Here is a 230,686-nt window from a genome sequence, read left to right on the forward strand (position 1 = left end):
GAGTCTGGGCCGTGTCTCAGTCCCAGTGTGGCCGTTCACCCTCTCAGGTCGGCTACGCATCGTCGCCTTGGTGAGCCGTTACCCCACCAACTAGCTAATGCGCCGCAGGCCCATCTTTCAGTGACAGCTTGCGCCGTCTTTCCTCATCCTCTGATGCCAAAGAATGATGTATTCGGTATTAGCATCCGTTTCCGGAAGTTATCCCAAACTGAAAGGCAGGTTGCCTACGTGTTACTCACCCGTCCGCCGCTAAGTCTCAGAGAAGCAAGCTTCTCATCAACTCCGCTCGACTTGCATGTATTAGGCATGCCGCCAGCGTTCGTCCTGAGCCAGGATCAAACTCTCCATTAAAGTCGCGAATACTTTCGCGACCGCGACTCGATTGCCTAACCCCTTCGGGCAAGAGCAATCGACCAAGCGATCACTTCGGTCTTCGCTTTAAAAGAAAGCACCATGTGCTCGTTTAAAACGTGGCGATCATTGATTGCTCAATAATCTATTTATTCTCACGATCATCTGCATGATCGCGACTCACTTACTGTTCAGTTTTCAAGGAACAAACACTTGATTTTCGTTTCTGCCACTCAATGTTTCGCTCGCAGCAGCAACTCTTATATATTAGCACGTTCGTTTTCGTTTTGCAAGTCTTTTTTTAAAATCTTTTATTTCGCTTTTTCAAAGCGTAATATCGATCTCAATTAGACTGGCTCGAAAGTTCGAACGCCACGGTTGCTCTCGCAAGACCGTTCTTAGAATATATCACGCTGATATCGAGAAAGCAAGCATTTTATTTCTCATTTTTAATTTTAGATCTGTTATCCGTTTTTTCCTTCTATTATATATGTATAGATACAAAAGAAGCCGGAACCCGTCTTATCGACGAGCTCCGACTTCTTTTCAATTATAATTTAAATGAATTATTCGCCGCCCAAGAATACGTAACGCGCAAGCACCAGGATTGCCAGTACCCACATCAACCAGTGGATCTTTACTTTTCGACTTGTCAGCAAGCTACTTACGCCGCCCAATACGACATAAGACAAAATGCCGATCGAGATACCGTTCGCAATACCGTTTGTGAAAGGCATGAAGATGATCGTCAAGAAAGCCGGAATCGCCTGCATCATATCGTCCCATTCGATGTTGCGAACTTGCGAGATCATCAGAACGCCGACCATGATCAGTGCAGGAGCTGTTGCCGCCGAAGGCACAACCAATGCAAGTGGAGCGATAAACATTGCGAGTAAGAACAGAACGCCTGTCGTCACCGAAGTCAGACCTGTACGTCCGCCTTCCGCGATACCCGCTGTACTTTCTACATAAGAAGTAATCGTACTTGTACCCAACACGGCACCTGTGCTGACGCCGACTGCATCGACCATCATCGCTTTACCGATTTTCTTTTCGCCTTCTTCTTTGTTTTTCATCAATCCGGCGCGCTCGGCTGTACCGACCAACGTACCGAATGTGTCAAACAACTCAACGAAAGTAAATACAAATACGATCTCGAACAATCCAAGTTGCAGTGCGCCCATAATATCCAGTTGTCCAACTGCCAGATCGCCAAGCGAAGGCAACCAGCTTCCTGTAGACAAACCGCTCAAATTAGTAACGCCCATCGGAATACCGATCAACGTGATCAATACGATTCCGATCAATAATGCACCGCGAATTCTCATAACCATCAGAATACCGATAATGAAAATCCCGATCAAGGAAAGCAACGTATCTTTTTGGTGCATAAAGTCGCCTAGAGCCAATTGGAAGTTAGAGCCGACTACCGGCACCGGAGCTTGCAACTGAGCTACATCTGTAATACCCGTCACGGTTGCGGAGATCGAGATGATATTGCCAAGCTTCATCCCAATAATCGTAACGAACAAACCAATACCGACTGTAATCGCGGCTTTTATCGAAGACGGAACGGCTACAATGAGCATTTGTCTAACCTTCGTCACCGTCAAAATAATAAAGATGATACCGGAGATAAATACGGCACCGAGTGCAGCTTGCCATGTGATGGCACCGTTAGAGCTAAGTACGACGGTCATAAAGTACGCGTTAAGTCCCATACCCGGAGCGAGTGCGACCGGAATGTTTGCAACCAGACCCATCAAAATCGTAACGATACCTGCGCCTACCGCTGTAGCGAAGAATACGCCCGAAGCTGGGATACCCGCGCCATCTGGACCGAGGAACGAAATGTTGACGATCAGGATATAAGCCATGGTGATAAATGTCGTCAGACCCGCAATAATTTCCGTTCTGAATGTGGTTCCGTGTTCTTTGAGTTTAAAGAACTTTTCCATGTGAATCACTTGCCCCCTCTAAATATGAATAGCTAAAACATTGCGGAACGACAAAAGAGCCCGGATTCGACTGACTCGTCCCCGGTGCTCTTTAGAATTGGGAAAAACGCGGAACGTTGCGCCAGATGAATACACATTCTAGCCACAAGGCCGCTTTTACCCGTTTCGTAGAGAGATCAATTCGGTGATCGCGTAGAGACTTCCGAGCCTATCTCGGAATTATACGAACGCTATTTCAATTGTCGATTACCTTATCCGTCAACGACTTGTCGACTTCACAGATTACATTCTAGGACAGCTACAAATCGTTGTCAACACAAAAATACGAATGTTCGCAAAGGGGTTTTATTCAAACGTTCGTTAATTATCCAAAAATAAGGCAATATAAAAACGCTTTACTCTATATTTACGTCAATGTCTCTGTTTTCGTATACAGACCTGCTCATCAACGTAGTAAAGCGTTTGAAATCGTTATCGGCTTTAATCACATCAAGTCATTTTAGCAGGTTCCATAGGTTCACGGACATGCTCTTTGATTTCAAAACTGTGGAAGATCACTTCAAATCCTCCTTCTTTACCTGGGCTTGCCGCATATAAACCGACTTTAAGAGCTTGTCCTTCCGGGCAATATAGATGCGCGATTCGAAGTTGTTCCCATTCTTGGTCAATACTTCGAGCATAGATCAGAAAATCATTGCCTTCTCGCACGACTTTGAATTGGAGACGTTGTTTGAACAAATCGGCAGCGGCATTGCGAGTCGACCAATCCGAATAGCCATCGCGCGTCACGACTGCTCCCATATGCGAAGGTGCGTTTGGAATATATTCTACCGAAGTTTTAAGCCAATTATCTCTATTGACTTCGACAAACAATCCCGCTTGGTCAAACGTATACCGTGGGTCCATTTCAAGTTCCGTGACCGCTTCAAAATCGCCACTGATCTCGTCAAAAAGCACATGCCCGTTGTACCGTTCAAAGCCATAATGTGTTTTTAGCCAAAAGTCGGTGTCTGGCAACGTATGTACCTTCAAGCTCTGCTCGGTCGTTTCTAATTTGTCCGGTTGCGTCATGATTTGAAGTTTGTCGGTATGTTGGGGAATATACTGCATGTCGAACACCTCTTTAACAGTTTTTTGGAAAACCTATACTTTACTCATTTTAACCAATCTGTTTGCAAAAGCACACTGTGTTCTTGATTTGAGAAATAAAAAAGGACAGTTTCGCTTTAAGCGAGCGACTGTCCCTTTTTAAATCTATTTACGATTTTTCGGATTTTTTTACCAGTAAGAAGTAAGTGGCCAATGCAACAAGACTCGTAGCCATTAACGTAATACCGAGCGGAACCGCTGTATCTTCGCCTGCAACTCCAACAATCGGAGCAACCAATGCGCCCAATACAAAAGGAATAAGACCGAGTAACGCTGCGGCACTCCCTGCATTTTTGGCTTGGCTTTCCATCGCTAGCGGGAATGAAGCAGTCGAGGTGATACCGATCGAGCAGACGAATACGAACAAAGGAGCAACCAAAGCAAATAACGGCCCTTCGACGATCGCTACGCCAACTACGATGATACTGGAGATCAGAGCGATCCACAGACCGATCAACAACAGTTTTTGTTCGGGAACCCGGTGCGAGATACGTCCTACGATCTGGGAACCGATAATCAAGCTAACTCCGTTAGATGCGAATAACAGAGCGAAGACCGTAGGCGATACGCCGTAAATATTTTGGTAGATAAAAGGTGTACCCGAGACATACGCGAAAACGCCAGCTGTCATAATGCCTTGCGCCAGCATATATCCAACGAATTTCCGATCACGCAACAACTTGCCGTAATTTTGAAGTTGAAGCTTGAAGTTTGGAGATACGCGTTGTTCGGGAGGATTACTTTCTTTGAGACGGAACTGCGTCATGAGGTATAAAAATACACCTAAGATTGCTAAAGAAATAAATACACCCGGCCATGTCGTGAATTTTAGAACTCCACTTCCGGCAATCGGAGCGACCAGCGGTCCCAAGTTACCTACGAGCAGCAATAAAGAGAAGAACTTCGTCAATTCATGTCCACTATACATATCCCGTGCGATAGCGCGCGAGATCACGATTCCTGCCGAAGCCGCAAATCCTTGAGCAAAGCGGAATACGATTAACATCCCGATATTCGGCGCATAAGCACAGGCTACGGAAAACACCACATAACCGATCATCGCGATCAACAGCGGCTTGCGTCTACCATAAGCATCGCTTAAAGGTCCTACGACTAACTGCCCGATACCGAGACCTAGCAAACAAGCGGTCAGGCTGACTTGAATCAAAGAAGCGCTTGTATCAAAATCTTTGGCAATTTCGGGAAAAGCGGGCAAATACATATCGATCGTAAACGGCCCTAACGTCGAAAATACACCCAGCAACAAAGCGAGACCGATCACGCTCCATTGACGCGTTGTTTTTGTACTATTGTCCATAATGATGTAACTCTCCAGCCCCTTTTTGTACAGAGCGTATTCGCTCTAATCTGATTCCAGATTATACATGACCTCGGTGACTAAGTGAATATGATTTATGCTAACAAACTCACAAATTGCTTCGCGAGTGGCTTGATTGACAAAATACATGTACAAAAAGACTTACTCTCCATTATTTCGGATTCAATTCTTTTTCAGACTATAAAAAGATTGAGACCTACAAGCAGTCCCAACCTTTTTATAGGTATTTTTTAAATGTGATCGTGATATTCGGCTAAAAAGTCAGCAATAGGCTGCATGATTGCACGTGCCAGCAATACCGGAACCGCATTACCGATTTGTTTGTAGACTTTGTCAATTTGTGCGTTGCGATCGAGTGTCCTGCCCGATTTACCGACTGGGGAACCAAAGCTGAATTCGAACCAGTCCGGGAAAGTTTGAATTCTTTTGATTTCGCTAATGGATAGCCGGCGATTATGCTCTCCGCGAAATACCCATTCGTTTTCTCCTAATTTCTCCATCGGTTCTCCACCGGGATGTTGCGGAGCTTGTCTACCGCTTGCTTGAATGGTAAAGCTTTGTTCACTCCAAGACTTTTTGCGATTACGCGACTTGTAAATCGAACTATATGTTCCTTCGAAATATTCTCCGGGATCTGCTTCCAGATCTCCAATAGCTTCTTTCAAAGTGACCCATGGCAATTTGCCTTCAAACAAATCCGATTGGATCGGGTCGCCATGCGTCGGCAAAGGCAATTCGTAATGGTATCCGAATTTTTGTTCAATCTTTTCTTTGTGAACGCCTACCAAAAATACGCGCTCTCTTGATTGCGGAACTCCGTAATCTCGAGCATTGACCAGATGAGCCGTTACCGTATATCCCGCACTAGCAAAATCTTCTACGATTTGTTTCAATACTTCGCCTTTACCAAGAGTCATCATCCCTTTAACATTTTCGGCAACAAAAAATGCGGGCTGTGTCTGAATCAAGGCTCTAATAAAGTGCAAGTACAAAAAGTTTCGTTCATCGTCTATCAAGCGCGGACCGGCTTCGCTAAAGCCAGGGCAAGGAAAGCCGCCAATCATTAGCTCGTTATTAGGAAAATGCGCAACTTTTTTGATGTCTTTCTGATGTTGAAGAACGTCGGATTCGAAATTCAATCTGTAGGTTTCGTTCGCTTCTTGAAACATATCGTTTGTATAAACGGTGTGGAAAATACTTTGACCTCTTAGACCATCGTAAGTTTCCTTGTCACGATGAAAAGCTCTCATTGCCGGTTCGTAACCAACAGTAGCTACAAGCCCCGCTAATTCCGTACCTAAATCCAGTCCGCCCGCACCCGAAAATAAAGACACCGTATTGATTTTGTTTTCTTTATATAGAGCTTTCTCGATTAATTCTAAATCCTTTTTATCTTCAATGATTTTTTTGGATTCTTCATCTATTTTTTGCATCAAAACGGATTTGACTTCATCGATAGATAAATTTAAAGCTGGTTTAAATTTACCTCTAGATCTTCGCGTTTCGTCTTTGTATGTGACTTTCTGTATGTTATCGACAGTCATTGTTTCTCCTTCGTTGAAAATAATATTGGGATATGCCAACTATAGCAGAAATCATTTTAAAAGGCCAGAATGCCGAAGCTTAAATAAAGCGTTCTTTGCAAAGAGGATTCAATTGTTTCACTTGTTCTAATGTCAGTTGTGCAATCTTCTCGCCTGAATAACAAGGATCTAATGGATGTTCACAATTCAGTCGGTATTTCATTTTAGTATCGTCCAATTCATCGACTTGCCATAAAAGTTGAACGGCCAACGGTCGGTTGCCGTCAGATTTCTTTTTGAGAATTCTGAGATTGTTAGCCGTGAAAATAATATAATGCTGAACGATCGGATAATGATCAATCAGTACCATTTTTTCTAAAACATCTTTTCGCGACGCTAATTCCTCTACGGTGCAAACCAATATATATTCGGCTACGCCACTATCTGCAATCACTTCACCGTGGACTTTAGCGTGCTTTTTACTTTCGTCTAGAGTCAGCCCTTTATAAATAATATCTCGAACTTGTTGATCCTCAAATTCCAATGGATGCGATAATGCCCTGTATTTGTTAGTAATCTCTAATTTCCATCCGTTAGTGAGCATACTTTCTTTAGTTTTTCTAGCTCCTTCCGGAAAAAAAACTTGCGTATTCAAAAAGTTATTGGCATTATTTAAAGCGGCTTCTTTAATAGTTTCTCGCCAATCGCTACCCCATATTTCGAATGCGCGTTCAGCACGGATTTTATTTTCCTGAAATTCGTTCTCATTGGCTAACTTACAACTGATTTTAAAATTAATGATATTACTGGGTGTAATTACTTCTTGTATACTAATATAAGCATCCGTTTTGGGCTCACCTTTACTCGTTCTGGGTTTATCGCTTTTCAAAACTTTAAATGTCTTATTTTCATATTCGAAAGAAGTTCCTACTTCAAAAAGATCCAGCACTCTTTTCTCTAGCTTTCCATATTTCTGCGCCACAGAAAAACCCCTTATTTTATATTTTGATATCAAAAATGCCCCTATCAAAACTGATAGGGGCATTTAATCGTTTCACATTCACCCATAAAAATATAGAGATGGATATTATTCTATTCCCACTCGATCGTAGCTGGCGGTTTCGAAGTTACGTCGTACACGATACGGTTGACGTTATCGACTTCGTTGACGATCCGTACAGAGATTTTCTCAAGGACGTCCCACGGAATACGTGCCCAGTCGGCAGTCATGCCGTCGATCGAAGTTACCGCGCGGATCCCTACCGTATAAGAGTAAGTACGCGCATCGCCCATAACGCCTACGCTCTTCATGTTTGGAAGCGCCGTGAAGTACTGCCAGATTTCGCTTTCCAGACCCGCTTTTGCGATTTCTTCACGCAAGATCAAGTCGGAATCGCGAACGATCGTCAGTTTTTCTTCGGTTACTTCGCCCAGGACACGAATCGCAAGACCCGGACCCGGGAAAGGTTGACGCCATACGATCGCGTGCGGCAGACCCAGCTCTTCGCCGACTTTACGCACTTCGTCTTTGAACAATGTGTTCAAAGGCTCGATCAATTTGAACTTCATATCTTCAGGCAATCCGCCGACATTATGGTGAGACTTGATCGTCTGCGCAGTTGCTGTACCACTTTCAACGATATCGGTATACAGCGTACCTTGTGCCAAGAACGAGAAATCGCCAAGTTTAGCCGATTCTTCATCGAAGCAGTAGATAAATTCGTTACCGATGATTTTGCGTTTTTGCTCTGGATCATCGACGCCTGCAAGTTTGCTTAAGAAGCGTTCTTGAGCATCGATCTTGATTACGTTGATATCGAATTTGCCTACGAATGTTTCCATTACGCTCTCGGCTTCGCCTTTGCGTAACAGACCGTGGTCGATAAACATACAAGTCAGCTGATCGCCGATCGCTTTGTGAATCAGCATCGCGACAACCGAAGAATCTACGCCGCCGCTAAGCGCGCAGAGCACTTTTTTGTCGCCGACTTGGTTACGGATATCTTGAATCGATTGTTCGATAAACGATTCCATCGTCCATTCGCCGCTGCATTTGCACACTTCATACAAGAAGTTCTTGATCATTTCGTTTCCGTATACGGAGTGACGAACTTCCGGGTGGAACTGTACCGCATGCAGATTACGTTCCGCATGGCTCATCGCTGCGATCGGTGCCGATTCCGTACCTGCTTCCAGTACAAAACCTTCCGGCAAAGTAACGACGTGGTCGCCGTGGCTCATCCAGACCGTTTGCTTACTTTCCAGACCTTTGGTGAGTACGCTGTTATGCAGGAAATCGACGTCTGCTTTGCCGTATTCACGTTTGCCCGCGCGCTCAACTTTACCCCCAAGCTGCTGTGCCATTAACTGCATACCGTAGCAAATCCCGAAGATCGGTACGCCCAAATCATAGATCGCTGGATCTACGTGCGGAGCACCTTCTTCGTATACACTCAGCGGGCCGCCTGAAAAAACGATACCTGCCGGATTCAATTCACGGATACGTTCAACTGGAGTATTGTACGGCATTAGCTCACTAAACACACCCAGATCACGGATTCTTCGAGCAATCAGTTGGTTATATTGTCCTCCAAAATCGAGTACGACAATAAATTCGTTCGGTTTATTCATGTCACGCCTCCCTTAATTACTGTCGCTAATTATACCGATGCCCTTCGCATACCGCAAGCCAAAAAGGCGATCTTGTAAGCTGACTTCTGCAACTGAAAACGCTTTGATTTGCGAAGTTGGATTTTTCGACCCTAAATATCGTAAAATTGAGAAAATATTCGCCGCATTTATCTGTTAAAGGAGCTTGAATCTTATGGAACTTTTTAAAATGATTCAACAACTATTCGAACAGTACGGCTATCTCGTGATGTTCCTCGGTTTGTTTTTGGAATTTATCGCGTTACCTTTTCCGGGAGAAACGACGATGGCGTATGCCGGTTTTCTTTCCTATACCGGAACACTAAGATTCGATATTTTGCTGATTGTTGCTTTTTTGGGAACGACGATCGGGATGAGCATTACGTATTGGATTGGCAAAAAAGCGGGACTGCCTGTTCTGTTACGGTTCGGCGGATGGTTTTTCAAAGAAAGCAAACTTCTCAAAACGCAAAAGTTTTTCGATAAATACGGAGCAAGCCTAATTTTCTTTGGCTACTTTATTCCGGGGGTACGCCACTTTACAGGGTATTTTGCAGGCATCATGAATATTTCGTTCAAAAAGTTCGCGGCTTATGCGTTTAGCGGAGCGTTGTTCTGGACATTGTTGTTTCTGGGAATTGGCAAAATCTTCGGCCCGCAATGGTCGGTCGCTTTCCAGTTGGCTGAACGTTACGCGATTTGGATTGTATCGGTCATCGCTCTAGCTGTAGCGGGATTTGTGATCTTCCGTTTCCGTGCAATGACGGCATCTATTTGGGTTTCCTTTGTACAACGCTTCAAAAAAAACAAAAGAATATCGCCGTCCACTTATTCGCTGACCAAGCAACAACTGATTCAACGATTAGCGCAGTCGCAGCCGATCCAACTCCAACTTCGGTTAAAACAAGGTTCGATTTTACGGATTCAGCCGGGACGTTGCGCTCAAAAAATCGTATTAAAAAAGCGAGTCAAATCCTATTGATTTATAAAGCGAATAGCTAGCATAAAAAACTCCCAAGTCGCAAAGACCTGGGAGTTTTTCTGAAATGTATACTTTTATCGCGTCAAACACTAATTCCTGCCGCTTGAGGTTCATGATCCAAAGCTTCAGCAGCATGTTTTTGCTCCGGCGTCTCGATTCCGCGAATCTCCATGTCTGCAAGCAGATCCAGATACAAATGCTTAGCTTGCTCGCAAGCCGCTGTAATATCGTTTTCTCTGACGTTTTTGTAAATCCCCCGAAGTTTTGCGTTGTAAGAATTGTGATCCACTTTCACCCATGCTGGAATGATTTGCATAACAAGTTTCCCCTCTCCCAAAATCGTTAAGTTGGACAGTCGGTCCCCACCGACCATGTAACTGCTGACGACATATGCATACCAACACCGATGTTTGACGCTGATCGAACTCGCGTTTTTCGCTTTCAAAGCCAAAGCCGAAAATCCCCCCGCGATTCGAACCTATGTATCATTTCCCACCTTTCTTTTTTGATCTTTTAAAAACTTGATGAAATTTGCATTTCCTAACACAAATTTAAACGTTTTTCCGAATTTTCTCAAATAGTTTTTCGACTTTTACAGGCGAATTACGCTTAAAAAGCTAAAAATGATACTTTTGTAGCCCAAATGTTCAGTCTTTAAGCGCTTGCAGCACTTCATCTACATGTCCCGAGACTTTCACTTTTCGCCATTCACGAATCAGTACGCCTTCTTCATCCAGTAAAAACGTCGAGCGTACGATCCCTTCATACTCTTTTCCGAAGTTCTTTTTCAGCTGCCACACGCCAAATTGCTCACTAACGGTATGATCGGTATCCGAAAGAAGCGGAAATGGGAGTTCATATTTATTTTCGAATTTCTCGTGCGATTTTAGGTCGTCGGCACTAATTCCGATAACCGCTGCATTCTGCGATTTAAAATAACTGTCCGAATCGCGAAAATCGCAAGCTTGCTGCGTACAACCCGGGGTCATGTCTTTTGGATAAAAGTAAATGACGAGCTTTTTACCGCGATAATCGCTAAGACTTACTTCTTTGCCTCCCGCAGCGGGAAGAGTGAAATTCTCGACTTGCTCTCCGATTTTCAACATAAGTACATTCGCTCCTTCAAATGGTTGTGGTTGTGGTGGTGTTTTTGGGAGACGCTTCGGGGGAAGGGGCTTTCGGATCGCTGTTTCAGCTACGCTTCAAAGGCGAACGCTTCGCTTCCTACAGCTCCCTTCCCCCTCCGCTGCTCTAGGTGGTGGATGATACTTTTTTACACCCTTCTCTCCCCTCCAGTGAAAAGTAGAGGAAAACCGCGGAGCGTAGGAGAAAGGGGAGCCTGAAGATCGCCTTTGAAGCGTAGCTGAAACAGCGATCGCAAGGCTCCCCTTTCCCCGAAGCGGACTCAGGTCAGCGCTCTGTGCTCTGACTAGGACCCCGCTCCCCGATACTTTTTCACCCCAATATTCCAGCTCGTCAGCCCAATCGTCGCAAAGATAATCGCCATCACCGGAGTGAGCCACGCCATATGGAACATTTCGGTTCGACCGAGGAATAGTGACGCCGGATAAATGCCGACAAAAGCAAAAGGAATAATCCATGTCAGCAAAAATTGGATCGTGCGGTTATAGATCGTCACCGGGTAACGTCCGTAGTTTTGAATATTGTAGAGCAGCGGCAGAATCCCTGTCGGGGAATCGGAATAAAAGGACAGTGACGTCAGCGCGATATAAATCCCGGCATAGATCAGCGTAGCGCTAATCGCAAACAAAATCATGATCGGGAAATGCCACCAGACCAACTCCAAGCCGAGCTGACTGCCACTTGCGATCATAATGACAACACCGATCAACGAACCGATTAAGCCCGGAGGATCGATATTTTCCAAAAAGATCTGAAAAAGATTGTACGCCGGACGAGTCAGTATCCGGTCCATCTCGCCTTTGACAATATAACGGTCGCTGAAATTCCATAAGTTCACGAAGCACGTGAATAATCCAAAAGGAATCATGAAAAATCCGTAAACGAAAATGACTTCCGCTTCACTCCACCCGCCGAGCGAATTGGTATGTCCAAACACGACGAAAATAAAGATCAGGTTGCTCGCTTGCATCAATAGATCGGAAATCACTTCGACCCAGAAATCCGCGCGGTACGTCAGCCTTGTTTTAAGATAATTTTTGAGATATTCAATCACTAATCCGATATAGTACATGTGCTTAACCCCCTTGCACGAACAGCCGCTTACGCGCCGCACGCCACATAAAGAAGATCGGAATTAGCAAAATTACAAACCATGCGACTTGAATCGCGAACACGTCCAAAATCCCGGTTCCTGTCGTACGACCTGTAAATACCGAACCCGGCAAGTACGTAATCGCTTGAAAAGGCAGCCACTGCATAATCGAACTCAGCCAACCCGGGAACAAACTGATCGGAATGACAAGACCCGAAAACAGGTCGACGATAACCCGCTTCATGCGCATAATGCCGTCGTTATTTTCCACGAAAAACGCCATCAGCCCGGTCAAAATATTCAACTGCGAGTTAATCAAAAAGCTGAAAAACAACATGACCAAAAAGCCAATCCAAGCAATCGGATCGCTAGGCAGCCGAACAGGGAACAAGATCAAAGCAAGCAGCATCCCCGGAATCATAAATAACGTAAACCGGAACAATCCTTCGCCAAAGCCTTGCATCATTTTGACCAGCACGTAGTTATACGGACGTATAAATTGAACCGCAATCGATCCGTCCCGTATATCCGTCGCAATCTCGCGATCCAAGTTGTTGAAGTAAAAAGCTCGCGCCATCCACGATACGGCGATATACGTCGTCATCTGCGAAGCGGTAAAACCGCCGATCTCGCCGCGATCCCCGTAAATCGCTTGCCAAGTGAAGTAATACACGCCGATATTCAGCATATAGATCAGAATGCCCGAGTAATAATTGACCCGGTACGCGAGCATCGTCAAAAATCGGATTCGAATAAAATCGGTATACGCGCTAAGCATTAGACAACCTGCCCATCTGACGCATTGTTTTGTGCCGAACCGGTCTGATAAATCTGGCGCACGATCTCGTCGGTCGTCGTCTCTGTAATTTTGATATCGGTAATGGTGATTTCGGGTTGACCTACGACTTTGGCGAGTACGTCCGATACGTTCAGATCCGACGATACCAACACTTCGGCATGCAGATCGTTATCGGCTGTCCAGCTTACCGCAAGATCAGACGTCAGAGCTTGAAGTTTAGGAAGCGGACAAGCCGTACCGAATTGGAAAGTAATCCGTGTGCCTTGTCCCCAGCGTGTTTTGAGCGTATCCAGACCGCCATCGTAAATGATGCGACCTTCGTCCAGCATAATGACGCGCGAGCACAGTGCTTCGATATCTTGCAAATCGTGCGTAGTCAGCAAAATCGTTGTGCCGTACTGCCGATTCATATCTTTTAAAAATTCTCGGATTTCGGTTTTGACGATAATATCGAGCCCGATTGTCGGTTCATCCAAAAAGACGATCGACGGGTTATGCAGCAGAGCCGCAACAAGTTCGCAACGCATGCGTTGACCGAGACTGAGTTTGCGCACGGGACGACTAAGCAGATCACCTAGATCCAGACGTTGCACCAGTTCGTCCAGCCGTCTTTTATAATCTTGCTCCGGTACGCCGTATACTTTGCGCAGAAGCCCGAACGATTCGATAACGCCGATGTCCCACCACAATTGACTCCGTTGACCGAACACGACGCCGATATTACGGACAAACTTTTCGCGTTCTTCATGCGGCACATAACCGCCTACATTCAATTTTCCGGAAGTCGGCACCAAAATACCCGTTAGCATTTTGATCGTGGTCGATTTGCCAGCTCCGTTCTCTCCGATATACCCGCATATTTCGCCTGACGGAATAGAAAACGAAATATCGTTGACCGCAGGGACTTCATTATACTGACGTGAAAATAAGTCTTGCAGCGCTCCTTTGAGACCTGCACGACTTTTTTGGACTTTGAAAATTTTACTTAAATGCTCAACTTCGATGGCGTTCATAGGTATTCCTTTCTGATCGGTTCCTTTGCAAAGGATGCCCGTATTCTAGCTTCAAACTTCTTACTTTCGGTTCAGGTTGAAAATAAGAGGGTATTAGCGAGTTAAGTATGCCAGATTGCGACGAAAATACAAAATTTCCTGAATGAAAGGAAGAAGAAAAATGTCGAGTAGTCAAAAAAAGACGCTGATTTGGACCGTTTGCTTGATTTTCGCGGCGGCAGCAGGTTATGCCATTTTTTATTTTACAAGTCTATATAACCAAGTGTCCGGTCTGCAAAAAGTAGGTGAAAACTCGCCTTTTCGCAATATCCCGGTGACCGAGACGACTCAAGTCCCTGAACCTCCAAAATGGGAAGGCAGCGAACCCGTCAATATTTTGCTGATGGGCGTAGATGCACGCGGTGTGGAAGAAGGCGAAATCCCTCGTTCCGATTCCATGATTGTCGCTTCGATTGATCCAACCCAAAAAACGATCCATCTCTTCTCCATCATGCGTGATACGTACGCAAGTATTCCAGAGCACGGCAAACAGCGTATCAATGCCGCAATCACCCACGGGCCTAATACGGCGATGCAAGCCGTCTCCGATCTTCTCGGAATTCCGATCCAGTATTATGTCTATACCGATTTTCAAGGCTTTATCAAACTTGTAGATGCAGTAGGCGGCGTGGATTTTTATGTCGAAAAAGATATGAAATACTTAAGCAACGCCGATCAGCATCTGTACGATATCGATCTCAAAGAAGGTCAGCAACATTTGGACGGCAAAACAGCCCTTCAATATGTGCGTTTCCGCCACGATAAGCTGTCGGATTTCAGCCGCACCGGACGTCAACGCGAGTTTTTGCAAGCTGTAGCGAATAAGCTCAAATCCAGTACTTCGATTATGAATCTACCGAATATTTTGGAACAGGTCAGCCCTTATATCGATACAAACTTAAGCGTCAGCGATATGTGGAAACTTGCGACCGTTGCCTATGACAGTAAAATGGGCGGTAGCGAACAGATTCCTCCAAGCTCTCTGCTACGCGAGGAAAAGGTTGGCGGCGCAGCGGTATTGACGGTTAGCAGCGAAGACAAACTTAAAGAGTTTATTCAAGAAACGCTGCAAGGTAAAGAAGAGACTCCAGAGTCGCCTGCAAGTCCGAACGAACCGGGAAATGCTAACCCAAAACCAAATTCGTCTAACGACTTGAATAAAGCTCCTCTTTCTTCGCTTCCGATATCTTCGACCACCAATACGGAAGCGTTAGGCACCGATACAAAATCGAATGAATAATAGGATCAAACTTATTGTCACGAAAACTTAACCAAATCTTCTCTGTACGTTATACTCAAAATTCGTTACGCTTAAAAGGCGCCTTGATTGAACGAAGGGCGCTTTTTACTGTGAACGACTTACGTTATTATCATTTTATCTTCTTTATCCCGAAAGGATCGTGCATAATGAATCGTCCAAATTCCGAAAAACTTTACGCTGAAGCGCTGGAACATATCGTCGGCGGCGTCAACAGCCCTTCCCGTTCGTTCAAAGCTGTAGGCGGCGGCGCTCCCGTCTTTATGAAAAAAGGCAACGGCTCTCACTTTTGGGACGTCGATGGTCACGAATATATCGATTACCTCGCGGCATACGGCCCGATCATCACCGGTCATGCTCACCCGCATATTACCGAAGCTATCGTCCGCGCCGCGCAAAACGGGACATTATACGGCACACCAACCGAACTTGAAATCAAGCTTGCCAAAATGCTTAAAGACGCGATTCCTTCGATGGACAAAGTTCGCTTCGTAAACTCCGGTACAGAAGCGGTGATGTCTACGATTCGCGTAGCGCGTGCGTATACCAACCGCTCGAAAATTATTAAATTCGCTGGCTGCTACCACGGTCACTCCGATCTGGTACTGGTCGCGGCAGGTTCCGGCCCTTCTACACTCGGTACACCGGATAGTGCAGGCGTACCGGCAAGTATCGCGCAAGAAGTCATTACTGTACCGTTCAATGACCTTGCAAGTCTGGAACAAGCCTTAAATCATTGGGAAGGTCAAATCGCTGCTGTCATGGTCGAGCCAATCGTCGGCAACTTCGGTATGGTTATGCCGGAAAAAGGCTTCCTTGAAGGGCTTTGCAAACTTACGCACGATCACGGCGCACTGGTCATTTATGACGAAGTGATCACGGCTTTCCGTTTCCATTACGGTTCGGCGCAGACTTTTGCGGGACTAGACAACCATGAAGACATTACGCCGGATTTGACGGCGCTCGGCAAAATCCTCGGCGGCGGCTTGCCGATCGGTGCTTATGGCGGACGCAAGCACGTCATGGAGCAAGTCGCTCCGCTCGGCCCTGCGTATCAAGCGGGTACAATGGCGGGCAATCCGATCTCGGTATCGGCGGGAATCGCGTGCCTGGAAGTGCTGCAAGGTAGCGGCGTGTACGAGGAAATGAATCGTCTGGCGATTCGTCTGACAGACGGGATCGCAGAGTCGGCAAACCGTCACGGTATTCCGCTTACGATCAATCGGATTCGCGGGTCGTTCTCGACGCATTTTTGCGATCATCCGGTTACGAACTACGAGCAAGCTCAAGATACAGACGGCGAAGCTTTTGCAGCCTTTTTCCGTGGATTGCTTAATCGCGGCATCTGCCTCGCTCCATCCAAATACGAAGCTTGGTTCTTAACGACCGCGCATACGGATGCTGATATCGATCGCACGCTAACCGCAGCGGACGAAGCTTTGAAAGATATGCGCTAACTTTGCTCAAGCGGCAGTTTAATTTGTTCAAAGCAAAAGGCAGAAGCGAAAGCTTCTGCCTTTTTATTTTCAAAAGCTAGATCACTTGACGACTGCTCAAAAAATCGCGCAATTTATGCTCGGGATCTAAGATCACGCGGCGAATATCACTTTCAGAGATCGGCTTCGCGATATAATCTTGCATCCCGCTATGCAGACATTGTTTTTGGAACCCGGGTTGAACAAATGCCGTCACCGCTACCATGTACGGAATCGAGTCTTCGCGCAGCATCTGATGAACCAAGCGCGACGCCGTCATTCCATCCATCTCTGGCATCTGCACATCCATAAATACAAGATCATAATCTTTTTTCACAATCGCTTCAAAAGCTTCGATTCCGTTCTGCACGACATCCGCTGTATAACCAAATTTCAGCAAAAGCTCTCGTAGCAAACGTTGATTGACCGGATGATCTTCAGCAATCAAAATACGCAAGTTACCTAATTTAGAAAGGTGAGGTTGAGATTCGATCAATTCGACCGGATCAACCAGATTCGAGTCGCCGTACGGCAAGGTAAATCGAAACGTAGTACCTTCTCCTTCAAGCGTCTCTGCACGGATCGTTCCGCCCATCAATTCGACCAGTCGTTTGCAGATCGATAAGCCTAAGCCCGTCCCTCCGTATTTTCGATTGAGTTCAGGATGAAGCTGCGAAAAAGATTGGAATAACCGTCCCAACTGATGTTGCGGAATTCCCACGCCCGTATCTTCGACTCGAAACTCCAATACAGGAGCGGTCAAATCCATAACGCGCTGTACCGATACTTTTACCGAACCTGTTTCCGTAAACTTAATTGCATTTCCGATCAAATTGGTCAAAATCTGCCGCAATCGAACCGGATCCGTCACAATTTCTTCCGGAACACCGACGCCGATCTCCCAATCTAACGAAAGATTACGTTCAGCAGCGCGGGTTGCAAATAAATCGGTAGCTCCCGCGATCAAAGGCATAAGCAGCGTGCTTTCCGGCTCAAGTTCCAGACTTCCGGCATCGATTTTGCTGAAATCCAGTACATCGTTCAAGATGCGCATCAGCGATTGGCTGCTATCGCTCACGATTTGTACAAAATCGCGCTGTTCTTCATTCAGATCGGTTCCTAACAGCAGATCCGTCATGCCGAGCACGCCGTTCATCGGTGTTCGAATTTCATGACTCATCATCGCCAGAAAATCAGCTTTTGCCGTAGCCGCTTGTTCTGCCAATTCTTTTTGCCGCATGACTTCTCGTTCATTCGTGATATCACGGAATACGACTACGGTTCCTTGAACGATCCCTTTATCGCTAATCGGGTTAACGGTGTATTCGACCAGACAGCTTGATCCGTCCTTTTTCCAAAATACGCCTTCAATAGCCGAACGAGATACGCCTTCTCGCGCTGTTGTACAAATCGGACAACTATCGATCGAATACGGTCTTCCTCCACTCGCCGAGTGAGCGAGAAGCGTATGATTATCTTGACCGATAAATTCCTCTTCCGTATAGCCCAGCAATTGAAGCGCCCGTGGATTGGCGAACATCGCACGACCATCTTGATCAATCCCGAAAATCCCTTCCGATACGGCATTCAAAATTAACGTATGCTCGTAGCTGAGACGCTCAATATGGCGTACATAACGTCTGCGCTCTGTAACGTCGCTTGCGATTCCATAGACACCGACCACTTTTCCATCCACAAAAATCGGAACGTTTACAATATTCAGTTCGACTTGTTCGCCATTTGCGCGAATCACCGAAGCTTCGTAATTTTGCGGCACCCCTTGGGTTGCCAGCGCAAAGTGGAAATTCGTGCGATCTAAGTTCTCGTCTTCAATGACCGTGCGATACGATTTGCCCAGCAAATCTTCACGGCGACAACCGAGTAACGTCGCCATACTATCGTTACACGACATATAGACGCCTTCCAAACTCAGCGAATATACACCAGACGGATTGTAGTCAAATAGAGACTTATAGCGTTCTTCGCTCTCAGCTAAACGGCGCTGCGCCATTTTCCGTTCTGTTTTATCGCGCATCACCACATAGACGCCTAGTAGTTCGTCTTCGTGGCGAAGCGGAATAAACTCCAAATTAAGCTGAAGTTCTCGTCCGTTTTTGTGACGCATCCCGAATTCAAGCTGCGTCGCTTGCCCATTGTAGGCTTGTACAAATATATGGGCAATCTCTCCGAAAGCACCGTCGGGATTGCCTTTGGCAACGCTTGCCATCTGCGCTAATTCATCCGCACTGTATCCTGTAATGCCCGGAACAGCCGCGTTGGTATCCACAATCGCTCCGTTCTCATCCAGTACGACGATCCCGTCGGGATGGTTAGCGAGTAGGGAATGATAGATCCCGCTTTGAGACACCAAATTTTTAAGTTTTTCTGTTCGCTTCTGTTCCAAGGCTAAATTCCCCTTATTTCAAATATATTTCAACAAAATGATTATGACTTCAGATCCGATTAATTGCTAATTTCTATTACCCGTTCGGCAAAAGAAAAAAACGATTCGAAAATATACTGACATATAAAAAAACCAAAGACAACTTTGGCTGTCTTTGGTTTCTGTTTGGGCAATTTCAAAAGCTCCGCGAAGCTCGAATGTTATGTTAAGGGTTTACAAATACGGTACGCAGACGCGACGTATATTGGACATCAAAGCCTAATCCGTCCGCCAATACAGCCAACGGTACATACGTTTTCATTTGTCCATTCACTTTTTCGGTGAACGCCGGAATTTGAACCGCTGTGTTTTTACCGTTTACCGTGATCGTTTTTTTGTCGACCGGAATCGCGACATTACGACCGTCTACATTGATACTAGCGGTAGCTGTTTTGTTATTCCATTTCAGATCCGCGCCTAACGCATCCGTAATATCGCGCAGTACAACGAATGTCGTGCCTTTTTTCAAAATCGGCTTAAAGTTTGTGTTCAATTCTTTACCTGCTACGACAACAGCAACCGTAGTGGATGCCGGAATTTGGCTTAGCGTACGGTATTCATTCCAAATTTGCTGAGAAAAAGCTTTGGCAATCGCTTCGTAACCCACTTGGTTCGGGTGAATATCTTTGCGTGCGATATGCGTCAGCTGCATTTCGCGTCCGATAAACAGCGGTGCGACATTGACTGCTTCAACATGACCGCCCGCTGCATTTTGAGTCGCAATCACGCCATTCAACGTTGTCGTATACGCAGCCGCTGCTTGATTCAGTGCCGCATACAAAGACTTCGCGGCAATCGCAGGTACCGGCTGGTATTGATCGGCAACGACGATTCGAGCATTCGGATTAATGTCACGTAGATCCGTTAACACTTCGTTCAGATTCGTCGCATAATTTTCGAGCAGCGCTTGAACTTTCGGCGCTAACTCTTCAGCCGTAGGCAAAGAAGCCCCTGTGATCAGCGGCAACAGGTCGTTACCGCCAATCGTGATCGTGATCACATCGGCGTCTGCAACATCCGCACGCGCTGCCGCGACATTGGAAGCAAATACAGCAGCGTTTGGATCACGAAGCCCGCTTTGAATATTTGCCGCCGTTGTATGGGTTCCTGCATGTACGGCTTCGATATATTGCTCAAGCCCTGTCGAAGTCAAACCGGAAATACCGTAGTTATCGACTTCGGTACGTCCGTGGAAACGTCCTTGCTCACCAAGACGCGGCACAAAGCCGTAATATTGAGAAGCTTCTTTTTCTGGCTCATAACCCGCAGTCAACGAATCGCCGAAAGTCACGATCTTGTACGTATCTCCTGCTGCAAAAGTATCGTTCGCTCCTGCCAGCCCAAATGCCGGAATAACCAGTGCCGCACTCATGAGCACCTTCCAGCTTGTTTTCCATGTTTTCAATCCCATTGTGGTCTCCTTCTGATCCTGACGGATCTGTTCGAATAAAGGCTAAAGACAAGTCTTACATCTGCGAGCTTGCAGCTATGCCATTCAAAAATTGCCGCCTATTCTCGGAAACGACCCAGAACGGCGGCGAATTTTTCGTTTGCGCTTGCTAATTTTTCGCTTCTTTTAGTTTAATCCTTTTTCATTCGTTTTGCCCGGTTTTTTTTCGGGTATATCCGAGCGTGTTTTTTGCAAATATTCATCGTAACGATCATCGATTTCTTCTGCCATAAGACGATACAATTTCGTTTCTTCCACGATTGGATCTAGCGTCGTTTGAATCCGAATCTCGTACTTGGGTGAAATCTGCTCACGCTCTTTACGTTTCTGATCTTCTTTTTTCAATTCTCCTTCGGTTAGCAGTTCGCTCAGTTCTTCTTCCAAACGCTGCATTTCAAGGTCGCGGTCTGGGTGGTCGCTCATGAGGACTCCTCCTTAAAAGAATTTACGATGCTGAAAAACTTGCGCTTTTACGATTAGACGCCTGTTGCTTCGGCTTTTTTCAACACTTCCAAAAGTTCCGTGTGCAAATTCCCGTTCGTCGCGACGATGTTGCGTACGCCCAAATGGTAATCCGTACCGACTGTATCCGTCACTTGACCGCCTGATTCAGATACGAGCAAAGCTCCGGCTGCAATATCCCAAGCGTTCAAGCCGGCTTCCCAGTATCCGCTCAACCGACCCGCTGCGACATTCGCAAGATGAAGCGCCGCCGAGCCGCCAGCACGCAAGCTGCGTACAGACGGTGCAAGGGCTTCGATACCGCGTAGATTGATTGGAAGCTTGACGACCGGATCAGCCGGGAACCCGACTGCAATCAAACCGTCGGACAATGCTTTTTCCCGAGATACAGCCATCCGAACGCCGTGCACATAAGCGCCTTTGCCTTTTTCCGCAACGAACATTTCATCCCTTGACGGATCGTAAATCACGCCCAAGATCACTTGTCCCAGGTGCGCAAGCGCAATCGATACCGAGTAGAACGGAAATCCGTGTACGAAGTTGGTGGTTCCGTCGATCGGATCGATGATCCACAAATATTCTTCGTTTTGCGTCTCGGACAAAGCTTGAATCGATGCGGCTTCGCCCGGTTCTACGCTTTCTTCGCCCAAGATCGCATGATCGGGAAAATGGGTGAGGATCAGACGACGAATCATCTGCTCTGCGCCTTTGTCGATCTCGGTCACCAAGTCTTGTTCCGACGTCTTGGTAGACAATTGACCATGCGTGCCTTGCTTACTGCGAATCCATTGCCCTGCTTTTGCCGCCGCATTGATCGCGACCGCTGTGAAGCCTTTGCTTGATACTACGTATTTATCGGTTGATTCCACGATTGTACCGCCTTTCTTGGTGAGAGTGACTTCTCTAATGATCGTATATGATAGCGAGTTTGAGTTAACCCATGTGGTTGAAATAGAGACACTGGAACGGCTTCTGTTCCGGCTCCAGCACATGTATACGTGTAAATACATGTCTACAAATCTATTATGCGCAATTTCGGGAGACGGCACAAGCACGCACGTATGTGTCGATAGATGGATCTGTGTCAGTGAAGTGAATATATAGGCGATCTCAATCTGACTATCCATATTACTTCGTTGTAACCGCTCTTTGTTTGCACGGAATACACTCTTCTTTTTTTAATCTAACAACTTACTTTTTTGACATATAAAAACCCCCTCCGATATCCAGTGCAGACCTCATTTACTATGAAGTCTATTTTCACTGAACATCTTGAGGGGGTGATCAAAGAGTATCTGTTAAAGCCTTAGCTTTGTTTCGATTCTTGTTCGCCGAAATACATCTCATGCGCCAAAGCCGTAAGAACCCGCGATTCTTCGTCCGTCAATTTACGGATTAGGTCAAGTTCAACCTGCGTAATTTCTTGACCTTGAAAATTGATCTCCGCGATCGAAGCTGTAACCAATACAATCGCAACGGCTTTGTTCTCCGGTGTGTACGCAATTGCTTTTTGCCCGGTAGGAAAAATCCGAAATCCGTCTTTGCGTAACTTGCCGCGTCCGTATTCCAAAATCTCATAAAGTTCTTGTTCGTTTTTGAATTTGCAGATCGAGGTGAACTCCGCTTCGAATCCCATAGGTTTCTCTCCTTTTTAACGTTCTCTTTATCTTTAACCCCTGCGGGCAAGAAGATAAAGAACACGCGCGCTAAGCGATATTTTTTTGATTTTTTAAAGCTTATCTCCCGTACTGCAATTGCGTCCGCGCTTCGTGTCTTTCCAAAGCCAGTTCAATCAAGCGATCCAGCAGCTCTTGATACGAGACTCCTGTCTCGCGCCACAGCAGCGGATACATACTAAACGGCGTAAAGCCCGGCATCGTATTCACTTCATTAATAAGAATCTTGTTATCCGAACGGCGCACGAAGAAGTCGGCGCGGCATAACCCGCTACCTTCCACGGCTTTGAACGCTTGAATCGCAAGTGTACGCAGCGACTCCGCAAGATCGGCATCTACAGGAGCCGGAATCATCATTTCGGATTTTCCGTCAATGTACTTCGCATTGTAATCGTAGTAATCGCCCGAAGACACAATCTCTCCCGGGATCGAAGCTTCCGGTTCGTCGTTACCGAGAACGCCGATCTCTAGCTCGCGACCGTCGATAAACGATTCCACCAACACTTTGCGGTCATAACGCAGTGCAAATTCAACCGCTTCGATCAAAGCCGCCTGATCCGCTGCTTTGGAAATGCCGACGCTTGAACCTAAGTTCGCCGGTTTTACGAAGCACGGATAACCGAGCTTGCTTTCCGCTTGTTGCACTAGCTCGCTTTGATTCACTTTCCAATCATGTACGCCAAAAGCGATGTACTCGCCTTGCTCCAAGCCTGCGGCAGCGAACAACTTTTTCATGACGTCTTTGTCCATGCCTGCCGACGACGACAACACGCCTGCTCCCACATAAGGAAGCCCCGCCATTTCGAACAGCCCTTGCACCGTGCCGTCTTCGCCGAAAGTACCGTGCAGAAGCGGGAACATCACATCGATGCCGCTATCTTTTCCGCTCAGCGCGGCAAACATCGCTCCTGCCGCTTCAGCCGTACCGCCGGATGCTTGCTCCAGCTTCATTTCATCAACCGAACCCATCGGCGCTGTCAGCGCCTCGCCCATTCTCCATTCGCCGCGAAGCGTAATATAAAAAGGAACAATGGCGTATTTCTCGTAATCGAATGCGTTCATTACCGCAAAACCGGTCTGCAACGAAATGTCGTGTTCTCCCGATTTCCCGCCGTATACCAGCCCTACCGTTACTTTGTTTGCTGTCATGTCTGTGCCCCTCAATTCATCAAAATTTCTTTTTTTAGTATAGTAGATAGACCGCTCGCCTGCAAAGAAAACACGCATACCGCAAGCCTTCGAAATTGTAGAGTGTGCGGCAATTTTGGAGCAAAAAGGGCTTTACGCGCCGGATTGTAAACGTTATAATTAAAATAGATATTTTTGAAATTTGGTTTCATCAAGTGAAACAAGCTTTTTTATCGGCTATTGTTTCCCAATCGTTAGTTGCGTTTTTTTATCTCAATGCCAAGATGCTATATCCCCTATTCCTAAGGAGGTTCACCCTATGGCTTTGTCTGATCAATTTTCTGTTGCCAGTACGCTTGAATCCGGCGGCAAGTCTTACCGTTATTACAGCTTGAAATCCCTTGAAGAACAAGGGCATGGCAGCATTTCCAAACTTCCGTTCTCGATTCGCGTTCTGCTTGAAGCTGCGGTTCGTCAATTCGACGGTCGCGCAATTACGGAAGAACATGTCAAGCAAATCGCACGTTGGAACGAAGACCGTGATGTGAACAAAGAAATCCCTTTCATCCCGGCACGTATCGTCCTTCAAGACTTTACAGGCGTTCCGGTTGTCGTGGATCTTGCGGCAATGCGCGATACGGTAAAACTTGCAGGCGGAGATCCAAAACAAATCAATCCACTCGTTCCTGTAGACCTGGTTATCGACCACTCGGTTATGGTAGACGCTTTCGGTACTGCGGACGCATTGGACTACAATATCAATATTGAATTCGAGCGTAACGAAGAACGTTACCGTTTCCTTCGTTGGGCACAAACAGCGTTCGATAACTTCCGCGCCGTACCGCCTTCCACAGGTATCGTGCACCAAGTTAACTTGGAGTACTTGGCTTCTGTAGCGGCAACGAAAGAAATCGACGGACAGACTTACGTCTTCCCGGATTCCCTTGTCGGTACTGACTCCCACACAACCATGATCAACGGTCTTGGCGTTGTAGGTTGGGGCGTAGGCGGTATCGAAGCGGAAGCGGGCATGCTGGGTCAACCGCTTTACTTCGTTACTCCTGACGTAGTCGGTTTCAAACTGACAGGTAGTTTGGCTGAAGGCGCAACTGCGACTGACCTTGCCCTAACAGTTACCGAAATACTGCGTAAAAAAGGCGTAGTCGGCAAATTCGTCGAGTTCTACGGTCCGGGTCTGAGCAACATCAGCTTGGCTGACCGTGCAACGGTTGCGAACATGGCTCCTGAATACGGCGCAACTGTAGGCTTCTTCCCTGTCGATAGCGAGACGATCAACTACTTGCGCAGCACAGGACGCGAAGACGATCAAATCGAACTCGTAGAAAACTACTACCGTGCTCAAGGCATGTTCCGTACCGACGACATGGAAGATCCGGAATTCAGCGAAGTGCTGGAGCTTGATCTGGGTTCTGTCGTACCGAGCCTTGCGGGACCAAAACGTCCTCAAGACCGCATCGAGCTGACGAATATGAAAAGCAACTTTGAAGACATCGTGCGTACACCTGTCGACAAAGGCGGCTACGGCTTAAGCGACGAGAAAATTCAGCAAAAAGTAACCGTGAACCACAAAAACGGTAAAACGAGCGAAATGGGTGCGGGCGCTGTCGTAATCGCTGCGATCACAAGCTGCACAAACACTTCGAACCCAAGCGTTATGCTGGGTGCGGGTCTGCTTGCGAAAAAAGCGGTTGAACGCGGTCTGGTGCGTCCAGAATACGTAAAAACAAGCTTGACTCCAGGTTCCCTGATCGTAACGGACTACCTGTTCAAAGCAGGGCTGCTTGAGCCGCTTGAAAAACTTGGCTTCTACGTAGCAGGTTACGGCTGCGCAACTTGCATCGGCAACTCCGGTCCATTACCGGACGAAGTGGCACAAGCTGTAGCGGACAACGATTTGACCGTTGCTGGCGTTCTGTCCGGTAACCGTAACTTCGAAGGTCGCGTACACGCTCAAGTCAAAATGAACTATCTGGCTTCCCCTCCACTCGTTGTTGCATACGCATTGGCGGGTACAGTGAATATCGATATGGCAACAGAACCGCTGGGTTACGATCAACAAGGCGAGCCTGTCTTCCTGCGCGATATCTGGCCGACTTCGCAAGAAATCCGCGATGCAATCGCAATGGCGATTACGCCGGAAATGTTCCGTCTCAAATACGCGAACGTGTTCACAGCGAACGAGCGTTGGAACGAAATCGAAGTTCCAGAAGGCGAACTGTACGAGTGGGATGCAAAATCGACGTATATCCAAAACCCGCCGTTCTTCCGCCAGTTGAACGATGGTCTGAAAGATATTTCCGAAATCAGACAAGCTCGCGTTCTTGCACTGATGGGCGATTCGGTCACCACCGACCATATCTCTCCAGCAGGCAACATCGCTCCAAACAGCCCAGGCGGACGTTACCTGTCTGAAAATGGCGTTGAGCGCAAAGACTTCAACTCGTACGGTTCCCGTCGCGGTAACCACGAAGTGATGATGCGCGGTACATTCGCCAACATTCGGATTCGTAACCAAGTCGCTCCGGGTACAGAAGGCGGCGTAACGAAGTACCTGCCAACTGACGAAGTAATGTCGATCTACGATGCTTCCATGAAGTATCAAGACGAAGGTCAAAACCTCGTCGTGATCGCAGGTAAAGAATACGGAACAGGCAGCTCGCGTGACTGGGCGGCAAAAGGCACGATGTTGCTTGGCGTCAAAGCCGTTATCGCGGAAAGCTTCGAGCGGATTCACCGCAGTAATCTTGTCGGAATGGGCGTTCTGCCGCTTCAATTCGAAGAAGGTTCGAGCTGGAAATCGCTGGCGCTTGACGGCCGCGAGACATTCGATATTCTCGGTCTGAACAACGACGTGAAACCGGGGCAAAAATTGACTGTAGCGGTAACACGCGAAGACGGAACGAAATTCGAATTCAACGCGATTGCGCGTCTCGACAGCATGGTTGATATCGATTACTACTACAACGGCGGTATCCTGCAAACGGTACTTCGTCAAATGATGAAAGTATCTAAAGGCTAATCCCGATTGAAAAAGCCCGCTATATTCGCGAATTGCGAATGTAGCGGGCTTTTTGTGCATGAAAGTATAAGTTGAATTTGAAGACATGGAGATTCGTAAAAAAGCAGGTACATTTCCCTTCTGGAGGAGATGTACCTGCTTTTTTTGTTTTTGATTCGATAGTGCTGCACGGTGTGAAAACTAAATCTTATTACATCATACCGCCCATGATGTAATTCTCAATTCATGCTTCCGCGCGGGGAGCGACCACGTCAATACACCGCACACTAACCCCAAAGGCGTGTTTCAATCCACGCTCCCGCACGGGGAGCGACCACGTCAATCCGCGAGAACGCGAAGCCATGGGTAAGTTTCAATCCACGCTCCCGCACGGGGAGCGACGGGCAACACTCTTTCTGGATTTTCCGCAACTGGTCGTTTCAATCCACGCTCCCGCACGGGGAGCGACACTGCCTGTGGTTGTCAGCTTGTAGTCAGTACCCTGTTTCAATCCACGCTCCCGCACGGGGAGCGACTGTACCTGCTGGATGTCGATACGGAAGACGAACAAGTTTCAATCCACGCTCCCGCACGGGGAGCGACTGCACCCACTTCCCCCCCCTTGCGCTGCAAGGCTTTGAAGGGTCAAAAGTGCGAACCTCAAAATTAGCGTAACCAAAATGCGTCAAAAACACAAGAAAAAGCGCCCAAAGCCTTACTGGGCGCGGGGTGCGAACCTACCGGGGTTTTCATGGGAGCTTGGGGTTCGCACTTTTCCTATTGTCTCTAAAGCACTTCCGGTATCGAAGTGCGATTGACTTCCGAACCGCCAAGCTGCAACACTTGGCGACGAAGATCAAGGTATAGTTGCTCTGGCGAAGTGGAGCATGAATACGAAATGCTATTCGTCAGATCGAGCAACGTCAGACGTACGCGATGCTTGGCTCCGGTATCAATGCCCAGCTTGCCGGGCTGTATCCACGGCTGACCGAGCGGTGCGCCGAGCTTGAACGTGGGCGTATGACCAAAGACGATCGTTCTCCCCGCTATGTTCTCGTCTTCTTGGAAAGCTTGTCCATCCGAATTCCAAAAAGCTTCGCGAATTTCAATCATATCGCGCATCGTCTGTTGTTCCAACAAAACACCCGGACGAAATCCGGCATGAACGAATATGAAATCACCTACCGCAAAATAAAGAGGTAAATGATTCAGCCAATCCAGATGATGTTGGATGTTCTGCCGAGCTACGCCTTCTAGCGCCAATAATTTCAGTTCGTGATTACCGGGCAGTGCAATCGCTCCTTCGGTAGTCAGTTGAATAATCCGATCTAAAATACGCCAAGTCGCAGGATCGGTGTCGATATAGTCACCGCCTAAAATCAATAGGTCGTAGCTCGGATCGTACCCGGCTTCTGCAAGCAACAAATCTAGCCCTTGTTCATGCCCATGAATATCGGAAATTGCCAAGATTCGTTGAAAAGGCGTCGCAAGCGGCGTCGTTGAAAAAGAAAAGGTCATTTTACTACTGCCTTTCTAATGGTGGTGGCGAGCGGTATTCCATCGGCGCTTGGGGTTGTTTTCCTACGGAAAGCCAAAAGTCGCTTCGATGGAATACCGCTCGCTGGGTAGGTGGGTGAATGAAGATTACCACACTCAAACTCTATAAAACAAAGCGGCATGGCGAGGAAGGATTAGAGTGACTTCTTCGCCGGGAATGACGGGTGCGGAATGAAGAAGATACGCGCGGTCGCCGCTAGTCGTCTCGGCAAGAGAGCGCCAGCGAGTGCCTTCGAACGTACCGTGTACGATGCGGAAATGAAGCGTTCCGCCTTCAACGGACTCGGACTGTGTTTTGAGTTCTTCCGGGCGAAAACGCAGTTCGCCCCGCTCGCCGGCTTGCGGTGCTTCGCCCGCGCCGCAATAGATCCCCGGCACCAGCCCTGCGGGTGTGCGGAGTGCCAGTTCGCCGCCCGGCGTATACGCAAATTCGCCTTCTAGGCGATTGATTGCGCCGAGTAGCGAAGCGGCTTCGCGGCTTGCCGGGCGGCTAAAGCACTGCTCTGGCGTGGCGAATTGATCCACTTCGCCTTCGCGCATAATCAGCAAGCGATCTGCCATCGCGAATGCTTCTTCGGGATCATGCGTGACGTGGAATACACTGATTCCAAGTCTGCGGAACAGCACCGCCATCTCGGTGCGCATCTCGATGCGTAGACGCATATCGAGATTGGATAGCGGCTCATCGAGCAGCATGAGCCGCGGCTCGGTTACGATGGCGCGCGCGATTGCCACGCGCTGTTGTTGCCCGCCGGATAATTGCGGCGGCAGTCGGTCTTCCAGACCGTTCAGACGTAGTAAGTCCACTGCCTCGCCTACCTTATCTCTGATCGCTCCACGGTTCATCTTTTTCTGTTTGAGCCCATAAGCAATATTGTCGAACACACTCATATGAGGCCACAGCGCATAGTCTTGGAACACCATATTCACGCCGCGCTTTTCAGGTGGAACCATGCTCGAAGCCGAAGCGATCCGCTGACCGGACAATACAATCTCGCCGCCGTCCGGTTTCGCCAATCCCGCGACCAGTTGCAACAACGTCGATTTCCCGCAACCGGAAGGGCCTAGCACGCTGATGATTTCGCCTTCTCGCAGATCGAGCGATACGCCTTTGAGAGCTTGGAATTTGCCGTAATGCTTTTGCACATTTTTAATATCCAATAGAAGCGGAGCTGCGGGAGTCGCACTCGGCTGTTCTTTTTTGACACTCTGAGAATCTATTGGTGAAGACTTCGTATTCTTATCCAAAGTAGCGTTTACCGCACTCATGCACGCACCTCTTTTCTGCGAAGTAATCGTTCGATAACCATCATGATACAGACGACAATCCCGCCGCCCGCTACAGTCGCTGCCGAAGCATAGCCAAAGCGCAAGTCTTCAAACGCATCGTCGATCGCAATCGGCAACGTCTCGAAATTCGGCGGAAACAAGATCGAGTTGACCGCAAGATCGAATACGCAAGCGCCAAACGCGGCAAGCCCCGCAGAAATCAACGCACCGCGCACTAGCGGAGCCAAAATATACCGAATCCGACTAATTAGCGAACCGCCTTGAATCTGCGCGGCGTTGAGCAGACTTTCCGGTACTTTTGCCATCGCACCCGTCATAACGCGCGTAATGACTGGAATCGCTCCCGCAATTGCCGCCAGGACGAGGATGCCCGGTTTGCCGTACAAACTAATCCCCAGACGCTCCATCCACGGCTGATTCCATACGAAAATATATCCGATGCCGAGCACAACGCCCGGTACGGCGAATGAGATTAATGATGCGGTCTCGATCCCTCTTTTGAAGCGGAATCTCGAATAAGACAATACAAAACTTGCTCCAAGCCCTACGACCAGACCGATCACGGCAGCCGAGCCTGCGATCATGAGCGAACGCCCAAGGCCCGGAAGTAACGAACTGCCTTCGGACAACAATTTGGTATAGTTTTCAAAAGTCAGATTGGACATCATCAAGCCATTCGTTTGAATTTTGAGCAAAGACGTCACGACACTCGAACCAATCGGAATCCCGATCACGATCAGCAGCAGCAAAACATTGCCGCCAGCCAGCGCCCAAGTCGTATAACGTCCTGCCGGCTTCGGCACCGCCGGTACAGCGCGTCCACCCAAAATATCGTAGCGCGAGCGGCGAAGAATCCAGAATTGCAAAATCATCGCGACCGCGATCAATGCCACCAAGTACAGCGACAACACCCCCGCCATATCAAAACGGATCGGCGACGTGTAGATCGCGGAATAAATCGAATACGGCAGTGTCGGGAAACGATATACCGCCGCGACCGCGGAAGGCAGACCGAAATCGCCAATCGTATCCATAAATACAAGCGCCATCCCCGACAAGATTGCCGGAAGTAACAGAGGAGCTTGTACGCTGCGCCATACTTTAAAAGGGCTTGCTCCGCACAATCTCGCTGCATCCGACAACATATCGACTTTCCATTCCATCGCGGCTTTGACACTCAGATACGCAAGCGGGAATTTACTGAACGTCATAATCAGGATCAGCCCTGCCGGTTGAAAGACCGCTGCCGATACCCAGTGCCAACCGAATACCGAAGCCGCCAACCCATTTCCGGTCGAGAACATGATCCAACCTTGAGCCAAAATAAACGACGGCATGATAAAAAGAATCCAGACCGAGGCATCCAGCGCGCGAGCTCCGGGAAACTTCCACTGCATCCGCACCATCGCGAGTACCGCACCGAGCATTGTGCCAAGTACCGCTGTCCCTAGCCCAAGTACCAACGAGTTTTCGAGTGACTTTCTCCATAGCGGACGTTCGAACAAATCAAGTAGCAGTCCCAGATCGCCAATATTTAACGAGCCAAAAAAGATCCCGGGCAACAGTACTTGAATGACGACGGCAGCCAGTGGAAAAAGAACAAGCACGGCTAGAACGATCGTGACGATCCAGCCAAGCTTATTAGCGTTCAGACGAAACATCGATTATGCCTTATTGAATCGCCTGATCGGCGAACCATTGTTTGATTTCGGCTTCATGCTCGCTTGCCCAAGCTGCGTCTGCAATATTGATTTTGGCATCTTGTTTACGGTCTTCTTTGGTCTTCACGCCTTCCGCGGAAGGTTCGAAGTAACTCTCGTCGCCGGTTTCGATCAGTTCTTGTTGCACTTGCGGGTCAAGCAAGAAGTTGATGAATTCTTTGGCAACCGCTGCGTGCTTCGTCTCTTTTTGAATCGCTGCGACACGTACCGATCCCGGTGCGCCTTCTTCCGGCCATACGATTTCGATTGGCTCACCGTTGTTCACGAGTGAATACGCGTTCGTTTCTTGCAACATCGCGACATCGACTTCACCTGCGGTCAACGCTTGAGCAACTTGAGGGTTTTTCGGATACACGCGCATTCCGTTTTTCATCAAAGTGCTGAAGAATTCTTCTCCGCCGTCCATCCCTTTATCTTCAAAGAACCAGGATACAAACGGATATGCCGGAGCGGCAATCGCGGGGTCAGCTGTACCGATCCGGTCTTTGTATGTATCTTTTTTCAAATCTTCCCATGAAGTTGGTGCTTCTGCCGCGGAAATTTCGTTTTTGTTATAGACCAGTACGCCTGCCGCATGAGCGCCTGTCGGATAATACGATTTGTCGTCTGGGACTTGGTCTTCAAAAGTTTCTTTGAGATTGCTTGCGTTCTCCGGTTCCCATCCTTGCAGCAATTGACCTTTTTGATCCAATCCGTATACCGAAGGCATCGAGTCGATCCACAGGACATCCCATTGCGGGTTGCCTTTTTCCGCTTCGACTCTCGACATGATTTCTGCGCCGTTACCGACCACAACGTTCACTTTGTAGCCTGTCTTTTTTTCGAACATATCCCCGATTACTGCATCGAAGTCATTCAGATACACAGTGATTTCTTCGCCTGCTGCCGGTTTTGCATCGGTTTGAGCGGCTACAGGTGTAGCCGTGTTCGTCGTTGCTGCTTTTGCCGGAGTGTCTGCCGTAGCTTGCGCCGTCGATTGTGTAGCTCCGTTGCCGCATGCCGTTGTAAAAGTGAGAAGAAGGAGTCCAAGCGTTGCCGCTGATTTCGTTTTCCAAAGTTTCATGAAGTAAGCCCCCGATTTGTTTGAAGTGGATTTCTTACTTCCAACTTTATCAGCGCTTTGTTAAAGCGTCGTAAAGCGTAATATGGACTTTTATTAAATTTATCTATACATATTGTTTTTAACCCATATAAAATCTATACTTCGTCGATAGAAGGCGTATGAGGGAGGAAAAAGGCGTATGAACGTGCATCAGCTAAAAGTATTTTTGGAGATTTGCAAAGTCGGCACGTTAAGTTCGGCAGCGGATAGGCTCGAACTCAAGCAACCGACCGTTAGTTTTCATTTACGGAACTTGGAAGAAGAACTGGATGTCGAATTGTTTCGCAAACAAGGACGCACTCTGCAACCGACCGTAGCGGCGGAAGAATTGCTTCCTTATGCGCGGCGAATCGTGGCTTTAATGGACGATGCAAGGCGGCAGATGCGTTCTCGTTCAGGGCATGAGCGTGTTCGGCTACGTCTGGGTGCGAGCTATACGCCTGCGACTTATTTTATGCCGCCTTACCTCGCCGAATTTCGCCAAAGTAACCCGGATATCGAACTGCAACTCACGGTCAAACAAGCCGGCGGTACGCTCGCAATGTTACGTGGATATGAAATCGACGCCGCGATCGTTTCGTTACCGGATCATGAGGAAAAAGGGCTGATCGTCGTTCCTTTGGTCGAAGACGAGTTGCAGTTGGTCATGAACCCGGCGCATCCACTGAGCCAAATGAGCGAATGGTCGGTCGATCTGTTGAAAGATCAGATTTTCTTGCTGCACGAACCCGGATCGACGTCTCGGCGTCTGACCGAACAATGGGCGCAAGATATTGGGTTGAGCTTTTCTTCCACGATGGAACTCGGCGCGATTGAGACGATCAAAGAAACGCTGCGTTGCAACGATAGCTTAGCCGTACTGCCGCTACGTAGTATTTTGCGCGAAACGCAAAGCGGCGAATTGGTAAGCCGTCCTCTCCCCGGCTACATCAACCGCCGCCGGATTTGCCTCGCCTACCGCGACGAACCTCTCTATTCCGCTCCGGTACGAGAATTTATTCGGTACGTCGAAGAAGTCGCGGATACGCTTAAGCCCAAAACTCTTGTAAAAAGTGCGAACCCCAAGCTCCCATGAAAACCCCGGGAGGTTCGCACCCCGCGCCCCGTAAGGATTTGGGCGCTTTTTCTTGTGTTTTCGCCGCGTTTTGGTTACGCTGATTTTGAGGTTCGCACTTTTGACCTCTGAATCCCTTGCGGGGCAAGGGGTAGAAGTGGGTGCAGTGTCGCTCCCCGTGCGGGAGCGTGGATTGAAACGGAAATCGTCGATAATCAGTACGCGGTCATTCGGGTGTCGCTCCCCGTGCGGGAGCGTGGATTGAAACTATTGCGCGCCCGTAAAAATCGATAACTTCTCCATGTCGCTCCCCGTGCGGGAGCGTGGATTGAAACTTCCTCAGGATCGAAGCAATAATTAGTCCGAATGGGTCGCTCCCCGTGCGGGAGCGTGGATTGAAACTTGTAGCCAGATGTTAACTTCTTCTTTATGTTCCGGGTCGCTCCCCGCGTGGGAGCGTGGATTGAAACAAAGTAATTGCGCTCCTTATTGATCCTTCCGTTAGTCGCTCCCCGCGTGGGAGCGTGGATTGAAACTGAGCGATCCAAAGCCCTTGACCTGACCGCCATTCGTCGCTCCCCGCGTCGGAGCGTGGATTGAAACCAAGTGGGTTTCGAACACGTGTGCGAAGTGTGTCAGTCGCTCCCTGCGTGAGAGCATGGATTGAAACATCGTTCAGGGGCTTTTTTGCTTGCAGAAAGGGGGTCGCTCCCCGTATGGGAGCATGGATTGAAACAGTGGCGTCAATACCTACGTTATACGTAATACCGGAAAAACATATTTAAAAACTACACTAGACAAAGAGTTAATTGATTTAACATTTTGCGTTATACTGTGAATTAAGAATAGGAGGCGATTCCTAATGAGCTTAGAACAAAAATTGATTAACGACTTTTTATCTTTACCCCAAGAAAAACAAATGGAAGTCATTGATTTTGTAGAGTTTCTAAAAACAAAAAATGTATCTCAAACAGAATCTATGATGGACGACATCATTAACGAGAATTTAGCAGCGCTTAAAGAACTCGCTAAATGAAATCGATTACGATTGACCCATTGTTGATCTATCATCAAAAGATCATGAAGGTAACGGGTGGAGCGGATGGAGTCAGAGATCAAGGATTGCTAGAAAGCGCATTGGGTAAAGCTGAACAGACCTTTGATGGTGAAGAGTTGTACCCAGGGCTAACAAGGAAAGTTTCTGTCGTGACATTCTCTTTAATCAAAAATCATCGATTAGTGGATGGAAATAAACGTATTGGAGTAGCGGTTATGCTACTTTTACTTCGATTAAATGGATATTTTATTCGATATAGTCAAGATGAACTCGTTCAATTAGCATTGGGAATAGCAGAAGGAAAATTAAATGAACAAGATATTGGGGAATGGATAATAAGGCATCGAGAATGAAGCTCGGTGTCTTATTCTATATCTTCTTGAATATTAAAAAAGGACCGGTGCTACGTATAACATCATATTCACGCTGCTGGCATACGCCCTTGGTCCAGCATTCGCCGGACACCCGACATACGTCGGGTCGTGAATACAGGAACGATCCATTGTCGATTGAGTCGCTCCCCACGCAGGAGCGCATATCAATCCCAAACACAAAAAAGCAGGCACATTTCCCCGTAGAGGAACTGTACCTGCTTTACGTATCACAAAACCCAACGTAACTAGAAGCGAAAAAGCGTAGGAAGAAATTCAGTGAAGCCAAATCTTTTCGAAGAAAAGAGACTTCGGAAGTATATGCCAGTAGTGTTTGCCTTTGTGGTGCATCTTTTCCCAATTTCAACAAGCGACCTAAAGGCTTTCGAAGAAAGGCACATCGCAAGCATACTCTAACGAATTTCTTTCGGAGCTTTTTCGCTTCCTCACATCATCGAATCATCAATCCCATCTCCCGCGCCCGCTCCATAAGCAGCGGCGCATAGCTCCGAAGCTGATCCACCGGCAATCGCGCCAAAGGTCCCGACACCGACAACGCCGCTGCCAGATTCCCTTTCAGATCGAAGATCGGCGCAGCCACCGATGTCACGCCTTGCTCCCGTTCTTCGACGCTGATCGCATACCCTTCCGCTCGGATCGTACGAAGCTGATCGCGAAACGCTGTGCGATTCGCCGAATCCGGCCAGATCGGATCGCTGATAATATACTCCTGCTCTCGCTCGCTAGAGAACGCGACCAGCACTTTGCTCGAAGCACCGACATATAGCGGCAACCGCGCTCCGACAGGCGCGACCCGGCGAATCGCCTGATTGCTTTGTACTGCTTGAATCCGAAGCCGCTCGCGTCCATCACGAACGTATAAGCTCACCGTCTCGTCCAACTCGTCTCGCAACTTTTCCATCGAAGGAAGCAGTAACAGCGCCGGATCATCCGTGTTCGACAAATGCGCCGACAACTCCCAAATTTTGATGCCCAGCCGATATTTCTCGGTCGACGCATCGCGGCTGACAAAGCCTTTTTCCTCAAGAGTCGTCATTAGACGGTGCACCGTGCTTTTATGCAGACCGACTTCCGCCGCGATCTCGGTCAGACTCAGACTTCCCGTGCGTGTAAAACACATCAATATATCAAGCGCACGCTCTACCGCGCGAACCGTTAATTTGCCGTCTTCCATACAAGGATACCTTCTCTCCCGATTGTTGTTCTCGTTTTGAGTTTCACTCATTCTGTTCACGTTTCATATAAAAGATATAGTGCCGTCCGCGGGTGGCAAAAGACTTTGACTTCCCGCTTGCGCAATCTTTCGTTTGTTACTAATATACCATACTTTTGTTTCATTGGATGAAACAAATACTTTTTTTATGAAACTGTTGGAATCAAAAAATGTTCACCCTTCGCGGATTCTCTACAGCTCAAGTCCTACCTGTCCGATAAAAGAGTTAGGTTTGACTTCGAAGGCATAGGAGCATACCATAAATACAAAGCTTTATTTGACTCACAAAGTCATTCTGTTGAAAAAAATCAAACTTCAAATAAGGAGAGACTGCGATGAATCCCGTTTCCGAAACGCTCGCTCCGTCCAAGCAGCAGAAGGCTGCACACGCGGAGGACCATGTTAAGGAGATTTCGCCGGGTCGTCGTCGGTTGCGTAACATAGCAGTGGCTCTATTCCTATCGATTCTTTTCTTTTTGATTTTCTGCTTCGTCGCACTGCATGCTTATATTGCTTGGGTCTTGTCCAATCCGACCGTCGCGCCGCTATATTCGAATCCGAAGCAAGCGGTCGGCATGGATTATCAGGACATTAGTTTCCCTGCATCCGATGGAAGCCGCATTATGCAAGGCTGGTACATTCCGGCTGGCAGCGCAGACTCGAAGAAAACGATCGTACTCAGCCACGGCTACGGTGCCAACCGCGAAGAAACCTGGATTCCGATGTATGATATCGCGCATTACGCGCATAGACTGAATTTTAACGTCATTATGTTCGATTACGGCTTTGCTTCGCAAGGCAGTAAAGAAGTGGCGACCGGAGGCAAAAAAGAAACGCAGCAACTCCTCGGAGCCGTTCAATATGCCAAGCAAAAAGGAGCCGAGCAAGTCGTCGTATGGGGCTTCTCGATGGGCGGCGGGACTGCGCTTCAAGCCTCTCTTGTCAGCGATGATATCGATGCGATGATCTTGGATAGTGCGTTCTTGCTTCAACCGGATACGCTTTACCATAATATTCGCCAAAATATCGCGTTGCCGCGTCACCCGTCGCTGGAGATTTTGCAGATGTTGTTCCCGGTGCTGAACGGTACGAGTCTCAATCAGATTCCGTACAAACAAGTCGAGCAAGAAGATTATCCGATCCCGATCTTCTTTATCCACGGAACCGAAGATTCCAAAGCACCGTACGAGATTGCCGAGCAACTGGCTGCGAATCAGACCAATCCAAACTCCAGATCGTGGATTGTGCAAGGTTCGCATCACGAATTGATTTTCCGCGAGCATCCTCGCGAATATCTACGCCGCGTCTCAAATTTCCTTGGGGATATTCGTTTGGCAGCTCAAGAAGATATCAAAAACGGGGAAACGGTAAGTCCGTAACTAAACCCTAACTTCATATCCTTTTCAAAAAAAGCCGTGCTACCGACCTTCAATAAGGTAAGTAGCACGGCTTTTCCTATCCCCGATCGTATCGCTGCTTGAGTTCTGCCGACAACCGATCCAGTTCATCCAGCGGCAAATTCGGAGCTTCAGTCAGCACCGTCGCACCTGCATGTTCGATCATCCAATCCATTAGCGACGAGATATAGGCTTCGGACGAAGGCACACCTGCTAATTCATCCAGACTACCCATCGATCCTTCGCGAACATCTGGATAAGCGTCCCCTGGCGTTAAATCCCCGGAAGCTTCGTCGTAAAATTCGCGAGCCAATCTACGGCGTTCTTCGCCGTTGCCTTCTACGATTACGAAACCGGTCAAAATATACGCTTTCGTCTGCCGACGCTGCGCAATTCCGCAAAACTTACGTCCATTGACACTCACATCGTAATCCCCAGGGCAAAAAGCACCTTCGATCTCCCCGGCTTTGGAATCGGTTGTCCACGGCGACGCGGCTCCTGCAATCAGCGACACCATACGTGCAAAATCACCATGTAGTTCGATTTTCCGGTCCGGGTTCGGCAAAATAATCGACACATTGATCACGCCTTCGTCGAGCGGCACCGCAGCTCCGCCGGATACCCGTACCGCGACCGAGCAACCTTCATCGCGTAGTTTGTCCATCGCTTGAGCCGCGCGCGGCAACCGTCGATCCCGCATTCCAATCGTTAGCGCGTAAGGATGTCGCCAGATGTGCATGATCGGTGCTTCCCCTTCTCCGACGCGGCGACACATCATCTCTTCCCAAGCGAGCGGGTACATAATATCTTCCGGCATACTTTCTAGCGGCGGGTTCCAGATACGGATATCGGGATGCCATACTGCGTTCGATTGCTGATTGTCCATACCGATCGCCTCCTGATTGTTGATGTCTAGGTTGCTTTTTTTAAAAAATGATTAGGAATTGCCGTCTTCGACGATTCGCAAACTTTTCGCCATATCCATCAATAGCGGAAGGGCTTTAGCTTTATCCAAATACGTGAACGAGACGATATACGTTTCTCCGCCTTGCTCTACTTGGAAAAAGTCCGCGATTCGTCCGTCGTTAATCGAACCTCGGTATTCTTTGTAGCCCATCAGTTCTTCGGTACGATCGCGCATCAGCGAAGGTTCGATCAACGAATTTTTCGTAACGGTCATAAAAATTTGCTGGCTTTGAAATCCCCAAGCCGTGTCGTTGCCCATCTGAAAAGCTGTTGCGCCTTCCGGTAAATAGACGCCGATCGGGAACTTCGGATGACGCTCGAATGTTCCTGCGATTTGCTCGTTCGGATCATAAGGTTTGAGGTCAAAAAGCGACTGCGTACCTTCCAGCGGCGCTGCTTCCTGATGCCCGATCCAAGCCGGTTTCCCGCAAGCCGTTAGCATAATCAAAACTAAAAGCATCGGCACGATTATTATTTTTTTCATGATTCTTCGCTCCTTTTAAGTTCCACCTTGAATCCCGCTTCCAATCATTTTTTGCTATAAAAAAGAACCTACCGACTTGCCGCACGTTTTTCCAATCCCTTCTTTGATCAAAAAGAGATCGAAACCGCGCCCGGCGCCGGACAGGTTCTTTTCATTCCACTTTAGTTCTTGATCAGGCTCAGACATTCCGCGCGCTGCGCTGCATCGTTACGAAGCACGCCGCGAACCGCCGTTGTCACCGTTTTGCTGCCTGGTTTTTTGACACCACGTGCACACATGCACAAATGTTCGCCTTCGACTACGACCATCACGCCTTTCGGCTGAAGCACCTCGACCAAAATATCGGCGATTTGTGTAGTGATGCGTTCTTGCACTTGCAAACGACGCGTAACCGCTTCGGCTAACCGAGCGAACTTGCTCAGCCCCGCGATCCGTCCGTTCGGAATATAACCTACATGAATTTTACCGAAAAAAGGCGCCATATGATGTTCACACTGGCTATAGTAGACAATATCCTTGACGATAACCAACTCTTCGTGATGCTCGTCGAATGTCACGCCCAAAGCTTCTCTCGGGTCTACATCGTATCCGGCAAAAATTTCTTCGTACATCCGGGTTACGCGTGCAGGTGTATCGAGCAGCCCTTCTCGCTCAGGATCTTCTCCGATAAGCGATAAAATCTGGGAGATATGATGTTCGATCTGTTCACGGTTGTCGCCAACCTTCTTGTTTGTATAATCGTTCACGCCCGCCATGCGTCGCTCCTCCTTACCTCATGCACAGACCGGGCGATATAAGTTCCACCCGATCTATGCAATTCCGATCAACCTTTTCGATTGATCGGAATTTGCGCTTATTTTCTCCGCTTGTTGCTAGGAGGAAACGCGTTACCTTTAGGTGCTTTGCCACCAGGCATACCGCCCGGCATTGCTCCGCCGTTTTTCTTCATCATCTGCTGTGCTTGCTGCATTTGCTTACCGCTCATGTTATAGCCCATTTGCTTAGCCATTTTTTGCAACATTTGCGGATCGTTCTGCATGTTGGTCAGCTGACGACGCAGATAATACACACCAATAAAGAACCCGCCCACCAAACCGACGATCAATGTGACAATCGGTATCACATAATTCCACCACATCGCTGATGTCACCCCACGTTTTTTGACTGTCTGGTGCGTATAGACGCACGAGTTAAGTGTAGCACGAGGCGGCGGTTGCCGCAATTTAATTTACCGATCCAGTCGGCGATTACGCTCGATTTGAAGAAGCTTTTCTTTGATGTCCAGACCGCCTGCATAACCGACCAATTTGCCGCTTGAACCCACAACCCGGTGACACGGGAAAACAAGAGGAAGCGGATTGCGATTGTTCGCGCCGCCGACCGCCCGCACCGCTTTCGGTTTTCCGACGGCTTCGGCGATCCATTTGTAAGAAACCGTCTCTCCGTAACCGATCTGCGCAAGCGCTCGCCAGACTTCGATCTGGAACGGCGTTCCTTGCAGATCGAGCTTCATATCGAATGTTTCCCGTTTGCCTTTGAGATATTCGAAAAGCTGCTTTTTGTAGGGCTTTAATTCTTCCGGTTGGCGAATGAATTCCGCTGCGCCGAACCAGCGCTTGCCCCAGACTTTGATCTTGTCTTCGACAGCTTCGAAATGACCGAAATCGATGCGACATAATCCGTTGTCGCTAGCGGTCAGTACGAGAGGCCCGATCGACGATTGCATCTCGTCGTAGAACAGCGTAGACGCCTTGGCTGCGCTAGGCTTGACGCTATTCGCGCTTGCGCCGCTGTCGCCTGCAACCTTTGGCGTTTGCGGCTCTGGCGAAGCCGGCTGGATGTCCGCCGGCTTGTCGCCTTTGACCTCCGCGCTGCCTAGCCGCGCGTCCGGTTCTGTTCCTTGCGCGCGGCGCGACGGGTCGCCTTTCGCGGGGCGCGGCTTACGCCCTTCGCGCGCTTCGCTGAGCGCAAGACCGATGCGCTCCAGCACTTCCGCGTCTTGCTCCAGCGGCTTCGCGGCGAGCAAGGCTTCTTCGGCTGCCGCGCCGCCGATCCGCCCGATCGACCAAGCGGCAGTGCCGCGCATAATCGGGCGCGGATCGCCCGTCAGCACTTCGGCGAGCTTCGGCATCGCCGCCTCGTCTTTGAAGTTCCCCAGCGCAATTACGGCATTGCGCTGGATCGGCCCTCTGCCGCGCCAAGCAGCGGCAGTGTCGCCGAACTGCTCTTTGAACTGCCGATTGCTCAAATCGAGCAAAGGCAGAAGAAGCGGCTTCGCTTTTTCGGGGTCAGGCTGAAGCTGCGCATGATGCTGCCAATGTTTGCCCTTGTTTTTCGGGCAAACGATCTGGCATGTGTCGCAACCGTATAATCGGTTGCCGATCTTCATCATGAATTCTTCGCTCAGCAGCCCTTTCGTTTGTGTCAGGAACGACACGCAGCGCTGGGCGTTCAGCTCGCCGGGACCGACCAAAGCTCCGGTCGGGCAAGCATCGATGCAGCGCGTACACTCGCCGCAATCGTCTTGCACTTCTTCGTCCGCGCTAAACGGAATATTCGTAATCAGCTCGCCCAGATAGATCCAAGAGCCGTACTTAGGCGAAATAATCATACAGTTTTTGCCTTGAAAACCGATCCCGGCGCGGTGAGCGACCGCTCGGTCGGACAGCACTCCGGTGTCTACCATGTTGACGACGCTTGCCCACGGTACTTTTTCTTTGATAAACTCGACCAACCGCTCCATCGCTTCGCGCAAAACGACATGGTAATCGCGTCCCCAAGCCGAACGTGCCATCATGCCGCGCGTTTTGCCCGGTTCTGATTTCGGCGCGTTTTCAAGTTTCGAAGGATACGCGACCGCAATCGCAATCAGCGATTGCGGATCTTCGTGACTCAGCGCCGGATACGTTCGTTTATCCAAATCCGGTTCTTCGAAGCCGGACTCAAATCCTTTGGCGCGATGTTGTTCCAATCGAACGCGCAGCGATAAGAAAGGATCGGCGGAAGCAAATCCGATATCGTCGATTCCTAAAGACGGCGCCGCTTCGATAATTTCGCGTTTTAACGTTTCCCAAGAAACAGGTTTTGTTTGTACCGCATTGCTTTGCTGGTCGCTCATAACTATCGCTCCTTTCTATGCAGCCTTTGTGCAACCTTTCTTTATCCGCAAAAAAAGACGCTTGATCCGGATGATGCAGCAATTCCGGCAGCGCTTTTGAATGTACTTTTTATCCAACGATCCGTCAGTGAAGCCTTCTCTATTTTACCGCGAATAGTTACAGAAATCGAGTTTAAAAAATAAAAGCATCCCCGTACTCTCCAGCGTCCGTACCGACGTATTCGTCGCACAGGCGCCCGAGGGAACGGGCATGCTTATGTCAGTTCAAGCGGTTCCTTTCCGGGGACACCGCATATATGTGTATGTTCGGCTGATTTGCCACATTCCAAGGCTCCCCGCGCTCGGAATGTTAAGTAAAGTACTCCATTTGGTACAGGCCTAAACTTAATGAACCGCCAAAATGCTCAGCTTCTGGAACGCGTTCAAAATGCGATTCGCTCCGTAACCCATCGCTTCATAAAGCGGCAGTGCAGGCGAATTGTGTTCATCTCCCGATACAAAAATGCTTTTGACTTTACGTTGTTGGAAACGACCTTCCAGCTTCGCAACCAGTGCTTTGCCAATTCCTTGACGACGATAATCCGGATGCACCGCAACTCGGTAATAGCAACCCATCTCGCGTTCGATCGTACCGATCATTACGCCGACAAGCTGATCTCCGTCTTCGGCTACAAGGATCAGTTCCGAATCCCATGACAACTGTCTGGAAAAAGGTCCAATCGTCTTTTCATAACATTCTTCGGATAAAGCGATTTGGAGAAGTTCCGTAATACGGCTAGAATCACTCAATTGAAAAGAACGAACGTTCATATCCTAAATCCCCTTCTTCTTTGGAAATGGCAGCTATGCAAGGTACACTCCATGAAAATATTCATTCATTTCTTGCAAACGCTTACTTGAATCAGGTTTTTACAGAAAAAATAACTTCACTTTACAAAAAAGACAGAAAAAATACGAGGCTACCTGTGGATTTACTTTCCTCACTCGATTATTAAACCATAACTGACATGAAAAAACATCACTTTTATTTCAATAATGACGTATTTCGAGTAATTTCGCTGTTGGCTCTGGTTCTTTTTACACTTTTTTTGCAGATTTCGCTCCTTTTTTCGATCTTTTCACTGTTTACATCCAGCTAATCTTTTTAACAATTCTTTTTGGAAAAATAGGGGCTTTTTATCGGATCATAAGGTTACGGAGAAAAAATGACCTATTGATTTAAAGAAAGTGTTCCTGTTTAATAAAGTGTAAGGACGACCCTGTGTACATCTTATGTGAGCTACATCTTTGCAGCAGGTAGCGTCGTTAAATCCAACTTAAGCAGGAGGTAATCTTATCATGGCTTTTGAACTACCAGCACTGCCGTATTCGAATGACGCGCTTGAACCTCATATCGACGCACAAACGATGGAAATCCACCACGATCGCCATCACAACACATACGTAACAAACCTGAACAACGCTCTGGAAAGCGCTCCGGAACTGCAAGGTAAATCTCTGGAAGACCTGATCGCTAACATCGACAGCGTACCGGAAAGCATTCGCACAGCAGTTCGCAACAACGGCGGCGGACACCATAACCACAGCCTGTTCTGGACAGTTATCGGACCAAACGGCGGCGGCGCTCCTTCGGGCGACCTCGCAGCAGCAATCGATAGCGACCTCGGTGGTTTCGATAAATTCAAAGAAGATTTCGCAAAAGCAGCTACAACTCGTTTCGGTAGCGGCTGGGCTTGGCTCGTTGTCGGCAAAGACGGCAAACTGGCAGTAACAAGCACGCCTAACCAAGACAGCCCGATCATGGAAGGTCAAACGCCGATCCTCGGTCTGGACGTATGGGAGCACGCTTACTACCTGAAATTCCAAAACAAACGCCCTGACTACATCTCCACTTTCTGGAACGTAGTAAACTGGGATGAAGTATCCAAACGTTTCGCAGCAGCGAAATAATTGAGACTCATCGATTTCATTCGGACGATGCGCTAACCCGCATCCCGGATAACCAGATAAAAAAGCCGCTCCTCAGGAGCGGCTTTTTTGTTGCTCATTTCTTTCGTATTTATCTTTATCTTAAAAAAGCACACCGTACACTGTAAAAAAAATGGCGCATGACATTTTTCCGTAATCTCGAAGTTATCAATTCGAAACTCATATTCAAGAGTACTGAAAAGTACTTCTTTTTGCAGTTGCGCAGAGATTCAAGAATCGAAGCGCACTACTCCCTTCGCTCGCCGCCCCACACATCGCATGAAGTAGCGGAGAGAGAAATTCAGTGAAGGAATGGAATGTTCGCCTTTGAAATCGGGAAAATTCCTAACTCAAATTCCAATCAAATTTTCCCGATTTCAACACGCGACCTAAAGACTTTCGAAGAAAGGCATATCGTAAGCATACGCTAACGAATTTCTCTCGCAGCGCCTCACCTCGATGCAAAATACTCATTTAATATATTCAAAAACAAATTCGGAAAAGCAATCTCTTTCATCCCGTCCGGCGAAATCCAGCGCCACTCTTCCCCATCTTCCGCATCGTCAAAGTCAGCCGCCGACTCCGGCACAGCCACTTCATACGGCACGCCGCTTTCCGCAACCAATTTCTCCAACACTTCCGGTTCTTCGTGGGCGATCAACACATTCATCGTCCAATGAATATGACTGAACGTATGCTCGGCAGTCATATAAGGCGTCATCGGCGACCAAGACAATCCGCGATCCTCCAGTAATTCTTCAAGCTGCGCGATATCAATACCGAGATCTTCGCCGGATGCCGCGACGTGCGGCACTTCCCACATCCCTGCCAACAACCCCGTTTTCGGGCGGCGCCGAATCAAGACTTGCCCTTCATGCTCGCCTGTACCTTCCAACAAGATCGCTAGGCGCTGTTCAGGACGCGGCTTTTTGGCTTTGGTTTTAACCGGCAAGTCCCGTTCCATGCCTTCGATCCGTCCTCGGCAATGCTCCATCACCGGGCAAATCAAGCAATGCGGCGATTTTGGCGTGCAGATCAAAGCTCCCAATTCCATCAATGCCTGATTGAAGTCCGAAGCTCGACCTTCTGGAATTAGACCCGGAATGATTTTCTCCATCCCGATTCTGGTTTTTGGCTTTGCAATGTCGTCTTCGATCAAAAAATATCGGGACAACACGCGCATCACATTGCCGTCTACCGCAGGTTCCGGCTGATTGAACGCGATACTCAAGATCGCTCCCGCTGTATAAGGCCCGACCCCTTTTAACGCAAATACATCTTCACGCCGCGAAGGCATTTTGCCTTCATGACGTTCTACGATCTGCTGCGCGGCGGCTTGCAGATTACGTGCCCGGGAATAGTAGCCTAATCCTTCCCACATCTTTACCACATCTTCTTGCGGCGCTTCCGCGAGATCGACAATCGTCGGGAACCGCTCAATAAACCGATGGAAATACGGAATCACCGTATCGACGCGTGTTTGTTGCAACATAATTTCCGATACCCAAATAAAATACGGATCGCGGTGTCTGCGCCATGGCAAATCACGTTTGCTCCGATCGTACCAAATCAACAATTCGCGGCTAAAATAAGCCCGACTTTCCTCCGCTTCAATACTAACGATTCGCTCCCATACACTCACTTCATTTTCTGTTCCTGTCTCTTTATTCGATTCGTTACTCATCCCGATGTCGTCCTTTCCACTACCGCAAACGCCGAAGCCATCCCCGGCTGATGCGTAATACTTAAATGAACCGTATATTCTTTCTGCCCGGGCAGATCGAGCCTTTGCCAAGCTCCGTCTGATAACTTCACCACAGGTTTCCCTAGATGATCTGGAACAATCTCAATATCTTCAAATCCGACCTGATGCCCGATTCCGCAACCCAAAGCTTTGACAATCGCTTCTTTTGCCGCAAAACGCCCCGACACAAATTCCGCTAATCTCGCTCCACGCTTTTCCGCGATCTCAAGCTCTGCCGGCGTCAATACACGCTGCATGAACCTTTCCTTTTGCCGCCCATCTAACACCTTAACGACCCGCCCGATCTCCAATAAATCATGACCGATTCCGTAGATCATCCCCGACTCCCCCATCAAAAGCTCGCCATCTATTTTCTTTCTTAATCTTCAATATATTCTCTTTATTTTTGACTCTTACTCTCTATCCCGGTGTACGCTCTCCATTAAGATTCCACCCCATATTGTATCAAGATAAACAATCGAACTCCAGTTCCTCTTTCTATTTTGTCTTTTCCTTGCTTTTTCTAGATACAAGAAAGACCTGCCCCTAATCAGGCAGGTCTTTCTTGTATCTATTCTCTTCTCTTACCCTCACCCTACAAAAAAACCGAGCGTACCTGGAAGCGAAAAGGCAGAGAGAGAAAGTTTGTGAAGGAGGTGAAGCATTTCGAAGAAATGCACTTCGGAAGCATATGCTAGTTCGCCTTTGTGGTGCAGATTTTCCGGTAATATACCGTTAAATTTGCACCGCTAATCGGGAAAATTCCTAACTAAAATTCCAATCATCTTTTCCCGATTTCAACACGCGACCTAAAGGCTTTCGAAGAAAGGCACATCGTAAGCATACGCTAACGAATTTCTCTCGTAGCCTTTTCGCTTCCCGCACCACAGTAAAGCCGAAGTTTTTAAATCCCCGGAATCGGATTCCGCTTATGCACCGTTTTTTTATAAAAACTCTCCAACAGATTCTGCACTTTCGGCGAGACTTCTTTGCCTTCCAAGTAATCGCTGTTCTCGTCATACGTAATCCCAAGTTCCGTCTCGTCCGTTTGCCCAACCCATAGTCCAGCCGTTGGCGCTTTCGTCACGATCTCAGCAGGAACACCGAGTGCCGAAGCCACTTGGCGCACTTGACGTTTGTTCAGCGTGGACAATGGCGTAATATCGACCGCGCCGTCGCCCCACTTCGTATAGAATCCGGTTACGGCTTCCGAAGCGTGATCGGTACCGACTACGATCAGATTCATCTCGAACGACAGCGCATATTGCACGACCATACGCGTTCTCGCTTTGATGTTGCCTTTGCCTTTGTCCGTCATTTTGCGCGGGTTCTCGATATCGAGTTTTTCGAAGCTTTTCTCGACCGTCTGCGAGACATGATCGACCGCATCTTGGATATTCGTTTCTACCGTATGAGTCAGACCGAAAGCTTTTGCCGTTGCGTAACTGTGCTCGATATCCGATTGGTCGCCATAAGGTTGGAATACACCGAGCGTGATGTACTCTTTGCCATTTTCTTGCGTCAACTCGTCTGTCGCACGTTTGCAAAGCCCGGTTGCCACTGCGCTATCTACGCCGCCGCTAATGGCGATCAATAGACCGTTAGCACCTGCTGCAAGCACATACTGCTTCAAAAAATCGACCCGTTTACGAATCTCTGCTTCAGGATCGATCGTCGGTTGTACACCAAGTTCAGCGATAATCTGTTGCTGTAAATTCATCGTGACACTCTCCTTTATCTCATCCGAAATAATAAAGCTTTCTTCACCATTATACCCATAGCAGCCTGACATCGCACTTCCACAGACGAAAAAAAGCCTCGACGAACCGCAAAGGTTCGAACGAGACTTTTCAAAAAATTATACGCAATATTCGTCGAAAGCACGTGACAGATCGTCCGCGATATCGCCGGCAGAACGGTCTTCAATCGAATGGCGCTCGATGAAATGTACCAATTCGCCGTCTTTGAACAATGCGATCGAAGGCGAAGACGGTGGGTACGGCGCGAAATATTCGCGAGCTTGCGCCGTCGCTTCTTTGTCTTGTCCAGCAAATACAGTGAACAAATTAGTCGGTACTTTCTCGTTTTTCAGCGCTTCGGCAACGCCCGGACGGCATTGACCTGCTGCGCATCCGCATACCGAATTGATTACGACAAGGGTCGTTCCTGTAGCATTTGGAAGATTTTCTTCCACTTCTTCGGGTGTACGCAATTCGCGAATTCCGAGTGTAGTCAGTTCATCGCGCATCGGTTGAATCATATCGCGCATATATTGATCGAAAGACATAGCCATATTCGATTCACTCCTCCAAGTCATTGATGTGCTTTTATTATACCGTGAGCCCTAACCAAAGGAAAGCTGTTTCCCAATCATATGTCCCACTTTGCCAATCTTGCCACAAAAGATCCTTTTTCGCAAATAGCTTAAGCTAAGATTCGACAACGACTTGCTCTTTTTCATACGCCTGAACTTTAGCAAAATCGATCTGAACTTCCGTGCCGACGCCAACCGTTGATTGAATCGATAATTTGCCGCCGTGCCGTTCCGCGATTCCCGAGCACAATGCCAGACCCAGACCCGTTCCGGTTTTTTTCGTGGTAAAAAAAGGTTGCCGGATCTGCTTGAGCGTCTCATCCGAAATGCCGGGACCATTGTCTTTGACCCGCAGACGCCAATGTTCGTTACAATCTTCGATTGCAATCACCAACTCGCCTTTATCACCCATTGCCTCTAGTGCATTTCGCGCCAAATTCAGAATCAATTGCTTGATTTCTCCGGGATGCATCGGCATTTCTTCTCCTTGCGTTCCTTCTTCGATCCGGATCGTCTGACTGCGAAGATTAGCATCGGCTTGAAGCAAAGGCCACAAGTCATCGACAACCGAACGCAGCGTCCTTCGCTCGTTCATTTTTTGCTTGGTGCGCGCCAATGCTAAAAAGTCGTCGATAATCCCTCCGGCACGGTCCAGCTCGGACAACACGATTTTGTAATAATGGTCGTATTCTTCTGGCGTTTTGCGTTGCAGAATTTGCAAATATCCACGGACTACCGCCATAGGATTACGAACTTCGTGGGTGACGCCAGCCGCCATTTGACCGATCAGATTCAAGCGATTCATATCTTCAAGCTCTGCTCGCATTCGCTCAATTTCAGTCACATCGTAGATACTGCATACCGCGCCGAATGCTTCATGATGATCGGTATAGGTCGGTGAAAAATACATATTGAATGTTCGCCCATCAAGAGCCATCGTATGTTCTACGTTTCGATTTTCTTGGATCGTTCTTTCGAGCGCTTGCAAAAAAGCAGGTTCTGCTCTCATTCCCATCGACTCCATAAGTTTCGAAAAATTTTGACCAATGATCATCTCGCGAGTAATCGTAGGAATCCGACTACTGACCGCACCAAAAGCTCGATCGTTAATATTCGTAATCCGAGCTTCGCGGTCAAGCATAAGTGCAATACCCGGTAAGGTTTCCATAAAAGCCTTTAACTTGACTTCTTCTTCAATTACGCGCTCGCGCATGACTCCTGCTTCTTCCGTAAGTAAATACCGATCTTGCGCATCGCGCCTTGAATACAGCAACAATAACCCCGCTGTGATTCCAGCAAGCAGTTCAATGATTACTCTTGGAATCGCGACCCAGTGATTACTAACCAGCGCATATTCTTGGATATGAAAAAAAGCATGCGGCGCGTAGGTCAATAGTAGCCAACTAATCAGTACGATTCTTCGGCGTGTGCGAGACAGCGTAAGCAGATAAGGCCTAGACAATGCTAAGATCAGCAGTGCAACTGTTTCTACCCAGACATAAGGAGCTTCGCCGATCTGCGCAAATATGGAGCCGATAATCCCATACAAAGCGACAAGAGGAAATACACCTTTTTTGATCCCATACAAAATACCCATACCGGTTGGTAATAACGATAAGTGCCCATCAATTCGCGTACTGCCTGCATCCAAAAACCAACACATCAACAAAGAAGCAGCGCTCGCGAAAGTAAAAGCAATTCCCACAGAATCTCCATCATTTTTCAGCATTAATCTAGGTAAACGGGTACGGATAAAAGTTTCAAAAGAAGGTACAAGCAAAACGGGGAGCGAAGCGAATAAGATTTGGATGATGAATACTTTTAACAGTTCCACTGTGCCTATACCTCCTCTGGGTATGCGTACATTTCACTGCATCATGGAGAGCGGTTTTTTCCATAATAAAGAAAAAAGACTATGCTTTGATTAAAACATAATCGTCTTTCCGATACAATATACCCAGTGCATAGCTTTGAATAACAGGAATAAAGGTTGCTATTGCGTCAAAAGAACGAATGCAGCCGAACAGACCTCAACGCCAGCAATGGGTTTGTGCTATTATAGATGAAGAAATCAATCAGAAAAGGAAGATGTATTTTGGATTATGACGTAATCGTCGTAGGCGGCGGTTCGGCGGGCTTGATGGCGGCAGTTGCGGCGGGAGAAAAAGGAGCACGTGTGCTCTTGCTCGATAAAGGCGATAAGCTGGGGCGCAAGCTCGGCATTTCAGGTGGCGGACGCTGTAACGTAACGAATAACAAAGAGTTTGACGATTTAATCAAATGGATTCCCGGCAATGGTCGGTTTTTGTATAGTGCTTTGTCTCAATTTGGCAGTCGCGATATCATCGCCTTTTTCGAAGGGCTGGGTATTGCATTGAAAGAAGAAGATAACGGACGGATGTTCCCGGTTAGCGATCGCGCCAAAACGGTTGTCGATGCGCTTGTCGGTCAAGTCCGTTCTCTTGGCGTTGAAGTCCGAATCAATACGCCTGTCGAGCGGATTTTGTACGCAGATGGACAAGTCTCCGGCGTATTGTTGAAAAACGGAACCAAATATTCGGCGGCTTGCGTGATCGCGGCAGTCGGCGGAAAATCCGTGCCGAAAACAGGTTCGACCGGCGACGGTTATCCGTGGGCGGAAGATGCCGGGCATACGATTACGAAGCTTTTCCCGACAGAAGTTCCGATCACTTCGGGTGCGGCTTTTATTCAAAGCAAAGAACTGCAAGGCTTGTCGCTGCGCGAGATCGAACTTACCGTCTGGAATGCCAAAGGCAAAAAGCTGGTGACGCACACCGGCGATATGCTGTTTACCCACTTCGGATTATCCGGCCCAGCGGCGCTGCGATGCAGTCAATACGTTGTCAAAGAATTGGATAAACAAGCCGGCGGTACGGTGCGAGTCACGGTGGATCTGATGCCGAACAGCAGCGCAGACGATGTATACCGCGAGACATTCAATCTAACCGCAGCCGATCCGAAAAAAGCGATCAAAAACGTGCTCAAAACGGTAATTCCCGAGAAGTTGATTCCTCTACTATTGATTCGCGCGGAACTGGATGAAATGCTGACGCATGACAATATTCCAAAAGCGAAATGGATCGAACTCTCGAAGTTGATCAAAGCGTTCCCAATTCCGGTCAACGGCACGTTGTCGATCGAAGATGCGTTTGTGACCGGCGGCGGTGTGCATCTGAAAGAAATCGATCCGTATTCGATGGAATCGAAATTGACGAGCGGATTATACTTTTGCGGAGAATTGCTGGATATCCACGGGTATACCGGAGGCTACAATATTACAGCGGCGTTCTCGACCGGTCATGCAGCCGGAAGCAACGCGGCGATCAAAGCTTCGGAACTTCGTGCGACTTTATCCTAATTGAAGAAAAAGATAGAATTGAAAAAAGCTAGATTGGAGATCAAACTCCGGTCTAGCTTTTTTTGTTTGGGCAGGATTTGAGATCAAAAAGCCGTTCAAATTTGAACCTTTCGTGAAATTGTACAAATTTTAATCAATTCATTACGAAAAGTGTGATAAATGACACATTTTGTAGGCAATGGGGTGGATTAAGATAAATTTAAATCTTTTATCTGATTTCGAAAGGCGGGAATAATATGATTTCGATCCAAAACCGAGATACCGAGTTATCCCTTCATTTGTATAAGGTGTTCGCCAAATCATTCAAAAGCGTCAGTGAACATACGGTCAGCAGCGGTAAAATTCCGGGCTTTAACTCGACAGCTTTTGCTGTCCTTGAATTGCTTTATTTGAAAGGGCAACAGCCGATTCAACAGATCGGAGCCAATCTTCTGCTGCAAAGCGGAAACGTTACGTATGTCATCGATAAATTAGAAAGTCACGGTCTACTCATTCGCCGCCCTTGCCCCAATGATCGCCGCGTCAGTTATGCGGATTTGACTGAAACGGGACGTGTGCTGATGGACGAAGCCCATCCTCCTTACGCGCAGCAACTCACAAGTGCATTCAGCGGGCTGGATGAACAAGAAAAATTGCAACTGATTACGTTATTAAAAAAGATGGGCAAAGAAGCTCAGCGGCTCTCACCCGCAACGCGTAAATCTTAAACAAAAAGACGATTGCCCGCTTGATCCAGGGCAATCGTCTTTTTTTAACAACGACTCCATTATTCGCGCGGTTCCGGAGGACGCTTGCTAAGCGGAATTACCGCAATCAATCCCAAGACCGTCAAGATCAACATCACGATAAACAATTGGTGAAGGCCGCCTTCGAGTATACCGGACAAGCTGGCAAGTTTATCCGCCGGCATCTCGGAACGTCCGTGTTCGGATAACAACAAGTTGATATCCGCTTCGCTTGCTCCGGAAGTTCCTTGATCCGATAACAATACCGCATTCAAAAACGTACCGAAAAAAGCAACGCCAAGGGTCTGACCGAGCGTACGCAAAAACGTGTTCAATGCGGTCGAAGCTCCGCGTAGCGAATAGCCAACCGAGGACTGCGCCACGATCGTAAAGACAGTGAGCGACATCCCGAAACCCAAGCCGAGTACTAACATCAATAGAGGCAAAACATAGATTGGCGCATCGCCGCCAAGCAGCGTAACGCCTGCGATGCCAAGCACCAAAGCCGTTAACCCGATAACGGCTGAATTGCGTGCGCCGCTTTTGGCAATCATTTTACCGCTAATGAACGATCCGGCTATCCAAGTGAAAGACATCGGCGCAAGCAGCATACCGGACAATACCGCACTTCCTAATTGAACCCCTTGTACCCACAGCGGAATATACGTGGTTAGACCGATCAATAGCGTACTGACGAAGATTGCAGCGATACTCGAAAAGGTAATATCGCGTATGCGGAACAACTTGAGTGGAACCATCGGCTCAGCCGCACGGCTTTCGATCCACACGAACAAGACCAGCATAATGATTGCGCCTGCCAATAACGCGATTAATAACGGCGAATCCCATGCAGCCGATTGCCCGCCTGAAGTGAGAGCGAGTAACAATGCGGTCATGCCGATCGAGAACGTAGCCGCTCCCGCCCAGTCGATCTGAGCTTTTTTGCGTACCCGTTCTTCTTTCAAAAACACCATAATAAACGCTACAGCAAGTAACCCGAACGGGACGTTAATCCCGAAAATCCAGCGCCAGGAAAAAGTATCGACCAGATAACCGCCAAGCAGCGGTCCCACGAGCGACGCGATGCCCCAGACCGAACTGACCATGCCTTGAATCTTGCCGCGTTCTTCCATCTTATACAGATCGCCAATGATCGTATAGGTCACGGGAATAACAGCACCTGCACCAATACCTTGCAACGCGCGAAAAGCGATCAATTGCTCCATGCCTTGCGCGAATCCGCATAACGCAGATCCTACGATAAACAAAATACAGCCGAGCAAAAAGATTGGCTTGCGTCCGAACAGATCGCTAAGCTTGCCAAAGATCGGCGTGGTGACTGCCATCGTGAGCAAATAAGCGGCAAATACCCAACTCATCAGCGAAGCGGCTTCAAATTCTCCGACGATCGAAGGCGTAGCGGGGCTGATCACCGTTCCTTCGATTGCCGCTAGAAACGTCGAGAGCATAAGACCCGCGACTACGTATTTACGTCTGTCTTGCAGTTGTGTCACGGCTGTACAATCCTCTCGTATTCAATTCTCGATCGCTGCGACTTGGGCAATATATCTCCCTCAGACAGCGACACATCTGTCTATTTTATCATGGAAATGCTCAGTTGGTTCAGCTTTGTCAGAGATTTCATAAGCTATAAAAATCCCCGAATGTTCTCTTTGACGATCAGAGAACACTCGGGGATTCAGACATCTGAGACAGGGTTTACTCTCAGAAGTCGTTTGATCTGTGTACATGAAGCGAAAACTTATACGCCCGCCATTTTCGCGTTGCCACTTTCGCTGAGCACTTCCGAGCACATATTGCCAAGTGCGCTGCGGATTTTGCGAAGCTCGGTGATGCCGGCGCCAGTCAGTGTGTACTCTTCGCCGTGTGCAGTCAGTAGATTTTCAGTCGCTAGATTTTCTAGCTCTTGCTTAACCTCCCGATCTGCGACCCGGTAACCGACACGCTCCAATTTCGGTAGCGCTTCGCGGATCGAAATGTCTTGTTCTTCCGCGTAATGCAGTAAATGAATCCGTATAAATAAATTCTGCGTTGCCGCTTGCATAGCCTGTTCCTCCATTCAATCAACGTTATTTTGTAGGTATAGGATTTGAGTTATCCACTACTTACCCTCACGCCGAATTCGGGAAACACTCGGCAACCTCAGACATTCAACTGCCGCATTGACATTTTTCGGCGAACAGTCCTTAATTAAGAATACCGGGTTGCTGCAAGGTCAGCTCATTTCGGTAAAGATCTGATTCTGTGAAACTGTATGCGAATAGGAGGCTCACGCTCATGTTTGAAACTAAACTTTACGCAGGTACGCGCGAAGAAAATTACGCGACTGCGCTGAATCAATTGAAAGCTCTGATCGACGGTGAACCGGATCGGATCGCCAATCTTGCCAACGCTTCGGCGCTACTGGCTCAATGCTTGGACGACACGAACTGGTCGGGCTTCTATCTGTACGACGGCAAAGAACTCGTACTCGGTCCATTCCAAGGCTTACCGGCATGTATCCGTATTCCGATGGGCAAAGGCGTCTGCGGCACAGCGGCACAAACCCGCGAAACGCAGCTCGTCGAAGACGTACATGCTTTCCCGGGGCATATCGCTTGCGATTCGGCAACGAACAGCGAGATTGTCGTGCCGTTGGTTAAAGACAACGGCGAACTGATCGGCGTCCTCGATATTGACAGCCCGGAACACGCTCGATTCGACGAAAGCGACCGCGAGTTCGTTGAGGAGTTCGCGAAAATCCTAGTTGCTCAGCTTTAAGTTACGTAGGTTGGGGCAGCGAAAAGGCTTCGAGAGAAATTCGTTAGCGTATGCTTACGATGTGTCTTTCTTCGAAAGTCTTTAGGTCGCGTGTTGAAATCGAGAAAAGTTGATTAAACTTGGAATGGATTTTCTCGATTTCAAAGGCGAACGCTAACAGCGTATGCTTCCGAAGTGCGTTTCTTCGAAATGCTTCACCTGCACTGAATTTCTCTCTCCGCCTTTTCGCTGCCCAAGCTACATCGGAGTGTTTTTGAAGATTTAAAGAAGAAGCCCACGTCTCCTTAATGGAGGACGCGGGCTTTTTGTATAATACTAGATTAATTTTATAGCGAATTAAATCCCGTCGCCCCGCAGACTTTCTTGGCGTTCGGCTTCGGTGCGGCCGCCGAGGCGGCTTTGTTTACGGTGACGCCAGTATTCAAACACGCCGATCGTCAGTGCGAGCCAAGCGCCGCTTGCGACGTAGCCGCCGATCACATCGCTCGGATAATGGACGCCGAGGTAGATTCGGCTGAGCCCGATCGTGAGCGTCAGCAAGATGCAGAGAATCAGTGAAATAATTCGAATCGACATCGGGCGAATCATTCGCCAAAGCAAGTATGCCAAAATCCCGTAAAGGGCGAACGCGCCCATCGAGTGGCCGCTCGGGAAGCTGTACGAATATTCTTGCGCGAGACGGTTGATGTCTGGACGTTCGCGTTGGAACAGATTTTTGAGCAAAATATTAATCAGCGCGCTGCCGCCTGTCGCGCATAGGACAAGCAGCGGTTCCCAGCGAAGGCGTGGGATATACAGTAAAAACAGTAGCAAAATCAAAATTAATGCGATAACGACTTTGGTTGAGCCGATCCAAGATAAAGTCTCGGCAACCATTGTCCAGCCCGGTGCTTCTTGCCCTTGAATTCGTCCGATCCATTTATGGTCGAAATCGATAACGCGCTGATTATCTGAGCCTACCATCATCGCAATAATGACGAAGACCACAGCCAATACGCCAAATCCGACCAAACACAAAGTCGTATGCCTCATCGAAGCTTTCGTTTTCCACTTTTCTTTTTCCATTACCATTCAGGACCCTCCGAATTTCTTTTCAAAATCGTGATTAGGATTCATTTTACTGCAACGCTTAAACGCATCGAATTCTCATCATACCACCAAGCCAGCTTTACATTCAATTTACGTATATCTACATGTCGTTAAACACTTCTATCCCGTTTGTAACCAACAAGCTTGGAATTCAAAAAATCCTTCCCCGCCGAAGCGAGAAAGGATTCGTATGAAACGCTAACCGAAACTGGGATGGTCATCAGAAACTTTCGACAACCAAGAAAATATTGAGCGCAATGACCAGAGCCGCAATCGCCCAACCCAACACTTTCGTAATCGGTCGGTTGACTAACCCACCCATCAATTTGCGATCGCCGGTGAACATCATCAGCGGCACTAACGCAAACGCGATCCCGAACGACAATACGACTTGGCTGCTCACCAGCGCTTGAGTCGCGTCAATCCCCGAAATAATCAGCGCGAGCGGCGGTACCATCGTGATTGCACGTCTCAGATACAAGTTGATCCGCTTGTTGATAAATCCTTGCATCACGACATCGCCCGATAACGTACCGACCGACGAACTCGACAATCCCGCGATCAATAGACCTAGACCGAAAGAGATCGCGGTCGCAGGACCGGCAAGTTCACGGAAATGGATAAACGCTTGATCGAGCTCTTCGACCACCAATCCATTTTTGAAAAACAAAGCGGCGGCAATAATCAGCATCGCCATATTCACTGCACCCGCGACGATCATCGCGAATACAATATCGAAAAATTCCAACCGAAAAATCTTTTTCTTTTCTTCTTCGTTGCGTCCTACAATCCGGCTTTGCGTAAGCGAAGAATGCAGATAAATCGCGTGCGGCATCACGGTTGCGCCCAAAATCCCGGCTGCTAGCATAATGCTTTGTGTACCCTCAAATTTTGGTGTGAACATTCCCATAGCGACCGCGCCCATATCCGGTTTTGCCATAAATACTTGAAAAGCAAAAGCCAATACGACCGCGACGACCATCCCTGCAATACCCGTCTCCAAAGCTCGAAATCCTCGGCGTTGAAGTTCTAATATAGCAAACGAAGCGACTGCGGTAATCAATGCGGCTGGAAGCATCGGAATCCCGAAGATCAGATATAGACCGAGCGCAGCGCCGATAAATTCGGCTAAATCGGTCGCGATAATGACCAATTCGCTTTGAATCCACAAAAAGATCGAGACGCCTTTGGGAAAACGATCTCTGGCGATCTCCGGCAAGTTCCGCCCTGTCGCGATGCCGAGTTTTGCAGATAGCGATTGAATCAATACCGCCATTAGATTCGAGCCGAAGATCACCCACAGCAGCATATAACCGTATTGCGAACCGGCTGTAATATTGGTAGCAAAGTTACCGGGATCGATATACGCAACGGCTGCGATAAACGCTGGGCCTAGAAACGGCAATAGCCGTTTGAGCCCTTTCGTTTCTCCGCTTAGTACCGCTTGCGCCGCGATTTCAGTTCGTGTTCGCGATGCGTTTTTTCGTTCTTCGAAACTTTTCGTTCCTTTTTCTTTAGTCCGTGCAGCTTTTGTATCGATATCTTTTTCCATTCTTGCTTCACCTCTTCATTCCCGTTCCATTTATCGACATGCTTATATATTTCCTCGAACTATATTTGTTACTCATGCACACTTTTGTTTCCCTTGTGCAACTTTTGAGTCGATTGTACTCCTTTTCTCTCTATATGTAAACACTGCTATACGCAAACTTAAACATTGGCAATAAAAAAAGCGAAGCTATACTTCCCGCTCCGCTGCTTGATTCGCTATATGGTGAATGATTGGATCTAAACTTCCGTCAAAAGGAAATTGGTGCTGGGCAATCCGTTGTTGTAAGTCTTCCAAAGCTTGTCTAGCGTATACGATCAATTCGGGTGGGTAATTCAATCGCACTTGATTATCCGCAAATTCGTCTTCGTCTACGACATGCCAGCCTTGTGCTTCGTTCCATAATAAATCCAGGTCCAGATCGACAAAAGAAACATGGGATTCATGCTGGATACAAGGCTGCGTAATATTGCAATAGATTGAAATCAATTTGCCGTTTTGGATATCAAAACTAACGGTGAATCCTTCTTGCAGCGCATACACTTCAAGCGAAGCATGAGGAATCGTGAAGGTCTGACCTTTGGTATGGTGCTTGAGCTTCCGACCGGCTTTGCCTTCGGCAATCACAAAATCTTCGCGCTGTTCAAGCAACGTCATCTCCCAATCATAATGCGCAATATTTCCGTATTTCGTCGCATGAACCTGTATATTCACTCCAGATCGTCCTTTCGATATGGGCGAGTCCCACCGTTTTTGACAAATTCCCAGTCCGGCTCGACATTCACTCTTACTTTTTGCAAAAGTTCCATGAGTTGCTGTTGGTCTTGTTCGCTCAGACCTTTGACCGCCGACGCATCGGAGTACCGTTCTTCTTTTTGCAAAAACCGATACATCTCCAGCCCTTTTTCGGTTGGATATAACGTTTTGTTTTTCAGGTTGCCCTGCTGTTGCTTTTTATGAATCAACAGATCGCGTTCCAACTTCTCAATGGCACGCGAAGCGGTCGAACGATCGACTTTCACTTGGGTTAAGATTTCTTCTTGAATAATACCCGGTTGCTCGCAAATACGCACTAAATAAATATATTGATTTTTGGATAACCCGTACGGCTTAAACTCAATATTGGACATCGATTCAAAGCATCTTGCGATCGCACCGATTTCTCGTAAGATTGAACTCATAACGTCCTCCTTTTATTGCAAATGCAATAAAATCATTGTATGCTACATTCATTGCTTTGGCAATACGAGTAAATTAGGAGGTCAACATCATGCAGTGGCATTTGAAATCTTTCGAACAACTAACCGGGGACGAAATATACCGAATTTTAGAGCAGCGCGTGGCGGTATTTATGTTGGAACAAAACTGCTTGTATCCCGAAATCGACGGCAAAGATAACCAGTGTTATCACCTTTTTGCCGAGGAAAACGGACAAATCGCCGCTTACTGCCGCCTGATTCCACCGGGCGTTACGTACACCCAAGCTTCGATTGGACGCGTGCTGGTCAACGATGCTTTTCGCGGACAAGGATTGGCTCAACAGATGATGACGCAAGCGATCACTTTTTTGACCGAAGAACTGGGGCAATCCCAGATCAAAATTCAAGCGCAGCATTATTTGGAGAAGTTTTACGGTTCGTTCGGGTTTACGCCGATCTCCGATGTGTATCCTGAAGACGGAATCCCTCATGTGGATATGCTGCGCGGATAAAGCTATCATTTATCAACGTGCAGAGGTTCAGAGCCGGATCAAAACCATATATAAGATCGTACCGACGGCTATCGAAAGAAACATATTCTTTTTCCACACATGTAACCCGGCGACCACGGCAACCGAAATCAATTCGGGAATTCCGTGAGCGCCGGACATCAGATTGATATTTTTCAAACTATAGATCACTAACAAACCGATGGTCGCAGCAGGTAACACTTTCCCGAGATATTGGATATATTTTGGCGTTGGACGTCCCGGTGGAAAGATCAAAAATGGCAAAAAGCGCGTCGCCATCGTTGCCAATACGACAATCGCGATGATCCAAATCTGTTGGCTCACACTCATCATAACGGTTCTCCTTTTTCGGCTGCGATCGTTTCACGCTCCAACTTTTTGCGCGCCAAAGTCAGAATCGCCAAAATCACAAGCATCGCCGGAATGATAAAACGGTCTGCACCGAATACAATCAAGCACACGACGGACACGCCAATGCCGATCATCGCACTATCGTGTACTTTTTCTTTCATCCATTGTTCAATGAAAATCACGACAAATAATGCCGTCATCACAAACTCCAGACCTTCTAAATCAAAATGTACAAATGACCCGAGAAGCCCTCCAATCGTCGCACCCGCGACCCAATACACATGATTCAGCAGCGTCACGAAAAACATAAACCAACCTCGGTCGACTTCACGCGGAATAGTTGCCGACTGATTCAGGGAAAACGATTCGTCGCACATCCCGAATATCAGATACGGCTTTTTCCAACCGGTGCCTTTGTATTTCTCCAACATCGATAGCCCATAAAATAAATGCCTTGCATTCACCATCAACGTCAAAAGTAACGCTCCTAACGGATTAAAAGCGCCTAACAACAAACTCACCGCTACAAATTCCATCGATCCTGCAAAAATCAATAAACTCATAAAAAAAGCCCATCCTGCACCGAAGCCGGATAGGTTCATGAAGACGCCATAAGCGATCCCCAAAAACATAAATCCAGCCAAAATCGGTACAGTGATTGGGAAAGCAGCTCGAAATGCGGCGAATACAGTCGCTTGTTTGTTCATTTTCCGAATATCGTTCCTTTCCGCCTGCTACTTTACTTCATACTGATTTCTTTTTGTTTAATATGTTGTTTGACTAGCGCGGTAAAAGCTTCTGCTCCGTCTTGCGTTAGATGCACGCCGTCTTCCGAGAAATAATCGCTCCGTCCCGAACTCGCATCATGCCAATCGATAATAGAGACGTTCGGATAAGCTTCTGCCGCTTCGCTGAGCGCTCGATTCACGGTGCGTTCCCAAGCACGCGGCACTCTGACGGTGACGAGATATACTTGCTTTTTGGACTTCAACTGCTCCAACACTTCGTTCAACTTTTTCGAATTAAACGAACCGTTGGTACCGAGTTCGATGACTACGCGGTCGCCAAGCTGATTTTGACTGTCTAGTTGAGATAACAAATCCGGTGCTTCCCACATCTGGCGACCCACTTTGCCATCTACATGGATGTGATCGAATTGCTCTTCCAGATCAGGCTTGGCATCTAAAATAACCGAATCGCCGATTACCGTATAATCTACTTTTTCGACAGGCGATATCGACTTTGAAGGTTGCGGCGAATTTAATGCGTTGGGATTGTTTTTTGTCGAAGCGCCCAACGATTGCGGTTTCGCACCTACTGCATGTGGCTGACTCACGGTGCGATGCACCGCTTGCGAAGCTTGCGTCTGAACCGACACTTTCGAACTTGCGGTCACTGGTGATGCCGAATCATCGGCAAGACGCCACGCCGCAAGACCGATTAACGCAATCCCAACCAGCGCGATTGTCCGCGAACACAAAATATGATGCGTGCGCCGACGCTTGCTTTGCCAGATTCCCGATCCAAAAGCGCGAAATCCGCGTTGACGAATCGGATCTTCGATGTACTTGAACGACAATGCCGCTAACACAAACACAGTTAACACTTGCAGCGTAACCCGCAGCGGGCTCACACCATCTGTGTTGATATTCGGCGTCGTCAATACGATCACGGGATAATGCCATAGATATAGCCCGTACGAATGACGTCCGATCCAGCGCAGCGGCGCTATTCCAAATAAACGTCCCAGCACCGAAGAAGGATGCGCAAGCGCCGCAATCAGAAGCATCGTCGCCAACGCCTGAAGCGCCATCCCGCCTGTATACAGCGCCGAATCGTATTCGCTGCCCGTGAGCATTTGCGTAATCAAAAAGACCAAAGCGGCTATGCCGATCAGTTCCAGCCCGATCTTTTTGCCAATCGAAAGGCTTGAAGACAACTTATGACTAGGCAGGATTACCGCAAGCGCCGCTCCGGCAAGCAAAGCAAAAGCTCTTGTATCCGTCCCGTAATAAACCCGGCTCGGGTCAAGATCAGGATTGTAGAGCAGTGCCATCATTTCTACCGATAACAACGCAAGCCCCAGGATAAACATAAATAACGGAAGTTTTTTCCGCATCAAAGGCGCCAATAGAAGCAACAGGATCGGCCATAGGATATAAAATTGTTCTTCGACCGCAAGCGACCAGAAATGCCCTAGCGGCGAAGGCGCACTAAAGCTCTCAAAGTAAGACACATGATGAAAAATGTACCACCAGTTGCTTATGTATAACGCGCCCGCCGCAATATCTCCGCGCAGTTCAGATAATCGACTTGGATCGGCGAAAAATAACCAGATCATGATCGCGCCGATCACCGTGAACATACCCGGAAGCAATCGTCTTGCGCGTCGTATATAAAAAGTACCTAAAGCGATCGAACCTTGTTCTTGCCACTGACTCCATAATAGATCCGTAATCAGATAGCCGGATAATACAAAAAATATTCCGACTCCAAATAATCCTCCCGGCACGAAATCCAGATTGAGATGGTACGCCATAACAGCAAGTACCGCTAAAGCCCGAAGACCATCCAATCCGTACATATATCGCCGAGGTTGCTGCGTTGCCGACTGTTGACCGGCTTTGCCAAAACGATGAATACTAGAAGAACTTTGTTTGATTTCATCGCTTATTTTTTTATTTTGACTAGCATGTATTCGCATATAAGCTACACCTTTCTTGCTTGTTCACCCTCAAGCTGTAACGCGTCGCTGTATGAATTTTTGAAAAACGACAGCTTCTATTGTACGCCCATTCTCCAAAAAATCTCAAGTTCTTCTCTTTTTTCCCCGGAGCGACGCACTTAGGCTTAAGGTTCAAGCGGCTCGGTAATCGAGCCTTCAGGTGCTTTTCCTTGCTGAAGCTGACGAAGACTGTAACCAAATTTCATCTGAAAATGCGGATAGTCGCGGAAGTTCTCCCAATCCCCGCCCCACTCGAATCCGAGAGTTTTGGCAAGATCAACAACTTCCAGCCAATCCGAGCGTCCGTTATCGTTCAAATCTTGCTCCATATCCCAGACGATCTTGCCGCTCTTGTCCAGCAGAGCAAAATCGATCGCCAGTCCGTAATTGTGATACGATTGACCGCCGCGCGCATTCGTCACGATATTCCCGGGGTCTTCGCGTCCTTGCCGGTATAACCGATCTTGTTCGGCGGAACTGCGAAAATCGGATGTGATCACTACGTCGATTCCTCGGTCTTTGGCTTGACGAATCAACGTATTCATTTTGCTTTGGACTTCGGGATGCAGCGCAATGACTTTTACTTTAGGCTGGGATAATTCCGGCACAAGATCGAAATTCGTGACAATCTTCCAACCGGCTATTCCTGCGACCAACACACAGATCAGTAGCAGTAACAATGAACGCAGGCTGGAAGCCGCTTTTTTTCGATTTCGCTTGTTCGTACGTGTGGCTCTGGATGTCGTCGGCTTATTTGTAGGTTCCGGCATCATTTGCGTGATACGGTGTAGCCTTTATTTTGCAGCAATTTCAATACACCGTCTTCGCCTAGATAATGAGCCGCTCCGACCACGATCAGATAGGTCTGATTTTTACCGCTACGCAAATAGCCGTCGATCTTCTCTGCCATTCCGATATTCCGGTCAATCAGCAAGGCTTTACCGTACTCGGGATCTGCCGAAATTGAGTCGGTCAGAGCCAGCAGCGAAGCTTCGTCTCCGTTTTTCCACATAGTGGCGAGTTGGTCTGTTCCGTCTACGACCGTATCGAAATTGGTGATTGCGGCTTGTAGATTTCGTTGTTGTAGTTGTTCTGACATGCCGCTGAACACGCTAAACTGCGAACGGTACGATTCCAGTGCCAAAATCGGTAACTTGCGTTCATTGGCTTGCTCGATAAAATGCTGATCGATTCCTTGACTGGCTTCGTATCCAGAATCGCTTGTTTTCAAATTATTCAGCATCGTTTCGGCTAACCACGGCTTAAATTGATCGAACGCATTGGCTTGTAAGCCGTTCTTTTTTAACAGATTACCTAATTGCTTGTATGTGGTCGCCGGAATATGATCTTGCAACGTCGTGCCAGCGGGATACATCCCAAGTTCCGATAATAGCGGCTGAACTTCTGCGGTCTTGCTCAGATCGATCTCAACCCCTAAATAATCGGCGGCATCGAAAGCTTGTTGAAATTCTTTGCGCAGCGGATAAAAGCTATCGTCGGCAACATGGATCGATCCCACCAGATAGACTGTCGCACCTTCGTTCTTCACTTCCCATAAAAAACCGCGTGCGGCTTGCCCCGTGGATTTGGAGATCAGTTGTACGGTGCGGGTTTTCTGATCCCACTTCACGCTGTACCCCGTAGCTTCGGCAAGTTCGCGGATCGGAACGAAGCTCACGCCACTGATGACTTTGGCTTTTGTCGGTAGCTTTATCGCTTTTCCATTCACTGTGATGGTGACGATCGAGTTACGAACACTGCTTAATTTGGCGCCAAGCGCTTGGGTAGTAGAGCGAAGCGGAACTAACGTGACGCCTTTTTGGATCATCGATTCACCTTCAAGATCAGCGATCCTTTTGCCATTGATGCTGACTTGTGTATCGGAACTTGGTGTAGATCCCGAAGGCGCTGCCGCGAATATTGGCGAAGAAGAACTCAGCAATCCCACAGCTACCGTCAGCGCGAGCGCTCTTTTTTTCCATAATTTCATAAGTAGGTCTCCTTTAAAGTCAGATGCGATGTCTATATCCCCGTAAAAGGGTCAGCGTTGTTCTTGTCTTGAGATTTGCTACATAGGTTGGTATAATCGTCCCTAATCTATCGTCATGGTTACGTGCTTATCTATTATTGTACCTGATCTAGGTCGGCTACGGATTACGTGTAAAAAGGAGTCTTTTCTATGTCTACGAACGCTTCTCAGTTAACGAAACGAATACAAGTTGCCGCTCGGCGTCTTCCTGCCGATCTGGTCGTCAAAAATGCAAAGATCGTCAATGTGTTTACCGGCGAGATGATTAGCGGCGATATCGCGGTCGTGGACGGAATTATTGCAGGGATCGGGAATTACGAAGGGCTAGAAACTTTGGATGCTCAAGGGCGCACCGTCGTGCCGGGCTTTATTGATGGGCATGTACATATTGAAAGCTCAATGTTATTACCCTCGGAATTTGCTAAAGTTGTGCTCAAACACGGCGTGACCGCGGTCGTCACGGATCCGCACGAAATCGCGAATGTTGCTGGAGAAACCGGCATTCAATATATGCTCGACGATGCGGAGGGTACGCTGCTCGATGTATTCGTCATGCTGCCTTCCTGCGTTCCGGCTACGCCTGCGGAAAGCAACGGCGCGACGCTGGATGCGGCAAAATTGGCTCCGTTTTTGTCGAATCCGCAAGTGCTGGGTCTAGCGGAAGTGATGGACTTTCCTTCGGTCGCGAATACCCGTTCATCCATGCTGGATAAACTTGTGATGACGACAAACGGCGGCGGGTTAATCGACGGTCATGCCGCGGGGATCGGAAGCGAAGACCTGAATATCTACGCGGCGGCGAATATCCGTACCGATCACGAAGCGGTCAATGCGCAAGAAGCGGTAGATCGGCTAAACCTCGGCATGTATCTCATGATCCGCGAAGGTACGGTCGCCAAAGATCTGGATGCGCTGCTTCCTGCGGTGACGCCGCGCAACTCGCGCCGTTGCCTGTTCGTGACGGACGACAAATTGCTCGACGATCTGATCGAAGAAGGCAGTATCGACCATATTGTTCGGCGCGCGATTGCGCAAGGGCTAGATCCGATCACAGCCGTGCAGATGGCATCGCTGAACGCGGCTGAATGTTTTGGGCTGCGCGGAATCGGGGCTGTGGCGCCGGGTTATCAAGCAGATTTTCTGCTGCTGGATGATCTGGAGCAAGTCGAGATTGCGAGCGTGTATAAAAAAGGGCTTTGCGTGTTTAGTAAAGACGCGGAGCAAGAGGTTGCAGAGAGCGATGTAGGGACGGAGTCGGTCGAGGGGAATGGATCGACGGCGTCGGTTGGAGATGAAGGGCTTGAGGACTCCGTGAAATTCGGAGAATCCGCAAAGTCCGTATCCGTTGACGGCGAAGATGTTGCGCGCGCGACTTCGACGGCGTCGCTACCTAATTTGAATGTAAAGCCGGTTACGGTGAGCGATATTTCGATTCCGCTTTCCTCCGATCATGCTCATGTGATCGGAGTCGTGCCGGGAAGTCTGATCACGAAGACGCTGATCGAACAGGTTGAACCGGAACACGGCGAGTTTCCGATTTCCGTGGAACGCGATCTATTGAAGCTCGTCGTCGCCGAGCGCCATCAAGCAACCGGGCAAGTCGGCGCAGCGATTGTCAAAGGTTTTGAACTGAAGCGCGGCGCGATCGCCGGAACGGTCGCGCACGATTCGCACAATATCGTCGCGGTTGGAGCGTCGGATGCAGAGATTTTATACGCGATTGAGCAAGTGACGCAGCTCAACGGCGGACTGGTTATTGTCGAAGGCGGAAAAGTATTGGCATCGCTGCCGCTTCCGGTCGCCGGGCTAATGTCTGCGGAACGCTACGAAGACGTGTACGAGAACATGAAAGTGTTGAACGAGACGTTGGGTATGCTCGGCGCTACGCAAGCGTTCAACCCGTTTTTGATGCTATCGTTCTTGACGTTATCCGTCATTCCAGAGCTAAAGCTGACGGATAAAGGACTATTCCAATTCTCGTCGAACTCGCATATCGATGTGTCGGTTCGAGCGAAGTAAGTCGCTCGGCTCGGCTAACGGATTGTATATCCGTTAGCACAACTTTTCGCCGCTTTTCTCGCCAAAAACCAAGCAAATCTTGCTCTAAGCGTCCTATGAATCCGTTGAGATTCTCTGAACCTCCAAAAGCCGCTCTAAGAGTCACGTGGTTCCGTTAAATTTATGCGCACGCAGATAAAGCTTGCTTTCCGCACATGTTCTACACTTTTCGCCGTACTCTACCTTATATTCGCAACAAAAAAGTCGACTGCCAAAAGCAGTCGACTTTTCATATCCGTAATATTCTTTTAGTGAATATCTTTCTTTTTGAAGCTACCGCCCCGCACTTCCGCTACATCGTAAACGACTACGAAAGCCTCCGGGTCGATCTCATGAATGATTTCTTTGATTTTGCTTTCTTCCAGACGGTTGATGACGCAAGTGATTTCTTTGAACTGTTCGTTGCTATAACCGCCGTAAGCATCCGAATATGTCGCTCCGCGTCCCAAACGATCTCGAATCGTCTCCACCATAATTTCCGGTTGATTCGTAATGATCTTGAATGTTTTCGAACCGCTCAGACCTTCTTCGACGATATGAATGACTTTGGATGCAATGAAGTACGCAAGTGCCGACAGGATTGCACCTTGTAGACCGAATACGAACGATACGACGATAAAAACAAATGTATTTAAAAACAAAATCAAGTCACTCGTACCAAACGGTAATTTTCGTGACAAAAGAACCGCGAGCATATCGATTCCGTCTAATGCCCCGCCGTTACGAAGGGCAAGACCCATACCCATACCGATAATAATACCGCCGACCACTGTAACGAGCAGCGTATCGCCTTCGATAATCGTATGAACATGGTGCATCAAGCTTGCGCTAATGGCAAGTGCAGCGATCCCAAGAATCGAATAAAGCGCAAAACTTTTACCGATCTGCTTATATCCCAAAAAAACGAACGGAATATTAATGATCGCAATCAGAAGGCCGAGAGGCAGGCCGAACAACTGGGAACCCACGATGCTCAAGCCGGTCACTCCGCCATCCGACACTTGGTTTGGAATCAATACAGCTTCAAGACCATATGCCGTGAGAACAGCACCGATCACGATCAACAACGCTTTGGAAAAAATCTTCAACATCTTGTTCTTTTTGGACATTTTCTCTTTCCCCATACGGTTTCCCCTTTCGAAAAAAAGCACTAAGATCTATTTTATACCAATTGGGATCACTTGGGCAAACGAAAACGGGACATCTTGTACATTTCACAAGCTGCCCCGCCTCCTTTTCTTATTAATAAAAGCGTTCCATCACTACGTACTCTTGACCGCCTTTTTTGAACACCACTTGAGTTGTAGCCAGCCCGAATTTTTCGTAAAACGGAACTTTATTCGTGCGAGCGTTACAGCAAATATGCTTGACGCCTTTACGCTTCGCTTCATTAAGAACATGATTGAGTAATTTACTGCCGCACCCTTCGCCTTGACGATCTTCCAATGTCGCAAGCTTGCGGAACTGTGCATCTTTACCTTGTACAAACAACGACACGACCGACACCACTTCTTTGCCATCCATCAGCCCGTAGTGAATCCCTTCATCGTCATCCGGCAACTTAATATAATCGAACTCTTCCTGCGGCCACATCACCTGATGACGCAACTGCCAGACTTGTTCTTTGGTAATAACTTTAACTCCCACTTTCGATCAAACCTCTCATTCGCAAAAAATAGTCATATTCCGTATAAAATCGGCGCGATCCGCCTACCCTTATGTTTACGGATCAAGTAGCGCCCGGTTTCATTTCGCATTGTACCACTTTTGTAGAAAATGTGAGAGGGGGATAGTGAATTTATATAAAAAAGACGGTTAAGATCATTGATCTTAATTTTCTTTTTACAGTTTTTAAAGCACTTCGTATTTTCTCGGAGTCAGTTCTTCTTTTTTCATATTCCACCAAAATGTATCCTTACAATAGATTTGATATGCCCAAAAATCCGGTCCTTCATGATACATAATATTATCGTCATCAGTTAGATCATTTCGTCTCCAAAAAGAATTGATACGATCCACAGCTTCTTTCTTTGAGATTCCAAATTCAGACTGCATTACTTCTGCAATCCACAAACAGTAATCCTTAGCTTTTTCATTAGCTGGAAATACTAATCGGATAGTCATGTTGGTCCTCCTACTTATTCCAATCCTTAATACGCAATCCCTACCCGGGCTCCCACATACTGCCGCTCCCCAATCTCCCGGTAAGCAAACTCCGCTGTATCGCCCACCGATATCCGATCGCCGCCTTCGGGCAGTCTATCGGCTTCCGTGCGATAATTCCCAACCGCTTCCCCGTCCGGCAAATAGGTCGGGCATACAATCGTCCAATCCAGCGCCGATGCTTGAAGTTGCTGATACACAATTTCATGTTCCTCCGCCGCACGCGTCAATTTTCGCTTCGATTCGCTAGATTGATAGCGAAGCAAGTGCGGCTCGGCTCGGCTTTGCAAAATTCCGGCGGTGCCGATCGTAACAACGCGGCGAATACCGCTGTTCTCCATCGCTTCGATAATCAGCGGGATACTGTCGCTCAGCGTCGTCGCTCCGCCTGTATTCAATGCGCTCACGACCACATCGTTCCTCGTTACGGCACGCTGAATATCTTCGGCGCGGCAAGCATCGCCTTGCAAGATCGTCAGATTCTCATGCTCCGAAACTTTGCTTGGATCGCGCACAAGAACAGTCACGTCGTGCCCATCTTCTATAGCTAACTTCGTCATGACACTCCCCACTCGTCCGGTTGCGCCTAATATGAGCATTCGCATTTTTTCGCTCCTTCTACTTTTTTTATTTGTATAAATTTTTTATCGATTCGATACAACAGATATCTCACTAGCTCTAATTAAATGATCATTTGGATATTCATAGATCATATCAATCGTTTGATCCGGCTGTAATTGATCTAGCGTGATTTTTTCTTTATGATCATTATTCACTTGATAAATATTTGTATGTTCATCCAAAACGACTGTATCTGGATTATCTTCTGTAGAGCTTTTCACAGATAGAAGGTACTTTATCTTATACCCGTCTACAATTACAGCTGTTTCTTTCTTCTCTACATGTTCGATAACAGCTTTCGATTTATATTGGGCAAGAGGCGTTTTTGCAGATTCAACAGATATCGCTATGCCTGCTACCATAATAACCGCTACCCCAACAACGCTTAGCCATCCAAGACTTTTTTTATCCATGTCCAAACCTCAATTCGAATAAAATGAATAGGTGCAATATACAGTAAACGATAAGTACAAGAAAAAAGTTTCAAAAGGGTACTGTCAAAAGATCTGTATTTAACCCGGCAATTGATACCCAGCCCAATGTTAGCTATGATAAGACCAAACATGCAGGTGGTGATGGATCGATGACTGCGACCAATAACAAAGCAAAAGCACTAGGGCTGTTCCTCAAATCACGCAGAGGGCGATTGTCGCCGCAGGATGTGAAATTGAAGTTCACTCAAGGACAACGAAAAACGCCTGGTTTAAGGCGCGAGGAAGTCGCCGTATTGTCCGGTGTGAGTCTGACTTATTACACTTGGCTCGAACAAGGACGGGACTTGAATCCTTCCAAAGACGTGATCGACAGCATCGCCCAAGCCCTTCAACTATCTTCAGCGGAGAAAAGTCACTTACATCAATTATGGAATCCTCATCTATCCGAGACACCTCCAGCTACGCAAGCTGTTGTTGATCCACAAATGCAAGCGATTATCGATCAGCTTACTTATCCTTGCCATATCACCAATGAAAAAAGCGAAGTGCTCGCTTGGAACAAAGCCGCGCAAGAAGCTTTTATCGACTTTTCTTCTATACCGGTTCAGGAACGTTATTTTATTCGCCTATTATTTAAAAATCAGGAACTGCGCGAACGTATCGTCAATCTAGAAGAGTTCTCGAATTATTCGGTCGGCGTGTTCCGAACGTACTACGATAAGTACAAAAACGATCCTTGGTTTGAACAGACCGTCGAACATCTGATCCAACATAGCGCGGAATTCGAACAAATTTGGAGACAGTACGAGGTTCAAGTCAAAAAGGATCAACAAGTGATTTTACGCTCCCCAGGCTCCTCGGATACCCAACAATCTGTACACTATCATATTCGTTCGCTACTGTATTTCTCTGAAAGCACGGATATGCACACTTGTATCTACACACCGCTGACCGAAGATCCCGACACTGCCTAGTACTATTTTTACTAGTAAAAACGTTGTGTGGTCGCCTGATTGTAGATCAATTAGACTCACCTTAGGTTCACAAAAATCCTAAACGTGAAATGAGGGCATCCTGTGCTGCAACGAAGAAAACTAGGGAATCAAGGGCTGGAAGTTTCTGCAATCAATCTCGGAACGATGATGATGCCAGATAACGACGAATCGGTACATACCATTCATGGCGCATTGGATCTAGGCGTGACGATGTTGGATACAGCCGACTTGTATGGAGAAGAATTCATGCTGGGTCGTTTCGGAGGGAATGAGAAGCTTGTCGGACGCGCGCTCAAAGATCGCCGCCATCAGGCTATTGTTGCTACCAAGTTCGGAGTCACGCACGCTCAAGGACCAAAAGGCGACCCCGCTTATATTAAAAAATCTGTGGATGCCAGCCTTTATAACTTAGGGCTTGATTACATCGATCTGTATTACCAGCACCGTCCCGATCCAAATACGCCGATCGAAGAAACGATTGGCACGATGGCGGATCTCGTGAAGCAAGGCAAGATTCGATACATCGGCTTGTCCGAAGCACCTGCCGATCTGATCAGACGCGCCCATGCCGTACATCCGCTGACCGCAGTTCAGACCGAATATTCGTTGTGGAGTCGAGAAGTTGAAGATGAAGTCCTTCCCGTCCTCAATGAACTGGGTATCGGTCTAGTGCCTTATAGCCCACTGGGCAGAGGATTTTTGACAGGTCAGATCAAGACCTACGAAGATCTGCCGGAAGACGATTATCGTCGTTATTATCCACGTTTCCAAGGAGAAAACTTTACGAAGAACATCGAGATTGTTTCTCTGATCGAACAAATGGCAATGCAAAAAGGTTGCACCCCTGCCCAACTTAGCCTCGCTTGGCTACTGGCACAAGGTGAACAAATTACGCCTATCCCGGGAACCAAACGATTAGACCGTGTGCAAGAAAACTTAGGTGCGCTGCAAGTGACATTGACTGCCGACGATCTGGCAGAGATTGAACGCATATCTCCTAAAGGTGTAGCCGCAGGCAGCCGTTTTGGTGCTTTCTGATTTAGATAATGAATCGTTAAAAAGAGCAGCCGACCATTTGGGTCGGCTGCTCTTTACTTTCTATCTTTTTCTATTAGATTAATCCTGCCTATCCCTGACAACCAACTAAATCTTATACGCCTTCATCGCTTTACGCAGTTCTTTAAATGAAGGACGTTTGCCGTACATCAGTACGCCGGTGCGGTAGATTTTCGCTGACAGCCATCCGAAGAAGAAGATCGCGGCTAACAGCAACACTAACGACACAACGATTTCCCAGAAGGCGATCTCGCCAAGCCCGATTCGTGCGATCATCGTCGTTGGCGACGTGAACGGAACGAACGACGAGATTTTCATGAGCAAGGAGTTTGTACTGTTGAGGCTGAAAATCCCGATATAAAACGCGGCAAGCGATAACATCGTAAGCGGCGTTACCGCTTGACCCAAGTCTTCGGTACGGCTGACGATCGATCCGACTGCCGCGTACAGCAGCGCGTACAAGAAGTATCCGAGTATATAGAAGATCAGCCCATACACTAAGACATCGACTGGCAATTGCGAAAAGTCCAGATCGAATCCCGCCAATACATTGCGGTTATGCGGCAACATCAGATTGACTGCAATCGTCACGCCGAATACGACGATTTGCAGCAATCCGACAAGGAATACGCCCATGACTTTGCCGAACATCTGAGTGAGCGGCGATACGCTCGTGATCAGAATTTCCATGACACGCGAACTTTTTTCCGAAGTGACTTCGGATGCAATCATATTCCCTGTTAACATCGCGGAGAAGAAGAACAAGGTCATAAGTACATAGACCGTGATAAAGTTCATAGGGCTGAACTTTTCTTCATTATTACCGCTGCCTGACGATGAAGTATCGACTCCTGCGGCACGGTCATAACTGCTGAATTGAAGTTGAACCGGCGTCGTAAGCTGCGCAATCTGTGCATCGCTCAGCGCTCCAGCCGTGATAAAGCGCGTTTTGGCATTTTCCAGCGCAGGTTGCAGTGCCGCTTGAATATCGTTCGGCACTACGCCGTCATCCGAGATATATTTAACAGCCGGGAACGTACCGCTCTCGCCTGGCGTAATCTCCAGATATCCGCCGAGTTTTTGCGTCTTCGCTTGTTCATTCAAAGCTGCCGCATCTTGCCCATTAAGCGGTACGAACTCTAGCTCATTATTCGGCAATGCCGAGACGTAATTTTCGATTTGCTGCGCGATTTCCGTTTGCCCGCCGTCTGCGATCCCGATCTTATTCGTGGAAGCTGCATCATCGCCTCCCGTGAACAATTGGATCAAGAACGGGACGTGAATCCCGATTGTCATCACTAATGCAAGCAATAACGTTGTAATCAGAAACGATTTGGTGCGAACTTTGTTCTTGAACGTAAAACCAACCACGGTTCCAAGTCTATTCATGTCGTTCACCCACCGATCGAATAAAGATTTGGTTAAGCGTAGGTTCTTTAACTTCAAAATGTCGCACGTCGCTTTGTCTAATCGCTTCCGTTAATACCAGTGGCGCCGCCGCCTCGTCCGAAATTTTCAGCAGATACTGGTCAGGAGTTCCTTCTACCGAAGTCACGCCTTGAATCTGATCCAATCCTTCGACGGGCGAAGACGTTTTGAGCAAAATCTGCTCGCGTGGGAACCGATTTTTAATTTCGCGAATATCGCCTTGCAGCACGGTTTTGGAACGATCCAATATCGTAATATTACGGCATAATTCTTCGACATGCTCCATCCGGTGCGTCGAGAACAAGATGCTCGCGCCTTGGTCGCGCAGTTCTTTGACCGCCAATTTGAGTAGCTCTACGTTAACCGGATCAAGCCCGCTGAATGCTTCATCGAGAATCAAAATTTCCGGGCGATGCACGACTGCCGCGATAAAGCCCATCTTCTGTTGATTGCCTTTGGACAGTTCTTCGATCCGCTTATCGTAATACTCTTCGGCTTCGAACTTTTTCATCCAATAGCGCAAATTTTTATCCGCTTCCGCTCCGTTCATTCCGCGTAGTTTCGCCAAATAAATGATCTGTTCGCTGACTTTCACCTTCGGATACAATCCGCGTTCTTCGGGCAAATAGCCGACCAACCGCTGCACATCGGCTCCGTAAGCTTTGCCGCCATATGTAATGCTTCCATCGTCGGGATAAATGAGTCCCAGTACCATCCGCATCGTCGTCGTTTTGCCTGCACCGTTGGCGCCGAGGAGCCCGTAAATCTCTCCTTCTTGCACGCCTAACGAGATCCGATCGACCGCCATCTTATCTCCGTACTTTTTGACCACTTGCTTTAAAATCAGTCTTTCCGTCATGTTCATCATCCCCTTCGACTCTAGTGGGCTTCCAGAACTGCTCCGTTCATCCAATGTTCCATCATTTCGTCGAGTTCCAATGCACGGACTTGAATCGGCTTTACTCCGGCTTCTTCCAATAGCGCCGCAGCTCCCGGGTAATCCATCGTGATAAATCTTACCATGCCTTGCGACTCGATCGCCGATTCGACTACAGCAGGCATTTCGCCTAGCAATTCGTCATCGCGCGTGATCCAAATTTCTCGTCCGCGTTCCAGCAAAAAGTCTTTTTCAACCATACCAAGCGAATGCCCTTTGTCGATCAAGACCAGATAATCTGCCATTCGGCGTACTTCTTCTACGATATGCGTCGACAACAATACCGTCGTTCCGTCTTCATCGACGCAGCGGCGAATTTCGTTCATCATCGTTTTCCAAGCAAAAGGATCAAGCCCCGAAGAAGGTTCGTCCAGCAGAAGTAGCTTCGGTCTAATCGCCAGTGCCGCTGCAATTTCGAATTTCCGCCGTTGACCTTTGGAGAGCTTATTGAGCTTCTTGCCGCTTGGAATATCAAAACGATGAATCAGTTCTTCATACCGTTGCCAGTCCCATTTGGGATACCACGATGCACGAAACTCCGCGACCTCATCCATTTTGAGACCGTCTTCTTCGACGATAAAGTTTTCAGGAACATACGAGATTTGCGCACGAACATCGACAGGCAAGCTTTCTGCCGAATACGTCTGCCCGAACCATGCCACTTCACCCGAATCTGGATGAATCAATTGCACAGCGAGCTTCATCAATGTAGATTTTCCTGAACCGTTGCGTCCGATCAAAGCTGTTACCAGATTTTCATGTAACTTCAGATCAATCGGCCCGAGAGTCATCCGATCGCGCTTTTTCACTACTTGTCGCCATTCCAATGCCACATTGTCCACCTTGATTCACTCCTTCATCCTTGACCTTTTATCCTTAGCGGAATCGGGAAGCTCCTCTACACTCTTGATTCGCATATGCGAAAAGGGGCTTTTTGGCAGCGTTCCCGTCTCTTTACGTTACTCTTTCGAAAGCGTTTCATCGATGACTTGTCGAAGTTCGTCTACGGTATATCCGACAGACTTCGCGGTATCAACCAGCTCCCGAACCGCATCAAGCACGATTTGTTTCTTATAAGCTTCTCGGTCGTCGGTATCGACTTTCGTAACGAATGTTCCGGTACCTTGACGCGTCCGCAGCAATCCTTCGTTCTCCAAATCTTGATACACCCGCCGGATCGTAATCACACTACATTTTAGATCGGCAGAAAATTCTCGAATCGAGGGCAGCAGCGTTCCTTCGACGATCTGCCCGGTCACGATCAGCGAGCGCAATTGCGTTTCGATCTGATGATACAAAGGCTCTGCGCTGCTTTCGTTAATTTGAACGGGTATTCGCATATCTTCACTCCTTTATATCCCGTTACTTTGATGAGGATTAGGCTACATTTCGGCGCGGCAATTTCTGCACAATGATGCGGTAAGCCGCAATCATCGATAGTATGCCAAGTGCGAGCATGATCCAGGTTATAGGCAACGCCATTTCCGAATAGACAGTGGCTCTCACATTTTCTTCCACGATATGAAAACCGGATAGATGCAAAATGACGATGATCGCAACCACAATGCCCATAAACGCGATGCTGTACCAGCAATAGGCTTTTCCGCGAAGCAGCAATTCCAATACGATATAGATACTGTTGCTGATCAGACCAAATCCTGCCCAAAAAATCGCAAGCGATATCCAAGCTCCTACGCTGAATTGTTCACGGATACTGCCATGAAACGCATACATTAGTCCAAATAACAGCACTCCGTTGACTACCGTCGCGAGGATCAATTGCTGACAACGAGCCAACGCGATCACTTTAGGCGAAATCGGTAAAGATCGGTAATAAGCGAGCATGTGCGTGTACGAGTCTTCGGTAATGTACTTCATGATTCTTCTGGAAAAATAAAATCCAATCATCGTCGTGATCGCCCAAAAAATAATATCCATAGCCAAAGATAAACTAGGTTCTGTTTTAACAGCTGCGATCAATAGCCCTCCGAAAAAAGCCATATACCCAATAAACAAAATCGAAGCCGACAAATAATATCGATCAATCTTCAGTTCTCGGCGCACAATCAGCCAAGCTTGACTCCAATCTCCGCTCACAATGTACCTCCATCCCTATTCAACCTACAAAATAAGAAGCTTTTCAGATCTTACGTCTTACTGTATATATTAATAAGCACACTATAAAGAAGTTTATCCGGTTCGTCAAGGTATAGAAGCTCCAAAAAAGTCTATACACGCAAAAAAACCGCCCTTCCGAATATAGCCAAAAGGACGGTCGAACATATTCGATTCTAAGTAAAAAGGTATTTCGCATGAATGACGATCGTTATCATTTTGCTAACGTTGGGTCGCTAGCAAAGGCATCTTCACGATCCATCTGATTTGCTTCGATTACGAAGCGGACGAGTTGATTTTTCCCATCTCGTTTTCTACCACTAACGTTAATTCTTCCTCGTAACCGCCCATAATATGATACTTCCGAACATATTCCTTTACAAACTTTTTCGGATCACTTGGACGGAAAATACGCGTCATTTCCCGCAGACTTTCCTTGACTTCGTTATGACCTTTGGTCGCCATCATAATTCCCTCCCGGAACGTATTTCGTTATCGAGAATGTCAAAAAAATCTGCTGCCGACAGACACCCCTCAAGGTTATCGTCTTGTCTGCTGCGCTTCGTTGCCTACTGTTACGGCTAACGCCGATGTCGCCGCGAAGCTAAACATCCATCTAATTTGTTACATACCCGACGAAATGCTTGCTGAATCACTTCCGGTTTGCCTTTCTTCTCTTTTTGGCCGGATGCGACTTCCTCCAAACGAAAACTAAAGCGAATGAACAGATTTTAAGAAGATGCTTACTTATGAGTATAACATTTATTGAGTTTGATGGGTAGATGTTGGTGGTGGGGCTGGAGGTAGTCTGTTTCGACCTTCGCTTTGTTCGTTTTCCTCCCCTTTGATTGGAATAAGATCGGAGGAAGGGGAGGAAAGCCAAGGCGCTACGGTTCGAAACAGACTCGCTCCCCGGGGTAGGGTGGGGTAAGGGCACAAGAAATAAAAGCCCTGAGTGCATTAAGAAATTAAGATATACATAGGCTAGAAGCTATTTATAAAACTACGATAAGCTTTTAGAGATTAGGGTCATGGAACAAAAAGTAGGGTAGATGTGAAAAAAGGGTTAAGAGTTGGTAAGATAAGATTATCGCAATTTAGGGAGGACATTATGCACGGGCAGGAACCGAACGTTCTAATCTTATACGCAAGTTACGGAGACGGGCATTATCAAGCAACAAAGGCATTGCAGAAAAGTCTCCATGAACGTGGGATCCATCAAGTTAAAATGCTGGATCTGATGGCTGAAGCGCATCCGAAGCTCAATACATTGACTCGATTTGTATATATGCAAAGTTACCGCACCATTCCGGGGCTATACGGGTTGGTCTACAATATGACCAAAGATATGAAGTCCGATAAGCCTTTTGCACATATTTTACATGCTTTTGGTACGCGCAGACTAGAAGAATATTTGAAAACGGAACGACCGGACGTCGTCGTTCATACGTTTCCGCAGATGGTTATGCCTAAGCTGCGCCGCAAGATCGGGTTAGATATTCCGATCGTCAACGTCGTGACGGACTTTGATCTGCATGGACGCTGGCTGCACCCTGACGTCGATCGCTTCTATGTCGCGACCGAAGAAATGCGCCAAGAAGCATCCGTGATCGGAATAGATCCGAAGCGGATTACGGTGAGCGGAATACCGATCAAAGAAGGCTTCGACGGGACTTCGATCTCCCGAGAAGCTCAAGACCGATCGATTTCAATTCGACCGGTCGATTCGATCGCCTCCGAGTCGGCGAACGTGAAGGCTACGCATGAATTCGCCGCAGCGCGTGCTCTACGGACAGGCGAAGCGTCCGTGTCCGGCATCGCGCTAAATCCCGCGCGCAAGACCGTGCTGCTCATGGCAGGAGCCTACGGCGTTATGCTCGGCCTACGCCGCGTCTGCGACTTGCTGCTAGCGCAAGGCGACGTTCAGGTGATCGTCGTATGCGGTCACAACGAAGAAATGCGCGCGGGGCTCGCGCAGCAGTACGCAAGTTCCGAGCAGATTCAAGTGCTCGGCTTCACCAACCAAGTCGCGTCGCTTATGCGAATGAGCGATTGCATCGTGACCAAACCGGGTGGCATCACGCTCGCCGAATCGCTCGCTTGCCGCCTTCCGATCTTTTTGTTCCGCCCCGTTCCGGGACAAGAACGTAATAACGCCGTCTATTTAGAAAAACAAGGCGCCGCCTTCATCTCCCGCAACGCCGAAGAGTTGGCAACGCAGATCTCCTCGCTGCTCAGCGATCCCGCCAAACTCCGCGCCGCCCAAGACCGCGCCGGTCAACTGGGTCGCCCCGACGCTTCTTCCTTCATCGCCGACGACCTCATCTCCCTCTACCTAACTCCTCAATCCCAAGAATCAGCCGACATCCCCGGCTGATTCTTTTTTTCGCTCTTCTCTTCTCTCTTTTTCTCTTTTCTCTACCCTCCCTCTCAAATAAATTGAGCGCCCACACTTAGATATTGCTCGTACCTAAATTTTCTTTTTTGTTTGCGAGCCGCCTAGCCCAGCGGAGGGAGAAATTCAGTGCAGGAGCGTCAGCGTTCGCCTTTGAAATCGGGAAAACCCAATAAAATTCTAATCAAATTTTCCCGATTTCAACAAGCGACCGAAACGAATTTCTCCCGCAGCGTCTCTAACACAACGCAACAAAAAAGCCCCTCACAAACTCAGGGGCTCCCAACCAAACTGTCAGCTCAATTTATACACCCGCGTCTCATATGGACGCAAATTCAGCTCATACAAATCCTCGCCTTCAATCGGCTCATAATTCGCAATCAATAATTCTTCCTTCATCCCTTGCAGCTCTTCCGGCCATTCAAACGTAGGCGCACCGCTGAAGAAATTCAAAATAACGAGCAATTTTTCATTTTCCCAAGTCCGCACAAACGCATAAATCTCTTCATGCAACGGCAATACCAGACGGTAATCGCCGTATACAATGACTTCATGCTTTTTGCGCAGTTCGATCAGCTTCCGATAATGATGGAAGATCGAATCGGGATCACGACGCGCCGCTTCGACGTTAATCTTTGCGTAATTCGGATTTACGTCCATCCACGGTTGACCGTCCGTGAAGCCGGCATGTTCGTCGTAGTTCCACTGCATCGGCGTGCGAGCGTTATCGCGGCTTTTTTTCCAAATCCGCTGCATGACTTCTTTTTCATCGATCCCTTGCTTGATACATTGTTTGTAATAGTTCAATGTCTCGACGTCGCGATACTGATCGATCGACGGGAATTTCACATTCGTCATACCGATTTCTTCGCCCTGATAAATATAAGGCGTACCTTGAAGGGTATACAGGAAAGTTGCCAGCATCTTCGCCGAACGTACCCGGTAATCGCCGTCGTTGCCAAAGCGCGACACCTGACGCGGTTGGTCGTGATTGCTCATATAGTTGGCGTTCCAACCCTTTTTGTGAAGCACCGTTTGCCAGCGGCTCATGATCTTTTTGAGATCGATCAAAGTCCACGGCTTAATATCCCATTTGCCGGTTCCGCCGGACTTGGCATCCAAAAACATATGCTCGAACTGAAAGATCATATCGAGTTCGTTGCGACCTTCCCCGACATAATCCAGTGCTTGCTCCGGTCCAAGACCCGATACTTCGCCGACATTCATAATATCGTAAAAGTCGAGCACGTCTTCGTTCAGTGTGCGCAGGAAATAATGTACTTTGTCCAAATTGGAGAAAAAGTGATACGCCTGCACGACCGGAAGGTTTTGCGGATTGTCCGCATCGGGTAGACCTTCGGCTTTGACGATATGCGAGATCGCATCAAAACGGAAGCCGTCAACGCCTTTTTCAAGCCACCATTTCACCATATCGTGAAGTTCGCGAACGACCTGCGGATTTTCCCAGTTCAGATCGGGCTGCTCTTTGGCATACAAGTGCATATAATACTCTTGCGTGCGTTCGTCGAATTCCCATACCGAGCCGCTAAAATACGATTCCCAGTTGTTCGGATAACCGCCGTTTTCTTTCGGTTCGCGCCAGATGTAATAATCTCGCTTCGGGTTGTCTTTGGAAGAAGAAGCTTCGATAAACCACTCATGCTCATGCGAACTGTGATTTAACACCAGATCCATAATGATACGGATATTGCGGGCGTGCGCTTTTTGCAACAATTCGTCAAAGTCGTCCATCGTGCCGTATTTGCGATCGATGCCGTAATAATCGCTGATGTCGTACCCGTTGTCGTAACCCGGCGATGCGTAAATCGGACAAATCCAGATCCCGTCGACGCCAAGCTCTTGCAAATAATCCAACTTTTCGATGATGCCGCGCAGATCGCCTTGACCGTCGCCTGTCGTATCTTTGAAGCTGACTGGATAGATCTGATAAATGACGCTTTCTTTCCACCATTTTTTATTCATGAATTCACCCCGGAGCGAAGATTCTTGTCGCACGTCTCAATTTTTCTTTGTTCTCTATCTTTATTGTAACCATCTTGAGGCAGCTTCTTTCAAAAATTCAGGAAGTGAGCAGAAAATAAAAATACTCTTGAATTAAATGATGTTGGTAAAGTGGCAGTTTTATTTATTGAAAATACAATGCACGATCCCGATTCTACTTGGAACGACCAGACTAGAATAAGTAGCATTGTTCCCTTATACGGAATTGATGATTCTGTAGACGCCTATTCGTTTGAACTAGAACAAAATGGAGTAAATAATGGCTATATTGTGGTTTCTACGAACCCTAAGCAAAAACTAATACAGGAGTTCGCTTACACTGCTGAACCTGTCTATTCTGAAGTACTAAATTTAGAAAGCACGACGTCAGAGTACGGGTTGCAAAAATTTGAGCAAGAGCGTTCTTCTGACTCCCAAAAAATTTATTATACAGGCGGCTTACATTATTATACTTCAGAAGATGATTCCTTCTCTCCTCTTTTCGAAGTCGAAAATAGCCAAAAAATCACAAGTTATGATGAATTCCAAACTCAAGAAATTTCAAATAAAACAGAAGAAGAGATTGATAATAGCGAATTACTTAACATGCTAGATATGATAAAAAACTTTAATTTAGAGGAATGGCTGGTAGGTTATAGTGGACAACATGGAGATAGTGGTTATGGTAATATTTACGACCCAATAACTTACGTACAAAGTAAATACGGCGCTGGTTACACGATGAACCGTCAAGGAACAATTTCACATGCAAGTATCAAACCACATATACAACAAAATTTTGAACCCAATTTCCCTGGTGTAAATAACTGTTCTATGTCTGTAATTACAACTATTTTTGAATATTACCGTAATATAGGTTATACAAATATCAATTCTTCTTTAAGTGGATTATATTCAGATGTTCGTACAATAGGTGTAAAATACGGGTACACCCCACTTGATGGAACTAGTCCCACCAAGATGAATAATATTGTAAATGATGTGTGGAAAAAGTATGGGTATTCTGGTACAGGTAGCAATCAATATTTATATAGCTTTGATACATTCACAGCAGAAATTGATAATCGTCGTCCTGCTATGTTCAACTTAGCATATGGATATTATTCAAATCATTCAATAACTGTAGTAGGCTATAGAGAGTTTAAAAAAACAGAGGCAAATAAGGCTCGTTTTTTGAAGGAGTTTGATAACTGGACAACTAATGATCGTTACGTAGATTATAATTCTCTTACTGAAAGTACAGTAGGAAGCGTAACTTTGATTCGTCCTTAAAATTCAAAATAAGAGAAGAAATACTTAAGTATTTCTTCTCTTATTTTCAAAGGAAGAGTACAAATGAAAAAAAGAATACTGATTTTAGTAACAACAGGCATATTACTTATAGCATGTCTAACTTTATTTATGATTAAAAAATATCAAACTAATCCCGTTGATGTCACCTTGTATCATATAGATCAGGCTACACCCCAAAATCTGGACGCTCCTTTTTTACAAACAGACGGTGAGCAGATCTTTTTTATTGATCAGCAACAAAAAGGTAGAATTTATAGTATGTCTGTACATGGAGATCAACCTAAACAGTTAACTACAGATTCTGCTGTACAATTATTACTTGATGAAAATATGATTTACTACACGGTCTTAGATCGAGATAACGGGATTTACCGTATGGATAAAAAAGGGAAACAGCTAAAAAAACTAGTAGATTCATCTTTCTCAGATCTGATTGGAATCCAAAATAATCAACTGTATTATGTAGATAGCGATGAAAACTATGCCCTTAAGAAATTAGATCTCCGACAACTTAAAATAGAAACTCTAAGTACAAATTGGATCGGTCCAGCTAAACTTCATAACAACAAGCTCTATTATGTGGATCACACAGACCAATGGGGATTGTATGAAATGGACTTAGATGGCGGGAGTCCAAAAAAGATTGTGAACGAAGATGTGTTTGATTTCTTTTTCTCTTCGCAAGGTATTGTGACTCAAAATGAAAAAGGAAATGTCTTTTTACAAAAAAAATCATCAAACTCTTCTTCCGTACTCCTAGCTGAACGAGTGGTACGTCTTCATGTCTTTGAAGATCAACTTATATATAACCGCGATGATGGAAAACTCTATAGGCAGAGTATAAGGAATGGGCAAGGTGAAAATTCGCAACCTCTAATTGATCCGGATCCACCTATTTTTGGAGATTTTTTCATTGTTTCTAACTGGCTTTATTACTATGACTCGATGAATATGAAAAATGCGCGATTACACCGTGTTGCTTTACCGGAAACCTCTAATTAATATGGAAACTATGCATGACCTCGAAAAAAGAAAAGAATCAGTCTCTTATGAAAATATTAAGAGCTGATTCTTTTTTTATAATGATTCAAGGTAGGTTTTATTCATCTACCGTAACTTTCAGATGCGCGTTTTTCTCGCCCAATCCGTTAAACAACAAATTCATGATGATCGCCGTGAAGCTACCCGCAATAATGCCGTTATCGACCAGAATGCGAAGTTGTTCCGGCAAGCCTGCAAATAATCCCGGGACGACCGATACGCCGAGTCCCATACCGACCGAACACGCGATAATAAATAGATTTTCATGACGGGACAGATCGACTTGGTCGCCAAGCACGCGTACGCCGGACGAAAGCACAAGCCCGAACAAAGCGACCATCGCACCGCCGAGTACCGAAGCCGGAATCAATTGCGCAGTCGCCGCGATCTTCGGAATAAATCCGACAAGCACCAGCAAAATACCGGCTACGGCGACGACATCGCGCGTTTTCACACGGCTCATTTGAACAAGCCCGACATTTTGCGAATACGTCGTATACGGGAACGAGTTGAAGATCCCGCCCAGGATGATCGCCAGACCTTCCGCACGATACCCGCGAGCCAATTCTTTCGAACCGATATCGCGTCCTACGATTTTCCCGAGCACCATAAATACTCCCGTTGATTCTACGACGCTTACGATCGCAACCAAAATCATCGTCAAGATCGCGCTCAGATGGAACGTTGGAGCAGCGAAATGAAACGGCGTGATCGCATGGAACCAACCCGCGTTTGCCACAGGCGAGAAATCGACTTTCCCCATGAACGCCGCTACAGCCGTGCCCACTACAAGACCGATCAAGATCGAGATCGAACGAATAAATCCGGTCGAAACCCGGTTTAGCAACACGATAAAAATCAACACGCCGAAGCCGAGACAAATATTCGATAAACTCCCGAAGTCTGCTGCCCCTTGGCCCCCGCCGAGATTGGTCATCGCGGTCGGAATCAAAGTTACGCCGATGATCGTTACGACCGAACCCGTCACAATCGGTGGGAATAGGCGAATGAGTTGCCCAAATAATCCCGAGAACAAAAAGATAAATAATCCAGACGCGATAATCGCCCCGTAGATCGCTCCGATCCCAAGCCCCGGCGCATTACCGATCATAATCATTGGGGATACGGCTTGGAAGGCGCAACCGAGTACGACCGGAAGCTTGATTCCGAAAAAGCGATTGCCCCATACTTGCATCAACGTCGCGACGCCGCACGCCAGCAAGTCGATTGCAATCAGATACGTTAATTGCTCTTGTGTCATTCCGATCTCACGACCGACAATCATCGGAACGACAATCGCTCCTGCATACATCGCAAGGACATGCTGCAATCCGAGCGAGAAAGTTTTCGCCGGATGGCGATGTTTTTGAAAAATACGATCCGAACTCATACCGCGATAGACCTCCTAATTAATGAACCGTTTCTTCTGTCATAAATGTGACTTTGCCGCCCGCAAGCGAAGCAATCCGTACCAGCGATTCTACGCGGTAACCCGCGTCTTGAATCCGTTTGGCGCCGCTTTGGAACGACTTTTCGATCACAATGCCGATTCCCGCTACCGATGCACCGGCTTGCTCCGCGATACGTGCCAGACCTAGAGCTGCTTCGCCATGAGCGAGGAAATCGTCGATAATCAGTACGCGGTCATTCGGGAACAAGAATTTTTTCGATACGGTCACATCGTTGCTTTGTTCTTTTGTGAACGAATAGACTTTTTCCACGTAAATATCTTCGCGCAATGTCAGCGATTTTTGTTTGCGGGCGAAGATCATCGGTACTTCGAGTTCCAAAGATGCCATAATCGCCGGAGCGATACCGGATGACTCAATCGTTAAGACTTTGGTGATGCCTTCAGCTTGGAACAGACGCGCGAACTCTTTGCCGACTTCTTTCATCAGTACAGGGTCCATCTGGTGATTCAAAAACGAATCGACTTTCAATACTTGTTCGCTCAGCACAATACCTTCGCTTAACACTTTATCTTGTAACAATTTCATTTTGAGTCCTCCCGAATGTGTAAGATCAAAAACGCAAAAAAGCCCGCCTCTCTCCCTTTGCGGAAAAGATACGGGCTACTGAATAAACGACTGCAATTCCCTGAAAAGATCGGAGGCGGCACCGGCGATGATGCGATACGCTTTGACGCGGCGGCATAACTTTGCAACCTACCGGGATCAAATCCATATCGACCATATTCGCAAAATGACGAGTAATCGAACCAACATGCTTTAGGGCAGCCGTTTTCCGTAGTCCGATCGTTCCGGCGATCAGGTAGAGACATGCGGGCCTATTCCCGCACCTATACGAAAAACAGAATAATGGTTGAAGTATACTCCGAATCTGAAAAAATGAAAAGTGAAAATTACATGAAACGTGAGTTTTCATTTTCGAAATTTGGTGTACAATGAGAAAAAAGCCTTAATGAATCCAATAAAATGGCAACTCAGATTTAATACATAAAGGAGGATTTTGAATGGGAATCGTTAAAGAGTTTAAAGAATTCGCGATGCGCGGCAATGTGATTGATTTGGCAGTCGGTGTGATCATCGGTGCGGCATTCGGCAAAATCGTGACTTCTCTCGTCAACGACATCATCATGCCACCGCTGGGCAAAGCAATGGGCGGGATTGATTTCGGAAGTCGCTTCTGGAATTTGGACCCGGACATTACGTTGGCGGATGGTTCGCCGGTGCGGACGCTTGCGCAAGCCCAAGAAGTAGGCGCTTCGGTTGTGGCGTACGGACAGTTTATCAACAATGTGATCGACTTTCTGATCGTCGCGTTCTGTATTTTTATCTTGGTCAAAGGCATCAATATGCTCAAAAGAAAAGAGCATGATAAGCCGGAACCGGAAAAGACAACACGCGAATGCCCGTATTGCTTGACGGAAGTGTCGGCGAAAGCGAGCCGTTGCCCGCAATGTACGTCGGAGCTTGAACCGGAGAAGGTTGGGGCTTGAGCGTAAAATCGATAATAAAAAAGAAGTCTTTGGGTTCTCCGGATGGAGAAGGTCGAAGGCTTCTTTTTTCATTGTGGATATGGGGTGGTCTGGAGCAGAGCTATTAAAGCAAAAAAACTTGCCTCACGGCTGGGGATACCTTCTTGGGGCGTGAAGGTATCCCGTTTGTTTGGTCTCCTTTTCTGGGGAAAGGAGATCAAACAAACTAAATCGGTCTGTTCCTATTGGGGAGAAGATTGGCTACGATCGAATTCAATTCATGATCGTCTTGCTTCTTCTCGTCCCCGCGATCCAGTTCGCGAATCCGAAGGTAACGGTAATCGGCAGCCGGATCGACGGGCGTGAAGATCCATTGATCGGGATCAGTCAAGCGAACTTTGTATCCCATCCGAGCGAACATTTGTACAAATTGTTCTTCTCCCGGTTCCTCGTTTTTGCCGATCATAATCAATCCTCGAAGTACCTTCGGTTCTTTTCCATGCATCACTTCAAAATGTACGATACATTCCATCTTGTCTCATCCTTTCTGTATTCGTTATCCATCTACTCTAGCATTCAATGTGAACTTTGAACTTTTTTTCACATTCACACTTTATTATACGCTTCTTTTAATCAAACGTTGCAAAAATCTCAAGATTTTATAAAAAAACATAAACCTCTGCCTACACAGACAGAGGTTTAAAAGACTGCCAATCACTAATAAGCGGCAATCCGATTTAGCTTTGTTAGATTTGTTCCGATGCACAGTGTGGGCACCATTTCGAACCTTTTGGAAGCCCGCTTCCGCAAACCTGACAACGCACGACTTCGCCCACAGGGCGACGAATCACGATATCATCGTCTTCGGTGCGATCCACATCGCGACCCCAAGAAGCAATCAGACGATCCAACTCGTCTTGGCGTTCTTTTTCACGTTCGATCCGCTCTCGCTGACGACGCTCATGTTCAGGATCGACAACCGGAGTCACAGGTTCTTCTTCTAGCGTAATTTCCGATGATGACTCAGGCTGTATAGGACGTTCCAAAATTCGCTTCGCTTCGTTCATTTTGCGGCGTTCTTCCTGACGAATTTCTCGAAGTTCTCGGCGCTGACGTTCTTCCCGCTGCTCCGCCGTCTCTTCGGCTTCAGCGTACACGTCTGACGAAGCTAACGCACCCTGCTTATCAGGGTCAGCAGAACTTTCCGCACCCAGATCAAATCTTTTCGTCTCGAACTGTTCGTCTTCAGCGTATACAGGTGCCTCTACAGAAGACGGCTTAACCGCACGCTTCGGCTCATATTCTCGAACATCTGACTCTTCAGGTTCCGGTGAATAAGCTTCCGCTTTTTCTTGTATACGTTCTTCTTCCGCAAGAAATTCAGGATCATCGACCAGATCATGCACAGCTTCGACTTCAACCGTCGGCTGCATATCCGATTCTTTGCGAAGTTCGACAGGGTTGTTCGTGCTTTGCGGCTGTGGTTGCTCAGCTTTAGCTTCTGGTGCTTCGGCTTCTTCTCCCCATTGACGTCCGCAGTGAGGGCAAGAAACCGCATTTTCGTCCAAGCGCGCTCCACATTCGCATAATTGTTCATTCCGCAAATGAGCGATTCGCAAACGTAACTCCGCGATCTCAGCCGTTAACAAATCACATACGGTACAAAGTTCGATGATTTCTTCTTCGCCCGATGCAGTATGCCCTTGACTATAATTTTCATAAAAAATCTGCCCCATACGAGCATAATGAACTTCAATCTCACGTTGAATATCCGAAATGTGGCTATTTAGTTTGCCGATCTCTACCGCGCTTTGTGCACGCTCCGATGCTCGCCCGGCTCCGTCCTTGATCCGCTGCAAAAAATTCAAAATTTTCTCCTCCTCTATCCTGACTTTTCACGACCGATTGAATCGAAAAGCCAGACCTACACGTTACTCGCCGCTTTGCCTCAATGTCATATTTGGATTCGTACCCCCGTCTATCCGGTTACAAGAATAAGGCAGGGTTTTGCGGCGCGTAATCTTATCTATTTGAATGATGAAGATCGAAAAGTTTTGCGAAGTTCGATCTTACATGAGATCATTAAAGTTCCCTATGTTTGTCAGTTTACAATAGATGCGCCGTTCCTACAATCCAACGTCAGTTCAGGAGAAGATTATATTGACTACACACCCTACATCCCGTACATCTACCGACTCTGGCGCCGCCTCATCGGCAGATTCGCGGCGTTCCGGTTCCGAAGACACGTCGATCCAAGTCGATGCCCCGGAAGAAGCCGAACGAGAAGCTTTTATCCAAGCCGCTTGTTTAGAAAACGAAAATGATCTATTTCCAAATGGAGATTGGGTTCATCCGCCTTCTTTGCATCGACATGCTTTGGATCAACTTCGAGCAGAAATCGAAAGCATCCGCCGCGAATGGAAAAGCGCTGAAGGATTTAGCCCGATCGAACATATTAAGACTCGAATCAAAGAACCGGCGAGTATTTTAGATAAATTGGATCGGCTGGAACTTGAACATACGGCGTCGAATGTAGCCGAACATGTTCATGACCTTGCCGGGATGCGTATCGTTTTTGCGTTTGTCACCGATATTTATCTGCTGCTCGAACGGATCGGACGAAGTTCGGATCTAAAAATTTTATGGATACGCGATTATATTATGCAGCCGAAGCCGAATGGTTACCGCAGTCTGCATGTCTTATTGTCCGTTCCGGTGCAGATCGAAGAAGCCACGTGCCGCGTGCGAATCGAAGTGCAGATGCGTACGCTCGCGATGGATTTCTGGGCGAGTCTCGAACATATTCTGCTGTACAAATACGACCGCCGCGTTCCCGAACATCTGGAGCAGGAACTTGCTTCCGCGGCTGGAGCAGCCGGGGAATTGGATCATAAAATGCTGGCGCTACGCAGTGAAGTGTTGTCGCTAAGCGAAGAAGACGAACCGGATCAGAAATAAAAATAAAGACGACCTCAATATCCGTTGATTACGGAGACTGAGGTCGTTTTTATATGGTGAGCCAAGTCACTTAACTTTTTAACATATTCGACTACTTCTTGAGATTGCTTTCGTCCAGATATTCTTCCAGCGACAGCCCGCTGTCATACACAGCTTGCGCCAAGTCTGTACCGACATAACGAATATGCCACGGTTCGTAGGAATATCCGGTCTGTTCTTCTTTGCCTTTGAGATAATGAATGATGAAGCCGTACTCATGAGCATGCTGCGCTAACCAGCGGCCTTCTTCGGTATCGCCGAAGGTCTGCTCCAGATCGTTGTTGACGCTGAGCGCGGACACGTCCATCGCAAGCCCGGTCTGATGTTCGCTTGTTCCGGGAAAAGCACTGACTTTAGCGGTTTCTTCTTCGCCTTTTGTCGAGACGTTGTAATCGTAGATATTTTTTTGACGCGCATACGAGCGATAGCCCGATACGGCATACAGTTCAATATTCGCGGATTTGGCTCCGGCAAATAATTGCTCTAACGCGCCCGCGGCTTCTTTGCGCAAATGACTTTTTTCTTGCGACTGTGCATCGCCAAACGAGAAAGGTACATCCGGTACAACTAAGTCAGGCGGCTCATAGCCGTCTGGCAAAAAACGATGTTTATTGACGACGACTTTCATCGAAGTCTCATTCGTCACGACGTCTTTACCGTCTTTTGACTCAATCGTCGCTTGCAAAGAATCTTCCATAAATGGGCTAGTCGTATTGGTTGCTTCTTCGTTTCCGGTCGGATCAGTCGGTTGCTGATTTTGTTGATTCGGTTTGTCGCTTGCTCCTGCTCCGTTACAAGCACTCAGTAGCCCTGCGGTTAACACTGTGCCTAATGCAAGTGCTCCCCATTTCCATCTTTTTTGTGCGGTCATGCTTGTTCCTCCTTGCTGCCTTGGCTACATCACGTTTACACCGTTTGATTGAACGCGGATCTTATCCGCTGATCCGGCTGCGCATCGCTTTGCGCAGCTCGGCAAGTGCCGCTTGTGCCGGTGCTGCGTCCGGCAGCAGCGACAGATCGCAAGGCTGCGGCTCTGCGCCTTGCGGATTTCCTGCCGGAGCTTCCGGCAGTCTACCGTGCTCGTGGAGCACGCCTTTCTCGGCTGCCGAGGCGATCCACTCGGCAATTTCTTTGCCGCCCCCTTCGGAGGCGGCGCGAGGCGCCGCTTTGAGCGCCTCGTCCGGGGCGACCGTCCAGCCGTCGCCCCACGCGGCAAGCGCCGCGTTTGCCAGCTCGCCGGGATTCATGCCGGCGAGGGTCAGCCCGAACGCCAGATGCGTTCGGATCTGTTTCGCCGCCGCTTCGAGGGCGGCGTTGACGTCTTCGCCGCTAGCTTCCAGCGCGGCGAGTTCCCAAGCGGCGTCGCCGCTATCGAACGGAAGCTCCGTTCGGACGAATGACATCCCTTCGTCATTCGTCTCTACGGCGACGTCAAAATCGCTGTCGTCGTCGGCATCGTCGAAGCCGATCGATAGCGGCGCATCGCTCGGCTCAGCGGCGCCGCTGCTTTCTGCGGCGCTATGTCGCTTCGCTTTTGTCGCTCCTGTGCGCAAAACAATCGACTCGCCGCTTTGCTCAAGCAAATGATACAGATCAATAGCCGAGCGCCCGGCAAGGCGCTGCCACTCGGCTTGCTGCGTATCGCTCGCGATACGCAGCGGAACTTCTACGAGGCGGGAAGCGCGACCTTCTTTGATCGAAGCGATCAACAATCCAGGCTTCGCTTCCAATTGTACTACGTCTAGACGGTTCATCTCTATCTCACCTTTCCGGTCGTACCTTTCTGCCTAACTATTCAACCTTAAAGTTGCTCGCCTTGCAGCGATACAAGGGTACGCAGTTCTTCGTTCGACATCTCGGTCAGCCAACGCTCCCCGGTTCCCGTAACGCGCTCCGCGAGTGTCTTTTTATTTTCGATCATTTCGTCGATCCGTTCTTCAAGCGTTCCCTGACAAATCAGCTTATGCACTTGCACGCCGCGTTGTTGCCCGATCCGGAATACCCGATCCGTCGCTTGGTTTTCGACAGCCGGATTCCACCAACGGTCGAAATGCACGACATGGTTCGCACGCGTCAGATTCAGCCCGAGACCGCCCGCTTTCAGCGATAGAATAAACGTGTTCGCGCCTTCGCCTTCTTGGAAACTGCTGATCATCCGATCGCGTTCTTCTTTTTTCACGGCGCCATGCAAAAACATCGGTTCTTCGCCGTAGCGCCGATGCAATTCTTCGGCTAGCAGTTTGCCCATACGTACATATTGCGTGAAGATCAGTACCGATTCGCCATTGTCCCGAATCCGATCCAATAGCTCGATCAATTGCATCAACTTGCCGGATTTTTCCGCTTTGAAAGCACCGGTATGATCACGCACCAACGCGGGGTGATCGCAAATCTGCTTCAAACGGGTGAGCGCCGACAATACGATGCCTTGACGCACGGTGCGACTGGAAGCTTCGGTACTTTCGACTTTTTGCATCAGTTCGCCGACCACCGATTGATACATGCCCGCTTGTTCCACGGTCAGTTCGCAGTACGATTTAAGCTCGATTTTTTCCGGTAAATCTTTGCGTATATCGGGATCGCTTTTAAGTCGTCTGAGCATAAACGGAGCCACCATCGTACGCAGCTTATCGCTTTCTTCCGGGATCTGAGCGGCATTCGCGCCAAACCGTCTACGGAAAGCGGCTGCCGAACCGAGATAACCCGGATTCATGAATTGGAAGATCGACCATAACTCGGCAAGCCGATTTTCGACCGGCGTTCCCGTTACGGCGATCCGATGCGGCGAATTTAATTTCATGACATTCTGCGCTTGCTTCGTGCCGTAGTTTTTGATCGATTGGGCTTCATCCAACACCACGGATGTCCAAACGATCCCGCGGAATTCTTCGACGTCGCGTCCGATTAACGGATACGTCGTCAAAATCACGTCGTGCTCGCGCACGCATTGCTCGAAAGCTTCGCCGCGAAGGCGCTGCGTACCGTGATGCACATGTACGGTAAACTCAGGCGCAAAACGTTGAATTTCGCGTTGCCAGTTCCCTAATAGCGAAGTCGGGCAGACGATCAATTTCGGTCCCGGCGACGGATGATCCAGCAGACACGCGATGACTTGTACCGTTTTGCCCAGACCCATATCATCGGCGAGACACGCGCCGAAGCCCATCTCGCGCATGGAAGAAAGCCAGCGGTAGCCGCGTTCTTGATAAGGACGCAGCGTTCCGTTCAGCGCATCGGGCACTTCGTGTTTGGATGACGTTCGACCTCCGCCTCTGAGCAGATCATACAGCAGCCCATACGTTTCGATTCCCGACACGCCTACACCGTTCCACATCGTATCGTCTTCGGATGCCGACAATTTGAGCAGGTCTCCGAATGTCATTTCATGCACGGTTTGTTTTTTGAGCAAGCGAAGCACTTGACGCACTTCTTTCACATCGACTTCGATCCATTCCCCATTCAAAAAGACCAGCGGAACGCCGTCTTCGGCAATTCGGCGCAATTCGTCCAGACTGATCGCCGTATCGCCAATCGTCGCTTCCAGATCAAATTCCACCAACTGCTTAATCCCGAGCGACGTCTCGCCTTGCATGCTGCGGCTGGGTTCAAGCCGTGCTTTGAGCTTGACGCCTGCCGAGCGTCTTCCTCGCTTCGTAAAGCGCGAAGGCATCTCGATCCGCACGCCGGAAGCGCGCAGCGCCGAAACGCTGGACATCAGAAAATCGAACATCTCTTGCGCATCTAACCAAGCTTCTTCGGGATGCGGACGACTGAGTGCCGCTTGAAGCTGCGGCGCTTGCTGCGCGGCACGTCCAAGCAACATCAATAGTTGCCGCTTCGGATCGGCATAATGACGACCGCGCAAAATCAGCTCGTCGCTTTGCAGACGCCAAACGTCAGAAGCCGGGATCGAAGCCCCTGCTTCCACTTCGTCTTCCGCGCGGAAAGCCAGACGCCAGCGATCTTCTTGTATGCTGTCTGGGTCAAGCACTCGCGGCTCCAAGCGCAGCCCGAGCCTTAGCTGCGAGCTTGCCGATTCGCCGGGATCGGCACTGTCGGGCACTGCTCCGCCTAACACCGCAATCTGCTCTTCCAACGCTTCGATATCTTCGGAACCGCCTTGCACTTTCGTTTCGCGCATCGGATCGATCAAACTATTCCACCATAGCGAAGCCAGCGGCGAATAACCGCGGCGATACGGAAGCCGCATTTGCGGCAAAGCGCTGCGCATACTGCCGAGCATCGTTCGCATCTGCCCGTCGATCATCGCCGACAGGAACGAATGAAGCACCAGCTCGCGCGCCCGACCTAGCGGCGGCGATTCTTCTTCCGCGCCAACAGCGCCCGGCGCCGTTAAGCCCACTGGCGGCATTGCCGCCGCCAAAGCCGAAAACCGCTCGCGATGTTCCGCGCTTTCCAGTAACGGCTTCCATGTGCCGGTGAACGTTAGTTCCGACGCTCTACGCGCGCTTACTCTCGCCGCCGGATCAGCTCCCGGCGCAAAACATCCCGCCGCTAATAATTCGCGGGCGAAACTCACAGCCGCGCTCCAGTAACGCAATTCCGCGCCCGGAGCGAAACCTTGCGCCGAAAACTGAGCTTCGTCCAGATCAGCCAACAACGTAAAAGCTTCGGAAGCCGGCAAAGCCAGCCCTTCTAATGTACGGCCACCGAAGCCTCTTCCGCGTCCGCGACGCGAAGAAGCTCCCGGCCAACGCAGTTCGGCAAGTCGCAATGCCGCCTGCTTAAGCGGTAAATTACCGCGAATATTTAGTTTTCTCACTTGCCGGGTCCAAGCGTCTACTTTCGGCTCCGACGTTTCGCCGGAAAAGCAGAAAAAGACATCGCCCAGCCATATGCCATAAAGCGGTTGATTCATGATTGTCCCCCGTTTTGTCCGCTTTTTTCGAGTCGTTATTGAAAACAGTTAAAATTGCCCTTCTCTCCATTCTAAACGATATTCGGCATTTTTTCGACTGATTACGCAATCCTCGTTAGAAAAGTGGACATCTCTACCTGAACGAACATCATCCATTTCGCTTTTTTGAGTTTGGAATGATCCGTGTATACTAACCATTAAGGAGGTGCTGGACATTGACTGAACCGCATCCACGCAAAATAGAATTCGAAGAAGATCTTTTCGAGTTTGAAGCTGCTAACGACCGTGAACTGCTTCGTAGCGCTTTGGAGAAGTATAGGTTTTCGTACGAAACGTTAGAACGCTTGACCGGGATTAGCGGCGATGATCTGGAAGCTTATTTGGAAGGGATGACTGAGCTTGAGCATCTCGATCAGAAGCAACGTGCCGATGGGCTGAATCTTATCGCTTTTTTGGGCATGGGTATCAATACGAATCAAGTGCCGCCCGAAGAACGGGTTCTCGCTCTGATCCGAAATCTAAATCAAGAGTATGGAATTTCTGCCGAAAGTATTGCGCTTCAAAGCGGCGTCGAACCTTCAGACGTCGAACGTTTCCTTGCCGGAAGAAAAGTAGCCGCCGAAAAACGCTTCAAAATCAGTGTGGGGACTTTATTCCTGCATTTCTTGATCCACGTCAAATCTTGAGCTCGTATACAGGCAAGAAAACCAGATAGCACGACCTGATTGTTCAGGCGTGCTTTTTTTGCATAATATTTAATCATTTTTCGTTTTGATTTCAATTTCAACAATTAGGATACTATCTTGATAAAGAGAGGTCTTACTATTGAGAATAATATTTCGAACACTTGTGATCGTCGGATGTATTCTTGTTTTTACTGGATGTTATGATCGGAATTCTGAAGAAGCACCTCTTGTGAGCGCTGATCCTGAACTGACTCTTGAACAAATTGTTGAAGAAATACAAAAGCAACAAATAACTGAAATCAATATTTTTAAGTCAGAGAGGCACGGATTCATAGGTAGTACGTTACTAAAAAAACTATCCAATGAAGAAGAATTTTCTGTTATCGTTCAATCTTTGTCGACAGCAAGCCAGCAGCAGGGAATGGCGGATACAAGAACTCCCGATTATGATTGTGTTATTTCTCTGAACAATAATACATCTGTTTCATTTCATTACTGGATCAATGCTGAGGATAAGCAAGGTATGTTAGCGAACGTAAACGATACAGGGATTACTTATACAGTGGCGTCAAATTCTGTTCAGGATCTGTTTCAACTTATGGAATGAGTCTAAAACTAGCAACCAGCGATACAATATGACAAATGGTGTCATCACCTCAAGGCAGAAAATAAAAAAAATTATCGAATGCTTTAAGTAACCCAGAAGATCGGAGTTGCAAAAACTAAAGAAGATCGCTTTAGCAAAATACAATTTAAATGGATTAGTTAAAACCTATATCTGTTGAAGGATCCGTTAATGACGGTTTCCTTTTTATTTAAGCAGGGCGTGTACGCCAACCTTGCTTTTATGAACAGTGATCGTTTCTATGGATTAAAGGATGCTTGCTTCTGTCTACCCTAAATCAATCTATTGGATCTTCCGTGCTTCTCCGACTTTTTCCATACGTAAAAACTCCGTGAAATAATTATTCAGCTTGATTAGTTTATAACTAACCTTGTAGTAAATGTTTCCGTATGCATCCGGTTCTTGATTAAACCGTTGTATCGAGTAAAGCTCACCAATTCGCTAAAACCTGTCAGAAAAAGCATGAATTATGGGAACAATCTATGTTCACACTAGTGCTTTTAAATAAGGTGATAGATTTTTTAAAAATTAAACTTGTTTTTTCGTTTAGAATAGCTGCTATTTCTTTTAAAAACTATCCATTTACGAAAAAAATCATTGAGTATGTTCAATCGTGGTTAAGTTAATTTAATAAACGAAAAATTGAATTTTGAAATATCAGATCCGCTAGACTTTTTATTGGAATGTGTGTATAATTTAATTACTGATCGTGGCGCGAATGGTAGCCCACCCTAAAAAAATAAAGCCAAATGAAAGATCGTGGTGCGAATGGTAGCCCACCCTAAAAAAATAAAGCCAAACGAATGAATTTTAATGTCGTTAATGACGCTGTAAAGGCGTCATTTTCGCGTTCTAGGAGAAGTTTATGACCTATTTAGTGAATAATGATTTTGGATACGTACATTTGAATACTCAATTTTACGCAGATTATGCTCACTGTAGAGAAATAATGACAGATGCTGATAGACAATATCTTCATTTAATTGTTCAACATCGAGATAATACTTTTCTGATTCCATTTCGAACCGATTTGCGGCACTATATAGGTTTTCGATTTAGTGAAAGGGATAGAAAAGGTTTAGATTATACTAAGGCCGTAGTGATAAACGACCTAAGTAAATACGCTTTGCCATCTTTAAAACCAATTCCACAGTATCAGCATGACTTGATTGTGAGAAACTTCCCTCAAATTAGACGTAAGTTTTGTAAGTATGTTGATCAGTATTGTCATGCAGTACAGGCTAATGATTCCCGTGTACTTGAACGTATGAATAGTAAGTATTCCGCACTTCAGTATTTTCATAAAGAATTCGAATTATGAGAGAAGCCCTAGTTACCATATAGGGCTTCTTTTTATTTCGCTAAGTCAATATCATAACTCGTCATAATTATAGGGAATATTAAGATTAGGTATTTTGCAGATTTTGTCACATCAGCTGTACTTAAAAGCATACTTTTAAAAACAGTAAAATTTCACCAATCATGTTGTCTGTGTAAAATATAACGAGTTACAATTGCAAAATAAAAGCGATCATATCTTTAATGATCGCTTTTTCAATAACTATCGTTGTATTTAAATTTTAAAAAATTTCGCCTTTGCTATTGCTTACGGTTATATTTTCTTCGTTAATTTTCAAATCGGTTGACTCCTGATTCACTACGTCGACTATTTGTTTTTTAACTTGATCAATCTGTTTCTTTTCAATGTTGACATCTGTATTCAGAACCATAGCACATCCAATTTCTGAATCCGAAACGGATGCTAAAAGAAGGTTCACATCATTTTTACTTACCGACAGAGTGTTTGCAATGGTTTCTTGTAAATCAGACTGCTTTTGACGGAACCATTCTTCTCTTTCTTTATTAACGGAAGGTGCCTTAACGGGTTCTGTTTTTCCATTTGGCAGGACTTTTTCCATCGAATCCGAAGCTATTGTTTGAAGGGACGGAGTCGCAGTTTGAGTATGAGCATTACTTATCGAACTACAACCAGAAATCAGAAAAACGGCAGATAAGGCGAAACCTAAACATTGTTTAGAATTCAGGTTCTTCATTATATTTCCTCCACCTCTACAGATCATTTGCATGATTTTTGTTAAATCGTTCTCCCCCGGCTATCGACCAAGTTGGCAATCCAATCGTCGAAAGCTCCAAATTCACATTCTTCGATCCATTGATCGGCAGGAATTTCCGGGTAAAATACGCCAAAACGTTCATCGCGGTCATAATTCGGTCTAAATCCGCCGTAATGCCCAAGCTTGGCTATTGAAATTCCAAGTAATAGATCGGGATACAAATCTTTGCCTTGGTCTTTGAACACTTCACGCGAAAATTCTTCGATTTCGTCAGGTCCGATCACTTTAATCCCTGCGGTCAAAGGCCCTACAAACAACTCTACTCCGCCGACCCCGATCAAAAAACGCTTGTATTCGGCAGGCAGCTCTATCCCCGAACGTTGTTCAAACGATTCCAACTCTTGCGCCGTAAAAATCCGTTTGCGCATAAATCGATACGATTCTCCATTGTCCAATTCGATAAATTGTCCTTCACTGGCTCTGATCCAGGCATTGATCTGATCGTAAGCCTCGATAATTCTCCACATTCGCCGATAAACCTCCACTATGTATGTATATATATCTTATATCGTATAGGATGGAGCAAAAAACAAGCCGAGTTGTGTTCGACTTGTTTTTCGCTAACCGATTAGCCTTTAAGGAAGTACGTTGCGCCTTCACTTCGATCTTGTACTTGAAGCGTAAATCCGCCTGTCTGTTCGTCAAAATACCAACCTTCTTGACCTTCTTCCGCTTCTTCAATCGTCAGTTCATTTAGCCCTTCAATCTGAGCAAGCTTAAATGAGGTACAAACGAGTGTAAAACGTAGAAATTCCCGGTTCGCTTGATAACCTTGACGTTCGTAACGATACTGCAACTGCAATCCGTGATCTTCACCGATTAGCTCAAATTGTAATAACGACGAAGCGCCTTGTTCGTAAGCAAAGCTGGAACTATCGTCTTCGTACAGACTATAGCTGGCTTTGAATCCTTTTTTGGCTTGAGCGCCATAAATCCGTAATGTAATGGTCTCATCCGTACGGTCGTCCGCATATAAAGTCGGTACGCCTTCTGCGATGACGGCTCCCGATTTGATATACAGCGGCATAATGCGTAGCGGTGCATGAGCCAAAATATGACGATTCCCCGCGATCACTTCGCCTGTCCAGTAATCAATCCATTCGCCTTCCGGCAAATACACCGCGCGATGTTCGGTATCCGGTCGATAGATTGGAGCAGCAAGCACATCTCGACCTACAAGAAACTGATCGCATAAATTCGTCACATTCGGATCGTCTTGATATTCCAGCAAAAGCGGACGCATCGGCGGAAGCCCGGTTTCCGACGCTTCTTGGAACAGATTATAGAGATGCGGCATCCAGCGATAACGCAGCCCAATATATTCACGCAAAATGCTTTCGATCTCGGGTCCAAACGACCACGGTTCTTGTCTTAATGTAGCAATTGCCGAGTGATTCCGACAATACGGAAACAATACGCCCATTTGCGTCCACCGCACCAACAATTCTGCCGACGTATGATGGGCAAATCCGCCGATATCCGGTCCCGCGAAAGCTAACCCGGACAATCCCATATTTAAGACCATCGGCATCGCTAGCGCCATATGCTCCCAGAAGCTACGGTTGTCACCCGTCCATACCGCCGCATAACGTTGAATTCCCGAGTACCCTGCGCGTGTGAGTACAAAAGGTCGTTCTCCGTCCAGATTGTTTTTTAGCCCTTCATAAGTGGCTTTGGACATCAACATCCCGTACAAATTATGCAGTTCTTCATGCGTTTTGGGATTGCCGTTGTTGCTGTGCATGACGTCCAAATCCATCGTTTTCGAAGCATTGAATACCGCAGGTTCGTTCATATCGTTCCAGATCCCGGCAATGCCGAGTTCCGTATAATATTTATGCAGATTGCCCCACCATTCCGATGCCGAATCGTCCGTAAAGTCAGGGAAAGCGCTGATTCCCGGCCAGACGTCACCGAAAAACAGATCCCCTTCGAGCTTACGACTGAAATGATTGTTTGCGATACCTTGACGGTACACTTCGTATTTCGGATCTTTTTTCACGCCGGGGTCAACGATCGGAACGATCCGAATCCCTAACGATTTGAGTTCTGCCATCATACCTTCCGGATCGGGAAACCGTACAGGATCGAAGGTGAACACTCGGTATTCGTCCATATAATGGATATCGAGATAAATGACGTCGCACGGAATTTCTTTTTCCCGGAATGTTCGCGCCAAATTCAGCACTTCGTTTTGATCCATATAGCTATAACGCGATTGGTGATAACCAAGTGCCCATTTAGGCGGCAATGCGATCCGTCCGGTTAATTTCGTATATTCGCGCACCACGTCTTTAAGCTGAGGGCCATAAACAAAATAAATATCGTAATCGCCTGTTGAACATCCAATCGTGTACGCGATGCCGTGGGAGCGCATATCAAAATCGGTACGCCCCGGATTATCGAGAAAAATTCCGTAAGACGATCTGCCGTGCATATGAATCAATAGCGGAATCGATTGGTATAAGGCTTCAATCTCCGGCACGTGCGGCGCATACACATCGGTATTCCACATCGTATAATGTTCGCCTTTTTTATCAAGGAAGCTCGCTTTTTCTCCAAGCCCATAAAAGTGTGAATCTCCCGGCATATCGTAAACCGCCTGAATCGCTCCGCGTGGGTTCCAACTGATCTGATCTTGCCGAGCGACCAATCGTTCGTTCACGTCAAATATAGATAACGCCGACGTTTTCTTTTCGATCTCGAGCACGAGTTGCCCAGAACTAAGCGTCCACGCCGATTCGCTTTCTTGCAGTGTAGCTTCAAGCTTCGATTGTTCGCGCGGAAGTACAGCAATCGTCGATGATAAATCAACGTCTTTGCCCATAAATAACTTCATTCGAAACATCGTATCGCTCAAAAAAACAAAAGCTAATGAAGCCCGTTCTCCTCGGCATATGTATACCCCATCTATACAGGTTAACGACAAGGCTTTGCCGATCTGCCCCCATGCTTGCCGCACTACTTCAGCGCCTATCCGATCCGGGTGTATCGCTTCGCTTGTATCCATCTTGATATCCACTCCTTCGTAATCGCTTCGTTCCACATGAATTGTAATTCACCTTTATTGCTGTCTATGAATAAAAAATAAAAGAGAACTCACGATCTGCGCGTGATGTCTGAGCTTTCGAAGATGGCTAACTTGCGCTGGCTTGTTCCGATTATCCCATCGCAATATCAATCGGGCAATCGAAAAGTTTTCAAATTCCGGTACACTTGCGATCAATCCGGGTAAGAAAGAACAAAGCGTAAATGACCTGCTGGTCATTTTGGAAGATTGGATACTTTTTTATCCAAATTTCTATTCGTAAACTATTGAAGTGGGAAAGGGGCTGTTCCAATGTCATCGATATCGAAAAATCCGTACAAATGGCTAAATGTCGTCTTGTTCATCGCCACATTAGTCGTCAACGCACTCTCCACGTTGTTACCGCTAGGAGGTCGCGATACGCGCGAAATCTCAGATATGTACAAAAACTTGCTGACTCCAGCAGGCTTCGCCTTTTCGATCTGGTCGGTCATTTATTTACTGCTGATCGGCTTTGTGATCTACGCGTTCGTCGCTGAGCGCAAAGGACGTACAACCGCCGCTGCGCCGGGGCCGCTATTCGCGATCTCTTGCGTACTCAATATGGCTTGGTTGTTCTGCTGGCAATACTTATTGCTCGAACTATCTGTTGTCGTCATGATCCTTTTCTTGATTACCCTTATTCTGATCTATGTACGTACCCGTCTTAACGGTCAACGTACTGAAGTCGCTGATATTCTTTTCGTCAAAGTGCCTTTCAGTATCTATCTCGGTTGGGTCAGCGTCGCAACGATCGTCAATATCTCTGCTTTATTAACCAAATATGATTTTAACGGATTTGGTCTTGGCACTGCCTTCTGGGCGATTGTCATGATTGTGGTAGCCAGCCTATTGGCATTTACGATCGGCTTCCGTTTCCGAGATGGCTTATATCCACTCGTTTTCGCTTGGGCGCTATATGCGATTTCCGTCGAACAATCCGATGCTTCGCAAGTCGTGAGCACGACCGCGCTTGTCGCTTCGATTGTCGTTGCGGTCTTCTCGGTCTGGATGTTTATCCGTTCGATTATGGATCGGGATTAGGAGGAAGAGAAAAGGCTACGAGAGGGATTCGTTTCGGTCGCGTGTTGAACTCGGGAAAAGGGATTAAAATTTTATTGGAATTTTCCCGAGTTCAAAGGCGAACGCTAAAGCTCCTGCACTGAATCCCTCTCTCCGCCTTTTCTCTTCGAGTTACGGTGGAGTATTTTTAAAAATTAAAGCCGACTGCATTAGCAGTCGGCTTTTTGTTGTGAAGAGCGTTTGCTTAACTTACTCGGCAAGAGCAATGACTTCAACTTCAACCAGAGCGTCTTTCGGAAGACGAGCGACTTCGATCGTGCTGCGTGCCGGGAAAGGCTCGCTGAAGAATGTACCGTATACGGCATTGGCTGCCGCAAAATCGTTCATGTCTTTGAGGAACATGGTTGCTTTAACAACGCGATCCAGACCGCTACCTGCGGATTCAAGCAACGCACGTACGTTTTCAAGAGATTGCTTCGCTTGTTCTTCAACGCCGCCGGCAGGGAATTCTCCTGTAGCCGGGTCGATGCCCAGTTGGCCGGAAGCGAAAATAAATCCGTTTGCCGATACCGCTTGCGAGTAAGGTCCGATTGCGCCTGGCGCTTTATCGGTAACGATCGTTTTTTTGTTGCTTGTCATGTAATCCCATCCTTTTCGACTGATGATATCTGTGCTGATCTAACTGATTATCTAGGCTTAATTCTAAGCGCAGATTTCAGTTCCCGCAAGCCGTCCACAGACGAAGGACGCTGCATAGAACTTTACGTTTGCGGCAAAAACAAAGCGAATGTACTGCCTTTACCTTCTGTACTTTCCACGCGAATAAATCCGCCTAACAAATGTGCCAAGTCGCGGCTGATCGATAGACCCAGACCGGTTCCGCCGTATTTTCGACCAATCGTCGGGTCCGCTTGTTGAAAAGCTTCGAAAATCGTAAATTGCTTATCCGGCGAAATGCCGATTCCCGTATCTCGAACCGCAAATACGATCCAGTTTCCTTTTAATTGCGGTTCTTGCGCTTGATGAATATGTAATTCGACTGTACCGCTCTCTGTGAATTTAAAAGCATTGGATAGTAAGTTCCGCAAAATTTGCTGAATCCGCTGTGGATCGGAGCAGATTGTATCCGGTATTCCTTCTTCGACAACCGTATTGAAAGTCAATTGTTTACGGCTTGCCGTTAATTCAAAATACGGACCGACCCAAGAAGGAATCTCCATCACGCTAATATCTTCATTCATAATTTCTAGCTTGCCAGCCTCAACTTTTGCCAAATCGAGAATATCGTTAATGATTTTCAGCAAATCTTCTCCAGAATGAGAAATCAATTGCCCATAACGCTTCATCTGGTCACTGGACGTATCGTCTGCCGAATCGGAAATAAATTGCGACAGATTGATAATACTGTTCAGCGGAGTACGAAGTTCATGCGACATATTTGCCAAAAATTCTGATTTGTACTGCGACGCAAGTTGAAGTTGCTTCGCGCGGTCTTCCAAGACAAGCTTGTTTTTCTCAAGTTCTAACGTCTGCTGCTGAAGCAATCTATTGACTTCATTGAGTTCTTCGATACGCTGCTGGTCTTTTTGAAAATCCCGTAAAATAAACGCGAAAAAGGCGCATAACAAGATACTAACGGGCAGCGTATACGGAACCATATGAAGCAGGTATTCCCGCATCGGAATTACGCCTAAAACCGCAATATCCAATGTATTCAATACATTCATAAGAATCAGCGTGACAAGCGCCTGTCTATAAAAGTTCCATTCCACGCGCCGAAGCCATACGTTTAAAGCTGCACCGACGGCTCCCAGAATCGTCATATTGATAAATCCGGCTAACGCAGCGTCACTCCATCCAAAAGAAAAACGGGCTAAGCCAATACTAAACCCGATCAGCAGCACAATAGAAGGTCGTTTGTATACAAAAATCGCAATCAAGACCGCAATGATTCGCATATCAAATAATACATCTTCTCGAAGTTCGAACCCGAACAGCATGGCGCCCCAGCCACCTGCAATTAACAACAAAATCGATCCTATGTATTTAATCCGGTCCGAGACATGACGTAGAGCGTATTTATAGATCAGGTTGGCGATATAGGCGAGCATGACCAATACCGCCATATTTTGTACGAACATTTTGGAGTATTCCATTTTTTCGCCTCTGTTTCCTAAGTCTACCGCTCCGGCAGTGTTGCCTATTCTATCATGAAGTTTCGGTAGCGGATCTATCACAATCGTCGAACGTATGATCTTTCATTTTTATACACGATACATTTTTTGTCAAGAATAAAATAAGCGCATACATGAGCTATCCTTTTATCGACCGGCCGCAATTTGCTATGATAAAGTCATCTTAAGTCCAAGGAGGCTTTTTACGTTATGAAAATGCGCGCAGCCGCTGTGCAATATCATTTGCATTCGATCGCATCGTTTGACGAATTTGCCGCACAAGCCGAACATTATGTCAAAACCGCTCATGAATTCGAAACTGAATTTTTATTGTTCCCTGAATTTTTCACTACGCAACTTTTATCGATTCCAGATGAGCAAGGACATGCACAAGGAATTGAAAGCCTGCCTGATTATACGCAAGATTACCTGGATTTGTTCCGCCGCCTTGCCGCAGATTATGGAATGCACATCATTGCAGGGACGCATGTCGTTCGCCGCGAAGGCAAGTTATATAATACGGCACATCTTTTTTATCCAAATGGAGAGATCGAAACCCAAGAAAAAATTCATATTACCCCAACCGAAGTTCACGAATGGAACATGGCAAAAGGTGATGAACTGATGGTATTCGAGACGGAAAAAGGCACCATTGCGATGCTGACCTGCTACGATATCGAGTTCCCCGAAATCGTCCGCATGGCTCGCGCCAAAGGTGCGGATGTGATCTTCTGCCCTTCTTGCACCGATGACCGGCATGGGTTCCACCGCGTTCGGTATTGCTGCCATGCGCGTACCATCGAGAACCAGATTTATATCGTCACGACCGGTACAGTAGGTTCGCTTCCGACTGTCGACTTTATGCGCGGTAACTTCGGGCAAGCCGCTGTGATTTCGCCTAACGATGTCCCGTTCCCTCCAAAAGGAATCGTTGCCGAAGGCGAAATTAACGATGATATGATTATTGTCGCTGATCTGGATTTAGGCTTGCTGGATCAAGTTCGCGAAAAAGGTTCGGTTACGACTTGGCGCGATCGCCGCACCGATCTGTATACGGATTGGTCGTAAAAGGTGCCGATGAACAAGATCGAGACGTACAACAAAAGTGTTTATGTATTTCGAGACGGTCAACCTAAACTTTTGCATATCCGTAACTATACATCGTCCGATATTGAACAATTGATTAATCTTCAGCGAGAATGTTTCCCGCCTCCGTATCCTGCCGATTTGCTTTGGAACCGCGAGCAATTGTTGCTGCATATTGAGCGATTCCCGACCGGAGCGCTATGCGCCGAAATCGACGGGCAGATTGTAGGCTCATTGACCGCCATGATGACGACGTTTGACCCGAATCATATGTCGCATAGCTGGGCGGAGATGACGGACGACGGAAATATCGGCACGCACGAGAAGAACGGAGATACGCTGTACGTCGTCGATATTAGCGTATCTCCTTCTGCACGCGGTTTGGGGTTGGGCAAGCAAATGCTGCAAGCCACTTACGAACTGGTTGTCGCTCTAAAATTGCAGCGATTGCTCGGCGGTGGACGTATGCCCGGATATGGGGCTGTTCAACACGAAGTGTCGCCCGAGCACTATGTAGACGACGTGCTGCATGGAAAAAGACGTGATCCGGTGATCGGCTTTTTGCTGCACTGCGGACGAACGCCGGTTGCCGTGTTACCGGATTATCTGGACGACGAAGAATCAGGAAATTATGCGTTATTGATGGAATGGCGTAATCCGTTTCTACAAACTTCGGGAACTTAATCCCACACAGGAGGGTTAACTTATGGAATATACACGCGTAAATGATATTGCTGATCCGCTTTTTGCAGGGCTGCATCAATTGATGAGCGACATTTTCCCGCGCGAAGAAGTGCTTGCTTTCGATCTCTGGAAAGAACCGTTGGAAGATCCGGGTATTCGCGTATTCGTAGCCGTGCACGAAGGCAAAGTCGTAGGCGCGACAGAATATCGGTATTACCCGCAAGACGATATCGCGATGACCGACTTTACGATCATCGGGCAACCCGGTCTTGGAATCGGGCCGTTTCTTGCGAATCACCGCGAAGCCGATCTGAGAAAACTCGCTGCCGAAGCTGGCGGAAGTCTCAAAGGCATGTTCGCAGAAATTTACGATCCTTATCAATCCAATGACCATGAGTTCGGCGGCGTCAAACCGATGGATCCTTTCGTTCGGCGCGAAGTGCTTGCTCATTTGGGCTATCGACGCCTGAACTTCAGTTACGTTCATCCTTCTTGGCAAGGAGACGGCGAAGCCGTCGATGGGCTTGATCTGTGCTTCTTACCGTACCAAGAGATTTCCACGCTCGAAGGAGCTTTTATCGCTAAATTTTTGCTGACGTACTACAGCGTACTTGAACCGAAGCCTGCGCAATGGATCGAGATGGTAGAGAATCTTCAAGCCCGCCCGGCCGTTGAACTGCTTCCTTTATAAATAGGTAAACAAAAAAAGAGTGCAGACCGCGATTACGCGCGGTTTGCACTCTTTTGGTCGTTTGAAGGATTTGGTGAAAACGCCCGGCGTCTCCATTTCGAAAGCAATACAGGAGAAGAAGCATTCACTTCTTCGCTTGCGCTTTCTTCCAAGCCTTCTATGTCCGGAAGCTTATAATAACGAAGATCGTAAGAGCTTATCACTCCACCTTGAACGGTAATGACGACATGGCCGCGCTGCTCGATAATCTTACCCGATACGACAAAATTCTCTACCATGCTACATTCCTCTCTTCCGCTTCCGGATTTTAAACTTAACTGTTAGCTATCGCTACCGTTCGTGAGCGCAGAAGCCCAAGACTTATACTCCAGCTCCGCTGCTTTCTCATCATGTCCGTAACGTTCACGAACCTTTTCAATCAATTTATCTTTATCGCCGTCAATGTACATGAGATCGTCTTCCGTTAACTTGCTCCACTGCTTTTTCGCTTCGTGCTGTGTCACGCTCCATCTACCTTTGATCACTTTCGTTTCGATTGGATTCATCATGATGTCAGCTCCTAACCAATTAGAAATGGATTTAGTGAGAATTACCCTAGCCCTTCACCCCTGAATCCAAAACCCTTCGTTTCTCCGCCCTCCATGCCCCGCTTTCTTCGTCCCATATCTCTTTTGATTTTTTAGAAAACCGACGATCCGAGTCGTTCCGCTTTTCAGAAGCAATGTTCGCAGAACGAGCGCATTCGACTTTAATCTTTAAGCCTTGATCCCTTAAGCCTTTATCTTTTAATTTAAGCCTTATCTCTTAAGTTTTAACTATTTCAAGCTTTTAAGCTTTGATCCTTTAAGCTCTTAATTCTTTACAGCTTTTGCCCTTAACCTTGCGCCACCTCCGTAATTGCACCTGGGCGAGTGATTTCCTTTTGAGCGACTTTTGGCTTTCCGTAGGAAAACAACCCGGAGCGATAAAAGGAAATCACTCGCCCCACGTCGAATTACCTCCCCTCACCCATCTAAAAAGGAGCTAAACATACACCATGCTACCCACCCAACAACAACTCACCCAAATGCAACGCGAAGAAGAAGAACTGCGTTTTCGCACATTCGACGCCGAAACTGCATTATCCCTCGGCTTGGTTTTAATCGAAGAAGCCCGTCAAACTCATAAAAAAGTAACCGTCGATATTACACGCAACGGGCATCGTCTGTTCCTCCATGCGATGGAAGGAACGTCGCCGGAAAACGAAGACTGGATTCGCCGTAAAAACAATACGGTAGCTCGGTTCAACCAAAGTTCTTGGCATACCGCGCTACAACTTCGTAGCGAAAACAAATCGCTGGTATCTGATTTCGACTTGAGCGAAAACGAATTCGTTTTGGCAGGCGGAGCTTTTCCTCTGCATGTATCCGGAGAAGGTCTGATCGGAACGATCACCGTTTCTGGATTGCCGGATCAAGAAGACCACGACCTTGTTACGGCAGGAATCCGTCGTTTTTTGAATGAACAGAACGCCAAATAAAGATCGCTGACTGTATTCAATACAAAAATAGCTGACACCAAAAGATTTTCTCTTCGTATTCAAACGAAGGTGGAAGTCTTTTTTGTCTGGATGATCGTCGTATGAGCACGATAAGCGATAGAAGACGAAATCTGTTAAAATGAGGAAGCACCTATAGACCGCCATTTAAACTCACACGAAAAACTTGGACTTCCGTCCTTTTGATCGGAGGAAGATATAGATGAAGATCTCGAAATTTGGGCGCGTAGCTGGCGCGCTGTTAGGCTCGGCGGCTTTGCTGGCTTTCGTGAGCGCCTGCTCGGGAGGCGATTCAAGCCCCTTGGTAAGTGGCGGAAGCTCGTCCGCCGAACACCAACGTCCCGACCCCAATAGTGGGACGCTTGCCGCAGAGAACGCGCGGCAAGAACCTGACCCGGCGCAATCTGCCGGGTCGGAGTCGCCAAGCGGCTCCAACGCTTCTGGCGAGCGCGATCGCCCGAGCGACGCCACGCAAGAGCCGCAGTCCAGCGGCTCTAACGCTTCCGGCGAGCGCGACCGCCCCAGCGACGCTACGAAGGAGCCGCAATCCAGCGGCTCTAACGCTTCCGGCGAGCGCGATCGCCCCAGCGACGCTCAGCAAGAGCCGCAATCCAGCGGCTCCAACGCTTCCGGCGAGCGCGATCGCCCCAGCGACGCCACGCAGGAGCCGCAATCCAGCGGCTCTAACGCTTCCGGCGAGCGCGATCGCCCAAGCGACGACACGCAAGAGCCGCAGCCTAGCGGCTCTAACGCTTCCGGCGAGCGCGATCGCCCAAGCGACGCCACGCAAGAGCCGCAATCCAGCGGCTCCAACGCTTCCGGCGAGCGCGACCGCCCAAGCGACGACGACACGCAAGAGCCGCAGTCCAGCGGCTCCAACGCTTCCGGCGAGCGCGACCGCCCCGCTGCCAATCAGACTACGACTTCTACGCCGAATCAATCGGCGGCTTCAAACGAAAAAAATCGCCCTGTACAACAGAGCGATTCCAAATCGATCGAGAGTACGAAAGAAAAATCTCGTACTTCCACGACTTCTTCAAATGGACAATAACTTGCAGCGGAATAATGGGCTTCCCCCGTTATTCCGCTATTTCTTCTTCACCTTCATCGACAGCCGCATCGCTTGCCGAAGTTTCGTCTACCGAACCTCCACTTTGCCGAGCCAGCTCGATATAACCGCATATTCGAAAAAACAATCCACTGAATGTTTCTGTTTTTTCTACTTCGCGACTTGAAGTGGAAAAGCGGCTTTTTTCGCCAGCTTGCGCTAAATCGCGAAGCAGCTTTTCCAGTAGTTCCATCCCTAAATGCCCAGCTTCGTCGGCATAAGCTTCCAGCCGCCGCGCATCTTCGGAAACAAACTGACGGCTTCCGCGCAGCAACAAATCTTCGGTCCAATCTCCGATATGCGCAAGAAAGCGACTGACTTCGGACGGAGTATTTTCGTTGCCTTTCATCTCTGTTCCTCCGATCTTGCTTTTATCCATCCAGCTTAATATTCAACTGCCAATCTTTTTGAAAAAAGCTGATCGGATAGACGCCTTTTTCTTCGATAGAAGCAAATACATAACATTCACCGGATCGCGGCATATTCCGGCCGGATTCTAGGCGCTGGATCGCATTGCTCCAGTCGGCATGGTACGGAACAATCAGCTCCAAAAGATAACCTGCCGAATCGCATACGTTGATCGTTAAGGATTGCCTTTGCTGATCGTATACGGTACTTTGAATCGACGAAACTTTGAGCAACTTGAACCGCCTCGGCACGCTGCCAAACAATCGTAGCGACTTCGGCTCCGAAGTTAACGCTGCAAAAGAAGAAACGCATAGATCGCCAAAGTCGAACGATTCGATTATGGGTCGCTCAACTACGGTCAACAGCGGCGAACCGCCGGCGGACAGACGTCTTTCGCTGCTTACTTTGACCGATCGAAAAGACAACATCGAAGTACTTATCGATTGCATGATCAGATCCTTTTTCCACGGAGAACGTTCGCGATAATACCGAGCATACTCGAATTTTTCATCTTCGTAGTAGTTCGGTCTTGCCTGCGTGTACGTATAAATCTCTGCGTCTTCTCCGCAGTAGAAATAATACGTAATGCCTTGATAACCGGAACTGGTCTCCCACGGCTCTGCGCCTAGCGCATATAAATCCAACCTCGGCACCGTATAATATTTGCTACGGAATTGCCCGATCAACTGCGCTTTTCGAGCTTCGCCGAGATCTTGCTTCAACGCATCGATTAGCAACATAGTACGAGTTAATCGGCTTAAAAGAGCTTTCGACGAAAAGCGTACATGACGCGCAAAAAACAGTTCCAGGTCACCGTGAATCCCTCTTGCTTCGCGTTCTAAGTTCGGCAATCCTTCGCTTCGAGCCGCAATCGCCAGCATTTCAAAACGATCTGCGAAGCGGCGCGGCAATCGTGCTAACCCGTTCGCCAATAGTTCTCCGATATAATCGCGGAATTGCTGCAAGACTTCGGGTGAAAATTTCGCCGCAGTCAGCTTACCCGCCAACAAGTCGCGGTCGTCCAAACCTTGACTTTTCCGGTATCGAAACCATGCTTCAAGCTTATACATCTCGCCTTCCGCACCCGGCACGCTGCACAGAGCGCGATTAAGATCCGGCATTTCTGTAAAAGACACTTCAACGCCCGAACGTTTCATTTTGACAACAAATAACGAACCTTCTTGAATCTCCAGCTCCTCCGTATACCGCAAACGAAAAACGGCTTCTTCGATCCGTACTGTAGAAAAAGGCGACAGCAGAGGATCGATATTTTTATCCAATAACCAGCTGAAATCTAATTTGGGTAGCTCTACTTCTACTGAATCCAATGAATCCAGCGAATCCACATCAGCAGAAGTAGAAGAACCAGAATCCGTGTCCGAATAATCCAAGATCCCGATCAATACATGTTTGCATATTTTTTCGGACGGACAGCTACATGAGAAAGACTCTATCGATTCCGTCAATTTGCAGACCGTCCCGTCGCTAAGCTGGCAAACGACTTCTTCATCGGTAAATTCATATTCGACGAAAATCCCGTTCTCGATATCTTTCAGCGCTCGTTTATATAATCCTTTATTGCTATACCGGACCAAATAGTCTTCGGTACTCCGCGTGACCAACTGCGCAAATTTCGTCTGCATATCGTTTACGCTCATTCGCATTCACCTACGGTTCCGTCGTTTTCTTTTCCTCTACGTACTGCCTTAGATAGTGTTGAAGCGCAGGATCGTCTTGCAGATCGACAGATGTCTCCATGATCCAATCCACCAATAAAAAAGGTGCCATTTCTCCAAGTTTACGCAGTAGTTTCAAGCTCCATGCATACCGCTTCGGATCGTTGAACTCGAATATGAGCCAAGCTTTATACAACATGCCGCCCCGATGTTCGCAAAAAAGTACCGTTTCTTCATCGGGACCGAATGCCTGCATATCCGGATATTCTACGCGATAAGTCGACCCATAGCCGGTTATTACTTTATCGTAAGGCGGCGCAAAATCGGCAATCGCCTGGTGAATATCCGTCATCTTGATTCCAAGCGAGGATAGCCCTTCTGGATTGGATTTGCGTACATATATATCGGTATACCCTTGATCGGTACGATGTGTTTCCGCAAATCCGGAAAGTTCGTTCAATTCTTGCTGAATGAAATCTCGCTGTTCAGGCAGAACCAACTCGATCATACCTTCGTCGTCTTCATGGACAAAAAGTTCCCTTTTAGCCTCACTCATGGGTTCGTTTCACACCTTCCTCCGATCACTGCCCCGTAGCACGCAAAATATCGTATACCGTCTCGCTAAATACGCGGCTTGGCACGTTTTTGATCAGATGCCCGGTCATCGATGTGTAATAATAACCGTCGCCTTTGTTATCGAAAAATTGAAGTTCTTCCAGCGTCACGTCGTCCATGCCTTCGTAATACGAAATACTGGTACCGCTGAAATTCAACAACGCGATAAGATCGCCGTAAGGTTTGAACAATTCGGTATAAAATCCTCCGTCTTGCGCGCGTCCTTTGACCCAGCCGTATTTCTCCAAAGCTTTCGGGAACGCAGTCGGGGAATAATCGCCTTGCGGCAGACGGCTGTACGTCCGGCGATCTTGATCGTCTTCTTCCGGCGCGTATACAGGCCGATCCAACTGAACGAAAGGCTGTACAATCTCGTAGTCTTTCAATTGCGTTTTCCAAGCAGCCAGCGTGTCGGCATCCAATTCAAGCGGATGAACCAGACCGATCTGCGCATCTTCCGGCAGCTCGTATTCGTCTTCGTCTACCGTGTTAAAAGTCCCGTCTTCCATATAGCGGAATGTCGTATCTATCGCCGTTTCTTCGCCGCTCCCTGCATATACGCCCCAGATCAGACCGACCGCAAACTGGCGCATCACGATATTTCGTACAAACAACTCTGTCCATTCCGATGTACTCCACAGACGACGTTTGGACAACGATTCTTCCAAACGCTGAGATTGAATCCCCACCATGACTTTCAAGTCTTTTTTGAGCTGCGTAAACCGGGATTTGGACGCCGCCGCAAGCTCTGAGTCATCTTTTTGTCCAGGTGCCGGAAGACTTTTGACGACTTTGCCGTTTTCTTCGTTGATGGCGGTCAATTGCAGATCGGCGCTGACTTTGATCGTAAAGCTCCGTTCGCCGTAACTCAGATTGAGTTCGCCTTTTTCGTCGAAACCAAGCGTCGTGATCAGCTTATCCGCCAGTTGTTCTTTCGTTAATCCTTGATTTGCCGCCGCTAGTTGCAAAGCTTCTTCCGCCGCTCCTTTGACCTGACGGTTTTTGATACTGCGACCTAACCGATCGATCGTCATTAATGCGGATGTATCGTCCATGTAAGCCAAAGCACGCACGGCATCGGCTGCGATCGCTCCGCGGCTATTGTCAGCCCAGTCTTTGATCTGACGTCCCAGCAGATCGATCACGTCGCGTCCGCCAAAACGAGCCGCTAGCGGCAATATCCATTTTTCTTTTGCCGGAGCTTGTGCGTTAATCCACATATTTAAAGCTTCCGTCGTAAATGCCGCAAGCGACGAAGCATCGGCATATTCAGCGACTTCGTCCAGCCGCGGATTTGGCTCTGTCGTAAAATCGATCGATTCCGTCAGGATATACGACTTGATTGCATCATCTAATTTGTGCCCGTCTTTGCTGAGCAGTTCCGGCAACAAGTCGACGGAAAACCCGCTTAGACGACTTAACTTTTTGGGATCGGCGTGAGCGGCAAGCGCTGCATGCGCATACTCTGCGGGCTTGCCGAGCGTATCGGACAAAGCTTGCAACCGCGCTTTGAGCGGCACCGATTTTTCTTTTTGAATAAGCTGGTTGTACGCATCGCCTTCCCCTTCGATTCCTCGTAAAAGATCGATGACCACTTCACGCACGCTTGCTTTTTTGTCGGACAAATATAACCGGATATACAATTCTTTGTATGGACGGCGGATCAATTCGGCACGTGCCATTTCACGGGAGCGCTTGGACGAATCGCCTAATCCCAGACGCAGAGCTTGTATAAGTTCTTCTTCATTTTCTGTCGATAACGCGGTCTCCAAAATCACTTGGCGTACTTCGCCTTGCAGCTCGTTATACAGATCCAGACTGGCTTGCAGACGAGGACGTACCACATTTCGGATTTCGGTCTCGGAGATGCGAGCATAATAATACCGGTTGTATCCGTTAAGCAGCAAAATTTGCAGCAGCAGCATATCGCCGTCAGCATCGGGATCGGCTTCGACTTTGGATAGCAAGGCTTCGCCGCTGAATGTCGGAGACTGATACAGATAGGATAAAAATGCTGGAGTCACCACTTCTTTTTGACCCGCGATTTTGACGAATCTGGCGTACATCTCTGATTCTTTCGGTAAAAAAGTGACCGCAATCAGAAGGTTACGACGACGCGTATCGTTACCTTGGGTCTCGTCCCACGCATGAGAAGGCTTATGTTTGACATACGTTTCCAATGACACTTCACCTGTTAAATATTTGGCAAGGCTATGACCCAGAATATTGCCGTGCAATTTATCTGCGAGTGTGTCTAATACGAACTGCTCGATACCGCCTTCGATCTGCGGAGCCGTACCTTGATCTGATAATACGCGATACACATAAGCTCGAAGCATCGGACGGCGTAATATAGAGAACAGATGTTGGGTACGCTTGATATCTTTGGTCAATTCAGTACGCAGCATGTTCCAAGCCGGCATATAGCTATCGATTTCGCGTGCCAATGTAGAGATCAGCGCAAACGGCTCATCGACGCGAACCACGCCTTGCAGTACCGCGTCCGGGTCTTTGCCCGTATTTTCCATCATCAACAATTCGTTTCGCATCTCCAGCGGCAAAATTTCATGCACATCGCGCACCAAATCCAGCACCGTAATATCTAACTCTGAAGACGATGCCAGTAAACTTTCTTTGCCGCCATGAAGCAAAAGCACATAATAAAAAGCTATCCGTAACTGCGTTAATACCGCATTTTGTTGTTCTCTACGAAGTTGTTCATTTGGATCCAGCTCAGAATTAGGGAATAATCTGGCTTTCAGTGTACTTCGTCTGGCTTCGACAAATTCCGGCGTTAGATCAAGCTGGGTCAATGTATCTTTGAGCGGAAGTTGACGGATTACCAGCGGTTCGATCGCTTTGAGCAAATATTTGCGCATCCGATCTGCATCTTCTTCCAAAAGCGCCTGGATCGAATGAGGAAGCTTTTCTTTCATTTCTTGAACAAATTCTGCATCGATCTGCGCGTATAACTTCAGCAGCACTAGCGTATCTGCGCTTGTCTCAAGCGGCGCCGAATCACTGCCTTTTCGCATCGAACTAATTCGAGAACGGAAAAAGGCGTGGACTTGCTCGGCTCCGGCATATTTTTGCATCAGTTGAAGACGTTCCAGCGACTGCTCCATTCTTTTTTCTATATCATTCATCTGCTTCGTTCCTAGATTGATTCCTGCAAGCAAATCTCCTGTACATGCCCGGTATAGCGCATTTTCTTGATAGCCGTATCCGTTTTTGCTTTTGGTACGAAGCAGAACGGATGCCGCCCGGAAAAAGATTTCGCCTTGATCGCTACGTCCGAGCTTTTCTAACGCTTCGATGGTGCGATACAGATAATGATTCGAACTGCTCATCATATCGGGGAATCGGTCTGTTGTTCCATTCACATAATCGATAATGGAGTCTTTGCGATCGACCGCAAGCGAATAATCATCCGAACAAGCTTTTGCGAATCTTTCGATCAACATCTCTAAGGTCTGGTTTTGTAACGTCATATGTATTCCTCCTCGTTTTTGAGTCGAACTTAATTCACGATTTTACCGATCCATTCAGCTAGCGCATTCGGCGTAATCGCCGCAACTTCGGCACCCAAATCAGCAAAAGTACGCGCGGCGCGTTCGTCATGCACGGTATGACCTTCGAAGTCCAGAGCAGTTAGAATAAGCAGGCGTCCTCCCGCATCCAAAATACTTTTCCCTGCTTGATACATCGGCGTTGCCACATACCCTTCTACCAAATCGCTGACCAGAATAAACAAAGTACGCCCCGGATTTTCGATCAATGTTTCTCCGTAACGCAAAGCTTTGGCAATATGAGTTCCGCCTCCAAGTTGTACGCTCATCAGCACATCGACCGGATCTTCGAGTCGTCCGCTTAAATCGACGACTTGCGTATCGAATACAAAAAGACTCGTTTTAAGCGTATTCAATCGGTAAAAGATACTCGCCATGACCGAACTGTAAATGACCGAATCCAACATACTCCCGCTCTGATCGACCGCGATAATGACATGCCATTTGTTATACGCTTGAATCCGTCCGTCAAAATACAACCGATCTACGACAAAGCGGCGACGTTCGCGATCGTAATTTTTGAGATTGCGGGCAATCGTTTTTCTCATATTCAAATTTCGCAATGAACGTACATTTCCCGATGCGTACCGATTGCGCTTGCCCGAAATGTTGGCGACGGTGTCGGACTCCAGCTTGCGCCGGACTTCTTCGACGACTTGCCGCACAATATCTTTGGCACTCGCGATCACTTCGCCTTTCATGCGACCTTTGAATTGCAAAATGTTTTTGAGCAGATTCATATTGGGCTGCATCGATTCCAAGACGGTTTTGTCCGTCAAAAGTTCATTTAATCCGTAACGATCTAACGCTTGTTTTTCTAAAATTTCGACGGTTTCTTTGGGGAATAATTTACGCACTTCGCTTAGCCAAGTCGGCACCGTTAACTGAGAGTCACCTCTTCCGCCTTGCTTATCGCGGTAGCCTTGCTCGGCGCCGTATTCGCGGTCATACAAATACCCGAGCAATCCGTCCAATTCTTGGTACTCAAAATGTTGCGGATCGTAGTTGCCTGTCTCGCTAAGCGCTTCGTCGGCTGAAGCTCCAAGCAAAAGTCGCCAACGATTGAGTGTCTCGGCGCTTAATCCAGTTTCCATGCGGCAAACTCCTCCCGTATCGCTTGATCTAGCTGCTTGGCTGCAAGCAGCGAGCGTTCGCTCACCGCTTGTTGTTGCACGCTGGAAGCAGATAACCCGTGCAGCTTCGCGACTTGCGCGGCAATTCGCGAAGTCTCCGGCGGCGTGAAGAACGTGAATGCCAAGCGAAGCTCTGGCAGCAACCGCAAAAAATCTTCATGCGGCAATCGCGCAAGCAGTTGACTGAGATCGGCAAGCATGACATCGCTTTGCATCAGAATATCGCGCGCCACGGCGAATACGCCTTGCAAGTATTCGGCGCTTCGGCTCACCTGATCCGGTGAGCCATGCAGATATGCCCGCGCGCGATCCGTAATCTCGCGCGGCTTGTGATCCGCGATACGCACAAGAATCGCAATCGCCGCTCCTTCAAGCCGAGGAGCCAGATTCGCTACCGCCAGCAATTCGCTGAGGCGATCGCGGAAATTTTCGTCGGCATCAGATGCCGCCGACGTCGTTCTTTGCTCTGCCGCACGTCCTGCCGCGTGCATTTCGAGCAGCTTCAACCCTTCTACCGCGCGCGGCTGCTCGTCGGTATTCAGCCCGTTCAAGCTCGGTATCCGCGAGATACACGCGGCATAAGCTTCGTCTGCGAGATGACGCAGACGGTTCTCGTCGGCGACGCCAAGCAGTCGCCGCTGCGAAATCATCTGCTCAACGATATCGAGAGTATCGCATAAAGACAAAAAGCTTCCGTCTTGGCGCAACGCATTCTGCACATTGTCGAATAGGCTTGCCGCCAGCTGTTCCAGTCCCATCGTCAGCGATCGCAGCAACCACGCTGCCATATCGCCGCTATGATGAATCGGAATTTTGCTCACTTCTTCTTCGATTCGAGCTTCTGCCGCTTCGGCAATCGTACCGCCATAGATTGAATTTTCAATCAGACGCGCTTCGGTACGCGACGAATACGAATACGTCCAGATCTCCCGCATCCGGTTAAGGTCTTGTCGCTGCGCCCAATCCGGCCCTGATTCGCGCTTGGCAAATTCGGAGCCGAGAAAGGCTGCGCAATGCAGCAATCGGCTAGCTTCTCGGTGCACAGGCTTAGTGTAGATCTCCAATACTTTGCGATGCTGACCGGTCGCTTTGAGGTTCAAGCGGCTTGCTGCCGCTCGCTTTTTGAAATCTTCGACAATCGGAACAGCGAATGAATTCGGCGCAACTTGACCGATCTGATTCCCTGTCATCAATTGATGCAGCTTTTCTAACGGATGATCGGATGCTAAAGTTCGTTCCCCTTTGATAAAAGATACGGTCACGCCATCGATTAGCTCGTAAGCGCCGCTTTGGCTTTTGCTCCGCAGCGCAGCCAAGCCTTGCATCATGCCGTAAGCTTCGATTCCATCCGCAGTCGATGCCGCTTCGGCTTCTGTCCGTAACGTTTTGCTAAGCGTCGTAAGCATCTCTAATCCTGTGCGCTCATAGGGCTTTGCTTCGCCTTTGAGCATAGATGCCCAGACTTTGTCGTAATACCCGACATAAGGCATACCGCTCGCGTAGCCGTTCAATCGATCGGCTTCTTCGAAAGTAAATACCATCGGATACATCTGCTTACGAATCTCTTCGCCGCCTGCTTCCTGCTGACGCAAATGACCTTTGTCGCCAGTAGGATCTGTAATCAATCCGTACGTATGAAAACCTCCGGTGACCACTAATATCCGCTTATATGCTGCACGCGCTTCTTCAATATGCGTCCGCATCCGAGCTTCGCGCTCCAAGTCGCCTTCTTGCTTGAGTCGCTCTGCGGAATACGTCATCCGCGACAAGGTACAATAGGTAAAAACGCCGCGTGCAAATTCACGCGTATCTTGACTCAGTCCGCCCACTTCAAAAGACTTTTCCCACCATTCGTCGAAATGGCGCGTCTTCGTCGCTTGGCATAATCTACGGATAAAATCCGAACCGGCAAGCAGCGCTTCGTCTTGCGCGGAAGATTTGCCGTTCTCGCTCGCTTCGCGTTGCCGCCCCCGATAATCCAGGTCGATAAAACGCGCCGGGATCTGGCGCTTCGCCGCTTCGCGGATTCCGATATACTCGGGCGAATAATCCAGCATCGGAAAATAGCAAGACCCGCGTCCGCTCTCGTCTTCGTACCCGTAATACAGACTCACCGGCGCCTGCGTTGCCGGATCGGCAAGCACGGGAATCAGCGGGTTCCCGCTCTCCGGCCCTTCAATCAAAATCAGATCCGGTGCATACTCTTCAATCGTTCGCAGTAGATGATACGAACAAGCCGGGCTATGATGCCGAATCGGGAAATGCACGACAGGACCTCTTAAATCGAACACTTTTTCCTCGAACCATGTATGAAGCTTGCTGAATTGTTGCTTTAAATCTGATAGTTCGATCTCTGGCGACGACGTTTCCTCATCTACAGCTACTACCGGATTCAGCCGATCCATTTTTTCTCCTTGTAATACGCATCCCAGAGGCTTTCCGTCTGCGCGCGTTCTTTCACTACTTTTGAGAAATAAGCTTTGAGGACGCTAAGATCTTTGGTGTTTTCTTTTGCCACGGTACCTAGCATATTTTGCACCAGACGCTCCATCGATAATCCGCCTTCTTCGTAGTAGTAAGAAGTCATCGCGCTCTGCACGTATACGGACACCGCTTCGGCTGTACTCATTACGGCTTGAGGAATCTCTATCTTGTATCCTTCACGCGTTCGTCCGGTACGTAATTCAATAAAAGTCGTCGCAAGAAGTTCCACTACATCCGAATCGATCGGAACTTCAATGCCGCTATGTATCAATAAATTCGATGCTTGAGACTCGATAATTTTCGCTTCCATCTTCACATTCTCGATCGGGCGGATCGTCTCGAAGTTAAACCGACGCTTCAGCGCACTACTCATTTCGTTAACGCCTTTGTCCCGAATATTGGCGGTTCCGATCACGTTGAATCCCGGCTTGGCAAACAGCACTCCGTCTGCAAGTTCGGGAATATTCATCACTTTGTCGCTCATGATGCTAATAAGGCTGTCTTGTGCTTCGGATGGGCAACGCGTAATTTCTTCGAACCGCGTAATCAAACCGTCTTTCATCCCTCGATACAATGGAGAAGGAACCAGAGCGGCTTCGGAAGGGCCTTTGTCGAGTAACATCGCGTAGTTCCAAGAATATTTAATCGTATCTTCGGTCGTTCCGGCTGTGCCTTGAATCGTATTCGTGCTGCTTCCCGAGATCGCGGCAGACAACAACTCGCTGAGCATCGTTTTGGCTGTACCGGGTTCGCCAACCAGCATCAATCCTCGGTTGCCCGCAAGAGTCACGACAGCCCGTTCGATCAAGACGTCGTTTCCGTAAAATTTGCGTGTGATAGGTACGCTCTCGCCATCGTGCGCAATCGGCTTTTCTCGTCCTATCAAAAAGTCGCGTACTGCCGCCGGAGACAACCTCCAGTTTGGCGGTCTTTTCCCCGAATCTTCGGCGGCAAGCGCCGCTAATTCCCGCTCATGCAATACTTCAGCAGGCGGCTTAATCATTTCGATGGTCATGATGGTGCTCCTCCTCGAAAACAGATCATATGTTCTTGTTTTATATTGCCATTATTTTATCACACTCTACAAGCAAATCGCGAGACGGCATCAAGTAAATAGGCATTTACTCCTTCTTCGTACCATCAGATTAAGGACTTCTTCGTTTTGTATACTTCTTTTTTTCAGGACAAAAGTCGCTTTTTTTCAAAAAAGCCCAACGTTTTGTTTACTGGACGCGTATATGTAAGAAGGAACACACATTAACAGTTCCTAATCTATTTTTACCCATTTTTGAGGAGGTTTTATAATGATTATTTTTTGGGCGCTTATCATTATCGTTCCTGTACTGATCTTACAAGCTTGGATCAAATCGAAAAGCCCTAGAAACTACTCCAATGAAACGAAATACCGCCATCGTTACGGTACGATGCACGATGCGAACCACAGCGTTCCGTTTGCCGGTTTTAGCGCTTCGAACCACCATCACAATCATTCGCACTCGAACAACGATTGCGGACCTGTATCGTCTTACGATGGAGGAAGCTGTGATTCAGGCGGCGGAGACAGCGGCGGCGGTGGCGGAGAATGAATGTCACTAAAGCGAAATATGCAAAAAGAACGCGTTGATCCTAAAGAAGTAGGATAACGCGTTCTTTTTGTTGGTCATTTTATAATAAAATAAATGTTTCGATTTAACGTACTGTGTTGAATTCTTCAAAAACTTGCTTTGCCCAATATTCTGCACGACGATGACCGACGAATTCTGGATCTTCTAACAACATTTCATTAAAGACAGAATCTTCAACCATTTTATCAGCTCTTATACTACTTATATTGTACGTTTGACTTAGAACAGATTTTACAGTCTCACGAGTACTTTCGATTCTTTCTTGTTTTGTCATACAAAATACCTCCCATCCTGGAGTAACTTCAAACCTGTTTTTGCCGCATCCGTATGAATAGAAATTTGAGATCCGATATTCGTGACTGTTCTCAAAAAGTCTTCTACTCCTAATTCACCAGCTTCGACCCTTGTTAAATCAGCCATTTGACCGTCAGCAAGTGGACCGTATACGATATCGTATTGCGGTGGACTATACTGATTATGTGTCTCTGTAGAAAAACGCATATTCTCTTGACTGATACGATTATTATAAACAAATTCTCGCCAACTGTCAGTAGACCTTTCAAAACGACGCCCGTTTAATAAATTCCAAGCATTAATATCTATTTCGTAAGTAAGAACGATTCCTCGAACTTGTCTCATTACATAATTTCGATTTCTAGTCTTGCGTTTGGCTTCTACTCTACAACACCACCGTATTCCGTCCTCTTTCCTTCGCCCGATAAAGCGCTCGATCCGCCAATTTCAATAACTCGTCGACCTGTGTCGATTGCATTGGGCTAACCGCTCCGCCGATGGATAAGGTCACCGGAATCCCCAGTTCGTTTTCATGAGCAGCAACGGCTACACGCAGACGTTCTGCGACTTGATACGTCTCCTGCAAACTGAGATCTGGCAAAATCACGACGAATTCCTCGCCTCCATAACGACCGCAGAGATCGCGGCTGCTTATCGTATGCTCCAAAATATGAGCGACTTCGCGTAATACCGTATCTCCCGCCGCATGACCATAACGATCATTGACCGATTTAAAGTAATCGATATCGATCAACAGCAATGCGAAATGCCGATTGTCGCCTTCAAGCTTTTGCAACGTCTCGTCTATCGCTCGTCGATTAAGCAATCCCGTTAGCGAATCTTTCCAAGCAAAATCACTCAGATCCCGATTCTGGCGTTTCATTTCTTGCACAGTTCGCATCACTGCTCCACTTAGCAAATCGACTTCGCGATTCCAATGACGGCGAACCGTCGGTATAGCCGCATCTTGAGGCCGCTCAGCTGCACGTGCCACAAAATTCGTCAAGGATACGAACGGAGCCGCAATCCGATCCGCTAGCCACAATGTTGTAATCACCAAAATGAAGAACGGTACCAATACCACAAAAAGGGTTCTGCGTAACTGTTCATTTTGCTGCTCCGAGATCCAACGATTAGGCGTCTGTACAAGGATGCCCCAATTTGTGGTATGCGAATACGTGTAAGCAACCAGATAACGTTGATCGGTCTCACTTGTCCATTTTTGCTTTCCGCTACGACCTTGACTTAAATCGCTGATAACCTGATTGCTGTTAATATCTTCGGATTGCCGCGCCGGATCTGTATGATATATAAGGGTAGCTTGTTCATTGACAATATAAGCGAACGAATTTTGCTCGTCGATGGTACGGTTCCCAAACAAACCGTCCCGGATTATATCCGATTCCATATGCAAAATACCGCCGACCACTCCTTGATACGTTCCATCTTCTGCATAGATCGCATCGGTCGACAAAATCGCCATTCCTGACTGAGCATCCCGGTAAGGCAAAGATTGGAACGAACCTCGCACGCGCATCGCTTGCTTCAATAAAGAAGCTTCAATATTATTAATCCGACTGTCGCTTGGTTCTCCCGAGTACGCCGCAACTACCTTTCCATCCGGGTTAGCGACAAATACTTCCGCATAGTAATCTGTACTTTCGTATAATAACCGCAAAGTTCTTGAAGCTTCGGCAGAAGATTTTAGCTTTTGATCGTGGATAAACTCTCCTGCAAAAGTTCGAAGACTACGATCAATCGAGTCAAACAGCAAATCTACCGATTCGGCGATCCGCTGCGCTTCGCGGCTATTTGTTTCTAGCGTCCGCGCTTCGAGCAGCTGCTGTTCTGAGCGGTACGAAGCAAACAATGTGATGATCAGCGTCATCGAAAAGGTAAAGATCATCAACCCCGCAAACAACGCACGTAGAGTGATTCTTCCTTTCGTTCTGCCGCTTTTTCCGTTACGAACTGCGCTTCCATCGCCTTCTGATTTCCTCACGATACCGCTCACCTTCTTTATCGATCAAAATGTCCGTGCCGCGTTGTTTTTCTTTACTTATTATTACGGCACATTTTGTCGATTTTTTAGCGATTTCATCGAAAGGATACAAAGAAAAAGGATTACATGGCTAAAAGGCTGAGATGTACGAAAGAGCTCAGCGCTGGTTTCCCGTCTGAGCCCCTTCCGTTCCTCAACCTAGGGTGTGGTTAACACTGTGGCGCCGCCACATTTAGAAATTACCCGTAATGAAAAAAAATATTACATTGCATGCGCAAATTTTAGCGAAAAAAAGAATCAATCCCCAGCCTTCTCATTCAACTTCGCTTGCACCGAGGCAAGTTTCTGCGCCGACGAGCCGAATTTATCCCGGCGGTCATCAATCTTGACCGAAGTCGATACGCGCTGAGCGCCAGATTCGAAAGTATGTTCATGCAGCGTTTGGACAGCGGCTAGAATATGGTCTAGCGGCCCTTCGATAATCGTGCTCATCGAAGTCAATTCATACGTAATTCCTTCAATCGTCGCAAGCTTCCGCTGCATCTCCGCGACATAACCGCTCAGACTGGTCGTTCCTGTTCCGATCGGGATGATCGTTACCTCTGCAATTGCCATTTCAATCTCCTCCTTGTGATGAAATTCATAGGCATCATGCGCCGTTTGTGCGTCTTTTTATTGTACCGCGACCTTATTCAAAAATCGAATCCTTCTCTATCCCTTACGCCAATTGAGCTGCCGCCAAACATCTTGTTGAACCATGAAGATTTTCTAACATTTTGCGTCTTATAATTTTGTATATTGTGTGGAAGATAGCAATCACCCCTTCCGAAAACACCAGATCTAGGTGTAAATTGAGAATCCTAAGACTATCACAACTACATATAGAAAGGACAACATACATAATGACGATGAGCTCCTTTTCTTTTTCAAAATCCAAGACCGATCACGAAAGTTTAGAAGAAATCACCATGCTTGGACGCAATATCGCGGAAAGTCTGGATACCGAGACCCTACGGGAAAACGCGAACCTGAACGGAGAAAGCTTTTCCGGCAAAATGAGCAAATTCGGCAGCGAATACGCGAAGTGGTACACCCAACGTTATGTACTGCCGCTCGAATTGGAGCAAGCGATCTCGGAAAATCTAATTTACGTCCATGATCTGGATCATTATGCAGTCGGCGCAACCAATTGTATCTTTATCCCGTTCGATAAACTGCTCGCCAACGGATTCAGTACCGGTAGCGGCACATTGCGTACCCCGCGCACGATCATGACCGCGATGGCACTGGTTGCGATCATTTTCCAATGCCAACAAAATGCTCAATACGGAGGCGTCTCGGCAAACAAAATCGATCATGATCTCGCCCCTTACGTCAAACGTTCTTTCATTAAACACTTTCGCAAAGGGCTAACATACTTCGAGAACTTTGACAGCGATCCGTCTGCAACTCACCTTACTGCCGCAATGCTTTTCTCGGAAGAAGATATTTGTATGGATAACAGCGACTTAAAAAATCTCTATCCTCATGCGTACCACTATGCGTATGAAGAAACACGCCAAGAAACGTTCCAAGCTGCCGAAAGCCTGATCCACAACCTGAATACGATGTCCAGCCGAGGCGGCGGTCAGATTCCTTTTACCAGTATCAATTACGGCACTTGTACTTCCAACGAAGGTCGCCTGGTGATCGAAAGCCTGCTGGAAGCAACCGTACGCGGGCTTGGGCAAGGTCAGACGCCGATCTTTCCGATCCAAATTTTCAAATGTAAAAAAGGAGTTAATCAAGCCGCAGGTGAACGTAATCATGATCTGTTTTTAAAAGCGATCCAATGTTCCACTAAGCGACTTTATCCGAATTTTGCGAATCTGGATGCTCCGATGAACCTGGAACATTATGTTTCCGGCGATCCCGATACTGAATTTGCTACGATGGGCTGCCGAACGCGAGTGATCGGAGACCGTTTCGGACGGAATCATTTATCGGGTAAAGGGAACTTGTCGTTCAATACGATCAATCTGGTGAAGATCGGGATCGAAAACGGGATTGTGCTGGGGAAACGAGAATACGCAGATATAGAAGGCTTCAATCGGATGCTTCGCGAAGCGCTAGACCTTGCATTAACCGGGCTGCTGCATCGTTATGATATCCAAGTGCGACAGCCGGCAAAAGCGTCGGATTTTATGATGCGCGAAGGGGTATGGGAAGGCGGCGATTCTCTACATCCCGATGAACCTGTCGAATCGGTACTCAAGCATGGCAGTCTGTCGATTGGGTTTATCGGAATTGCCGAGTCTATGAAAGCGATGTATGGTCAGCATCATGCGGAAAATGGCGAAGTGTATGCAAAAGCAATCGACGTGGTGCGTCGGATGCGAACCTTTTGCGACGAAATGAGCGACATCTATAATCTGAATATTACGTTGTTCGCAACGCCTGCCGAAGGCTTGTCGGGCAAGTTCACAACCGGAGATGTTAAGCAGTACGGCGTTATCCCGGGCGTAACTGATCGAGCTTATTATACAAATTCATTTCATGTGCCAGTCTACTATCCAATCACAGCAGCACGCAAAATCTCGCTCGAAGCTCCTTTTCATCATTACTGTAATGCCGGAGCAATCTCGTATATTGAGCTGAACGGAAATATGCGGAATAACCCCGAAGCTTTTCGGAAAATCGTCGATTATGCGCTAGAGCAAAATATTAGTTATTTCAGTATGAATCATCCGATTGATCGTTGTACGTCTTGCGGTTACGAAGGCATCATCGGAGACACTTGCCCTTCTTGTATGAAAAAAGAATCCGAAATCCATATCTCAAGATTGCGCCGAGTCACCGGGTATTTGACAGGCGATTACCAGACACGCTTTAACGCCGCCAAACAAGCCGAAGTCCGTGATCGGCTCCCGCATACGCCAAGCGATTGACGATAGACTGGATTACTTCTTCTCAAGGAGGCTGCTTCAATGAATATTTGCGGATACATCCCCGAGTCTATCAATGAAGGAGAAGGTCTGCGCGCAGCGATTTTTATCAGCGGATGCCGACATGGCTGCCCCGGTTGCTTCAGCCCGCAGACTTGGAATTTTAAATACGGAACACCTTTTGATCTAGCGCGCCAGAAACAGATTATTCAGCAGATCGCGGACAATCCGTTACTCGACGGACTTACGATTCTCGGCGGCGATCCCTTTTTTTCAGCGGCAGAAGTTGGTGATTTTATCGATCTTGCGCGCGAGCAAATCCCAAACTTAAATATCTGGTTGTATACGGGATACACATTCGAAAAAATCGCCGCCGATCCGTCGTCTACTCGATATGATTTGCTGATTCGAGGTCAGGTGTTGGTTGACGGAAGATTTGAACAAGACTTACGCGATCTATCTCTGCCTCATCGAGGGAGTTCCAATCAACGTCTGATCGATATTCCGCAAAGTTTGAAGCAAGGCGAAGCGGTATTGTGGAACGAAACATTATTCACTTTTTAAATCTATGTAAACATTGTCCTATATAAATACAGTTTATACTTTAATTGTTGACAACCTGCTTCATATTCAGTAAGATTGGGTTAAATTTATGGAAGACCCCACAACCGCATACTACATCTTTCCTTAACCGGGTAAGAGGGAGTAGCTTTTACTTCAAAGTCGTCAATACGGGATCGCATCCCCGGCTTTGTTGGCAACCATCGTTGTTAGCGAGACTTTTACCGCTTTAGGTTACGTTTGTTTATTCGTGTACACGCGTTTATTCATTCGTATTCTGAAGCGGTAAAAGTCTCTTTTGTTTTATTGGGGTCTTTTCGTAAGAAAAAGGGAACTCATCCCACATCAAAAGGAGAGAAGCAGATGGAATTATCGTTGTTGCTTGAATACGGATGGGTACTGCTCGTACTGATCGCGCTGGAGGGTTTGCTTGCTGCGGATAACGCACTGGTGTTGGCAATCATGGTTAAGCCTCTTCCGGAAGAACAGCGCAAAAAAGCTTTGTTTTATGGTTTGGTCGGTGCTTTTGTACTCCGGTTTGGTTCGTTGTTCGTCATCTCGTTTCTTGTCGATGTTTGGTGGATTCAAGCAATCGGAGCCGCCTACCTGCTGTTCATTTCGTTAAGTCATATTATTAAAACCATTCGTAGCAAAAAGACCGAAACCGACGAAGCGGAAGAATCCGCAGAAGGCAAAGGCGTTGGCAAAAAGAAAGTCAGCTTCTGGGGCGTTGTATTTAAGGTCGAGCTTGCCGACCTTGCATTCGCCGTCGATTCGATCTTAGCCGCTGTCGCACTTGCGGTCGCTCTCCCTCCTACAAACTTGGGAACGATCGGGGGCCTGGATGCGGGACAATTCGCAGTCATTTTCGCAGGTGGATTTATCGGTCTCGTCATTATGCGTTTTGCGGCAAACTTGTTTGTCGGTCTGCTTCATTCGCGTCCGGGACTTGAAACTGCGGCATTCGTTATCGTGGGCTGGGTCGGTGTAAAGCTTGGTATGCACACACTAGGTCATGAAGCGATTGGTCTGGTTCCTCACGATTTTGTCGAAGGTACGATCTGGAAAACGACATTCTACATCGTTCTTGTCGCAATCGCTCTGATCGGCTGGTTTACTTCCAAAAAAATCGAAGTCAAAACGCACGAAGATCCGATTCGCGAAGTCGAAGAACAAGCGAAAAAATTGCCTAAGATCGATAAGTAAAAATAAAGATACCATCTTCTTAGTACCGGAGCAGTCCTATAGGACTCTTCGGTGCTTTTTTGCGTTTCGACAAAAAAAGCATATCGGAAGAAGTTCCTATTAATCTTTTACGAGTAGATTTTGTAAAATCTTTTTTCAAAACCCTATAAACTTTCGTTTTTCGGCACCGATAAATAAAACATCAACCAAAAACAACAACAAAAATCGACAAAAAATTTAACTAACCGACAAATAAATCAGAGAGAGGTGCAGCAGTCATGATTACGCTGAATACACAAGGAATCAAGGAAGTTCTTAACAAACAAATTACGAAGTTTTTCGAAGCCGAACCGATTATGCTTGAACTGACTCAAGACATCCAAAATAATGATGCGGAAGCTGGACAGACGCTGCACTTCTCCAATGCTCACTACTGGGTCAAAGTCATGGATTGCTCGTTCGAAAGTTACGTAAGACCTGTAATCTTGTGCGAAGTGATCTATTTCCTGAAAAAAGAATACATGGACGCTGAAGTTGAAGTGAACGTCGATATCGACCTCGCGGCTCCAGCTGATCAACGCCTGTCGATATCGGCAACAATTAGCTTCAACGACCAAGTCGAGCTTGAGCGTACCGAACTGAACAACCTGATCGATTTGGCTTTGCAGCTCAAAGACAAAGAATGGTTCGAAGAACTGTCGATGCGTTACAACGCGATCAGCGCGTAATCGGCTCCTCGATCCCAATCTTCCCGACATTCGGATTTACACAACCAAACTTATGCGTTTTTGAAAAGTTTGTACCGTTTTTTCACCTTAGGGTGCTACGCGGCTTCTCCGCTGGCGACTTTCTTCCAGACTCTGCATCCGATGCTGAGACCCGCTTCATCATAGCTTTTTTTTCTCCTTCCCTTAATCGTGTATCGATTTCGATGCACCTGAAGGCACCGGATTCCTCCAGATCCGGTGCCTCTTTTTATATAGATCTATAGCTTGACGCTCCTATTCTAGCTCGTTATACTGAACCTTATATTTATTAATATGCCGATGACGAGCATCCAACTCCGAGGCGTTTTCGTCAAGAGTCTGCTCAGCCTTTGAACATGAAGGGCTTGGCTAAAGCTCCTAAGTTAACCGGTATTCGTCCGTTATCGCGAAATCCAGAGCGGATCGTTCTTTCGGGAACGATCAAATTGGGTGGCACCGCGAGCGTAGATCAAACGCCCCTCGTCCCAAACGAGAGGGCGTTTTTTGCGTTTTTTTACCCACCTAATTACTCTGAGGAGCGTGTACGAACATGATGGACATTAAGCAAATCCGAGCACAAGCCGATGAATTTCAAACGGTAACAGACCGGAAAAAAATCAACATTTCGATTAAAGAATTACTGGATCTGGATACGCAAAAAAGACAACTCAGCAACCAAGCGGAGCACTTGCGAATGCAGCGAAATCGTCGAAGCGCTGAGATCGGCGCCAAAATCGCCGCAGGTCAGCATGAAGAAGCGCAGTTAGATAAACAAGAAATGGCTGTCGAACGAAAACAATTGGCAGAAATCGAAAAAATTCTTGAACCGATCCAGATTCGCTATAACGAATTGATGGCAAAAGTCCCGAATTTAGTATCGCCGGATACGCCGATGGGTCAAAGTGATCAAGACAATGTCGTACTGAGCGAACACGGACAAATTCCACAGTTTGCTTTTCCGATGCGTGATCATATGGAACTAAGCGATCTGCATGGGTTATTCGATATAGAGCGCGGAGTCAAAGTCGCGGGCAGCCGTAATTATTTTCTAAAAGGTGACGGGCTTAGGCTCCAGCGGGCGGTGCAGCAGCTAGCCCTTGATGTATTGGAAGAACGCGGATTTACCGCGATGGATGTGCCGCTTATGGTGCGTACCCGCGCGATGGAAGACACCGGATTTTTCCCGACAGGGCAGGATCAGGCGTACCGCATCGAAGGGCAAGATACTTGGCTGGTTGGCACATCGGAAGTTCCGCTTATCGCTTACTTTTCGGGAGAAATTCTGGATATGGCGAAGCCGATCAAAGTCGCCGGGATTTCGACTTGTTTCCGCAGCGAAGTCGGTTCGGCGGGGCGCGATGTGCGAGGATTGTATCGCGTCCATCAATTTGCCAAAGTCGAACAAGTCATCATCTGCCGTGGCGACGAACGGGAATCGGAGAAATATTTGCAAGAACTGACGCAAAACGCGGAAGACTTATTGCAGATGTTGGAACTTCCTTACCGGAAAGTTGCCGTATGTATCGGAGATATGTCGCAAAAAAACTACAAGCAATACGATCTGGAGACGTGGATGCCTAGCCGCGAAGCTTACGGGGAAACGCATTCGGCATCGAATGTCGGAGACTTTCAAGCGCGGCGCGCAGGGCTTCGTTATCGGGATGTGGATGGTCAACTTCGGTTTTGCCATACGCTCAACAATACGGCGGTCGCGGTTCCTCGCCTGCTCATTCCACTGCTTGAAAATCATCAACAAGAAGATGGATCGATCTATCTGCCACCTGCTCTTCGTCCTTATATAGGTGGGCGCGAATTTTTACGTATTTAATTAAATGTTCGAATCTTAGCCTCTCTACTTTTTGGTAGAGCGGCTTTTTTCTGCATTTCATTTGGAATTTTATTTACATTAAATATATTTTTTTGAAATCATAACGTTTACTATCAAAAAAATTAGTGCCTGTGACGAAAATACCTATATCGTCTCATAAGAAGCACCGATCATTGGTATCGTTTGTCCTATTGCCGTACAACAAATACTTATTCAATCCTTTAACCAATAGAGCACTTACACACTACTCAACGTTTTAGCGGAGATCGGATAAACGAGTACTAAGATCGAAAATACATCAAGAAAACGGAGTGATAAAAATGCAATGGTTCAAAAATCGAAAAATTTTCACCAAGCTTATGTTTGTTGTTGTCGTTCTAACCGCGATTACCGCAACAGTCGGTCTTTACGGTCTGTATAACATCAACATGATGAAAGGCAGCCTCAACGAAATATATAGTCAAAATCTACTGCCTATGCGGAAACTTGCGAATACGGAAACCACTTTACTTAAACTTAGAATCACTTCCCGCGATATGGCAATCGCTGGAACACAAGCACAAAAAGAAGAAATTGCCACGCAAGTTGCGCCTTTAAGCGATGCCGTCAACAAAAACATTACCGATTATCGCAATACCTCGCTCAGCCCGGAAGAAGTAACATTGATGCGAGATTTCGATAAGTATTGGGCAGAATACCAGCAGTTATACGCGAAAGCGATTGAACTTGCCAGCGGTTCGAACGATGCGATTTTCCAAGCTTACTTAACGGACGAAATCGGCCCGACAAGCGCATCGCTTTTTGAAACGGTCGAAAAACTGGGCGCAATCAATGAAAAGCTGGCAGCGGCAGCCGACAAACAATCGCAAGCCGATGTGGCTAAGGCATCGCTTTGGACCATGATTCTGATTGGTGCTTCGATCGTATTCGGTTTACTCTTTGTTATTTTAGTTACCGCTATGATTAGTTCGCCAGTCAAAAAAATCGTAAGTGTCGTAAGAAATATCGCGGAAGGCGATCTACGCGAAAAATCCGAATACAACGCCAAAGACGAAATCGGCGATTTGTCGACTTCGATCAACAAAATGGCAGATACGCTGGCTACACTCATCGGCGGTATCCAAGATTCTGCGCAAAATGTTGCCGCTTCTTCGCAGGAAATCTCAGCGAGCACGCAACAAATTGCGAGCGGAACTTCGATACAAATGCAGTCGGCTCGCTCAATCAATGAGTTGTTTAAAGACATGGCAGTCGCGATCGAAGAAGTCGCAAAAAGCGCGGAAGGCGCAGCCGAATTGTCGAACGAAACCGTCAAAATGGCCCATTCTGGCGGCGAAACGATTCAGCTTTCGTTAACCAGCATGCAAGATGTTACGCAGCAAGTAAATAAGCTTGAAGAACATTCCGGCAAAATCGGCGATATTATCAGCGTGATCGACGATATTTCGGCACAAACGAATCTGCTTGCTCTTAATGCCGCTATTGAAGCTGCTCGCGCCGGAGAATCCGGTCTTGGCTTTGCTGTGGTTGCCGACGAAGTCCGCAAACTTGCCGAACGCAGCGGCGCGGCGACAAAAGAAATCACGACGATTATTCGTTCGATGCAGCTCAATATTGAAAAAAGCGTGACGGCTGTCAATGTCAACTTGGAACATGCCAATGAATCGGGACGTGCGTTCAACGAAATTATCGACCGTCTAGGCAATGCTTCGCTCAAAGTGAACAGCATCGCCGCGGCTAGCGAAGAACAAGCCGCGCAAACCAACGAAGTGATGCAGACCTTGACCGGCATTACGATCGCCAGCGAAGAATCGGCGGCGGCTAGTGAGCAGACAGCGTCTTCTTCGCAGGCTTTGGCTCAATTAGCGGATCAGTTGCATTTGTCTGTCGCGACTTTCCGTGTGTGAAAATTGAATAAAACGCAATAAAACAAGACGAAAAAGCAGCCTATTTTCCTTTAAGAAGGAAAACGGGCTGCTTTTTTCACCTTATTTAATCAAGAAAAGAAGTTATAACGATTCAATCACATCGCCGGCTAACAAAGACGCGGGATGTTCCCTTTTTTCAGCGGCACGTTCTCCGGCTTTTCCATGTAGATTCACGCCAAAAGCCGCTGCTTGGATCGGGCTTAACTTTTGAGACAATAACCCTGAGATTACGCCGGTGAGCACATCGCCCGTTCCGCCCGTCGACATCCCCGGATGACCTGTCGTATTGATAAACACCGCTCCGTCTGGCGAAGCAACGACCGTTCGTGCGCCTTTGAGCACGAGAGTAACGCCGTTCTTCATCGCATAATGACGCGCCGAATCGATTCGATCTTGTTGAAGCTCGGCTGTAGGAATTCCAAGTAAACGTCCCATTTCACCGGGATGGGGAGTCAACACGACGTGTTCGCGACGCCCCCATTTTGCAGCAAAGTCTCCGGCATCCGCAAGAATATTCAGACCGTCCGCATCGATCACAAGCGGCATATCGGTATTTTTCCATATCTTTTCGAGCCATGATTGATCTTCTTCAAATCGCCCAAGCCCCGGACCGATCGCAAGTACGCTCATCTTATCCGCTAGTTCCAGTATCGTATCTGCGGAATTCAGATTCCAACTATCTCCTTCCGAGGCTTCGGCAACCATAAGCTCCGGTACATGCCCGGCGATATTCGGGATTAGATCGGATGGCAAGCCCCAAGTGACCAGACCCGCTCCGATCCGAAGTGCCGCGCGTGAAGCCATTAGCCCCGCCCCGCTCATTAAGCGACTGCCACCAATAATCAGCGCATGACCGTAAGTGCCTTTATGGCTGTCTTCGGCTCGGGTACGCGAGGTGTCGAGCTCAAGCACTTGCTGCAAAGAGCGATCTGTAATGAGGTACGTATTCGGCACATCGTCGATCCGATCCGCGGCAAGCTGAGGAATCCCGACAGCCCGAACGCGCACTTCGCCAGCGGCTTGAGCGCCCGGGTATTGTGCCAAGCCACTTTTCAAAAAAGCGATGCAGACCGTACGTTTGGCTTGGATACAAGTCTTGGCGGTCTGACCCGTATCAGCGTCCAGACCACTCGGAATATCCGCGGCAACAATCGGCAATCGGCTATCGTTTGCCGCTTCAATTAAACGGCGATAAGGATCGCGGGGTTCGCCGCTTGACCCCACTCCAAGCAGAGCATCGACAATTCCGGTATATCCGCTGAAATCAAGCTCTTTCAGTTCCGAAGCTTCTTGTACCGTAATGCCTGAACGTCGCAGCGCTTCGAGTTGGACGGTCGCTTCTTCCGAGAAATTCGAAGGCGATTCAGCGCACAATACCGTTACCTGCATCCCTGCGTCTTGCAAATAACGAGCAGTAACCAATCCGTCGCCGCCGTTATTGCCTTTTCCGGTCAAAATCAACCAGTGTTGATGCTGTATGCCCTCAAAAGGCGAGATCACCGTATCTTCAAAGATCGGAGACGTCGAAGTGACGCCGCGTTTGGATGAACCGTCAGGGCGCGCTCCTGCTTGCAGATGCGCAGTCTGGCTTCCTTGTTCCCGTGGACGGCAAAATTCCAATACTTCTTCTGCGATCGCTCGTCCGGCAGACTCCATCAGAGCAAGCGACGGGATACCTAACGTTTCAATCGTATATCGGTCGATCTTTTTCATCTGCTGGGGCGTAACGATCCGCATAATCTATTCAGTCTCCTTTGTACAGATTCAATTAGTACGCAACGGTGAAGCGCGAGCGAATAAAGTTGGGATCGTCCAATTCGTCGATGATCGCCGCAGCGAAATCTTCGACGCTGATCCGGCTATGCCCGTCTTCGTCCGTTACCAACATCGACATGCCGACGCGGAAATTGCCTGTACGTTTGCCAGGTTCGATCCAAGCCGCCGGGCTTACATAGGTCCATTCCAATTCACTTGCGGCAAAAATTTCGTACGCTTCCGCATGAGCTTGCGCAACCGGAAGCAATTCTTCCGGATAGTCCGGCGCGTCCATGACGCGAACGCCCGGAGCGGTCAGCAACGTGCCTGATCCGCCTGCGATAATCACCCGATCTACGCCTGCACTTTCTGCGCCTTCCAAAATCAAACGTGCGGCTTCGGGAAGCAGCGCGCCTTCGCCCGGCTGTGTGCCGAACGCACTCAAAATCGCTTCGCATCCTTTTGCGGCAGCAGCAATCGCACCCGGTGCCAGCATATCTCCGGTGCGTACATGCAGCGCCGCATGTTCTTCTTTCAGCAGCGAAGGATCTTGAAGCAGCACCGTGACCTCGCATTTTCGTTTTAACGCTTCTGCGACTAACGAAGCGCCGATCGCGCCTTCCGCACCTAGAATCAAAATTTTCATCATATCCATTTTTCATCCGTCCTTTCGTTTCTAGCTTACACAGTGTTAGATCAAAACTTCTTTTCCCTATGATTCCTATACCCGTTTTCGGAGAAGAGTTGGCTTCCCCTGCGAAGCGAATTGTACGCGTAGCGAACCTTTTTGTCTATGGAAGAACAAAAGGAAGCTTGAAGGTACCGCACGCTTGTGTAATAGTGGGTAAGACAGGTTTGAAGCGATGTGCGAGAGGAAGGCGAATCAATATGGAAATGTACATATGGCTGGCGATAGCTGCCTTTACGATATGGATTTATGAACAAGCGCGCCGTTCGCTGGAGCGGCGCGCCACAAACCGCGAGCGAAGACTGCGCGCTGCGCTCGAAGCGCTGAGTTCGGCGGCGGCTGCGCTGGACGAAGTGATCGCTCCGGCGGCAACCCCGTCGCCGGAGCTTGAGAGCAGACTGCGCGAGCGTCTGCTGCGTTGCCACGGGATGCAAGGTTTTGCATCCGATGTGGACGGGCAATTGGCGCTCTACTTGCACGGCGAAGACGCCGATCGGTTGCCGCTGCTGCATGCGGCGCTGCACCGCGAACTGGACCGCACGCGCCACGAGCTGGCTCTGCTGCTCGAGCATGAAGAACGCCCGTCTTGGGGCAGCGGATTTCTCCGCTTGCTCAAGCCGGCGCTGATTCCGGCGCTGCTTGCCGCGGCAAGCGCCGCCGGATGGCAGTTCGCCCAGGAGCCGGAGTTCGGCGGCTCCCAGACCTTGCCGCTGCTACGCCTGACTTCGTGGCTGCTTGCGGCTTTGCTCGCCGCACGGCTGCTGGAGCCGGGCTACCGCGCCGAACGTCCGATCATGCGGCGCGTTTTGCCGCTGCTTGCCGCGGCTCCGGCGCTACTGAACCCGGCGCTCGGGCTTGAAGCCGCGCCGTGGCTGCTCGCGGCGCAGCTCATTCTCGCGGCGGCAGGCTTCGCCGCCCTGCGCCCCGCCGCTTCCAAGCGGCGCGAACGCCCGTACGCCGGGCATTCGCCGCAGCTTAGCCCAGCATCGGCACAACCCGCCGATGCCAACACCCAAGTTTCGGCGCACAGCTCCGAAACCCAAGACCTGCAAGCTGCGCCTTCTACTCCGCGCAGTTCCCGCACCGCCGATTCCCTAGCCTCTCACCCCGAGGCTAAAACAGCGCTATCCCCGCGATGATTACATCCATCGCGGCTTTTCATTTCTTGCACTTTATCTCTAATCCCTTGCCTTGCATCTTTGATCTTCTACCTACCTTCTTCACACAAAAAAGGCGGAGCATCCTACACCGATGCCCCGCCTTATGTTTAAATAAACCCACTTCACGTTCGACTGTAAGGAAGCAGTGGGTGGGATTCAGTGTAGGAACGATAGTGTTCGCCTTTGAAATCGGGAAAATACAAATTAAATTTCCAATCAAATTTTCCTGCTTTCAACAAGCGACCTAAAGACTTTCGAAGAAAGGCACATCGTAAGCATACGCTAACGAATCCCATCCACAGCGCCCGCCGCCAAAACGCACACTCCCCCCAGTTTATTCAACCCTCCTCGTACCGCGCCCGATGCTCCTCCTTCATCCTCAAATAATCTTCGTCCGTCTTCGCCTTCTCCAATACCTTCTTAAAAATCTCCGCCGACTTCGCTTTTTCCGGATCGCCTTTATTAATCGAAAGCGTCCCGTTTTCTTTATATTTGCGTCCGCCTTTATAATTCGTATACCGACGCGCCCGCGTATAACCCATCTGGATAAATTTCCGCGCCATATCCATGCCGATAAAATCATTTTGTTTTTTGTATTCCAAAAACATGTCGTAGATCTTTTCCGAAGACTCGGTCGCGATCTCCGGGGTTTTGAAGCGCCAATGCGGCAAAATTTCGCCTTTGTACGGCTCGACCAGCAATACGCCTTGCTCGCCGCGTCCAATTCGATACAACTCGGGATGTTTTCGGAGATCCAAATTTTTATAATCCAGATCGTAGTCGAATGCTTTCATTACGAATCCCTCCTTGAAATCAAAAAATCGACAGACTTAATCCAAATAAGGCTGAACACACACCGGATTCGGAACTTCCAAAGAAAAACCGGTCGGCGTCAATTTGCCGTCTGCCTCATTCACTTTAAACGAGGTCACGTTTCCACTTTCTTGGTTAGCAACGAGCAGCATGTCGCCTACCCATGCAAAATGTCTTGGGACATGACCGCCGGATGAAACTTTTTCGACAAAGAATAGCTCGCCCGTACTTGAATCCATTTTAAATAGAGCGATACTGTCGTCTCCTCGACTCGATACATACACATAACGCCCGCAAGGCGACACCGCGACATGAGCTGAGGTATTTGCCGGGTTTTTGGCGTCCTCATAAGGAAGCACAAAGCTGCGTTGCAGCACTTTGAGCCGCCCGCTTAGACGGTCATACGCCAACGTTGTAACGGTGTTGTCGAGTTCTCCAGAAACGTAAGCAACATTCAGAGTCGGATGGAACACAAGCGTTCTAGGCCCGGTACCTGCCGGAAGTTCCGTATCGTCTTGTTTGAATAAGCGTCCTTCTTCATACGTATATCGAACGATCCGATCGGTTCCCAAATCTGTCGCGAAATAAAATCGACTATCTGGCGAAGGCACGAACGCATGGGGATGTGCACGATCTTGCCTTTGCGGATGCGGTCCCGATCCGCTATGTTTAACACGGCTAGCTTGATCCAAGGTTCCATGTTCGCAAATCGCAAAAGATACGACGCAACCTCCGTAATTGGCAACTAGCAGCACTTTGCCATCGGATGTCGCGTGCACATAACAAGGCGAAGAACCTTCCGACGATTGACGGTCGTTAAGATGCAGTTGTTTCGTATCGGCGTTGATTACGTACGCAAACACTTCTCCATCTTCTTTTTCGCTTACGGCATACAAGTTTTTACCGTCTGGCGCAATCGTCAGATAAGAAGGATTTTCAATGCCGGCTACTCCCGCAATCATTCGCATTTCGCCGCTACTGCTATCAAGTACACCGTGGAACAAGCTATCTTCTTGATCCGAAGCATAGGTGCCTACATAAAAGTGGTGCTCGTGCTGTGCCGTCATTTTTCATTCTCCTTTATCTTCTAGCTGTTTAATTGCCACAGTTGGTATATGTTTCTTATTAACAAGAACGATTAGATGTGAAACGAACGCTTACAAATTCATTTGGAATTTATCGCAGTAATGCTTTTGCTAGCTAGGCATTATATACTGATGAGAAGAAGCATGAAAAACAGTGGAACGGGGAGGAAGCTATGGAACTCGACATTACCGAACAATCGCTGCCGGTGTACGAAGCGCTTGCCAGCAAAGTCCGTCTGAACTTGCTATCGCTACTTGCCGATCGTCCGATGAACGTACGCGAGTTGGCAGAAGCTTCGAATTTGAGCAGTGCAATCATGACGATGCACGTCCGCAAGCTGGAAGTCGCCGGTCTGATTCGGACGGAACGGATTTCCGGGCGCGGCGGCGCACGCAAAGTCTGTTCGCTAGCAGAAGACCGGATCGAAATCATCTTGCCAAAAGCGGGAAGCGATCCTCGGCGTGTGCATCCGATCAATCTGCCGATTGGACATTTTACCGATTGGGAAGTGCATCCGACCTGCGGGCTTGCTACCACAGACAAAATGATCGGACAATTCGATGATCCCCGGTTCTTTTTGTCGCCGGAACGGGTGAACGCTGCAATATTGTGGTTCGGGCAAGGCTTTGTCGAATATCGGGCGCCTAATTTTTTGTTGTCGACGCAAACGCCGGATGAACTTGAGATTTCGATGGAAATCTCGTCCGAGGCTCCTGGCGTCAACGAAGAATGGCCGTCCGATATTACGTTTCATTTGAACGGGATCGAATTGGGGACATGGACAAGCCCCGGCGATTACGGCAAAAGACGCGGCAATCTGACCCCTGGTTGGTGGCCTAACGATATTAACCAATACGGCTTGCTGAAACGACTAAAGATCAATCGCAGCGGTACCTTTATGGACGGTACGCCGCTATCTTCCGTTACGCTCGATCAAATTTCGCCTTCCAGCAAAGAATGGAAACTGCGAATAGGCGTACGCAGCGACGCTAGGCATGTCGGCGGCATGACCTTATTCGGAAGCGGATTCGGCAACTACAATCAAGATATTTTGTTTCGATTATATTATCGGGATGCCGTAAAGCCGGATGTAGAATAAGAGAGATATTTAGCAAAAAAGGAGCTTGCCGCGTCAGTCTTCATACGCGGCAAGCTCGTTTTCTACATTCGACAGTTCGATTTTCACTTCGTGAAGTTCCGCCTGAAGCTCGGTCAATCGTTCTCCCGAAACTTCCGTCTCGGATTCGATTTCTGCTAACAACAGACCGGCACGTTCCGTCAATTCTTCGATCCGGTGCTCCAAATAGGCAATACTCGACGAAGTTCCGGCTCCCGCATTTCCTCGCTGCGAATAAGTCATCGTTCCCCTCCGATTTATAATTTTCCCTACTATAGCACAGCGAAGTTACGGCTTCCATTCGATTTCGGCATATTCTTTATAAACCTTGCCGTAATTATTGATCGTCAAGGTAATCGGTTGCGCGATGTCTCCGTCACTCAAACTCAACGTTCTTTTCACGATCAAGCGGTTATTCTTAGTTATCGTTTCTATACGTTCGAACCCTTTCCACTGATGCGATATTCCTTTGGCGTCAACGAATGTATCTTCGAACATCATCGGAGACGTGTTCAAAGGGTCTCCTTCCGCATACTCGCCTACATCTTGTTCCAGCGTGAACGTTTTTTGCGAAGCATCTACCGATATATTTACGCTTCCATCTCCACCAGATAAAATTTCGCCCTTCTCTGTATCAACGACCATATTCAGCTTTTCTTTGTCTAATGTTGCGATTCCATCGATCGAAAAAATAATCGAATCCGGCTTTGATCGTTCGGCAAGCGCATCGAAAATCAAACTCCGTTGTCCGTCACTTGATTCGTCTTTTTGCAAAAACACAGGAATATGGGTTTGAGCGGATCTAGGAATTTTCGTTTGACCTGACCCGTTCACTTTCAGCTCCGGTGTATCCAAATCAAAAATCCGCTGGCTATTCTGATCGGCGTATCGATAATCGACATACGTACCGAGCGGCGAAAGTTGAACTTGCTGCACTTCAATCCGCTGACCGTCTATCACCAGTTCCTTATCCACTTTCAACGTTTCCACTTGATTCAGCAGGTCTTGCGAATTAAATTGAACCGGAATTTCAAATTCAGTCTGAGGCAGATTAACTCCGCTAAATGGATCTTCATGAAGTTCGACATTGGCGCTGAACACCGCTTGATTCGGGTAATTCACGTCCGATTGCAGTTTGTTTTCGATAAAGAAATATTTTTGCTCGCCGGGACGTACGACGTCTGCATTGCTACTCACCCAAGACGTTGGAGCTTGCTTTCCAAAATCGATCCACGGGTTTTTCAATCGCACCTCTTGATCGCTATCGTTACGTAATTCAGCAACTAGATAAAGTTTGCGATTATCCATCGCCGCTCCTTTTAAAGTAAGGGTGTAACTGTCTTTTTCTTGCTTGGCATCGATAGATTGGAAATAACCTTTTTTGATTCCTTCGAAAAAATGAATGTCCATGCCTACAGAACGATAATCGTCGATTGATAAATAGCCCGGTTTTGCCGGCGTAGGTGATGGTTTTATCGGAAGGTTCGACTTTATCCCAGCAGTAATCGGATTTGAAATCGGTGCATCTTGCGCTCCCGGCATAAGCGAAGCGGACAACGCAATCACGGTCGCGGCTGCCGCTGTCACAATGCCTGCTTGATAGAAGGTTCGGCGTTGCTTCGCACGCTTTTTGCCTTTGGTCATTCCTTGGCGCACCGCTTCGTTGAGCTTAGTTTGATCGATATGACGCGCAGCTTGCTCCGTTTGTTCAGCGTCACTTAGCAATTGGCGCTCTTGATGATCGGTCATCTTGGATTCCTCCTCAAAACTGACTTATACAAAATTTTTAAGTTGCTTCAGCCCTTCGCGTAGCCATGTCTTGATCGTACCTTCTGGCTTGCGTAAAATTTGAGCGATCTCGCTAGCGGTTATGCCTTGATAATATTTCAACATGATAGCGTGGCGATATTTCGGCTTCATTTTGTCAAAAGCTCGCTCCAAATCTATCCGATTATGACTTTGCATCTCGCCTATACCGATGCTGCGTTCTGGAAATTCGGAAGTTGGAAAAGAGCGCTTGCGACGCCTTAACTCATCCATGCAGCAGTTGATTACAATACGGATCAGCCAACTTTCGAATACGTCTGAATACGTCTGAATTCTTCAATTTTTTGCGCTTGATCCAAGCGCGGCAAGTTGCTTCTTGCACAGTTTCGAGCGCGTCGGCTTCACTGCGCAAATAACTGAACGCGATCGCATATAATTTTTGATGTTTGGACGTAATGATCTGAAAAAAGTGTTCTTCTTCGGTCGTCGTATGTTCTTTGTCTGTGTGTTTGATATAGGACGCCATCTTTTCCATAATCCCCTCCTGCTGTGGCTGCTTGAGCCGATGTGTATAAGACGCGGTATCTTACAGAAACGATTGATTTTTTTGAAAAAAGTTAGAAACCAAAAAAAAAAAAGACGACCCTTTCCATCAATGAAGATGAAAAAAAACCGTCTTTATGATACATTTTGCAACTCTATTGTTTATTTTAGCTTCAACTCTTGATGATCAAGCACTTCTTTGTTGTACGACAAAATTTTGAACGTCAGCGGCTGCGCGTAATCCATTTTTTTGTATTCATAAGTCGAAATCGTGGACTTACTGGATGGGAATATTTTTGTTTCAGAACCTCCATTTTCATCCATAAACATGGAAGTCGGGTACTCGGTACCCTTTGCATCTGTAAATGTACGTCCCAAGAACAAAGTAGAAGGCCAGTCGCTATTTTCGATATATCTGCTTGCATCGATCGGATAATGGAATTGTGCGACTTCATACCCTTCCGAGCTTGGACTTACATTGACCGTTATGTCGTCATCCGGTGCTTGCAGCACTTTTGACGTTTCCGTGTTTACGATCAGCTTCTGTTCTTCGCGATCCAATGCTTCGATTCCGTCTACGCTGAATACAACAGAATCAGGGTTTCTTGGTAGCGACGTATTGAAGGTGAATTTGAAACGTACTGAATCTTCCGTCAGATGTTCAATCACGCCTCCGGCAGCGCCGAGACCGCTTTTGAATTCAACGGTTTCGCCGTCTTTGGTTATCATCAGCTTAGGTGCAACTAATCTCGAGATGTTTTTGGTGTTTTTTTCGTCAGGAACCAATACGATATATCCTCGGTTCGGAGTAATCAGCGCTTGTTCGACATGCAGCATTTGTCCGTCTACGGTCAACGTCTGCCCGGCAGCCAGATTCAACTCGCCTTTTGAACCATTCGGGTCGACTTTCACGTCAGCTTCTAGAACGGCAAGCTCTTTACTACCTTTATCATAACCGGGATTTAGCGTGCGGCTGTACAAGGGTGCCTCTAATTTGAAAGATTCCAGATTTTTCGTCTCGCTTGAATCCAATTCGAATGTCGCGTAACCGTATAGACTGCCATCGATAAAGTAGTCTTTGCGATATTCTTGAGACCCGATCTGCTTGCCCGATTCGTTTTTGAGTACGCCTATACTGATTGCAGTGGAACGAACGTCTTCTCCGCTGATTTCATACAGCAGCGTGAGTTTCTGGCTGTCTCGCACGACGCCGTACAAATCCAACGTAAATCCGTCTTGTTCGACTCTAACGTCAAGCGGTTCCACTTCTTTTTTGTCCAGCGCATGTCTCAATACCTGGTCGCCTGTCACGCTAGGACGAAAAATTTCGTATTCGCCCCATTTGCCAGTTACGCGAGGCTGGGTTTGTGGCGTAGGTGCCGCCACGATTGCCGCGCGAACTAGATTTTGACCGCCATCTGTCGCGATAAATACGCCTGTCGCGAGCGCAAGACTTGCTACTCCCGCACCGCCGTAACGATAAATTCGTTTGCGAGATACGGATTGTCCCTGATTCACGCCTACGCGAATCGCGCGCATCAATGCCGCATCGCTTACTGATGTCCGAGTTTTCTCTTCACGAGTGGCTTCTTTTTGGAAAAGTTGTTGAATATGACGGTCTTCCATATTTGATTCCTCCTGTGCCTGTGATTGATATGGATTTTCGTTACAACCATTGCCGCATCTGCTTAAGTGCTTTGTGCAGCCACGTTTTGACAGTGCCTTCCGGTTTATTCATGACTTTGGCAATATCCGCTATCGTCAGATCATGGTAATATTTCAAAATCACGACGTGACGATACTTCGCGCTCAGCTTTGCGATCGTCCTCTCCAGATCGATCCGATGCGAGCTGACCATCTCCACTTGCTGATCTTCTCCGGCTTTGTCTGACGGTACGACCCTTTTGCGTCTTCGAAGTTCGTCCATGCAGCAGTTAATCAGAATCCGAATCATCCAGGGTAAAAATGCCGCATCCTCTTTTAACGATTTTCTTTTGACCCAAGCTTTGCATGATGCTTCTTGAATGACTTCCAGCGCATCCGCTTCGTTATGAAGATAACTGAATGCGATTCCGTATAATTTTTGCCGATGCTGCGCGATCTTTTCGATAAATAGTTCTTCGCTTCCAGCTGCTGCATGTGCGCCTTCTTGCTTGAATTCCATAGGTGTGTCCACCTGCAACCCCTCCTACTTCCACGCGTGTCTGTTGATCTAATCGATTATGTACTATAGACGGCACTTCAGTAGCAAACGGTTTTCGTTTTTGGAAAAATAAACAAAAAAAGCTGGAGCCCTAGGCTCCAGCGATTTGTAATCAAGGCTTTAAAGTGATTTCTTGTTCGTCTTTGACGCCTTGCACATAATCTTCGATTTCAAAAGATAGAGGCTGAGGGTAATCACCTTTTTGAATATAAAAGGTAAGTTTATTTTCTTTTCCTTCGCCCCTCGTCTCTTGTACCGTGCCGTTAAGATCGGTTGTGGTATAAGGCTTACCTTCGTTATCGGTAAAGGTCTGAAGCAAACTGAGCGAACTGGATTCGCCGAAATCGTCTTGTTTACTTGGATAATACAGTTCAATTTGCTGAATACCGGACTTTATCGATTTAACGTCTACTTTGAAGTTTTCGTTAGGAGCTTCAACAATCTTATTTGCATCCGTATCGATCACAATATGCGCGCTTTCTTTGGGCACATATTGAACACCTTCGACTCCTAATACAATCTGATCGGGATCGATGATTCCTTTTTCGTTTGTAAATCTCATATTCCAATCCGCGGACTGCGTCAGATCCAGTTCTTGGAGCTTCAAGGCTCGGTCGCTATGATTCAACTGTAAATAAGGAAAGGCTAGACTGGATATTTTCCCGGTGTTGCTAGCGTCTTCGTCCAAATTTACATAAACGGATAACGGAGTAAACAATAGCTTATGAATCTGCACCGTCTGCCCAGATACGGTCAACTTTTTAGGTTGTTGGAATACGACTTCATGCTCCCCCGTATCTGTATCGATTGGATTTGCGCGAAACGAGATTTGGGAGTATTTACGCAAGTCTTCGCTATCCGATAGTTCTCTATGACCTTCTATCGCTTTCAAGTCGAAATTTTGCAATTTACTGCTTGTTTCGCCCTTAAAATAGAACGTAGCATACCCGTATGTTTCACGGCTGTCGTCTAGATTGAGTTCAGTGACCCCGGTACTGGACGCAAGAATCTGACCATTTTCTTGATCCAATAATTGCATTTCCGTAAAACGAGCGTCTTCGCGCGTATACAATACCGTTAAACTCTGACTATCGCGAATCACGCCTTTGATTTGAATCGAAGAATTTTTTTGCTGCGCCGGCGTATCTACTTGTTCGATTAAACCGCGCTGCATCGCACTATTCAGTACACCTTCTTGACTCAGTAATTGGCTAAAAGGCGCCCAAGGTTTCGCTACCGCTACATTCGACTCTGCCGCTTGATTCCCTTTGCCGTGATCGACTACCCCCTGCAACTGATCGCTTCCAAGCCAAAACAACGTGACAACGGCGACCATAGCCGCTACCGCCCCTCCGTACATCCAGCCTTTACGGATTCTTCGTTCTCCGCTTGCCCGCTGTATCCCTCGTCTGATTGCTGCGCTACGCTGCGCCGCAGAAGGCATAGCTTGTTGCTTTCGAAGGCTTTCCGCTTCTTGCCGCATCAGGCGTTCCATCCGATCATTCATTTCCGTGTACCCCCTTTACCGTTCTGGTCGGCTTCGAGTTTGATTCGCATTTGTTTCAGACTTCGGTACAGTCGGCTTTTTACCGTACTCTCGGACTTTCCTAGAATTTCTGCAATCTCGGCAAGCGTCATATCGTGATAAAAACGCAAGATCAAAATATGTTTATATTTTTTCGGCATCCGTTCCAGCGCGGCTTGCAGATCCAAATGGTCGTTACTTTGCATTTGCGAGATTGAAGAACCGATCTGATCTTCGCGAATATGCTCCACCGGAATCACTCTTTTGCGTCTTCGAAGTTCGTCCATGCAACAATTAATCAAAATACGGATGATCCATGAATCAAATAATTTCTCGTCTTTGAGCGATGCCCGTTTACGCCAAGCGCGATACGAAACTTCTTGCAAGATTTCTAGCGCATCCGCGTTACTTCGTAAATAACTGTAGGCGATTCGATACAGCTTGCCGCTTTGCCGGTCAATCCGTTCGAAAAACAGTTCTTCTTCGCCTTCACAGACCCGCTGCTCTGTCTTTTCCCAATCCAACGTTTCTGCCACCTGCTTCCCCCCTTAATAACCTTCGTGGCTATGACGGGCAATTTGCTATATAAAGTTTCATTTTAGTTGTAAAAAAACAAAAAAGCCGCAACATGCTCCTCTATAGGATACATGTTGCGGCTAAATTTGATCGAATGCGTATTATCCTTTAAGCTCGCGCTTTGGGAACTCTTCCATCCATTCCCGTAGCAATGCCGGGTTTAAATCCGCAGGTGACGATACATGGTGATCGGCATCCGGCAACGTTTCTTCGGTGCCAATTCCGACTGCCGGCATTCCGGCGCGGTGAATCGAAATGACGCCCGCTTCGGCGTCTTCAATCCCGATACAACGCAGTGGATGTACGCCGACGCCTTCGGCAGCGTTCAAGAAAATCTCGGCATCCGGCTTTTGCAGATCGACAGCACCTGCATCTGCGACGTAATCGAACAGATCCGTCACGCCAAGACGATCCAAGACGGTCGGCGCATTGCGACTTGCCGAAGCCAAAGCGGTCAAAATCCCGTCGCGGCGTAGCGACTTAAGCAGCTTACGCACGCCCGGCAACAACGCGTCTGGTGTGAGCGTCTGAAGCAATTCTTTGTACCGCTCGTTTTTTTGATCGGCAAGCTTCATCAGTTCGTCTTGAGTGAATTGACGATCCCCGTTTTGCAAAATGAGCTTCAACGAAGCCATACGATCGACGCCTTTGAGCTTTTCATTATATTCGCGGTCGAATGGGATATTCAGCTCGTCCGCAAGTTCTTTCCACGCTTGATAATGAAGTTCGGCAGTATCGGTAATTACGCCGTCCAGATCGAACAAGACCGCGCCCAATACTCGGTTCGGCAATGTCAGTTCGGTTTCCAAATCCGCAACAACGCCGAAGTGTTCGATTTTGACTGGATCGCCTTCAAGAATCCGGTACGTCGTCGATTCTGCCGACATACTAATATATAGCCGTCGTCCTTGCCATTTCAGCGAAAATCCGCAGCGTTCCCATTGACTCGGCAATACAGGGCGGAAGCTGAGCTTGTCCGGGTCTTGCTTCATTCCGGCAAAGCCATGCACGATTGCCAGACGGCTACCCGCCATTGCAGCGGCATGAATCCCGTCTTTGACGTTGCCATGCGTGTCGTCCAAGTCCAGACGCGCCGTTTCCATAAAGAATTCGTAAGCTTGATCCATATAACCAAGTTCCGATGCGACCATCGAATGTACGCAAGCGGACAACGAAGAATCATGCGTCGTTAATCCTTCGTAATAGAGATACGCACGTGCTTTCTCCGCTCGTTTGAATCGATCCGGTTGCACGTGGAACGCTAACACCAGATCGGCTTGCTTCAATACTTGATGGCGATAGATATCCATTGGATGATAATGCAGCAGCAGCGGGTATTTATCTTTTGGCGTATTGGCAAAATCCCAAGGTGCTTTGTGCAAGAAACTATCATCTTGCCCGATCATGCCTTGCTCGCGGTAGATAAACATTTCTTCTGCCATTTTGCGCCATGATCCGATCTCCGCGTCGCTCACTTGCAGACGGTCGCATAACTCCTCGCAGCGACCTTCGTGCATTTCTTTCATTTCTTCCATCAATTTGACGGTGTATTCGAACTGATCTTGTACCATGACGTTCGTATACGCATTGTTGTTCACAAGAGCGGTATACTCGTCAGGGCCTGTTACGCCGTTGATGCAGAAGCCGCGCCCCGGGATAAAGCTTCCGTAACCTGCGAAGAATCGGCTTGTTTCAATTAGAATCTCAAGCCCTTCGCCGTATTTATAATCCACATCGTTAACAGCTTCGTTATAAATTTTGATGGCATGAGCAATATCGGCATTGATATGAATTTGCGCTGTTCCGGCAGGGAAATACGCAGAAGTTTCTTCGCCGCTGATCGTACGCCACGGGAATAGTGCGCCTTTGAAGTTCAATTCTTCGGCACGTTTACGCGCTTCCGGCAAAATATAATACCGGTAATCCAGCAATTTGCGCGCAATTTCCGGTTCGGTATATAAGAAGAAAGGCAATACATACATTTCGGTATCCCAGAAATAATGCCCTTCGTACCCTTCGCCGGTTAGTCCTTTTGCCGCCATATTGGTACGTCCGTCTCGACCAACCGATTGGAACATGTGGTATGCGCTAAAACGCAAACCTTGCTGAAGGGCATCATCGCCTTCGACGATAATGTCCGCAGACAGCCAAAATTCGTCAAGAATCCCTTCCTGCACGACCGCATAGCTGTCAAAGCCACGTTCCCAAGCTTCGTCCAACTGACGAATTCCTTCTCTCCAGAGATCGCCTGTTTTCGGTTCTTCCGAAGCGTTATAGACGACATACTTTTCCAATACCACTTCTTCGCCGGATTGTGCCGATACGGTAAACCGCTTTTCGACTCGACCGCTTGAAGAATCGGTTTCCAGCTCATAATCAGCGCCTGTTAATTTATGTTCGGCTGCACAAGACACATGGAATCCTGTCACCCGCGTGCGCTGCATAATGCCCATATACGTTTTATCTTCGCGCATCTCAAGTGTCGATAATACCGGACCGGAGAATGACGAACCGGAACGCGGATCTCCTGACGACGATTGGTTAACTACATTACCGTCGATCTCGGATTCAAACCGAATTTTGCCGTCAAAATTCATTGGCTTAACCGTACAACGGAACAGCAGCAGATGCGGATCATCTAGCGATGCCATCCGTTCGAATGTAATTTCAACTTCCCGACCTTCAAGCGAACGCCACTGAATCGTACGCGTCACAATTCCTTTTCGCATATCCAGTTGACGCCAATACCCGAATAACGTTCCTTGGAACATATGCACCGGTTCATCTTCTAGCCAAATACGGATAATTTGGGCGTCCGCTACATTCAGCATCGTTTCGCGATCTCGCGCAGAACCATACGTTTCTTCGCCATATACGATTGGAGCGGATTCGTAAAATCCATTGATATAGGTTCCTCGAAGTGACGTTCCAAGAGGGCCATAATACCCTTCTTCAAAATTCGCACGAATACCGATATACCCGTTGGCTACAGCGAATATCGTTTCGTCTCGTAAATTTTGCTCCGTATCCAGCGTATGCTCGGTCACCGTCCACGGTTCATAGGCATAGATCGGCCCATCGGATAAATGCTTCATCTCGTATCCTCCTATTGCTTGGTCTATGACTTTTTTTCCTCTGCAACACATCTTAACTTATTACCCACCTCGGTTCGGGTAAATAACTTTGTTGAGCGTAAAAGACGGCAAGAATCACAAAGTTTTTTAATGGTAACGGATACATTTTAAAAATTTGCAAAAAAAGGGAGCCTACGCCGAAGCGAAGACTCCAAGTCAGGGTTTGTTGAAAGGGCTTACAATTGCATTATAAGCTCCCTTGCTCCTTTTGTGAATCCCTAATTTTTCAAATTAGAGAAGATTTTTTTTGGATTTCTTGTTCTAATTTCTTATGAGCACGGATCGTTCAAATTTATATTTAAGATTTGAACTCCATAGCGTCTGCTTCTTCTAATACTTTTTTCATCATCGGTACATAGACGTCCCAGTAGAAGGCATCTTCGCTACCCGGTCGATCCCAAGTGAACCAACTTTTGAAAGTCGGCCAACCTGCATATCTGCGCCAAAATGGATATTCGTCGTGATCTGCATAGTCGCCAGCAAAATAATAACTGACTTGCCCGACTGCCGGAGCTACGGTCGCGCCAAACGGCAAGGTAGCGTTGGAACTGCTACTTGTAACTTCCCGTCGAATCACAGCAGGGAAACTTTCCGCTACACCATGCTCGGCGAGTAGTGCACGTCCATTCCCTGTTAACCGTAGATCGTAATTCGCAAGGACTTGGCTGTCAGAAGAAGCCGTTACAATATCAAACCAATAGTTATACCGGTTTTTCGGGTTCATCCCGAGCAATTCTTGACCGTCTTCCGTAAAGGCAATGCATGCTCCGCCTTCGGTTTCTTCGCCTTCGCGTAGTACGAATAGATCCCCATCATCTTGCACGAACAAAAATCCCGGACCTTCGTAATTCCATGTATTACCCGTCATTTCTTTGTAGCGGTTGGGAACCCATGCCGGAACTTCAACGCCTGCTGCTAGATCCGGGAAGTAACGAGCTGTCCAGCCTGTCCACTTCATCCCAAATAGCGCGCTGGCACGGTCTCGCACTGCATCCTCGGTAGGTGCGGCAACCGAATTGAATTCCGCAATTAACATCGCACCGCGCGAAGCTGCCGCTTCAAGAACGTTCACATCTACCGTTTTCATACCGCCTTCTTGCGAATCCGGCGTTTGTCCACCGGCATTCGCTGGCACTCCCGCTTCGTTACCTGTATCGGCATCTTCTTGATTTTGCGATTCCGCCAAGCCATACGTATCCGCAACATAAATCAGCTGCGGCGTTTCTTTGAGCTCACTTAACATGCGTTCGGCTGGGCGTTGACCATTCTGGATCGGGAAATTGCCGTAATAATCGCGATTATATAGATACTTTTCTCCATCCGGCATCCGGTATTTTTGTTGATTCAATACCCAAAACAATCCTTTGTGTTCGCGATAACTATCGTCATTAACGGTTTTGTCCAGTACGGCGATCGACAAACTTTTTGCCGGCTTTACTTCCCAAATGATCCACGGCAACAGCACAAGCAGCATTAATGCAGCAAGACCGAACCAAAATCGAGGAAATGTTTTTTTTGTTTTCAACTTCGGTTCACTCCTTTTTCTCTGTTGCCGCTGGAGGAGGTTCGGTGATGATCCCTGGCTTTTTATTAGCGCCCAGTACGTTGACTCGCGTCATCTCGCCCCAACCATGCTTTTTGCCTCGGATCGCTTGGAATAAACCGTGTGCTCGCCAGAGCGTCAACACCGGACGGTACCAGAACGACTCGGACAATGCGTACCCAAACATTTTCATTACATCTCGAATCCGATTGTAGTTATGGAAACGCCATTCTTCGAATAAAACAGCGCCTGCCGAGACAAGCGAACCGAAAAGCAACATCATAAGGGCAAGCGATAACGAAACTTGGATATTGATTCGATCCAGGAAAAAACCAAACAAAACGGTGATATACCCGAAGATTTCCACTAAAGGCCCTAATAATTCGATAAATAAAAACATCGGCATCGATAACATTCCGACACGTCCGTAACGCGGATTGAGTACCATATTTTTGTGTTTCCAGATACTTTCGAACAAACCACGTTGCCAGCGCGTGCGTTGACGACGCAAAATCGTAAAGCTTTCCGGTGCTTCCGTCCAACATACCGGCTCCGGCACATAAACGATGCGGGCTTTACTTTTTCTTCGGCGCATTTCGGCGTGCAGACGTACGGTCAGCTCCATATCTTCGCCGATCGTGCCTGTTTCATATCCGCCTACGTCAACGACCCATTTTTTATTGAATACCCCGAAAGCACCGGAGATCAGCAGCAACATATTGTAGCGGCTAAGCCCGATTCGTCCCATCAAAAATCCTCGCAGATATTCGATTACTTGCATCACGACAATCGGATTCTTCGACAATCTTACATTATCGCTACTGAGATAGCCGCTATCGACCATGCTTCCGTTCGCGATGCCGACGCTACCGCCGGTCGCAATGATTTCTTCGCCGGGACGCGCATCCATGATCGGCTTCACGACTTTGATAAAAGCATCCGCATCCAGTACGGTATCGCCATCAAGCGAGACGAAATACGGATAACGCGATACGTTGATCCCGACATTCAGCGCATCGGCTTTGCCGCCGTTTTCTTTGTCGACCAGCACCAAGTTCGGATGACGTAATGAACGATACACGCCCCGAATCGGCTTCGTTTCACGCTTGAGCCCCGCAAATGGCACGCGACCTTTAACTTCCGACATATCGAATTCTTCGATCATAATCTGAGCTGTCCGGTCTTTTGATCCGTCGTTTACGACAACGATCTCAAATTGCTTGTAGTTGATTCCCAGAAGCGAGCGAACGCTGCCGACAATATTCACTTCTTCGTTGTATGCCGGAACGACGATACTCAGCGGAGGTACCAATTCGGTTTCTAGCACCGTGCTGTATTGGATCGGGCTAAGATCGCGGTCACGCCAAAGACTTTTCGCTGCGGCTGCATACATAAAAATATATACGGCTGCGGATAATCCGACGTAAACCATGATCGTATAACCTAAAATTTGATGCCCCAGCGTAAACCATTCAAACCACTTGTCGTTCATACGCCCTCCTTTCCAGAATCTCAATCGCCATGTCTTTGGCAAAACGATCTGGGTGATTTTCGGCAACTTGGCGAATTCGTTCAAGCCCGCCTCGATAATTCGATAACGATGCCGCCGCTTCTCTACGGACTTCATACGAACGGTCTGCCATCATCTGCTCCAAATAGGGAGCAAAACGTTCTTCGCGTACGGCTCCCGCCAAGCGAGCATACATCATCCGTTCCGGCCAGATCACAGCATCGCCTTCTGCCATACGTGATTCTAACCGATCTGCCGCTGCTTCGTTCATATAACCGAAATTCGCCAAAGCTTTAATAGCCCGGATACGCGTCTCGGTGTCCTCGGAATTCATGCACCGTTCTAACAAATCCAATACTTCTGTCGTTCGAACATTGCCAAGCCGGAGTGTATCCAGTTCACAACGTTGAATCCGCACGGGAAGCTGATCGAATTCACGAATCAACCGCTGAGCAAGTTCGCCTTTGATCGGACGAAGCACTTGCATCAATTGCAATTCCGAAAAGCGCTCGGCTGCCAGTTCCAAATAATCAAACGTTTCTTCGATTTGCAAAGACGATAAAGTACGAATAAGCAAAAAGCGTTCGTCGTCATTTTTTTGATCAGGATCCAGTTTTTCCAGACGCGCAATCAGCTGATCTTTGAGCGAGACGATATGAAACTTCTCAATATGCAGCAGCACGTTCATTCGGTCGCTCCAACGTCTGCGGTTGAGCAAATATTTGTACTCTTCAGCAAAATAACTTCCAGCAAAATCGAAAATCCGCTGCTTTTCTGTCTCGGATGCGCCTACGTTCAAGCGATCCAACAGCGCTTCTTCCAAAGCTTCCCGGCGAAGCCCTTCGCCGCTACCGGGCGCGTTCAGTTTTCGCGTGCGATCGCCGCTACGCAAATAATCGTCTAACGCCGAAGACTTCGCGGAAAATAATTCGACGGCTTCTTTCACTTGTTGCCGATGCCGCATCCGGCGTACTTTCCGCTCGACCAAATAAAATAAAACCAACAATATCGCAAATACGATGACGGCAATTCCGATCCATAACACGCGTAAAAGTTGAGAATCGCTCATCGTCATAGCATTGCCTCGACTTTGCCAAGCAATCTGCGTACGCGTGCTTCAAGTTCGATCATGCTGAACGGCTTCGTCATATAATCGTCCGTTCCTGCCCGAATCGCTTCTGCGATCCCTAATTCATCGCCAACGCCAGTCAGCATAAGTACCGTATACACAGAGTCATAATTTCCGCTACGCAATCGGCTGAGCACTTCCATTCCGTTCATTCTTGGCATCATCCGATCTAAGATCAGCAAATAACGAGCATGCTCTCGATGCCAAGGATCGCTCAAAAATTCTTCGCCATCGGAAAACGAACGGAATTCCGCGCCGAACTCTTCTTGGATATTTTCAAGCTGTCTTTCCAAAATGGTACGAATCAAAGGATCATCGTCGATGATTGCCAAGCGTAGTTGCCGCGGTGCTCCTTCAGAAGAAGAACCTTCATTCCCGTTGGAAGAATGTCTTCCCGCGTTTTGTTCCAGTGCTTGCAAAGCTCCTGCCAATGCTTGTTGACGATTTTTTCCGTATTCCACATCGATAACACCATACACAGGGCTCACATCGTTAGGTTGGACTACGCTTTTGATCCGTTCACTTGCAAGGATCGTCTGTAAAAATTCAGTGCTTTGCTCGCTGCCCAGACCCGGTTGCAATAGGTAAAAGCGATTGGCACGGTCACGCGCCCAGATATCTTGCGGTCGCAATCTGTTACGTACCTTATCGGAAAAGGCTCGAAGCACCCGGTCGCCTTCACGGTATCCGGTTCGTTCATTCAATTGACGCAGACCGTCCAATTCAACGGCTGCTAAAGCAAAAGGCTCTCGCGATTCATTGTCCGAATCGATCTGACGCGTCAATTCACGCTCCAAAAACGACATTCCGTAAGCTCCGGTCGTCTGATCCAGCAGCAATTGCCCTGTCAAACGACTACGGCGACGCGTCAGGCGACGGATACGCACCACAAATTCTTCAGGATCGATCGGCTTGGTCAAAAAGTCGTCGGCGCCATTCTCATAAGCATGAAGCCTCGTCGCTTTGTCGGTCTTGCCTGTAATCAGCACGACCGGAATCATATACGTATCGCATAACTCGCGCAGTTGCTCCATGAGTTCAAAGCCGGATTGTTCGGGAAGCAGCACATCCAATACCGCACAATCCGGTCGCATTTCGTAGAACCACTCTACTGCTTTGTCAAAGCGCGGCGTAGCAAACACAGTGAACCCTTGTTCTTCCAGCACGTCTTTGAGTAGCGCCAGCAAACTCAGATCGTCGTCAAGCAATAGCACGGTTCCTTCCGAAGATTCTGACTTTGCAGGCGGTTCCGCCAGAGCTTGAGACGAAGAAGACTCATCCTGCGCTTTCGATGCTTCAGATGCAGAAGACTCTTTGGAGTCCATAATTTCGGTGCTACTGATTTCGGCTTCTTCATCGGCAAAACGTTGTTTCTCTTCTGCAAGCAGCTGCGATAATTGCGATAACTGACCTGCCAATTCTTCTCCGGTAAAGACTCGGTCGCCATGTTCGCTAAATTCCGTAATTAATCTCAGCGAAGCGTTATACCAAGTTTGAAGACCGATCGTGCCCGAAGTGCCTTTGATCGAATGCAGCATCCGGTACACGGAACGCTCATCGCTTCGCGCAGTCGGGCTTAATAGCTTGTCCAAATTGCTGCCGGTCTGATCGATAAATAACTTCTGATATTTATTCATGTCTATTCTCCTTCATCTTCGGTTGCAATCTCCGCAATCGCAAAGTGGGTATCTACTTCGATTTGCAACACATCCAGACCGTTTGTTTGTAAAGAAGCTCTAGCCAGCGGCTCGCTCGGCAGCGGCAATACCAATTCTGCTTTGGATGAAGTCGAAGACATCATCCGTTGACCCAATGCCGATAGCTCATGAATCGTAAAAGGCTTACGCAAATAACTCTCGGTTTCCGATTCGCTATGCCCTTCAGGTGGATCAAGTGCCGAAGAAACAATGATCGGAACATTGCGGAATTGTGCATCGTTCGTCAAATAGCGGATAAAGTCCCAACCGCTAAGTTCGCCCCCAAGCGACAAATCGACGATACATAATTTAGGCGAAGCTTGACCTTGCCGCTGAGCTTCTTGCAAAGCGAAGATCGCCGTCTCTGCTTCCGAAAACAGACGAACTTGATTCGATTCGCTGCGGAATGCTTCTTCGATCAATACGCTCAGGCTTTCATCGTCTTCAAGCACTAACACCGTATTTTCTGTCGCGGAAAGCTCTACAGCAGGCAATGCAAAACGGAATGTACTGCCTACGCCAAGCGTCGAATCGAACGAAATTTCGCCGCCTAATCCTTCAATCATTTCTTTTACGATCGCAAGCCCAAGCCCCGTACCGCCAATCTGACGGCGATCCGAATTATCGACTCGGTAAAACTTACTGAACAATTGGGATTTGGATTCTTCCGGAATCCCGAGTCCGTAATCGCGAACTTCTACGATCCAATTGGCTGCGGAATTTGAGGAATCCAACCGGATTTCGCAATCAACGAAAAGTTGGTTAGGCGAATATTTGACCGCGTTGCTCATCAGATTATGAAGCACTTGCTTCAACCGATCCGCGTCGCTTTTGACAATACAAGCTTGCTCCGGCATGGTCAGCCGCACTTGATGTCCTGCGCGTCCGTCCCATTGCGCCGCAATATCAGAAGTCAGAACTTTAAGATCAATCGGTAACAATCGATACGATTGTTTGCCTGCTTCAATACGTTGTAAATCAAGGAAATCACCGATCAAACCGGATAATCGCGTTGCTTCGCCATGAATCGTGCTCAAATACTTTTGAGCTTTCTCAGGTTTGACGCTACGATTCAACATGATCTCGGCAAAGCCTAGAATACTTGCAAGCGGGGTACGAAGTTCATGCGATACCACGCTAACGAACTCGTCTCGCAATCGATTGGCTTCTTCTTCTTCGGTTCGATCGCGGAATACGAATAAATGTACCGTTCCCCAAAACACGTCTTCCACTTTCTGAACATACACTTCGAAGTAGCGTGCCGCTTTCCCTTTAGGTTCAAACGCGTACCGCGATCTTGTACCGTTCAATCCAGATGCCAAGGCTTCGCGAATCCGCTCTCCGCCGCCGTCTTCAATGCCGTATTTTCGGTTCATTTCATCGACGGAGTCCGCAAAATTCCTGCCGGAGCAGAAGATCGGATCTAGCATCTCACCCGTGATTTCGTTACACATCAAAATTTCGCCTTCAGGCGAGCAGACAATCAACGCTTCGTGAATCGAGTCGATCACTTGCTGCGTCGAGTCTCGTTGATTCAGCAAATTACGTTTTTCCGTCTCTAAATCAAGATTCAGACGTTCCATTTCTTCGCTTTGCTGCTGTCTTTCGGCTTGGGTAAGCTGCGCAACCAATGCACCAATAAATTGACGAATCAATCCGAGCGTCAATTCTTCTTCCCCTTCGATAACAGGTCGATCTCCATAGATCGTTAGCAACAAAAATCCAGCCGGAGTCTCCTGATTTCCCCCATCGTATACCGGATAATAGGTATCGACTGCCGTTTCATAAGCACTATGAGCGCCAGCTTCGGCTCCCGACACCGGACGTCTTCGAGTAACCGGACGATTCGCCAAAATCGCTTGCATCGCGGGCCCCGCCGGTTCGCCTGTGAATATCGCTTCCGATGAAGACGGGTATCCACTGCTATACAACAGTTCATAAGCGTCTTCGCCAAAGCGTGCTCGGAATAGATCTTCTGTCGATAGATCGGGATGTTCACTTCCGAATGAATCGGTATTCCATCTGTCGTCCGACTGCTTGTTTCGATCTCCACTACGCATCACCAGCATTGCAGCATCGCGTCCCGTCACGAAAATCAATTGCCCGATCGCTTGATCCAAAAAGTCGCTAAATTCGGTAAGCCCCACTAACGAGCGCTGATACGTATTGATCGCTTCTAATTGTTCTTCGCGGCGAGTCAGACGTTCAAGCGCGCGTTCCAATTGACTGCGTTGCTCCGTGATCTGTTCATTTTGCGCTTCAAGTTCATCGTTCTGCGCTTCGAGTTCTTCGCGTTGCTCTTCCATTTGGAGCAGATTGTCTTGTAGCTCAGCTTGTCTGCTGCGAATTCCTTCTGCCATTCGTCCAATGCCTTCGAACAAACTTCCGATCTCATTGCAATGAACCGAAGCATCAAGTTCAGCACTTTCGCCATGTTCAATTCTGCGAACCGCAGATTCAGCTTGAATGACAGGTTCGATGAACGATTTTTTCAAATATCGAATCAATAACAACGCCGTTAACAATGCCGCAACCAGCGCGACAATCGGTACGATCAACACTAGACGCGCAAGCATTCGACTACGATCCGTTTGTTCTACGATCAACCCTCGTTGTTGCTCGACCAATTCAGCGAATTCCGCTTCCATCTGGCGCACGAGCGCGCTGCCTTCTGTTTGAGACAATGAAGCGAGAGCTTGCTCGTCTCCGGCTACGATTAAGCGTAAAGCTTCTGTGTAATAAGATTCGAATCGATTATTTAACCCTATCAAAGCATCCATGTTCGAGATTTGCTGATCTCCTGCGTTTAATTCGCCTAGCAACCCTTCGTACTGCGCTCTCGATGCCGAAGCTTGCTCTTGCAAATCTTCTCTTCCATATGCCGCGTATGCACGTAAATAAGAAACAGATTCCAAAAAAGCACGTTCTGTATCTTGAAGCACATTCAGATGGTCGATTCGATTTTCGAGTTGCTCCGACATATCCGCATATTGCCGATGGATCACTAGCTCCGCTGCTGCGAGCAAAACACCCAGAACTAGAAATAAAGCAAGCGTCCCATAAGCAATCCGTCGATACAAACTTCCTTTGACGGTGCGGATCATGAAGCAGATTCTCCGGTCAGCTCATGCACGATGTTCACCAATTCGACAGGGCTGAACGGTTTGGATACGAATCTTGAAGCACCCGCTTGCAGCGCAAGTTGGCGATCTTTTTCTTCGGCTTTTGCCGTTAACAAAATGACCGGTTTATCCGCGTTAATTCCGCCTTCGGCGCGTAACCAGCGACAGACTTCGATTCCGGTAGCTTCCGGCATCATGTAATCAAGAATGATCAAATCGTATTCGCCATAACGCAGACTATCCATCGCGAGTTTGCCATCTTCGGCTTCGTCGATATCGAACCCTTCTTCTTCCAACGTCTCTGTGAGTAAAAAGCGCAGCACCATTTCATCTTCAGCGATCAATATTTTTTTGTTTGCCAATTAGGCTCCCCCGTTCAGTTCGGTCTTCCGGGTATTTGGAAACCGATGGAATTTGCATAACTATTCTAATCTTACCCCAAATTGAGGGGGATCAATTCTATAGTCTTCTATCCATTATGTTATAATAAAAGTGACGTCTATAGGGCGCATTTTATACTTTTGTTCATTAATTCTTTTATAGAGAAGAGGCTTGGATATGATCGATTGGATCAACTCTATCTTTCATCAATTTTTTGCTTTGAATCCGATCTTGTTAAGCGTGCTGTTCACGTTGTTTTTTGCCGGCATGGCTTTTATGGCGCTTTTTTTACGAATGAAGGCGAGCAAAAGACCGCTGAACGCGCGTAAAATCATGATGCCGCCAATCGGTATGGCAACGGGATTCTTTATGTTTATTATTCGGGATATTCAGATTCCTTGGTTAGGGGCTTTGGCGGCTTTTCTGGTCGGCTGGTTTTTGTTCGCGTATCCGCTTATTTTGGGGACGAAGTTCGAACAGATCGGCAATGATCTTTTTGTAAAAAGATCCAAAGCGTTTCTGATCATTCTTGTCGTGTTGATCGTGATTCGCTTGGCGCTACACGGTTACGTCGAGCAATTCGTGACGCTTCCGCAGACAGGCGGGGTGTTCTTTATTCTTGCATTCGGGATGATCTTGCATTGGCGCGTGAATATGTTGATGCGGTTCAGACGGATGACGCGTGGGATGCAGGCGGGTGCTGTAGAGGTTTGAGCGTGAGAGGCGCTGCGCTGCGGGAGAAATTCGTTCAATCCGCTGTTTCGCCCAGAAATTTGAATTGGATTTTTGTAAAGGATATTTCTGGGCTCAAAGGCGTATTTCACTGAATTTCTCCCTCCGCTAGTACGTTCACAGTCTGATTCTTGAGTTGAATAGAAAAAGACGTCTCCTTGAAGGAGACGTCTTTTTTACTGCGATTTTAAATTAACGCTTCAAGCTTTTACCGTTTGTCGCGATGACTTCTTTGTACCAGTTGAACGATTTTTTCTTGTAGCGTTCAAGGGTACCGCTGCCGTCGTCATGACGATCGACGTAGATAAAGCCGTAACGTTTTTTGAGTTGAGCCGTCGAAGCGCTGACAAGGTCGATACAGCCCCAAGTCGTATAACCCATGACTTCTACGCCGTCTTCGATCGCTTCGCCGACTTGAACGAGGTGATCGTTCAGGTAGTTGATCCGGTAGTCGTCTTCGACCGTTTTTTCGCCGTTTGCGTTGGTTGTCAGTTCATCGACTGCGCCCAGACCGTTTTCAACGATGAAGAGTGGTTTTTGGTAACGATCCCAGAAGCTGTTCAGCACGTAACGCAGACCTTTCGGGTCGATCTGCCAGCCCCACTCGCTTGCTTTGAGGTGCGGGTTCGGTACGCCGCCGAGCAGGTTGCCTTCGCCGCGAGCTTTGAGTGCCGGATCAGCCGTCTCGCAAATACTCATGTAGTAGCTGAACGAGATGAAGTCGACGGTGTGTTTCAGTGCTTCTTCGTCGCCGTCTTCGAATTTGATCGTGATATTATTTTCGCGCAGGTAACGTTTCATATAACCTGGGTATGTGCCGCGTACATGAATGTCCGCGAACGCCATGTTTTTGTGATCGGATTCCATCGCTTGAATCACGTCATCCGGGTTCGGGCTAAGCGGGTAGATCGGCATACTCAGAACCATACATCCGATTTGGAAATCCGGGTTAATTTCGTGACCGACTTTGACCGTCTTCGCGCTGGCTACCAATTCGTGATGGATCGCTTGGTACAGATCTTGTTGGCTCAGTTCCTTTTTCGGAGTCGAGATGCCGCCGCTCATGAACGGAGCTTCCAGAATCGAGTTGATTTCGTTGAACGTCAACCAATATTTAACTTTGTCTTTGTAGCGCTTGAAGACGGTTGTCGCATAGTTCACGTAGAAATCAACGAGCTTGCGGTTCACCCAGCCGTCGTATTCACGCGACAGATGCAGAGGCGTCTCATAGTGAGAGATCGTTACGAGCGGCTCGATGCCGTATTTGCGGCACTCGTCGAACAGATCGTCGTAGAATTTCAGACCTGCTTCGTTTGGCTCGGACTCGTCGCCTTTCGGGAAAATACGCGACCATGCGATCGAAGTACGGAACACTTTGAAGCCCATTTCCGCAAACATTTTCACATCGTCTTTATAACGGTTATAAAAATCGATGCCGATCAGTTTCATATTGTCATCGGTTGGCTCTTCTGTAATCAGCGGGTCGCTACCGTGTCCACTTGTGCCGATACCGCCTTTTGGCGTAACGTCTTGGATCGAAAGACCTTTACCGTCAGCGTTGTATCCGCCTTCGAGTTGGTTCGCCGCTACTGCGCCGCCCCACAAAAAGTTTTCAGGAAACTGTGTACTCATTATCGATTCACTCCTGTGTGGTAGAATAGTAATTAAGGTTCTACATGTAGCATAAATCGTGAAACGCGTTCCACGTCAAGCTTAAGGAGAGACGTTATGTCGAATCTTGAACAAATTGCGAAACTTTCAGGCTTTTCGAAAGCGACGGTTTCGCGCGTATTAAATAAATCTCGGCATGTCAGCCCGGACACGCGAGCGAAAATTCTGCAAGTGATTCAAGAAATGGACTATGTACCGAATCGAAATGCCATTTCTTTGTCCAAAGGAAAAACGCTTCAAATCGGTATGATTACAACGGTAATGACGGAAATTATCTTGCCTTTTATGACAAGCTTTGTCGAAGTCGCTGCCGAACACGGATTTCAGACCATTATCTATACCTCCGATTCGGATCAAGAACGCGAACTTCAAGCTTTCGAAGATTTGAAGCAAAAAAGGGTCGATGGTTTACTTATTATTACGTGCGTGAATGAACTATCGGTCGTCAGCTCCTATGGCAAATACGGCCCGATCGTGTCGTGGCAGCGTATGGATCGACCGGATATTCCTTCGGTTGCGATGGATCAATACGACGGATACGCGCTGGCGATTGAACATCTGTTATCGCAAGGAATTACGCGTATTGCTAATGCGTTCGGACGCCCCAGCAGTCTGAATACACGGCGGCGAATTCAAGCTTACGAAGATTCCATGAACAAGCACCAGTTAGAGATTCGCAAAGACTGGTATTTCGATGCGGTCTACCATCTGGAGCACGGGCAAGACGTGGTGCGTCGGTTGCTCGGCATACCTTCAGACCTTCATTCAGAAGACGGCTTGCCAGGAAAAAATTTGCCGCAGGCAATCGTCTGCGCAAACGATTATGTCGCAGCGGGCGTACTAAGCGAAGCAAGGCGTCATGGATGGAATGTGCCTGGCGAACTCCGGATCGTCAGTTTCGACAATATGCAGATTGCGCAGACTTTAGGGATTACGAGCGTCCAAAATCCGATTCGCGATCAAGCGTATAACGCTTTTGCGTTGCTGTCACCAAGCTTGCTCAATCGACAACTTCCTTTAAAACCGCTAGATTTCAGTCTCGCGGTACGCGAAACGACCTAATACGAAGACTTACATTAAGCTTACCGAAAAAGGAGCCGATCTTAGTGAATCCCCGCAAAACCAAATCAGCGATGCCGGTATTTAAAATTTTATCGAGCTTATTTTTAGCTCTGATCGTGATCGGTGTTGCTATTATGCTGCTGCGAGACCGCACAGTACCTACCACGACGACAGCGGATTCGCCGCCTGTCGATTCTTCGGCTGTACAAGATTCGCCGGAAGATTCCGAATCGGTAACACCGGTTGAAAATCAGATTAACGCGATTGTCGCTGCCGCCCGTCAAGGAAAACTGACCACCGCACCTTTTGTCGTGGGCAAAACGAAAAAGACGACCGTCGAAGACGTATGGGATTTCCCGGATCAGACGACAGACAACGGGGGTTCTACTTTCGTGGAGTATCCAAGTCGCTTTGCTACAATCGGATACCGTGATGAGATCGCAATGGATCTTCGCACGGATGCGGAATCGCTGCGCGATATTCATTACCGCGATATTTTGGACACTTTGGGCGAAGCGCAAGACGTCAGTACGTATTCAGACGATACCGTCGATCAGATTATTTTGAGCTACGATGTATCCGATGAATATACGTTGCGCTGGATTTTGCCAAAGCCGTGGAGCGGCGAAGATGATGCAGCCGATACTTCGGAAAATCCGGAACTGGATCATATTTCGTTAATTTCTACAGATTCTCCGGCTTCCACAAACGAAGATGCGTCGACGCAGACTCCCGGCGAAGAACCGGCTACCACCACTCCTGCTAGTGAGCCGTCTGCCAGTTCTTCAGAGTCCGATACGCTGGTGAGCAACATGACACTAGATCAAAAGATCGGTCAAATGGTGATTGCTGGCGTGAAAGGAACTTCGCTTGCGACAGAAGACCGAAATTTACTCCGTGATTACGGCGTAGGCGGCGTCATTTTATATGGAAACAATATTGATTCGGCATCCCAGACTTCTGCTTTTGTAAAAGAAATCAAAGCGGCGAATCCGAATCCAGAGCTACCGCTTTTCGTTAGCGTCGATCAGGAAGGCGGGCGGGTCGCTCGGCTTAAAGGCGTAGAATCTATCCCTACAGCAGCCAAAATTGGCGAACGTAACGATGAAGCTTACGCTCGTCAGATTGGCGAACAGCTAGGCGATCAACTATTATCTCAAGGATTCAATCTGGATTACGCGCCCGTACTCGATGTGAACAGCAACCCCGACAATCCGGTGATCGGCGACCGTTCATTCGGCAATAATGCGGATCTTGTCTCGAAGCTCGGAATTGCCGTCATGCAAGGCTTGGAATCCAAAAAGGTCATCCCCGTTGTGAAGCATTTTCCGGGTCATGGCGACACTTCCGTCGATTCGCATATCGCGCTTCCCGTCGTGAACAAAGACTTAAATCAATTGAACAAACTTGAATTGATTCCGTTCAAAAAAGCGATCAATTCCGGCGCAGACATGGTGATGATTGCTCATATCTTGCTGCCGAAGCTCGACAAGACGTATCCTTCGTCATTATCGAAAGCCATTATTACCGATCTGCTTCGCGATCAATTGGGATTCGAAGGCGTCGTTATCACCGACGACCTCACAATGGGTGCGATCACCGAAAATTACGGTTTGGGCGAAGCTTCCGTACATGCCGTGCAAGCGGGAAGCGATATTTTGCTAGTCGCGCATGAAGCGGATAATGCGATTGCCGCAATCGAAGCGGTCAAAAAAGCCGTACAAGACGGAAAAATCTCCGAAGAACAAATCAATCAAAGTGTCGAACGCATCATTGCACTCAAACAAAAGACGGAATAACGCAATTGATGAACTGCACGCTTTATAGAAGATAAAAAAGAAGCCTTTAGCAGATGCTAAAGGCTTCTTTTTAAAATCCCACATTCTCGATCAATTGAACTTTTCCTTTTTCGAAAGTCGTTTTGGCTCCTTTTGTGTTCGAGAGCGTATTGCGTTCAAAAATGACGTTGCGGATATTTCCTTCGCCCCACACTCCGATTCCGCGATGCGCCGCATTTTTGATGATATTGCGGCTGAATTTAACATTGTCGATACTTCCTTGTCCCGCGTACACCAAAACATTAGGGTGTTTTTCCGGCGTTTTGATTCCGGCATGATCGACTGTATTTTGGATGACTTGTACGCCATCTACATTCATCGTCCGATAAGCGCCTTCGACGCCGATATAAATCCCCGCCATTGCCGTATCTTTTACGCGATTGCCCGTAATCGTGACCTGCTCGCCGCCAACGACAGAAATACCGCGTCCTTTGGAGACTCCGCTGACCGTATTTTTACGAATCGTGACCGAACGGACAGGAACCGAACTACTTTGGTAACTGACAACGGCGATTGCGTCATCGCCTGCGCTGGTCACTGTATTGTTTTCCACGGTAAGATTCCGGCTTTCGGTCGTCATATGAATGCCGTCTGCTCCAGTGTTCGTTATCGTATTATTAGAGATCACTCCGTTATTCGAACCGTAAGCAACCATAATCCCGGCAGTGCTCGATTTACTAACTGATATTCCATCGATCACGAAATTACTGGCTCCGCGCACCGTTATACTATTTTTCTCATGTGCCCCATCGCCTCGCGGAACCGTCTTCTCGTATACATGCTTGAGATTACGTAACGAGACGTTAGAGCCTTTCAGATCTATTGAGCCTTTTTGCGGATTGGTCGAGACCAACACTGTAGAAGCCTTGCCCGCACCTTCTACGGCAATCCCGTCAATCGTCCAGATTTGGCTGAGCGTAAAGGTTCCAGCCGGAATAGACAATGTCTTTTTTTGCTGTTTCGCGGCTTGAGCGGCTGCGACAAAAGCTTGATAATCGTCTTTACCGTCATTTGGAACGGCTCCGAAATCTGTCACCGATAATTTAGACGGTACGGTTGCAGCAGAAGCGCCTATTGCAGCAGTCGTTCGGTAGGTAGCTGCTGAAGAATCTGCCTTTTGTGTATAGAAAGAAGTACCGGACAACCAACTGCCACTTACAATCAGAGACAAAGCAACCGTACTTAGGAGTAATGAGCGCGATTTCATGGTGTATGTCCTCCAATTTGGATTTTTGTCTTACCTTTTATTTCCACTTTTTACCGATATATTTTCGCTTTTTCTGATTTTCTATACGAATGCACTATTTGATGTTTATTTTTTCCTATTTTAATCCATAAATATCCTTTATTTGGATAGTTCTTTTGTTCCCTTCGGTTAGTGCTAAGGTATATTTTTCCAAAGGCTTTATGCTTATTTTGGATTTATGTCAGATTCATGTATGTATGTTGGGATAGGACTGATTTTATGTGCAACAAAAAAGACGATGGCATTGAGGCCATCGTCTTTTATCGGTTTTTTTCTATTAAAAATGTAGCTTACAGTTTAACTAACTGTTTGCCCAAGTTCTCGCCGCTGAACAGACCCAAAAAGGCTTCCGGTGTGCGCTCGAACCCTTCGATGATATTTTCACGATATTTCAGCTTGCCTTCTTGCATCCATTTTGCCATTTCCGGAATCGCTTCGCTGTAACGATCTTGATACTGACCGACCAAGAATCCTTTTACCAAAGCTGTTCTTGTCAGCAGAAGTGGCAAGAAACGCGGGCCTGGCTCAGCGTCGGCAATATTATATAGTGAAATTTGACCGCATAACGGAATACGTGCGTTCGAGTTCAGCTGTTGGAATACCGCATCCGTGACTTCGCCGCCAACGTTATCGAAATAAACGTCTACGCCGTCTGGGCAAGCCGCCGCTAGTGCTTCATTCAGCGATTCGGTTTTGTAATTGACGACCGCATCAAATCCTAATTCTTCGGACAGATAACGGTTTTTTTCTTCCGAACCGGAAATGCCGACTACGCGAGCGCCTTTAATTTTGGCGATCTGACCGACAATCATACCGACTGCACCACCTGCGCCGGATACGACTACAGTCTCGCCCGCTTTTGGTTGTCCAATATCCAAAAGACCGAAGTAAGCGGTCATACCGGTCATGCCCAGTACGCCAAGCGCGGTCTGGATTGGCGCAAGATCAGGATCGATCGGCGATACTTGATCCCCGCTGAGCGTAGCATGTGTCTGCCATCCCCAACCGCCAAGGACGATATCGCCGACTTTACGAGAAGGATGGCGACTTTCGATCACTCGACCGATTGAACCTCCGCCAAGCGTACCTCCGATTTCGTAAGGTTTGGAGTATGATTTTGTGTCATTCATACGTCCGCGCATATACGGATCGACCGATACATATAGACTTTCGACCGAAATTTCACCTTCTTGCGGCGATTCTAACTCTTCTGTTTTTAATTCAAAATTATCTGCTGTTGGCATTCCTTTGGGACGGCTTGCCAGCACAAAACGTTTTTTCTGTGTCATGATATTGCACCTCCGTCAAGATTTACCTTTGCTTCTGTATATCGTGTTGTTGGATAGGCATAGGCATAAGACTACATATCCTTCTTACCCGTTCTACGGAAAAAGTCTACCTTTGCCTTATTCGACGTCAGATCGTCTTGTTTTCTATCATCAAAAGCTGTTTTCATACAAATATCGAATTTAGATGTCATGTATAATAACATATTCATTAATTTTAGAGCTGACAAAGCTTCTTTTTTCCGTTAAAATGAAAACTGCGAGTCCTTTTCAACCTTTTCATGTAAAGAATTGAACACTTAAATTTTTCGAAAAAATTTTTCTAATACAAAATATTAATGATCGGAAGTGCACAGTATGGGTAAAAAAAATCGGAAAGTGGCGATTATCGGATCGGGTCTAGTCGGATCAAGTTGTGCTTATGCGATGATTAACCAATCGATTTGCGATGAGATTGTGATTGTCGGTCGTAATCACGACTATGCCCTTGCACAAGCGATGGACTTGTCGCATTGCGCAGACTTCACCTCGACGCGAACTCGCGTACGCGCAGGCTATTATGCCGATTGCCAAGATGCAGACATTGTCGTGCTCACGGCAGGAGCGAATGTAAAACCGGGTCAGACGCGTATGGATATTATGGCAGATGCCGCTGCGATTACTCGCGAAGTCGTATCGTCCGTGATGGCAAGCGGCTTCGACGGAATCTTCGTCGTTGCTTCAAACCCAGTCGATATCGTTACACTCGTGACCGCTCAAGTATCCGGCTTACCTCGTCACCGCGTAATCGGCACCGGCACTTCAATCGACTCGGCACGTCTGAAGACGCTGCTTGCCGATGTGTTCCAAGTCGATCCGCGAAGTGTACATGGTTACGCGATGGGCGAGCATGGCGAATCGCAATTTGTCGCTTGGTCGCATGTCACGATCGGCGGCAAACCGATCTTGCATATCATCGAAGAACATAAACTTCGTTTCCCAGACTTGGATCTGAGCGATATTGCACGCAAAACGAAAGACGCCGGCTGGGAAATCTTTACCCGCAAAGGTTCGACTCAATTCGGAATCGGCAGCGCGATCGCTTATATTACACGCTCAATCTTGAACGACGATCATCGCATTATTGCGGTATCCGCGATTCTCGACGGCGAATACGGCGAATCGAATGTCTGCGTTGGCGTTCCTGCGATTATCGGCGATGGCGGAATCGAAGAATTGATCGAGTTCAATCTGAGCGAAGACGAACAAGTCTTGCTTCGCCGCTCTTGCGATCTGGTTCGCTCGGGAATGGCGAGCATCGCGATTCCTTCTTAACTCTTGATACAAAAAAGCCCGGAACTCTAAGTTCCGGGCTTCTTTACGTTCACTAATAAATATCAAGAACGTGATTTGCGCCGAGCGACTAAAGCGAATCCGCCCAACATCAAGATCAGCGAGCACACCATCGAAATACAAAATACAGAGAAGCGTTTTCCATCGCTCATCGGCGTAGCTCCTGCATGGTCAAGTCCCATATCGACCATAGCGGGAGTCAGGTTGCCTGTTGTCGCTTTTGCCGATTCGATCGCTGCGTATTCGTTATTAGTATTGACCTCTGCCGATCGAAACGAAGTCGTGATTGCTTCTTCATTTTGGAACGTCGAAACGTTCGACGCGGCGTAAGCTTGAGTAGATAATGCGGGGATAACAAGCAATGCCGCTAATGCTACGCCAAGCACTTTTTTTCGAAACATGAATGATCCTCCTTGTGTCCCTTAGCTGCGTAAGTGGACGAATTCGGTTTCTTTTTCATCGTCTGATTGAAGACTCTACCTATATAAACGTCGAAAACGAAGTTTTCGTTAACGTTTTGGAGCCATTTTCCAAAAAAAATTCAAATAACACGTTTCAAAGCTACAAGTATAGGTTATACGGCTTTGCGATTGAAGTAGGTTAATCCCGCAAGAATGAACACTAGGCTACTTCCGCCGATCGTGATCAGCAACGTTTCAAGCGGTAAACCGAATGCACCAAAATCATATTCGCCTCCGGCGCGCATCATGACCAGCATCGGCTGCGCCCAAGGATAATACGGCCCAAACACTTCGGAGTTCACAACCAGCATATTGGGAATCGTAAAAATCACGTTCAATACCATCGGTGCCGCAAAGCTGCTCCACCATGCGGACACGAATAATTGCAGCGCCGCAAGAGGCAAACAAGCGACAAATCCAGCGAGTAGTTTCATACCAAAATCTCCCCAGGGAATCAGAGATACATCTAACCCTTTAATCAGACCTACGCCGAGCACTGTAGCGAAAAACAATACTTGATTCAGCGCGACTAAACTAGCCACGATCACAAACTTCGATGTATACAGTACATTACGTGTTACGGGCAACGACAAGATTTGTTTCCATCCTCCGCCCGCATGTTCATATCGACACACAAGAGCGGCAAAAATCCCGGTCAAGATTGGCAAAAAGAACAAAGCATGTAAAGCAATCATGATTGTAAATAACATATTCCAAGCTTCGGGCGCTGTACCCAAATCGGACATCAGCCCGATTAAAACGCAAAGAAGCGGATCAATAACGGCAAGCCCTAACACATAAGAACGTCTTAGCTTAATTTTTTCACTGCGTATAGCGGCAATCCACGTTTTCATCTACGCCACATCCTTTCTGGAAAAATGAATCGAACCCAGTAGATACAAAGCGGCAAAGATCGCGATACCTAGCCCAATCAAAGTGAATGTACTTTCGCCGCGTACGACAAGTGAAGGCCAAGCAATCGGGATTTGATCGGGTAGAACCGCACCAAACATTGAAATCAGCGACGCTGCAATCCCCAATGTGATCGGAATAGCTTGATTGCGTACGCTAAGCGTCATCCACAACATCATGCCAAGCATCGGAAGCGAAGCGAGCATCGGATAAAAGCCAAATGTCAGAAGTTCGAGATACGGAATCGGCCCTTGTAACTGCAAAAGTAGCCCTAATACTCCAGTCGACACACTCAAGATCACGCAAGCGGCAAGCAATTGAATAAAACTGCATATAAATTTGGAAGCAAACACTTGCGAACGTCGAACCGGCAATGCCAGTGTTTGTTTCCAGGCATTTTGCTTATGTTCGATATTCGCGATCATCGACATGAGCAAAGTCATTGCCAGATAGATCGCAATCGGTACAAACATCGCGTTCGAACTAATAAGACCTCTCCACGGATCATCGGCATATACATCACGGACTAAATAATCGTAGCGAAGCCCGAAATTAAGCGCCTGCATCCCGGTCAACCCGAGTGCTCCGATCCAGACTACCCACCAAATTCCGGTACGCCGCATTTTAAGCAGATCGGACATGACAAGTTTGCCTATCATTGCGCGACCTCCTTCCGCAGCCCTGCCCCTCTTGGAGCTTCCACGATCGAACGTTCCGCAGAATTAGCATTTGCCGTCATGGTCATAAAGAGCTGCTCCAACGATTTCCGGCGTTCTTCCACGCGGTAAATGCTATGACGCGCATCGACCAAAGCCGCAACAAGGCGAGCAATCTGACCGTTGTCGATGCCTTTGAAGATCAACTGATCTTGATGAAGTCTTGGAAAACATCCTTGTTCGCGCGCGATGATCATCGCCGCTTCCGGTTGAGACAACGAGATATGAATTTCACTTCCGGCTTGGCGCTGCAAATTCGGCATGCTGTCTTGGAAAATCATTTTTCCTTCATTAATAATGCCTACACTACTCGCCATCTGCTCGACTTCACTCAGTAAATGACTGGAGACAAGCACTGTGATACCTTGCTGCTTCGGCATTTGCTTAATCAGTTCACGAATTTCAAGAATACCGGACGGATCTAATCCGTTTGTCGGTTCATCCAAAATCAGCAGTTCCGGGCTTCCGAGCAGTGCCGACGCGATACCGAGTCTTTGCTTCATCCCAAGCGAATACCCTTTGACCGGACGTTTGGCATCTTTGGTCAGCCCTACGGTATGCAGCACTTCGTCGATACGAATTTTATCCACATTCAAAATAGACCGGATCGTTTCTAAATTTTCGATAGCGTTCAAATGACCGTAATACGACGGGTATTCCACCAGTGAACCGACTCGGCGCAAAATCGAAATCCGGTCTTTTTTCAAATCTTGATCGAACATCCGAACCAATCCGCTATCCGGTTTAATTAAGCCGAGTAGCATACGGATCGTTGTCGTTTTCCCTGCTCCATTCGGACCTAGAAATCCGTAAATCTCGCCTTGAGGAATCGAAAGATTAAGCGCGTTGACAGCGGAAGTTCCTTTATACTTTTTCGTTAAATTACGTGTTTCGATCATGAAGTTTGTCATCGTCGTCACCTCTTGTTTGTTATCGTTATGATCCAATGATAAAGACGCAAGGTTAAAAGCAAGACGACTCCAAGTTTAAATTCTGTTTAAAAAAAGCAAAAAACCGACAATTCCTCAAAACATGAATGTCGGTTTTTTTCGTTTTGCTTCATATGATAGGAATCAAGAATGAATCGTTACAGTTTCAAGATTCGGCGTTCTTCGAATTGAACAAGAGCGCCGTAAGAAGCAAGATCGCTTTGCATCGAACGGATATGCTGCATATAGGCTTTGGCGACCGGTTCCTTTTTCTCCACATAAGCGCTTGCTTTGAGCAGCAACGAAGAAGATTTGGAAGCATCGTCATTAATCTTGCGGTACAACTCCTCCGCTTCTTCGCGTTTTCCGTCTTCGCACAAACGCACCGTTTCTTCAACCAAAATCATGATCAGCGTATCGCGCCTTAATTTAGGGATCGACTGCGGCTTTGCCGCCTGCATCCATTCGTTTTGGACTTCTTGGGTAAGCTGCATCGCTGCCGCCTCCCTAGAAATCTGCTTGTCCATCAGCTTCACATAATACAAGACGAATAGATCGTAGACGTCGCGTCCTTTTGCCGGGCGGTCGCTGTTGGCGAGGTCTTGCAAATAGCGTCCACTTGCTTCGCTCAGCATACGCAGCTTGTCTGTGTCCAACTGCCGATTTTGAATCAGCATCGTCCAACCGCTGACTAACGCATGATTACGGCGACCGAGCAAGATGGCATTGACTCCATCGCTGAACAAAGTCGCAAGCCCGATCCCGATCGACAGCAATGCGTACATGCCTGTCATACTCCAAAGCTGCGCCGCAAATCCGTAAGCGATCAGCCCCGTAATTAAGCTAAAGGCAGGACCCGCTGCATTGACAATACGCTGGGCTTTGATCGCTTTGGCAAAAGAAGCTTCGTCATGGTAAGGCTGAATATCGGCTTGCATCGCCCCGAAGAAGTAGCGATTTTTCCAGCTGAACCGAACTTTGCGCTCTGGAAAAAGAAAGCTGAAAGGCCCCCAGTATAACCGGGTAACGCGGCTGCGTACGGCAAACGCTCCGAAAATATGACCGAGTTCGTGGATCAATATGGCGATCATCGCAACAAGAGCCAGAGCGAGAATCATGACGACGGGATTCCAGCCTCCAAAAGCCAGCGTATTCGCGGCTTCAGCAGAGGCTTGACCGACATCGTTTTTCCCGATAATCCGAAGTGCGGCAAAAGCGATTAACCCTCCGGCGGCAGCTCCGATCAACAACGGTAGCATTTTTCTGAGCATAAGCGTACTCCTTTCCTGCTTTCTTTTTGAGCGATCTGCTTAAATTTTACCTTTAAATAGCGTCGTTTGCACCTTTTGAAGAAGGCTTGATCGTATTCTTGGAAGCTTTAGTGTTAGTCGAACTCAGCATTTTCAACATCGTACCTACCGAAGGTTTTTGTCCATACAGTAGAACGCCGCCGCGATAAATTTTAGCCGAAAGCCAACCTACGAGCAGAGTCGAAACCATCAGAATCGCAATCGGAATCAAAATTTGCATCAACGTCGGATCGCCTGCACCTACACGAGTCAGCAGTACCATCGGCGTCAAAAACGGGATATACGAAGTCACGACTGTCAATGTGCCATTTGGATCGCCAAGCCCGATCATCGAGATGAAAAATCCAGCCATCAGCAGCAAAGAGACCGGAAGCATCGCTTGATTCAATTCTTCGCTGCGGCTTACCAACGAACCGGCTGCTGCAAACAAGGTTGCATAGAAGAAGTATCCAAGGACAAACAATGCTGCCGTCACGGCCAACGTCTGCCCGCCGAGGATCGATAAGTCGATCGACAAACTGCCCATTTTCAACGTTTCGCCGTCGCCACCGATCGAAATCAGCAGTGCGCCTACTCCGAAAATAATCACGAATTGCAAAATCCCGGCTAGACCGACACCCATCACTTTACCTGCAAGCAATTGACCCGGGCTGACTTTGGTGATCAAAATTTCTTGAATGCGTGATCCTTTTTCTACGGCTACCGAAGTCGCCACGTTTCCGGCAAACAGATAGATCATAAAGAACATCAGCATCAGCAAAGCATAGACCGGCATAAAAGTCTCAACCGTCGATTTGCCGCCTGCATTCAATTCATTCAGTTCAAAAGTAGGCTGTGCCAAGATCGAAGCCGCTTGCTCGGTCGTGACGCCAAGTTCAGCTACACGTTCGTTCACATTCAGTCTTTCAATATAAGCCGACAAACCCGGTGCAAAAGAAACGTCTTCTTGACGGTTCACCGACAATGCAATTTGCGGAGCCGCCGAAGCTTCAGCCGGTTGCGAAATTCGAACGATCGCGTCCAACTCGCCTTGTTGCAACAAGGTGTTCTGCGCGGAGCTTTCGCTTTCCGGTACGATCTTCCACGTATAATTCGGCGATACCGCAGCGGACATGCTTTGTGCATCGATCGGAAGCGGCGAAGTGTTCACGACAGCTACCGTTCCTTGCTGCGCCGTAGCCGAGCTGCCGAACAACTTCGGAACTAAGATGATTGCCGCGATGATCGCAACGAACAACAGTGTCATCATCATGAACGATTTGGAGCGTACCCGTTCTTTGAACGAATAACCGAATACAATACCGAAAGTCTTCATACCGCTTCCCCTACCTTTTCAATAAAGATTTCATGTAGCGATGGCTCTTTCAATTCGAACTTGAGCATAGGCACACCTGCTTGTCCCAGATCGCGCATCAACTGATGAGCTTGAATTTCGTCTTTGACTTTGAGCGTCCATTCTTGAGCATCCCGGCGAATATCGCTCAGACCGCGCGTTTCCAAAAACGGCATGAGATCCACTTCGCTTCGCAAAATCAGATTACTTCGTCCATACGAACGTTTGATATCTGACAATCGTCCGTCGATCTGCATCCGTCCTTTTTTCAAAATGCAGATTTGTTCGCAAAACTGCTCGACTTGCATCATCTGGTGACTGGAAAAAACAAGCGCTTTACCGGCAGCGATCTGTTCTTTGACCACGGCTGCGAGCAGTTCGGCATTGACCGGATCAAGACCGCTGAACGGTTCGTCCAAAATGACAAGTTCAGGATCATGAATCAGCGACGAGATAATCTGTACTTTTTGCTGATTGCCTTTGGACAATTGCTCGGCGCGCTTGTGTTCATGTTCTTCGATGCCTAGACGCTCTAACCAAGTTTTCAGTGCTTTTTGAGCGTCGGATTTCTTCATCCCTTCCAGCCGTGCGAGATACAGGAGTTGTTCGCTCACCGTTTCTTTCGGGTACAATCCGCGTTCTTCCGGGAGATAACCGACGCTTGGACGATTTTCTAAAAAGTTTTTGCCGTTCCAAAGCACTTCGCCGCGCTCATATTCCAGCAAGCCGAGTACCGAACGAATCGTGGTCGTCTTGCCTGCGCCGTTACCGCCGAGCAGCCCGAAAGCTTGTCCGGCTTGAACCGTTAACGTGACGTCTTCGACCACCGTTTTGTCTCCGTATTGTTTGCCGAGGTGCTTGATTTCTAAGGTCATTTGTTGTTCCTCCTTTTATGTGTGTTCGAGTCGAGATTGAGTTTGTTATGTTCAGAGTGATTAGTGTGTATGTTTATATACACACCATAAACGTAGAGGTTTTTGTTGTCAATAGTTTTATTTGGAATTTCAAGTGGATGCTGCGTTATGTTTTCAATATATCAGCAAAGATGAGTGGGGGAGTACGACAATGTGGGTGGTAATTCGCGCAAATTTTTGCGGGGGAATATTAGGGGTTGCGGGGGAGCCGCTGCGAGAGAAATTCGTTAGCGTATGCTTACGATGTGTCTTTCTTCGAAAGCCTTTAGGTCGCGTGTTGAAATCGGGAAAATTTGATTGGAAATTTTGTTTGTGTTTTCCCGATTAACGATGCAAATTTGACGGTGTATGACCGGAAAATCTGCATCACAAAGGCGAACGCTAAAAGCATATGCTTCCGAAGTATCTTTTCTTCGAAAAGATTTGACTGCACTGAATTTCTCTCTCCGCTCTGGGCATCGCATCTACGGTTTTTTTAGAGGGGGTGGAGCCGCTCCCTTGTTGGGGAGCGGCTATTCCTGTCTGCGTACAGTAGAAGGCAAAGGACGAAATTGCTTCTATCTGCTCAAAAAAGTGAAACAGAAAGCCCGTAACTGACAGATGATGCTGTCAGTTACGGGCTTGGATGAAGATTGGGAGTGAAGTTGAAAATTCTAAAAGGAAAAGATAGGCATGATAATGGATTAGAATGTCTTCTTGTTAGAAGCGGATTTGCGTAGTGGACTGAAAGGTTGGGTTCAGTCGTTAAAATAATAGTTGGACTTAAGGTCGTCCAACAGGGGCGGATGCTTGGGTTGCCAGTCGAGCAGCGTTTGCGTCTGCTCGCTGGAAGCTCGGCAGTCGCCGGAAGCGGCAAAGTTCAGCCAGCCGAAATGTGTGCTGGCTTCTTCGGGCGCGATCGAACGCGCGGGAAGATCCGATCTGCGGCTGATCGCTTCGGCGATCTCGCGGAAAGGCACGCCTTCTTCGGCTATGCCATGCAGCCGAGAACCCGCAGGCGCGGATTCCAGCGCCAAGCGGAACAGCCGAGCCGCGTCCAGCCGATGAATGGCTGGCCAATGGTTGCCGCCTTCTCCGACGTAGGCGGAGAAGCCTTTGTCGCGCGCGATCTGAACGAGCGCGCGGGCAAAGCCGTAATCGTGTTCGCCGTGCACCGTCGGTGCGAGGCGAACGACCGATGAGCGGATGCCGCGCGCGGCAAGTTCGCTCACCGCCGCTTCGGCGTAACGTCCGGTGCGGACCGCCGGATCGGCTTCTGTGTTCAGGCGTCCCTGCTCCAGCATCAGGACGCCGGACGTTAGCACGAATGGTTTATTCGTGCCTTGCAAAGCTTCGCCGATCGCGTCCGTCGCCGAACGATCGGCGCGTTCCGCTCCTTGGCGATCCGAGAAATCATGGATATACGCCAGATGGATGACGCCGTCCGCTTCCTTCGCAGCTTCGCGAAGAATATCCAAATCTTCGATCGATCCCCGGCATACCTTCGCTCCTGCTAATTCCAAAGCTTCCGCTCCTTTTTCCGAGCGCGCAAGCCCTACTACTTCATGCCCGGCATCCAGAAGTTCGCGTACAACCGCCGTTCCGATAAACCCTGTTGCTCCTGTGACGAATACTTTCATTTTTACTCCTCCGCTTCTATGGTCTTAGTATAGAAATCCTTATATAAATCTTTGGTCTTGCTTGTTCACATTTGCAGTCTAAACTATAGAGTTCACTCTATAGCAAGCCCGAATTTTTCATGTTATGATCTACGCATGAATACGACATTTACAAGCAAACAAGTAGCCGAAGAGACAGGACTCAGCGTGCATACCCTACGTTATTACGAACAAGAAGGGCTGATCGACAATATACAGCGCGACATAAACGGATACCGGATCTACTCCGCTTCCGACGTCGTCTGGTTTCATGTCATTACGTATTTCAGGCGAATCGGCTTGTCAGTAAACGAGATCAAACAATTCAATATCCCGAAAGACGGAAGCGGCTCCAGCGCAACCGCTCGTCGCGAATTCATGGAGACCTACCGCGAACGAGTCGTCGAACAAATGAACGAACTTCAACAATCTTTAAATAAAATCGACGACAAAATCGCATTTTTCCGAGACATGGAGAAAACAGAACTCCAAAAAACCCAATCCCCCGTCGTTGAGCGCATGTAAGCTCGCGTGGGCGTATAAAAAAAGCCAACTGCTTAAGCAGTCGGCGTTTTCGCATTATGTAATCTGCAAAAAGATTACCTGTTATTTCGAATAGGAACTTCCCCCCCTACCACCCCCGGAGAAGCCGAGCGGAGAGAGAAATTCAGTGCAGGAGCGTAAGCGTTCGCCTTTGAAATTGAGAAAATTCCAAATAAAAATTCCAATCCGTTTTCTCAATTTCAACAAGCGACCGAAACGAATTTCTCTCGCAGCGGCTCCACATGCGAACACACGTCACAAGATCGAGTTCTCCGACAACAAGCCGATCCGCCGAGCCTCCGCAATCGCCTCCGAACGCGAGCGAACCCCTAATTTCTCAAACACGCGAGTCAAGCTATACTCGACAGTCCGCTGGCTCATCAGCAGTTTGGCAGCAATATCTTTATTGCTACTCCCTCCCGCCACTTCTTGCAAAATCTCTTGTTCGCGCTCATTGATCGAGACCGTCTCCATCGTCTTGTCTTCGCGCGGAGTCACGCGGATATCGCTACGGCGAAGTTGGCGCAGCAAATGCACAGGCACAATCGCTTCGTCGCGCATGGCGCAGCGGATCGCGGTCAGCAATTGCTCGCGGCTTGCCGTTTTGCTGACAAAACCGGACACGCCGGAATCGATCAACACGTTAAAATGCGGGCTAATATCGTATCCGGTATAGATCAGCACACGGCTATCCGGACGCACGCCCATCACTCTCTTCGTCAGTTCCAGACCGCTAATACCCGGCATATTCAGATCAAACAACAAAATATCGAACTCTTCGTTTTGCACCTTTTCCAAAGCTTCAATCGGCAAAGATAGCGAAGTGACCCGCATATCCGGGTCTTGTTCCAGCAGTAGCTTCGTCCCTTCGCCGACCGACGGATGGTCGTCGACTAACAAAATTTTAATCATGCGACTGCCTCCTTTTGCTAAAAATTAGATTTTTCCACGCAGCGGCAGCATGATCTCGGCTTGCATCCCTGCGCCGGGCTTGGAACGCCAAGTAAAGGTTCCTTCAAAACTTCTTACCCGTTCTTTGATCCCCGCTAAGCCCATATGGCTGAAAGAATCGGCGGCGTCTTCTTCATTCATCCCAACGCCGTTGTCGCGGTATTGATAAATAAATTGCTCGCCATTCGTCGCAAGATAAATATAGACGCGAGATGCTTCGGCGTGCTTGGACGCGTTACGAAGCAGCTCTTGCGTAATGCGGTAGATCGCAAGGGTCTGCTCGTCATCCAGCACTTCGGTACTGCCAGCAGCTTCGAATTCCACCGTGTAATCGGTACGCATCTGCGCTTCCATGAACAACTGCTCCATCGCTTGAATGAGTCCCATTTCCATAAGCAGCGGCGGACGTAATTCATTGCAAGTTTCCCGGATCTGATGAATCACATCAAGCAGCCCTTCTTTGATGCGTTCCAATTCCGTATTCAGAGCTTGCGGCATTTCGTAATCCAAGATTGCTGTTTCCAGTCGTCTCAGCCATATAATCTGATCTTGCAGCGCCGAATCATGCAGATCGGAAGCCAGACGTCTACGTTCATTTTCAGATAAGTTAAAAATCAACCGTAACACCCACGAAGGCGTATCGCCTTGCTTGTTCATTTCTTCTTCGAGGTTGCCGATCAACCCTTGAATCAGATACAAATTCTCGAACACGATCGCGCTGTAATTCGCAAGCGTACTGAGCCAGTTGCGTTCATCCGGATTGTAACGGGTATGATTGGCTTTGTCGTCTAACCAGAGCAGATACACCTGTGAGTCTTTGTTCCCGATCACCAAGCAAATCCCTCGCGGTAAGCTCAGTACAACGCCTGGAACCAATTGCTCGGCTTTTTCGCGAAGGACTTGTGCCAATCTGTGCCGTTCCTGTTTTTCCAAGACATCGATGTCTACTTCGTCCATTGAGGGTTCCCAGTTTGTAAAAGCCAAAGCCGACACTTTGATCGTACTTTCGATTTCTTGCTCCAGCGCCCGCTCCAAATCTTCACGCTTCATCACGCGCGATACATGATGGGAAAACCGTTCGAAACTGCCGACCGAACTCAAGCGATTTTTCCCCGTTTTACGCAAATTCCGATCCAAAAATTCTTTGACGAACAACAAAACCACGATAATCAAATAAAAAACGAGAAAAAGACGCACCATCCCGACTTGGTCGAAATGTTCGCTGCGAACCATCCATGCTCCAAGAAGCGCCATAATCGCCGAAGGCACAATTGCAATCGCCGCATAATACAAAAAGCGATTTAACACAAAACCGACATCGAAAATCCGGCGCGTCAGCAGCATATACAAATAAATAACCGGTAGCGTCAATAAAAACGCCGTCGCCGCACCCACCGAAATAAGCGGAAATCCGAACAACCTCGGAATGCTATACAAAAAAATAAATGGCGAAAACGCCAGTGTATGCGCAATCAACGTTAACTTGAATAAAGAATTCAAATCGTCCGAACGGTGTTTCCGATACTTTTGAATCAAACGAAGTACCGCAAAAATATTCGGCAAAGCGAAAAAGACGGTAAATAGCGGAGACTCCCAAGTTAACAAGTTCCGATCTACCAGTTCTCGAATCGCCGTAACCCCGACATGGAAAACCATGCAGACATAAAAGAAGATCATCCAACTTTTATTCGCCAACCGTTCGCCAAAACGCCCCAAATACCGATTCATAAAATGAATAAAAGCGATCGGAACCATCAAAAAGACGAATTCAAACAATAATGTACCGATTGGCTCAAGCCGGTTGACCGTGTAGCCTCCTAAATAAGCCGCTCCTGTAAATAGGAAAAATACAGCTAACCAGAACGAAGAAGGATCGCGGTACGCGTAAATACGCAGCAAAATCGCAAAAATCAAAAATAAAATCGCTGCGGCAAGCGGAGCGAACAAAGGCGATAAAGCTTCGCCGATCGGCAATCGCTGTACTTGAAGCGTCTGCGTCTCCATCCCCGGTTTTATTACCGTAATTTCGTGTACGCGTTCTAACCACCCGTAATGCCGAACCGTATAATGCTGCTCAGGATCTTTTCCATCCACTTCGACAATTCGATCCCCGACTTGTAGACGACCGTCTCCCCAATAACCGGAAGCTACGCTTTCGACGATAACTTGTCCGTTTTCACCCGGCTGTACTTTGACTTGCACCGGCGGCGTGGCGGCGGCTACGTACAAATATTGTGCCACCACCAGTATGTATACCAATAATGCGATTAACCAATTCCATTTTTTCAAAATGAAAATCCTCCGTTGCTTCAGGAATTACCCAACTCTCCAATACGCCAGTTCATCGCTTTTGAGTAGTCGGTCTTCTTTTTTTCCATCGAATATATCACGAAGCGCTTTTTGTTCCAAATCTCCAAGCCCTGCCAGTTGTAGTTGTCCATTTTGAAAAGCCATCCAAGCTTCTTTGCTCCCGCTTAACTTTGCAATCGCTTCTTTCAACATATTCACTCATCCCCCGTAAGTATGAATTCGATACCGCCGAAAAAGTTCTGCTTTTGCTTGTCGTGATCGCCATCGGAAGAAAATAAAATCGGTTTCCGTTATGTAAAAGCGCTTCCGTTTGTTTGGCTTGAGTTCACTATACCAGCGGAGCCTAGAGCAGGAAACGACAATGTATTCGATAATTCCCGCAATTGTGGTTGCGGGACAATTGCGGAGCTTATGTCACTTGCAGGATTTAAACGATCACGATGACAAGGTTTGGAGCAGCACTCGTTTGTAAGGCGCGTCAATAGATAGATTCTCTACAATCTCAAGACAACGGTAATACGCAACTCGCATTCGCACAGACGCGTACGGAATCGCGCCCGAACGCTCTAATCGATCTTGAAAATGCGGCGCTTGTTCTTGAACGTCCTCCAAGCTCGCTCGTCCTTCGAAATAATCAAGCATCCATGCTTCATCGTCTTTTGCTTCTGCAAGCAGCAGTAATACCGGTAACGTTCGTTTACGATTCCAAAAGTCGTTTTTACGTTCGTTACCGGTCAGGTCGAGAATATCGTTTTTGAGCTGCGCAGCAATCCCCAATTGCTCCGCATATTCGCGCGTCTCTGGCTTGATCTCTCCGCAAGCGAGTACTGTCCCGACTTGGCAAGCCATGACAAGCAATGACGCGGATTTGCCGAGAATCATCTCTATATATTGTTCTTCGCTCTCAATATTGTTTAGTAAATCGGTCATTTGACCACTTACGGTATGTAAAGATTGGGCATTGAGCAGAGCTGCCGCCGCGGATTTTCGATCAGGTTCAAAATCGCTTTGCAGCAGCATATGTTGACTTAAAAAAACAAAACCAAGCGCGATGTTCAACGCTAGATCGTGCCGTATCTTGCTCCACGGCGGCGAGTCGTTATCTTGATCTTGCAAGTCATCGATCATATCGAGCGCCAGGATCAAAGCTTCGACCGCGGCTGCGACTTGAATACTTTCGGATTCTAGTTCTCCTTGATACATATTGTAATGCAGCAGCGTCAAATTGCCGAACATACACCGATTTTGCAATTTATACTGTACGCATTCTAAAGCTTGCTGGCGAAGATTTGGTTGTTGAAATCCTTGTTTGACGCCTTCTGTTAAAGCTTGTCCGATCTCTGCGCTCCAATCCATATGTGTTCCTCCCGTTGGTTGATTCTTTGATGATAAAATGGAATACATTTTCCATTTTACAGCGAATCATGAATCAAGATCAATTATCAGGTTAAGTTTCCAGAAAATTTAACTGGGAGGAAATAAAGAAAAACGCCTCTGTAGGGGAGACGTTTAACGTTTTGCAGAAACGCAGTTGCGAGTGAAATTCGTTTTGGTCGCGCGTGGAACGTTAACGCTGCAATCGGCTGCGCTCGAACTCGAGCAGGGCGCCGTAAGAATGAAAAGTTGTGCGCATCGCGCGGATCCGGTTCAGGTAATCGTCGGCGCGAGGGGCTGACGATTGGATGAACGCTTCTAACTTGAGCGAAGATAGGTCGTCTAATTCCCATTGTTGCTTCAATTGCTCCGATAGGGATGCGGCTTCTTCGGTTTGACCCGAAGAATGGAGAGATAGAACTTGTTCGGTGAGAATCATCGCTAACGTATCACGATAGATTTTGGTAGGAAACGCATCTGCTCCGAATTTGAGTCGCTTGTCGATAATCGATTGAATAGCAAGATCAGGTTTCGACGGCACGTCTTGCATCGCCAATACATAATAAAGAACGTTCAGATCGTATAATTCTTTGCCGGGTTGAACCGATTGCCCGGCGAACTGTTGGATATGACGCTTCGAATCGGCAAGCAGCCAATTGCGCTTGTTCATATCCAGCTCATTGGCTGAGACTAGAGCATTCCATGCAAAGTACAAAGCGTAATTGCGACTGCCTAGCAGCATCGCACTTGTACCATCGGTGAGCAGTGTACCGATTCCGATCGCGATAGAAGCAAGACCGAATAGCCCGGCGAATTCTAAAATCCCTTCTGCTTGTCGCAGTACGGCAAGCCCAGCGATCAGGCTAATAATAGGACCTGCTGCGAATACGATCCGCTGCGCGCGGATCGCAGCGGAAAAGCTTTCTTCGTCCCGGTAAGGCGCAATTTCCGAATGAATCGCTCCGAAAAAGAACGGATTCCATCCTCCCCATTTCAAGGAAAGCGGAGCAAAATATACGATAAAAGGTCCCCAGCAAAGTCGGGTCACTTTCGTTCGAGTTCCTAACGCGCCGAGTAGATGCCCGCCTTCATGAAGCAAGATTGCCAAAGCAAAAGCAAGTACAGCTTGCCAAATGATATGCAGCGTAGAAAGCCATTGAATTCGTGCCCATAATCCTTCGCCATTATTGCCGGGCAGTAGGAGGAAAGCAAGCCCTCCTGCCGCTGCGGCTACACCGACGAAGATCAGTATATTCTTTTTCATCTTCATCCTCCTTTGACGTTCGACTGATCGGTTGAACGTTGCGAAGACCGTAAACGTTGATTATTCATCTCCAAAAAAAGTCGCTCCAACATCTGCATCCGGGCGAGCATTAAATGCTCTGCCCATTTTTCGCCTGTGTATGTGCCACTGGACTTGGCATCGTTCATGGCGCTAACCGGGAGAGCGCCTCATACACATTCACACCGCCTACGCCGAAGTCTTTGTCTTTGCCCGGCGTTCCAAAATCGGTTGCGGAATCGAACAACGCACGCTTCACTTGGGACGGGCTTAAGGTTTTGCCTTGTTTGCGTGCTTCTGCAATCAACACCCCTGCCGATGCCGAGACTTTCGGTACAGCCAAGCTTGTCCCAATCATAAATTCATAGCCCGCAGGCAATTCGGCAAGTTTGCTCAGTTCGGATTGCGGCAGGTTCGTCGGGTACGTCGTTAAGCACATGCTCGCCAGATTCAGCTCGCCTTTGGTAAACCAAGTGCTGCCGTAATCGCCAGCCGGCGCCGCGATCATATCGGTTAATCCATAGTTCGAATAATAAGCTTTTTCATGCTGACGATTGTACGCCGATACGGTAATCACTCCCGGCAGACCGCCCGGTGCATGAACCGCAAGTTCGCGCTCTCCCCAACCGAGTTCATTGGCAAGTACGCTCGGATCTCCGATATTATGACCATCCGTACCCGAAGAAGCGACTACGGTCACGCCTTTGAGGTTAGCGTAGATCAAAGCCCGCGCATACGCAAGCAACGCGGCTTGATCGTCTTTTTTGAGTAGCGATTTATACGTACCCAGACTTAAGTTGATTACGTCTACGTCGTCTTTGGATGCTTGGATAATCGCTTCGACGATCCAGGACGTATCGGCGCCGCCGATATCGAATACTTTGTAAGGGACAATGCCCAGATCAGGGCCGACGCCAAGCAGCTTGCCATCGGCAGAGATTGAACCCGCCACCATGGTGCCATGCCCGAGATTATCATCCGTTGATTCGATTCCCGGTACAAAAGAACGTCCTTGACCCACGATACTGTCTGCCAAATCAGGATGGGAAGCGTCGATGCCGCTATCCACGACAGCGATCACTACGTCTCGGCTCCCCCGCTGAATATCATGGCTTTTCCAATCGCCCGTAATTTCTTTGATATCCCAGCCCCATTTTTCATATAAAGGAACTTCTGCGGGTGAACTTTCTTCTACGGTTTCTGTTGCAGATTCATTGATACTCATGGTGTTCATCGACGATGATTTTTGGGAAAGAGAAGCCTTCGAATCCGACTCCGAACTTTCCAGCTCTTGAATCGATTTCAACGCGGCTTGCGAATCGATCGCGCCGGTATCTTCTTTTGGAAGCGTCAATTGAGGATCGCCGCCGGTATCTTCGATCGCATCTTGGAACGTATCGAGCACATCTTGTTCGGCTTGCTGCAACTTTTCGGTAGAAGGCGAACTCAGCCGTACCATACCGATCTCTGGGATTACTTCGACGTCAATATCGTCCCATTTCGAAGTCAGCTCCTTTGCTTCGCTCGGGAACGCATTTTCTTTGAATACAATCAGTCGGCTATAGCTGTCACCGCTCACACTCGGCTGCTTGGCAATCTGAGCAGATAACGTAGACGGAGATGCAGATTCTTCGTTTGAAAGACTTTGCGCGCTTGCCGCTCCTGTAGAAAATACGAGTGATGCCGCCAGACTTCCCAACCACATTTTTCTTGCGTTAAATGACCATTTCATGATTTTCTTCCCCCTTATTCATATACAAGTTGTAATACAGCCCTTTTTGCTTCAACAGTTGACGGTGATTGCCGCTCTCGACGATACTTCCTCCGTCCATCACGATAATGCGGTCGGCATCCATCACGGTACTGAGTCGATGCGCAATTACGATTCGCGTACATTTCATTACGGATAACGATTCTTCGATTCTCGCTTGCGACAAGTTATCGAGTGCGCTCGTCGCTTCGTCCAACAGTAGAATACGCGGTTCGGTAACTAAAGCTCGCGCGAGCAGCAAACGCTGACGTTGACCGCCGGATAGATTCGCGCCGCTCTCTGATACCAACGTTGAATACCCAAGCGGCAGCTGCATAATATCGTCATGGATACTTGCGCGCTGCGCGGCTTGTACGACTTGTTCCAACGTGATCGAATCGTCCATCATGCGGATATTTTCTTCGATCGTACGTTGGAATAACCGCGTATCTTGCAAGATCGAACCGACTTTTTTGCGCAGCGAACGCAAATCAAGCTCTTGCAGCGGCTGTCCGTCATAACGAACTTCGCCTGCTGTCGGCGTATAAAATCCGAGTAACAGCTTCGCGAGCGTCGTTTTCCCTGAACCGGAAGGGCCTACGATCGCGATTTTTTGCCCCGGCTCGATCTGCATATTCAGCCCGGTCACCGCTTCTTTGGTAAACGGCGAATAGCGATACGAGACGTTGCTTAGCTGGACAGATCCTTCCAATTCGTCGACCTGACGGAATCCGTCTTGTTGCTCGGGCTGCGCTTCGATCACATCGTGAATCCGCTGCAAATACGAACCGACGGTAAGGAGTTGCGTGTACGCAGAGCCCAGAGAGACAATCGGAATCATAAATGCCATTGCCAGCGCGTTAAATCCAAGCAATCCGCCGATGGTCATTTGCCCGCTGAGTACCGCCGCGCTGCCTCCCCACAATAGAAGAAGCGGCAAAATAAATTGAATCCCTGTCGAAAAAGACTCTAGGAGCGAGACCCAAATATTGCGCTTTTGCGTGACTTCGAGCTGCCCGACGAATAAGCCGCGCCACGAATCGAAAATGCGTTTTTCCGCACCGGATAATTTGATATCTGTAATGCCATAAATACATTCCGCCAAAAAACTTTGCGTCCGGCTTTGCTCCGTAATTTCGCGACTGGAGAACTTTTTGGTGACCAATGTCGTGACAATCAGCACCGAGAAAATAAATGCGCCCGTGCCGATCACAGTCAAGGCAAGCTTCGGCGCTTGAACCAACATTAATCCCGCATACGAGATCAGCAAAATAAAGTCGATGACGATCGTGACCATACGGTTTGATAAAATTTGCCGGATATACACGTTGGCATTGGTACGGAACATCAGCTCGCCGCCGGTACGCGATTCGAAAAACGAATACGGAAGCCGGAATAACCGTTCGATAAAGATCTGCATCATATTCAAGTCCATGACGCTTTGCAGCCTTGCGACCAGCCAGCCTCGAAGCATGGCAAACACTTCATAGAACACAAATAGCGAGATCAAAGCCAGCCCAATCATCGAGGTTAAATCCCGCTCGCCGCCGATCAGCAGACTATCTGTGATCCAAGCGGTCAGCCCCGGTGCAATCAATCCAAAACTTTGTAGCAATAAGGACACGCCGAGGATCGCGAACAGCCAACGCGGCTGCTTTAATGCCAGTTTGACGAAAAATCCCCAGTCGTTACGACCTTTGCGCTTTTGGAAATTTTCGTCCGGTACGGCGCATAACACATGCCCGCTATATTTTTCTTCTGCTTCTTCAATGCGCATCGTTCGGCGTCCAAATGAAGGATCAACGATGGTAATGCGATGTTTGCCTACTTTTTCAATCACGACAAAATGTTTGCCTTCCCAATGTGCGATCACAGGCAATGGCATACTACGTAAATCCGGAATCCGACAACGGAACGCTTTGCTTTTCATCGAGTAGCCAGACGCGATCGTAATCAATTGAAGAAGTGAACTGCCACCTCTCGATACGCCGTAGCGTTCGCGAATCTCATGCAACGAAACTCGGCAGCCGTAACGTGCCATCACCATCGCAAGACAAGCGATCCCGCATTCCGAATCCTCCATTTGTTCAATAAAGGGCATTCGGGCTTTAAGCATGGGTCAACCTCCGTTCCCGTCTTCTTGGCGCTGCGGACAACGCGTCTACAGGCGGACATATCCATCCGAGGTGACAAGCAAGAATCCCGATCTGGACTCGTGATGCGATCTCCCATTTATCTTTAATAGAGAAAATGATTTCGCCCACCCGCCTGCGACTGATAAACAAGGTCTGTGCAATTTCTACGTCTTTCATGCCTTCCGCGACCAGAATCGCTACTTCTTTTTCCTTTTCGCTCAAATGCATCGTAGTCTCACTCCTAACGTTTATTGAGGGTGCTTGCGTTCATCATAAAACAGTATTTTCCAGCTCGCACCGAAAACACATCGCGCAATTCCCGCCATTTTGTTGCAGAACCTATTGCGGGCAATGGCAAATGAAATTCCGCTATTTTGCGTAGTACCGGAGACTTTTGATCCCGGGTAAGATTAAGCCATGAACAACAGCAACACACACCGCAACACAAACAACTTGCGAAAGGAGGTGGACAAGGATGAATCGAGAACAAGCTCTTCGCTTTTTGGAATCCCAACAACCTGCTGGTGACGCTCTAGTTGAATTGAGTCAAGATGAATTGATGCGTGTGCACGGCGGCGCAGACGTACAACCGGAAACCACTCCGGTATGCGGATTTTTCGTAGGTGTAGGTATCGGCGCAATTATTTCTGCAACAGCATGCTAATCCTTATAACAAACTAAAAAACACATATAATTGGAGGAATTTAAAATGAAAAGACAAGACGTTCTGAATGCACTGGAAACGGTTAACCCTGCTGGCGAAGCTTTGGTTGAATTGAGTCACGCCGAATTGTCCCGCGTATTCGGCGGTGCAGACGTACAACCCGAAACGACACCGGTTTGCGCAGTAGCCGCAACGGTAGCCGCTTCGTCCGCAACATGCGCAGCTGTAGGCGGCGGTGTCGCTGTAGGCGTAACTGTCGTACTGACACTCAAAACTTGCTAAATTAAAAGTAAAAGTAGAACCAACAGTAAAACCGAAACGCCAAGAAATGCTCGACCCAGTGGGTTGCGCAGTTCTTGGCGTTTCGGTTTTTATATTCCTTTCTCATGCCCATTTATATAGAAGAAATCGAATGCAGAAATGCAGTTTTGCGAAGTACAGCGTTAGGTGAGCGGTTGTTATGATGAGGGCATCATTTCATATCGGGAGGAATATTATTATGTCTATGCTGACGAAAACATCGGATACGTTCAACCATGATCGGACGCTCACCGCTGGTTTGTTTTTCAAAGAACGCACAAAGTTATGGGGTCATACGCATTTGAGCGATCAGTTTGTGCAAGAACGCGCAGAAGTCATTCAGCGTTGGAGAACCGATGCGCTGCTACTCGACGATTTGCAGTATCAAGCTTCATTGGAAGCGGCAGGTCTGAATGAAGAACAATTCGGCAGTCTGCTGCTGGCTTCCGCCGACCCGAATATGACTTTCTCACCGCAAGCCAAGCAAGCCGTATCTGAATTAATAGGGATGCAAGAATGGCAAGAAGCGTTGGAACTCAACCGATCGATTCCGATTCAAGAAGGCACGGCGCTCAAACTGATCTCGGCGTTCCGCCCGTTCTTGCTCTGGGCGGCAAAACAATGGGATACCTTTATCGAAAGTCGTGAAGATGTACAAAACATGGTTGACACTGAAGCGCTGCGTGAACGACTAATCCGCGAATTGTCGGAATGTCTGCTTCAGATCGGCGCACGGACGCTGGTGCTGGAGCTGCATGTAGCGAAGCAATTAGAAGAACTCGAAGGCGACACACCGGAAGACCGTTTTCATTCTTTTGTCCAAAAAAAGTTGTGGGATACCGACCAGCTTGAGTTTTTATATGAAGAATATCCGATCTTAGCGCGTATCTTAATGATTCGTACACGCTTTATTGTCGATGCCACAATTGAAGCGGTCGGACGTTTTGCTACAGATCGCGATGAACTGATTACGACGATCGGGCTTTCCGCAGATAGCGGAAAACTGAGCGATTTTGCCGCAGGGATGGGCGATGCCCACCAACAAGGACGTTCGGTCATTCGGATGCGGATGGAGTCGGGTCTACAGCTGGTGTACAAACCGAAACCGCTCGGCGCATCCAAACATTTCAGCCAGTTTCTACATTGGATGAACAATTGCGGCTTCTCGCCTGCGTTCAAACCGATGCGCGTACTGGATAAAAACGAATATGGCTGGGAAGAATTTATTGTGCAACAAGGATGTAACACCACTGAAGAAGTGCAACGTTATTACGGTCGTCTCGGCGGTCTGCTTGCGGTGCTGTATAGTATGCGCGGAACCGATTTTCATATGGAAAACGTCATCGCTTCGGGCGAACATCCGACCCCTATCGATCTGGAAACCGTATTCCACAATATCCCTGCGCTGCATTTCCAAGATACGGCGGATGTCGAAGCGAAGAAAAAAATCGTCGATTCTGTAATTGGAACGGGGCTATTGCCACTCCTACTATATCAAAACGAAGAAGGATTCGGCGTAGAAATGAGCGGTATGGGCGGAGGCGAACAAGTCTTGCCGTTCCCTGTTTTGCAAGTGGAACATGACGAGACCGACAATATGCGTTTTGTACGCAAATCCAAGTCCACCAAAGGTTCGGAAAACGTGCCTTCACTGGGCGGACAACGGACGCATGCCGGGCAGTATGTCGATGAGGTGGTACTCGGATTCCGTCAAGCTTGCCGGATTTTGCGTGAAAATCAACAAGAATTATTGAATCCATCGATTAGCCCATTGGCGGCGTTCCGGCAGGATACCGTGCGGATTATCTTGCGTGCTACGCAGTTCTATGCGAATTTCTTGATGGAATCCGGGCATCCGAATTATACAAAAGATGCGCTGGAGCGCGAAAAATTGCTGGATCGACTGTGGTATACGGTTCTTGACCCTAGAGCGATTGCTTCCGAGCGCGAAGATCTGATGTATGGCGACGTGCCGTACTTCGTCACGAAGCCGGATTCGCTCGATCTATGGGATAGCCGCGGCAAGCAGATTCCGGGCTTTTTCCCGGAAACCAGTTACGATCTGGCGATGCAGCGCATTATCGGTCTGGATCAAGATGAAGAAGACCGCCAAGCGGATTGGATCGTCTGCTCGATCTTGGGTTCGGCAGATTGGCGTTCGGAAGGATCGTCTTGCTGTTCAAGTTCAAGCCGAGAAGCGGCAAACGTGAATACCGGAGTGGTCTCGAAACAAAGTGCAACACCGTCGACCGCAAACCAAGCGGAAGACTTTAACTCCGATTCGGTCTTTTTGGAGCAAGCTTCCGAGATTGGCGATAAACTCCGCCGCGAAGCGATCTTTAGCCAAGGCGGGCACGACGCGACGTGGGTCGGCATCGGCATGAATTACCGCGGGCAATGGAATGCCGCCGCGATGAAAGGCGGTCTGTACGACGGAACCGCCGGCCCTTCGATCTTTTTAGCGCACCTCGGGCGCTTAACGGGCGATGCTCGCCATACCGATCTCGCGAGATTATCGATGCGGACTTCGATTGCTTCGTTGCCGTATCACGCGAGCTTTGGCTCGGCGTTCTACGGGCAAGCTTCGGTCTTGTACGCGATACAGCATTTATCGCGTCTGGGTCTGCAAGAAGCCGATTGGGCAGACAAATCGGCACTCGTTCTGCGCAATCTGCGCGCAGCGGTATCGAACGACCATTGCTACGATGTGCTCGGCGGCGCAGCGGGCATCATCCCCGTATTGCTGGATCTGTACGCATCCAGCGGTTCGGAAGAAGCGCTGGATACCGCGATTCTGTACGGGGATTGGCTGTTGGAACAAGCGGTGCCGCAAGCAGTCGGCACAGGCTGGCGTTCCGCGCTGCAAAACCAGCAGCCGCTCGGCGGTTTTGCGCACGGAGCATCCGGGATCGCTTGGGCGCTGGATCGCTTAGCGACCGTGACCGGGAATCGTCGGTATATCGAAGTTGCCAACTCCGCTCTAAGTTTCGAACGTTCGTTGTATTCGAAAGAAACGAATAACTGGGCGGACTTGCGTAAAGCTTCGACGCAAGAGCAACACCAATCGCACTTCTGGTGCCACGGATCGGCAGGAGTCGGGCTTAGCCGATTGCTGCTTCTGCAAAATCAATCCACTCCAGATGCTGCGAAGCTATTCGGTGGACGCGAAATGCTGCTGGAAGAAACCAATACAGCGATTCAATCTTCGATGGCTCATGGGATCGGAGCGAGTCATAGTCTTTGCCACGGCGACCTGAGTGTTCAAGAATTGCTCCTTCAAGCCGGGAAAACGATGGGCAATACCGAGCATCACGCAGCGGCGCGTCAGCTTGCCGGCAAGATTATTGCCGACAAACACCGTACGGGAAGCTTCCGTACCGGCGTTCCTCGCGGCATTTCCACGCCGGGATTGTTCCTCGGTTACTCCGGCATCGGGTATCAATTGCTGCGCACGATTGATCCGGTCAGCGTCCCTTCTGTTCTGACGCTAGAATTGCCGCCTCTTTCTTAAGAAAACATGTAAAGCCGCTTCGGTCATCTAACGACCAAAGCGGCTTTTTAAAATGATTCTTTTTCACATTGGCTACTACATATCGATTCGCTTATCTACCTGTCTGCGCCGCCGAATAGATCGTAATGATCGTTCCCGTGCTACGGCTATCAGTCTGCCAGTCCATCCCCATTTCCCGAATCATCAACTCTACAATCGACAAGCCAATTCCTGCTCCGTCAGCAGGGCTTAACGGAGTGGTTTTGGAAGCAAGCCGATCAAACTCAGGCAATCCTTGCCCTTTATCGGAAATTTGCACATACGATACGTTGCCATCTTCTAGCTTCCCTACCGATAATCCGATATATTGACCGTCTTTGGCATGACGCACGACATTTTGAAATAGATTATCGAGGATACGCATCAACCATTCACGATCCACTTGCCAAATCCACGCTTCTTCCGGCAGATCGGCATCCACTTGTATCCCTTCTTTTTCAAACACCGGATACCACTGCGCAGCGGCGGTTCGCACGATACGCAGCACATCCGTTTCTTCCAAACGCATCGGGTACCGTCCGGCGGCAATCAGCGTATACGACAATAAATTATCGATCAACCCTCCAAGATCGTCGAGCTTTCGCGACATTAATTGCAGTGATTCTTGCCCGCGTTCGCCAAGCGGTTCGCTTTCCAAAGAATACGCATGGCTACGAATGACCGTCAGCGGCGTTCTCAAATCATGCGACAAATTGGCAATTAACTTTTTGCGCAATTCTTCTTCTTGTTGTTCGCGTTCGCGGCCGTCCCTGAGCTTATGCACCATTTCATTGAACGTGCCTTCCAGCGCGCCGACTTCGTCTTTTTGCTTACTCAGACTGACCGGTAACGGAATTCCTACTTCATCTTGAGCGGTCATTGCTTCTTGAAGCCGGATCAGTCTTTTGCGAATCCGGTAAAAGAACGCCCACGACATAAAAGCAAACAGTAAAAACAACGACACGAATAGCAATACTGCGACGATCTGCGGCAATTTCGCTTCTTGGTTCGGAACTGCCGAATTTGTATATTGCCTGGACACTTCTGCAATTAAAAATCCTTGCCCGGCGTCTGTTTTATCTTCCGGTTTTTCCCCTATAAAAGCGACTACCGTGAAGTTTTGCGAAGATTGCTCTCTCGTTTGCTTCATATAGGCAATAGCATCGCCCGGTGTCCAGACTTCCGGCAGATCGCTTCGAGTCGGCTGTTCGACTAAAACATCGCCTTGATTGTCTGTAGCGACGACTTGCACCAACGGATTTTGAGCGCGGAACGTACGTAACGTCTGCATAATTTCGGTTGGGCTTGCACCGTCAAGTTTGGTCGCCAGATCATGCCATTCTTTTTCTAAATCCGATGTCGATACCGCTTGCTGCGGATTAATGGTCGGAGGTTGAGGCTTCCAGATCAAGTAGGTATAACCTAGATACAGTGCCAATACAACAATCAAAATCATCGGTAACAAAAAAATCGCAAAACCGACCAACATCAAATATCGAGCCATCAGCGAATGACGAAATTTGCCATGTCTAACTTTGATCTTTTTCATCCGCGTACCCGATAACCAATTCCTCGGATCGTTTCGACAATGGTTGGATTGCCGGGATCTTGTTCTATTTTTTCACGCAAATATCGAATATGTACCATTAAAGTCTTGTCACCGTCGATATAAGGTTCTCCCCATACCGCTTCGTAAATCTGTTCTTTCGTCAAGATCTGACCGATATGCCGCAAAAAGTACATAAAAATATAAAATTGTTTGCCGGTGAGTGCAATTTCTTCTCCGCTATCGGCGTCTTCGATCCGATTTTGTTGTTCGTACACCAGCAAATGTCCGACTTTCCGCACTTCCGGCTGAGCGGGAGCGCTCCGGCGTAACATGACTTCGATCCGCGCCGCCAATTCGTCCGGGTGAAAAGGCTTCGTTAAATAATCGTCGGCAAATTTGAGCGCTTCGATCTTATCGTCAATCGCAGTACGTGCCGACAACATCATGACAGGCATCGACGGACGATCTCGCTTTAGCCGTTTACCCACCGTGAACCCGTCCAGACCCGGCAGCATAATATCCAGCACCGCCGCATCACATTGCTCCGCAGCTTGAGAAGCTTCATCGCCACTTTCAAGCCAGACTACATCGTAGCCGCGCTCTTCCAGATTCCGCACGACCCATTCTCCGATCTGACGTTCATCTTCGATATAGAGTACTGTTTTTTTCGTCATGTATAAAATCCTCCTAACTTCCAAGCTAAGCCTTAATCTTTTCGATATTTCTCTATGATTATGATAGCAGTATTTGCGCGCGAACACCTATTTTCTACCGTTTCTTGTAACACCCTACTCGGGTAATACTTTTTACATTTACACTTCAGACGCTGCTGATATAGATTTCAAAATTTGAGGAGGAACCTCGTCATGACGCTTATCACGCTCGGCTTATTGCTTGGAACTGCCTTGTTGATCAGTGCAGGGATAACCTTTATCGTTCTTCGCCGTAAGAAAATATCGCACAAAAGCAAAAATATTATCGATCTGGCTGAGGTTCGCCGTCTTAAAATGTTGCAGTCTTCCGCTCAATCTTCTATGGCAATCGAAGCGCCCAAACGTAAAGTAAGTTCGGCAAATGGAGCTGAGGTACGCGGATTCGTCCCGAAAAACAGCCCGGTGCGAAACCAAACGTGTACGCGATGCCACAAACAAAGCGAGTCCGTCGGTTTTTACGTCGATCAATACGGGAATTTGGTTGGCGTATGCAGAGAATGCCGCAAGTCGGCAAAAAACCGCGATCTGATGCCTTTATAATTCCATTTTGAAAAAGACTTGGTCTACAGCGAAGCTCGCTTTGGAACTAGGTCTTTTTTGTTTTGTCTCCGCTTTGTTTCTCGCTTGCCTTTTATCGGGTATACCTACTGTGTCGGTGCATATGCGCCATTCCACTATTCCAACATCCATTCTAAGGGGGATTTATCTGATGCTACTTGAAGCGATCGAACACCGACCGAAAATGAACTGGGCTTATACAGTCGATAAAGAAACGATCCATCTACGGATTCGCACGAAAAAAAATGACGTAGACCAAATCTTTGTCATCGGCGGAGATAAATACGCATGGGATCGTACAAAAACAGAAATCCCGATGCGCGTATTCGCGTCCGACGAGCTGTTCGATTATTGGGAATGTGAAGCAAAACCGCCTTACCGTCGTCTCAAATACGGATTCCGGCTGCAAAGCGGTACCGAAAAAGTCTGGATGAACGAAGACGGTTTTCATCATACCGAACGCGAAAACTCCGATGACTTTTACGAAATTGCCTACATCAATCCAGAAGACATCATCCAAACTCCGGAATGGGCAAAAAATGCAGTCTTTTATCAAATTTTCCCTGAGCGCTTCGCGAACGGAGATTCGTCCCGCGATCCGAAAAACGTGCAGCCGTGGGGCGGCAAACCGGAAGTCGATAGCTTTTTCGGCGGCGATCTCGAAGGCGTAAGACAGCATTTGGATTATATCGAGGATCTTGGAATCAACGCGATCTATTTCACGCCGATTTTCCAAGCGCCAAGCAATCATAAATACGATACCGAAGATTATTTAAAGCTCGATCCGCATTTCGGCGATATCGATACTCTCAAACAACTGATCGAAGAATGTCACGGTCGCGGCATCAGAGTCGTTCTCGATGCGGTATTCAACCATTCCGGCAAAACGTTCAAACCGTTCGTCGATGTCAAAAAAAACGGCGCGGATTCCGCTTACGCCGATTGGTTCCATGTGCGCGAATTCCCGATCGACGTCAAAGACGGCATGCCGACTTACGAGACATTCAGCTTCGAGCCGAATATGCCAAAATTCAATACGGGTAATCCCGAGGTTAAAAAATATCTGCTGGAAGCCGCGCGTTATTGGATCGGCGAAGTTGGCTTTGACGGCTGGCGCCTGGACGTTGCCGACGAAGTGGATCACCGCTTCTGGCGCGAATTCCAGACGGTCGTCAAAGAAGCGAAACCAGATGCTTATATCGTAGGCGAGCTCTGGCATGAAGCAACGCCGTGGCTCCAAGGCGATCAATTCGATTCCGCGATGAATTACCCGTTTACGTACGCGGTGCGCGACTTTGTTGCACTTGGCAAAACGGATGCGCAAAAATTTGCTTACTCCCTGTCCAAGCAATTGGCACGCTACCCGCTGCCTGTCAGCCAAGTCGCGTTCAACTTGCTGGATAGCCACGATACCGAGCGGATGTTGACCGTAGCCAGCGGCGATAAAAACAAACTCAAGCTTGCGGTGGCGATCCAAATGACCTACCCGGGTACGCCTTGTATCTATTACGGCGACGAAATTGGCATCGACGGCGGCGCCGATCCCGATTGCCGCAAATGTATGGAATGGGATACGTCCAAACAAGACCGTGAACTGCATGAATTTTATCAAACGATGATTCGTCTGCGTCATCAGTATTCGGCACTTCGCACGGGACGCTTCGAAATCTTGCACGCCGAAGAAGGCGGTCATACGCTCGCTTACCGTCGTCAAGACGAAGAAGCGACCCTGATCTTCGCCGTCAACGCATCCGACAAGTCCCAGTCGATCACCATCGACCTGAACTACACTGACGAGACTCCAGCCGATCATTCTTGGAGCGTTCAATACTCCGGCGGTATCAATCCCGACCTCGACTCTAATGAGCACTTAGAGTCGAAACAAAATAAATTGCCCCTGACTCTACCTGCTTACGGCTACGCCGTATTGAAAGCGGAATAAGAAGGTAGTCAAACCAAAAGAAGACCGGCATGAACTTGCCGTTCTTCTTTTTTGTGTATCGAAAAATCTATTTTTTTTCTTTTAGTCTTTTTTTCTTTTTCTTCTCTCCCTCCACCGTAACTGGGGAAGCGAGCAGACGGAGGGGGGATTTAGTGGAGGAATGAAATGTTCGCCTTTGAAATTGGAAAAACACCATTAAAATTTAAAATCAATTTTTCCAATTTCAACACGCGACCGAAACAAATCTCCCCGCAGTCTGCTCGCTTCCCTATGCTCACCTCATCTCAAACAACTGAAACCGCCGATCCCTCTCCATCCGCTCTATCAACGGCGCTTCGCCCGTCAACTCTACAATCACCCGATCCCAAAATCGTTGCGCCGGAAAATTATTCGAAAGCTGGTGCAGACCCCATCGCCCTCGCTTAGTCGCAAAAACAAGCTGCGCCGCTTTTGATCCGATGCCAGAACGGCGGTATTTACGCATCACAAAAAATTGCGCCAGATAAGCCGCTTCATTTTCCCAGAATTCATGTACCATCGCAAATCCGGCAACTTGCCCGTCTGCTAAAATCAGATACGCATAATTGCCGCCCCACTTTTTCCAATACAATTCGAACTCGGGAAAATACGGATACGTCCCGTCTGAACGAATATCCATACCGGTAAACTCGCTAAAATCATATAAATACAATTGCCAAAGTTGCTCAAACAATTTGCGATCTGCACTTCGTGCTTTGCGTATCTCTACATGATTCATATTCATTTCTATTCCCCTAATCGCTAGAATCTAACTTCAATACGTCTATTGAATATGCTCCACTTTTGCTTTACTGCTTTGCATCGTTTATTCTCTAATTTATCAAACCTATTTTCAAAAATCTATTCTGCATCAAGTTTCGCACCATTTCCTCTGAGGAGTGAACATCCATGATCCAAAGCGGCGATCAAGAACCGTCGATTCGTCTAATTGAAGACACCTTACTGCCAAGCGTAAAGATTGAAAGCATCGATCCGTTCAATCCCGTTGTCGTTCATGTCACCCCAACAGGTTGGACGCTGCTCGGGATCGGCAATTACGCGGCAGTATTCGAACATACATCGCTCCCCGGCAAAGTCGTCAAGATCTATGCGCCTGGACGCTCCGGTTGGGAAGAAGAATGCGAGGTCTATCGCAAACTTGGCTCTCACCCCGCTTATTCGACCTTGTACGGCGCGGACATAGTCGGCGACAAATCGTATCTGGTGCTCAAAAAACTGGAAGGCAAAACGTTCTACAATTGTCTGCGCGACGGCACGTATATTCCTTCGAAAGCGGTCGAAGATGTAGATAACGCGCTGGATTACGCGCGTTCGCGTGGTTTAAATCCCAAAGACGTTCATGGAAAAAACGTCATGCTCAAAAACGGCAGAGGCCTGGTCGTCGATATTTCAGACTTTTTGCAACCGGATCGATGCGTCATGTGGAAAGATTTCAAAAAGGCTTATTCCAAGCTCTATCGACCCCTTATGCCCAAAAAGCATACTTTCGCTATGCCCGATTGGTCAATGAATATGATTCGTCATTTGTATCGGAGGTTTCGCAAAAAAGCTCGTCCCAATCATTCATAGACACAAACCAAATCATAAACAAACAAAAAGCCGACTTCTGATGAAGTCGGCTTTTACGTATTACAATACTTTTTCTAGGAAACTGATTGTACGCTCATGCTTCGGATTGCCGAATACTTCCTCCGGCGAACCTTGCTCTACGATGTAGCCGCCGTCCATAAATACGACGCGGTTGCCCACTTCGCGAGCGAAGCCCATTTCATGTGTCACGATAATCATCGTCATGCCTTCACTAGCCAAATCTTGCATAACGCCGAGTACTTCGCCGACCATCTCCGGGTCAAGCGCGGAAGTTGGTTCGTCGAACAGCATAATATCAGGATTCATCGCCAAAGCGCGAGCAATTGCCACACGCTGCTTTTGACCGCCTGACAGTGAAGATGGGAATGCGTTCGCCTTGTCGGCAAGCCCAACTCGCTCCAGCAAGACGAGAGCTTGTTTTTCAGCTTCGGCTGGTGTCGCCTTTTTCAATTCGATAGGTGCAAATGTGATATTTTTCAATACCGTCATATGCGGGAACAAATTGAAATGTTGGAACACCATCCCGATATTTTCGCGAATTTTATTGATATCTGACTCTTTGCTGGTCAAATCACGATCATCGACAAGCACTTGACCGTCCGTAATTTCTTCCAGCAAGTTCAGGCAGCGCAGAAATGTGCTTTTACCCGAACCGGAAGGCCCGATTACACACACAACTTCGCCTTCTTGAACTTCCATATCGATACCTTTTAGTACATCGTTGCTACCGTAGCTTTTTTTCAAACCTGTAACTTTAACTTTACCCACGGCTTACTCTCCTTTCAAGACGATCCGCGATCTTAGTCAGGATCGTGATTACAATCAGATACATGATCGCCATGACCAGATATACGGTAAACGTATCGTAAGTACGCGCGATAACAAGTTTACCGGATTGCATCAATTCAACCAGACCGATAACGGACATGATCGACGTATCTTTAAGCGTGATGACCATCTGATTGATGAATGAAGGAACCATCACTTTAATGGCTTGCGGTAAAATGATTTTTCGCATTGCCGTTTGGTAAGGAACGCCTAGTGAGCGCGCCGCTTCCATCTGACCTTTGTCAATCGATTGAATACCGCCGCGGATAATTTCGGTCACGTACGCACCTGCGTTCAGCGACAGGGCAATAATTGCAGCAAGCCAGACTTGCATTGTAAATCCAAAAGCTTGCGGAATCGCAAAGTAGACGAACGAGACAAGCAGCAACAGCGGAATACCACGGAAAATGTCTACGAACACCGTCGAAATCCCACGTAAAACCTTATTGTGGCTGACTTTCATCGAACCGAAGATCAGACCCAAAATGAAAGCAAAGAACAAAGAAACAATGGTGTAGTAAATGGTAAGACCCATACCTTTGATAAAGGCTGGCATAGACGTCCAAATGACGTCCCATTTGCTCAATTTGTCGCCCACTACCGCTGTTCCGTCAGCACTCAAGTACTTGGCTTGGATCGCATCGTATTCTCCGTTGGCTTTCAAGTTGGCTAAGCCTTTGTTGAACATTTGCAGCAATTCTTGGTTTTGCCCTTTGTTGACCGCAAAACCATAAGACCCGCCGGGTTCTTTCTCCGTTACGGTCTTCATTCCGTTCCCTTGTGCAATACCGAAAGCCAGTACCGGATAGTCTTCGAAGTAAGCGACCGATCCGCCCGCTTTGACTTCGTCGACTAATTGCGTCGAGTCGTCGAATGTCGCGATCGTAAAGCCATACTTGTCTTTAATCGAATCCGCGAAGGTCGCACCTTCCGTACCGGTTTTTACAGCTACACGTTTTCCACGTAAATCTTCATAACTTTTGATCGTGTCGTTGTTCGCGGCAACGCCCATCATCGGACCTGCTTCGAAATACGGATCAGAGAAGTCGAACGTTTGCTTACGCTCGTCGGTGATACTCATCCCCGCGATGACCCCATCGACGTTGCCCGATTGCAACGCTTGAAGTGCCGCGTTAAATCCCAACGATTGGATACGGACTTCAAATCCTTGATCCGCAGCTATCGCTTTAATTAAATCCATATCGATCCCGACAAAATCACCGTTTGCATCTTGAAATTCAAATGGAGCAAACGTCGTGTCTGTTCCGATCACATACGTCTTCTTCGCTTCGGCGGCGTGTGCCGATGGAATCAAACTTCCCGCGAAGGATGCAAAGAAAATCATCAAAACCAAAAATGCTGTAATCTTTTTCTGAATGCGCATAATTTCCTCCAGTCGCTTTGCGCGGCTTTAGAATTTTTTCTTCATTTTACATGACCATGATAGGAAACACTAGAATTATTCATTAAAAATTTTAATAAGCATTATAAAATGAATTTATGTATCAGACATTGATGTTATATTACATGCCGTGTAACTTGGATAAAAAGCGCTTTCGTTTTTTGAGAAGTTTTGCTTGTTTTTAAACTCTTTTTGACTGAAAAGAATCACGAAATACGTTTTGTTTCTGAATCATTCTTTCTATAGTAGAAAATACACAGCTTAAGTGTTGAAAGGCTATTGAAGCAAAAGTGAATGTTTATGTATTTGGCTGATTGGTATTATTGGAAATTCAAAGCTGGGTCAGCGGCGCAAATAGACAAGTTTTCTTTTTAAATTGATCGTAATTAAGTTTTTTAAAATTTTTTTTGGTTTTTGAGGTCGGTAACGTTGAAAATCAGAAATCTTCTTACTATAATATACCTATGTGTTTTTGATAACGAAAAATCCTGCATCTTAGAAAGGATGTTTTTGATTATGACAACAGCTAAATTCAATAAGCTTTTTGACAAAGTTCAACTTAATGACGGAATCACTTTGCAAAACCGTATCGTCCTCGCTCCTATGACACACTCTTCGTCTAACCCGGACCTTAGCGTCTCGGAAGCGGAATTAACTTATTACGAGCGTCGTACAGGCAAACTCGGTCTTGCGATTACTGCGGTTGCCCACGTTATGCCAGGCGGTATCGGTTTCCAAAATCAATTCGCGGCATTTGGCGAAGAAAACTTGCCAGGGCTAACTAAACTTGCGACTTCGCTGAAAAAAGGCGGCGCTAAAGCCGTTCTACAATTTTTCCATGCAGGGATTCAAGGTCCTCGTAACCTTGTACCGAATGGCGACGTTGTTGGCCCAAGTGCGATCGAATTGCAAGACGGTTCCAGTTCGCGCGAACTGAGCCACGAAGAAATCGAATCGATCATTTTGGATTTCGGACGCGCTACGGACCTTGCGATCCGCGCAGGTTTTGACGGTGTTGAGATTCACGGTGCCAACGGCTATCTGGTTCAACAATTCGTATCCGGTTGGTCTAACCGTCGTACAGACAAATGGGGTGGCAGCATCGAGCAACGTCTGACATTCCCACTGGCTGTTACAGACGAAGTACAACGTGTCGTTGCTGAAAAAGCGAAAACACCGTTTATCGTCGGATACCGCTTCTCGCCAGAAGAACCGCAAGAAGAAGGTTTGACGATGGATGATACTTTTGCCCTGATCAAAGCTTTGAACACGAAAAACCTCAGCTACCTGCACGTGTCTTTGATGGAATACAACTCCAAACCACGCCGCGGCGGCGATCTGGAGCGTACGCGTCTGGAACAAATCGTCGAAGCAGCCGGTAATGTTCCAGTCATCGGCGTAGGTGGCGTGCATACGCCAGATCAAGCGCTGGAAGCGATCGAACTGGGCGCGGCAATGATCGCATTGGGCCGCGAACTGATCGTGGAACCGGATTGGGTAGAAAAAGTACACGCGGGTGAAGAAAACGACATCGCCGTGACTTTGACGGCAAACGATCAACACCGTTTGGTCATTCCTGATCAATTGTGGGGCATGATGATGGGGATTCCGGGTTGGTTCCCTGTTGTTGAAGAAGCGACAGAGTAATTTTTTAAAAACTTCTATTGATAAAAGATAAGAACCTCGCACTGCTTTTATAGCCGTGCGAGGTTCTTTTTATATCGATTTTTGCGTACGCTTGACATATCACTACGCGTTGTAGTAGATTTTAATCACTACATCATGTAGTAATATTCGTTATGGACGCATAGCGGAATTTTTTCCTTAAGGAGCGTTTACTTATGAACCGGGTTCAAAAATTATCGGATACGGAATTGGAATTAATGACGGCGATCTGGTCGTGCACGCCTCCCGTCACTTCAACCGAACTTCTGCACACCTTTGCGGAAAAAGGCAGAGCTTGGAAAGGACAAACGATGTCGACCTTTTTATCTCGTTTGGTTGAAAAAGGAGCGCTCAGCGCGACCAGACAAGGCAGAATCAATCAGTACACGCCGCTGATCTCACCTGAAGATTACAAACTACTCGAAACGCAAACGGTACTCGACGGGTTGTATAACGGATCGGTCAAAAACCTGATCGCGGCGATGTACGACGGCAACAAACTGTCTGGCGACGATCTCGACGAATTGAAAAAGTGGTTCTCTGAAAAGTAGGTGACTCTAATGTTAACAATCTTACTCCAAGTGCTGCTTGCCCTGACGGTAGCCGGAAGTGTCGTGACCGTAAGCTTGCTCGGGCTTCGCTGGGTACCGGACGAACAGTTATCCGCGACTTGGCGTTATCGGCTGGGCAAGATGGCGCTACTGCTTTATCTGCTGCCGATTGCACCGCTGGCTTTGCTGCTATTGAAGTCTCAGTGGACGTCCGGGTCGGTGCAACCTTCATCTGGGCTTACAGCTTCGCCGATGGGTAGTGACGTCAATAACGTCGCAACGCTGCATACCGGGCTTTTTCAACCTTCGTTCGTGTTGTCCGCCAACATCGCAACGGTCATCATCGGAATCTGGATCACGGGAAGCTTGATTTATGCGATTTGGCAAATCAACGTCTATCAAAAAGCATCTCGTCTCTTAAATCGGACAAGCGAGCTTATTCCGCCCGACGAAGAGGTACATGATCTGCTGCAAGCTTTAACCCAAGAGCTAAATATTCGCAAAAAACCGCAACTGATGCGTAACCCGTTACTTCAAAGCCCTGTACTTGCGGGTCTTCGCACATCGACCATTTATCTCCCGGCGAATTTGACGGAAGAGATCGACATGGCACTTCGTCACGAATTGACCCATTTGCGGAGTCGCGACCTGCTTATCAAATTGCTGACGCTAGTTGCGGTATCGCTGCACTGGTTCAATCCGCTTGTGTATCAAATGCGCCGTGAGCTTCATCTATGGAGCGAACTTTCTTGCGATGCTTCTGTGGTCGCCAATATGGATCACGCCCAGCGCAAACGTTACGGCAAAGCCTTGATCGTAGCTGCCGCAGGTACAGATCCTGTACGCGGCGGATTGTTCGCACCGCTCTCTGGCGACGGAAAACAACTTAAAAGGAGACTTTCCCATATGTTAACGATTACGAAATTCAAAAAGAAAACGATTATTCTAGCTTCTGCTGCGGCAGTTGCTCTCGCTACCTTAAGCACGACGGCTGCGGTCTGGGCAGCTGAATCGACACCGCCCGTAGCTGCACCTGAACCTGTCACCGTACCTGCACAATCGCTAGGCATCGCACCGACAGATTCCGACGATGTTGTGGCTCCGTCTCCGACTGACCCGGCGCAACGTTCATCGACTTCACAAGTTACGGTTCCGGTACAAGTATGGGAAGCATCTGCCGATCAACAAAATTCGGTTTCTGACAAAGCCGTTCCGATTCCAGCCGAGTCGGTAACAAGCCCAGTCACTGCTCCTACAGACGAAAATTCGTCTTTAAAAGCCGTAGTTCCTTCGGAAGTCGCGACAGAGCCTGCACCTTCCGTCGATTCTCCGACCGAACCTTCGGCGCAACCTGAAGTGACTCCTATTGCGGAAGCTCCAGCCGCATCTACGGTGCCTGCTAAGTAATATCTTTTTATTCTGCGGAAGCTTTGTATCCGGTGCAACCATCCCAACAGTGATCGGATACAAAGTTTCGTGTAGATTCATCAAAAGAACCCCGTGCTTCGCGAACTTGCGAATACGGGGTTTTTGCTGAGCTTTTTTGCTTGTCCTTTCTTTTTCCTACATATTTTTGGGATTTACTTTCAAATTTTCTTGCCTTTCCTCCTTTTTTCTTATTGCTTTCGGCTAAAAAATCCCATACCTTTACATCATCAGGATAAGTTCGTACATTTAAGGGGAAAGGAAGGCTTTTCTTGAATATTCTTTTTTATAGCGATTCACAAGATCAGCTTTTCCATATTAGTCCACGTCAACGACGTGTTGCTGCGGTATTGTCACTCATTATGATTGCTTTGACCGTGATCGGATTATTTTTTGCGCATTGGCAATTGCCTGATTTTTTCGCTTTTTTCCCGGTGATTGGAGCTTGGGGGATTTTTGGCGACATTTTGACGGCTTTTATTTTATTTAATCAATTTCGTGCTTCTCCGATTCTTCCGCTTCTTATATTAGGTTCTACATTTTTATTGAACGGGCTACTCAGCTTTTTGTATCTGATGACTTTGATGGACGCCATGCCTACGATTGGCACTTGGATGACCGATACGCAAAGCGGATCTTGGTTATGGTGTTTCTGGCATGCTTCGTTTCCGATCGGAATTTTGCTGTTTACCGCTTCGATGCGTAGTCAAATCCGCAAAGCATTGATGCCGCGCGAACAAGTACGAAAAATCTTAACGCTGACGACTCTGTCCGTTATTGCGATTGCGGTCTTGCTGTTCATGCTCGTTACGTTCGGTCATGATTGGCTTCCCGTCATTATCGAAAACGGCGATTACTCTAAGCTTATTACTTCGGGAATCGGTCCGTTTTTGTGGGTGCTTAACGCGGTCGCTTTTGTCGTGTCGATCTTTCCTTACCGCAAAACAGGAATTCTACGAGTGTGGCTACGCGTATCTTCTCTTGCTTTTTTACTTGGAATTACGCTGAGTCTGTCGGCAGGTGAACGTTTTACCGTCGGTTGGTACGGCGCCAGAATTGATTCATTGATCGCTTCGATCGTGGTTGTGGTTGCGATCGTGAGCGAAGTCAACAAATTATTTGTACGGCTGAGCCGTCAACGGGAAGAACTCAAAGAATCCAAGCAAGCGCTCGAAGCCGCCAATGAACAGCTCAAAGAACTTGCTGGCATCGACAGTCTGACTCGTATCGCCAATCGGCGTAAATTCGACGAAACGTTAAAACAAGAATTAAATGCGCCGCAACGGGAAAAAGAACCGCTATCGCTGCTTATGATCGATATCGACTTTTTCAAAGCATACAATGATAATTACGGGCATCTTGGCGGAGATATGGTACTGCGGAGCGTCGCGCCTAAGCTCGAATCGGAAGCTCTTGCTCACTTCGGCTTTACTGCGCGTTACGGCGGCGAAGAATTTGCGATCATTTTGCCGGGGCATAGCGAACAGGAAGCCGAGCAGATTGCAGAGCTAATGCTTGAAAGTGTACGTTCCTTAAATATTCCGCATCAACACTCCGGTGTCTCCAATCAGATTACGATTAGCGTCGGAGGTTGCACCTTATATCCGGGTGAAAAAACAACGCCGCACGACCTGATTCACCGAGCCGATCAAGCGTTATATCAAGCTAAAGCTCAAGGGCGCAGCCGATTTGTTTTTGCTCAATCCAACCGTCCCAGGCGATCTTTCCCATAAAACCGAACTTTTTATTCATTGATTCCACTTCTTCATATGATTAGACGAGGAGCGATGCAGGGATGAAACCGTATTTAAAAGTCAACGAATGGCGCATTATTGAAGAAGGTTTCGACCCGCTGCGTAATGAAGTTTCCGAAAGCGTATTTAGTATCGGCAACGGCTACATGGGGCAACGCGCGAATTTTGAAGAGCGCTACAGCGGTTCTTCTCTGCAAGGAAGCTATATGGCAGGCGTCTACTACCCGGATAAAACCAGAGTCGGTTGGTGGAAAAATGGTTATCCGGAGTATTTTGCCAAAGTCTTAAATTCGGTGAACTGGATCGGGATCGATGTCGAAATCGACGATGAAGTGCTGGACTTGTCCAACGTGACTGTGGAAGATTTCGTACGTACGCTGGATATGCAGCAAGGCACATTAAGTCGTTCGTTTACGGCTGTCCTTTCAAGTGGAAAAAAAGTTAAAGTCGAATCGCTGCGATTCGTCAGTATTCCGTTCAAAGAAATCGGCGCAATCCGCTACAGCATCACTCCGGTAGGCGAAGCGGCGCAGCTTAAACTCACTCCCTATTTGGATGCCAATGTGGTCAACAAAGATTCGAACTACGATGAAAAGTTCTGGGAAAGTCTGTCGCAACATGCTGCGGTCGATTCCGCCAGCGTCGAAGTACGCACTAAAAAGCTGGATTTTCGCGTTGCTTCGCATATGGTTTATGAACTGGATGCTACGGGTGATCCCGATCAAGAGTTCCACGTGGAAGCGGAAACGCATAAACGAGACAAATTCGCCGGATTAACGCTGTCGCTTCGAGCAGAAGCCGAGCAGACGATTACCCTCTACAAATATGTTGCCAATGTGACTTCGCGCGATCACGAACCGGATCATCTGAACCATATTGCGCAGGAACTTGCGGAAGAAGCGTTGGAGCAAGGTTTCGATGCGTTATTAGAGGCACAAAAACAAGCTTGGGCCGAAAAATGGCGCGATGGCGATATTGTGATCGAAGGCGACGAGAAAGCGCAGCAAGCGATCCGTTTTAACATTTTCCAACTACATCAGACCTATACGGGCGAAGACGATCGACTGAACATCGGTCCGAAAGGATTTACCGGAGAAAAGTACGGCGGTAGCACCTATTGGGATACCGAAGCGTATTGTATTCCGTTCTATCTCAGCACAGCTGATCCTAGTGTCGCGCGCAATCTGCTCATTTATCGGTATAAGCATCTGGAAAAAGCCAAAGAAAACGCGGCAAAGCTTGGATTTACCAAAGGTGCGCTCTATCCGATGGTCACGATGAACGGCGAAGAATGTCATAACGAATGGGAAATCACGTTCGAAGAAATCCATCGTAACGGCGCGATCGCTTATGCAATCTACAATTACGTGGAATATACGGGCGATACTTCTTATCTCGGCGAATATGGCTTCGAAGTGCTTGCGGAACTATCCCGCTTCTGGGAACAACGCTCGCAATACTCGAAGCATCGCGGCGCTTATGTGATCCTGGGGGTAACCGGTCCCAATGAATATGAAAACAACGTCAACAACAACTGGTACACCAACCGGATGGCGGCTTGGACGTTGGAATACACGACTGAGATCGCGTCGAAGTTAAAATCGGAAGATCCGGACGGATTCGCGAACTTGGTAGATAAGCTGCAATTGACCGACACCGAACTTGCGACTTGGAGCGAAATTTCGGAAAAAATGTGGCTTGCCGAAGATGCGGAAACCGGTGTCTTTTTGCAGCAAGACGGATTCCTCGACAAAGAGATTTTACCTGTCGCGGATTTAGATCCTTCGAACTTGCCGATCAATCAGAAATGGTCGTGGGATCGTATTTTGCGTTCGTGTTACATCAAGCAAGCCGATGTGCTTCAAGGGTTATTTTTCCTCGGCGATCGCTACGATCTGGACACCAAGCGCCGCAACTTCGATTTTTACGAACCGATTACGGTACATGAGTCTTCCCTTTCGCCGTGCGTCCATTCGATTCTTGCGGGCGAACTCGGATACACGGACAAAGCTTACGAGATGTATTTGCGTACGTCGCGGCTGGATCTCGACAACTACAATAACGATACGGAAGACGGTTGCCATACGACGAGTATGGCAGGAACGTGGATGTCTGTCGTGCAAGGCTTCGGGGGCCTGCGCGTTCGTCATGGACGACTGGTCTTGAATCCATTCAGCCCGGATAGCTGGGCTTCGTTATCTTTCAAAGTCGTATTCCGCGACGCGCGGCTTAAAGTCACCGTGTCCGGCGGTCAAACGAAGGTAGAGAATGAAAGTTCGACAAGCGCGGCTTTGACGCTGTATGGACAGGAAGTGGAACTTGCCGGCGGGGAAAGCGTGTCGGGGGTTCGGCAGGTGTAAAGCGAGAAGAATACGATAGCGTAAAACAAGCGCGCTTTCGTGGCGCTGAAGTTCAAAAAAGCGTCCTTCGAAGAAGGGCGCTTTTTTCTGCGGCTCGGCTCGGCTCGGCTCGGCTCGGCTCGGCTCGGCTCGGCTCGGCTCGGCTCGGCTAACGGATTGTATGTCCCTTAAAGTCACCAAACAACCCTTTTCGGCTTTTTAACGGATTGTATATCCGTTAGCATAACTTTCCGCCGCTTTTCTCGCCAAAAACCAAGCAAATATCGCTCTAAGCGTCATCTGAATCCCTTAGAATTCTAAAGCACACTAAAATCGCGTCTAAGCGTCATTTCGATCCGTTAAAACTTTTCTGGCTGGGCTTGAGATCGCCCAAGCCTATTCTGCCAAGCGATATAACCGATACCTTTGCTTATCATTGGCAACCTCAACCTTTTTCCGCTCTACAAGCGTCTTCAAAATGAGCCGCGCATGTCGATCTGTCACTTTTAGATGCTGCGCTAATTCTTTTGCACTAAATGGAACCAGTAAACGGCGCGCATACCGCAAGGCTTCTTCTTCCAGCCAACTCAGATCGTCCAATGTTGAATGAAAAGATAAAAAACGACCCACAAAAGCCAAAATCAACTGTCGACATTTTTCCGGTTCTTCGCGAATCGACAAATAAGCAATCGGCAGCAACGTCCATCCATCAAGACCGAGCAGACTGTGTCTCCAGCACAAATCTTTAAAACGCCTTGTGTCCAAGTCTCGTGCGTGCGAAGCATAGCCTTGAATCTCGACCGCTCCTTTTGCTCCGCCTAGGCGATAAGCCAAATCAATGTACCGAGTTCCACCATGATAATCGCGAATTTCCCATTCTGCATACAGATCGTCCAAGTTCCCTATCGTTGGAACCCAGATTTGTTTGAGAAACTCAACGGTTCCGTGCCCTAGCCCACGTTGCAAAAGTTCTCGGCGTCGAGCATTTTCTTCTTCGACGATTTGCTTCTCTAGCCACTTCTCATACATCTTTTCAAAATAAACCGTCATGTGAATTTCCTCCCCTCTCCTTTGCAAAAAGAACGCAAAAAAGCCGCTCTCAGATCCCTAAGGGTATCGAAAGCGGCGCGTGCTTCGCGTCCATTTATTTAAGATCAGTTTACGTCGCTCACACACACCAAAGCAAGCGTCAAAATCACTAAAAACCATTCCCATCCATCATATACATATATTAAAATAATATGGAGCATGAAATCCATGAAAAAATTGCACGTTTTTGCATATAAAATGATTGATTTGTTGCTAGTTTGAGTAATAAGTGAATGAAAACTTTTGCTTGGTAAAAGAAGGTTTTTGGAAGTTCTTCGGCTTTGTCACCTATGGACTGAGGACAAATTCCAGCATCTTTCCTTTGCCATTCCGAGACGGGGTGCTTAAAATTTGATTAGAAGACGAGAAGCTGCATGCTACGGTTTTTTCCGTAAACAATCGTCTCCACCCTTTCAGGGAGTAAATGGTATCGCTTTCAAAAAAGAGGGGTTGAAAAAGGAGGAATCCGCGTGGACAAACCGACCGGACGATTACTGCCGATCCTGAAGCGTCTTCTCGCTTCACGGGGAGAGTTCGTTACGGTACGGGATCTGTCGGATGAATTGGACGTCAGCGAAAGAACGGTAAAACGCGAACTTCCCGGTGTCGAACAATGGCTTTCGGAAAAAGGAGTTCGGCTAATCCGCAAACCGGGAGCCGGAGTCACATTGGAAGCCGCCCAAACTCAGCTTGACGCTCTTATACAAGAACTGAGCGCAGCAGATTCGGTGAAAGACTACAGTAGAGACGAACGCCACTACTTTCTGATCAGCGAGTTATTGCTTGCCGAAGAACCTGTCAAATCGTACAGTTTTGCTTCCCAGTTCAAAGTTACCGAAAGCACGCTAAGCTCCGATCTCGACCGTGCGGAAGAATGGTTGCAGCCTCTTGGGCTAACCCTGATTCGCAAACCGGGATACGGCGTTTATGTCGAAGGTAGCGAAAATGCCATCCGTTCCGCGCTGATTCAACTGGTTTACGAAAGCGTCGCCGAAGATCAGGTTGCCGAATTAATTAGCGGAAGCACCGGAGATGCCGTTACCGACCCGATCCGGGTACGGTCGCATATTCGAAGCCGTTTGCTTAATCTGATCGACGAAGGCGCTGCCGAGCAATTGCAACAAATGGTCGAACAATTGCAAGAAAGCTTTGATCTCAAATTAACCGACAGTGCTTATATCGGGCTGGCGGTTCACCTCGCGCTTGCAATCCAACGGATTCGGGCGGGGCAGCGTATCGTGATTGACCGCCCTATTTTGGATGATCTACGCAAATTGGGCGAGTTCGAAAAAGCCAAACAGCTCGCCGAAAAGCTAGAACAGCTACTTCATATTCAGATTCCTGAAGACGAAGTGGGCTACATCACGATGCACCTCAAAGGCGCGGAGACGCGCCTGGACCGAGATCAAGACAATTATTACGACTACGTCAGCTTCGAACTTGTACGTCTGGCTCGGAATATGCTCAAAACGGCAGAAGCCGAACTTGGCTACGAGTTAAAAGGCAGCAGCAAATTGTTTGCCGGATTTGTACACCATCTGGGGCCGGCGGTTGAACGGCTTAAGCTTCGCTTGGATATCCGCAATCCGCTGCTTCGCCAAATTCGTGAACAATATGCCGAAGTATTTGCAATCGCAACAAAATGTTCGACGATTCTTGCCGATTACGTCGATCGCGACGTACCGGAATCCGAGATCGGCTACATTGCGATGCATATCGGCGCTATGAGCGAATACGCGAGAGCCGAACGTCCTTCGCCCAAAGTGCTGATTGCTTGCGCGAGCGGCATGGGAACTTCCGGGCTGCTTATGGCTCGGGTTCGCAAAGAATTCCCTTCGTTTAATCTACTTGGCATTGCTTCCGCTTCGGAAGCTGCCGAAAATCACGAAGCGGACTTTATTATCTCGACCGTCGATGTGGAAACCGAAACGCCGGTTGTCCGTGTATCCGTCCTGCTTTCTTTTGCCGACGTGGATCAGATTCGAAACTTCGTGAATGAAGAACAACGTATTTTTGTCAAAAAGAAACCTCGGCAAAATATGCAGCATGATCTACTGAGCACACTGGACGATCATCGCCAAACGTTGAACGGGATTCTTGATCTAATGAACAACGTCGATATTGCGGACGGTTTTACTTCTCGCAACGTCGGGGAGCTGATCGCTGCGATCTCTATGCGATTTACGGTTAACGAACAAGATGCCGCGATCTTGGAACGCGAGCTGCATGAGCGGGAACGTCTAGGCGAAACGGTGCTTTCGCAAGACGGATTGATCTTGCTGCACTGCCGCTCCGAAGTGATCGACAAGCTGATCCTAGGCATTTTCCGCTTCCCTGAAGGGCTTGCTGCGGAATCGGAAGAGAAGCCTGTTCAGCTTAAAGCCGCTTTGCTGCTACTCGCACCCAAATCGAGCGGCAAAGCGTACCTTCAATCCGCCGGAGAAATCAGCAAATCGCTGATCGACCGACCGGGATTCGCCGCGAGACTGACTTTCTCGGAGCCAGATAAGCTTCGAAGAGAAATCTCGGGCATGATGAGAGAGCTTTATGCAAGAAAAATAGAACAATACACATTGGAGGTCGAACAATTATGAGCAGTGTCTCTACCCCTGCCAAATCCGGCGGAGCTAGACAAGGCGTACAGAAATTCGGTCGTTTCTTGAGCGCAATGGTTATGCCGAATATCGGTGCGTTTATCGCATGGGGTCTGATTACAGCCCTTTTCATTCCAACAGGCTGGTGGCCAAATGAAAGCTTAGCAAAACTCGTTGGTCCAATGATTAGCTATCTCTTGCCACTCCTCATTGCTTATAGCGGCGGTAAAATGGTCGCTGATCACCGTGGCGGTGTATTAGGTGCAATTGCAGTTATGGGTGTCATCATTGGCGCACCCGATACTCCAATGTTCTTAGGCGCTATGGCTATGGGTCCTTTGGCTGGTTGGGTCATCAAACAATTTGACCGTGCAGTTGAAGGGAAGATTCCTGCGGGCTTCGAAATGCTTATCAACAACTTCTCTGCTGGTATTTTAGGTGGCGCACTTGCCATTGGTGGATATTATGGAGTTGGTCCATTATTTAATGCTTTCACTAACATCTTGGAATCAGGCGTTCAAACCATTGTAAGTTGGGGATTGCTCCCACTGGTTTCGATCTTTGTTGAACCGGCTAAAATCCTGTTCCTTAACAATGCAATCAACCATGGTATCTTTACTCCGTTAGGTACTGATCAAGTAGCCGAAATCGGCAAATCAGTCTTTTATCTGATTGAATCGAACCCTGGTCCAGGTCTTGGCGTGCTGCTCGCGTATTGGGTATTCGCTAAAGGTTCGATCAAAAGTTCGGCTCCAGGTGCGATCATCATTCACTTCTTTGGTGGTATCCACGAAATTTACTTCCCTTACGTTCTCATGAGACCGGCTTTGATTCTGTCGGTAATCTTGGGCGGTATGGCTGGAGTGTTCACTTTCGTTGCAACCGGAGCTGGTTTGTCTGGTGCGGCTTCTCCAGGTAGTATCATCGCATTGATGCTCGTTTCGCCTAGAGGCGGACAACTGCCAGTACTCGCTGGTGTAGCTGTAGCTGCAATTGTATCTTTCCTCGTCTCCGCGATCTTCTTGCGCAACTACAAAGCAGACGACGAAGATCTGAATAAAGCACGCGAAGCTTCGCAAGCAATGAAAGGCAACAAATCCGGCGTAAGCGGCGCTTCGTCTTCGGCTGGAACCAATGTACGTGTGAACGGCAAAGTCGAAAAAATCGTCTTCGCTTGCGATGCAGGTATGGGTTCGAGCGCAATGGGCGCTTCGTCTTTCCGTAAAAAAGTAAAAGCAGCAGGTCTGCCGATCAATGTAACGAACACAGCGATCGAAAACATCCCTTCGGATGCGGACATCGTCGTTACGCAGCAAAACCTGACAGATCGCGCAAAAGCAAAAGCTCCAAACGCACACCACGTTTCGATCGATAACTTTATCAACAATCCGGTCTATGAAGATCTGATCGAAGAATTGAAAGCTTCCCAATCCGGCGAAACGCCTGCGGAACGCAACACGACCGCTACGACGCCAGATGCACAATGGGATATCGATAACGCACTGGACAAAGCAGCACCGGGCGCAGGTTCTGCTGTAGCTTCTTCCGATATTTTGCGCAAAGAAAATATTCATCTCGGCTTGCCAAGCGTTACCAAAGAAGAAGCGATCCGCGAAGCGGGACGTCTGCTCGCTCAATCCGGTTATGTAAAACCGGGTTATGTCGATGCGATGATCGAACGCGAAGGCGTCGCTTCGACATATATCGGTAACGGCGTCGCGATTCCTCACGGCGTAGGCACAGCGAAAAACGAGATCGAAAATTCAGGCATCGTCGTTCTTCAATATCCGAATGGCGTCGAATTCGAAGCAGGTACCGCGTACCTCGTGATCGGGATCGCTGGCGCTCGCGGCGAACACTTGAAAATCTTGACTAAAATCGCTGAAGCGATTGAAGACGAATCAACCGTTCAACGTCTGGCTCAAACCAAAGACGTGAACGATGTCTACACGACACTCAGCGTACAACCTGAGTAATTCTTCTAAATGTCCAAAAGTCCAAGCCGACGGAGACCCCTCCGTCGGCTTCGGCTTTTACTTCTTGGCTTTTATGTTTTTCTATGATCTTTTTACAGAAAAACCGTTTCCTTTTCGTAGAAACGGTTTGATATCTTTTTGAATCCCTACACTCTTTTTAGGAAGAATCTTCTTCCTCATCCCAGATTGTAGGCGTTGGAATGGAGCGACTTTTGGCTTTCCGTAGGAAAACAAGTCCGAGCGACATACCAACGCCTACAATCTCTACTGGAGGCAAAAAATCATGACTAAAAAAGCAATTCAATTTGGAGCCGGCAATATCGGTCGAGGTTTTATCGGAGCACTGCTTGTCGAAGCCGGATATGAACTCACATTCGCCGACGTCAACGAAGCAATGATCAACGAACTGAACGAAAAACACGGCTACACCATCCATATTCTTGACCTCGACAAACGCGAAATTCCGGTACAAGGCGTATCCGGCGTACTGTCCAGCAGCCCGGAAATGTCGCAACATATCATCGAAGCCGACATCATCACAACCGCTGTAGGCCCGAACGTTTTGAAATTTATCGCCGTTAACATCGCAACCGGTCTTGAAGAACGCGCCAAATCGGGCTCAGGCTTCCTCAACATCATTGCGTGCGAAAATATGGTCGGCGCAAGCGCCCATCTCAAAGAACAAGTTTACAGCCATCTGTCCGACGAAGCGAAAGCTTATGCCGACGAGCATGTAGGTTTCCCTAACTGTTCGGTAGACCGTATCGTTCCTCCGTTCAAAGGAGACAATATGCTGGATGTAGGCGTGGAGTCGTTCTTCGAATGGATCGTGGAAGAACCTGCGTTCAAAGGCGGCGTCCCTACAATTGAAGGCATGAAGCTGACCGACACCTTGGTCGCTTACGTACAACGCAAACTGTACACGCTCAACACGGGTCATGCGATCACGGCTTACCTCGGCTATCTCAAAGGTCTGCCAACGGTCGATAAAGCGATCGAAGATGAATCGGTACGTTCGGTCGTACGCGGCGCGATGGAAGAAAGCGGAGCCGCACTTGTGAAAGAACACGGATTCGATGCAGGCGAACATGCGAAATATATCGATAAAATCGAAAAACGTTTCCGTAACCCTTACCTCAATGACGATGTAAGCCGCGTAGGTCGCGAACCGCTGCGTAAACTCGGCGCGAACGATCGCTTGAGCGGCCCGGCACGTATGGCACTTCGCTTGGATCTGCCAATCGACAACCTGCTTACAGGGATCGCGGCAGCTCTCCATTACAACAACCCGGAAGATCCGCAATCGGTTGAACTGCAAGCTTCGATCGAAGAAAAAGGGCTGGAAGGCGCAATCGCGGACGCAACCGGATTCACCGAAGATAGCGGCGAAAACGCGAAGATCGCTGATGCTTATGAATCGTTGAAAAAGTAAATCGCTAAACGATCGCAGCGAAATCACAAAAAGGACGAAACCGAAGATCATTCGGTCTCGTCCCTTTTTTCATCTTAGACTTATTCAAAACTCACATTAATCACGACCAATTCCGAACGCGTGCCGATTCGCATCGGCAAGCCCCAGAATCCGTAACCCGACGTTACGATCGAGTGCATCTGCTCTTTTTGCAAATAACCCCAATCGTTTTCGTAGATTCGGTTCGTAATGAAGTTAGCCGGGAAAATCTGTCCACGGTGCGTATGCCCCGACACTTCCAGATCGATTCCTGCTTTCGCTGCTAGATCAAGGTCATAAGGCTGATGATCCAGCAAAATAAGCGGCGACGACGGATCGACTTGAGTGACAAGATCTGCAACCGACTTTCGGCTTCCATCGGTACGGTCTTTGCGTCCGATCAACGTAACCGGTAGATCATCGCTTACGACCTCGTCATAAAGCATGTGCATCCCGCTATCTTCAAGCGTACGAATCAACGTCGTGTCTCCGGCTTCCAGCAAATCGTGATTTCCTAAAGACGCATACACTGGAGCTTCGATCCCCCGCAAGATCTCAGGGATCCCTTGCTTCACATACTGCACAATATCATCGTCAACCAGATCGCCCGGGAACAAGACTAAATCCGGCTTCTGCTCATTGACTAGCTTAACCAATCGCTTAGCGTGCGTAGGCCCCGACAATGAGCCAAAATGCAGATCGGCTGCCATAACGATTTTCATCGATTTGCGCCCGTCTAATGACGGCTTATCGATCGCGACATCATAGGTTTTGATCACCGGGCTGTATGCGCTATACATTCCAAACGCACCTACGCCTAATATCGCTACCGTAGCGACGATCGTTGCCCCGCGAGCCACCTTGCGCCGATCGATCCGAGTAAACAACCATAATAGCAATACGACAATATTCGTGAGTGGCAAAATCATAACCAGCAAATACCCCAGCATCATCCAAATTCCCGCTGCCCAGTGCGCCCACGCATATTCGCTAAAAACAAACCGAAGAATAATCGAAGTGGATGCCAACACAGAGGACGCCGACAATACGACCAACCATCTTCTCCGAATATTCGGGTTAAAAGATTTGATCCCTTTCCATATATTCCAACTAAAATAGAACATGAACCCGCCATAAATCAGCAAAGAAATCACGATGCGAATAAGCAAACTTTCCGGCTCCTCTCAAATTTTCAGCCTCAAACTTCTTCTATTATACGAAGTCACCAAGCGTTAAGTCGAGCCGCGCTCGGAATCCCTCTACTCCTATTCCATCCACGGCATTATTCAAGCTCTAATCGCATCCAAAAAAGCTGCCCCAACCTAACTTACAGGTTTGAGGGCAGCTTTGCTGATTAAACTTATCCGTTAACCTTTGATCGCACCCGCTGTCATCCCCGCAATAAAATACCGTTGCAGGAATAAGAACAAGATGACCATAGGCACAGCCGACAACACGACTCCGGCGAGCAGCGTCGTATAATTCGTAACGTATTCGCCGCGGAATTGCATCAATGCCAGCGGCAACGTAAGTTTCGAATTGCCGTTAATCAAGAGCAGCGGCATGAGCAGATCGTTCCACGACATGACGAACAAGAACGTCGCGCAAGCCGATAATGCCGGAGCCGACAATGGAATGGCGATACTGGCATACAGCCGCCATTCGCTTGCCCCGTCGATACTTCCGGCTTCCAGCACTTCGCGGCTAAGCGAACGCATAAAGCCTGTCAGCATGAATACGGTCAGCGGTAAGAACAACGCCGCCGATACCACCACAAGCGCAAACAGATTGTCCGACCAGCCGAGCTTGCGAACGAGCGAATACAGCGGAAGCATATTCACTTGCGTCGGGACAATTAGTCCTGCGGCATAAAGCGCGAAGAACAAAGCGCCGATCCGACCGCCGAAGCGGACAATCGCATACGCGATCAAGCTTCCGAGCAGCAGATCAAGCGCAACCGTACCTAGCGTCACCATAGCGCTATTGCCGAAATATTTAAGCATCGGCTGCTGATCGAACAGGGACGTGAAGTTTTCAAGCGTCAGCGGATTCGGAAAGCCGAGCGGATCGGCGAAGAAAGCCGTCGTCGGCTTAAAAGCCGAAGTCAAGACGAAATAGAGCGGCGCGGCAATGATTGCCGCATAGAGCAGTACGATCAGTCGCCCTAGCCATTTGAATGCCATAACTGGTTCTTCCCCTTTCCGCTAGGCTGCCCGGTCCGTGCGCAGCGCTTTGAATTGCAAATAAGTAAGTACCGCCAGAACGACAAGGAAAATCATCGATCCCGCCGAAGCGAGCCCGAATTGATAATTGCCGAACGCCGTATGATAAATATACGTCGATAAAATTTCAGTCGCGTTATTCGGCCCGCCGTCCGTCATCACGAAGATCAGATCGAACGCCTTGAACGATTGAATCGTCGTATACGCGATGACAATCGCCGAAGCCGGCGCAAGCAGCGGCCATGTAATATGCCGGAACAACTGCATCCGACTGCCGCCGTCGATCCGCGCGGACTCGTACAGTTCGCTTGGGATCGCCTGCAAGCCGGCGATAAAGACGATCATCATCTGACCGGCGTGCGCCCAGACTTGTACGGCTGCTATCGCATACAAGGCGATATGACGATCGCCGATCCAGTTCTGCGTCAAGCTGTCCAGCCCAACGCCGCGCAGACCGAGATTCAGCATCCCAATCGTCGGATCGTAGACGAAAGACCAGATCAGACCGACCGATACCGACGACAAGATCGCCGGTAAGAAAAAGAGCGCGCGTAGGAAGACGCGCGTTTTCGTATTTCGCGATAACAGCATCGCCAGCACCAACGATACGATCGTTTGGACAATGACGACGCTGAGCATAAACTTCACGTTATTCAGCAGGGTTTTGCGAAATACAAGACTTTCGAAACTGTCTTTGTAATTGTCCAGACCGATCATCCGGTACGAATCGGATACGCCGTCCCAATCCGTAAACGAATAAAACAATCCCGACAATGTCGGATACGCAAAAAGAAACAGATACAGCAGCGTGCCCGGCAGGAGGAACAGCCACAGGGCACGCTTATGCTTCAACCTTTTGATATTCATAGGCAGATTAGGACTTGCTCAGATTTTGATCGATAACCGCTTGAGCTTCTTGCGCCGCTTCCTCCGGCGTAGAACCGCCTAACACAGCTTGGATCGAGTTAGTTACAGCTTTTTGGTTATCGCCGTTTTTGATCGTGAAGCGAGGTTGGAACAGTGTCTTTTTGCTTGTCCAATCTTCAGCGACTTTCAGTTCCGGGCTGTCGTAAGTCACGCCGTCTACCGTTACGTTTTGCCCCGTTGCATTGGCGTATTCGCTTGCGACGTCCTTCTGGCTCAAATATTCCAAGAACTTTTTCGCTTCTTCGGGATGTTTCGATTTGCTGTTCACTGCCAGCATGAAGGTACTGGTATGGACGCCTTCATATTTCGCTTGATCCGCGCTTACCGTGATCGGAGCCAGCAATCCTTGTTCCAACTCTGGATTTTGCGCCGCGTTTTGCGCCAATTGGTACGAACCGCTTGCGAGCATCCCGGCTTTTTCTTGGATAAACAAAGCTCCGGCTGCGGCATCTTTTGTACCGAGTGCATCAGGTTGGAAATACCCTTTGTCATTTAGCTCTTTGATTTGCGTCAGCGTTTTAACCCAGAATTCATCGGTCAGTTTGGCTTCGCCCGCTTCGACTTTTTCAAAAATATCGTCGCTTGGTTCATTGTTCATGACCATCGTGTTCATAAATTGACCCGGACCGATATCCGCACCGGCAAAAGCAATCGGGATAATGCCGTTATCTTTCAACTTTTGGCAAAGGGCGAGAAAGCCTTCCCAATCTTTTGGCGGCGTCAAGCCGTATTTTTCGAATAATTTTACGTTATAGATCGGATCGTTATAGACCAGTTGATACGGAACAGCTAACTGTTTGCCGTCTTTTTGACCGGTTGCGATTAGCTCGCTATTGAAGTTTTTGAGGAACGATGCACCGCTCAGATCAGTGAACGCGCCGGCTTTGGACAACGCATCGAATTGCGCACCCGGGAACGAAGCGAACACATCGCCGACCGAACCGTCGGACAATTTCGCTTGCGCGGTCGATTGGTACTGATCGGACGGCAGCGTCTGCATTTCGACTTTGATCGTTGGATTCGCCGCTTCGAATTTGTCGATAATGGTATCTAGCGTTTTGACGTCTTCTCCGCGCCAATGCAGGAAGTTGATCGTAACGTCGCCGCCCGAAGCGGACGAACCTCCGCCTCCGCATGCGGAAAGCACCGCCGTCAGGGCAAGCGCCCCCGATGCCAATAAGTAACGAAGTTTTTTGCCGGATGTTCTCGTCATCGTACAACCTCCTTTTGAATGTTTGCCCATTTTTGCTGGAATAGCGGCAGTGCTTCACGTCCGAAAATTTCGGCTTCTTCCAAATGCGGATAGCCGGACAAGATGAATGTGGAGACGCCGAGTTCTGCGTATTCGATCAATCGCTGCGACACTTGGTCGGCAGTACCGACGATCAGAATCGCGCCGCCGGAGCGCACAACCGATAATCCCGTCCACAGATTGGGACCGACTACGAATTTTTCGGCTTTCGATTTCTCGCGCAGTTCGTTCTGACGGCGTTGATTGGTCGCGTCTGTCGCGGCGAATTCTTTTTCCGCACGTTCGATCGCTTCCGGCGACACTTGGCTGATGATTTCCCAAGCCGCTGTCCAAGCTTCTTCTTCGGTATCTCGAACCAACACTTGCGCGCGCAGGCCGTAGTTAAGCTCGCGCGGTTGCCGGGTTTCTTGCTCATACGCTTGGCGCAACTGTTCGATTTCTTGAATTTGCTCTTCGATCCAAGCATGAGGTTCGCCCCACATCAAGAAGGTATCGGCGTGCTTGATCGCGACTTTTTTCGCTGCTTCCGAACTGCCGCCCAAATAAAACGGAGGATGCGGATTTTGCAAGGTGAGCGGCGAACTCGATACCCGGTCAAACGTATAATGTTTGCCTTTGAACGGCTTCGCTGGTTCTGCTGCTTGCTCCGAACCTCCAGCGGACGCTACGAACTCCGAAGCTTGCGGTTTGTTTCCATTCGCCCACGTTTTTTTGATGACTTCCAAATATTCATCGGCACGTTCATAACGCTCGTCATGGGAATGTGCCAGAGGATCGCCTAATTCTTCGAGATCTTGCACAGAGCTTCCGGTTACGACGTTAATCATCGCTCTGCCGCCTGATAGTTGGTCGAGCGCCGCGCCCATACGAGCGGACAACACAGGAGCAGACAGACCCGGACGCACCGCTACGAGCGGACGCAATTTCGTCGTACGACCCATGACTGCCGAGCCGACGACCCAAGCATCCAAGCACGCGCCGCCTGTCGGAATCAATACGAATTCAAATCCGGCGCTCTCCGCCGCTTGCGCTACTTCTGTCAAATATTCGAGCGTCGCCGGACGTTCCGGTTCTACGCCAACATGACTGCCGTCTCCCGCAGTCGGTAAAAACCAGCCGAATTCGATTTTACGCGTATTTCCTTTATGTGCTGCCATCATTGACCGCTTCCTTTCGGGTAGGTGCTATTTCGAATAAATTAAATTTAAAATATATTATCCCTACTAAACAAGTTGGATTAGTTTTGTTAGAATAATAACAAGCGTTTTAGGAATAGTAAATGTCATTTCGCCGTTCGATGTTTTTGTCATTTTGTATGCACCGACTTTTAGAAAGGAGCGCCGTAAATGTCGATTGATACCGATTACACCAAAGAAGATCACCACGAGCATCTGCGTGTCCACTTTTTTACACCGTCTACTTACGAGAAATCCAGCCCGGCTTGGCCGATCCGTCTCGGTTCGAATTTAGCAAAATCGAATTATCATATCGGGCCGCGCACGACCGCTTATTACTATCTGCTTATTGTCCTTGAAGGACGCGGCACTTTTATCCAGAACGGTCAGCAATACGATCTTACCGAAGGGGATTTATACTGCCTGTTCCCGCAAGTAACGCATGAATATTGGACAGACCCAGAGGCTCCTCTTCATAAAATGTTTTTGGCTTTCGATGGCAAAATGGCGCTTGAACTACTCAAACGGATCGGACTGACGCCGCAGCGCCCGCATCTTTCTTCTATTGATATCCGGGAAGCCGTAGCCGTGATACGTTCGTTTTTGGAAAAAACATCTGCCGATTCTGCGGAAACGTCCGATCTCATCCGCTTGGCTGATTTTTATCGTATTTTCGCGGCGCTGGAGCGTCAGACCTTGCCCGAAAATGTACAGGAGCGAAGTGGTTCCTGGCTTCAGCGCGGGCTTGATTATATGGAAATTCATTATGCGGACGGGATTACGATTGAAGAAGTCGCTCGGCACGCCGGGGTTGGACGCACGCATTTTAGCAAAAAATTTCATGAACGTTACGGGCATACCCCGGTCAGCCATATGCAGCAATTGAAGTTGGAAGAAGCTCGGATGCTACTGGAGCAGACGTCCTATTCGCTATCGGAAATCGCCCATTCTGTCGGGTATCCCGATCTTTTTTCTTTTTCCAAAGCGTTCAAAAAACATACGGGATTACCGCCCAAGCAATACCGACAGCAGCATCGAATCCTGTAAAGCGGAGGTATGCGTTGCTTGTCTTTTTTGGAGCAGGGTAATAATAAGTAAGAAACGCCCCTAGCCTTCTATAGGCTCGCACCCTTTCGATACAGCTTAAAAAGGATGGGCTGAGCGGACAAAACGGAGGAATACGACGGATTATGGAGGGATTCCGGTAAAAACCTTTTAAAATCTACGATCGATTCCGAAAAAAGCCGTTTTTTTCGTGTTTTTCTTGTGTTTTTGCGCAAAAGTTTGTATAATCCTTCTTGTTGATTTTTTAACCGCAGTTCATTTTAGGATGTAAAATTGACGTTAACTTAACGTAAATGCTGTGTAAAAACTTATCTTTTTAAACGGACTAAGGGGGGACTTGATTTTGGGAAAAGCATTGATTATCGGTGCCGGTGGCGTAGCTAGCGTTGTCGTGCACAAGTGTGTCCAGAATCCGGACGTATTTGAGGAAATTTGTATCGCGAGTCGCACGTTGTCGAAATGTGAAGCTTTGAAAACGAAATTGGACGGAGGACGTACGAAGATTTCGGTCGCACAAGTCGACGCAGACCGCACCGAAGAAGTCGTGGAGCTGATCAAAAGCTTCGGACCTGACATCGTAATCAACGTGGCGCTCCCTTATCAGGATCTGACCATTATGGATGCGTGCTTGGAAACCGGCGTTCACTACTTGGATACTGCCAACTACGAGCCGCTCGACAATCCGAAATTCGAATATAAATGGCAGTGGGCGTACCGCGAGAAGTTCGAGAAAGCAGGTCTTACCGCAGTTCTGGGTAGCGGCTTCGATCCGGGCGTAACCGGCGTATTCAGCGCGTATGCACTGAAACACTACTTCGACGAGATCCACCAAATCGATATCGTGGATGCCAATGCAGGCGATCACGGTTATCCTTTTGCAACCAACTTCAACCCAGAGATCAATATCCGTGAAATCACGGCAAAAGGTCGTTATTGGGAAAAAGGCGAATGGATCGAGACTCCGCCTCTTTCGGAGAAAAAAGTCTACGACCTGCCAGAGATCGGTCCGAAAGATATCTACCTTCTGTATCATGAAGAGTTAGAGTCTCTCGCTCAAAATATGCCGGGACTGCAAAAAATCCGTTTCTGGATGACGTTCTCGCAAAACTACCTGAACCACCTGAAAGTATTGGAAAACGTGGGCATGACTTCGATCGAGCCAATCGACTTCGAAGGTCAAAAAATCGCTCCGCTTCAATTCTTGAAAGCTGTTCTGCCGGACCCTGCATCGCTCGGACCGCGCACGAAAGGCAAAACGAATATCGGCTGTATTTTCCAGGGTACGAAAAACGGCGAAGCGAAAACGTACTACGTCTACAACGTATGCGATCACGAAGAATGTTACCGTGAGGTAGGTTCGCAAGCGATCTCTTACACAACGGGCGTTCCAGCGATGATCGGTGCCATGATGGTACTGAAAGGTCTGTGGAAAAAACCGGGCGTATACAACGTAGAAGAATTCGATCCGGATCCATTCATGGAAGAGTTGAACAAGCAAGGTCTGCCGTGGGTAGAGGATTTCTCGCCGACGCTGCTGGACTAAGGCGTAGGAGGACATCATGACAGACATCGATTTCAGCGCCGTCCCTTCTCCTTGTTACGTGGTGGATGAGCGTCTGCTTACCAAAAATTTAGAACTGCTCGGTTCCGTGCAAGAACGTACCGGCGCCAAAATTTTGCTCGCTCAAAAAGGATTCTCGATGTTCGCAGAGTATCCGTTGGTCGGCAAATATTTGGCGGGCGTCACGTCCAGTTCGTTGTTCGAAGCACGTCTGGGTTACGAGAAAATGGGCAAAGAAGTGCATGTGTACGCTCCGGCTTACGTCGATCGCGAGTTCGACGAACTGCTGAGCTATACGGACCATATCGTGTTTAACTCGTTCGCTCAATGGCGTCGTTTCAAAGATAAAGTGTTGAACTACCCAGGCCGCAAGATCGAAGTCGGTCTGCGTATCAATCCGGAGTATTCGGAACTTGAAGTGCCTCTGTATGATCCTTGTTCGCCGTATTCTCGTATGGGCATTACCCTTGAGAACTTCGACGAAAGCGATCTGGAAGGCATTGACGGGCTGCATTTCCACACGATGTGCGAGCAGAACTCCGATACGCTGGAAAACACACTCAAAGTCGTCGACGAAAAATTCGGTCATTTGATTCCTAAAATGAAATGGCTGAACTTCGGCGGCGGTCATCATATCACACGTCCTGACTACGATGTAGAGCGTCTGATCCGCTGCATCGAATTCGCGCGCGATAAGTACGACGTTCAAGTCTACTTGGAACCGGGCGAAGCGATTGCGCTCAATACAGGCTACCTTGTGGCGACTGTGCTCGATACGATGAAAAACGGAATGGATATCGCGATTCTCGATACGTCGGCGGAATGCCACATGCCTGACGTTCTGGCGATGCCTTACCGTCCGAACATCGACGGTGCGGGTATGCCGGGCGAGAAAGCGATCACGTACCGTCTCGGCGGCATGACCTGCCTTGCAGGCGACGTGATCGGCGATTATTCGTTCGACCGTCCGCTTGAAGTCGGCGACAAGCTCGTCTTCGGCGATATGGCGCATTACACGATGGTGAAAAACCATATGTTCAACGGCGTGAACCTGCCTTCGATCGCTTCGTATAGCGATGAAGAAGGCATTAAAGTGATTCGCGAATTTAAGTTTGAGGACTATAGTTCGCGGTTATCTTAAGAACGACAAATAACCCCCAAGCCTTTTCCGATATTAATCGGGTTGGTTTGGGGGTTATTTATTATTCACTGTGTGAAGCGCTAGCCTTGCGCGCTAAGCGCGTTCTCAAACGTATCAGTCGGGGTCGGTTGTATCTTTGGATCAGGCAAAATGGAATCTGTACGATTACATTCACCAGCGCGCAAATAAGAAAAACAAGCGTGTACTGGCTCGGATTGATCCAGATGCAGAGAAATCCCAAGATCGCCATACCGAAATGCCCGACTTCTCCATACTTTGTCTCTAAAATAAATCGATCGGCATATTCTAAACTCAAGTCGTTATTCAGTGCTCTTTTTTGAAAATCCCATAACTTCCCGCCTTCGGGAAGTTTGTCTTTCCAGCGGTCGAGACGCATTTTTTTGTACAATTTTTTCTCGAACGGTTTTTCCGCGAAAAACCAATCGTTTTTTTCGTACCAGGCTTTGGGCAAGAATCGTACCGCATGGGCTGTGCCCAAGCAGCAGACCAGCCAAAACACCGTGTTGATGATAATCATCCATATCATAAAACCGATGGTCATGGTTCACCTTCCTTGGGCGCGTGGAGTTGCATTCCGAAATGCCGAATGACTATACTCTTTTCAGCATACGATACATTTTGCTTAAAACCTAGCAAAGCTCGTTGAGGAAAGGAAGGAAACTGTAGATGAAATTCAAAATAAACTTCAAACCGATCATGGCTTCGTTAACTTTGTTGATTTTTCTCGGAATTATACTTGCCGCATGTACACAAGCGAATCCTAGCGAATCTTCTTATGCAGCGGTAATCCGATACGAAAATGAACAATATATCGGTCAAGAAGCTGTAAAATTCGACCGAAAATCCTTATCCAAAGTTGGAGAAATTTCAGAAAGAGTCAATGCAGATACTTCTCCTACAGCAAATCTTTCTTCCAATGCGCTGGATAAAGGTACGGAAGTTTTTCAAGACGCGGAAGGCAACTTATGGGTTGCTTATTCCGGAGGTGAGTATCAGATTTTTAAGAAGGATACTAAATAAAACAGTTACTAATCCATCCTTTCAAACGTCATCTCTTATATAAACGAAAAAAGCCGTATACCCGTTAGGTATACGACTCTTTTTCAAAAAGGAGGTTACAGCCCCCCGTGTACTTTTTCATCGGATTATTCATTGTGATCTTCGTACTCGTATACATCTTTGTCCAAAAAGAAAACAAGAAAGAAAACGACGAGATTTCAGAAGGGACAGGCATTATCGTGACAACGATTTTATTGCTGCTGGCTTATATCCCTTTGATTCTCCTCTTTATCATATGCGGCTTATTCTTAGGCTTTTCTTCGTCGCTACAGTTTGTGCAGTTCTCAAGCTGGTCGAATCTGCCGCTGTATATCTTTTTGGTCTTGCTCAGCATGTACGTGATCGAGTCGTTTATCATTCCGATTACGATGGGCGTGCTTCTCCATTACTTGCGAATCAAGCCCAACCCTCGTGTCCCGATCAAAGAAACCGTATCCGTCTTATTGCTTGCCCCTATTTTCTACATTTGGGCAACCATAGTACCGGGAATCCATATTCAAAGCTTTCTCGGAGCGATCGGAATCGCAGTATTGTATCAACTGATTACTTCGATGTCGATCTCTTTCAAAAAAAGATCACAAGAAGATTAACAGCAAAATACCGACGACGAAGCAGTAATAAGAGAAGTATTTCAAGTTTCCTTTTGCCATAATGCCCATAAACCACTTCATCGCAAAATACGTCACGACCAGCGTAGCGACAAACGCCAATACATAAGGAAATAACATACCCGGTGATTCAGAGGTCTTGATAATGTCGGGTACCCCTAACACAATCGCGCCCAGGCTTACAGGAATATAGAGCATGAAGGAGAAACGAAGCGCTGTATCTTGCTTCATCCCTGTTGCGATCGATGCGATAACCGTAGAACCGGAACGGCTGACGCCTGGAATCAGCGCGACGGCTTGAGCCAGACCGACTATCAAGGCATCGCGCGTTTTCAGGTCGCCGTCTTGTTTGCGTCCGCGCATATTGCGAATGAGCCATAATGCGACGCCCGTGACGAGTAAAGCGACAGCAACAGTTTTCACCGAAGAAAACGTAGCTTCGATCCAATCTTTGAACAACAATCCGACGACGACTGCCGGAATCGTACCGAGCACCACATACATCGCGAACATAAAGTCAGATTTGTATTTGGCATCGCGAGTACGAATATATTGCCAAGTTCCCACGATCAGACGCAAAATATCGGCGCGATAAATAAACATAATCGCGATCAGCGATGCTGTATTCGTTAAAATTTCAAAAGTTAATCCAGCTTGATCGACACCAAGCAGACGCTGAGCGATAATCAAATGCCCACTAGACGATACCGGGATCGGCTCGGTGACCCCTTGAACGATACCCAAAATTAAATACTTGAGCCATAGCCAAGTTTCTTCCATTTCTCTCCCACTTTCTTCTATGTATGATTTTGCATCTTTTAAATGTACCATGAATAGAGTTCGCTGTGAAATTCATACGAACAAAAAACAGCTCCGTCCATAGACGAAGCCATTTTTATAAAAGCTTTTTTCAGCTTAGAGCAGGCGACTTGTCTTCCCTTTTACAATAGCGAACCTGTAGCAACCGGCTCTGCTGCGGGACGTCCGAACAAGTACCCTTGAGCCAACGGAATACCTTGACTGCGGCAAAATTCGTATTCTTCGCGGCGCTCAATACCTTCCGCAAGTACAGTCCCGCCGAAACTATTCGAGATTTGCACAATCTCAGCAATTCGGCGCTGCTTGTCTGCGGATTCGTCACAACGGTCGATCAATCCGCGGTCGATTTTGATAAAGTCCGGCTTTAGGTTAGCCAGTACTTCAGGTGTCGAAAAGCCTGAACCTACATCGTCCAGCGCCACGGACACTCCGCGCGAACGATACACATTGAAGATCCGTTGCAAATGCGGCATATCGATAATCCGTTCCGTCTCCACCACTTCGAATACGAAGTCTTGCGGGTCCAGATCATACCGCTGAATCGCGGCAAACGTATGTTTCAAGCAATAGTCAGGATTGTAGATCGACGACGGCAAAAAGTTGATAAAACGTTTTACCCCTTTAGGCAGAACTTCCGCACTCCGGCGAATAGCCGCGATGCGAGCAGCACGGTCAAGGAACGAGTGCATCCCTGTACGGCGCGCGACATCGAATAATTCGAACGGATTGAACGGCTCTTCCCCAGGAGCGGCACGCAGTAAAAATTCATAAGCGACAACAGTTTCTTCATGATTGATGATTGGCTGCATAAAGCTCGTAAAGCGTTCTTGCGTAATAATATCGACCATGCCCATATTTTGAAAACGTGCAGCGATCTGCGAAAAAGGCAACCAAGGAAGCATTGCTTCTACGTCTTTTTCACCGCAAATTTTGATTTGAAGCGGCTCTGTCCATTCCACAGGCAAACTGTTTAACCATTCTGCCATCTCCAAAAACTGTTCTTTACTTGTATATGAGAAAAAAAGAATTCCGTTTTTATATCCATTAAGACCGGCTTTCCAATTACGATCTTGAACCAATTCATTTAGCATTTCTGTGACAGGCTTTAAATAGATCGTCCCCCAATCTTCGATCGGCTTTACCGGCTGACACGTATTACATATATGCTCCATATCGAAGGCACCCCCACAGGCTTAGAATAGACCTATAGACCGTCAATTATTTTTTAAACTGGGTCGTAAGTCTCAAATTCTCTATTCATTACCCGTTCTATCTAACTTAGAATCGAATCTTGGCGATTTATTTTGTGCGCAATGCAAAAAGCCCCAAGTCATAGACTTGGAGCTTAAACGCTGAAACTTGTTTAAAAAGGCTCAACTTAACCTTCCCATACTTCAACTTCGTGTTTGTTTTTCGCATATTCTGCGCGCGTTGGCGTAATTTCGATTACGACGTAGTTCGGATCTTCCGGTCCTTCCAGCCATTGCTCGAACGAATCGTGCCACAGCTTTTTGCGAAGGTCTTCGTCGCGCGTAATTTTCGCCGTACCTTCGATTTGTACTTCGTCTTGCGTGCCGCCTTGTTCAAAGCCCAGCAGCAAAGCTACGTTCGGATTTGATTCCAATTCTTCGACTTTATGCGTTTGGGAACTGGTTACCAAATAAACAGTCATGCCTTCATTGAACACCGTCATATAACGAACTTTCGGACGACCGTTCTCGACCGTAGCGAAAGATCCGAATCGATTGCGTTCCAATGTTTCTGCGATTTTCGTTTCCAATTGTTGTTGGTTCATGATAAAAGCCTCCCGTGTCGTAAAATTAGAATAACGTTTCACAATAGTAAGTACCCGAATAGAAGAAAGTGAACCGATCTTATCAAAATTGAATCGACCCGGCAAGCGATGAAACTGTTTTAAATTGTTCCGTAAATTCCGGCTCACTAAATATTTTTTCTTCGTTTTGGCAACCGACTAATAGTATGAGTAGCAAAATTTCATAGAGTCCCTCCGATTGTTCGTCATACCGTCTAAGACGTGCTTATGCGATCGGCGTTCCGTTGGGTAGGTCAAAATCGGGCTGAAGCAATACCACGTCTCCTGCCTCGGGAACTCCTCCAAGCACCAGTACCTCCGAATCGAATCCCGCAATGCGGCGAGGCGGGAAATTGACGATAGCCACGACTTGTCTGCCGATTAAGCCTTCGGCTTCGTAACGCTTCGTGATCTGCGCGCTGGATTTTTTGATTCCCAGCTCTGACCCAAAATCAATCTCCAATTTAATAGCCGGTACTTTGGCTTTCGCGAAAAATTCGGCTTGGACAATAGTACCTACGCGAAGATCAAGTTTCAAAAAATCATCGAACGTTGCCATTTGAATTCCCCTTATCTATCATTTTTTAATGGAATATAGGCTAACCAAAAAGGTAGCAGCGATTGCAGCTTATGCTCAACTTTATTCATCAGTATGATTCGAATTCGATCATGTTGCAAGAAATTGCGGACAGCGCAGGTTAACCGAAAAATAATGCCCTTCTGGACAGTCGTCTTTTTAACCGCTATAATGACTGCGAAGCAACCCGAAAATTTCATAACCCCCGGGGGGTGTCGGAAAATGGCCGGCTGAGATTGTATCCCAAGTAGATACTGACCCTTATACCTGATCTGGGTAATGCCAGCGTAGGAACGTTTAGCGGACTTTTTTTCGATGTATGTCGAGGGGAAACCGCAGTTTGCATCAACGTGACGCGTGCCGGATTCCGGGACGCTTTTTTTGTGCGTTCCGGCGGGCTTGAACAAACGGGCAATACGGTTGAAGGAGACAGAGACAACATGATGACAAATCAGGGGAAACGAAGATTTTGGAAAGGGCTAGCTCCGCTTGCCGCACTGATGCTGGCGATCACCGCTTGTTCAGGCGGTGGCACGAATGGAAGTAGCGATGCAGGAACCAGCCAGGCGAACGAGGAAAACGGCAAACTGCGCGACGTTAGCGTCGTGCTGGATTGGACGCCAAACACGAATCATACCGGTCTGTACGTAGCGGTCGATCAAGGCTTTTACGAAAAAGAAGGCTTGAACGTGACGATCTTGCAACCGGGTGCAGGCGGCGCCGATCAGATGGTGGCTTCGGGCGAAGTTCCGTTCGGGATCGGCTATCAAGAAAGTATTACGCAAGCGCGCGTACAAGGCGTACCGCTCGTATCGCTTGCCGCTGTCATTCAACATAATACATCCGGCTTTGCGGCTCCCGTAGACCGCAATATCCACTCGCCCAAAGATTTCGAAGGCAAACGTTACGGCGGCTGGGGTTCTCCGGTCGAAGAAGCGGTCATGAAATCGATTATGGATCAAGAAGGCGCCGACGTCTCCAAAGTCGAAAAAATCAATATGGGCGAAGCCGACTTTTTCACGGCGGTCAAACGCGATATTGATTTTGCCTGGATCTTCTATGCGTGGACAGGGATTGAAGCGGAACTGCGCGGCGAGCCGATCGATATGCTCTATGTGAACAAATACTCCGATAATCTCGACTACTATACACCGGTGATCACGACCAACGAGAAACAGATCGCGGATGATCCCGAACTCGTAAAGTCGTTTATGAAAGCAACGGCGGAAGGCTATGAATATGCGATCGATCATCCGAGCGAAGCCGCAGATATTTTGATCAAAGCCGTACCGGATATCGATCCCGAACTCGTCAAAGCGAGCCAAAAATGGTTAAGCCCGAAATACCAAGACGATGCAAAGCAATGGGGCTGGCAAAAACCCGAAGTATGGAAAAACTACGGCGATTGGATGAGTTCGCAGAACTTGCTTGAAGGGAAATTCGATTCTACAAAAGCATTTACTAACGACTACTTACCGAAAGGATGATTACAAATGGCAAGTACTTTGCTGAGTATTCAAGTCATTCCCAAAACACCGAACGGCGAAGATTCGATTCCCTACGTGGATAAAGCGATAGAAATCATCGAACGCTCCGGTGTGAAATACGAAGTGCATCCTTTGGAAACGACGCTTGAAGGCGAACTGCCACAACTGCTCGACATCGTGCGGCAGATGCACGAAGCGTTGACGGATGCCGGAGCGCCAAGCGTCATTTCACAGATCAAAATCGCGCATTATCCTCACCCGGACGGAATCAGTATGGAACGGCTGACCGCTAAATACCGTCCATGATGCGCCGTACATTATATGCTTGGTACCGCTCTGCCTTACCGCCCTTCGTGGCGGTTCTCTTGTTTTTGACCCTGTGGGAATCGGCGGTACGACTGTTCGGGATCGAAGCATGGATTTTGCCTTCCCCTTCGGTGATCGCGTTAGAAGCGTCTCGCAATGCCGAATCGTTATGGGGACACACGCTTTCTACGCTGCAATTGACGTTAATCGGATTTGCGATCGGATCGACGTTCGGCTTGTTGATCGCTTGCGTATTACATCTGGTGCCGCTACTCAAATCAGCTCTCTACCCGTTGTTGATCTTGAGTCAAAACGTTCCGACGATCGCACTCGCTCCGCTTCTGATGATCTGGTTCGGTTTTGGGTTATTGCCAAAAATCATCGTGATTACGCTGGTCTGCTTTTTCCCCGTAGCGGTATCCACGATGGACGGGCTTACGCAAACAGATCGCACGATGCTGAATTATATGCGGATGATCGGAGCCGGCAAACTGCAAATTTTCCGCAAACTCCAACTGCCTCACGCGCTCCCTTCGGTATTTTCCGGGCTGCGTATCGCGGCGACCTATAGCGTCATGGGTGCTGTCATTGCAGAATGGATCGGCGCGCAAAAAGGCATCGGCTACTATATGATTTTGCAAAAGTCGGCGTTCCGTACGGATCGGATTTTTGCCGCGATTATTATTGTCGTGGCTTTGAGTTTACTGCTATTCGTTCTGGTAACTTTGATCGAAAAACTTGTGATTCGCGGCGGGCAGCGCAGCAGACACGCGGAAGGAGAAGAACGCAGATGAATGATTCAGTGAAGCTGGAACTTTCAGACTTACACAAATCTTTTGGACATAAACGCAATCCGCTTCCCGTGATCGGCGGCGTCTCCCTGCAAGTCCGTCAAGGCGAATTCGTAAGCTTAATCGGCCCTTCCGGTTCCGGCAAAAGCACGCTTTTCCACCTGATCGGCGGTCTGCTGACTCCTGATTCCGGCGAGATTCGCTTGGACGGGCGCAAGATCAACGGCGAACGTGGTCATATCGGATATATGCCGCAGCAACCGGCTTTGTTCCCGTGGCGTACGATTGAAGAAAATGTGTTACTTGACCGCGAAGTAAACGGCGTTTCTCGGCGTGAGTCGCTAGAAGAAGCACGGCGTTGGATGAAACGCGCGGGATTAGAAGGATTCGAACAAGCGTATCCGCATACGTTATCCGGCGGGATGCAGCAGCGTGCTTCGTTTGTCCGTGCGCTGCTCAGCCCTCATGAATTGATGTGCCTTGACGAGCCGTTCAGCGCTTTAGATGCTTTTACGCGCAGCGAAATGCAGGCTTGGCTGCTGGATATTTGGGAAGAAACGCGGCGCTCCGTATTATTTGTGAC

Annotated in this window: 202 protein-coding genes, 1 rRNA gene, 1 pseudogene, 1 CRISPR repeat array and 3 riboswitches (1 of these 208 cut by a window edge); of the genes and pseudogenes, 67 read left to right on the forward strand and 137 right to left on the reverse strand. The window is 47.9% G+C overall.

The window, feature by feature from the left end:
- The 7 genes from NOM90_RS10505 to guaA form a co-directional block, all read right to left on the reverse strand.
- A 16S ribosomal RNA gene (locus tag NOM90_RS10505) occupies positions 1–351 on the reverse strand; the annotation flags it as partial.
- Positions 352–917: 566 nt separating this feature from the next.
- A complete protein-coding gene (locus NOM90_RS10510; RefSeq protein ID WP_255941887.1) occupies positions 918–2,309 on the reverse strand; it encodes an NCS2 family permease in 1,392 nt (463 codons plus the stop codon).
- A 147-nt stretch (positions 2,310–2,456) separates the two neighbouring features.
- Positions 2,457–2,556, reverse strand: a riboswitch (purine riboswitch).
- Positions 2,557–2,798: 242 nt separating this feature from the next.
- The gene (locus NOM90_RS10515) at positions 2,799–3,419 is read right to left on the reverse strand and encodes a DUF1349 domain-containing protein (protein ID WP_255941889.1); all 621 of its coding nucleotides are present in this window, start codon (positions 3,417–3,419) and stop codon (positions 2,799–2,801) included.
- A 148-nt stretch (positions 3,420–3,567) separates the two neighbouring features.
- Positions 3,568–4,776, reverse strand: coding sequence for a Bcr/CflA family multidrug efflux MFS transporter (locus NOM90_RS10520; RefSeq protein WP_255941891.1), 1,209 nt, complete (start codon positions 4,774–4,776; stop codon positions 3,568–3,570).
- A 251-nt stretch (positions 4,777–5,027) separates the two neighbouring features.
- Positions 5,028–6,341 carry a DNA cytosine methyltransferase gene (locus NOM90_RS10525; RefSeq protein ID WP_255941893.1) on the reverse strand — a complete coding sequence of 438 codons (1,314 nt, stop codon included), beginning with the start codon at positions 6,339–6,341 and terminating at the stop codon, positions 5,028–5,030.
- 79 nt (positions 6,342–6,420) lie between these two features.
- Positions 6,421–7,302, reverse strand: coding sequence for a hypothetical protein (locus NOM90_RS10530; protein ID WP_255941894.1), 882 nt, complete (start codon positions 7,300–7,302; stop codon positions 6,421–6,423).
- Positions 7,303–7,412: 110 nt separating this feature from the next.
- Positions 7,413–8,951 carry a glutamine-hydrolyzing GMP synthase gene (gene guaA / locus NOM90_RS10535; RefSeq protein WP_255941896.1) on the reverse strand — a complete coding sequence of 513 codons (1,539 nt, stop codon included), beginning with the start codon at positions 8,949–8,951 and terminating at the stop codon, positions 7,413–7,415.
- Positions 8,952–9,144: 193 nt separating this feature from the next.
- On the opposite strand from guaA, the pseudogene NOM90_RS10540 reads away from it, so the two are divergent.
- Positions 9,145–9,792, forward strand: a pseudogene (locus tag NOM90_RS10540) (DedA family protein); the annotation flags it as partial.
- A 241-nt stretch (positions 9,793–10,033) separates the two neighbouring features.
- Here NOM90_RS10540 and NOM90_RS10545 read toward each other — a convergent pair.
- From NOM90_RS10545 to NOM90_RS10565, 5 genes are all read right to left on the reverse strand, one after another.
- The gene (locus NOM90_RS10545; protein WP_255941897.1) at positions 10,034–10,267 is read right to left on the reverse strand and encodes a hypothetical protein; all 234 of its coding nucleotides are present in this window, start codon (positions 10,265–10,267) and stop codon (positions 10,034–10,036) included.
- 331 nt (positions 10,268–10,598) lie between these two features.
- Positions 10,599–11,057 (reverse strand): thioredoxin-dependent thiol peroxidase, encoded by a 459-nt coding sequence (bcp, locus tag NOM90_RS10550; protein ID WP_255941898.1) that lies wholly within the window; start codon positions 11,055–11,057, stop codon positions 10,599–10,601.
- Between the two features lie 323 nt (positions 11,058–11,380).
- Positions 11,381–12,166 (reverse strand): ABC transporter permease, encoded by a 786-nt coding sequence (locus NOM90_RS10555; RefSeq protein ID WP_255941899.1) that lies wholly within the window; start codon positions 12,164–12,166, stop codon positions 11,381–11,383.
- Between the two features lie 4 nt (positions 12,167–12,170).
- Positions 12,171–12,965, reverse strand: a complete 795-nt coding sequence (locus tag NOM90_RS10560) for an ABC transporter permease (RefSeq protein WP_255941900.1) — start codon at positions 12,963–12,965, stop codon at positions 12,171–12,173.
- Positions 12,965–13,999, reverse strand: coding sequence for an ABC transporter ATP-binding protein (locus NOM90_RS10565; protein WP_255941901.1), 1,035 nt, complete (start codon positions 13,997–13,999; stop codon positions 12,965–12,967). The genes NOM90_RS10560 and NOM90_RS10565 overlap by 1 nt, the downstream gene beginning before the upstream one ends.
- A gap of 160 nt (positions 14,000–14,159) precedes the next feature.
- Here NOM90_RS10565 and NOM90_RS10570 point away from each other — a divergent pair, with 160 nt between their 5' ends.
- On the forward strand, positions 14,160–15,278 hold the full coding sequence (locus tag NOM90_RS10570; protein WP_255941902.1) for an LCP family protein: 1,119 nt from the start codon (positions 14,160–14,162) through the stop codon (positions 15,276–15,278).
- A gap of 167 nt (positions 15,279–15,445) precedes the next feature.
- Positions 15,446–16,753 (forward strand): glutamate-1-semialdehyde 2,1-aminomutase, encoded by a 1,308-nt coding sequence (locus tag NOM90_RS10575; RefSeq protein ID WP_255941903.1) that lies wholly within the window; start codon positions 15,446–15,448, stop codon positions 16,751–16,753.
- A gap of 76 nt (positions 16,754–16,829) precedes the next feature.
- On the opposite strand, the gene NOM90_RS10580 is transcribed toward NOM90_RS10575, so the two are convergent.
- The 6 genes from NOM90_RS10580 to NOM90_RS10605 all read right to left on the reverse strand — a co-directional run bounded on the left by NOM90_RS10580 (position 16,830) and on the right by NOM90_RS10605 (position 23,951).
- Complete coding sequence (locus NOM90_RS10580; RefSeq protein ID WP_255941904.1) at positions 16,830–19,175, reverse strand: PAS domain-containing hybrid sensor histidine kinase/response regulator; 2,346 nt, start codon at positions 19,173–19,175, stop codon at positions 16,830–16,832.
- Positions 19,176–19,380: 205 nt separating this feature from the next.
- Positions 19,381–20,625 carry a stalk domain-containing protein gene (locus NOM90_RS10585; RefSeq protein ID WP_255941905.1) on the reverse strand — a complete coding sequence of 415 codons (1,245 nt, stop codon included), beginning with the start codon at positions 20,623–20,625 and terminating at the stop codon, positions 19,381–19,383.
- Between the two features lie 165 nt (positions 20,626–20,790).
- Positions 20,791–21,087, reverse strand: coding sequence for a hypothetical protein (locus tag NOM90_RS10590; RefSeq protein ID WP_255941906.1), 297 nt, complete (start codon positions 21,085–21,087; stop codon positions 20,791–20,793).
- A gap of 53 nt (positions 21,088–21,140) precedes the next feature.
- Positions 21,141–21,995: an inositol monophosphatase family protein gene (locus NOM90_RS10595; protein ID WP_255941907.1), complete on the reverse strand. Its 855-nt coding sequence runs from the start codon at positions 21,993–21,995 to the stop codon at positions 21,141–21,143.
- 437 nt (positions 21,996–22,432) lie between these two features.
- Complete coding sequence (locus NOM90_RS10600; protein WP_255941908.1) at positions 22,433–22,762, reverse strand: hypothetical protein; 330 nt, start codon at positions 22,760–22,762, stop codon at positions 22,433–22,435.
- Positions 22,763–22,862: 100 nt separating this feature from the next.
- Positions 22,863–23,951, reverse strand: a complete 1,089-nt coding sequence (locus tag NOM90_RS10605; RefSeq protein ID WP_255941909.1) for a D-alanine--D-alanine ligase — start codon at positions 23,949–23,951, stop codon at positions 22,863–22,865.
- A gap of 298 nt (positions 23,952–24,249) precedes the next feature.
- Here NOM90_RS10605 and acnA point away from each other — a divergent pair, with 298 nt between their 5' ends.
- Positions 24,250–26,970 (forward strand): aconitate hydratase AcnA, encoded by a 2,721-nt coding sequence (gene acnA, locus NOM90_RS10610; protein ID WP_255941910.1) that lies wholly within the window; start codon positions 24,250–24,252, stop codon positions 26,968–26,970.
- Positions 26,971–27,185: 215 nt separating this feature from the next.
- A CRISPR array of direct repeats spans positions 27,186–27,552; the repeat unit is 32 nt; unit sequence GTTTCAATCCACGCTCCCGCACGGGGAGCGAC.
- A gap of 183 nt (positions 27,553–27,735) precedes the next feature.
- On the opposite strand, the gene NOM90_RS10615 is transcribed toward acnA, so the two are convergent.
- The 4 genes from NOM90_RS10615 to NOM90_RS10630 form a co-directional block, all read right to left on the reverse strand.
- Positions 27,736–28,467, reverse strand: a complete 732-nt coding sequence (locus NOM90_RS10615; RefSeq protein ID WP_255941911.1) for a metallophosphoesterase — start codon at positions 28,465–28,467, stop codon at positions 27,736–27,738.
- A gap of 135 nt (positions 28,468–28,602) precedes the next feature.
- A complete protein-coding gene (locus tag NOM90_RS10620) occupies positions 28,603–29,775 on the reverse strand; it encodes an ABC transporter ATP-binding protein (protein ID WP_255941912.1) in 1,173 nt (390 codons plus the stop codon).
- Positions 29,772–31,457, reverse strand: a complete 1,686-nt coding sequence (locus NOM90_RS10625) for an ABC transporter permease (protein ID WP_255941913.1) — start codon at positions 31,455–31,457, stop codon at positions 29,772–29,774. The genes NOM90_RS10620 and NOM90_RS10625 overlap by 4 nt, the downstream gene beginning before the upstream one ends.
- A gap of 10 nt (positions 31,458–31,467) precedes the next feature.
- Positions 31,468–32,580, reverse strand: a complete 1,113-nt coding sequence (locus tag NOM90_RS10630; RefSeq protein ID WP_255941914.1) for an extracellular solute-binding protein — start codon at positions 32,578–32,580, stop codon at positions 31,468–31,470.
- Positions 32,581–32,758: 178 nt separating this feature from the next.
- Between NOM90_RS10630 and NOM90_RS10635 the strand changes: the two genes are divergently transcribed.
- The 3 genes from NOM90_RS10635 (at position 32,759) to NOM90_RS10645 (ending at position 35,083) form a co-directional block, all read left to right on the forward strand.
- Positions 32,759–33,694 carry a LysR family transcriptional regulator gene (locus NOM90_RS10635; RefSeq protein ID WP_255941915.1) on the forward strand — a complete coding sequence of 312 codons (936 nt, stop codon included), beginning with the start codon at positions 32,759–32,761 and terminating at the stop codon, positions 33,692–33,694.
- A gap of 841 nt (positions 33,695–34,535) precedes the next feature.
- Positions 34,536–34,709, forward strand: a complete 174-nt coding sequence (locus NOM90_RS10640) for a hypothetical protein (RefSeq protein ID WP_255941917.1) — start codon at positions 34,536–34,538, stop codon at positions 34,707–34,709.
- Positions 34,706–35,083: a type II toxin-antitoxin system death-on-curing family toxin gene (locus NOM90_RS10645; protein ID WP_255941919.1), complete on the forward strand. Its 378-nt coding sequence runs from the start codon at positions 34,706–34,708 to the stop codon at positions 35,081–35,083. Before NOM90_RS10640 ends, NOM90_RS10645 begins: the two co-directional genes overlap by 4 nt.
- A gap of 469 nt (positions 35,084–35,552) precedes the next feature.
- Here the strand turns inward: NOM90_RS10645 and NOM90_RS10650 are convergent, their stop codons facing one another.
- On the reverse strand, positions 35,553–36,296 hold the full coding sequence (locus NOM90_RS10650; protein WP_255941920.1) for an IclR family transcriptional regulator: 744 nt from the start codon (positions 36,294–36,296) through the stop codon (positions 35,553–35,555).
- Between the two features lie 374 nt (positions 36,297–36,670).
- Between NOM90_RS10650 and NOM90_RS10655 the strand changes: the two genes are divergently transcribed.
- On the forward strand, positions 36,671–37,714 hold the full coding sequence (locus NOM90_RS10655) for an alpha/beta hydrolase (protein ID WP_255941921.1): 1,044 nt from the start codon (positions 36,671–36,673) through the stop codon (positions 37,712–37,714).
- Positions 37,715–37,790: 76 nt separating this feature from the next.
- On the opposite strand, the gene NOM90_RS10660 is transcribed toward NOM90_RS10655, so the two are convergent.
- The 6 genes from NOM90_RS10660 to NOM90_RS10685 all read right to left on the reverse strand — a co-directional run bounded on the left by NOM90_RS10660 (position 37,791) and on the right by NOM90_RS10685 (position 43,110).
- The gene (locus NOM90_RS10660) at positions 37,791–38,618 is read right to left on the reverse strand and encodes a lipoate--protein ligase family protein (RefSeq protein WP_255941923.1); all 828 of its coding nucleotides are present in this window, start codon (positions 38,616–38,618) and stop codon (positions 37,791–37,793) included.
- Between the two features lie 51 nt (positions 38,619–38,669).
- Positions 38,670–39,182, reverse strand: a complete 513-nt coding sequence (locus tag NOM90_RS10665; protein ID WP_255941925.1) for a hypothetical protein — start codon at positions 39,180–39,182, stop codon at positions 38,670–38,672.
- A gap of 161 nt (positions 39,183–39,343) precedes the next feature.
- The gene (gene folE / locus NOM90_RS10670; protein ID WP_255941927.1) at positions 39,344–39,937 is read right to left on the reverse strand and encodes a GTP cyclohydrolase I FolE; all 594 of its coding nucleotides are present in this window, start codon (positions 39,935–39,937) and stop codon (positions 39,344–39,346) included.
- Positions 39,938–40,035: 98 nt separating this feature from the next.
- A complete protein-coding gene (locus NOM90_RS10675) occupies positions 40,036–40,320 on the reverse strand; it encodes a YneF family protein (protein ID WP_255941929.1) in 285 nt (94 codons plus the stop codon).
- A 90-nt stretch (positions 40,321–40,410) separates the two neighbouring features.
- Positions 40,411–42,300: a tRNA epoxyqueuosine(34) reductase QueG gene (gene queG / locus NOM90_RS10680; RefSeq protein ID WP_255941931.1), complete on the reverse strand. Its 1,890-nt coding sequence runs from the start codon at positions 42,298–42,300 to the stop codon at positions 40,411–40,413.
- A gap of 384 nt (positions 42,301–42,684) precedes the next feature.
- Positions 42,685–43,110, reverse strand: coding sequence for a GNAT family N-acetyltransferase (locus NOM90_RS10685; protein ID WP_255941932.1), 426 nt, complete (start codon positions 43,108–43,110; stop codon positions 42,685–42,687).
- A 528-nt stretch (positions 43,111–43,638) separates the two neighbouring features.
- On the opposite strand from NOM90_RS10685, the gene NOM90_RS10690 reads away from it, so the two are divergent.
- A complete protein-coding gene (locus NOM90_RS10690; RefSeq protein ID WP_255941933.1) occupies positions 43,639–44,250 on the forward strand; it encodes a superoxide dismutase in 612 nt (203 codons plus the stop codon).
- A 469-nt stretch (positions 44,251–44,719) separates the two neighbouring features.
- On the opposite strand, the gene mutY is transcribed toward NOM90_RS10690, so the two are convergent.
- The 5 genes from mutY to NOM90_RS10715 form a co-directional block, all read right to left on the reverse strand.
- Positions 44,720–45,883: an A/G-specific adenine glycosylase gene (mutY, locus tag NOM90_RS10695; protein ID WP_255942424.1), complete on the reverse strand. Its 1,164-nt coding sequence runs from the start codon at positions 45,881–45,883 to the stop codon at positions 44,720–44,722.
- A gap of 65 nt (positions 45,884–45,948) precedes the next feature.
- On the reverse strand, positions 45,949–46,350 hold the full coding sequence (gene acpS, locus NOM90_RS10700; protein ID WP_255941934.1) for a holo-ACP synthase: 402 nt from the start codon (positions 46,348–46,350) through the stop codon (positions 45,949–45,951).
- A gap of 566 nt (positions 46,351–46,916) precedes the next feature.
- Complete coding sequence (gene nadE / locus NOM90_RS10705; protein WP_255941935.1) at positions 46,917–47,732, reverse strand: ammonia-dependent NAD(+) synthetase; 816 nt, start codon at positions 47,730–47,732, stop codon at positions 46,917–46,919.
- A 138-nt stretch (positions 47,733–47,870) separates the two neighbouring features.
- Positions 47,871–48,305, reverse strand: coding sequence for a BrxA/BrxB family bacilliredoxin (locus NOM90_RS10710; RefSeq protein WP_255941936.1), 435 nt, complete (start codon positions 48,303–48,305; stop codon positions 47,871–47,873).
- Between the two features lie 136 nt (positions 48,306–48,441).
- A complete protein-coding gene (locus NOM90_RS10715) occupies positions 48,442–50,160 on the reverse strand; it encodes a two-component system sensor histidine kinase NtrB (RefSeq protein ID WP_255941938.1) in 1,719 nt (572 codons plus the stop codon).
- A gap of 261 nt (positions 50,161–50,421) precedes the next feature.
- On the opposite strand from NOM90_RS10715, the gene NOM90_RS10720 reads away from it, so the two are divergent.
- The gene (locus tag NOM90_RS10720; protein WP_255941939.1) at positions 50,422–51,705 is read left to right on the forward strand and encodes a BaiN/RdsA family NAD(P)/FAD-dependent oxidoreductase; all 1,284 of its coding nucleotides are present in this window, start codon (positions 50,422–50,424) and stop codon (positions 51,703–51,705) included.
- A 236-nt stretch (positions 51,706–51,941) separates the two neighbouring features.
- Positions 51,942–52,412 (forward strand): MarR family winged helix-turn-helix transcriptional regulator, encoded by a 471-nt coding sequence (locus tag NOM90_RS10725; RefSeq protein ID WP_255941940.1) that lies wholly within the window; start codon positions 51,942–51,944, stop codon positions 52,410–52,412.
- A 59-nt stretch (positions 52,413–52,471) separates the two neighbouring features.
- Here the strand turns inward: NOM90_RS10725 and NOM90_RS10730 are convergent, their stop codons facing one another.
- Positions 52,472–53,899 carry an MDR family MFS transporter gene (locus NOM90_RS10730; protein WP_305121001.1) on the reverse strand — a complete coding sequence of 476 codons (1,428 nt, stop codon included), beginning with the start codon at positions 53,897–53,899 and terminating at the stop codon, positions 52,472–52,474.
- A gap of 293 nt (positions 53,900–54,192) precedes the next feature.
- Positions 54,193–54,495: a hypothetical protein gene (locus tag NOM90_RS10735; protein WP_255941942.1), complete on the reverse strand. Its 303-nt coding sequence runs from the start codon at positions 54,493–54,495 to the stop codon at positions 54,193–54,195.
- A 233-nt stretch (positions 54,496–54,728) separates the two neighbouring features.
- Here NOM90_RS10735 and NOM90_RS10740 point away from each other — a divergent pair, with 233 nt between their 5' ends.
- Positions 54,729–55,211, forward strand: a complete 483-nt coding sequence (locus tag NOM90_RS10740; RefSeq protein WP_255941943.1) for a GAF domain-containing protein — start codon at positions 54,729–54,731, stop codon at positions 55,209–55,211.
- Between the two features lie 336 nt (positions 55,212–55,547).
- Here the strand turns inward: NOM90_RS10740 and NOM90_RS10745 are convergent, their stop codons facing one another.
- The 4 genes from NOM90_RS10745 to NOM90_RS10760 all read right to left on the reverse strand — a co-directional run bounded on the left by NOM90_RS10745 (position 55,548) and on the right by NOM90_RS10760 (position 59,030).
- Positions 55,548–56,282 carry a phosphatase PAP2 family protein gene (locus tag NOM90_RS10745; protein ID WP_255941944.1) on the reverse strand — a complete coding sequence of 245 codons (735 nt, stop codon included), beginning with the start codon at positions 56,280–56,282 and terminating at the stop codon, positions 55,548–55,550.
- Between the two features lie 238 nt (positions 56,283–56,520).
- Positions 56,521–57,852, reverse strand: a complete 1,332-nt coding sequence (locus NOM90_RS10750; RefSeq protein ID WP_255941945.1) for an Nramp family divalent metal transporter — start codon at positions 57,850–57,852, stop codon at positions 56,521–56,523.
- A gap of 186 nt (positions 57,853–58,038) precedes the next feature.
- Positions 58,039–58,563 (reverse strand): DUF402 domain-containing protein, encoded by a 525-nt coding sequence (locus tag NOM90_RS10755; protein WP_255941946.1) that lies wholly within the window; start codon positions 58,561–58,563, stop codon positions 58,039–58,041.
- Positions 58,560–59,030 (reverse strand): MarR family winged helix-turn-helix transcriptional regulator, encoded by a 471-nt coding sequence (locus tag NOM90_RS10760; RefSeq protein WP_255941947.1) that lies wholly within the window; start codon positions 59,028–59,030, stop codon positions 58,560–58,562. Before NOM90_RS10760 ends, NOM90_RS10755 begins: the two co-directional genes overlap by 4 nt.
- 89 nt (positions 59,031–59,119) lie before the next feature.
- On the opposite strand from NOM90_RS10760, the gene NOM90_RS10765 reads away from it, so the two are divergent.
- Positions 59,120–59,560 carry a GNAT family N-acetyltransferase gene (locus NOM90_RS10765; RefSeq protein ID WP_255941949.1) on the forward strand — a complete coding sequence of 147 codons (441 nt, stop codon included), beginning with the start codon at positions 59,120–59,122 and terminating at the stop codon, positions 59,558–59,560.
- A 27-nt stretch (positions 59,561–59,587) separates the two neighbouring features.
- Here NOM90_RS10765 and NOM90_RS10770 read toward each other — a convergent pair whose 3' ends face one another.
- The 5 genes from NOM90_RS10770 to NOM90_RS10790 form a co-directional block, all read right to left on the reverse strand.
- On the reverse strand, positions 59,588–59,908 hold the full coding sequence (locus tag NOM90_RS10770) for a branched-chain amino acid transporter permease (protein ID WP_255942425.1): 321 nt from the start codon (positions 59,906–59,908) through the stop codon (positions 59,588–59,590).
- Entirely contained in the window at positions 59,908–60,636 is a 729-nt protein-coding gene (gene azlC / locus NOM90_RS10775) for an azaleucine resistance protein AzlC (protein ID WP_255941950.1), read from the reverse strand. Before azlC ends, NOM90_RS10770 begins: the two co-directional genes overlap by 1 nt.
- A 32-nt stretch (positions 60,637–60,668) precedes the next feature.
- Positions 60,669–62,633, reverse strand: coding sequence for an acyltransferase family protein (locus NOM90_RS10780; RefSeq protein WP_255941951.1), 1,965 nt, complete (start codon positions 62,631–62,633; stop codon positions 60,669–60,671).
- A gap of 146 nt (positions 62,634–62,779) precedes the next feature.
- Entirely contained in the window at positions 62,780–63,424 is a 645-nt protein-coding gene (locus NOM90_RS10785) for a M15 family metallopeptidase (RefSeq protein WP_370866604.1), read from the reverse strand.
- Positions 63,424–64,644 carry a TraB/GumN family protein gene (locus NOM90_RS10790; RefSeq protein WP_255941952.1) on the reverse strand — a complete coding sequence of 407 codons (1,221 nt, stop codon included), beginning with the start codon at positions 64,642–64,644 and terminating at the stop codon, positions 63,424–63,426. Before NOM90_RS10790 ends, NOM90_RS10785 begins: the two co-directional genes overlap by 1 nt.
- Before the next feature lie 189 nt (positions 64,645–64,833).
- Between NOM90_RS10790 and NOM90_RS10795 the strand changes: the two genes are divergently transcribed.
- Positions 64,834–66,702 (forward strand): adenine deaminase, encoded by a 1,869-nt coding sequence (locus NOM90_RS10795; protein ID WP_255941954.1) that lies wholly within the window; start codon positions 64,834–64,836, stop codon positions 66,700–66,702.
- A 287-nt stretch (positions 66,703–66,989) separates the two neighbouring features.
- Here the strand turns inward: NOM90_RS10795 and NOM90_RS10800 are convergent, their stop codons facing one another.
- The 5 genes from NOM90_RS10800 to NOM90_RS10820 form a co-directional block, all read right to left on the reverse strand.
- Positions 66,990–67,865, reverse strand: a complete 876-nt coding sequence (locus NOM90_RS10800) for a YitT family protein (protein ID WP_255941956.1) — start codon at positions 67,863–67,865, stop codon at positions 66,990–66,992.
- 118 nt (positions 67,866–67,983) lie between these two features.
- Positions 67,984–68,388 (reverse strand): GNAT family N-acetyltransferase, encoded by a 405-nt coding sequence (locus NOM90_RS10805; RefSeq protein ID WP_255941957.1) that lies wholly within the window; start codon positions 68,386–68,388, stop codon positions 67,984–67,986.
- Positions 68,389–68,592: 204 nt separating this feature from the next.
- Complete coding sequence (locus NOM90_RS10810) at positions 68,593–68,865, reverse strand: hypothetical protein (protein ID WP_255941958.1); 273 nt, start codon at positions 68,863–68,865, stop codon at positions 68,593–68,595.
- A gap of 26 nt (positions 68,866–68,891) precedes the next feature.
- Positions 68,892–69,509 (reverse strand): NAD(P)-dependent oxidoreductase, encoded by a 618-nt coding sequence (locus NOM90_RS10815; RefSeq protein ID WP_255941959.1) that lies wholly within the window; start codon positions 69,507–69,509, stop codon positions 68,892–68,894.
- Positions 69,510–69,548: 39 nt separating this feature from the next.
- Positions 69,549–69,938, reverse strand: a complete 390-nt coding sequence (locus NOM90_RS10820) for a hypothetical protein (RefSeq protein WP_255941960.1) — start codon at positions 69,936–69,938, stop codon at positions 69,549–69,551.
- Between the two features lie 170 nt (positions 69,939–70,108).
- Here NOM90_RS10820 and NOM90_RS10825 point away from each other — a divergent pair, with 170 nt between their 5' ends.
- Complete coding sequence (locus tag NOM90_RS10825; RefSeq protein ID WP_255941961.1) at positions 70,109–70,933, forward strand: helix-turn-helix transcriptional regulator; 825 nt, start codon at positions 70,109–70,111, stop codon at positions 70,931–70,933.
- Between the two features lie 105 nt (positions 70,934–71,038).
- Positions 71,039–71,992, forward strand: a complete 954-nt coding sequence (locus tag NOM90_RS10830; protein ID WP_255942426.1) for an aldo/keto reductase — start codon at positions 71,039–71,041, stop codon at positions 71,990–71,992.
- A 105-nt stretch (positions 71,993–72,097) separates the two neighbouring features.
- On the opposite strand, the gene NOM90_RS10835 is transcribed toward NOM90_RS10830, so the two are convergent.
- From NOM90_RS10835 to NOM90_RS10860, 6 genes are all read right to left on the reverse strand, one after another.
- Entirely contained in the window at positions 72,098–73,399 is a 1,302-nt protein-coding gene (locus tag NOM90_RS10835) for an ABC transporter permease (RefSeq protein WP_255941962.1), read from the reverse strand.
- On the reverse strand, positions 73,392–74,297 hold the full coding sequence (locus tag NOM90_RS10840; protein WP_255941963.1) for an ABC transporter ATP-binding protein: 906 nt from the start codon (positions 74,295–74,297) through the stop codon (positions 73,392–73,394). The genes NOM90_RS10835 and NOM90_RS10840 overlap by 8 nt, the downstream gene beginning before the upstream one ends.
- Positions 74,298–74,317: 20 nt before the next feature.
- A complete protein-coding gene (locus tag NOM90_RS10845; protein WP_255941964.1) occupies positions 74,318–75,217 on the reverse strand; it encodes an ABC transporter ATP-binding protein in 900 nt (299 codons plus the stop codon).
- A 117-nt stretch (positions 75,218–75,334) separates the two neighbouring features.
- Positions 75,335–75,715: a GntR family transcriptional regulator gene (locus tag NOM90_RS10850; protein WP_255941965.1), complete on the reverse strand. Its 381-nt coding sequence runs from the start codon at positions 75,713–75,715 to the stop codon at positions 75,335–75,337.
- Positions 75,716–75,752: 37 nt separating this feature from the next.
- Entirely contained in the window at positions 75,753–76,472 is a 720-nt protein-coding gene (locus NOM90_RS10855; RefSeq protein ID WP_255941966.1) for an ABC-2 transporter permease, read from the reverse strand.
- Positions 76,473–76,766: 294 nt separating this feature from the next.
- Positions 76,767–76,955 carry a hypothetical protein gene (locus NOM90_RS10860; RefSeq protein ID WP_255942427.1) on the reverse strand — a complete coding sequence of 63 codons (189 nt, stop codon included), beginning with the start codon at positions 76,953–76,955 and terminating at the stop codon, positions 76,767–76,769.
- A gap of 646 nt (positions 76,956–77,601) precedes the next feature.
- On the opposite strand from NOM90_RS10860, the gene NOM90_RS10865 reads away from it, so the two are divergent.
- Positions 77,602–78,867, forward strand: coding sequence for an MGDG synthase family glycosyltransferase (locus tag NOM90_RS10865; RefSeq protein WP_255941967.1), 1,266 nt, complete (start codon positions 77,602–77,604; stop codon positions 78,865–78,867).
- A 312-nt stretch (positions 78,868–79,179) separates the two neighbouring features.
- Here NOM90_RS10865 and NOM90_RS10870 read toward each other — a convergent pair whose 3' ends face one another.
- Positions 79,180–80,868 carry a glycoside hydrolase family 13 protein gene (locus tag NOM90_RS10870; protein ID WP_255941968.1) on the reverse strand — a complete coding sequence of 563 codons (1,689 nt, stop codon included), beginning with the start codon at positions 80,866–80,868 and terminating at the stop codon, positions 79,180–79,182.
- 150 nt (positions 80,869–81,018) lie between these two features.
- Here NOM90_RS10870 and NOM90_RS19315 point away from each other — a divergent pair, with 150 nt between their 5' ends.
- Both NOM90_RS19315 and NOM90_RS10880 read left to right on the forward strand, forming a co-directional pair.
- Positions 81,019–82,179: a C39 family peptidase gene (locus NOM90_RS19315; protein WP_255941970.1), complete on the forward strand. Its 1,161-nt coding sequence runs from the start codon at positions 81,019–81,021 to the stop codon at positions 82,177–82,179.
- Positions 82,180–82,242: 63 nt separating this feature from the next.
- Positions 82,243–83,202, forward strand: a complete 960-nt coding sequence (locus tag NOM90_RS10880; RefSeq protein WP_255941972.1) for a DUF5050 domain-containing protein — start codon at positions 82,243–82,245, stop codon at positions 83,200–83,202.
- Positions 83,203–83,299: 97 nt separating this feature from the next.
- On the opposite strand, the gene NOM90_RS10885 is transcribed toward NOM90_RS10880, so the two are convergent.
- Both NOM90_RS10885 and NOM90_RS10890 read right to left on the reverse strand, forming a co-directional pair.
- Positions 83,300–84,631, reverse strand: a complete 1,332-nt coding sequence (locus NOM90_RS10885) for a nucleobase:cation symporter-2 family protein (protein ID WP_255941973.1) — start codon at positions 84,629–84,631, stop codon at positions 83,300–83,302.
- 19 nt (positions 84,632–84,650) lie between these two features.
- Positions 84,651–85,238: a xanthine phosphoribosyltransferase gene (locus tag NOM90_RS10890; RefSeq protein WP_255941974.1), complete on the reverse strand. Its 588-nt coding sequence runs from the start codon at positions 85,236–85,238 to the stop codon at positions 84,651–84,653.
- 230 nt (positions 85,239–85,468) lie between these two features.
- A riboswitch (purine riboswitch) is annotated at positions 85,469–85,568 on the reverse strand.
- 146 nt (positions 85,569–85,714) lie between these two features.
- Here NOM90_RS10890 and mscL point away from each other — a divergent pair.
- Positions 85,715–86,200: a large conductance mechanosensitive channel protein MscL gene (gene mscL, locus NOM90_RS10895; RefSeq protein WP_305120990.1), complete on the forward strand. Its 486-nt coding sequence runs from the start codon at positions 85,715–85,717 to the stop codon at positions 86,198–86,200.
- 205 nt (positions 86,201–86,405) lie between these two features.
- Here the strand turns inward: mscL and NOM90_RS10900 are convergent, their stop codons facing one another.
- Together NOM90_RS10900 and NOM90_RS10905 are read right to left on the reverse strand one after the other, a co-directional pair.
- The gene (locus tag NOM90_RS10900) at positions 86,406–86,711 is read right to left on the reverse strand and encodes a hypothetical protein (RefSeq protein ID WP_255941975.1); all 306 of its coding nucleotides are present in this window, start codon (positions 86,709–86,711) and stop codon (positions 86,406–86,408) included.
- Between the two features lie 214 nt (positions 86,712–86,925).
- Positions 86,926–88,047 (reverse strand): hypothetical protein, encoded by a 1,122-nt coding sequence (locus NOM90_RS10905; RefSeq protein ID WP_255941976.1) that lies wholly within the window; start codon positions 88,045–88,047, stop codon positions 86,926–86,928.
- A gap of 292 nt (positions 88,048–88,339) precedes the next feature.
- Between NOM90_RS10905 and NOM90_RS10910 the strand changes: the two genes are divergently transcribed.
- Entirely contained in the window at positions 88,340–89,137 is a 798-nt protein-coding gene (locus NOM90_RS10910; protein ID WP_255941977.1) for a GTP pyrophosphokinase, read from the forward strand.
- Between the two features lie 91 nt (positions 89,138–89,228).
- Here NOM90_RS10910 and NOM90_RS10915 read toward each other — a convergent pair whose 3' ends face one another.
- The 3 genes from NOM90_RS10915 to NOM90_RS10925 all read right to left on the reverse strand — a co-directional run bounded on the left by NOM90_RS10915 (position 89,229) and on the right by NOM90_RS10925 (position 94,055).
- Positions 89,229–90,047 (reverse strand): M15 family metallopeptidase, encoded by an 819-nt coding sequence (locus NOM90_RS10915; RefSeq protein WP_255941978.1) that lies wholly within the window; start codon positions 90,045–90,047, stop codon positions 89,229–89,231.
- Between the two features lie 61 nt (positions 90,048–90,108).
- Entirely contained in the window at positions 90,109–90,930 is an 822-nt protein-coding gene (locus NOM90_RS10920; RefSeq protein ID WP_255941979.1) for a hypothetical protein, read from the reverse strand.
- Positions 90,931–90,977: 47 nt separating this feature from the next.
- On the reverse strand, positions 90,978–94,055 hold the full coding sequence (locus NOM90_RS10925) for a DEAD/DEAH box helicase (RefSeq protein ID WP_255941980.1): 3,078 nt from the start codon (positions 94,053–94,055) through the stop codon (positions 90,978–90,980).
- Between the two features lie 215 nt (positions 94,056–94,270).
- Here NOM90_RS10925 and NOM90_RS10930 point away from each other — a divergent pair, with 215 nt between their 5' ends.
- The 3 genes from NOM90_RS10930 (at position 94,271) to tenpIN (ending at position 96,687) form a co-directional block, all read left to right on the forward strand.
- On the forward strand, positions 94,271–94,741 hold the full coding sequence (locus tag NOM90_RS10930) for an HTH domain-containing protein (protein WP_255941981.1): 471 nt from the start codon (positions 94,271–94,273) through the stop codon (positions 94,739–94,741).
- 229 nt (positions 94,742–94,970) lie between these two features.
- A complete protein-coding gene (locus NOM90_RS10935; RefSeq protein ID WP_255941982.1) occupies positions 94,971–95,348 on the forward strand; it encodes a YhfM domain-containing protein in 378 nt (125 codons plus the stop codon).
- Positions 95,349–96,231: 883 nt separating this feature from the next.
- On the forward strand, positions 96,232–96,687 hold the full coding sequence (tenpIN, locus tag NOM90_RS10940) for a type III toxin-antitoxin system TenpIN family toxin (RefSeq protein WP_255941983.1): 456 nt from the start codon (positions 96,232–96,234) through the stop codon (positions 96,685–96,687).
- Positions 96,688–96,946: 259 nt separating this feature from the next.
- Here tenpIN and NOM90_RS10945 read toward each other — a convergent pair whose 3' ends face one another.
- From NOM90_RS10945 to NOM90_RS10955, 3 genes are all read right to left on the reverse strand, one after another.
- The gene (locus tag NOM90_RS10945) at positions 96,947–97,420 is read right to left on the reverse strand and encodes a hypothetical protein (protein ID WP_255941984.1); all 474 of its coding nucleotides are present in this window, start codon (positions 97,418–97,420) and stop codon (positions 96,947–96,949) included.
- Between the two features lie 41 nt (positions 97,421–97,461).
- Positions 97,462–97,968 carry an SMI1/KNR4 family protein gene (locus NOM90_RS10950; RefSeq protein WP_255941985.1) on the reverse strand — a complete coding sequence of 169 codons (507 nt, stop codon included), beginning with the start codon at positions 97,966–97,968 and terminating at the stop codon, positions 97,462–97,464.
- A 101-nt stretch (positions 97,969–98,069) separates the two neighbouring features.
- On the reverse strand, positions 98,070–100,511 hold the full coding sequence (locus tag NOM90_RS10955; RefSeq protein ID WP_255941986.1) for a glycoside hydrolase family 31 protein: 2,442 nt from the start codon (positions 100,509–100,511) through the stop codon (positions 98,070–98,072).
- Between the two features lie 330 nt (positions 100,512–100,841).
- Between NOM90_RS10955 and NOM90_RS10960 the strand changes: the two genes are divergently transcribed.
- Complete coding sequence (locus NOM90_RS10960; RefSeq protein ID WP_255941988.1) at positions 100,842–101,612, forward strand: TspO/MBR family protein; 771 nt, start codon at positions 100,842–100,844, stop codon at positions 101,610–101,612.
- Positions 101,613–101,840: 228 nt separating this feature from the next.
- Here NOM90_RS10960 and NOM90_RS10965 read toward each other — a convergent pair whose 3' ends face one another.
- The gene (locus tag NOM90_RS10965) at positions 101,841–102,230 is read right to left on the reverse strand and encodes a RidA family protein (RefSeq protein ID WP_255941990.1); all 390 of its coding nucleotides are present in this window, start codon (positions 102,228–102,230) and stop codon (positions 101,841–101,843) included.
- 122 nt (positions 102,231–102,352) lie between these two features.
- Positions 102,353–103,747 (reverse strand): sensor histidine kinase, encoded by a 1,395-nt coding sequence (locus tag NOM90_RS10970; RefSeq protein ID WP_255941992.1) that lies wholly within the window; start codon positions 103,745–103,747, stop codon positions 102,353–102,355.
- A gap of 228 nt (positions 103,748–103,975) precedes the next feature.
- Between NOM90_RS10970 and NOM90_RS10975 the strand changes: the two genes are divergently transcribed.
- Genes NOM90_RS10975 through NOM90_RS10985 form a run of 3 tightly spaced genes read left to right on the forward strand, consistent with a single transcriptional unit; the run spans position 103,976 to position 106,226 of the window.
- On the forward strand, positions 103,976–104,833 hold the full coding sequence (locus NOM90_RS10975; RefSeq protein WP_255941993.1) for a carbon-nitrogen hydrolase family protein: 858 nt from the start codon (positions 103,976–103,978) through the stop codon (positions 104,831–104,833).
- A 9-nt stretch (positions 104,834–104,842) separates the two neighbouring features.
- Positions 104,843–105,535, forward strand: a complete 693-nt coding sequence (locus NOM90_RS10980; RefSeq protein WP_255941994.1) for a GNAT family N-acetyltransferase — start codon at positions 104,843–104,845, stop codon at positions 105,533–105,535.
- A gap of 22 nt (positions 105,536–105,557) precedes the next feature.
- Positions 105,558–106,226, forward strand: coding sequence for a GNAT family N-acetyltransferase (locus tag NOM90_RS10985; protein WP_255941995.1), 669 nt, complete (start codon positions 105,558–105,560; stop codon positions 106,224–106,226).
- Between the two features lie 32 nt (positions 106,227–106,258).
- On the opposite strand, the gene NOM90_RS10990 is transcribed toward NOM90_RS10985, so the two are convergent.
- Together NOM90_RS10990 and NOM90_RS10995 are read right to left on the reverse strand one after the other, a co-directional pair.
- On the reverse strand, positions 106,259–106,504 hold the full coding sequence (locus NOM90_RS10990) for a hypothetical protein (RefSeq protein ID WP_255941997.1): 246 nt from the start codon (positions 106,502–106,504) through the stop codon (positions 106,259–106,261).
- A gap of 42 nt (positions 106,505–106,546) precedes the next feature.
- The gene (locus NOM90_RS10995; RefSeq protein ID WP_255941999.1) at positions 106,547–106,774 is read right to left on the reverse strand and encodes a CsbD family protein; all 228 of its coding nucleotides are present in this window, start codon (positions 106,772–106,774) and stop codon (positions 106,547–106,549) included.
- 488 nt (positions 106,775–107,262) lie between these two features.
- Here NOM90_RS10995 and NOM90_RS11000 point away from each other — a divergent pair, with 488 nt between their 5' ends.
- Both NOM90_RS11000 and NOM90_RS11005 read left to right on the forward strand, forming a co-directional pair.
- Positions 107,263–107,745: a heme-degrading domain-containing protein gene (locus NOM90_RS11000; RefSeq protein ID WP_255942001.1), complete on the forward strand. Its 483-nt coding sequence runs from the start codon at positions 107,263–107,265 to the stop codon at positions 107,743–107,745.
- A 319-nt stretch (positions 107,746–108,064) separates the two neighbouring features.
- On the forward strand, positions 108,065–108,814 hold the full coding sequence (locus tag NOM90_RS11005) for a hypothetical protein (RefSeq protein WP_255942003.1): 750 nt from the start codon (positions 108,065–108,067) through the stop codon (positions 108,812–108,814).
- Positions 108,815–108,842: 28 nt separating this feature from the next.
- On the opposite strand, the gene NOM90_RS11010 is transcribed toward NOM90_RS11005, so the two are convergent.
- Genes NOM90_RS11010 through NOM90_RS11040 form a run of 7 tightly spaced genes read right to left on the reverse strand, consistent with a single transcriptional unit; the run spans position 108,843 to position 119,765 of the window.
- Positions 108,843–109,220, reverse strand: coding sequence for a hypothetical protein (locus tag NOM90_RS11010; protein ID WP_255942005.1), 378 nt, complete (start codon positions 109,218–109,220; stop codon positions 108,843–108,845).
- Positions 109,221–109,242: 22 nt separating this feature from the next.
- Entirely contained in the window at positions 109,243–110,937 is a 1,695-nt protein-coding gene (locus NOM90_RS11015; protein WP_255942007.1) for a hypothetical protein, read from the reverse strand.
- Between the two features lie 10 nt (positions 110,938–110,947).
- Positions 110,948–111,511, reverse strand: coding sequence for a hypothetical protein (locus NOM90_RS11020; RefSeq protein WP_255942009.1), 564 nt, complete (start codon positions 111,509–111,511; stop codon positions 110,948–110,950).
- Between the two features lie 25 nt (positions 111,512–111,536).
- On the reverse strand, positions 111,537–115,061 hold the full coding sequence (locus NOM90_RS11025; RefSeq protein ID WP_255942011.1) for a DUF4132 domain-containing protein: 3,525 nt from the start codon (positions 115,059–115,061) through the stop codon (positions 111,537–111,539).
- A gap of 29 nt (positions 115,062–115,090) precedes the next feature.
- A complete protein-coding gene (locus NOM90_RS11030) occupies positions 115,091–116,233 on the reverse strand; it encodes a VWA domain-containing protein (RefSeq protein WP_255942013.1) in 1,143 nt (380 codons plus the stop codon).
- Positions 116,218–118,677 (reverse strand): DUF5682 family protein, encoded by a 2,460-nt coding sequence (locus NOM90_RS11035; protein WP_255942014.1) that lies wholly within the window; start codon positions 118,675–118,677, stop codon positions 116,218–116,220. The genes NOM90_RS11030 and NOM90_RS11035 overlap by 16 nt, the downstream gene beginning before the upstream one ends.
- Positions 118,665–119,765, reverse strand: coding sequence for an ATP-binding protein (locus NOM90_RS11040; RefSeq protein ID WP_255942429.1), 1,101 nt, complete (start codon positions 119,763–119,765; stop codon positions 118,665–118,667). Before NOM90_RS11040 ends, NOM90_RS11035 begins: the two co-directional genes overlap by 13 nt.
- Positions 119,766–120,060: 295 nt before the next feature.
- Between NOM90_RS11040 and NOM90_RS11045 the strand changes: the two genes are divergently transcribed.
- On the forward strand, positions 120,061–120,342 hold the full coding sequence (locus NOM90_RS11045) for a hypothetical protein (RefSeq protein ID WP_255942015.1): 282 nt from the start codon (positions 120,061–120,063) through the stop codon (positions 120,340–120,342).
- A gap of 103 nt (positions 120,343–120,445) precedes the next feature.
- Here NOM90_RS11045 and NOM90_RS11050 read toward each other — a convergent pair whose 3' ends face one another.
- The 4 genes from NOM90_RS11050 to NOM90_RS11065 form a co-directional block, all read right to left on the reverse strand.
- On the reverse strand, positions 120,446–120,655 hold the full coding sequence (locus NOM90_RS11050; protein WP_255942017.1) for a hypothetical protein: 210 nt from the start codon (positions 120,653–120,655) through the stop codon (positions 120,446–120,448).
- Complete coding sequence (locus NOM90_RS11055; RefSeq protein ID WP_370866605.1) at positions 120,652–121,113, reverse strand: DUF3990 domain-containing protein; 462 nt, start codon at positions 121,111–121,113, stop codon at positions 120,652–120,654. Before NOM90_RS11055 ends, NOM90_RS11050 begins: the two co-directional genes overlap by 4 nt.
- Positions 121,061–122,677, reverse strand: coding sequence for a sensor domain-containing diguanylate cyclase (locus NOM90_RS11060; RefSeq protein ID WP_255942018.1), 1,617 nt, complete (start codon positions 122,675–122,677; stop codon positions 121,061–121,063). The genes NOM90_RS11055 and NOM90_RS11060 overlap by 53 nt, the downstream gene beginning before the upstream one ends.
- A 297-nt stretch (positions 122,678–122,974) precedes the next feature.
- Positions 122,975–123,292 (reverse strand): MTH1187 family thiamine-binding protein, encoded by a 318-nt coding sequence (locus NOM90_RS11065; RefSeq protein WP_255942019.1) that lies wholly within the window; start codon positions 123,290–123,292, stop codon positions 122,975–122,977.
- Between the two features lie 287 nt (positions 123,293–123,579).
- Between NOM90_RS11065 and NOM90_RS11070 the strand changes: the two genes are divergently transcribed.
- The 6 genes from NOM90_RS11070 (at position 123,580) to NOM90_RS11095 (ending at position 131,828) form a co-directional block, all read left to right on the forward strand.
- Entirely contained in the window at positions 123,580–125,604 is a 2,025-nt protein-coding gene (locus tag NOM90_RS11070) for an anaerobic ribonucleoside triphosphate reductase (RefSeq protein ID WP_370866596.1), read from the forward strand.
- Between the two features lie 39 nt (positions 125,605–125,643).
- Complete coding sequence (gene nrdG, locus NOM90_RS11075; RefSeq protein WP_255942020.1) at positions 125,644–126,165, forward strand: anaerobic ribonucleoside-triphosphate reductase activating protein; 522 nt, start codon at positions 125,644–125,646, stop codon at positions 126,163–126,165.
- 360 nt (positions 126,166–126,525) lie between these two features.
- A complete protein-coding gene (locus NOM90_RS11080; RefSeq protein WP_255942021.1) occupies positions 126,526–127,368 on the forward strand; it encodes a TerC family protein in 843 nt (280 codons plus the stop codon).
- 257 nt (positions 127,369–127,625) lie between these two features.
- A complete protein-coding gene (locus tag NOM90_RS11085; RefSeq protein ID WP_255942022.1) occupies positions 127,626–128,075 on the forward strand; it encodes an IDEAL domain-containing protein in 450 nt (149 codons plus the stop codon).
- A gap of 568 nt (positions 128,076–128,643) precedes the next feature.
- Entirely contained in the window at positions 128,644–129,921 is a 1,278-nt protein-coding gene (gene serS, locus NOM90_RS11090) for a serine--tRNA ligase (protein ID WP_255942023.1), read from the forward strand.
- Positions 129,922–130,241: 320 nt separating this feature from the next.
- On the forward strand, positions 130,242–131,828 hold the full coding sequence (locus NOM90_RS11095; RefSeq protein WP_255942024.1) for a methyl-accepting chemotaxis protein: 1,587 nt from the start codon (positions 130,242–130,244) through the stop codon (positions 131,826–131,828).
- A gap of 102 nt (positions 131,829–131,930) precedes the next feature.
- On the opposite strand, the gene NOM90_RS11100 is transcribed toward NOM90_RS11095, so the two are convergent.
- Positions 131,931–133,586: an NAD(P)H-hydrate dehydratase gene (locus NOM90_RS11100; RefSeq protein WP_255942025.1), complete on the reverse strand. Its 1,656-nt coding sequence runs from the start codon at positions 133,584–133,586 to the stop codon at positions 131,931–131,933.
- 31 nt (positions 133,587–133,617) lie between these two features.
- Positions 133,618–134,250, reverse strand: a complete 633-nt coding sequence (locus NOM90_RS11105) for an NAD(P)-dependent oxidoreductase (protein ID WP_255942433.1) — start codon at positions 134,248–134,250, stop codon at positions 133,618–133,620.
- Between the two features lie 242 nt (positions 134,251–134,492).
- On the opposite strand from NOM90_RS11105, the gene NOM90_RS11110 reads away from it, so the two are divergent.
- The gene (locus tag NOM90_RS11110; RefSeq protein WP_255942026.1) at positions 134,493–135,431 is read left to right on the forward strand and encodes a hypothetical protein; all 939 of its coding nucleotides are present in this window, start codon (positions 134,493–134,495) and stop codon (positions 135,429–135,431) included.
- Positions 135,432–135,790: 359 nt separating this feature from the next.
- Here the strand turns inward: NOM90_RS11110 and NOM90_RS11115 are convergent, their stop codons facing one another.
- Together NOM90_RS11115 and NOM90_RS11120 are read right to left on the reverse strand one after the other, a co-directional pair.
- On the reverse strand, positions 135,791–136,246 hold the full coding sequence (locus NOM90_RS11115) for a DUF4385 domain-containing protein (RefSeq protein ID WP_255942027.1): 456 nt from the start codon (positions 136,244–136,246) through the stop codon (positions 135,791–135,793).
- A gap of 36 nt (positions 136,247–136,282) precedes the next feature.
- Positions 136,283–137,332: a lactonase family protein gene (locus NOM90_RS11120; RefSeq protein WP_255942029.1), complete on the reverse strand. Its 1,050-nt coding sequence runs from the start codon at positions 137,330–137,332 to the stop codon at positions 136,283–136,285.
- Between the two features lie 191 nt (positions 137,333–137,523).
- On the opposite strand from NOM90_RS11120, the gene NOM90_RS11125 reads away from it, so the two are divergent.
- A complete protein-coding gene (locus NOM90_RS11125) occupies positions 137,524–138,450 on the forward strand; it encodes an ArsR/SmtB family transcription factor (protein WP_255942031.1) in 927 nt (308 codons plus the stop codon).
- Between the two features lie 33 nt (positions 138,451–138,483).
- Here the strand turns inward: NOM90_RS11125 and NOM90_RS11130 are convergent, their stop codons facing one another.
- From NOM90_RS11130 to NOM90_RS11195, 15 genes are all read right to left on the reverse strand, one after another.
- The gene (locus tag NOM90_RS11130; protein WP_255942032.1) at positions 138,484–138,711 is read right to left on the reverse strand and encodes a hypothetical protein; all 228 of its coding nucleotides are present in this window, start codon (positions 138,709–138,711) and stop codon (positions 138,484–138,486) included.
- A 45-nt stretch (positions 138,712–138,756) separates the two neighbouring features.
- On the reverse strand, positions 138,757–140,217 hold the full coding sequence (locus NOM90_RS11135) for a hypothetical protein (RefSeq protein ID WP_255942033.1): 1,461 nt from the start codon (positions 140,215–140,217) through the stop codon (positions 138,757–138,759).
- A 24-nt stretch (positions 140,218–140,241) separates the two neighbouring features.
- A complete protein-coding gene (locus NOM90_RS19235; protein ID WP_305120992.1) occupies positions 140,242–140,508 on the reverse strand; it encodes an RNA polymerase sigma factor in 267 nt (88 codons plus the stop codon).
- Positions 140,501–140,770 carry a sigma factor gene (locus tag NOM90_RS19240; RefSeq protein WP_305120993.1) on the reverse strand — a complete coding sequence of 90 codons (270 nt, stop codon included), beginning with the start codon at positions 140,768–140,770 and terminating at the stop codon, positions 140,501–140,503. Before NOM90_RS19240 ends, NOM90_RS19235 begins: the two co-directional genes overlap by 8 nt.
- Positions 140,771–140,940: 170 nt before the next feature.
- Positions 140,941–142,404: a hypothetical protein gene (locus tag NOM90_RS11145; RefSeq protein WP_255942034.1), complete on the reverse strand. Its 1,464-nt coding sequence runs from the start codon at positions 142,402–142,404 to the stop codon at positions 140,941–140,943.
- 40 nt (positions 142,405–142,444) lie between these two features.
- Complete coding sequence (locus tag NOM90_RS11150; RefSeq protein ID WP_370866597.1) at positions 142,445–142,954, reverse strand: sigma-70 family RNA polymerase sigma factor; 510 nt, start codon at positions 142,952–142,954, stop codon at positions 142,445–142,447.
- Between the two features lie 139 nt (positions 142,955–143,093).
- Positions 143,094–144,488 (reverse strand): hypothetical protein, encoded by a 1,395-nt coding sequence (locus NOM90_RS11155; RefSeq protein ID WP_255942035.1) that lies wholly within the window; start codon positions 144,486–144,488, stop codon positions 143,094–143,096.
- On the reverse strand, positions 144,485–145,042 hold the full coding sequence (locus NOM90_RS11160) for a sigma-70 family RNA polymerase sigma factor (protein WP_255942036.1): 558 nt from the start codon (positions 145,040–145,042) through the stop codon (positions 144,485–144,487). The genes NOM90_RS11155 and NOM90_RS11160 overlap by 4 nt, the downstream gene beginning before the upstream one ends.
- A gap of 141 nt (positions 145,043–145,183) precedes the next feature.
- Positions 145,184–148,177 carry a beta-phosphoglucomutase gene (pgmB, locus tag NOM90_RS11165; RefSeq protein ID WP_255942037.1) on the reverse strand — a complete coding sequence of 998 codons (2,994 nt, stop codon included), beginning with the start codon at positions 148,175–148,177 and terminating at the stop codon, positions 145,184–145,186.
- A 337-nt stretch (positions 148,178–148,514) separates the two neighbouring features.
- Complete coding sequence (locus NOM90_RS11170; protein WP_255942038.1) at positions 148,515–149,741, reverse strand: hypothetical protein; 1,227 nt, start codon at positions 149,739–149,741, stop codon at positions 148,515–148,517.
- 7 nt (positions 149,742–149,748) lie between these two features.
- Positions 149,749–151,251 (reverse strand): glycosyltransferase family 2 protein, encoded by a 1,503-nt coding sequence (locus NOM90_RS11175; RefSeq protein ID WP_255942039.1) that lies wholly within the window; start codon positions 151,249–151,251, stop codon positions 149,749–149,751.
- Positions 151,232–152,344 carry a HEAT repeat domain-containing protein gene (locus tag NOM90_RS11180; RefSeq protein ID WP_255942040.1) on the reverse strand — a complete coding sequence of 371 codons (1,113 nt, stop codon included), beginning with the start codon at positions 152,342–152,344 and terminating at the stop codon, positions 151,232–151,234. The genes NOM90_RS11175 and NOM90_RS11180 overlap by 20 nt, the downstream gene beginning before the upstream one ends.
- Positions 152,341–154,035, reverse strand: a complete 1,695-nt coding sequence (locus NOM90_RS11185) for a GGDEF domain-containing response regulator (protein ID WP_255942041.1) — start codon at positions 154,033–154,035, stop codon at positions 152,341–152,343. The genes NOM90_RS11180 and NOM90_RS11185 overlap by 4 nt, the downstream gene beginning before the upstream one ends.
- Positions 154,036–154,037: 2 nt before the next feature.
- Positions 154,038–157,199: an ATP-binding protein gene (locus NOM90_RS11190; protein ID WP_255942042.1), complete on the reverse strand. Its 3,162-nt coding sequence runs from the start codon at positions 157,197–157,199 to the stop codon at positions 154,038–154,040.
- Positions 157,196–157,579: a response regulator transcription factor gene (locus NOM90_RS11195; protein WP_255942044.1), complete on the reverse strand. Its 384-nt coding sequence runs from the start codon at positions 157,577–157,579 to the stop codon at positions 157,196–157,198. The genes NOM90_RS11190 and NOM90_RS11195 overlap by 4 nt, the downstream gene beginning before the upstream one ends.
- 196 nt (positions 157,580–157,775) lie before the next feature.
- Between NOM90_RS11195 and NOM90_RS11200 the strand changes: the two genes are divergently transcribed.
- A complete protein-coding gene (locus NOM90_RS11200; RefSeq protein ID WP_255942045.1) occupies positions 157,776–158,312 on the forward strand; it encodes a CcdC family protein in 537 nt (178 codons plus the stop codon).
- A gap of 210 nt (positions 158,313–158,522) precedes the next feature.
- On the opposite strand, the gene NOM90_RS11205 is transcribed toward NOM90_RS11200, so the two are convergent.
- Complete coding sequence (locus NOM90_RS11205; protein WP_255942046.1) at positions 158,523–159,962, reverse strand: glycoside hydrolase family 1 protein; 1,440 nt, start codon at positions 159,960–159,962, stop codon at positions 158,523–158,525.
- Positions 159,963–160,058: 96 nt separating this feature from the next.
- Between NOM90_RS11205 and NOM90_RS11210 the strand changes: the two genes are divergently transcribed.
- Positions 160,059–161,063 (forward strand): LacI family DNA-binding transcriptional regulator, encoded by a 1,005-nt coding sequence (locus NOM90_RS11210; RefSeq protein ID WP_255942047.1) that lies wholly within the window; start codon positions 160,059–160,061, stop codon positions 161,061–161,063.
- Positions 161,064–161,107: 44 nt separating this feature from the next.
- The gene (gene nagZ, locus NOM90_RS11215; RefSeq protein ID WP_255942048.1) at positions 161,108–162,862 is read left to right on the forward strand and encodes a beta-N-acetylhexosaminidase; all 1,755 of its coding nucleotides are present in this window, start codon (positions 161,108–161,110) and stop codon (positions 162,860–162,862) included.
- Positions 162,863–162,932: 70 nt separating this feature from the next.
- Here the strand turns inward: nagZ and NOM90_RS11220 are convergent, their stop codons facing one another.
- The gene (locus tag NOM90_RS11220; RefSeq protein WP_255942049.1) at positions 162,933–164,108 is read right to left on the reverse strand and encodes a right-handed parallel beta-helix repeat-containing protein; all 1,176 of its coding nucleotides are present in this window, start codon (positions 164,106–164,108) and stop codon (positions 162,933–162,935) included.
- Between the two features lie 329 nt (positions 164,109–164,437).
- Positions 164,438–165,436, reverse strand: coding sequence for an NADP-dependent oxidoreductase (locus NOM90_RS11225; RefSeq protein ID WP_255942050.1), 999 nt, complete (start codon positions 165,434–165,436; stop codon positions 164,438–164,440).
- A gap of 354 nt (positions 165,437–165,790) precedes the next feature.
- Between NOM90_RS11225 and NOM90_RS11230 the strand changes: the two genes are divergently transcribed.
- Positions 165,791–166,747 carry an L-lactate dehydrogenase gene (locus tag NOM90_RS11230; protein WP_255942051.1) on the forward strand — a complete coding sequence of 319 codons (957 nt, stop codon included), beginning with the start codon at positions 165,791–165,793 and terminating at the stop codon, positions 166,745–166,747.
- Between the two features lie 62 nt (positions 166,748–166,809).
- Here the strand turns inward: NOM90_RS11230 and NOM90_RS11235 are convergent, their stop codons facing one another.
- The 8 genes from NOM90_RS11235 to NOM90_RS11270 form a co-directional block, all read right to left on the reverse strand.
- Complete coding sequence (locus NOM90_RS11235) at positions 166,810–167,166, reverse strand: hypothetical protein (protein WP_255942052.1); 357 nt, start codon at positions 167,164–167,166, stop codon at positions 166,810–166,812.
- Positions 167,167–167,339: 173 nt separating this feature from the next.
- Positions 167,340–168,080: an ABC transporter permease gene (locus NOM90_RS11240; protein WP_255942053.1), complete on the reverse strand. Its 741-nt coding sequence runs from the start codon at positions 168,078–168,080 to the stop codon at positions 167,340–167,342.
- Positions 168,081–168,797, reverse strand: a complete 717-nt coding sequence (locus tag NOM90_RS11245; protein WP_255942054.1) for an ABC transporter permease — start codon at positions 168,795–168,797, stop codon at positions 168,081–168,083.
- Entirely contained in the window at positions 168,794–169,765 is a 972-nt protein-coding gene (locus NOM90_RS11250; protein WP_255942055.1) for an ABC transporter ATP-binding protein, read from the reverse strand. Before NOM90_RS11250 ends, NOM90_RS11245 begins: the two co-directional genes overlap by 4 nt.
- A 176-nt stretch (positions 169,766–169,941) precedes the next feature.
- Positions 169,942–171,054, reverse strand: a complete 1,113-nt coding sequence (locus NOM90_RS11255) for a site-2 protease family protein (RefSeq protein WP_255942056.1) — start codon at positions 171,052–171,054, stop codon at positions 169,942–169,944.
- Between the two features lie 52 nt (positions 171,055–171,106).
- Positions 171,107–172,408, reverse strand: a complete 1,302-nt coding sequence (locus NOM90_RS11260; RefSeq protein WP_255942057.1) for an ABC transporter permease — start codon at positions 172,406–172,408, stop codon at positions 171,107–171,109.
- Positions 172,405–173,301: an ABC transporter ATP-binding protein gene (locus NOM90_RS11265; protein WP_255942058.1), complete on the reverse strand. Its 897-nt coding sequence runs from the start codon at positions 173,299–173,301 to the stop codon at positions 172,405–172,407. Before NOM90_RS11265 ends, NOM90_RS11260 begins: the two co-directional genes overlap by 4 nt.
- 776 nt (positions 173,302–174,077) lie before the next feature.
- Complete coding sequence (locus tag NOM90_RS11270) at positions 174,078–174,959, reverse strand: SDR family oxidoreductase (protein WP_255942059.1); 882 nt, start codon at positions 174,957–174,959, stop codon at positions 174,078–174,080.
- A gap of 135 nt (positions 174,960–175,094) precedes the next feature.
- Here NOM90_RS11270 and NOM90_RS11275 point away from each other — a divergent pair, with 135 nt between their 5' ends.
- Positions 175,095–175,502, forward strand: coding sequence for a MerR family transcriptional regulator (locus NOM90_RS11275; RefSeq protein ID WP_255942060.1), 408 nt, complete (start codon positions 175,095–175,097; stop codon positions 175,500–175,502).
- 273 nt (positions 175,503–175,775) lie between these two features.
- On the opposite strand, the gene NOM90_RS11280 is transcribed toward NOM90_RS11275, so the two are convergent.
- The 9 genes from NOM90_RS11280 to NOM90_RS11320 all read right to left on the reverse strand — a co-directional run bounded on the left by NOM90_RS11280 (position 175,776) and on the right by NOM90_RS11320 (position 185,550).
- Complete coding sequence (locus tag NOM90_RS11280) at positions 175,776–176,432, reverse strand: response regulator transcription factor (protein WP_255942061.1); 657 nt, start codon at positions 176,430–176,432, stop codon at positions 175,776–175,778.
- A 24-nt stretch (positions 176,433–176,456) separates the two neighbouring features.
- The gene (locus NOM90_RS11285; RefSeq protein WP_255942062.1) at positions 176,457–178,760 is read right to left on the reverse strand and encodes an ATP-binding protein; all 2,304 of its coding nucleotides are present in this window, start codon (positions 178,758–178,760) and stop codon (positions 176,457–176,459) included.
- A 27-nt stretch (positions 178,761–178,787) separates the two neighbouring features.
- On the reverse strand, positions 178,788–178,973 hold the full coding sequence (comX, locus tag NOM90_RS11290) for a competence pheromone ComX (RefSeq protein ID WP_255942436.1): 186 nt from the start codon (positions 178,971–178,973) through the stop codon (positions 178,788–178,790).
- A gap of 243 nt (positions 178,974–179,216) precedes the next feature.
- A complete protein-coding gene (locus NOM90_RS11295) occupies positions 179,217–180,137 on the reverse strand; it encodes a polyprenyl synthetase family protein (protein ID WP_255942063.1) in 921 nt (306 codons plus the stop codon).
- A gap of 211 nt (positions 180,138–180,348) precedes the next feature.
- On the reverse strand, positions 180,349–181,419 hold the full coding sequence (locus NOM90_RS11300) for a site-2 protease family protein (RefSeq protein ID WP_255942064.1): 1,071 nt from the start codon (positions 181,417–181,419) through the stop codon (positions 180,349–180,351).
- Positions 181,420–181,421: 2 nt separating this feature from the next.
- A complete protein-coding gene (locus NOM90_RS11305) occupies positions 181,422–181,586 on the reverse strand; it encodes a hypothetical protein (RefSeq protein WP_255942065.1) in 165 nt (54 codons plus the stop codon).
- Positions 181,583–183,169, reverse strand: coding sequence for a S8 family serine peptidase (locus NOM90_RS11310; protein WP_255942066.1), 1,587 nt, complete (start codon positions 183,167–183,169; stop codon positions 181,583–181,585). The genes NOM90_RS11305 and NOM90_RS11310 overlap by 4 nt, the downstream gene beginning before the upstream one ends.
- Positions 183,153–185,303, reverse strand: coding sequence for a peptidase domain-containing ABC transporter (locus NOM90_RS11315; RefSeq protein ID WP_255942067.1), 2,151 nt, complete (start codon positions 185,301–185,303; stop codon positions 183,153–183,155). Before NOM90_RS11315 ends, NOM90_RS11310 begins: the two co-directional genes overlap by 17 nt.
- Entirely contained in the window at positions 185,296–185,550 is a 255-nt protein-coding gene (locus tag NOM90_RS11320; protein ID WP_255942068.1) for a LuxR C-terminal-related transcriptional regulator, read from the reverse strand. Before NOM90_RS11320 ends, NOM90_RS11315 begins: the two co-directional genes overlap by 8 nt.
- A 247-nt stretch (positions 185,551–185,797) precedes the next feature.
- Between NOM90_RS11320 and NOM90_RS11325 the strand changes: the two genes are divergently transcribed.
- The 3 genes from NOM90_RS11325 (at position 185,798) to NOM90_RS11335 (ending at position 189,797) form a co-directional block, all read left to right on the forward strand.
- A complete protein-coding gene (locus NOM90_RS11325; protein ID WP_255942069.1) occupies positions 185,798–185,986 on the forward strand; it encodes a mersacidin family lantibiotic in 189 nt (62 codons plus the stop codon).
- A 45-nt stretch (positions 185,987–186,031) separates the two neighbouring features.
- Positions 186,032–186,268, forward strand: coding sequence for a mersacidin family lantibiotic (locus NOM90_RS11330; RefSeq protein ID WP_255942071.1), 237 nt, complete (start codon positions 186,032–186,034; stop codon positions 186,266–186,268).
- A 217-nt stretch (positions 186,269–186,485) separates the two neighbouring features.
- Positions 186,486–189,797, forward strand: coding sequence for a type 2 lanthipeptide synthetase LanM family protein (locus NOM90_RS11335; RefSeq protein ID WP_255942073.1), 3,312 nt, complete (start codon positions 186,486–186,488; stop codon positions 189,795–189,797).
- Positions 189,798–189,888: 91 nt separating this feature from the next.
- Here the strand turns inward: NOM90_RS11335 and NOM90_RS11340 are convergent, their stop codons facing one another.
- Together NOM90_RS11340 and NOM90_RS11345 are read right to left on the reverse strand one after the other, a co-directional pair.
- A complete protein-coding gene (locus NOM90_RS11340) occupies positions 189,889–191,364 on the reverse strand; it encodes a sensor histidine kinase (protein ID WP_255942075.1) in 1,476 nt (491 codons plus the stop codon).
- Positions 191,361–192,038, reverse strand: coding sequence for a response regulator transcription factor (locus tag NOM90_RS11345; RefSeq protein ID WP_255942077.1), 678 nt, complete (start codon positions 192,036–192,038; stop codon positions 191,361–191,363). The genes NOM90_RS11340 and NOM90_RS11345 overlap by 4 nt, the downstream gene beginning before the upstream one ends.
- Before the next feature lie 192 nt (positions 192,039–192,230).
- Between NOM90_RS11345 and NOM90_RS11350 the strand changes: the two genes are divergently transcribed.
- Positions 192,231–192,617: a hypothetical protein gene (locus tag NOM90_RS11350; protein WP_255942079.1), complete on the forward strand. Its 387-nt coding sequence runs from the start codon at positions 192,231–192,233 to the stop codon at positions 192,615–192,617.
- Positions 192,618–192,786: 169 nt separating this feature from the next.
- Entirely contained in the window at positions 192,787–194,577 is a 1,791-nt protein-coding gene (locus NOM90_RS11355) for an alpha-glycosidase (protein WP_255942080.1), read from the forward strand.
- A gap of 274 nt (positions 194,578–194,851) precedes the next feature.
- On the opposite strand, the gene NOM90_RS11360 is transcribed toward NOM90_RS11355, so the two are convergent.
- Complete coding sequence (locus tag NOM90_RS11360) at positions 194,852–195,340, reverse strand: GNAT family N-acetyltransferase (protein ID WP_255942081.1); 489 nt, start codon at positions 195,338–195,340, stop codon at positions 194,852–194,854.
- 164 nt (positions 195,341–195,504) lie between these two features.
- On the opposite strand from NOM90_RS11360, the gene NOM90_RS11365 reads away from it, so the two are divergent.
- Positions 195,505–196,185, forward strand: coding sequence for a serine/threonine-protein kinase (locus tag NOM90_RS11365; protein WP_255942082.1), 681 nt, complete (start codon positions 195,505–195,507; stop codon positions 196,183–196,185).
- Positions 196,186–196,245: 60 nt separating this feature from the next.
- Here NOM90_RS11365 and NOM90_RS11370 read toward each other — a convergent pair whose 3' ends face one another.
- Positions 196,246–196,974 carry an amino acid ABC transporter ATP-binding protein gene (locus NOM90_RS11370; protein WP_255942083.1) on the reverse strand — a complete coding sequence of 243 codons (729 nt, stop codon included), beginning with the start codon at positions 196,972–196,974 and terminating at the stop codon, positions 196,246–196,248.
- Positions 196,967–198,379 (reverse strand): amino acid ABC transporter substrate-binding protein/permease, encoded by a 1,413-nt coding sequence (locus NOM90_RS11375; RefSeq protein ID WP_255942437.1) that lies wholly within the window; start codon positions 198,377–198,379, stop codon positions 196,967–196,969. Before NOM90_RS11375 ends, NOM90_RS11370 begins: the two co-directional genes overlap by 8 nt.
- 573 nt (positions 198,380–198,952) lie before the next feature.
- On the opposite strand from NOM90_RS11375, the gene NOM90_RS11380 reads away from it, so the two are divergent.
- The 5 genes from NOM90_RS11380 (at position 198,953) to NOM90_RS11400 (ending at position 206,191) form a co-directional block, all read left to right on the forward strand.
- The gene (locus NOM90_RS11380; protein ID WP_255942084.1) at positions 198,953–200,083 is read left to right on the forward strand and encodes an NADH-dependent flavin oxidoreductase; all 1,131 of its coding nucleotides are present in this window, start codon (positions 198,953–198,955) and stop codon (positions 200,081–200,083) included.
- Between the two features lie 194 nt (positions 200,084–200,277).
- Complete coding sequence (locus tag NOM90_RS11385) at positions 200,278–200,652, forward strand: BlaI/MecI/CopY family transcriptional regulator (protein ID WP_255942085.1); 375 nt, start codon at positions 200,278–200,280, stop codon at positions 200,650–200,652.
- A 9-nt stretch (positions 200,653–200,661) separates the two neighbouring features.
- Positions 200,662–202,059, forward strand: a complete 1,398-nt coding sequence (locus NOM90_RS11390) for a M56 family metallopeptidase (RefSeq protein WP_255942086.1) — start codon at positions 200,662–200,664, stop codon at positions 202,057–202,059.
- A 290-nt stretch (positions 202,060–202,349) separates the two neighbouring features.
- Positions 202,350–203,810 (forward strand): sensor domain-containing diguanylate cyclase, encoded by a 1,461-nt coding sequence (locus NOM90_RS11395; protein ID WP_255942087.1) that lies wholly within the window; start codon positions 202,350–202,352, stop codon positions 203,808–203,810.
- Between the two features lie 62 nt (positions 203,811–203,872).
- Positions 203,873–206,191 carry a glycoside hydrolase family 65 protein gene (locus tag NOM90_RS11400; RefSeq protein ID WP_255942088.1) on the forward strand — a complete coding sequence of 773 codons (2,319 nt, stop codon included), beginning with the start codon at positions 203,873–203,875 and terminating at the stop codon, positions 206,189–206,191.
- 375 nt (positions 206,192–206,566) lie between these two features.
- Here the strand turns inward: NOM90_RS11400 and NOM90_RS11405 are convergent, their stop codons facing one another.
- Positions 206,567–207,220 (reverse strand): transcriptional regulator, encoded by a 654-nt coding sequence (locus NOM90_RS11405; RefSeq protein WP_255942089.1) that lies wholly within the window; start codon positions 207,218–207,220, stop codon positions 206,567–206,569.
- A gap of 509 nt (positions 207,221–207,729) precedes the next feature.
- Here NOM90_RS11405 and NOM90_RS11410 point away from each other — a divergent pair.
- The 3 genes from NOM90_RS11410 to NOM90_RS11420 all read left to right on the forward strand — a co-directional run bounded on the left by NOM90_RS11410 (position 207,730) and on the right by NOM90_RS11420 (position 213,261).
- Entirely contained in the window at positions 207,730–209,853 is a 2,124-nt protein-coding gene (locus tag NOM90_RS11410; RefSeq protein WP_255942090.1) for a PRD domain-containing protein, read from the forward strand.
- Positions 209,850–211,829: a PTS mannitol transporter subunit IICBA gene (locus tag NOM90_RS11415; RefSeq protein ID WP_255942091.1), complete on the forward strand. Its 1,980-nt coding sequence runs from the start codon at positions 209,850–209,852 to the stop codon at positions 211,827–211,829. The genes NOM90_RS11410 and NOM90_RS11415 overlap by 4 nt, the downstream gene beginning before the upstream one ends.
- A gap of 283 nt (positions 211,830–212,112) precedes the next feature.
- Complete coding sequence (locus tag NOM90_RS11420) at positions 212,113–213,261, forward strand: mannitol-1-phosphate 5-dehydrogenase (protein WP_255942093.1); 1,149 nt, start codon at positions 212,113–212,115, stop codon at positions 213,259–213,261.
- 80 nt (positions 213,262–213,341) lie between these two features.
- Here NOM90_RS11420 and NOM90_RS11425 read toward each other — a convergent pair whose 3' ends face one another.
- From NOM90_RS11425 to NOM90_RS11445, 5 genes are all read right to left on the reverse strand, one after another.
- A complete protein-coding gene (locus tag NOM90_RS11425; protein ID WP_255942094.1) occupies positions 213,342–214,448 on the reverse strand; it encodes a metallophosphoesterase in 1,107 nt (368 codons plus the stop codon).
- A 198-nt stretch (positions 214,449–214,646) separates the two neighbouring features.
- Entirely contained in the window at positions 214,647–215,462 is an 816-nt protein-coding gene (locus NOM90_RS11430) for a carbohydrate ABC transporter permease (protein ID WP_255942095.1), read from the reverse strand.
- Between the two features lie 21 nt (positions 215,463–215,483).
- Positions 215,484–216,368, reverse strand: coding sequence for a carbohydrate ABC transporter permease (locus NOM90_RS11435; protein WP_255942096.1), 885 nt, complete (start codon positions 216,366–216,368; stop codon positions 215,484–215,486).
- A 7-nt stretch (positions 216,369–216,375) separates the two neighbouring features.
- A complete protein-coding gene (locus NOM90_RS11440) occupies positions 216,376–217,641 on the reverse strand; it encodes an ABC transporter substrate-binding protein (RefSeq protein ID WP_255942097.1) in 1,266 nt (421 codons plus the stop codon).
- Positions 217,638–218,837: an LLM class flavin-dependent oxidoreductase gene (locus tag NOM90_RS11445; protein WP_255942098.1), complete on the reverse strand. Its 1,200-nt coding sequence runs from the start codon at positions 218,835–218,837 to the stop codon at positions 217,638–217,640. Before NOM90_RS11445 ends, NOM90_RS11440 begins: the two co-directional genes overlap by 4 nt.
- Positions 218,838–219,026: 189 nt before the next feature.
- Here NOM90_RS11445 and NOM90_RS11450 point away from each other — a divergent pair, with 189 nt between their 5' ends.
- The 3 genes from NOM90_RS11450 to nspC all read left to right on the forward strand — a co-directional run bounded on the left by NOM90_RS11450 (position 219,027) and on the right by nspC (position 222,622).
- Positions 219,027–219,902 (forward strand): AraC family transcriptional regulator, encoded by an 876-nt coding sequence (locus NOM90_RS11450; protein WP_255942099.1) that lies wholly within the window; start codon positions 219,027–219,029, stop codon positions 219,900–219,902.
- Between the two features lie 361 nt (positions 219,903–220,263).
- On the forward strand, positions 220,264–221,463 hold the full coding sequence (locus NOM90_RS11455; RefSeq protein ID WP_255942100.1) for a saccharopine dehydrogenase family protein: 1,200 nt from the start codon (positions 220,264–220,266) through the stop codon (positions 221,461–221,463).
- 16 nt (positions 221,464–221,479) lie between these two features.
- A complete protein-coding gene (gene nspC, locus NOM90_RS11460; protein WP_255942102.1) occupies positions 221,480–222,622 on the forward strand; it encodes a carboxynorspermidine decarboxylase in 1,143 nt (380 codons plus the stop codon).
- A 61-nt stretch (positions 222,623–222,683) separates the two neighbouring features.
- On the opposite strand, the gene NOM90_RS11465 is transcribed toward nspC, so the two are convergent.
- Entirely contained in the window at positions 222,684–223,184 is a 501-nt protein-coding gene (locus tag NOM90_RS11465) for a glycosyl-4,4'-diaponeurosporenoate acyltransferase CrtO family protein (RefSeq protein WP_255942104.1), read from the reverse strand.
- Positions 223,185–223,309: 125 nt separating this feature from the next.
- Here NOM90_RS11465 and NOM90_RS11470 point away from each other — a divergent pair, with 125 nt between their 5' ends.
- On the forward strand, positions 223,310–223,663 hold the full coding sequence (locus tag NOM90_RS11470) for a hypothetical protein (RefSeq protein ID WP_255942105.1): 354 nt from the start codon (positions 223,310–223,312) through the stop codon (positions 223,661–223,663).
- Positions 223,664–223,770: 107 nt separating this feature from the next.
- A complete protein-coding gene (locus NOM90_RS11475; protein ID WP_255942106.1) occupies positions 223,771–224,292 on the forward strand; it encodes a hypothetical protein in 522 nt (173 codons plus the stop codon).
- Here NOM90_RS11475 and NOM90_RS11480 read toward each other — a convergent pair.
- The 4 genes from NOM90_RS11480 to csaA all read right to left on the reverse strand — a co-directional run bounded on the left by NOM90_RS11480 (position 224,278) and on the right by csaA (position 227,501).
- Positions 224,278–225,090, reverse strand: a complete 813-nt coding sequence (locus NOM90_RS11480) for an undecaprenyl-diphosphate phosphatase (RefSeq protein WP_255942107.1) — start codon at positions 225,088–225,090, stop codon at positions 224,278–224,280. The two genes, NOM90_RS11475 and NOM90_RS11480, sit on opposite strands and share 15 nt — an antisense overlap.
- Positions 225,091–225,251: 161 nt before the next feature.
- Positions 225,252–226,301: an EAL domain-containing protein gene (locus NOM90_RS11485; RefSeq protein WP_255942108.1), complete on the reverse strand. Its 1,050-nt coding sequence runs from the start codon at positions 226,299–226,301 to the stop codon at positions 225,252–225,254.
- 206 nt (positions 226,302–226,507) lie between these two features.
- Positions 226,508–226,924 (reverse strand): pyridoxamine 5'-phosphate oxidase family protein, encoded by a 417-nt coding sequence (locus tag NOM90_RS11490; protein WP_255942109.1) that lies wholly within the window; start codon positions 226,922–226,924, stop codon positions 226,508–226,510.
- 244 nt (positions 226,925–227,168) lie between these two features.
- Positions 227,169–227,501, reverse strand: coding sequence for a chaperone CsaA (gene csaA, locus NOM90_RS11495; protein ID WP_255942110.1), 333 nt, complete (start codon positions 227,499–227,501; stop codon positions 227,169–227,171).
- 216 nt (positions 227,502–227,717) lie between these two features.
- A riboswitch (TPP riboswitch) is annotated at positions 227,718–227,830 on the forward strand.
- Between the two features lie 129 nt (positions 227,831–227,959).
- Here csaA and NOM90_RS11500 point away from each other — a divergent pair.
- The 4 genes in view from NOM90_RS11500 to NOM90_RS11515 are tightly spaced (at most 6 nt apart) and all read left to right on the forward strand, a layout consistent with a single transcriptional unit that may run on beyond the window.
- Positions 227,960–229,006, forward strand: a complete 1,047-nt coding sequence (locus tag NOM90_RS11500) for an ABC transporter substrate-binding protein (protein ID WP_255942111.1) — start codon at positions 227,960–227,962, stop codon at positions 229,004–229,006.
- Between the two features lie 6 nt (positions 229,007–229,012).
- Entirely contained in the window at positions 229,013–229,312 is a 300-nt protein-coding gene (locus tag NOM90_RS11505) for a thiamine-binding protein (protein WP_255942112.1), read from the forward strand.
- Positions 229,312–230,106, forward strand: coding sequence for an ABC transporter permease (locus NOM90_RS11510; RefSeq protein WP_255942438.1), 795 nt, complete (start codon positions 229,312–229,314; stop codon positions 230,104–230,106). The genes NOM90_RS11505 and NOM90_RS11510 overlap by 1 nt, the downstream gene beginning before the upstream one ends.
- Positions 230,103–230,686, forward strand: the 5' portion of a protein-coding gene (locus tag NOM90_RS11515; protein ID WP_255942114.1) for an ABC transporter ATP-binding protein. Its footprint extends 205 nt past the window's final position; the window shows 584 of its 789 coding nt (coding positions 1–584); its start codon is at positions 230,103–230,105; the stop codon falls past the right edge of the window. The genes NOM90_RS11510 and NOM90_RS11515 overlap by 4 nt, the downstream gene beginning before the upstream one ends.

This window comes from Saccharibacillus sp. JS10 (assembly GCF_024436065.1).
Taxonomy (GTDB): domain Bacteria; phylum Bacillota; class Bacilli; order Paenibacillales; family Paenibacillaceae; genus Saccharibacillus.

Coding starts and splice junctions, on each gene's coding strand:
- NOM90_RS10510 (WP_255941887.1), bottom strand. CDS start 2,309: ATGGAAAAGTTCTTTAAACTCAAAGAACACGGAACCACATTCAGAACG.
- NOM90_RS10515 (WP_255941889.1), bottom strand. CDS start 3,419: ATGCAGTATATTCCCCAACATACCGACAAACTTCAAATCATGACGCAA.
- NOM90_RS10520 (WP_255941891.1), bottom strand. CDS start 4,776: ATGGACAATAGTACAAAAACAACGCGTCAATGGAGCGTGATCGGTCTC.
- NOM90_RS10525 (WP_255941893.1), bottom strand. CDS start 6,341: ATGACTGTCGATAACATACAGAAAGTCACATACAAAGACGAAACGCGA.
- guaA (WP_255941896.1), bottom strand. CDS start 8,951: ATGAATAAACCGAACGAATTTATTGTCGTACTCGATTTTGGAGGACAA.
- NOM90_RS10545 (WP_255941897.1), bottom strand. CDS start 10,267: ATGCAAATCATTCCAGCATGGGTGAAAGTGGATCACAATTCTTACAAC.
- bcp (WP_255941898.1), bottom strand. CDS start 11,057: ATGTTGAAAATCGGAGAGCAAGTCGAGAATTTCACTCTTCCCGCTGCG.
- NOM90_RS10555 (WP_255941899.1), bottom strand. CDS start 12,166: ATGTACTATATCGGATTAGTGATTGAATATCTCAAAAATTATCTTAAA.
- NOM90_RS10560 (WP_255941900.1), bottom strand. CDS start 12,965: ATGCTTAGCGCGTATACCGATTTTATTCGAATCCGATTTTTGACGATG.
- NOM90_RS10565 (WP_255941901.1), bottom strand. CDS start 13,999: ATGAACGCCATCGAAGTTGAGCATTTAAGTAAAATTTTCAAAGTCCAA.
- NOM90_RS10570 (WP_255941902.1), top strand. CDS start 14,160: ATGTCGAGTAGTCAAAAAAAGACGCTGATTTGGACCGTTTGCTTGATT.
- NOM90_RS10575 (WP_255941903.1), top strand. CDS start 15,446: ATGAATCGTCCAAATTCCGAAAAACTTTACGCTGAAGCGCTGGAACAT.
- NOM90_RS10585 (WP_255941905.1), bottom strand. CDS start 20,625: ATGGGATTGAAAACATGGAAAACAAGCTGGAAGGTGCTCATGAGTGCG.
- NOM90_RS10590 (WP_255941906.1), bottom strand. CDS start 21,087: ATGAGCGACCACCCAGACCGCGACCTTGAAATGCAGCGTTTGGAAGAA.
- NOM90_RS10600 (WP_255941908.1), bottom strand. CDS start 22,762: ATGGGATTCGAAGCGGAGTTCACCTCGATCTGCAAATTCAAAAACGAA.
- NOM90_RS10605 (WP_255941909.1), bottom strand. CDS start 23,951: ATGACAGCAAACAAAGTAACGGTAGGGCTGGTATACGGCGGGAAATCG.
- acnA (WP_255941910.1), top strand. CDS start 24,250: ATGGCTTTGTCTGATCAATTTTCTGTTGCCAGTACGCTTGAATCCGGC.
- NOM90_RS10615 (WP_255941911.1), bottom strand. CDS start 28,467: ATGACCTTTTCTTTTTCAACGACGCCGCTTGCGACGCCTTTTCAACGA.
- NOM90_RS10620 (WP_255941912.1), bottom strand. CDS start 29,775: ATGAGTGCGGTAAACGCTACTTTGGATAAGAATACGAAGTCTTCACCA.
- NOM90_RS10625 (WP_255941913.1), bottom strand. CDS start 31,457: ATGTTTCGTCTGAACGCTAATAAGCTTGGCTGGATCGTCACGATCGTT.
- NOM90_RS10630 (WP_255941914.1), bottom strand. CDS start 32,580: ATGAAACTTTGGAAAACGAAATCAGCGGCAACGCTTGGACTCCTTCTT.
- NOM90_RS10635 (WP_255941915.1), top strand. CDS start 32,759: ATGAACGTGCATCAGCTAAAAGTATTTTTGGAGATTTGCAAAGTCGGC.
- NOM90_RS10640 (WP_255941917.1), top strand. CDS start 34,536: ATGAGCTTAGAACAAAAATTGATTAACGACTTTTTATCTTTACCCCAA.
- NOM90_RS10645 (WP_255941919.1), top strand. CDS start 34,706: ATGAAATCGATTACGATTGACCCATTGTTGATCTATCATCAAAAGATC.
- NOM90_RS10650 (WP_255941920.1), bottom strand. CDS start 36,296: ATGGAAGACGGCAAATTAACGGTTCGCGCGGTAGAGCGTGCGCTTGAT.
- NOM90_RS10655 (WP_255941921.1), top strand. CDS start 36,671: ATGAATCCCGTTTCCGAAACGCTCGCTCCGTCCAAGCAGCAGAAGGCT.
- NOM90_RS10660 (WP_255941923.1), bottom strand. CDS start 38,618: ATGGACAATCAGCAATCGAACGCAGTATGGCATCCCGATATCCGTATC.
- NOM90_RS10665 (WP_255941925.1), bottom strand. CDS start 39,182: ATGAAAAAAATAATAATCGTGCCGATGCTTTTAGTTTTGATTATGCTA.
- folE (WP_255941927.1), bottom strand. CDS start 39,937: ATGGCGGGCGTGAACGATTATACAAACAAGAAGGTTGGCGACAACCGT.
- NOM90_RS10675 (WP_255941929.1), bottom strand. CDS start 40,320: ATGTGGTGGAATTATGTGATACCGATTGTCACATTGATCGTCGGTTTG.
- queG (WP_255941931.1), bottom strand. CDS start 42,300: ATGAGCGACCAGCAAAGCAATGCGGTACAAACAAAACCTGTTTCTTGG.
- NOM90_RS10685 (WP_255941932.1), bottom strand. CDS start 43,110: ATGAACGTTCGTTCTTTTCAATTGAGTGATTCTAGCCGTATTACGGAA.
- NOM90_RS10690 (WP_255941933.1), top strand. CDS start 43,639: ATGGCTTTTGAACTACCAGCACTGCCGTATTCGAATGACGCGCTTGAA.
- acpS (WP_255941934.1), bottom strand. CDS start 46,350: ATGATCTACGGAATCGGTCATGATTTATTGGAGATCGGGCGGGTCGTT.
- nadE (WP_255941935.1), bottom strand. CDS start 47,732: ATGAATTTACAGCAACAGATTATCGCTGAACTTGGTGTACAACCGACG.
- NOM90_RS10710 (WP_255941936.1), bottom strand. CDS start 48,305: ATGGCTATGTCTTTCGATCAATATATGCGCGATATGATTCAACCGATG.
- NOM90_RS10725 (WP_255941940.1), top strand. CDS start 51,942: ATGATTTCGATCCAAAACCGAGATACCGAGTTATCCCTTCATTTGTAT.
- NOM90_RS10730 (WP_305121001.1), bottom strand. CDS start 53,899: ATGCTCTCGACGTTTCTAGCGGCAATCGAAGGAACGGTGATCAGCCCC.
- NOM90_RS10735 (WP_255941942.1), bottom strand. CDS start 54,495: ATGCAAGCGGCAACGCAGAATTTATTTATACGGATTCATTTACTGCAT.
- NOM90_RS10740 (WP_255941943.1), top strand. CDS start 54,729: ATGTTTGAAACTAAACTTTACGCAGGTACGCGCGAAGAAAATTACGCG.
- NOM90_RS10745 (WP_255941944.1), bottom strand. CDS start 56,282: ATGGTAATGGAAAAAGAAAAGTGGAAAACGAAAGCTTCGATGAGGCAT.
- NOM90_RS10750 (WP_255941945.1), bottom strand. CDS start 57,852: ATGGAAAAAGATATCGATACAAAAGCTGCACGGACTAAAGAAAAAGGA.
- NOM90_RS10760 (WP_255941947.1), bottom strand. CDS start 59,030: ATGAGTTCAATCTTACGAGAAATCGGTGCGATCGCAAGATGCTTTGAA.
- NOM90_RS10765 (WP_255941949.1), top strand. CDS start 59,120: ATGCAGTGGCATTTGAAATCTTTCGAACAACTAACCGGGGACGAAATA.
- NOM90_RS10770 (WP_255942425.1), bottom strand. CDS start 59,908: ATGAGTGTGAGCCAACAGATTTGGATCATCGCGATTGTCGTATTGGCA.
- azlC (WP_255941950.1), bottom strand. CDS start 60,636: ATGAACAAACAAGCGACTGTATTCGCCGCATTTCGAGCTGCTTTCCCA.
- NOM90_RS10780 (WP_255941951.1), bottom strand. CDS start 62,633: ATGCGAATACATGCTAGTCAAAATAAAAAAATAAGCGATGAAATCAAA.
- NOM90_RS10785 (WP_370866604.1), bottom strand. CDS start 63,424: ATGCCGGAACCTACAAATAAGCCGACGACATCCAGAGCCACACGTACG.
- NOM90_RS10790 (WP_255941952.1), bottom strand. CDS start 64,644: ATGAAATTATGGAAAAAAAGAGCGCTCGCGCTGACGGTAGCTGTGGGA.
- NOM90_RS10795 (WP_255941954.1), top strand. CDS start 64,834: ATGTCTACGAACGCTTCTCAGTTAACGAAACGAATACAAGTTGCCGCT.
- NOM90_RS10800 (WP_255941956.1), bottom strand. CDS start 67,865: ATGGGGAAAGAGAAAATGTCCAAAAAGAACAAGATGTTGAAGATTTTT.
- NOM90_RS10810 (WP_255941958.1), bottom strand. CDS start 68,865: ATGACTATCCGATTAGTATTTCCAGCTAATGAAAAAGCTAAGGATTAC.
- NOM90_RS10815 (WP_255941959.1), bottom strand. CDS start 69,509: ATGCGAATGCTCATATTAGGCGCAACCGGACGAGTGGGGAGTGTCATG.
- NOM90_RS10820 (WP_255941960.1), bottom strand. CDS start 69,938: ATGGATAAAAAAAGTCTTGGATGGCTAAGCGTTGTTGGGGTAGCGGTT.
- NOM90_RS10825 (WP_255941961.1), top strand. CDS start 70,109: ATGACTGCGACCAATAACAAAGCAAAAGCACTAGGGCTGTTCCTCAAA.
- NOM90_RS10835 (WP_255941962.1), bottom strand. CDS start 73,399: ATGAATAGACTTGGAACCGTGGTTGGTTTTACGTTCAAGAACAAAGTT.
- NOM90_RS10840 (WP_255941963.1), bottom strand. CDS start 74,297: ATGACGGAAAGACTGATTTTAAAGCAAGTGGTCAAAAAGTACGGAGAT.
- NOM90_RS10850 (WP_255941965.1), bottom strand. CDS start 75,715: ATGCGAATACCCGTTCAAATTAACGAAAGCAGCGCAGAGCCTTTGTAT.
- NOM90_RS10860 (WP_255942427.1), bottom strand. CDS start 76,955: ATGGCGACCAAAGGTCATAACGAAGTCAAGGAAAGTCTGCGGGAAATG.
- NOM90_RS10865 (WP_255941967.1), top strand. CDS start 77,602: ATGCACGGGCAGGAACCGAACGTTCTAATCTTATACGCAAGTTACGGA.
- NOM90_RS10870 (WP_255941968.1), bottom strand. CDS start 80,868: ATGAATAAAAAATGGTGGAAAGAAAGCGTCATTTATCAGATCTATCCA.
- NOM90_RS10880 (WP_255941972.1), top strand. CDS start 82,243: ATGAAAAAAAGAATACTGATTTTAGTAACAACAGGCATATTACTTATA.
- NOM90_RS10885 (WP_255941973.1), bottom strand. CDS start 84,631: ATGAGTTCGGATCGTATTTTTCAAAAACATCGCCATCCGGCGAAAACT.
- NOM90_RS10890 (WP_255941974.1), bottom strand. CDS start 85,238: ATGAAATTGTTACAAGATAAAGTGTTAAGCGAAGGTATTGTGCTGAGC.
- mscL (WP_305120990.1), top strand. CDS start 85,715: ATGGGAATCGTTAAAGAGTTTAAAGAATTCGCGATGCGCGGCAATGTG.
- NOM90_RS10900 (WP_255941975.1), bottom strand. CDS start 86,711: ATGGAATGTATCGTACATTTTGAAGTGATGCATGGAAAAGAACCGAAG.
- NOM90_RS10915 (WP_255941978.1), bottom strand. CDS start 90,047: ATGACCGCACAAAAAAGATGGAAATGGGGAGCACTTGCATTAGGCACA.
- NOM90_RS10920 (WP_255941979.1), bottom strand. CDS start 90,930: ATGAACCGTCTAGACGTAGTACAATTGGAAGCGAAGCCTGGATTGTTG.
- NOM90_RS10925 (WP_255941980.1), bottom strand. CDS start 94,055: ATGAATCAACCGCTTTATGGCATATGGCTGGGCGATGTCTTTTTCTGC.
- tenpIN (WP_255941983.1), top strand. CDS start 96,232: ATGACCTATTTAGTGAATAATGATTTTGGATACGTACATTTGAATACT.
- NOM90_RS10945 (WP_255941984.1), bottom strand. CDS start 97,420: ATGAAGAACCTGAATTCTAAACAATGTTTAGGTTTCGCCTTATCTGCC.
- NOM90_RS10950 (WP_255941985.1), bottom strand. CDS start 97,968: ATGTGGAGAATTATCGAGGCTTACGATCAGATCAATGCCTGGATCAGA.
- NOM90_RS10955 (WP_255941986.1), bottom strand. CDS start 100,511: ATGGATACAAGCGAAGCGATACACCCGGATCGGATAGGCGCTGAAGTA.
- NOM90_RS10960 (WP_255941988.1), top strand. CDS start 100,842: ATGTCATCGATATCGAAAAATCCGTACAAATGGCTAAATGTCGTCTTG.
- NOM90_RS10965 (WP_255941990.1), bottom strand. CDS start 102,230: ATGACAAGCAACAAAAAAACGATCGTTACCGATAAAGCGCCAGGCGCA.
- NOM90_RS10970 (WP_255941992.1), bottom strand. CDS start 103,747: ATGGAATACTCCAAAATGTTCGTACAAAATATGGCGGTATTGGTCATG.
- NOM90_RS10975 (WP_255941993.1), top strand. CDS start 103,976: ATGAAAATGCGCGCAGCCGCTGTGCAATATCATTTGCATTCGATCGCA.
- NOM90_RS10980 (WP_255941994.1), top strand. CDS start 104,843: ATGAACAAGATCGAGACGTACAACAAAAGTGTTTATGTATTTCGAGAC.
- NOM90_RS10985 (WP_255941995.1), top strand. CDS start 105,558: ATGGAATATACACGCGTAAATGATATTGCTGATCCGCTTTTTGCAGGG.
- NOM90_RS10990 (WP_255941997.1), bottom strand. CDS start 106,504: ATGGTAGAGAATTTTGTCGTATCGGGTAAGATTATCGAGCAGCGCGGC.
- NOM90_RS10995 (WP_255941999.1), bottom strand. CDS start 106,774: ATGATGAATCCAATCGAAACGAAAGTGATCAAAGGTAGATGGAGCGTG.
- NOM90_RS11000 (WP_255942001.1), top strand. CDS start 107,263: ATGCTACCCACCCAACAACAACTCACCCAAATGCAACGCGAAGAAGAA.
- NOM90_RS11010 (WP_255942005.1), bottom strand. CDS start 109,220: ATGAAAGGCAACGAAAATACTCCGTCCGAAGTCAGTCGCTTTCTTGCG.
- NOM90_RS11015 (WP_255942007.1), bottom strand. CDS start 110,937: ATGAGCGTAAACGATATGCAGACGAAATTTGCGCAGTTGGTCACGCGG.
- NOM90_RS11020 (WP_255942009.1), bottom strand. CDS start 111,511: ATGAGTGAGGCTAAAAGGGAACTTTTTGTCCATGAAGACGACGAAGGT.
- NOM90_RS11025 (WP_255942011.1), bottom strand. CDS start 115,061: ATGACGTTACAAAACCAGACCTTAGAGATGTTGATCGAAAGATTCGCA.
- NOM90_RS11030 (WP_255942013.1), bottom strand. CDS start 116,233: ATGGAAACTGGATTAAGCGCCGAGACACTCAATCGTTGGCGACTTTTG.
- NOM90_RS11035 (WP_255942014.1), bottom strand. CDS start 118,677: ATGGATCGGCTGAATCCGGTAGTAGCTGTAGATGAGGAAACGTCGTCG.
- NOM90_RS11045 (WP_255942015.1), top strand. CDS start 120,061: ATGATTATTTTTTGGGCGCTTATCATTATCGTTCCTGTACTGATCTTA.
- NOM90_RS11050 (WP_255942017.1), bottom strand. CDS start 120,655: ATGACAAAACAAGAAAGAATCGAAAGTACTCGTGAGACTGTAAAATCT.
- NOM90_RS11065 (WP_255942019.1), bottom strand. CDS start 123,292: ATGGCAATTGCAGAGGTAACGATCATCCCGATCGGAACAGGAACGACC.
- NOM90_RS11070 (WP_370866596.1), top strand. CDS start 123,580: ATGACGATGAGCTCCTTTTCTTTTTCAAAATCCAAGACCGATCACGAA.
- nrdG (WP_255942020.1), top strand. CDS start 125,644: ATGAATATTTGCGGATACATCCCCGAGTCTATCAATGAAGGAGAAGGT.
- NOM90_RS11080 (WP_255942021.1), top strand. CDS start 126,526: ATGGAATTATCGTTGTTGCTTGAATACGGATGGGTACTGCTCGTACTG.
- NOM90_RS11085 (WP_255942022.1), top strand. CDS start 127,626: ATGATTACGCTGAATACACAAGGAATCAAGGAAGTTCTTAACAAACAA.
- serS (WP_255942023.1), top strand. CDS start 128,644: ATGATGGACATTAAGCAAATCCGAGCACAAGCCGATGAATTTCAAACG.
- NOM90_RS11095 (WP_255942024.1), top strand. CDS start 130,242: ATGCAATGGTTCAAAAATCGAAAAATTTTCACCAAGCTTATGTTTGTT.
- NOM90_RS11100 (WP_255942025.1), bottom strand. CDS start 133,586: ATGCGGATCGTTACGCCCCAGCAGATGAAAAAGATCGACCGATATACG.
- NOM90_RS11105 (WP_255942433.1), bottom strand. CDS start 134,250: ATGAAAATTTTGATTCTAGGTGCGGAAGGCGCGATCGGCGCTTCGTTA.
- NOM90_RS11110 (WP_255942026.1), top strand. CDS start 134,493: ATGGAAATGTACATATGGCTGGCGATAGCTGCCTTTACGATATGGATT.
- NOM90_RS11115 (WP_255942027.1), bottom strand. CDS start 136,246: ATGAAAGCATTCGACTACGATCTGGATTATAAAAATTTGGATCTCCGA.
- NOM90_RS11120 (WP_255942029.1), bottom strand. CDS start 137,332: ATGACGGCACAGCACGAGCACCACTTTTATGTAGGCACCTATGCTTCG.
- NOM90_RS11125 (WP_255942031.1), top strand. CDS start 137,524: ATGGAACTCGACATTACCGAACAATCGCTGCCGGTGTACGAAGCGCTT.
- NOM90_RS11130 (WP_255942032.1), bottom strand. CDS start 138,711: ATGACTTATTCGCAGCGAGGAAATGCGGGAGCCGGAACTTCGTCGAGT.
- NOM90_RS11135 (WP_255942033.1), bottom strand. CDS start 140,217: ATGACCGATCATCAAGAGCGCCAATTGCTAAGTGACGCTGAACAAACG.
- NOM90_RS19235 (WP_305120992.1), bottom strand. CDS start 140,508: ATGGATGAGTTAAGGCGTCGCAAGCGCTCTTTTCCAACTTCCGAATTT.
- NOM90_RS19240 (WP_305120993.1), bottom strand. CDS start 140,770: ATGGAAAAGATGGCGTCCTATATCAAACACACAGACAAAGAACATACG.
- NOM90_RS11145 (WP_255942034.1), bottom strand. CDS start 142,404: ATGGAAGACCGTCATATTCAACAACTTTTCCAAAAAGAAGCCACTCGT.
- NOM90_RS11155 (WP_255942035.1), bottom strand. CDS start 144,488: ATGAATGATCGGATGGAACGCCTGATGCGGCAAGAAGCGGAAAGCCTT.
- pgmB (WP_255942037.1), bottom strand. CDS start 148,177: ATGAAGCATTTATCCGATGGGCCGATCTATGCCTATGAACCGTGGACG.
- NOM90_RS11175 (WP_255942039.1), bottom strand. CDS start 151,251: ATGAACGACAAGTGGTTTGAATGGTTTACGCTGGGGCATCAAATTTTA.
- NOM90_RS11180 (WP_255942040.1), bottom strand. CDS start 152,344: ATGACGATGAGCGATTCTCAACTTTTACGCGTGTTATGGATCGGAATT.
- NOM90_RS11185 (WP_255942041.1), bottom strand. CDS start 154,035: ATGAATAAATATCAGAAGTTATTTATCGATCAGACCGGCAGCAATTTG.
- NOM90_RS11190 (WP_255942042.1), bottom strand. CDS start 157,199: ATGATCCGCACCGTCAAAGGAAGTTTGTATCGACGGATTGCTTATGGG.
- NOM90_RS11200 (WP_255942045.1), top strand. CDS start 157,776: ATGATCGATTGGATCAACTCTATCTTTCATCAATTTTTTGCTTTGAAT.
- NOM90_RS11205 (WP_255942046.1), bottom strand. CDS start 159,962: ATGAGTACACAGTTTCCTGAAAACTTTTTGTGGGGCGGCGCAGTAGCG.
- NOM90_RS11210 (WP_255942047.1), top strand. CDS start 160,059: ATGTCGAATCTTGAACAAATTGCGAAACTTTCAGGCTTTTCGAAAGCG.
- NOM90_RS11220 (WP_255942049.1), bottom strand. CDS start 164,108: ATGAAATCGCGCTCATTACTCCTAAGTACGGTTGCTTTGTCTCTGATT.
- NOM90_RS11225 (WP_255942050.1), bottom strand. CDS start 165,436: ATGACACAGAAAAAACGTTTTGTGCTGGCAAGCCGTCCCAAAGGAATG.
- NOM90_RS11230 (WP_255942051.1), top strand. CDS start 165,791: ATGGGTAAAAAAAATCGGAAAGTGGCGATTATCGGATCGGGTCTAGTC.
- NOM90_RS11235 (WP_255942052.1), bottom strand. CDS start 167,166: ATGTTTCGAAAAAAAGTGCTTGGCGTAGCATTAGCGGCATTGCTTGTT.
- NOM90_RS11240 (WP_255942053.1), bottom strand. CDS start 168,080: ATGAAAACGTGGATTGCCGCTATACGCAGTGAAAAAATTAAGCTAAGA.
- NOM90_RS11245 (WP_255942054.1), bottom strand. CDS start 168,797: ATGATAGGCAAACTTGTCATGTCCGATCTGCTTAAAATGCGGCGTACC.
- NOM90_RS11250 (WP_255942055.1), bottom strand. CDS start 169,765: ATGACAAACTTCATGATCGAAACACGTAATTTAACGAAAAAGTATAAA.
- NOM90_RS11255 (WP_255942056.1), bottom strand. CDS start 171,054: ATGCTCAGAAAAATGCTACCGTTGTTGATCGGAGCTGCCGCCGGAGGG.
- NOM90_RS11260 (WP_255942057.1), bottom strand. CDS start 172,408: ATGAAGACTTTCGGTATTGTATTCGGTTATTCGTTCAAAGAACGGGTA.
- NOM90_RS11265 (WP_255942058.1), bottom strand. CDS start 173,301: ATGACCTTAGAAATCAAGCACCTCGGCAAACAATACGGAGACAAAACG.
- NOM90_RS11270 (WP_255942059.1), bottom strand. CDS start 174,959: ATGAAAGTATTCGTCACAGGAGCAACAGGGTTTATCGGAACGGCGGTT.
- NOM90_RS11275 (WP_255942060.1), top strand. CDS start 175,095: ATGAATACGACATTTACAAGCAAACAAGTAGCCGAAGAGACAGGACTC.
- NOM90_RS11280 (WP_255942061.1), bottom strand. CDS start 176,432: ATGATTAAAATTTTGTTAGTCGACGACCATCCGTCGGTCGGCGAAGGG.
- comX (WP_255942436.1), bottom strand. CDS start 178,973: ATGTTGAAAGAAGCGATTGCAAAGTTAAGCGGGAGCAAAGAAGCTTGG.
- NOM90_RS11295 (WP_255942063.1), bottom strand. CDS start 180,137: ATGGATTGGAGCGCAGAGATCGGACAAGCTTTAACAGAAGGCGTCAAA.
- NOM90_RS11300 (WP_255942064.1), bottom strand. CDS start 181,419: ATGAAAAAGAATATACTGATCTTCGTCGGTGTAGCCGCAGCGGCAGGA.
- NOM90_RS11305 (WP_255942065.1), bottom strand. CDS start 181,586: ATGAACGATGCCAAGTCCAGTGGCACATACACAGGCGAAAAATGGGCA.
- NOM90_RS11310 (WP_255942066.1), bottom strand. CDS start 183,169: ATGAAATGGTCATTTAACGCAAGAAAAATGTGGTTGGGAAGTCTGGCG.
- NOM90_RS11315 (WP_255942067.1), bottom strand. CDS start 185,303: ATGCTTAAAGCCCGAATGCCCTTTATTGAACAAATGGAGGATTCGGAA.
- NOM90_RS11320 (WP_255942068.1), bottom strand. CDS start 185,550: ATGCATTTGAGCGAAAAGGAAAAAGAAGTAGCGATTCTGGTCGCGGAA.
- NOM90_RS11325 (WP_255942069.1), top strand. CDS start 185,798: ATGAATCGAGAACAAGCTCTTCGCTTTTTGGAATCCCAACAACCTGCT.
- NOM90_RS11330 (WP_255942071.1), top strand. CDS start 186,032: ATGAAAAGACAAGACGTTCTGAATGCACTGGAAACGGTTAACCCTGCT.
- NOM90_RS11335 (WP_255942073.1), top strand. CDS start 186,486: ATGTCTATGCTGACGAAAACATCGGATACGTTCAACCATGATCGGACG.
- NOM90_RS11340 (WP_255942075.1), bottom strand. CDS start 191,364: ATGAAAAAGATCAAAGTTAGACATGGCAAATTTCGTCATTCGCTGATG.
- NOM90_RS11345 (WP_255942077.1), bottom strand. CDS start 192,038: ATGACGAAAAAAACAGTACTCTATATCGAAGATGAACGTCAGATCGGA.
- NOM90_RS11350 (WP_255942079.1), top strand. CDS start 192,231: ATGACGCTTATCACGCTCGGCTTATTGCTTGGAACTGCCTTGTTGATC.
- NOM90_RS11355 (WP_255942080.1), top strand. CDS start 192,787: ATGCTACTTGAAGCGATCGAACACCGACCGAAAATGAACTGGGCTTAT.
- NOM90_RS11360 (WP_255942081.1), bottom strand. CDS start 195,340: ATGAATATGAATCATGTAGAGATACGCAAAGCACGAAGTGCAGATCGC.
- NOM90_RS11365 (WP_255942082.1), top strand. CDS start 195,505: ATGATCCAAAGCGGCGATCAAGAACCGTCGATTCGTCTAATTGAAGAC.
- NOM90_RS11375 (WP_255942437.1), bottom strand. CDS start 198,379: ATGATTTTCTTTGCATCCTTCGCGGGAAGTTTGATTCCATCGGCACAC.
- NOM90_RS11380 (WP_255942084.1), top strand. CDS start 198,953: ATGACAACAGCTAAATTCAATAAGCTTTTTGACAAAGTTCAACTTAAT.
- NOM90_RS11385 (WP_255942085.1), top strand. CDS start 200,278: ATGAACCGGGTTCAAAAATTATCGGATACGGAATTGGAATTAATGACG.
- NOM90_RS11390 (WP_255942086.1), top strand. CDS start 200,662: ATGTTAACAATCTTACTCCAAGTGCTGCTTGCCCTGACGGTAGCCGGA.
- NOM90_RS11400 (WP_255942088.1), top strand. CDS start 203,873: ATGAAACCGTATTTAAAAGTCAACGAATGGCGCATTATTGAAGAAGGT.
- NOM90_RS11405 (WP_255942089.1), bottom strand. CDS start 207,220: ATGACGGTTTATTTTGAAAAGATGTATGAGAAGTGGCTAGAGAAGCAA.
- NOM90_RS11415 (WP_255942091.1), top strand. CDS start 209,850: ATGAGCAGTGTCTCTACCCCTGCCAAATCCGGCGGAGCTAGACAAGGC.
- NOM90_RS11420 (WP_255942093.1), top strand. CDS start 212,113: ATGACTAAAAAAGCAATTCAATTTGGAGCCGGCAATATCGGTCGAGGT.
- NOM90_RS11430 (WP_255942095.1), bottom strand. CDS start 215,462: ATGGCATTCAAATGGCTAGGGCGACTGATCGTACTGCTCTATGCGGCA.
- NOM90_RS11435 (WP_255942096.1), bottom strand. CDS start 216,368: ATGAATATCAAAAGGTTGAAGCATAAGCGTGCCCTGTGGCTGTTCCTC.
- NOM90_RS11440 (WP_255942097.1), bottom strand. CDS start 217,641: ATGACGAGAACATCCGGCAAAAAACTTCGTTACTTATTGGCATCGGGG.
- NOM90_RS11445 (WP_255942098.1), bottom strand. CDS start 218,837: ATGGCAGCACATAAAGGAAATACGCGTAAAATCGAATTCGGCTGGTTT.
- NOM90_RS11450 (WP_255942099.1), top strand. CDS start 219,027: ATGTCGATTGATACCGATTACACCAAAGAAGATCACCACGAGCATCTG.
- nspC (WP_255942102.1), top strand. CDS start 221,480: ATGACAGACATCGATTTCAGCGCCGTCCCTTCTCCTTGTTACGTGGTG.
- NOM90_RS11465 (WP_255942104.1), bottom strand. CDS start 223,184: ATGACCATCGGTTTTATGATATGGATGATTATCATCAACACGGTGTTT.
- NOM90_RS11470 (WP_255942105.1), top strand. CDS start 223,310: ATGAAATTCAAAATAAACTTCAAACCGATCATGGCTTCGTTAACTTTG.
- NOM90_RS11480 (WP_255942107.1), bottom strand. CDS start 225,090: ATGGAAGAAACTTGGCTATGGCTCAAGTATTTAATTTTGGGTATCGTT.
- NOM90_RS11485 (WP_255942108.1), bottom strand. CDS start 226,301: ATGGAGCATATATGTAATACGTGTCAGCCGGTAAAGCCGATCGAAGAT.
- NOM90_RS11490 (WP_255942109.1), bottom strand. CDS start 226,924: ATGAACCAACAACAATTGGAAACGAAAATCGCAGAAACATTGGAACGC.
- csaA (WP_255942110.1), bottom strand. CDS start 227,501: ATGGCAACGTTCGATGATTTTTTGAAACTTGATCTTCGCGTAGGTACT.
- NOM90_RS11500 (WP_255942111.1), top strand. CDS start 227,960: ATGATGACAAATCAGGGGAAACGAAGATTTTGGAAAGGGCTAGCTCCG.
- NOM90_RS11505 (WP_255942112.1), top strand. CDS start 229,013: ATGGCAAGTACTTTGCTGAGTATTCAAGTCATTCCCAAAACACCGAAC.
- NOM90_RS11510 (WP_255942438.1), top strand. CDS start 229,312: ATGCGCCGTACATTATATGCTTGGTACCGCTCTGCCTTACCGCCCTTC.